At 70.2% G+C, this 225824-nt stretch carries 224 protein-coding genes, 2 tRNA genes and 1 pseudogene (2 of these 227 only partly in view); 159 read left to right on the forward strand and 68 right to left on the reverse strand.

Going from position 1 to position 225824, the window contains the following annotated elements:
- The 5 genes from J2X55_RS07295 to J2X55_RS07315 form a co-directional block, all read left to right on the forward strand.
- A protein-coding gene (locus J2X55_RS07295) for an ATP-binding protein (RefSeq protein WP_181906544.1) crosses the window boundary here: on the forward strand, positions 1 to 876 show its 3' portion. Its footprint begins 300 nt before the window's first position; only the last 876 of its 1176 coding nucleotides appear in the window; its start codon lies off the left edge, out of view; its stop codon occupies positions 874 to 876.
- Between the two features lie 129 nt (positions 877 to 1005).
- Positions 1006 to 1509 (forward strand): SRPBCC family protein, encoded by a 504-nt coding sequence (locus J2X55_RS07300; protein ID WP_309822679.1) that lies wholly within the window; start codon positions 1006 to 1008, stop codon positions 1507 to 1509.
- Entirely contained in the window at positions 1506 to 2987 is a 1482-nt protein-coding gene (locus tag J2X55_RS07305) for an NAD(P)/FAD-dependent oxidoreductase (RefSeq protein WP_309822681.1), read from the forward strand. Before J2X55_RS07300 ends, J2X55_RS07305 begins: the two co-directional genes overlap by 4 nt.
- Positions 2988 to 2989: 2 nt before the next feature.
- Positions 2990 to 3814: a DNA-formamidopyrimidine glycosylase family protein gene (locus tag J2X55_RS07310; RefSeq protein WP_309822684.1), complete on the forward strand. Its 825-nt coding sequence runs from the start codon at positions 2990 to 2992 to the stop codon at positions 3812 to 3814.
- A gap of 9 nt (positions 3815 to 3823) precedes the next feature.
- Positions 3824 to 4894, forward strand: a complete 1071-nt coding sequence (locus J2X55_RS07315) for a spore photoproduct lyase family protein (RefSeq protein ID WP_309822685.1) — start codon at positions 3824 to 3826, stop codon at positions 4892 to 4894.
- 3 nt (positions 4895 to 4897) lie between these two features.
- Here J2X55_RS07315 and J2X55_RS07320 read toward each other — a convergent pair whose 3' ends face one another.
- The 3 genes from J2X55_RS07320 to J2X55_RS07330 form a co-directional block, all read right to left on the reverse strand.
- On the reverse strand, positions 4898 to 5047 hold the full coding sequence (locus tag J2X55_RS07320; RefSeq protein ID WP_181906545.1) for a hypothetical protein: 150 nt from the start codon (positions 5045 to 5047) through the stop codon (positions 4898 to 4900).
- Between the two features lie 172 nt (positions 5048 to 5219).
- The gene (locus J2X55_RS07325; RefSeq protein WP_309822687.1) at positions 5220 to 5561 is read right to left on the reverse strand and encodes a hypothetical protein; all 342 of its coding nucleotides are present in this window, start codon (positions 5559 to 5561) and stop codon (positions 5220 to 5222) included.
- 1 nt (position 5562) lies between these two features.
- On the reverse strand, positions 5563 to 5940 hold the full coding sequence (locus tag J2X55_RS07330; protein ID WP_115920085.1) for a hypothetical protein: 378 nt from the start codon (positions 5938 to 5940) through the stop codon (positions 5563 to 5565).
- Between the two features lie 112 nt (positions 5941 to 6052).
- Here J2X55_RS07330 and J2X55_RS07335 point away from each other — a divergent pair, with 112 nt between their 5' ends.
- The 7 genes from J2X55_RS07335 to J2X55_RS07365 all read left to right on the forward strand — a co-directional run bounded on the left by J2X55_RS07335 (position 6053) and on the right by J2X55_RS07365 (position 8646).
- Positions 6053 to 6607, forward strand: a complete 555-nt coding sequence (locus tag J2X55_RS07335) for a MarR family transcriptional regulator (RefSeq protein WP_115920087.1) — start codon at positions 6053 to 6055, stop codon at positions 6605 to 6607.
- Positions 6604 to 6783: a hypothetical protein gene (locus J2X55_RS07340; protein WP_115920088.1), complete on the forward strand. Its 180-nt coding sequence runs from the start codon at positions 6604 to 6606 to the stop codon at positions 6781 to 6783. The genes J2X55_RS07335 and J2X55_RS07340 overlap by 4 nt, the downstream gene beginning before the upstream one ends.
- Before the next feature lie 69 nt (positions 6784 to 6852).
- Positions 6853 to 7206, forward strand: a complete 354-nt coding sequence (locus J2X55_RS07345) for a hypothetical protein (protein ID WP_309822690.1) — start codon at positions 6853 to 6855, stop codon at positions 7204 to 7206.
- 164 nt (positions 7207 to 7370) lie between these two features.
- Entirely contained in the window at positions 7371 to 7676 is a 306-nt protein-coding gene (locus tag J2X55_RS07350) for a hypothetical protein (RefSeq protein ID WP_309822691.1), read from the forward strand.
- Positions 7677 to 7776: 100 nt separating this feature from the next.
- Positions 7777 to 8226 (forward strand): hypothetical protein, encoded by a 450-nt coding sequence (locus J2X55_RS07355; RefSeq protein WP_309822692.1) that lies wholly within the window; start codon positions 7777 to 7779, stop codon positions 8224 to 8226.
- A gap of 82 nt (positions 8227 to 8308) precedes the next feature.
- Complete coding sequence (locus J2X55_RS07360) at positions 8309 to 8482, forward strand: hypothetical protein (protein ID WP_156371637.1); 174 nt, start codon at positions 8309 to 8311, stop codon at positions 8480 to 8482.
- 91 nt (positions 8483 to 8573) lie between these two features.
- Positions 8574 to 8646, forward strand: a tRNA-Arg gene (locus tag J2X55_RS07365).
- A 50-nt stretch (positions 8647 to 8696) separates the two neighbouring features.
- Here the strand turns inward: J2X55_RS07365 and J2X55_RS07370 are convergent.
- Positions 8697 to 8894, reverse strand: coding sequence for a DUF2188 domain-containing protein (locus tag J2X55_RS07370; RefSeq protein ID WP_181906546.1), 198 nt, complete (start codon positions 8892 to 8894; stop codon positions 8697 to 8699).
- Positions 8895 to 9015: 121 nt separating this feature from the next.
- Between J2X55_RS07370 and J2X55_RS07375 the strand changes: the two genes are divergently transcribed.
- The 13 genes and pseudogenes from J2X55_RS07375 to J2X55_RS07435 all read left to right on the forward strand — a co-directional run.
- Entirely contained in the window at positions 9016 to 9270 is a 255-nt protein-coding gene (locus J2X55_RS07375) for a DUF6458 family protein (RefSeq protein ID WP_115920098.1), read from the forward strand.
- Positions 9271 to 9301: 31 nt separating this feature from the next.
- Positions 9302 to 10456, forward strand: a complete 1155-nt coding sequence (locus tag J2X55_RS07380) for a serine/threonine-protein kinase (protein WP_309822694.1) — start codon at positions 9302 to 9304, stop codon at positions 10454 to 10456.
- Complete coding sequence (locus tag J2X55_RS07385; protein WP_115920102.1) at positions 10453 to 10923, forward strand: hypothetical protein; 471 nt, start codon at positions 10453 to 10455, stop codon at positions 10921 to 10923. The genes J2X55_RS07380 and J2X55_RS07385 overlap by 4 nt, the downstream gene beginning before the upstream one ends.
- A gap of 54 nt (positions 10924 to 10977) precedes the next feature.
- Positions 10978 to 11781 carry a transglutaminase family protein gene (locus J2X55_RS07390; RefSeq protein WP_309822697.1) on the forward strand — a complete coding sequence of 268 codons (804 nt, stop codon included), beginning with the start codon at positions 10978 to 10980 and terminating at the stop codon, positions 11779 to 11781.
- Positions 11782 to 11820: 39 nt separating this feature from the next.
- Positions 11821 to 13485 carry an arginine--tRNA ligase gene (locus J2X55_RS07395; RefSeq protein WP_115920106.1) on the forward strand — a complete coding sequence of 555 codons (1665 nt, stop codon included), beginning with the start codon at positions 11821 to 11823 and terminating at the stop codon, positions 13483 to 13485.
- A gap of 3 nt (positions 13486 to 13488) precedes the next feature.
- The gene (locus J2X55_RS07400) at positions 13489 to 14259 is read left to right on the forward strand and encodes a DUF2993 domain-containing protein (protein WP_309822698.1); all 771 of its coding nucleotides are present in this window, start codon (positions 13489 to 13491) and stop codon (positions 14257 to 14259) included.
- Between the two features lie 127 nt (positions 14260 to 14386).
- On the forward strand, positions 14387 to 15817 hold the full coding sequence (gene lysA / locus J2X55_RS07405) for a diaminopimelate decarboxylase (protein ID WP_309822700.1): 1431 nt from the start codon (positions 14387 to 14389) through the stop codon (positions 15815 to 15817).
- Complete coding sequence (locus J2X55_RS07410) at positions 15814 to 17139, forward strand: homoserine dehydrogenase (protein WP_115920112.1); 1326 nt, start codon at positions 15814 to 15816, stop codon at positions 17137 to 17139. Before lysA ends, J2X55_RS07410 begins: the two co-directional genes overlap by 4 nt.
- A 1-nt stretch (position 17140) precedes the next feature.
- Entirely contained in the window at positions 17141 to 18223 is a 1083-nt protein-coding gene (thrC, locus tag J2X55_RS07415; protein ID WP_115920114.1) for a threonine synthase, read from the forward strand.
- Positions 18220 to 19152, forward strand: coding sequence for a homoserine kinase (thrB, locus tag J2X55_RS07420; protein ID WP_309822702.1), 933 nt, complete (start codon positions 18220 to 18222; stop codon positions 19150 to 19152). Before thrC ends, thrB begins: the two co-directional genes overlap by 4 nt.
- A gap of 153 nt (positions 19153 to 19305) precedes the next feature.
- Positions 19306 to 21495: a transcription termination factor Rho gene (gene rho, locus J2X55_RS07425; protein WP_309822704.1), complete on the forward strand. Its 2190-nt coding sequence runs from the start codon at positions 19306 to 19308 to the stop codon at positions 21493 to 21495.
- A 32-nt stretch (positions 21496 to 21527) separates the two neighbouring features.
- Positions 21528 to 22604, forward strand: a complete 1077-nt coding sequence (gene prfA / locus J2X55_RS07430; protein ID WP_115920684.1) for a peptide chain release factor 1 — start codon at positions 21528 to 21530, stop codon at positions 22602 to 22604.
- 111 nt (positions 22605 to 22715) lie between these two features.
- A pseudogene (locus J2X55_RS07435) lies at positions 22716 to 23165 on the forward strand (GrpB family protein); the annotation flags it as partial.
- A gap of 44 nt (positions 23166 to 23209) precedes the next feature.
- Here J2X55_RS07435 and J2X55_RS07440 read toward each other — a convergent pair.
- Both J2X55_RS07440 and J2X55_RS07445 read right to left on the reverse strand, forming a co-directional pair.
- Complete coding sequence (locus tag J2X55_RS07440) at positions 23210 to 24613, reverse strand: amidase (RefSeq protein WP_309822706.1); 1404 nt, start codon at positions 24611 to 24613, stop codon at positions 23210 to 23212.
- Between the two features lie 130 nt (positions 24614 to 24743).
- Positions 24744 to 25730: a helix-turn-helix domain-containing protein gene (locus J2X55_RS07445; protein ID WP_309822708.1), complete on the reverse strand. Its 987-nt coding sequence runs from the start codon at positions 25728 to 25730 to the stop codon at positions 24744 to 24746.
- Positions 25731 to 25951: 221 nt separating this feature from the next.
- Here J2X55_RS07445 and J2X55_RS07450 point away from each other — a divergent pair, with 221 nt between their 5' ends.
- Positions 25952 to 27205, forward strand: a complete 1254-nt coding sequence (locus J2X55_RS07450) for an acyl-CoA dehydrogenase family protein (protein ID WP_115920124.1) — start codon at positions 25952 to 25954, stop codon at positions 27203 to 27205.
- A gap of 52 nt (positions 27206 to 27257) precedes the next feature.
- Here the strand turns inward: J2X55_RS07450 and epsC are convergent, their stop codons facing one another.
- On the reverse strand, positions 27258 to 27827 hold the full coding sequence (epsC, locus tag J2X55_RS07455) for a serine O-acetyltransferase EpsC (protein ID WP_115920126.1): 570 nt from the start codon (positions 27825 to 27827) through the stop codon (positions 27258 to 27260).
- Between the two features lies 1 nt (position 27828).
- Positions 27829 to 28767 (reverse strand): cysteine synthase A, encoded by a 939-nt coding sequence (cysK, locus tag J2X55_RS07460; protein ID WP_210111066.1) that lies wholly within the window; start codon positions 28765 to 28767, stop codon positions 27829 to 27831.
- Between the two features lie 99 nt (positions 28768 to 28866).
- Between cysK and prmC the strand changes: the two genes are divergently transcribed.
- The 17 genes from prmC to J2X55_RS07545 all read left to right on the forward strand — a co-directional run bounded on the left by prmC (position 28867) and on the right by J2X55_RS07545 (position 44367).
- A complete protein-coding gene (prmC, locus tag J2X55_RS07465) occupies positions 28867 to 29760 on the forward strand; it encodes a peptide chain release factor N(5)-glutamine methyltransferase (protein WP_309822709.1) in 894 nt (297 codons plus the stop codon).
- A gap of 39 nt (positions 29761 to 29799) precedes the next feature.
- Complete coding sequence (locus J2X55_RS07470) at positions 29800 to 30537, forward strand: L-threonylcarbamoyladenylate synthase (RefSeq protein WP_115920132.1); 738 nt, start codon at positions 29800 to 29802, stop codon at positions 30535 to 30537.
- Positions 30534 to 31706 carry an MraY family glycosyltransferase gene (locus J2X55_RS07475; protein ID WP_115920134.1) on the forward strand — a complete coding sequence of 391 codons (1173 nt, stop codon included), beginning with the start codon at positions 30534 to 30536 and terminating at the stop codon, positions 31704 to 31706. Before J2X55_RS07470 ends, J2X55_RS07475 begins: the two co-directional genes overlap by 4 nt.
- On the forward strand, positions 31703 to 32191 hold the full coding sequence (locus J2X55_RS07480) for a hypothetical protein (protein WP_115920136.1): 489 nt from the start codon (positions 31703 to 31705) through the stop codon (positions 32189 to 32191). Before J2X55_RS07475 ends, J2X55_RS07480 begins: the two co-directional genes overlap by 4 nt.
- A 213-nt stretch (positions 32192 to 32404) precedes the next feature.
- Positions 32405 to 33217, forward strand: coding sequence for a F0F1 ATP synthase subunit A (gene atpB / locus J2X55_RS07485; protein ID WP_396653256.1), 813 nt, complete (start codon positions 32405 to 32407; stop codon positions 33215 to 33217).
- Positions 33218 to 33261: 44 nt separating this feature from the next.
- Positions 33262 to 33495 carry a F0F1 ATP synthase subunit C gene (atpE, locus tag J2X55_RS07490; RefSeq protein WP_043360904.1) on the forward strand — a complete coding sequence of 78 codons (234 nt, stop codon included), beginning with the start codon at positions 33262 to 33264 and terminating at the stop codon, positions 33493 to 33495.
- Between the two features lie 35 nt (positions 33496 to 33530).
- Positions 33531 to 34088, forward strand: coding sequence for a F0F1 ATP synthase subunit B (locus J2X55_RS07495; RefSeq protein ID WP_115920140.1), 558 nt, complete (start codon positions 33531 to 33533; stop codon positions 34086 to 34088).
- Entirely contained in the window at positions 34088 to 34876 is a 789-nt protein-coding gene (locus J2X55_RS07500; RefSeq protein WP_115920142.1) for a F0F1 ATP synthase subunit delta, read from the forward strand. Before J2X55_RS07495 ends, J2X55_RS07500 begins: the two co-directional genes overlap by 1 nt.
- Before the next feature lie 62 nt (positions 34877 to 34938).
- Complete coding sequence (gene atpA / locus J2X55_RS07505) at positions 34939 to 36570, forward strand: F0F1 ATP synthase subunit alpha (protein WP_115920144.1); 1632 nt, start codon at positions 34939 to 34941, stop codon at positions 36568 to 36570.
- A gap of 24 nt (positions 36571 to 36594) precedes the next feature.
- On the forward strand, positions 36595 to 37494 hold the full coding sequence (locus tag J2X55_RS07510) for a F0F1 ATP synthase subunit gamma (protein WP_115920146.1): 900 nt from the start codon (positions 36595 to 36597) through the stop codon (positions 37492 to 37494).
- A gap of 22 nt (positions 37495 to 37516) precedes the next feature.
- Positions 37517 to 38965: a F0F1 ATP synthase subunit beta gene (atpD, locus tag J2X55_RS07515; RefSeq protein WP_103210262.1), complete on the forward strand. Its 1449-nt coding sequence runs from the start codon at positions 37517 to 37519 to the stop codon at positions 38963 to 38965.
- A gap of 1 nt (position 38966) precedes the next feature.
- Complete coding sequence (locus J2X55_RS07520; RefSeq protein WP_309822715.1) at positions 38967 to 39227, forward strand: F0F1 ATP synthase subunit epsilon; 261 nt, start codon at positions 38967 to 38969, stop codon at positions 39225 to 39227.
- A gap of 71 nt (positions 39228 to 39298) precedes the next feature.
- On the forward strand, positions 39299 to 40051 hold the full coding sequence (locus J2X55_RS07525; protein ID WP_309822718.1) for a peroxide stress protein YaaA: 753 nt from the start codon (positions 39299 to 39301) through the stop codon (positions 40049 to 40051).
- Positions 40052 to 40157: 106 nt separating this feature from the next.
- Entirely contained in the window at positions 40158 to 40856 is a 699-nt protein-coding gene (locus J2X55_RS07530) for a DUF5684 domain-containing protein (RefSeq protein ID WP_115920150.1), read from the forward strand.
- Between the two features lie 65 nt (positions 40857 to 40921).
- Positions 40922 to 41902 (forward strand): aldo/keto reductase, encoded by a 981-nt coding sequence (locus J2X55_RS07535; RefSeq protein ID WP_115920152.1) that lies wholly within the window; start codon positions 40922 to 40924, stop codon positions 41900 to 41902.
- 115 nt (positions 41903 to 42017) lie between these two features.
- Positions 42018 to 42791: a protein phosphatase 2C domain-containing protein gene (locus J2X55_RS07540; RefSeq protein WP_309822722.1), complete on the forward strand. Its 774-nt coding sequence runs from the start codon at positions 42018 to 42020 to the stop codon at positions 42789 to 42791.
- 43 nt (positions 42792 to 42834) lie between these two features.
- Entirely contained in the window at positions 42835 to 44367 is a 1533-nt protein-coding gene (locus J2X55_RS07545; protein WP_115920156.1) for an APC family permease, read from the forward strand.
- A 37-nt stretch (positions 44368 to 44404) separates the two neighbouring features.
- Here J2X55_RS07545 and J2X55_RS07550 read toward each other — a convergent pair whose 3' ends face one another.
- Complete coding sequence (locus tag J2X55_RS07550) at positions 44405 to 45388, reverse strand: asparaginase (RefSeq protein ID WP_115920158.1); 984 nt, start codon at positions 45386 to 45388, stop codon at positions 44405 to 44407.
- Positions 45389 to 45492: 104 nt separating this feature from the next.
- Here J2X55_RS07550 and J2X55_RS07555 point away from each other — a divergent pair, with 104 nt between their 5' ends.
- Both J2X55_RS07555 and J2X55_RS07560 read left to right on the forward strand, forming a co-directional pair.
- On the forward strand, positions 45493 to 45963 hold the full coding sequence (locus J2X55_RS07555; RefSeq protein ID WP_115920160.1) for an OsmC family protein: 471 nt from the start codon (positions 45493 to 45495) through the stop codon (positions 45961 to 45963).
- Between the two features lie 47 nt (positions 45964 to 46010).
- The gene (locus tag J2X55_RS07560; RefSeq protein ID WP_115920162.1) at positions 46011 to 46490 is read left to right on the forward strand and encodes a hypothetical protein; all 480 of its coding nucleotides are present in this window, start codon (positions 46011 to 46013) and stop codon (positions 46488 to 46490) included.
- Positions 46491 to 46640: 150 nt separating this feature from the next.
- Here J2X55_RS07560 and glpK read toward each other — a convergent pair whose 3' ends face one another.
- From glpK to J2X55_RS07575, 3 genes are all read right to left on the reverse strand, one after another.
- A complete protein-coding gene (gene glpK, locus J2X55_RS07565) occupies positions 46641 to 48152 on the reverse strand; it encodes a glycerol kinase GlpK (protein WP_309822726.1) in 1512 nt (503 codons plus the stop codon).
- A gap of 87 nt (positions 48153 to 48239) precedes the next feature.
- Positions 48240 to 48995: an MIP/aquaporin family protein gene (locus J2X55_RS07570; RefSeq protein WP_309822729.1), complete on the reverse strand. Its 756-nt coding sequence runs from the start codon at positions 48993 to 48995 to the stop codon at positions 48240 to 48242.
- Between the two features lie 121 nt (positions 48996 to 49116).
- Positions 49117 to 50835, reverse strand: a complete 1719-nt coding sequence (locus J2X55_RS07575) for a glycerol-3-phosphate dehydrogenase/oxidase (RefSeq protein ID WP_309822731.1) — start codon at positions 50833 to 50835, stop codon at positions 49117 to 49119.
- Positions 50836 to 50953: 118 nt separating this feature from the next.
- Here J2X55_RS07575 and J2X55_RS07580 point away from each other — a divergent pair, with 118 nt between their 5' ends.
- Entirely contained in the window at positions 50954 to 51913 is a 960-nt protein-coding gene (locus J2X55_RS07580) for a sugar-binding transcriptional regulator (protein WP_115920688.1), read from the forward strand.
- A gap of 19 nt (positions 51914 to 51932) precedes the next feature.
- Here the strand turns inward: J2X55_RS07580 and dhaM are convergent, their stop codons facing one another.
- From dhaM to J2X55_RS07600, 4 genes are all read right to left on the reverse strand, one after another.
- Positions 51933 to 52667 carry a dihydroxyacetone kinase phosphoryl donor subunit DhaM gene (gene dhaM / locus J2X55_RS07585; protein ID WP_309822732.1) on the reverse strand — a complete coding sequence of 245 codons (735 nt, stop codon included), beginning with the start codon at positions 52665 to 52667 and terminating at the stop codon, positions 51933 to 51935.
- Positions 52664 to 53299: a dihydroxyacetone kinase subunit DhaL gene (gene dhaL, locus J2X55_RS07590; RefSeq protein ID WP_309822734.1), complete on the reverse strand. Its 636-nt coding sequence runs from the start codon at positions 53297 to 53299 to the stop codon at positions 52664 to 52666. The genes dhaM and dhaL overlap by 4 nt, the downstream gene beginning before the upstream one ends.
- On the reverse strand, positions 53296 to 54291 hold the full coding sequence (dhaK, locus tag J2X55_RS07595) for a dihydroxyacetone kinase subunit DhaK (RefSeq protein ID WP_309822736.1): 996 nt from the start codon (positions 54289 to 54291) through the stop codon (positions 53296 to 53298). The genes dhaL and dhaK overlap by 4 nt, the downstream gene beginning before the upstream one ends.
- A gap of 101 nt (positions 54292 to 54392) precedes the next feature.
- Entirely contained in the window at positions 54393 to 55094 is a 702-nt protein-coding gene (locus J2X55_RS07600) for a lysophospholipid acyltransferase family protein (protein WP_309823022.1), read from the reverse strand.
- 204 nt (positions 55095 to 55298) lie between these two features.
- Here J2X55_RS07600 and J2X55_RS07605 point away from each other — a divergent pair, with 204 nt between their 5' ends.
- Together J2X55_RS07605 and dxr are read left to right on the forward strand one after the other, a co-directional pair.
- The gene (locus J2X55_RS07605; RefSeq protein WP_309822737.1) at positions 55299 to 56291 is read left to right on the forward strand and encodes an FKBP-type peptidyl-prolyl cis-trans isomerase; all 993 of its coding nucleotides are present in this window, start codon (positions 55299 to 55301) and stop codon (positions 56289 to 56291) included.
- A gap of 13 nt (positions 56292 to 56304) precedes the next feature.
- Positions 56305 to 57387, forward strand: coding sequence for a 1-deoxy-D-xylulose-5-phosphate reductoisomerase (dxr, locus tag J2X55_RS07610; RefSeq protein WP_309822739.1), 1083 nt, complete (start codon positions 56305 to 56307; stop codon positions 57385 to 57387).
- A 26-nt stretch (positions 57388 to 57413) separates the two neighbouring features.
- On the opposite strand, the gene J2X55_RS07615 is transcribed toward dxr, so the two are convergent.
- A complete protein-coding gene (locus J2X55_RS07615) occupies positions 57414 to 59078 on the reverse strand; it encodes a Mur ligase family protein (RefSeq protein ID WP_210111084.1) in 1665 nt (554 codons plus the stop codon).
- An 87-nt stretch (positions 59079 to 59165) separates the two neighbouring features.
- Between J2X55_RS07615 and J2X55_RS07620 the strand changes: the two genes are divergently transcribed.
- Positions 59166 to 60482: an RIP metalloprotease gene (locus J2X55_RS07620; protein WP_115920180.1), complete on the forward strand. Its 1317-nt coding sequence runs from the start codon at positions 59166 to 59168 to the stop codon at positions 60480 to 60482.
- A gap of 58 nt (positions 60483 to 60540) precedes the next feature.
- On the opposite strand, the gene J2X55_RS07625 is transcribed toward J2X55_RS07620, so the two are convergent.
- Entirely contained in the window at positions 60541 to 62475 is a 1935-nt protein-coding gene (locus J2X55_RS07625) for a chorismate-binding protein (RefSeq protein WP_309822741.1), read from the reverse strand.
- 243 nt (positions 62476 to 62718) lie between these two features.
- Here J2X55_RS07625 and ispG point away from each other — a divergent pair, with 243 nt between their 5' ends.
- From ispG to J2X55_RS07655, 6 genes are all read left to right on the forward strand, one after another.
- Entirely contained in the window at positions 62719 to 63849 is a 1131-nt protein-coding gene (gene ispG, locus J2X55_RS07630) for a flavodoxin-dependent (E)-4-hydroxy-3-methylbut-2-enyl-diphosphate synthase (RefSeq protein ID WP_056228466.1), read from the forward strand.
- A 70-nt stretch (positions 63850 to 63919) separates the two neighbouring features.
- Positions 63920 to 65104 (forward strand): benzoate/H(+) symporter BenE family transporter, encoded by a 1185-nt coding sequence (locus J2X55_RS07635; protein WP_309822743.1) that lies wholly within the window; start codon positions 63920 to 63922, stop codon positions 65102 to 65104.
- 121 nt (positions 65105 to 65225) lie between these two features.
- Positions 65226 to 65756 (forward strand): RNA polymerase sigma factor, encoded by a 531-nt coding sequence (locus J2X55_RS07640; protein WP_181906548.1) that lies wholly within the window; start codon positions 65226 to 65228, stop codon positions 65754 to 65756.
- Positions 65753 to 66892 carry a hypothetical protein gene (locus J2X55_RS07645; RefSeq protein WP_309822745.1) on the forward strand — a complete coding sequence of 380 codons (1140 nt, stop codon included), beginning with the start codon at positions 65753 to 65755 and terminating at the stop codon, positions 66890 to 66892. Before J2X55_RS07640 ends, J2X55_RS07645 begins: the two co-directional genes overlap by 4 nt.
- A gap of 79 nt (positions 66893 to 66971) precedes the next feature.
- The gene (locus J2X55_RS07650) at positions 66972 to 68768 is read left to right on the forward strand and encodes a proline--tRNA ligase (protein ID WP_309822746.1); all 1797 of its coding nucleotides are present in this window, start codon (positions 66972 to 66974) and stop codon (positions 68766 to 68768) included.
- Between the two features lie 91 nt (positions 68769 to 68859).
- Positions 68860 to 69681 carry an aldo/keto reductase gene (locus J2X55_RS07655; protein WP_309822748.1) on the forward strand — a complete coding sequence of 274 codons (822 nt, stop codon included), beginning with the start codon at positions 68860 to 68862 and terminating at the stop codon, positions 69679 to 69681.
- 9 nt (positions 69682 to 69690) lie between these two features.
- On the opposite strand, the gene J2X55_RS07660 is transcribed toward J2X55_RS07655, so the two are convergent.
- Complete coding sequence (locus tag J2X55_RS07660; RefSeq protein ID WP_309822750.1) at positions 69691 to 70500, reverse strand: DUF1206 domain-containing protein; 810 nt, start codon at positions 70498 to 70500, stop codon at positions 69691 to 69693.
- A 175-nt stretch (positions 70501 to 70675) separates the two neighbouring features.
- Between J2X55_RS07660 and J2X55_RS07665 the strand changes: the two genes are divergently transcribed.
- From J2X55_RS07665 to rbfA, 6 genes are all read left to right on the forward strand, one after another.
- The gene (locus J2X55_RS07665; RefSeq protein ID WP_309822752.1) at positions 70676 to 73171 is read left to right on the forward strand and encodes a glycogen/starch/alpha-glucan phosphorylase; all 2496 of its coding nucleotides are present in this window, start codon (positions 70676 to 70678) and stop codon (positions 73169 to 73171) included.
- Between the two features lie 136 nt (positions 73172 to 73307).
- Positions 73308 to 73937, forward strand: a complete 630-nt coding sequence (locus J2X55_RS07670; protein ID WP_309822753.1) for an HD domain-containing protein — start codon at positions 73308 to 73310, stop codon at positions 73935 to 73937.
- Positions 73938 to 74207: 270 nt separating this feature from the next.
- A complete protein-coding gene (gene nusA, locus J2X55_RS07675; RefSeq protein ID WP_115920201.1) occupies positions 74208 to 75197 on the forward strand; it encodes a transcription termination factor NusA in 990 nt (329 codons plus the stop codon).
- A 34-nt stretch (positions 75198 to 75231) separates the two neighbouring features.
- Positions 75232 to 75483 carry a YlxR family protein gene (locus tag J2X55_RS07680; protein ID WP_103210325.1) on the forward strand — a complete coding sequence of 84 codons (252 nt, stop codon included), beginning with the start codon at positions 75232 to 75234 and terminating at the stop codon, positions 75481 to 75483.
- 93 nt (positions 75484 to 75576) lie between these two features.
- Positions 75577 to 78387, forward strand: coding sequence for a translation initiation factor IF-2 (gene infB / locus J2X55_RS07685; RefSeq protein ID WP_309822756.1), 2811 nt, complete (start codon positions 75577 to 75579; stop codon positions 78385 to 78387).
- 202 nt (positions 78388 to 78589) lie between these two features.
- A complete protein-coding gene (gene rbfA / locus J2X55_RS07690; protein WP_309822757.1) occupies positions 78590 to 79054 on the forward strand; it encodes a 30S ribosome-binding factor RbfA in 465 nt (154 codons plus the stop codon).
- A gap of 187 nt (positions 79055 to 79241) precedes the next feature.
- Here rbfA and J2X55_RS07695 read toward each other — a convergent pair whose 3' ends face one another.
- Positions 79242 to 80120 carry an A/G-specific adenine glycosylase gene (locus tag J2X55_RS07695; RefSeq protein WP_309822759.1) on the reverse strand — a complete coding sequence of 293 codons (879 nt, stop codon included), beginning with the start codon at positions 80118 to 80120 and terminating at the stop codon, positions 79242 to 79244.
- 196 nt (positions 80121 to 80316) lie between these two features.
- Between J2X55_RS07695 and J2X55_RS07700 the strand changes: the two genes are divergently transcribed.
- The 5 genes from J2X55_RS07700 (at position 80317) to J2X55_RS07720 (ending at position 83557) form a co-directional block, all read left to right on the forward strand.
- The gene (locus J2X55_RS07700; RefSeq protein WP_309822762.1) at positions 80317 to 80793 is read left to right on the forward strand and encodes a hypothetical protein; all 477 of its coding nucleotides are present in this window, start codon (positions 80317 to 80319) and stop codon (positions 80791 to 80793) included.
- Positions 80793 to 81677 (forward strand): tRNA pseudouridine(55) synthase TruB, encoded by an 885-nt coding sequence (gene truB, locus J2X55_RS07705; RefSeq protein ID WP_309822764.1) that lies wholly within the window; start codon positions 80793 to 80795, stop codon positions 81675 to 81677. Before J2X55_RS07700 ends, truB begins: the two co-directional genes overlap by 1 nt.
- Positions 81674 to 82042, forward strand: coding sequence for a hypothetical protein (locus J2X55_RS07710; protein ID WP_309822766.1), 369 nt, complete (start codon positions 81674 to 81676; stop codon positions 82040 to 82042). Before truB ends, J2X55_RS07710 begins: the two co-directional genes overlap by 4 nt.
- Before the next feature lie 154 nt (positions 82043 to 82196).
- Positions 82197 to 82616 (forward strand): hypothetical protein, encoded by a 420-nt coding sequence (locus J2X55_RS07715; protein ID WP_115920213.1) that lies wholly within the window; start codon positions 82197 to 82199, stop codon positions 82614 to 82616.
- Positions 82613 to 83557, forward strand: a complete 945-nt coding sequence (locus J2X55_RS07720) for a bifunctional riboflavin kinase/FAD synthetase (RefSeq protein ID WP_309823023.1) — start codon at positions 82613 to 82615, stop codon at positions 83555 to 83557. The genes J2X55_RS07715 and J2X55_RS07720 overlap by 4 nt, the downstream gene beginning before the upstream one ends.
- Positions 83558 to 83662: 105 nt before the next feature.
- On the opposite strand, the gene J2X55_RS07725 is transcribed toward J2X55_RS07720, so the two are convergent.
- Positions 83663 to 85030, reverse strand: coding sequence for an MFS transporter (locus J2X55_RS07725; protein WP_309822769.1), 1368 nt, complete (start codon positions 85028 to 85030; stop codon positions 83663 to 83665).
- 107 nt (positions 85031 to 85137) lie between these two features.
- Here J2X55_RS07725 and J2X55_RS07730 point away from each other — a divergent pair, with 107 nt between their 5' ends.
- The 3 genes from J2X55_RS07730 to J2X55_RS07740 all read left to right on the forward strand — a co-directional run bounded on the left by J2X55_RS07730 (position 85138) and on the right by J2X55_RS07740 (position 91275).
- Complete coding sequence (locus J2X55_RS07730) at positions 85138 to 87513, forward strand: heavy metal translocating P-type ATPase (RefSeq protein ID WP_309822770.1); 2376 nt, start codon at positions 85138 to 85140, stop codon at positions 87511 to 87513.
- A 268-nt stretch (positions 87514 to 87781) separates the two neighbouring features.
- Positions 87782 to 89941 (forward strand): DEAD/DEAH box helicase, encoded by a 2160-nt coding sequence (locus tag J2X55_RS07735; protein WP_309822771.1) that lies wholly within the window; start codon positions 87782 to 87784, stop codon positions 89939 to 89941.
- 305 nt (positions 89942 to 90246) lie between these two features.
- A complete protein-coding gene (locus tag J2X55_RS07740; protein ID WP_103210346.1) occupies positions 90247 to 91275 on the forward strand; it encodes a 6-phosphofructokinase in 1029 nt (342 codons plus the stop codon).
- A gap of 385 nt (positions 91276 to 91660) precedes the next feature.
- Here the strand turns inward: J2X55_RS07740 and J2X55_RS07745 are convergent, their stop codons facing one another.
- Both J2X55_RS07745 and J2X55_RS07750 read right to left on the reverse strand, forming a co-directional pair.
- Positions 91661 to 92299, reverse strand: a complete 639-nt coding sequence (locus tag J2X55_RS07745; RefSeq protein ID WP_309822774.1) for a DUF559 domain-containing protein — start codon at positions 92297 to 92299, stop codon at positions 91661 to 91663.
- Between the two features lie 418 nt (positions 92300 to 92717).
- Positions 92718 to 94832 (reverse strand): S9 family peptidase, encoded by a 2115-nt coding sequence (locus J2X55_RS07750; protein ID WP_309822776.1) that lies wholly within the window; start codon positions 94830 to 94832, stop codon positions 92718 to 92720.
- 209 nt (positions 94833 to 95041) lie between these two features.
- Here J2X55_RS07750 and J2X55_RS07755 point away from each other — a divergent pair, with 209 nt between their 5' ends.
- The 4 genes from J2X55_RS07755 to J2X55_RS07770 all read left to right on the forward strand — a co-directional run bounded on the left by J2X55_RS07755 (position 95042) and on the right by J2X55_RS07770 (position 99174).
- The gene (locus tag J2X55_RS07755; RefSeq protein ID WP_210111107.1) at positions 95042 to 96259 is read left to right on the forward strand and encodes an inorganic phosphate transporter; all 1218 of its coding nucleotides are present in this window, start codon (positions 95042 to 95044) and stop codon (positions 96257 to 96259) included.
- Positions 96259 to 96588 (forward strand): peptidase, encoded by a 330-nt coding sequence (locus J2X55_RS07760; protein ID WP_210111108.1) that lies wholly within the window; start codon positions 96259 to 96261, stop codon positions 96586 to 96588. The genes J2X55_RS07755 and J2X55_RS07760 overlap by 1 nt, the downstream gene beginning before the upstream one ends.
- Positions 96589 to 96631: 43 nt before the next feature.
- A complete protein-coding gene (locus tag J2X55_RS07765) occupies positions 96632 to 97534 on the forward strand; it encodes a phosphodiesterase (protein WP_115920231.1) in 903 nt (300 codons plus the stop codon).
- A gap of 176 nt (positions 97535 to 97710) precedes the next feature.
- Positions 97711 to 99174 carry an aspartate ammonia-lyase gene (locus J2X55_RS07770; protein ID WP_115920233.1) on the forward strand — a complete coding sequence of 488 codons (1464 nt, stop codon included), beginning with the start codon at positions 97711 to 97713 and terminating at the stop codon, positions 99172 to 99174.
- Positions 99175 to 99454: 280 nt separating this feature from the next.
- On the opposite strand, the gene J2X55_RS07775 is transcribed toward J2X55_RS07770, so the two are convergent.
- On the reverse strand, positions 99455 to 100321 hold the full coding sequence (locus tag J2X55_RS07775; RefSeq protein ID WP_309822779.1) for a fumarylacetoacetate hydrolase family protein: 867 nt from the start codon (positions 100319 to 100321) through the stop codon (positions 99455 to 99457).
- Between the two features lie 83 nt (positions 100322 to 100404).
- Between J2X55_RS07775 and J2X55_RS07780 the strand changes: the two genes are divergently transcribed.
- The 3 genes from J2X55_RS07780 (at position 100405) to J2X55_RS07790 (ending at position 102813) form a co-directional block, all read left to right on the forward strand.
- Positions 100405 to 101589, forward strand: coding sequence for a PrsW family intramembrane metalloprotease (locus J2X55_RS07780; RefSeq protein WP_309822781.1), 1185 nt, complete (start codon positions 100405 to 100407; stop codon positions 101587 to 101589).
- Between the two features lie 147 nt (positions 101590 to 101736).
- Positions 101737 to 102102 (forward strand): FKBP-type peptidyl-prolyl cis-trans isomerase, encoded by a 366-nt coding sequence (locus tag J2X55_RS07785; RefSeq protein WP_013583439.1) that lies wholly within the window; start codon positions 101737 to 101739, stop codon positions 102100 to 102102.
- A gap of 150 nt (positions 102103 to 102252) precedes the next feature.
- A complete protein-coding gene (locus tag J2X55_RS07790) occupies positions 102253 to 102813 on the forward strand; it encodes a YceI family protein (protein WP_115920239.1) in 561 nt (186 codons plus the stop codon).
- Between the two features lie 132 nt (positions 102814 to 102945).
- On the opposite strand, the gene J2X55_RS07795 is transcribed toward J2X55_RS07790, so the two are convergent.
- The 4 genes from J2X55_RS07795 to J2X55_RS07810 all read right to left on the reverse strand — a co-directional run bounded on the left by J2X55_RS07795 (position 102946) and on the right by J2X55_RS07810 (position 107856).
- Positions 102946 to 103863 carry a DMT family transporter gene (locus tag J2X55_RS07795; protein ID WP_309822785.1) on the reverse strand — a complete coding sequence of 306 codons (918 nt, stop codon included), beginning with the start codon at positions 103861 to 103863 and terminating at the stop codon, positions 102946 to 102948.
- 79 nt (positions 103864 to 103942) lie between these two features.
- Positions 103943 to 106255, reverse strand: a complete 2313-nt coding sequence (locus tag J2X55_RS07800; protein WP_309822787.1) for a molybdopterin-dependent oxidoreductase — start codon at positions 106253 to 106255, stop codon at positions 103943 to 103945.
- Positions 106256 to 106333: 78 nt separating this feature from the next.
- The gene (locus tag J2X55_RS07805; RefSeq protein WP_309823024.1) at positions 106334 to 107632 is read right to left on the reverse strand and encodes an MFS transporter; all 1299 of its coding nucleotides are present in this window, start codon (positions 107630 to 107632) and stop codon (positions 106334 to 106336) included.
- 2 nt (positions 107633 to 107634) lie between these two features.
- Positions 107635 to 107856, reverse strand: a complete 222-nt coding sequence (locus J2X55_RS07810; protein WP_309822789.1) for a DUF167 domain-containing protein — start codon at positions 107854 to 107856, stop codon at positions 107635 to 107637.
- A 184-nt stretch (positions 107857 to 108040) separates the two neighbouring features.
- On the opposite strand from J2X55_RS07810, the gene rpsO reads away from it, so the two are divergent.
- Positions 108041 to 108310, forward strand: a complete 270-nt coding sequence (rpsO, locus tag J2X55_RS07815; protein ID WP_013583433.1) for a 30S ribosomal protein S15 — start codon at positions 108041 to 108043, stop codon at positions 108308 to 108310.
- Between the two features lie 305 nt (positions 108311 to 108615).
- Here the strand turns inward: rpsO and J2X55_RS07820 are convergent, their stop codons facing one another.
- Positions 108616 to 109632, reverse strand: coding sequence for a 2-oxoglutarate and iron-dependent oxygenase domain-containing protein (locus tag J2X55_RS07820; protein ID WP_309822793.1), 1017 nt, complete (start codon positions 109630 to 109632; stop codon positions 108616 to 108618).
- 217 nt (positions 109633 to 109849) lie between these two features.
- On the opposite strand from J2X55_RS07820, the gene efeU reads away from it, so the two are divergent.
- From efeU to J2X55_RS07850, 6 genes are all read left to right on the forward strand, one after another.
- Positions 109850 to 110791, forward strand: a complete 942-nt coding sequence (efeU, locus tag J2X55_RS07825; protein WP_309822794.1) for an iron uptake transporter permease EfeU — start codon at positions 109850 to 109852, stop codon at positions 110789 to 110791.
- Between the two features lie 62 nt (positions 110792 to 110853).
- Complete coding sequence (efeO, locus tag J2X55_RS07830) at positions 110854 to 112083, forward strand: iron uptake system protein EfeO (RefSeq protein ID WP_115920254.1); 1230 nt, start codon at positions 110854 to 110856, stop codon at positions 112081 to 112083.
- 2 nt (positions 112084 to 112085) lie between these two features.
- Positions 112086 to 113369 carry an iron uptake transporter deferrochelatase/peroxidase subunit gene (gene efeB, locus J2X55_RS07835; protein WP_396653248.1) on the forward strand — a complete coding sequence of 428 codons (1284 nt, stop codon included), beginning with the start codon at positions 112086 to 112088 and terminating at the stop codon, positions 113367 to 113369.
- Between the two features lie 176 nt (positions 113370 to 113545).
- Positions 113546 to 114751, forward strand: coding sequence for an LLM class flavin-dependent oxidoreductase (locus J2X55_RS07840; protein ID WP_309823025.1), 1206 nt, complete (start codon positions 113546 to 113548; stop codon positions 114749 to 114751).
- A gap of 1 nt (position 114752) precedes the next feature.
- Positions 114753 to 115397: a CE1759 family FMN reductase gene (locus tag J2X55_RS07845; protein ID WP_309822796.1), complete on the forward strand. Its 645-nt coding sequence runs from the start codon at positions 114753 to 114755 to the stop codon at positions 115395 to 115397.
- A gap of 272 nt (positions 115398 to 115669) precedes the next feature.
- Positions 115670 to 116272, forward strand: coding sequence for a bifunctional 2-polyprenyl-6-hydroxyphenol methylase/3-demethylubiquinol 3-O-methyltransferase UbiG (locus tag J2X55_RS07850; RefSeq protein WP_115920260.1), 603 nt, complete (start codon positions 115670 to 115672; stop codon positions 116270 to 116272).
- 215 nt (positions 116273 to 116487) lie between these two features.
- Here the strand turns inward: J2X55_RS07850 and J2X55_RS07855 are convergent, their stop codons facing one another.
- Entirely contained in the window at positions 116488 to 117270 is a 783-nt protein-coding gene (locus J2X55_RS07855) for a DNA/RNA non-specific endonuclease (protein ID WP_309822797.1), read from the reverse strand.
- Positions 117271 to 117316: 46 nt separating this feature from the next.
- On the opposite strand from J2X55_RS07855, the gene J2X55_RS07860 reads away from it, so the two are divergent.
- Entirely contained in the window at positions 117317 to 118078 is a 762-nt protein-coding gene (locus J2X55_RS07860) for a fructosamine kinase family protein (RefSeq protein WP_309822798.1), read from the forward strand.
- 137 nt (positions 118079 to 118215) lie between these two features.
- Here J2X55_RS07860 and J2X55_RS07865 read toward each other — a convergent pair whose 3' ends face one another.
- A complete protein-coding gene (locus J2X55_RS07865; RefSeq protein ID WP_309822799.1) occupies positions 118216 to 118827 on the reverse strand; it encodes a VTT domain-containing protein in 612 nt (203 codons plus the stop codon).
- Positions 118828 to 118960: 133 nt separating this feature from the next.
- Between J2X55_RS07865 and J2X55_RS07870 the strand changes: the two genes are divergently transcribed.
- The gene (locus tag J2X55_RS07870) at positions 118961 to 120928 is read left to right on the forward strand and encodes a GDSL-type esterase/lipase family protein (protein ID WP_309822800.1); all 1968 of its coding nucleotides are present in this window, start codon (positions 118961 to 118963) and stop codon (positions 120926 to 120928) included.
- A gap of 10 nt (positions 120929 to 120938) precedes the next feature.
- Here J2X55_RS07870 and J2X55_RS07875 read toward each other — a convergent pair whose 3' ends face one another.
- Complete coding sequence (locus J2X55_RS07875; protein WP_309822801.1) at positions 120939 to 122222, reverse strand: hypothetical protein; 1284 nt, start codon at positions 122220 to 122222, stop codon at positions 120939 to 120941.
- A gap of 304 nt (positions 122223 to 122526) precedes the next feature.
- Here J2X55_RS07875 and J2X55_RS07880 point away from each other — a divergent pair, with 304 nt between their 5' ends.
- From J2X55_RS07880 to J2X55_RS07900, 5 genes are all read left to right on the forward strand, one after another.
- Complete coding sequence (locus J2X55_RS07880; protein ID WP_309822802.1) at positions 122527 to 124824, forward strand: polyribonucleotide nucleotidyltransferase; 2298 nt, start codon at positions 122527 to 122529, stop codon at positions 124822 to 124824.
- A 230-nt stretch (positions 124825 to 125054) separates the two neighbouring features.
- The gene (locus J2X55_RS07885) at positions 125055 to 126080 is read left to right on the forward strand and encodes an aldo/keto reductase (protein ID WP_309822803.1); all 1026 of its coding nucleotides are present in this window, start codon (positions 125055 to 125057) and stop codon (positions 126078 to 126080) included.
- Between the two features lie 78 nt (positions 126081 to 126158).
- Positions 126159 to 126761 (forward strand): histidine phosphatase family protein, encoded by a 603-nt coding sequence (locus J2X55_RS07890; protein WP_115920270.1) that lies wholly within the window; start codon positions 126159 to 126161, stop codon positions 126759 to 126761.
- Positions 126762 to 126825: 64 nt separating this feature from the next.
- Positions 126826 to 127638: a 4-hydroxy-tetrahydrodipicolinate reductase gene (gene dapB, locus J2X55_RS07895; protein ID WP_115920272.1), complete on the forward strand. Its 813-nt coding sequence runs from the start codon at positions 126826 to 126828 to the stop codon at positions 127636 to 127638.
- Complete coding sequence (locus J2X55_RS07900; protein ID WP_309822804.1) at positions 127635 to 128087, forward strand: hypothetical protein; 453 nt, start codon at positions 127635 to 127637, stop codon at positions 128085 to 128087. The genes dapB and J2X55_RS07900 overlap by 4 nt, the downstream gene beginning before the upstream one ends.
- 206 nt (positions 128088 to 128293) lie before the next feature.
- Here the strand turns inward: J2X55_RS07900 and J2X55_RS07905 are convergent, their stop codons facing one another.
- The 4 genes from J2X55_RS07905 to J2X55_RS07920 form a co-directional block, all read right to left on the reverse strand.
- The gene (locus tag J2X55_RS07905) at positions 128294 to 129214 is read right to left on the reverse strand and encodes a TIGR01777 family oxidoreductase (RefSeq protein WP_309822805.1); all 921 of its coding nucleotides are present in this window, start codon (positions 129212 to 129214) and stop codon (positions 128294 to 128296) included.
- On the reverse strand, positions 129207 to 129632 hold the full coding sequence (locus J2X55_RS07910) for an OsmC family peroxiredoxin (RefSeq protein ID WP_103210405.1): 426 nt from the start codon (positions 129630 to 129632) through the stop codon (positions 129207 to 129209). The genes J2X55_RS07905 and J2X55_RS07910 overlap by 8 nt, the downstream gene beginning before the upstream one ends.
- Positions 129633 to 129739: 107 nt before the next feature.
- Positions 129740 to 130303 (reverse strand): DUF4395 domain-containing protein, encoded by a 564-nt coding sequence (locus J2X55_RS07915; protein ID WP_115920278.1) that lies wholly within the window; start codon positions 130301 to 130303, stop codon positions 129740 to 129742.
- The gene (locus tag J2X55_RS07920) at positions 130296 to 130727 is read right to left on the reverse strand and encodes a thioredoxin family protein (RefSeq protein WP_309822806.1); all 432 of its coding nucleotides are present in this window, start codon (positions 130725 to 130727) and stop codon (positions 130296 to 130298) included. The genes J2X55_RS07915 and J2X55_RS07920 overlap by 8 nt, the downstream gene beginning before the upstream one ends.
- Positions 130728 to 130874: 147 nt before the next feature.
- Here J2X55_RS07920 and J2X55_RS07925 point away from each other — a divergent pair, with 147 nt between their 5' ends.
- The 3 genes from J2X55_RS07925 to J2X55_RS07935 are packed head-to-tail and all read left to right on the forward strand — an operon-like array spanning position 130875 to position 132935.
- Positions 130875 to 131684, forward strand: a complete 810-nt coding sequence (locus tag J2X55_RS07925) for a thymidylate synthase (RefSeq protein ID WP_309822807.1) — start codon at positions 130875 to 130877, stop codon at positions 131682 to 131684.
- Complete coding sequence (locus J2X55_RS07930) at positions 131681 to 132181, forward strand: dihydrofolate reductase (protein ID WP_309822808.1); 501 nt, start codon at positions 131681 to 131683, stop codon at positions 132179 to 132181. The genes J2X55_RS07925 and J2X55_RS07930 overlap by 4 nt, the downstream gene beginning before the upstream one ends.
- Before the next feature lies 1 nt (position 132182).
- The gene (locus tag J2X55_RS07935) at positions 132183 to 132935 is read left to right on the forward strand and encodes an SDR family oxidoreductase (protein WP_115920286.1); all 753 of its coding nucleotides are present in this window, start codon (positions 132183 to 132185) and stop codon (positions 132933 to 132935) included.
- Between the two features lie 18 nt (positions 132936 to 132953).
- Here J2X55_RS07935 and J2X55_RS07940 read toward each other — a convergent pair whose 3' ends face one another.
- The gene (locus J2X55_RS07940) at positions 132954 to 133490 is read right to left on the reverse strand and encodes an NUDIX hydrolase (protein WP_309822809.1); all 537 of its coding nucleotides are present in this window, start codon (positions 133488 to 133490) and stop codon (positions 132954 to 132956) included.
- A 96-nt stretch (positions 133491 to 133586) separates the two neighbouring features.
- On the opposite strand from J2X55_RS07940, the gene dapA reads away from it, so the two are divergent.
- The 10 genes from dapA to J2X55_RS07990 all read left to right on the forward strand — a co-directional run bounded on the left by dapA (position 133587) and on the right by J2X55_RS07990 (position 143713).
- Positions 133587 to 134564, forward strand: a complete 978-nt coding sequence (dapA, locus tag J2X55_RS07945; RefSeq protein WP_210111133.1) for a 4-hydroxy-tetrahydrodipicolinate synthase — start codon at positions 133587 to 133589, stop codon at positions 134562 to 134564.
- A gap of 76 nt (positions 134565 to 134640) precedes the next feature.
- Positions 134641 to 136317: a ribonuclease J gene (locus tag J2X55_RS07950; protein ID WP_115920290.1), complete on the forward strand. Its 1677-nt coding sequence runs from the start codon at positions 134641 to 134643 to the stop codon at positions 136315 to 136317.
- Between the two features lie 84 nt (positions 136318 to 136401).
- Entirely contained in the window at positions 136402 to 136893 is a 492-nt protein-coding gene (locus J2X55_RS07955; protein WP_115920292.1) for a GNAT family N-acetyltransferase, read from the forward strand.
- Between the two features lie 50 nt (positions 136894 to 136943).
- A complete protein-coding gene (locus J2X55_RS07960; RefSeq protein WP_309822810.1) occupies positions 136944 to 139673 on the forward strand; it encodes a DNA translocase FtsK 4TM domain-containing protein in 2730 nt (909 codons plus the stop codon).
- Entirely contained in the window at positions 139673 to 140260 is a 588-nt protein-coding gene (gene pgsA, locus J2X55_RS07965; protein ID WP_309823026.1) for a CDP-diacylglycerol--glycerol-3-phosphate 3-phosphatidyltransferase, read from the forward strand. Before J2X55_RS07960 ends, pgsA begins: the two co-directional genes overlap by 1 nt.
- On the forward strand, positions 140257 to 140784 hold the full coding sequence (locus J2X55_RS07970) for a CinA family protein (protein WP_115920298.1): 528 nt from the start codon (positions 140257 to 140259) through the stop codon (positions 140782 to 140784). Before pgsA ends, J2X55_RS07970 begins: the two co-directional genes overlap by 4 nt.
- 173 nt (positions 140785 to 140957) lie before the next feature.
- Positions 140958 to 141266, forward strand: coding sequence for a helix-turn-helix domain-containing protein (locus J2X55_RS07975; protein ID WP_055835145.1), 309 nt, complete (start codon positions 140958 to 140960; stop codon positions 141264 to 141266).
- 9 nt (positions 141267 to 141275) lie between these two features.
- Positions 141276 to 141500: a DUF3046 domain-containing protein gene (locus tag J2X55_RS07980; RefSeq protein WP_115920301.1), complete on the forward strand. Its 225-nt coding sequence runs from the start codon at positions 141276 to 141278 to the stop codon at positions 141498 to 141500.
- A gap of 282 nt (positions 141501 to 141782) precedes the next feature.
- Positions 141783 to 142835, forward strand: coding sequence for a recombinase RecA (recA, locus tag J2X55_RS07985; protein ID WP_115920303.1), 1053 nt, complete (start codon positions 141783 to 141785; stop codon positions 142833 to 142835).
- Complete coding sequence (locus tag J2X55_RS07990; RefSeq protein WP_309822811.1) at positions 142835 to 143713, forward strand: regulatory protein RecX; 879 nt, start codon at positions 142835 to 142837, stop codon at positions 143711 to 143713. Before recA ends, J2X55_RS07990 begins: the two co-directional genes overlap by 1 nt.
- A 24-nt stretch (positions 143714 to 143737) precedes the next feature.
- Here J2X55_RS07990 and J2X55_RS07995 read toward each other — a convergent pair whose 3' ends face one another.
- Positions 143738 to 146314, reverse strand: coding sequence for a LuxR family transcriptional regulator (locus tag J2X55_RS07995; RefSeq protein ID WP_309822812.1), 2577 nt, complete (start codon positions 146312 to 146314; stop codon positions 143738 to 143740).
- A 200-nt stretch (positions 146315 to 146514) separates the two neighbouring features.
- Between J2X55_RS07995 and miaB the strand changes: the two genes are divergently transcribed.
- Genes miaB through dapF form a run of 4 tightly spaced genes read left to right on the forward strand, consistent with a single transcriptional unit; the run spans position 146515 to position 150327 of the window.
- The gene (gene miaB, locus J2X55_RS08000) at positions 146515 to 148062 is read left to right on the forward strand and encodes a tRNA (N6-isopentenyl adenosine(37)-C2)-methylthiotransferase MiaB (RefSeq protein ID WP_309822813.1); all 1548 of its coding nucleotides are present in this window, start codon (positions 146515 to 146517) and stop codon (positions 148060 to 148062) included.
- Entirely contained in the window at positions 148059 to 148988 is a 930-nt protein-coding gene (gene miaA, locus J2X55_RS08005; protein WP_309822814.1) for a tRNA (adenosine(37)-N6)-dimethylallyltransferase MiaA, read from the forward strand. The genes miaB and miaA overlap by 4 nt, the downstream gene beginning before the upstream one ends.
- Entirely contained in the window at positions 148985 to 149434 is a 450-nt protein-coding gene (locus J2X55_RS08010; RefSeq protein WP_115920313.1) for a GNAT family acetyltransferase, read from the forward strand. Before miaA ends, J2X55_RS08010 begins: the two co-directional genes overlap by 4 nt.
- Before the next feature lie 38 nt (positions 149435 to 149472).
- On the forward strand, positions 149473 to 150327 hold the full coding sequence (gene dapF, locus J2X55_RS08015; RefSeq protein WP_115920315.1) for a diaminopimelate epimerase: 855 nt from the start codon (positions 149473 to 149475) through the stop codon (positions 150325 to 150327).
- Positions 150328 to 150389: 62 nt separating this feature from the next.
- Here dapF and J2X55_RS08020 read toward each other — a convergent pair whose 3' ends face one another.
- Positions 150390 to 151034 (reverse strand): methyltransferase, encoded by a 645-nt coding sequence (locus tag J2X55_RS08020; RefSeq protein ID WP_309822815.1) that lies wholly within the window; start codon positions 151032 to 151034, stop codon positions 150390 to 150392.
- Between the two features lie 86 nt (positions 151035 to 151120).
- Here J2X55_RS08020 and hflX point away from each other — a divergent pair, with 86 nt between their 5' ends.
- Positions 151121 to 152638, forward strand: a complete 1518-nt coding sequence (gene hflX / locus J2X55_RS08025; protein WP_115920319.1) for a GTPase HflX — start codon at positions 151121 to 151123, stop codon at positions 152636 to 152638.
- 226 nt (positions 152639 to 152864) lie between these two features.
- On the opposite strand, the gene J2X55_RS08030 is transcribed toward hflX, so the two are convergent.
- The gene (locus J2X55_RS08030; RefSeq protein ID WP_309822816.1) at positions 152865 to 154751 is read right to left on the reverse strand and encodes a prolyl oligopeptidase family serine peptidase; all 1887 of its coding nucleotides are present in this window, start codon (positions 154749 to 154751) and stop codon (positions 152865 to 152867) included.
- Between the two features lie 260 nt (positions 154752 to 155011).
- Positions 155012 to 155701: a transcriptional repressor LexA gene (gene lexA / locus J2X55_RS08035; RefSeq protein WP_115920323.1), complete on the reverse strand. Its 690-nt coding sequence runs from the start codon at positions 155699 to 155701 to the stop codon at positions 155012 to 155014.
- A gap of 258 nt (positions 155702 to 155959) precedes the next feature.
- Between lexA and J2X55_RS08040 the strand changes: the two genes are divergently transcribed.
- From J2X55_RS08040 to J2X55_RS08065, 6 genes are read left to right on the forward strand one after another with little or no spacing between them, the layout of a single operon-like run.
- Complete coding sequence (locus J2X55_RS08040; protein ID WP_115920325.1) at positions 155960 to 156310, forward strand: LysM peptidoglycan-binding domain-containing protein; 351 nt, start codon at positions 155960 to 155962, stop codon at positions 156308 to 156310.
- Positions 156311 to 156356: 46 nt separating this feature from the next.
- On the forward strand, positions 156357 to 157451 hold the full coding sequence (locus J2X55_RS08045; protein ID WP_115920327.1) for a histidinol-phosphate transaminase: 1095 nt from the start codon (positions 156357 to 156359) through the stop codon (positions 157449 to 157451).
- Positions 157448 to 158062: an imidazoleglycerol-phosphate dehydratase HisB gene (gene hisB / locus J2X55_RS08050; protein ID WP_115920329.1), complete on the forward strand. Its 615-nt coding sequence runs from the start codon at positions 157448 to 157450 to the stop codon at positions 158060 to 158062. The genes J2X55_RS08045 and hisB overlap by 4 nt, the downstream gene beginning before the upstream one ends.
- Entirely contained in the window at positions 158059 to 158709 is a 651-nt protein-coding gene (gene hisH / locus J2X55_RS08055; protein WP_309822817.1) for an imidazole glycerol phosphate synthase subunit HisH, read from the forward strand. Before hisB ends, hisH begins: the two co-directional genes overlap by 4 nt.
- Before the next feature lie 46 nt (positions 158710 to 158755).
- Positions 158756 to 159502 carry a bifunctional 1-(5-phosphoribosyl)-5-((5-phosphoribosylamino)methylideneamino)imidazole-4-carboxamide isomerase/phosphoribosylanthranilate isomerase PriA gene (priA, locus tag J2X55_RS08060; RefSeq protein WP_094733473.1) on the forward strand — a complete coding sequence of 249 codons (747 nt, stop codon included), beginning with the start codon at positions 158756 to 158758 and terminating at the stop codon, positions 159500 to 159502.
- Entirely contained in the window at positions 159486 to 160286 is an 801-nt protein-coding gene (locus J2X55_RS08065; protein ID WP_309822819.1) for an SseB family protein, read from the forward strand. The genes priA and J2X55_RS08065 overlap by 17 nt, the downstream gene beginning before the upstream one ends.
- A 292-nt stretch (positions 160287 to 160578) precedes the next feature.
- On the opposite strand, the gene J2X55_RS08070 is transcribed toward J2X55_RS08065, so the two are convergent.
- Positions 160579 to 161004: a DUF1844 domain-containing protein gene (locus J2X55_RS08070; RefSeq protein ID WP_396653249.1), complete on the reverse strand. Its 426-nt coding sequence runs from the start codon at positions 161002 to 161004 to the stop codon at positions 160579 to 160581.
- Positions 161005 to 161248: 244 nt separating this feature from the next.
- On the opposite strand from J2X55_RS08070, the gene infC reads away from it, so the two are divergent.
- The 29 genes from infC (at position 161249) to der (ending at position 190336) form a co-directional block, all read left to right on the forward strand.
- Positions 161249 to 161875, forward strand: a complete 627-nt coding sequence (infC, locus tag J2X55_RS08075; RefSeq protein WP_115920336.1) for a translation initiation factor IF-3 — start codon at positions 161249 to 161251, stop codon at positions 161873 to 161875.
- Between the two features lie 46 nt (positions 161876 to 161921).
- Positions 161922 to 162116 carry a 50S ribosomal protein L35 gene (gene rpmI, locus J2X55_RS08080; protein WP_013583375.1) on the forward strand — a complete coding sequence of 65 codons (195 nt, stop codon included), beginning with the start codon at positions 161922 to 161924 and terminating at the stop codon, positions 162114 to 162116.
- Between the two features lie 29 nt (positions 162117 to 162145).
- Complete coding sequence (gene rplT / locus J2X55_RS08085) at positions 162146 to 162529, forward strand: 50S ribosomal protein L20 (RefSeq protein WP_309822820.1); 384 nt, start codon at positions 162146 to 162148, stop codon at positions 162527 to 162529.
- Between the two features lie 113 nt (positions 162530 to 162642).
- Positions 162643 to 163440, forward strand: coding sequence for an RNA methyltransferase (locus J2X55_RS08090; protein WP_115920338.1), 798 nt, complete (start codon positions 162643 to 162645; stop codon positions 163438 to 163440).
- A gap of 75 nt (positions 163441 to 163515) precedes the next feature.
- Positions 163516 to 164274: an amino acid ABC transporter ATP-binding protein gene (locus J2X55_RS08095; protein WP_115920340.1), complete on the forward strand. Its 759-nt coding sequence runs from the start codon at positions 163516 to 163518 to the stop codon at positions 164272 to 164274.
- Positions 164275 to 164405: 131 nt separating this feature from the next.
- Positions 164406 to 165326, forward strand: a complete 921-nt coding sequence (locus tag J2X55_RS08100) for a glutamate ABC transporter substrate-binding protein (RefSeq protein ID WP_115920342.1) — start codon at positions 164406 to 164408, stop codon at positions 165324 to 165326.
- A gap of 77 nt (positions 165327 to 165403) precedes the next feature.
- Positions 165404 to 166054 (forward strand): amino acid ABC transporter permease, encoded by a 651-nt coding sequence (locus J2X55_RS08105; protein ID WP_115920344.1) that lies wholly within the window; start codon positions 165404 to 165406, stop codon positions 166052 to 166054.
- Positions 166051 to 166965 (forward strand): amino acid ABC transporter permease, encoded by a 915-nt coding sequence (locus tag J2X55_RS08110; protein ID WP_181906552.1) that lies wholly within the window; start codon positions 166051 to 166053, stop codon positions 166963 to 166965. The genes J2X55_RS08105 and J2X55_RS08110 overlap by 4 nt, the downstream gene beginning before the upstream one ends.
- Before the next feature lie 50 nt (positions 166966 to 167015).
- Positions 167016 to 168056, forward strand: a complete 1041-nt coding sequence (gene pheS / locus J2X55_RS08115; protein WP_115920348.1) for a phenylalanine--tRNA ligase subunit alpha — start codon at positions 167016 to 167018, stop codon at positions 168054 to 168056.
- Positions 168056 to 170566 (forward strand): phenylalanine--tRNA ligase subunit beta, encoded by a 2511-nt coding sequence (pheT, locus tag J2X55_RS08120; protein WP_309822821.1) that lies wholly within the window; start codon positions 168056 to 168058, stop codon positions 170564 to 170566. The genes pheS and pheT overlap by 1 nt, the downstream gene beginning before the upstream one ends.
- 572 nt (positions 170567 to 171138) lie before the next feature.
- A complete protein-coding gene (argC, locus tag J2X55_RS08125) occupies positions 171139 to 172188 on the forward strand; it encodes an N-acetyl-gamma-glutamyl-phosphate reductase (RefSeq protein WP_309822822.1) in 1050 nt (349 codons plus the stop codon).
- Complete coding sequence (gene argJ, locus J2X55_RS08130) at positions 172185 to 173342, forward strand: bifunctional glutamate N-acetyltransferase/amino-acid acetyltransferase ArgJ (protein WP_309822823.1); 1158 nt, start codon at positions 172185 to 172187, stop codon at positions 173340 to 173342. Before argC ends, argJ begins: the two co-directional genes overlap by 4 nt.
- The gene (gene argB, locus J2X55_RS08135; protein WP_115920356.1) at positions 173339 to 174241 is read left to right on the forward strand and encodes an acetylglutamate kinase; all 903 of its coding nucleotides are present in this window, start codon (positions 173339 to 173341) and stop codon (positions 174239 to 174241) included. Before argJ ends, argB begins: the two co-directional genes overlap by 4 nt.
- Entirely contained in the window at positions 174238 to 175455 is a 1218-nt protein-coding gene (locus J2X55_RS08140) for an acetylornithine transaminase (protein ID WP_309822825.1), read from the forward strand. Before argB ends, J2X55_RS08140 begins: the two co-directional genes overlap by 4 nt.
- Positions 175452 to 176375 (forward strand): ornithine carbamoyltransferase, encoded by a 924-nt coding sequence (argF, locus tag J2X55_RS08145; protein ID WP_115920360.1) that lies wholly within the window; start codon positions 175452 to 175454, stop codon positions 176373 to 176375. Before J2X55_RS08140 ends, argF begins: the two co-directional genes overlap by 4 nt.
- Entirely contained in the window at positions 176372 to 177526 is a 1155-nt protein-coding gene (locus tag J2X55_RS08150) for a heparan-alpha-glucosaminide N-acetyltransferase domain-containing protein (protein ID WP_309822827.1), read from the forward strand. Before argF ends, J2X55_RS08150 begins: the two co-directional genes overlap by 4 nt.
- 9 nt (positions 177527 to 177535) lie before the next feature.
- Positions 177536 to 178966 carry an argininosuccinate lyase gene (gene argH / locus J2X55_RS08155; RefSeq protein ID WP_309822828.1) on the forward strand — a complete coding sequence of 477 codons (1431 nt, stop codon included), beginning with the start codon at positions 177536 to 177538 and terminating at the stop codon, positions 178964 to 178966.
- Positions 178967 to 179017: 51 nt separating this feature from the next.
- Positions 179018 to 179665 (forward strand): SatD family protein, encoded by a 648-nt coding sequence (locus J2X55_RS08160; RefSeq protein WP_115920366.1) that lies wholly within the window; start codon positions 179018 to 179020, stop codon positions 179663 to 179665.
- A complete protein-coding gene (locus J2X55_RS08165; RefSeq protein WP_309822829.1) occupies positions 179662 to 180375 on the forward strand; it encodes a hypothetical protein in 714 nt (237 codons plus the stop codon). Before J2X55_RS08160 ends, J2X55_RS08165 begins: the two co-directional genes overlap by 4 nt.
- 66 nt (positions 180376 to 180441) lie before the next feature.
- The gene (locus J2X55_RS08170) at positions 180442 to 181332 is read left to right on the forward strand and encodes a DUF2510 domain-containing protein (protein WP_309822830.1); all 891 of its coding nucleotides are present in this window, start codon (positions 180442 to 180444) and stop codon (positions 181330 to 181332) included.
- 53 nt (positions 181333 to 181385) lie between these two features.
- On the forward strand, positions 181386 to 182699 hold the full coding sequence (gene tyrS, locus J2X55_RS08175; RefSeq protein WP_309822831.1) for a tyrosine--tRNA ligase: 1314 nt from the start codon (positions 181386 to 181388) through the stop codon (positions 182697 to 182699).
- A gap of 1 nt (position 182700) precedes the next feature.
- Complete coding sequence (locus tag J2X55_RS08180) at positions 182701 to 183483, forward strand: DUF4184 family protein (RefSeq protein WP_309822832.1); 783 nt, start codon at positions 182701 to 182703, stop codon at positions 183481 to 183483.
- 267 nt (positions 183484 to 183750) lie between these two features.
- Entirely contained in the window at positions 183751 to 184653 is a 903-nt protein-coding gene (locus J2X55_RS08185; protein WP_056227506.1) for a ParA family protein, read from the forward strand.
- Entirely contained in the window at positions 184637 to 185533 is an 897-nt protein-coding gene (locus tag J2X55_RS08190) for a ScpA family protein (protein WP_309822833.1), read from the forward strand. Before J2X55_RS08185 ends, J2X55_RS08190 begins: the two co-directional genes overlap by 17 nt.
- On the forward strand, positions 185523 to 186128 hold the full coding sequence (scpB, locus tag J2X55_RS08195; RefSeq protein WP_309822834.1) for an SMC-Scp complex subunit ScpB: 606 nt from the start codon (positions 185523 to 185525) through the stop codon (positions 186126 to 186128). The genes J2X55_RS08190 and scpB overlap by 11 nt, the downstream gene beginning before the upstream one ends.
- Positions 186125 to 186901, forward strand: coding sequence for a pseudouridine synthase (locus J2X55_RS08200; protein ID WP_309822835.1), 777 nt, complete (start codon positions 186125 to 186127; stop codon positions 186899 to 186901). Before scpB ends, J2X55_RS08200 begins: the two co-directional genes overlap by 4 nt.
- A gap of 52 nt (positions 186902 to 186953) precedes the next feature.
- Positions 186954 to 188087 (forward strand): prephenate dehydrogenase, encoded by a 1134-nt coding sequence (locus J2X55_RS08205; protein ID WP_210076498.1) that lies wholly within the window; start codon positions 186954 to 186956, stop codon positions 188085 to 188087.
- A complete protein-coding gene (gene cmk, locus J2X55_RS08210) occupies positions 188080 to 188823 on the forward strand; it encodes a (d)CMP kinase (protein WP_309822836.1) in 744 nt (247 codons plus the stop codon). The genes J2X55_RS08205 and cmk overlap by 8 nt, the downstream gene beginning before the upstream one ends.
- On the forward strand, positions 188813 to 190336 hold the full coding sequence (gene der / locus J2X55_RS08215; protein WP_056227518.1) for a ribosome biogenesis GTPase Der: 1524 nt from the start codon (positions 188813 to 188815) through the stop codon (positions 190334 to 190336). Before cmk ends, der begins: the two co-directional genes overlap by 11 nt.
- 113 nt (positions 190337 to 190449) lie before the next feature.
- Here the strand turns inward: der and J2X55_RS08220 are convergent, their stop codons facing one another.
- A complete protein-coding gene (locus J2X55_RS08220; RefSeq protein WP_309822837.1) occupies positions 190450 to 190863 on the reverse strand; it encodes a GNAT family N-acetyltransferase in 414 nt (137 codons plus the stop codon).
- 164 nt (positions 190864 to 191027) lie between these two features.
- Here J2X55_RS08220 and J2X55_RS08225 point away from each other — a divergent pair, with 164 nt between their 5' ends.
- The gene (locus J2X55_RS08225) at positions 191028 to 191930 is read left to right on the forward strand and encodes an NUDIX hydrolase (RefSeq protein ID WP_309822838.1); all 903 of its coding nucleotides are present in this window, start codon (positions 191028 to 191030) and stop codon (positions 191928 to 191930) included.
- Positions 191931 to 192170: 240 nt separating this feature from the next.
- Here J2X55_RS08225 and J2X55_RS08230 read toward each other — a convergent pair whose 3' ends face one another.
- The gene (locus J2X55_RS08230) at positions 192171 to 192554 is read right to left on the reverse strand and encodes an RNA-binding S4 domain-containing protein (protein ID WP_115920388.1); all 384 of its coding nucleotides are present in this window, start codon (positions 192552 to 192554) and stop codon (positions 192171 to 192173) included.
- 42 nt (positions 192555 to 192596) lie between these two features.
- A complete protein-coding gene (locus tag J2X55_RS08235) occupies positions 192597 to 193175 on the reverse strand; it encodes a GNAT family N-acetyltransferase (protein ID WP_309822839.1) in 579 nt (192 codons plus the stop codon).
- Positions 193176 to 193297: 122 nt separating this feature from the next.
- On the opposite strand from J2X55_RS08235, the gene J2X55_RS08240 reads away from it, so the two are divergent.
- Positions 193298 to 193374: transfer RNA gene (locus tag J2X55_RS08240), tRNA-Pro, on the forward strand.
- Positions 193375 to 193678: 304 nt separating this feature from the next.
- Here the strand turns inward: J2X55_RS08240 and J2X55_RS08245 are convergent.
- From J2X55_RS08245 to J2X55_RS08265, 5 genes are read right to left on the reverse strand one after another with little or no spacing between them, the layout of a single operon-like run.
- Positions 193679 to 194698, reverse strand: a complete 1020-nt coding sequence (locus J2X55_RS08245; RefSeq protein ID WP_309822840.1) for an ABC transporter substrate-binding protein — start codon at positions 194696 to 194698, stop codon at positions 193679 to 193681.
- Positions 194695 to 195507 (reverse strand): ABC transporter ATP-binding protein, encoded by an 813-nt coding sequence (locus J2X55_RS08250; protein ID WP_115920394.1) that lies wholly within the window; start codon positions 195505 to 195507, stop codon positions 194695 to 194697. Before J2X55_RS08250 ends, J2X55_RS08245 begins: the two co-directional genes overlap by 4 nt.
- Complete coding sequence (locus J2X55_RS08255; protein ID WP_309822841.1) at positions 195504 to 196613, reverse strand: iron ABC transporter permease; 1110 nt, start codon at positions 196611 to 196613, stop codon at positions 195504 to 195506. Before J2X55_RS08255 ends, J2X55_RS08250 begins: the two co-directional genes overlap by 4 nt.
- Complete coding sequence (locus J2X55_RS08260) at positions 196610 to 198295, reverse strand: prolyl oligopeptidase family serine peptidase (RefSeq protein WP_309822842.1); 1686 nt, start codon at positions 198293 to 198295, stop codon at positions 196610 to 196612. Before J2X55_RS08260 ends, J2X55_RS08255 begins: the two co-directional genes overlap by 4 nt.
- Positions 198292 to 199491, reverse strand: coding sequence for a hypothetical protein (locus tag J2X55_RS08265; protein ID WP_309822843.1), 1200 nt, complete (start codon positions 199489 to 199491; stop codon positions 198292 to 198294). Before J2X55_RS08265 ends, J2X55_RS08260 begins: the two co-directional genes overlap by 4 nt.
- Positions 199492 to 199604: 113 nt before the next feature.
- Between J2X55_RS08265 and amiA the strand changes: the two genes are divergently transcribed.
- The 7 genes from amiA to J2X55_RS08300 all read left to right on the forward strand — a co-directional run bounded on the left by amiA (position 199605) and on the right by J2X55_RS08300 (position 207294).
- Positions 199605 to 199703 (forward strand): streptamidine family RiPP, encoded by a 99-nt coding sequence (amiA, locus tag J2X55_RS08270; RefSeq protein ID WP_268768111.1) that lies wholly within the window; start codon positions 199605 to 199607, stop codon positions 199701 to 199703.
- 421 nt (positions 199704 to 200124) lie between these two features.
- The gene (locus tag J2X55_RS08275) at positions 200125 to 200583 is read left to right on the forward strand and encodes a hypothetical protein (RefSeq protein ID WP_309822844.1); all 459 of its coding nucleotides are present in this window, start codon (positions 200125 to 200127) and stop codon (positions 200581 to 200583) included.
- Positions 200580 to 201554, forward strand: a complete 975-nt coding sequence (locus J2X55_RS08280) for a CocE/NonD family hydrolase (RefSeq protein WP_309822845.1) — start codon at positions 200580 to 200582, stop codon at positions 201552 to 201554. Before J2X55_RS08275 ends, J2X55_RS08280 begins: the two co-directional genes overlap by 4 nt.
- Positions 201551 to 202942 (forward strand): YcaO-like family protein, encoded by a 1392-nt coding sequence (locus tag J2X55_RS08285; RefSeq protein WP_309822846.1) that lies wholly within the window; start codon positions 201551 to 201553, stop codon positions 202940 to 202942. The genes J2X55_RS08280 and J2X55_RS08285 overlap by 4 nt, the downstream gene beginning before the upstream one ends.
- Before the next feature lie 178 nt (positions 202943 to 203120).
- Positions 203121 to 203990: a hypothetical protein gene (locus J2X55_RS08290; RefSeq protein ID WP_309822847.1), complete on the forward strand. Its 870-nt coding sequence runs from the start codon at positions 203121 to 203123 to the stop codon at positions 203988 to 203990.
- Positions 203987 to 205630 carry an ABC transporter ATP-binding protein gene (locus tag J2X55_RS08295; protein WP_309822848.1) on the forward strand — a complete coding sequence of 548 codons (1644 nt, stop codon included), beginning with the start codon at positions 203987 to 203989 and terminating at the stop codon, positions 205628 to 205630. Before J2X55_RS08290 ends, J2X55_RS08295 begins: the two co-directional genes overlap by 4 nt.
- Positions 205627 to 207294, forward strand: coding sequence for an ABC transporter ATP-binding protein (locus J2X55_RS08300; protein WP_309822849.1), 1668 nt, complete (start codon positions 205627 to 205629; stop codon positions 207292 to 207294). Before J2X55_RS08295 ends, J2X55_RS08300 begins: the two co-directional genes overlap by 4 nt.
- Positions 207295 to 207355: 61 nt before the next feature.
- Here J2X55_RS08300 and J2X55_RS08305 read toward each other — a convergent pair whose 3' ends face one another.
- The 6 genes from J2X55_RS08305 to J2X55_RS08330 all read right to left on the reverse strand — a co-directional run bounded on the left by J2X55_RS08305 (position 207356) and on the right by J2X55_RS08330 (position 211900).
- A complete protein-coding gene (locus tag J2X55_RS08305) occupies positions 207356 to 208396 on the reverse strand; it encodes a glycosyltransferase (protein WP_309822850.1) in 1041 nt (346 codons plus the stop codon).
- The gene (locus J2X55_RS08310; protein ID WP_309822851.1) at positions 208393 to 208770 is read right to left on the reverse strand and encodes an ATP-dependent DNA ligase; all 378 of its coding nucleotides are present in this window, start codon (positions 208768 to 208770) and stop codon (positions 208393 to 208395) included. The genes J2X55_RS08305 and J2X55_RS08310 overlap by 4 nt, the downstream gene beginning before the upstream one ends.
- Before the next feature lie 199 nt (positions 208771 to 208969).
- Entirely contained in the window at positions 208970 to 209179 is a 210-nt protein-coding gene (locus J2X55_RS08315) for a hypothetical protein (RefSeq protein WP_309822852.1), read from the reverse strand.
- A gap of 49 nt (positions 209180 to 209228) precedes the next feature.
- Positions 209229 to 210065, reverse strand: a complete 837-nt coding sequence (locus tag J2X55_RS08320) for an ADP/ATP-dependent (S)-NAD(P)H-hydrate dehydratase (protein ID WP_309822853.1) — start codon at positions 210063 to 210065, stop codon at positions 209229 to 209231.
- A complete protein-coding gene (locus J2X55_RS08325; RefSeq protein ID WP_309822854.1) occupies positions 210049 to 210774 on the reverse strand; it encodes a histidine phosphatase family protein in 726 nt (241 codons plus the stop codon). Before J2X55_RS08325 ends, J2X55_RS08320 begins: the two co-directional genes overlap by 17 nt.
- Positions 210775 to 210805: 31 nt before the next feature.
- Complete coding sequence (locus J2X55_RS08330) at positions 210806 to 211900, reverse strand: YihY/virulence factor BrkB family protein (protein WP_309822855.1); 1095 nt, start codon at positions 211898 to 211900, stop codon at positions 210806 to 210808.
- A gap of 258 nt (positions 211901 to 212158) precedes the next feature.
- On the opposite strand from J2X55_RS08330, the gene J2X55_RS08335 reads away from it, so the two are divergent.
- Both J2X55_RS08335 and J2X55_RS08340 read left to right on the forward strand, forming a co-directional pair.
- Positions 212159 to 213265: an acyl-CoA desaturase gene (locus J2X55_RS08335; RefSeq protein WP_309822856.1), complete on the forward strand. Its 1107-nt coding sequence runs from the start codon at positions 212159 to 212161 to the stop codon at positions 213263 to 213265.
- 157 nt (positions 213266 to 213422) lie between these two features.
- A complete protein-coding gene (locus J2X55_RS08340; RefSeq protein WP_309822857.1) occupies positions 213423 to 214364 on the forward strand; it encodes an alpha/beta hydrolase in 942 nt (313 codons plus the stop codon).
- A gap of 166 nt (positions 214365 to 214530) precedes the next feature.
- Here J2X55_RS08340 and J2X55_RS08345 read toward each other — a convergent pair whose 3' ends face one another.
- From J2X55_RS08345 to J2X55_RS08355, 3 genes are all read right to left on the reverse strand, one after another.
- The gene (locus J2X55_RS08345) at positions 214531 to 215160 is read right to left on the reverse strand and encodes a hypothetical protein (RefSeq protein ID WP_309822858.1); all 630 of its coding nucleotides are present in this window, start codon (positions 215158 to 215160) and stop codon (positions 214531 to 214533) included.
- Between the two features lie 116 nt (positions 215161 to 215276).
- Complete coding sequence (locus J2X55_RS08350) at positions 215277 to 216944, reverse strand: FAD-binding dehydrogenase (protein ID WP_309822859.1); 1668 nt, start codon at positions 216942 to 216944, stop codon at positions 215277 to 215279.
- Positions 216945 to 217014: 70 nt separating this feature from the next.
- The gene (locus tag J2X55_RS08355; protein WP_115920418.1) at positions 217015 to 217227 is read right to left on the reverse strand and encodes an alternative tryptophan synthase beta-subunit; all 213 of its coding nucleotides are present in this window, start codon (positions 217225 to 217227) and stop codon (positions 217015 to 217017) included.
- A 139-nt stretch (positions 217228 to 217366) separates the two neighbouring features.
- Between J2X55_RS08355 and J2X55_RS08360 the strand changes: the two genes are divergently transcribed.
- Positions 217367 to 217726 (forward strand): YnfA family protein, encoded by a 360-nt coding sequence (locus J2X55_RS08360; protein WP_115920420.1) that lies wholly within the window; start codon positions 217367 to 217369, stop codon positions 217724 to 217726.
- 19 nt (positions 217727 to 217745) lie between these two features.
- Positions 217746 to 217955 carry a hypothetical protein gene (locus tag J2X55_RS08365; RefSeq protein WP_309822860.1) on the forward strand — a complete coding sequence of 70 codons (210 nt, stop codon included), beginning with the start codon at positions 217746 to 217748 and terminating at the stop codon, positions 217953 to 217955.
- Positions 217956 to 218199: 244 nt separating this feature from the next.
- On the opposite strand, the gene J2X55_RS08370 is transcribed toward J2X55_RS08365, so the two are convergent.
- Positions 218200 to 218634, reverse strand: coding sequence for a DUF2000 domain-containing protein (locus tag J2X55_RS08370; protein WP_309822861.1), 435 nt, complete (start codon positions 218632 to 218634; stop codon positions 218200 to 218202).
- 49 nt (positions 218635 to 218683) lie between these two features.
- Between J2X55_RS08370 and J2X55_RS08375 the strand changes: the two genes are divergently transcribed.
- On the forward strand, positions 218684 to 219475 hold the full coding sequence (locus J2X55_RS08375; protein ID WP_309822862.1) for an AraC family transcriptional regulator: 792 nt from the start codon (positions 218684 to 218686) through the stop codon (positions 219473 to 219475).
- Positions 219472 to 219867: a ribonuclease inhibitor gene (locus tag J2X55_RS08380; protein ID WP_309822863.1), complete on the forward strand. Its 396-nt coding sequence runs from the start codon at positions 219472 to 219474 to the stop codon at positions 219865 to 219867. The genes J2X55_RS08375 and J2X55_RS08380 overlap by 4 nt, the downstream gene beginning before the upstream one ends.
- Before the next feature lie 29 nt (positions 219868 to 219896).
- Here the strand turns inward: J2X55_RS08380 and J2X55_RS08385 are convergent, their stop codons facing one another.
- The 7 genes from J2X55_RS08385 to J2X55_RS08415 form a co-directional block, all read right to left on the reverse strand.
- A complete protein-coding gene (locus tag J2X55_RS08385) occupies positions 219897 to 220322 on the reverse strand; it encodes an NUDIX domain-containing protein (protein ID WP_309823027.1) in 426 nt (141 codons plus the stop codon).
- A 55-nt stretch (positions 220323 to 220377) separates the two neighbouring features.
- A complete protein-coding gene (locus tag J2X55_RS08390; protein WP_181906555.1) occupies positions 220378 to 220542 on the reverse strand; it encodes a hypothetical protein in 165 nt (54 codons plus the stop codon).
- A gap of 84 nt (positions 220543 to 220626) precedes the next feature.
- On the reverse strand, positions 220627 to 221151 hold the full coding sequence (locus tag J2X55_RS08395; RefSeq protein ID WP_309822864.1) for a hypothetical protein: 525 nt from the start codon (positions 221149 to 221151) through the stop codon (positions 220627 to 220629).
- Between the two features lie 19 nt (positions 221152 to 221170).
- Complete coding sequence (locus J2X55_RS08400; RefSeq protein WP_115920432.1) at positions 221171 to 221734, reverse strand: GAD-like domain-containing protein; 564 nt, start codon at positions 221732 to 221734, stop codon at positions 221171 to 221173.
- A gap of 2 nt (positions 221735 to 221736) precedes the next feature.
- Complete coding sequence (locus J2X55_RS08405) at positions 221737 to 223032, reverse strand: polymorphic toxin type 15 domain-containing protein (RefSeq protein ID WP_309822865.1); 1296 nt, start codon at positions 223030 to 223032, stop codon at positions 221737 to 221739.
- A complete protein-coding gene (locus J2X55_RS08410) occupies positions 223029 to 223346 on the reverse strand; it encodes a hypothetical protein (RefSeq protein WP_309822866.1) in 318 nt (105 codons plus the stop codon). The genes J2X55_RS08405 and J2X55_RS08410 overlap by 4 nt, the downstream gene beginning before the upstream one ends.
- The gene (locus tag J2X55_RS08415; protein WP_309822867.1) at positions 223343 to 223762 is read right to left on the reverse strand and encodes a YbaB/EbfC family nucleoid-associated protein; all 420 of its coding nucleotides are present in this window, start codon (positions 223760 to 223762) and stop codon (positions 223343 to 223345) included. The genes J2X55_RS08410 and J2X55_RS08415 overlap by 4 nt, the downstream gene beginning before the upstream one ends.
- A gap of 290 nt (positions 223763 to 224052) precedes the next feature.
- Between J2X55_RS08415 and J2X55_RS08420 the strand changes: the two genes are divergently transcribed.
- On the forward strand, positions 224053 to 224826 hold the full coding sequence (locus J2X55_RS08420) for a hypothetical protein (RefSeq protein ID WP_309822868.1): 774 nt from the start codon (positions 224053 to 224055) through the stop codon (positions 224824 to 224826).
- A gap of 29 nt (positions 224827 to 224855) precedes the next feature.
- Here the strand turns inward: J2X55_RS08420 and J2X55_RS08425 are convergent, their stop codons facing one another.
- Positions 224856 to 225824, reverse strand: the 3' portion of a protein-coding gene (locus J2X55_RS08425) for a Na+/H+ antiporter (RefSeq protein ID WP_115920442.1). 810 nt of this gene lie beyond the right edge of the window; only the last 969 of its 1779 coding nucleotides appear in the window; its start codon lies beyond the right edge, outside the window — the gene reads right to left on this strand; it ends in the stop codon at positions 224856 to 224858.

A 225824-nucleotide genomic window follows, 5' to 3' on the forward strand; every position in this document is an offset into this window, starting at 1 on the left:
ACCGGCGAGATCGCCCACACCCGCTTCTACGCGTCGAGTCCCCTGATCACCCCGGCGGGGGTCGCGATCGGCACGCTCTGCGTCTTCGACACCGAGGTCGGAGAACTCTCGGATGCCAGCAGCCACGCCCTCGACCTGCTCGCGCACCAGGTGATCGACGTCTTGGAACTGCGGCGCGTCCAGCGCGACCTCTTGGAGTCGAACGCCCAGCTGGAGCACTTCGCGGTGCAGGTGAGCCACGACCTCCGCAACCCTCTCACCGCTCTCGCGGGGTTCCTCGAACTCGCCGCCGACAGCCCCGAGATGGCTGACGCCCCGCGCGCCGCGCACTCCCTCGCGCGCGCTGAGGCCGCGGCCGACCGCATGACCTCGATGGTGACCGACCTGCTCGACTTCGCCCGCATGGGCGGGGCGCGGCCGCATGTGACGCGGGTCGACGTGGCCGACACGGTCGACGCGGTGCTCGAAGACCTCGACGGCGCGATCGTGCACACGGGCGCCGAGGTCACCGTCCACGCCGACACGGTGGTCGACGCCGACGACACTCTCCTGCGCGTGCTGCTGCAGAATCTCATCGCCAACGCGGTGAAGTTCACGGTGGCGGCCGAGAAGGTGCCGCGCATCACGGTGTCCGTCGAATCGCTCCCCGACGGGTGGCGGGTCACGGTCGACGACAACGGCGACGCCGTAGCTCCCGAGTTGCGCGAGCGCGTGTTCGAACCCATGCAGCGCGGGCACGGTGCCGAGGTGCAGGGGATCGGCATCGGTCTGGCGACGTGTCGTCGGATCGTCGAGGCGCACCACGGTTCCATCGGTCTCGACGCCTCGCCCGCCGGGGGAACCCGCGCCTGGTTCGTCCTGCCCGCCGCCGCCTGAGCGTTACCGGGCGGCGTCCCGAGGCGCAACCTCCGCGACGGGTGTCCGAGCGGGGCCGTAGCGTGGGCGGTATCGCAAAGCCCGACGGCTTCTGCGCTCTCGATCCCGGATGCCGAGGAGGAACGCCCCATGGCCCGCAACGTGCGTCTGATGCACTGCACCCCCGATGACGTCTTCCGGGTGCTCGCGAACGGGTGGCTCTACCCCCTGTGGGTGGTGGGCACCTCGCGCATGCGCGACGTCGCCGAGTCGTGGCCCGCCGAGGGGTCGACGCTGCACCACTCCTTCGGCTCGTGGCCGCTGCTCGTGAACGACACGACCGTCATGCGCGAGTGGGATCCCCCGCGGCGCGCGGTGCTCGAACCGCACGGGGGACCCATCGGCGTCGCCCGCGTCGTGATCGACGTGAAGGCCCGGGGCGACCGCTGCGTCGTGCGTATCCAGGAGGAGCCCGTGACGGGTCCCACCACGCTCCTGCCCGACACGGTGTTCGACGCCATCACGCGCTACCGCAATGCCGAGACCCTGCACCGACTGGCCTACCTCGCCGAGGGCGGCGCCCCCGGGACGACGGGCGGCGCGGCGGCGCTCGGCCACGAGTCCACCGCCGAGAAGGAGCCGATCGACCGATGAGCGAGAGCTACGACGCGATCATCGTCGGTTCCGGCCCGAACGGGCTGGCCGCGGCCGTCACCCTGGCGCGTTCGGGGCTGTCGGTCGCCGTCTACGAGAAGTCGGCCACCTTCGGCGGCGCCGCCTCGACCGCCGAGCTCACGCTCCCCGGTTTCCGGCACGATGTCGGTTCGGCCGTGCACCCGCTGGCGCTGGAATCGTGGTTCTTCCGCGAGTTCGGCCTCGACCGTCGGATCCCGCTCATCGTCCCCGAGGTCTCGTACGCCCACCCCCTCGACGGCGGGCGCGCGGGTCTGGCCTACCGCGATCTCGCGCGGACGGCCGAGGGACTGGGCGTCGACGGTCCGGCGTACGAGCGCCTCATGCGGCCTCTCGTCGATCACCTGCGCGGGGTCGCCGACTTCACCGGCAACGCCCTCCTGCGGGTTCCCGGTGATCCGCTCGCGGCCTTCTTCTTCGGCATCCGGGCCCTCGAACAGGGCGGGCCGTGGTGGAACGCGCGCTTCCGCGAAGAGATCGCGCCCAGCCTCGTCACCGGAGTCTCGGCGCACACGATCCTGCACCAGCCGAGCCTGGCCGCCGGGGGAGCGGGCCTCGTCCTGGCCACCTACGGCCACGGTCGCGGGTGGCCCATCCCGGTCGGCGGCAGTCAGTCGATCGCGGACGCCATGATCGCCGACATCCGGGCGCACGGCGGGGTGCTGTTCGGGGGCACCGAGGTGAGCTCCCTCGATGAGCTGCCCCCGGCCCGTGCCGTGCTCCTCGACACGACCCCACGCTCCCTCATCCGGCTCGCCGGTGACCGGATGCCGGCGGCCTACCGCCGCGTGCTCGAGAGGTTCCGTTACGGAGGCGGCGTCGCCAAGGTCGACTTCGCCCTGTCCGACCCGGTGCCGTGGGCCCATGCCGACGTCGCCCGCGCGGGCACGGTGCATATCGGCGGCACGCGGGCCGAGATCGCCGAGGCCGAGAACGCGGTGGCGCGGGGCGACCTCCCCGACGCCCCGTACGTCCTGGCCGCCCAACCGACGCTGTTCGACTCCGCGCGCGCCCCCGATGGCAAGCACGTGCTGTGGGCGTACACGCACGTCCCGTCGGGGAGCCCGGCCGACCGCGAGGAGGCGGTCGTCCGTCAGATCGAGCGCTTCGCGCCCGGGTTCCGGGATACCGTTCTCGCTTCGTCGTCGCGGACAGCCGTCGACATCGCCGCGTGGAACCCCAATTTCCCCGGCGGCGACATCTCGGCGGGAGCCCCCACGCTGACGCAGCTGCTCGGACGCCCGGTCTACAGCCCCGATCCCTGGCGCACGCCGATGAAGGGCGTGTATCTGTGCTCGTCGTCGACGAGCCCGGGGCCGGGCGTGCACGGCCTCGCCGGGTGGCAGGCGGCGCTCAGCGCGCTCCGTCACGAGTTCGGCACGCGCCTGCGACCCGCTCTCGCTCCCCGCGACGATCAGCTGTACACCGCGCCGCGGTAGTCGTGCCCGAGGGTGACAGCGTCTTCCGGCTCCGGCGACGCCTCGAGGCGGCGACCGTCGGCGCGCGTGTTCGCGACGGCGAGCTGCGGTCGGGAAACGCCGCCGGACGCTCTCTCGCGGGGCTGCGCATCGAGGGGTACGCCACGCACGGCAAGCACCTGCTGACGCGTTTCGACGACGGGACCACCCTCCACACCCACCTGCGCATGCAGGGCGGGTGGACGATCACCCGGTCGGGGCGTTCTCTGCCCACCGCGGTCCGCGAGACGGCGCGCGTGCGCCTGCGCCTCGACGACGGAAGAGAGGTGTGGGGCCTCGATCTTCCCGTCGTGGAGCTCGTCGCCACCGCGCGCGAGGGCGACGCGATCGGCCACCTCGGTCCCGACCCCCTGCGGGACGATTGGGATGCCGCCGAGGCGGCGCGCCGACTCTCGAGGCGCCCCGACCGACCCTTCGTCGCCGCACTCCTGGATCAGACCGCCGTCGCCGGTCTCGGCAACCTGTGGGTGAACGAGCTCGCCTTCCTCCGCGGCATCCATCCCTTCGCACCCATCGGGAGGACCGACCTGGACGCGCTCCTGGCGCTCGCGGCGCGGTGCCTGCGGGTCTCCGCCACCGTGCCCGGGATGTATCAGCTCACCACGGGGGACCGCCGGAAGGGCGCGTCGCACTGGGTGGCGGGGCGCGCGGGTCGCCCCTGCCTGCGTTGCGGAACGCGCGTCCGCGTGCGCGACGAGGTGCAGAACGACCCCGAGCAGCGGCGGACCTGGTGGTGCCCGCGGTGTCAGCCCGTGCCCGGAACCGTCGATGTCGGAACCCCCGAGTAGAACGGAACCATGGCTGTCGAGCGCGAGAATCTGCTGCGCGTCCACCGCATCTACGCGGAGGATGCCGCTCTCGAGCTCGAGCGCGGGCGCGAGATCGTCGCGCGGTGGCCCGACGCCGACATCGTGCCCATCGCCTCGCACTGGCAGATCCCCGAGGTGCACGGCGACGAGACGAACGTCGCCCGGTGGGTGCGCATCAAGACCGAGGCCCTCGTTCTCGGTGTGAAGAAGAGCGTGGCGACGCGGGTCAACGGGCGCTCCGCCGACTTCATCGCCCCCTCGCTCTCGAACGGCTGCGCGATGGCGTGCAGCTACTGCTACGTGCCCCGGCGCAAGGGCTACAGCAATCCGATCACGGTCTTCGCCAACATCGACCAGATCACCCGGCATCTCGCCCGGCACGTCGCGGCGCGCGGGCCGAAGACCGAGCCGAACCAGTGCGATCCCGAGGCCTGGGTCTACGACCTCGGCGAGAACGGCGACTGCTCCGTCGACGCGATGATCAGCGAGAACGTGCGGGACGTCTGCGATCTCTTCCGCATGACCCCCACGGCCAAGGCGTCCTTCGCGACGAAGTTCGTCAACCGCGACCTGCTCGAGTGGGATCCCGCTCGGCGTACGCGCATCCGCTTCTCTCTCATGCCGGCGACGACGGCGAAGGTCACCGATCTGCGTACGTCGCCCATGGCCGAGCGCATTGCCGCGATCAACGACTTCGTCGATGCCGGGTACGAAGTGCACGTCAACTTCTCGCCGGTCATCCTCACGCCGACGTGGCTGACCGACTGGGCGGAGCTGTTCGACCAGCTCGACGCCGCGCTCCACGCCCGCGCGAAGGCACAGCTGGCATGCGAGGTGATCTTCCTCACCCACAACGAGGCACTCCACGACGTCAACCTGGGGTGGCACCCCAAGGGCGAGGAACTGCTGTGGACGCCCTCCGTGCAAGAAGAGAAGAGGTCGCAGAACGGAGCGGTGAACGTCAGGTACCGCCATCCGCTCAAGGCGCAAGCGGTGGCGGCTCTCACCGGTCTGATCGCGCGGAAGCTCCCGTATTGCCGGGTGCGCTACGCGTTCTGAGATTCAGCTGATGTCGCCCGTGGGCGAGGACTCGGTCGTGGCTGCCTCATCGGCGTCGTGCTGGGCGGCAGCACCTTCTTCGGGCGACTCGCTTCCCGCTCCATTGGAGTTCTGGTCGGGTGCGTCGTCGGCGCGTCCGTCGTGGTTCGTCATGGTGATCCATTCCGTCGTCGTTGTGGGGCCGACGTTGTCACGGGCCGCGGCCCGTGTCCAGGGGGTCGACGGTCTCAGAGCGGTGTGATGCCGAAGCGTTGCGCGAAATCTGCGGTCGCGGCATCCTCGAAGTCGTCGGCTTCATCGCGCAGGTCGATGTCGCCCATCTCAGTCAGAGGTACGGCGCGAGCGCGCCGGCGGTCAGGGCGAGGGCGAGGGCGGTGCCACCCACACCGGTGGCGGTCAGCACGGTCGCCTGCTCGAAGCGGCGACGGTGCGACACGTTCGCGGGGTGCGTGGTCGAGCGCAGCGAGGCCTTGGCCGCATCGAGAGCGTCGTAGCGACCGACCGGCACGCCGTGGGCATCGCGGGACACGTATCCACCCGCGACCTGGTCGACGCATCCGAAGTACTCGCCGCCGCGGTGGGCGACCCAGAAGCCGGTGTCGACCTTCGCCCACAGCACGCGGGCGGCGGTCAGGGGAGCAGGGGAGGAGGAAAGGGGCGAGGACATATCAGGCCGCTGCCGAAAGGGTGCGACGGACGGGGACCGCCGCGGGGGCCGTCTGGCGTCGCTGTGCGTTGTCGCTGGCGGGGATCTCCACGGTCAGGTCGACCGAAAGGCCGGCCGAAGAGCCCGCCCGGTCGGCCATGTCCTTCAGGACGGCGGAGTTCAGGGTCTCCGGCTCCGCCGAGTCGAACACGAAGCGGAGGGGGATCGCGGGCTGGATCCACAGGGTGGATCGGCCGGGTGCGCCGTCCACGTGTGCCCAGCTGAGCGTGAAGCTCTCGTTGCGGCGGAGCTTGGTGGTCGTGACGACCTTGATGTGGGAGAGCAAGCGATCCGGGATGCGGATCGACTCGGTCGAGGTGCCGTAGAACAGGTGACCCATGGGGAGCTCCCTTCGAAAGCGATTAGCTGTGCTGAGAACATACTCGACTAGTAACTAGTTTGTCTAACTATCATTTCGGGGGTATAGTCGCCGACATCGTGGAAGGAGTGTCATGACAGATGTCGAAGCCACGACCCTCCGTCCCGCGCCCGTAGCGGACTCTCCACAGGTCACCTACTGGTACGGCGACGATCCCAGCGACCGTCGGCAGCGCGGCAAGGCCGTTCTCGAAGCACTGCGCATCTATCGCGCGGCCGAGGTGGCCATGCGCCGACGTACCCGCGACTCGATGTCGATGGGCGAGAACGAACTCCTCGTGCTGAGGTATCTGCTGCGTGACTCGACGCGTCGCGTGCGACCGGGAGAACTCTCGCGGTACCTCGGTCTCTCGACCGCCTCCACCACGGCGCTCCTCGACCGACTCGAGCGTTCGGGTCACGTCACCCGTGCAGCGAATCCCGACGACCGGCGCAGCATTTTCATCCAGGTGACCCCTCGTGCGCACACGGAGGTACGGCAGACCCTCGGCGACATGCACGAGCGCATGCTCGCGGCCGTCATCGACATGACACCCGACGAGTCCGCCGCGGTGGTCGCTTTCCTCAAACGGATGAGCGATGCGGTCGACGGCGTCGCGGCAGAGCACCCGACGGTGGGTTCCCCGTGATCTACGTGCTCGTCGGCGGCCCGCGTGACGGACAACACGTGGATGATCTGCCGCGCGGTTACCGCCTTTCTTTGAACGATCCTCAGCCCGAGCCCTTCGGCGAGTTCGACACCGTTCGTGCGGTGTGGTTCGAACTCGATGAGGCGATGTTCCGTTCGCCGCAACGCCGGGACTGAGACCTACCGCACGCTCGCCGCGCGAGCAAGCCGCCCCGCTCCCCGTGTTGGCTGACTCACAGTGGGCTCATGCGATGCGTGACCTATGCCGGCGAGACCGTGATCACCACCGACGACGTCGCCGCGTCGTTGATCGAGTTGACCGCGGCGGTGGCGAAAGAGGGACAGGCCGAGGCCGTGAGCATCCCCATCGTCACCGAAGACAGGAAGGTCGCTCAAGCCGAGCTCGTGATCGGCGTCGGAAACGACGTGCTCTCGGCCCCGGTGGCGTGGCACGACGAAGAACCGGACTTCTCGCACGCGGCCGCGGAGCTCAAGGAGCACCGCCTCTTCCCGCGACCGCACCTCTGGGCCGTCGAGCCCGATCTGAGCGGCGACGACGAACTCCTGGACTACGACTTCGACCAGCCGACTGAGGCCTGAGCCGCCGGGGCGATGTGGGGTGCCGCACCGCGGCCATGGCATCCGCCGTTCGGCCGGGGCGGAATACATCGTTCGGGGGATGCGCGGGCGGGGGCCTCTTCGGCACCATGGACAGGAGCTCGCGAAGCCGCGCGGGCGAGCACTTTCCCCCGGAGTGGATATCCATGTCGCCCGATCGTTCCCGAACCCTCGACCAGCATCCCGATCCCTCCGGCCGGAGGGAACGCCAGAGCACGTGCATCCGTCTGGCGCAGGCCCGCCTCGCCGCCTTCGTCGAGAGCACGGCTGACGACGTCGACGAGACCTCCGACGCGGCGGTGACCGCACTGCGTTCCGCGGTGTCGTCGGGGGCCGATCTCGACCGCATCTCCGCCGAACTCGAGGTGAGCACCGGGGCGATCCAGGCGATCGTCGACGGTTCCGTTCCGTTGCGCACCCTCCATCCCGACGATCGGCTCCGATCGGACTGAGGTCCGCAACTCGGACCGCGCCCGTGGGTTCGCTGCGCGGCGGACCCCGTTCCCTTTCGCGGGGTTACGCTCGGGGCAGGACGACGGCGGAGGTGGCGATATGGGCGAGCGCAGATTCGAGTGGGGCGGGTTGAGCGCCGACCGCGGCGATTACGTCACCGCGGCCGAGGCGCTCGCCATGCTCGAGGTGCTCGTCGTCGCCCAGGCCGATCTCGCGGTCGCGACCGAGCTCCGAGACGGGGCGGCATGGGCGCGGTTCTCACGCGGTACGCGATGGGCCGTCGTGTCGACCCCGGGCTCGCGTTGGTTCTCGGTCGAGACCGACACGGGCCACCGCCTGCAGATCGTGGACGCCAACACATCGAAGGACCAGAGCGCGCAATTGCTCGCGGTCCATGTCGATGTGGCCGAGGCGTACGTCCGCGGAGAGACCGAGCCGGTGCGCACCGGCGGCCTCGGCGGTTCGGTGCTCACGGTCGACGTGAACGGGCGGCAGGTGCTGTTGACGCAGTCCGTCGGGCGCCGCGTGCGCGGTCTCTTCGGTCGCTAGGCCGCGCAGCCGTTCCGGTCAAGCCGCTGTTCCCCGCCACCGCTGTTGCCAGGGTGGAGGGGTACGCGACGAAGGGAATCCCATGAGCGACCCGCAGAACTCCGCGCCGGCCGACGACGCCGCCGATCTCGGCGACGACCCCACGGTCAAGCCGAGCCAGGAGAACGACGTCGACGAGGAAGCCAAGGCTCCCTCCAAAGACGACCCGAACGCCGACCACCAGGCGACGGGCATCGGAGTCATCGGCGACGAGTGATCCGGATGCCGCGGGGCGGGCGTCGACAGCAGTCGTTGGCCGCCCCGCGGGTCAGGGCCGACCGCTCCGCGATGCTAATCTTGACCGGTCCGCCTCCGTAGCTCAGGGGATAGAGCGTTGGTTTCCGGTACCAAAGGTCGCAGGTTCGATTCCTGTCGGGGGCACATCGAGAAGGCCGCGATCGTCACGATCGCGGCCTTCTGCTTTTCCGGGCTCAGTCCTCATCGGTGACGGCGCCGGTCGGCTCGGCGTCTTCGACGATGTGCTGCGAGCCGAGTTCGTCCGCGACGGCCCGGCCCTGGTCGACGGCTTCCTCTCGGCTGGAGAAACTCGCCGAGAGCTCGGGGCGGCCCTCGACCGCGTTCTCCCACTGGCCTCGGTTCGATCGGGTGGTGACGTCGTTCTGGCTCATGGCATCCATGTCACACCCGGTCCGCGCCCCTGGCCCCCGGTCTTGACAGGCGTTGTCAAGACCATCACGGGGTTCCGAGGATTGCTGAGATGCTGGGAGCACATAGGAAAGGGGTCCCGTCATGAGTATTGGAGCCGGCATCGCACTGTTCGTCATCGGTGCCATCCTCGCCTTCGCGGTCAACATCCCCAACGAGTTCGTCGACCTGACCACGATCGGCTACATCATGATGGGCGCGGGCGTCGTCGTCTTCCTCATCGGTGTCGTGCTTCTCGTGCGCCGTCGCCAGACGGATACGGTGACCCGCACCGAGGGAGTCGGGGGAGCGCAGGTCACGCGCTCGACCACGCGCTCCTCGAACGACGACCTCGTCTGAGTCGCTCGGGGCCGCGCCCCGGAGAACGAGAATGACCGAACCCACCCCCACCGTCGCCTACGACCCGGCCGTCGACGATCTGTTCGACGGGCGCTACCGCCTCGGCCGTACTCTCGGCCAGGGGGGATACGCGCGCGTCTACGAAGCCGTCGACACCGCCCTCGAGCGCACCCTCGCCCTCAAGGTGATCGACGGCGACGGCGCCGACCCCTCCGACGTCGCCCGCGTGCGCTCCGAGATCCGGCTGCTCGCTTCGCTCTCGCACCCCTCGCTCGTCACGCTGTACGACGCCAAGCTCGACGCGCAGCCCGCCTACCTGGCCATGGAGCTGATCGCGGGCCCGACCCTCACCGATCGCATCGCACGAGGGCCGCTCTCCGGACCCGAGGTCGCTCGCATCGGTCGCGAGATCGCCGAGGCGTTCGCCGTCATCCACGGTCGCGGCATCGTGCACCGCGACGTGAAGCCGTCGAACATCCTCATCCGCCCCGCCGCCCACACCGGCGAGACGCCCCGTGCGACCCTCGCCGACTTCGGCATCGCCTCTCTCGTGGGGGCGACCCGGGTGACCCGCGCCGACACGGTGATCGGCACGGCGGCCTACCTCAGTCCCGAGCAGGCGCGGGGCATGCCCGCCGGTCCGGCGAGCGACGTCTACGCACTCGGGCTGGTGCTGCTCGAGGCGCTGACCGGCTCGCGACCCTTCGGGTCGCGCACTCCGCACGAGGCCCTCGCGGCGCGGCTCGTCGCTCCTCCCGAGATCCCCGCGCAGATCCCGCCCGCGTGGCGCGAGGTCCTCGAGCGCATGACCTCGATCGAGCCGAGCGAGAGGCCGGATGCCACCGGTCTCATCGCTGCGCTCAGCACCCTGTCGGGGGTCACGGTGCCCCCGCCCGCCCCGACGAGGCCGGCCTCGCCTCTGACGACGGCCGCTCTTCCCGGCAGCACCGCTCCCACCCGTGTCTTCGAGCCGCCCGCGAACCCGCCTCGGCGTCCGGAGAGGAGGACGCTTTCGCGTCGCGCGCTCGTCATCGGTGCCGTCGTCGCGGTGCTGCTGGCCGCGGGTGGTATCGGCATCGCTTCGGCCGTCGGTGCCGGGGGAGAGACGACCGAGCCCGCTCTGCCCTCTCTTCCGCAGCCCCTCGACCAGCACGTGGACGACCTGTGGAAGGAGGTGGGTCCGTGATCCGTCGTATCGCCCCCACGGCAGGACTCCTCCTCGCCGCAACCCTCGCACTCGCCGCATGCACCCCGCCGGCCGCCACGCCCACGGCGTGGCAGCAGAGTGTGCAGACCGTGGCCGATCAGGCCTCGGGGGGCGATTACACCTCCGCTCTCGCGAGCCTTGCGACCTTGGAGGCCGACGTGATCGCCCGCCGCGACGCCGGTGAGGTCACGGCCGACGAGGCCGCCGGCATCCTGAGTCGGATCGCCACCGTCCGCGCCGACCTGACCTCTCTCGTCCCGACCCCGACGCCCACCCCCACGACGGAGCCCACGCCCGAACCGTCGCAGGAGACCGTCACCGACGACGACGGCGGCGACGAGCCCGCCCAGCCGGCCCCCGACGACAAAGGATCGGGCGGGAAGGACGACAAGGGGCCGGGCAACGGCAACGGCAACGGAAAAGGCCCGGGCAAGAAAGACGGTTGAGCCGTTTCGTCCGGGGCGCGCCGAGGGGCTCGGAACGCGTGCGAGGATTACCCGGTGCCGCGCCGCGTGACCGCTGAACTCGACCTCGATCTCGGGGCCTCCGTCGACCTCATCTTCCAGATCACCGCGGCGCAGGGGGCGCCCCTCTCGCGCGAGAATCTGACGTTCGCGCAGGGTGATCGCCTCTACACCCCGACCGAACTCGTCGATCAGGCAGGCAGCCGAATCCACCGGCTCACCGCCGACCAGGGGCCCCTCTCGATCCGTTACGAAGCGGTGGTCACGGGCCCCGCGCAGAGCCCCCGCACGAGCGATCTCGACACCATCGGGTACCTGCGACCGAGCCGGTACTGCCAGTCCGACGAGGTGTTCGCCCAAGCGCGGCGCCAGTTCCGCGGCCTGTCGGGGCGCGAGCTCCTGGACGCGGTGTCGGGCTTCGTGGCATCCACCGTCACCTACACGCCCGGCCTCAGCCTGGGCACCGACAGCGCCGTGACGACCCTCTCGACCGGTCAGGGCGTGTGCCGCGACTACGCGCACCTCGTGATCGCCCTCCTACGCGCGATGGACATGCCCGCCCGCTACACCGCCTGCTTCGCCCCGGGGCTGGTGCCGATGGACTTCCACGCCGTGGCCGAGGCATACCTCGACGGGGCCTGGTACGTCATCGACGCCACGCGCCTCGCCGACCGGCGCTCGCTCGTGCGGATCGCCACGGGGCGCGACGCGGCCGACTGCGCCTTCCTCAGCTTCCACGGCGGGTACGTCGGGCTGGAGCGGATGCGCGTGGATGCCGTGCTCGAAGACGCCCCCGCGGCGGAGCCCGACGATCACGAGGCCCTGGTCCGGATCGCCTGACGCGGCCTCCCCGGCGCCGCGCCCTAGACTTGACGGGTTATGGATCCCGCAGCCCTCTCCGCCGCCCTGCTCGCCGTCATCGCCCCGCTCGCCGAGGCGCGACGAGAGGGTTCCTCGGCCGGGATCACGGCCGCCGACCTGCCGCTCGAGCGCCCCAAGAACCGCGACCACGGCGACTGGGCGTCCAATGCCGCTCTGAAACTCTCGAAGATCGTCGGGGCCAACCCCCGCGAGTTCGCGGCCGAGATCGCCTCGGGCCTCGAGGCCGTCGACGGCATCGCGAGCGTCGAGGTCGCCGGCCCGGGCTTCATCAACATCCGCCTGGATGCCGCGGCAGCCGGTGCCCTGGCCCGCACGATCGTCGAGCAGGGAGCCGCGTTCGGCACGAACGACAGCCAGCGCGGAAACACGATCAACCTCGAGTTCGTCAGCGCCAACCCGACCGGTCCGCTGCACATCGGTCACACCCGCTGGGCGGCGCTGGGCGATGCGATCGCCCGGGTGCTGCTGGCCAGCGGCGCGACCCTGGTGCGTGAGTTCTACATCAACGACGCCGGTGCGCAGATGGAGCGGTTCGGCCGGTCGGTGGTCGCCGCGATCGCCGGCGAGCCGACGCCTGAAGACGGCTACGGCGGCGCCTACATCGCCGCTCTTGCCGAGCGCGTGAAGGCCGCCCGCGCCGACATCCTCGAGCTCGACCGCGACGAGCAGATCTCGGTCGCTACCGAACTCGCCTACGGCTTCCAGCTCGGTGAGATCCAGGCCTCGCTCGCGCGGTTCAACGTGCACTTCGACGTCTGGTTCTCGGAGCGCGACCTGCACGCGCGGATCGAGGGTCAGCCGAGCCTCGTGGACGAGGCCGTCGACCGCCTGCGCGAGCAGGGCCACGTCTTCGACGAGGACGACGCCGTGTGGGTGCGCACGACCGACTTCGGCGACGACAAGAACCGCGTCATCCGTCGCTCGAACGGCGAGTACACCTACTTCGCCGCCGACGCCGCGTACTACCTGAACAAGGGCGACCGAGGGTTCGCGCACAAGATCTATCTGCTCGGCGCCGATCACCACGGCTACGTGCATCGCCTCAAGGCGCTCGCCGGCGCCGCGGGCGACGACCCCGAGAAGGACATCGAGGTGCTCATCGGGCAGCTCGTCTCGATCAACGGCGCCCGCCTGTCCAAGCGCGCGGGAAACATCGTCGAGCTCGACGACCTGCAGGCGTGGCTCGGCACCGACGCACTGCGGTACTCGCTCGCGCGGTACCCGGCCGACTCGCCGTTGACGCTCGACCCCGAGATCCTGCAGAAGCGCACCAACGACAACCCCGTCTTCTATGTGCAGTACGCCCACGCGCGCACGCACAACGTCGCGCGCAACGCCGCTGACTCGGGCATCGACCGCTCCGAGTTCGCCCCCGAACTGCTCGACCACGAGACCGAGTCGGCCCTCCTCGGCGCGCTGCAGGAGTACCCGCGCATCGTCGCCTACGCCGCCGAGGTGCGCGAGCCGCACCGTGTCGCGCGCTACCTCGAAGAGCTCGCGGGCCTGTACCACCGCTGGTACGACAACTGCCGCGTGATCCCCCTCGGTGACGCCCCCGTCGAGTCCGTTCACCGCACGCGCCTGTGGCTCAACGACGCCACCGGTCAGGTGCTGCGCAACGGCCTCGACCTGCTCGGTGTCAGCGCCCCGGAGCGGATGTAGAGCATGACGGATGCCACGGCTCCCCGCCGCCGGACCGGTCGCTGGATCGCCGTCCTCGTGGTCGTCGTCGTCCTGCTCGCCGGGGCGCTCGTGGCCGCGGAGTTCATCGCGCGCTCGGTCGTGACCAGCACGGTGCGCTCGCTCGTCGTCAAGAACGTCGGCCTGCCCGACGACCAGAACGTCGACGTGTCGGTACCGGGGCTCGTTCTGCCGCAGCTTCTCGGCGGTCGCCTCGACGAGGTCGCCGTCTCGTCGAACGACGTGACCCTCGGGCCCATCACGGGCGACGTGCGCGTCGACCTGCGCGGAGTCCCCGTCGCGGGCGATGCGGCGGCGGACGGCGGGGTGGCCTCGGTGCGCCTCGATCAGGAGCAGCTGAAGGCGCTCCTCGCCGAGGTCCCCGACCTCCCCGCCAGCACCGTCACCGTCGCCGCCCCCGACGTGGAGCTCGAGACCTCGCTCTCACTCTTCGGTATTTCCATTCCGGTCGGTGTCGGGGTCACCCCCGGTGCCGAGGCGGGAAACCTGACGCTGACCCCCTCGTCGTTCCAGGTGGGCGGCAACGCGATCGACGCCGACACCCTGCGCGGCCAATTCGGCGGCGTGGCGGACTCCGTGTTGAAGACGACGAGCCTGTGCATCGCCGACCGCCTCCCGAGAGGGCTCACCCTGACCTCGGCCACCGTCCAGGGAGAGGACCTCGTCGCGACGTTCGACGTGGCCGGCGGCATCGTGAACGATCCCTCCCTGCAGAGCGACGGCACCTGCGGCTGACCGGTGGGAAGGGGGCGGCATATGTCGTGCCCTAGACTGCTAGGACTGCCCGCCGCGTGACTCTCCGCGCGGGTGGGAGCCGTGATCCGCGGCCGTCGCGTCGCCGCAAAACCCGATTGGTCCCTCTGTGTCCGCCTCGCACTCCGCGCTCGTGCCCGCCTGGCTCACCGCCCCGGCCGAAGCGAACGAGCTCGTCGCCTCCGTCTGGCCCGCCTCGGCGCACCGCGTCGACGACGGCTCCGTCGAGGTCGGCGGGGTCTCGGTCTTCGACCTCCGCGACCGTTTCGGCACGCCGCTCTACGTCCTCGACGAGGACGAGGTGCGTGCCCACGCCCGTCGCGCCCGGTCCGCCTTCGACGCCGCGGCGGCGCGCCACGGCATCCGGGCCCGCGTCTACTACGCCGGAAAGGCCTTCCTCTCGACCGAGGTCGTGCGCTGGGTCGTCGCCGAGGGGCTTTCCGTCGACGTCTGCACGCGCGGCGAGCTCGAGGTCGCACTGGCCGGGGGCGCCGACCCCGCGCGCCTGGGCTTCCACGGCAACAACAAGAGCGTGAGCGAGCTCGAGCGCGCCGTCGACGTCGGTATCGGTTCGGTCGTCGTCGACAGCGCGATCGAGATCGAGCGCCTCGCGGCGATCGCCGAGCGGCGCGGTGCCGTGCAATCGGTGCTCGTGCGCGTGCGTACGGGTGTGCACGCCGAGACCCACGCGTTCTTGGCCACGGCCCACGAGGACCAGAAGTTCGGCTTCTCGATGGAGGGTGCGGCCGAGGCCGTCGCTCGTATCCGCGAGCTGTCGAGCCTGCGTTTCGTCGGCCTGCACGCCCACATCGGTTCGCAGATCTTCGACTCCTCCGGCTTCCGCGAGTCGGCTGCGCGCCTGGTCGATCTGCACGCGGACCTGCTGGCCGGGGGAGAGATCCCTCTTCTCAACGTCGGCGGAGGCTTCGGCATCTCGTACACCTCGGTCGACGACCCGAAGCCGATCGAAGAGATCGCCGACGGCATCGTCGACGCCATCGCCGACGAGTGCGCGGTCCGCGGCATCCCGATGCCCGATGTCGCCACCGAGCCGGGCCGTGTCATCGTCGGCCAGGCCGGCATCACGCTCTACGAAGTCGGCACGGTCAAGACCGTCACCGCGGGCGAGGGCCTCGACCGCACCTATGTCAGCGTCGACGGCGGCATGAGCGACAACGCCCGCCCGGCACTGTACGGCGCCGATTTCTCGGCGCGCCTCGTCTCGCGCACGAGCTCCGAGACCCCGGCCCTCTCGCGCGTCGTCGGCCACCACTGCGAGTCGGGCGACATCGTGGTGGATGCCGAGTACCTCCCCGCCGACGTGACTCCGGGCGATCTGCTCGCGGTGCCGGCCACGGGTGCGTACTGCTTCTCGCTGGCGAGCAATTACAACTACACCCCGCGTCCGCCGGTCGTCGCCGTGTGCGACGGTCACGCCCGTGTGATCGTTCGCGGCGAGACCGTCGACGATCTGCTGGCCCGCGACGTCGGCATCCCGGCATCCGCCCCGACCGCAACACCCCACGGAGACACCGAATGACCGACTACCGCACGCTCCGCGTGGCGCTCCTCGGCGCCGGCGCCGTCGGCTCGCAGGTCGCCGACCTGCTGCTCAAGCACGGCGACGAGCTCGCCGACCGCGCGGGCGCGAAGCTCGAACTCGCCGGTATCGCCGTGCGCAACCTCGACGCCAAGCGCGACGTCGACCTCCCGCAGGAGCTCTTCACCACTGACGCCGACACCCTCATCGTCGGAAGCGACATCGTCATCGAGCTGATGGGCGGTATCGAGCCCGCCCGCACGCAGGTGCTGCACGCGATCGCCTCGGGCGCCGACGTCGTCACCGCCAACAAGGCGCTGCTCGCCACGCACGGCTCCGAGGTCTTCGAGGCGGCCGACCAGGTCGGCGCCGAGGTGTACTACGAGGCCGCCGCCGCGGGCGCCATCCCGATCATCCGTCCGCTGCGCGACTCGCTCGCCGGCGACCGCGTCGTGCGCATCATGGGCATCGTCAACGGCACGACGAACTACATCCTCGACCGCATGGACACCGAGGGCGCCGACTTCGCCGACGTCCTCGCCCAGGCGCAGGCGCTCGGCTACGCCGAGGCCGACCCCACGGCCGACGTCGAGGGCTACGACGCCGCGCAGAAGGCCGCGATCCTCGCGAGCCTCGCCTTCCACACGACCGTTCCGCTGGACGCCGTCCACCGCGAGGGCATCACCTCGGTCGACGCCGCGATGATCGAGTCGGCGCGTCACGCCGGGTACGTCATCAAGCTGCTCGCCGTGTGCGAGCGCCTCGCGGCCGACGAGGGCGGCACCGAATCGATCTCGGTGCGCGTGTACCCCGCCCTCGTCGAGCGCACCCACCCCCTCGCGAGCGTCCACGGCGCGAACAACGCCGTCTTCGTCCAGGCCGAGGCCGCGGGCGACCTGATGTTCTACGGCGCGGGCGCCGGCGGCGTGCAGACCGCCTCGGCCGTGCTCGGCGACGTCGTGTCGGCCGCGCGCCGCCACATCGCGGGGGGTGTCGGCGTCGGTGAGTCGACCCGCGCGAACCTCCCCGCCGTGCCGATCGGCCACGTCATCACGCGCTACCAGATCACGCTCGAGGTTGACGATCAGCCGGGCGTGCTGGCGACGGTCGCCGGGATCCTCAGCGAGGGGCGCGTGTCCATCGCGACCGTCGAGCAGACCGTCATCGAGGCGGACCAGACCACTCAGACCGGCGGCTCCGCCCGTCTGGTCATCGGAACACACAAGGCCCGCGAGCAGGACCTGAGCGAGACCGTCGAGCGTCTCGCCGCGAGCGGCGTCGTCGAGCGCGTGGTCTCCGTGCTGCGCGTGGAAGGGAACTGACATGGCACACCTCTGGGGCGGAGTCCTCCGCGAATACGCCGACCGTCTGGGTGTCACCGACGCCTCCACCGTCGTCACCCTCGGCGAGGGCGGCACGCCGCTGCTGCCGGCCCCCGCGCTGTCGCGCCGCACCGGTGCCGACGTGTGGGTCAAGTACGAGGGGATGAACCCCACCGGTTCGTTCAAGGACCGCGGTATGACCGTGGCACTCTCGCGCGCCGTCGAGCACGGGGCCAAGGCCGTCATCTGCGCCTCGACCGGCAACACCTCGGCTTCGGCCGCGGCGTACGCCGCGCACGCCGGGATCACCGCCGCAGTCCTCGTGCCCGAGGGCAAGATCGCCATGGGCAAGCTCAGCCAGGCCGTGGCCCACAACGGCCGTCTCATTCAGATCCGCGGCAACTTCGACGACTGCCTCGAGATCGCGCGCGAGCTCGCCGACCACTACCCGGTCCACCTCGTCAACTCGGTCAACCCCGATCGCATCGAGGGTCAGAAGACCGCGGCGTACGAGGTCGTCGAGGTGCTGGGCGACGCTCCCGACTTCCACTTCATTCCCGTCGGCAACGCCGGAAACTACACCGCGTACTCGCGCGGATACCGCGAAGAGGCCGCCCGCGGCGTCGCCACCCGCGTACCCCGCATGTTCGGCTTCCAGGCCGCCGGTTCCGCGCCCCTCGTGCGCGGCGAGGTCGTTCGCCAGCCCGAGACGATCGCCAGCGCGATCCGCATCGGCAACCCCGCATCCTGGGAGCTGGCTCTCGAGGCGCGCGACGCCACCGACGGCTACTTCGGCGCGATCGACGACGCCGGGATCCTCGAGGCGCAGAAGATCCTCGCCGGCGAGGTGGGCATCTTCGTTGAGCCCGCCTCCGCCATCAGCGTCGCGGGACTGCTCGAGCGCGCCGAGGCCGGGGTCGTCCCCGCCGGTGCCAAGGTCGTCCTCACCGTCACCGGCCACGGCCTGAAGGACCCCCAGTGGGCTCTGCGTCGTGCGGACGGCACCGACGTCTCGCCGACGGTCGTCGACGCCGCCACCTCGGAGGTCGCTTCCGTGCTCGACCTGCAGCCGGTGACCGCGTGAGCTCAGGCCCCGGTCGTCGGGTCGCCGTCCGCGTTCCCGCCACCAGCGCGAACCTCGGTCCCGGCTTCGACACCCTCGGCCTCGCGCTGAGCGTGTACGACGAGCTCGTCGTCGAGCAGCTCGACGGCGACCGCCTCGAGATCGAGGTCGAGGGGGAGGGGACCGCCGACGTCCCCCGCGACGCCTCGCACCTCGTCGTGCGCGCGATGGCGCACACGTACGCGTCGGTCGGACGCGCCCTTCCGGGGCTGCGGCTGACGGCGCACAATGTCATCCCGCACGGGCGCGGCATGGGGTCGTCCGGGGCCGCCGTGGTCGCCGGCATCCTGGCGGCGAGAGGGCTGCTCGAGGGAGAGGTCGCTTTCAGCGACGTCGACCTGCTGCGCCTGGCGACCGAGATGGAGGGGCACCCCGACAACGTGGCGCCGGGTCTGTTCGGCGGGCTCACGATCGCCTGGATGGATGCCGCGGGCCCCCAGCACAAGCAGCTCATCGTGCACCGCGGTGTGTCGCCGCTGGTCTTCGTGCCGAGCTTCACGATGTCGACCGCCGTGGCACGGAGCCTGCAGCCGCTGCAGGTGCCCCGCGAGGACGCGGTGTTCAACGTCTCGCGCTCGGCCCTACTCATCGCGGCGATGACGCAGAGCCCCGAGTTGCTCATGGCGGCCACCGAAGACAAGCTGCACCAGAACTACCGCGCGCAGGCCATGCCCGAGACCGATCGTCTCGTGCAGGCGCTGCGGGCAGAGGGGTATGCGGCCGTCGTCTCGGGTGCCGGGCCCAGCGTGCTCGTGCTCGCCGACGGACCGGGGCAGCGACTTGCCGCCGCAGATCTTATGGCATCCGTCGTCGACACCCCGTGGCAAGCGCTCATGCTCGCCGTCGACGTCAAGGGTGGTACAGTGAAAAACGCAGAGGGTTCCGCGTAACTTCGCGAATCTGAGCCTCTGCACCACCTGCGAAATCCGCAACACATCGCGAACCCGGTATCGGCTGCAGTCTCCCGAACCGCTGGTGTCCTTCGTCTGCGTTCTGCACGGCGAAGCGCGATCTGATCACGTTTCATTTTCTGAGGAGCACTCGTGGAGTCCATCTCCGAGACCCAGCCCGTCGACGCACCCGAGGCCGTCGAGACCGACGAGCAGCCCACCGCTGCCGATCAGGGCACCGATACCGAACAGGCCGTCGAGGCCACCGCCGAGGGCGCTGACGCCCCCGCGGCCGACGAGCCCGCGCCGGCGGACGCCGCTGCTGCCGACGCGCAGCCCCCGGCGCTGTTCACCGACGACGCGCTCGCCGAGGCGCCCGCCGCCGACGCTGCGCCCGCCGCAGAAGAGGCTCCCGCCGTGGAAGCCGCCGTTGCGGAGGCGCCCGCTGCGGAAGCGGCCCCGGTCGAAAAGCCGGCTCGCGCTCCGCGCAAGCGCGCGCCGCGCCGTGCGAAGAGCGCCACCGCCGAAGAGACGGCCGCCGCTGAGGCCGCCGCCGCCGAGGCGAAGGCTGCGGCCGACGCCGCTGCCGCCGAGGCCCCGGCCGCCGCCGAGCCCGGCGACGCGACCACTCCCGTCACCACGGCGGCCGATGTCGCCGCCGATGCCGAGGCCGCCGCTGAGACGCCGGCCGTCGATGAGGCGCCCGCCACCGAGGCTGCCGCTGCACAGACCCCCGCCGCCGAGGCCGCGTCCGCCGACGCCGCTTCGACCGACGAGGCCCCGACGACCGACGCAACGGCGACCGACGCCGCTTCGACCGACGCTGCCGCGACCGACGCTGCCGCGACCGACGGCGCCGAGACCGACGGCGCCGAGCAGGGCGACGAGACGCCGGCCCGCGGCCGGGGTCGCAGCCGCTCGCGCAACCGGAACCGCAACAAGGCCGATGCCGAGAAGACCGAGGCGCCGGCGCAGCCCGCCGCCGACGAGGCCGAGGTGGCCGAGAAGAGCCCCCGCGAGAACGCGCAGCGCGACAACGGTCAGCGCGACAACGCGCAGAACGGTCAGCAGGCCCAGCAGCAGCAGGGCGGCGCGGCGAACAGCCGCAACCGCCAGCGCAACAAGCGCCGCGGCCAGAACACCACGGGCGACGAATTCGAGACCGAGATCGGCGAGGACGACGTCCTCATTCCGATCGCCGGCGTCCTCGACGTGCTCGACAACTACGCCTTCGTCCGCACCACGGGCTACCTGCCCGGCCCCAGCGACGTCTACGTCTCGCTCGGCCAGGTCAAGAAGTACAACCTGCGCAAGGGCGACGCCGTCGTCGGCGCCATCAAGCAGCCCCGCGAGGGCGAGCAGCAGGGGCGTCAGAAGTACAACGCTCTCGTGCAGGTCGACTCCATCAACGGTCTGTCGGTCGACGATGCCGCCGCTCGTGTCGAGTTCAACAACCTCACGCCGCTCTACCCGCAGGAGCGCCTGCGCCTCGAGACCGGCCCCGAGAAGCTCACGCAGCGCATCATCGACCTCGTCGCCCCGGTCGGCAAGGGCCAGCGCGGCCTGATCGTCGCACCCCCGAAGGCCGGCAAGACGATCGTTCTGCAGCAGATCGCCAACGCGATCGCCACGAACAACCCCGAGGTCCACCTCATGGTCGTGCTCGTCGACGAGCGCCCCGAAGAGGTCACCGACATGCAGCGCACGGTCCGCGGCGAGGTCATCGCGTCGACGTTCGACCGCCCGGCCGAGGACCACACCACGGTCGCCGAGCTCGCCATCGAGCGCGCCAAGCGTCTCGTGGAGCTGGGTCGAGACGTCGTCGTGCTGCTCGACTCGATCACCCGCCTCGGCCGCGCGTACAACCTCGCCGCCCCCACCTCGGGACGCGTCCTGAGCGGTGGCGTGGACGCCTCGGCGCTGTACCCGCCCAAGCGCTTCTTCGGCGCCGCGCGCAACATCGAGAACGGCGGATCGCTCACGATCCTCGCCACCGCCCTGGTCGAGACCGGCTCCAAGATGGACGACGTCATCTTCGAGGAATTCAAGGGCACCGGCAACAGCGAGCTGCGCCTGAACCGCCAGCTCGCCGACAAGCGCATCTTCCCGGCCGTCGACGTCAACGCGTCGAGCACCCGTCGCGAAGAGATGCTGCTGTCGAGCGACGAGGTCAAGATCACCTGGAAGCTGCGTCGCGCGCTGGCCGGGCTCGAGCCCCAGCAGGCCCTCGAGGTCGTGCTCGGCAAGCTCAAGGAGACCCAGTCCAACGTCGAGTTCCTCGTGCAGATGCAGAAGTCGATTCCGGCGCCCGCGCGCGGCGGTGACGACAACAGCATCCGCTGATCGGGGCGGGAGGCGCGATGTCGGAGCCCGCGATGTTCGAGTCGGTCCGCGGACTGCTCGAAGAGCACAAGGCCGTTCAGGAAGAGCTTTCCGACCCGGCCGTGCACGCGGACGCCGCGCGCGCCAAACGCGTCAATCGGCGGTACGCCGAACTGTCGCGGATCGTCACGGCGCACGAGGCCTGGGTCTCGGCATCCGATGACCTCGAGGCCGCGCGCGAGCTCGCCCGCGAGGACGAGGCGTTCGCCGACGAGGTGCCCGGTCTCGAGGAGCGGGTCGCCGAGACGCAGGAGCGTCTGCGACGCCTGCTCATCCCGCGCGACCCCGACGACGCCCGCGACGTCATCATGGAGATCAAGGGCGGTGAGGGGGGAGCCGAGAGCGCCCTGTTCGCGGCCGACCTGCTGCGGATGTACCTGCAGTACGCGGCCTCCATGGGCTGGAAGACCGAGCTGCTCGAGCGCACCGAGTCCGACCTGGGCGGCTACAAAGACGTCCAGGTCGCGATCAAGGGCTCGTCGAGCGATCCGGCGCAGGGCGTCTGGGCGCACCTGAAGTACGAGGGCGGCGTGCACCGCGTGCAGCGCGTGCCGGCGACCGAGTCGCAGGGGCGCATCCACACCTCGACGACCGGTGTACTGGTGTTTCCCGAGGTCGACGAGCCCGAAGAGGTCGCGATCGACCCGAACGATCTCAAGATCGACGTGTTCCGCTCGTCGGGCCCGGGCGGGCAGTCCGTCAACACGACCGACTCCGCCGTCCGTATCACGCACGTGCCCACCGGGATCGTCGTGTCGATGCAGAACGAGAAGTCGCAGCTGCAGAACCGTGAGGCCGGCATGCGCGTGCTGCGCGCCCGCCTGCTCGCGAAGCAGCAGGAGGAGCGCGACGCCGTCGCCGCCGACGCGCGGCGTTCGCAGATCCGCGGCATGGACCGCTCCGAGCGCATCCGCACGTACAACTTCCCCGAGAACCGCATCGCCGATCACCGCACCGGCTACAAGGCGTACAACCTCGACCAGGTGATGGACGGCGCTCTCGGCCCGATCATCGAGTCCGCCATCACGGCCGACGAGGAAGCGCGCCTCGCGGCCCTCGCCGACTCGTAGGCTCGGGTGGTGCTCACCGCCGCCCAGATCGTCACCTTCGACGACACCCCGCCCCCGCCCGGGTGTTCTCCGTGGGTCGGCTCGCCCGAGCAGGCGCGGCACATCGAGATCGTGGAACCGGATGCCGACTGGCCCGGTGTGTTCGAGGCGCTCCGCGCCGCGATCGTCGGGGTCCTCGGCGCTCGTGCCCTCGTCGTCGAGCACGTCGGTTCGACGTCGGTGCCCGGTCTCGCCGCCAAACCCGTCATCGACATCGATCTGACCGTCGCCGACACCGACGATGAGGACGCCTACGTGCCGGCGCTCGAAGCCCTGGGGTTCGTCCTGCGCGTCCGCGAGCCGTGGTGGATGGGCCACCGCTGCCTGGTCTCGGCGCGCCCCGCCGCGAACCTCCACGTGTGGCCGCCCGACAGCCCCGAGGCCGCCCGTCACCGGATCTTCCGCGATTGGCTGCGCCGTGACGAGACCGATCGACGGCGGTACGCCGCCGTCAAGCGCGCGGTCGCGGCCGACGGCCTGATGAGCGCCTACAACGCCCGCAAAGAGGGCGTGATCCGCGAGATCTACGCGCGCGCGTTCTCGGCCGCGGGGCTTCTTCCCTGTGGTCAGGCGTTCCACACGGGTGGGTGGGGGAGTGCACCGCGGCGATCCTCGAGCTGCGCGGCGAGTGACAGCAGCACCGCCTCGCCGCCGGGGCGACCGACCAGCTGCACCGACACCGGGTGGCCGCTCGCGTCGGTGGTGACCGGGAGGGTGAGTGCGGGGAGCCCCGCGACGTTGACGAAGCTCGAGTACGGCGCGTACTCGACCTGCATCGCGAACGTGCGCTCGGGGCTGTGGCCCGCGTAGGCACCCACGGGCTGGGGCTCTTGCGCGAGAGCGGGCATGAGGACGGCGTCGAAGGCGGCGAAATCGTCGATCGTCCGACGTTCGAAGGCGCGTGCTGCCGCCAGCCCGTCGAGCAGGTCGAGGGCGCCGAGCCGGCGTCCCTCCCGCACGAGCCACGCGGTCAGGGGTTCTACGAGCTCCATGTCGGCCTCGCTCAGGGGGATGCGCGCCGCGCTGGCGCGCCAGAGCACGTGGAACAGCGACGCGTACCCGACCGGATGCCAACCGGCATCCGTCACCGCGTGACCCGAGCCCGCGAGCCAGGCGGTGGCCGTGTCGAAAGCATGCCTCGCGTCGGTGCCGAGGCGGATGTCTTCGTCGTCGTCCCAGGGGGAGACGGTGGTGACGCCGACGCGCAGGGCGCCCGGTTCGCGTCTCGCGGCGTCCACGAACGGTCCGGCACCCGGGGCCGCCGTGGCGTAGCGGAACGGGGCGAGACCGACGAGGGCGTCGAGCAGGAGCCCTGCGTCCTCGGCCGAGCGGGCGATCGGCCCGGTCACGGACAGCCCGTCGGGCGAGTCGAAACCGGAACCGAGGGGCAGTCGCCCGCGCGAGGGCTTGAGCCCGAGGACGCCGACGGTCGAGGACGGGATGCGGATGGAACCGCCACCGTCGGAGCCCACGGCCGCGGGCAGGAGGCCCGCCGCGACGGCGACCGCCGCACCCCCGCTCGACCCGCCGGCCCCGGCGGAGGGGCGCCAGGGGTCGCGTGCCGGGGCGTGGATGAGCGGCTCGGTGAAACCCGTCAGGCCGAACTCCGAGGTGCTCGTCTTGCCGAGATTGACGGCCCCGGCGCCGTCGAGCGCCGCGGCCAGGGGATCGGATGCCACGGGCACGAGGTGGGCGCGCGAGCGCGAGCCGTAGCGGGTGGGTACGCCGGCGCGCGCGACGAGATCCTTGTCGGCGAGCGGAATGCCCCACAGGCTGCCGTTTGGGGCGTCGGCGCCCAGTGCGTCGGCGCGGAGGAGGGCGGCATCCGGGGTCGTCTCGGCGAAGGCTCCCAGATCGGCGAACCGGGCGATGCGGTCGAGGTAGTGCGCGGCCAGCTCGCGCGGACCCAGTGTGCCGTCCAGCAGTTCCGCGCGTTGCGCGACCAAGCTCAGATCGTGCAGGCGCCTCATGCCACGAGCCTACGGCGTCGGGTCGTGCGACAGCCGGTCGGAGAGGGCGCCGTCCGTCTGCCTGCGCCGCGCCTGTCGGTTACTCGAGACGCCGCGGGCTCGCGCACCGGGGACGACGCCGCGATCGGACTCAGCCGGCCCGCTCCGGCACGGTGAGGTCGGTGTCGAGCTGCGCGAGCACCTCGCGCGGTGTCTGACCCAGGTGGAGGCGGAACGCGCGATGCAGGTGCGACAGATCGCTGAACCCCCACTTCGCGGCCAGGTGCGTCATCGTCGCCCGACCGCGCTCGGCCCGCAGGTCGTCGGCGCACGCGAGGACTCGCGTGCGCATCACCGTCTGCCCGTAGGTCAGGGGCGTGCTCTCGTAGAGCTGGTGGAGCTTGCGCACCGAGATGGCGAAGTGGCGCGCCATCGCGGCAGGGGAAGTGTCGACGAACCGGACGTGTCGTTCGAGGTGGTGCTCAATGCTTCGACGGAGCACCTCGTCACCACCCTCCTGCTCGCCGAGGGCGTCGGTGCGCGGCGAGTGGGAGAGCGCGCGGCTGAGTGAGGCGACGGCGGTGCCCACGGCATCCGCTTCGCTGTCACTCATTCGCGACGCCTGCGTCCACGACGAACGCAGGGTGTCGGCCACGACGGCGCCGAGCCCCGTTCCCGCCGAGAACGTCCGCGCCGTGCCGTCGGCCCGGAGGCTCTCGGGGATGTTGCGCGCCGGAACGCGGAACGACACCGTGCGCCACGGATCGAGGTAGTCCAGGGTGAACGAGCGCGTGGCATCCACGATCGTGAACGTGCCCGGACCCGACATGCTGCGCCGGCCGTCCTGCGTGACGACGCAGCGCCCGTCGAGCATGAGGTTGAGGAAGACGACCTCGTCGTCGACCCGGCGCACCTCCTCGGGGCCGTGGTGGATCACCTGCGCGCAGGTCGCGATCTCGGCGCCGGTGGTCTCGCCGAAGGGGCGGGTCTCGACGCGTCCCTCGAGGCCCACGCGCGCCCAGTCGTCGCGGGTGCCGCGAGCGGCGGGGCGGAGCGGCGTGAAGGCCGCGCACACGACCTCGCGCCAGTACGCGAACTGCTCCCGCGGCGGTCTTTCGCGGGTGTCCCATCGATTCATCGGTTCCTCCTCGGCGGCCCGCGGATGTCGACCTCCTCAGCAGAGCAACGTCCTGTTTCGCCAGGCGCGGCGTCTCGTGTCCGCCGGGTAACGAACTGCTCACCGCGGCATGGCGTGCGCTGTCGTCCTCGCCGTCGTGCACGCGCATCCAATCTCCGCGCGCCGGGACGCTGCGACGCTACCCAGACCTTCACCCGAACGAACGAACGAGGAGCACACCCGTGGCCATCGACTTCACCCTCTCCGAAGAGCAGCTCGGTCTCCGCCTGCAGGCGCGCGAGTTCGCCGAGACCGTGCTGAGCCAGGTTCCCGACGTCATCTCCGAGATCCCCGACCCCCTCGGCCGGTTCCGCGCGCTGAAGCCCTTCTACCAGCAGATGGTGGATGCCGGATTCGTCAAGGGACTCATCCCCGTCGAGAACGGCGGGCACAAGTTCAGCAACCTGCAGTTCGCCCTCGCGTGCGAAGAGCTCGCGCGGGTCGAGATCAACACCCCGACCATCGTCCTCGGTACGGGTCTCGGCACGTTCCCGATCATCACGGCGGGCACGCCCGAGCAGAAGGAGCGGTTCCTCGCGCCGTTCGTCGACGGCAGCCCGGCCCTCGCGGCCATCGCGTTCACCGAGGCCGCCGGGGGCGCCAACTTCGACCACCCCGATCCCCAGTACGGGGTGCAGACCTTCGCCGTCCGCGACGGGGACGAATGGGTCATCAACGGCCGCAAGGCGTACACCACAAACGCCTCGGGCTGGGACGACGAGGGAGCCGACATCATCAGCGTCGTCTGCCGCATCGATGAGACGAAGCCGCCGGCCGAATCGCTCGCGATCATCGTCGTCGAGAAGGGCACGCCGGGTGTGACGTTCTCGGGCATCATCGACACGATCGGCCATCTCGCCACCAACTCCCCGTACGTGGACTTCGTCGACGTCCGCGTGCCGGTCGAGAACCTGATCGGCGCTCCCGGCGACGGGCTCGCGCTGACGAAGGGGTCGTTCTCGTGGACCTGCTCGAGCATCGCCGCGGCCGCCGTCGGCAAGATGCGCCGCGCGTTCGAGATCGCCTACGAGTTCGTCTCGACCGAGAAGCGCTCCGGCAGCGTGCCGGTCATCGACCACCAGAACGCCGGCTACATGCTCGCCGACATCAAGACCCGTATCGAGGTCGGCCGGTACTTCGCCTGGAAGGCCGCGGACCACTTCGACAAGACGGGGGGCCTGGACCGCGAGCTGTCGAACATGTCGAAGATCTACAACTCCGAGCTGTCGGTGCAGACCGTCTACGACGCGATGCGCCTCGTGGGCGTGGACTCGTACGGCGACCGCGCCCCGCTCGGCGACATCATGCTGGACGTGCTCTGCCTGCCCATCTACGACGGGGGCAACATGGGCGTTCGACGCCGGCACCTGCACGAGATGCTGCGCACCCCCGGGTACGACCCCCTGGCCGCGGCGGAGAACCGCCTGTCGGTCTGATCGAGCAGCTCCGGTGCGGGTCCGCGGCGATGGCGGGCCCGCACCGGAGTGTTCAGATCCAGTACTCGGGTGTCGTCAACACCGCGCGGGTGTCTTCCCCGTTCCGGCGTTGACGCGCTTTGGCGGGAACGCCGACGAGCACGCTGTCGGCCGGGGCGTCGGCTGTGACGACGGCGTTGGCGCCGACGGCACTGCGAGCACCGATCGTGATCGGCCCCAGGATCTTCGCCCCCGCGCCGACCGCGACGCCGTCGTGCAGGGTGGGGTGGCGCTTCCCGCCCTCGCGCTGACGGCCCCCCAGCGTGACGCCGTGATAGAGCATGACGTCGTCACCGACCTCTGCGGTCTCGCCGATGACGACGCCCATGCCGTGGTCGATGAAGAAACGGCGTCCGATGGTGGCGCCGGGGTGGATCTCGACTCCGGTGAGCCACCGCGTGACCTGCGACAGGGCGCGCGCGGGGAAGCGCAGGCCGCGACGCCACAGCCGGTGGGCGATGCGGTACGACCACACCGCGTGCAGGCCCGGGTAGAGCACAGCGATTTCGAGTCCGCCGCGCGCCGCGGGGTCGCGGAGCTTGGCGGCCGAGATGTCGTCGCGCAGGTGGGAGAGGACCCCCACGTCAGTCTTCGCGCAGGTGCTCGTAGAGCGCCGTCGACAGGTACCGCTCGCCGTACGAGGGGATGATCACGACGATGTTCTTGCCGGCCGCCTCGGGGCGACGGGCGACCTCGAGGGCCGCCCAGATCGCGGCGCCCGACGACATGCCGACGAGGATGCCGTCCTTGGCCGCCGTCTCGCGTGCCAGGCGGATCGCGTCGTCGAACTCGACGTCGATCACCTCGTCGATGATGTCGCGATCGAGGATCGCCGGCACGAAGTTGGGGCCGATGCCCTGGATCTTGTGGGGCCCGGGGTGACCCTTGGTGAGGACGGGCGAGTCCGCGGGCTCGACGGCGACCACCTTGACCCCGGGCACGCGCTCCTTCAGCACCTGCCCGACACCGGTGATGGTGCCGCCGGTGCCGATCCCCGCGACGAAGTAGTCGACCTTGCCCTCGGTGTCGCGCAGGATCTCTTCGGCCGTGGTCTTGCGGTGGATCGCGGGATTCGCCTCGTTCTCGAACTGGCGGGCCCAGACGGCGCCCGGCGTCTCGGCGACGATGCGCTTGGCCTCGTCGACCGCGTGCGACATGCCCTTGGTGGGGTCGGTCAGCACGAGCTCGGCGCCGAACGCCTTGAGCAGGATGCGGCGCTCCTTCGACATCGAGGCGGGCATCGTGAGGATGACCTTGTAGCCGCGAGCCGCGCCCACCATGGCGAGGGCGATGCCGGTGTTGCCGCTCGTCGACTCGACGAGCGTGCCGCCGGGCTTCAGCTCGCCCGACGCCTCGGCCGCGTCGACGATCGCGATGCCGAGGCGGTCCTTGACGCTCGATGCGGGGTTGTAGAACTCGAGCTTGGCGAGGATCTGGCCACCGGCGCCCTCGGCGACGCGGTTCAGCCGCACGAGCGGGGTGTCGCCGAATGCAGAGGTGATGTCGGAGTGGATGCCGGGCATGGCTCGCCTTTCGCCGTCGGTCGGGTCGCGATCATTTTAGGCGAGCCTTCCGACGCCGCCGGCCCTTGTGACGCCGCGCGACTAGGCTGGGCTCCCGTCATGCCAGAGACCGCCCCGCACCCCGTCCCTCCGGCCGCCTCGGTCGCCGCCGTCGTCCGTTCCGCCGCCGAGCGGCTGAACACGGCGGGAGTACCCGACCCCCAGGTCGACGCCGAGCTGCTCGTCGCCCACGTGCTCGACTCCTCGCGCGGGGGAGTGCAGGCGGCCGCGATCCGCGGAGACCGGATGCCGGAGCCCGCCGCCCGGGCGCTCGCCCCTCTGCTCGACCGCCGCGCGGCCCGTGAGCCGCTGCAGCACCTGACCGGTCTCGCCCCGTTCCGGTCGATGGAGCTCGCGGTGGGACCGGGCGTGTTCGTTCCGCGGCCCGAGACCGAGGTGGTGGCCCAGTTCGCGATCGACGCGCTGCGTTCCGCGGCATCCGAGGCCCCGATCGCGGTCGATCTCGGAACCGGAAGCGGTGCGATCGCGCTCGCCATGGCCACCGAGGTGCCCCACTCGCGCGTCTTCGCGGCAGAGAACTCGGTCGACGCCTTCGTCTGGACCAAACAGAACGTGGCCCGACTCGGCGCCGACAACGTCACGCTCGCCTTCGTCGACCTCGCCGACGCGTTCCCCGAGCTCGATGGAACCGTCTCGGTCGTGGCATCCAATCCTCCCTACGTCCCCGACGATGCGATCCCGCGCGATCCCGAGGTGCGTCTCTACGACCCGCCGGCGGCCCTGTACGGGGGACCGGATGGATTGGATGCCGTGCGCCACCTCAGCCGCGTCGGGCTCCGCCTCGGTCACCCCGGGGCGACGATCGTCATCGAGCACGGCGAGTGGCAGGGCGCGGCGATCCGCGAGATCCTCGCCGCCGACGGCTGGCGCTCGGCCGCCACCCACCCCGATCTGACGAGCAGGGACCGCGCCACGACCGCCACCCGGCCGTGACCACGCCCGTGCCGACGCGCGACTAGACTGGCGCGCGTTATGTCACCCGTCTACGACTGCCGTGACGAATCGCAGCTGCTGTCCGGAATGCGCCACGCGCGTCAAGCGATCGGCCGCGGCGAGCTCGTCGTGCTCCCCACCGACACCGTGTACGGAATCGCCGCGGACGCCTTCAACGCGCGCGCCGTCGCGGGCCTGCTCGAGGCGAAGGGCCGCGGGCGTCAGCAGCCGCCGCCCGTCCTCGTTCCGGGAGTGGGGACGCTGCGGGCCCTCGTCGCCGAGATCCCTCCCGCCGTCGACGACCTCGTGCGCGAATTCTGGCCCGGAGGACTGACGATCGTGCTCCCCGCGCAGCCCTCGCTCTCGTGGGACCTCGGTGACACGCACGGCACGGTCGCGGTGCGCATGCCCGCGCAGAAGATGACGCTCGAGCTCTTGGAAGAGACCGGGCCGCTCGCCGTGTCGAGCGCGAACCTCACGGGTCGCGCCGCGGCGGTCGACATCGACTCCGCGCGCGACATGCTGGGCGACAGCGTGGCGGTCTATCTCGACGCGGGCGTGAGCGAGACGGGCATCGCCTCGACGATCATCGACGCTACGACGCTGGTCGGGGGAGCGGAGCCGCAGATCCGCGTGCTGCGCGAGGGCGCGGTCTCGCGTGACCGTCTGCGCGCGGTGGTCGGCGATCTGCTCGAGCCCGATCCCGTGGACGAGGTCGTGGACCCTCTCGCGACGCCGTCGGCGACGACTCCGGATGCCGAGGCGCCGGGTCCGTGACCCAGTACCTCCTCACCATCCTGTTCACGGCGGCGGTCACGCTCGCGCTGTCGTGGGTGGTGTGGAAGCTCGCCCTGCGATTCAAGCTGTACCCCGGTATCCGCGATCGAGACGTGCACAAGACACCGACCCCCCGCCTCGGGGGCGTCGCGATGTTCCTCGGGGTCGTAGCCGCTTTCGCGCTGTCGAGCAGGAACCCCTACTTCGCGATCTTCTGGATCGACCCCGTGCCGGTGCTCTCACTGCTCGGAGCGGTCCTGCTCATCGTGCTCGTCGGAGTCGCCGACGATCTCTGGGATCTCGACTGGATGATCAAGCTGGGGGCGCAGTTCGTGGCGGCCGGGATCATCGCCTGGTTCGGTCAACTGCAGATCCTCTCGCTGCCGATCGGCGCCCTCACGGTGGGATCGAGCTGGGTGAGCTTCCTGCTGACCGTGTTCGCCATGGTCGTCGTGATGAACGCCGTGAACTTCATCGACGGGCTGAACGGTCTCGTGGCGGGCGTGTGCCTGATCGCCAATGGCGTCTTCTTCGCCTACTCCTACCTGCTCGTGCGCGACACCGGCGCCAGCACCTACTTCAACCTCGCATCGTTCATCGCGGCGGTGCTCGTGGGCGCGTGCCTGGGGTTCCTCCCGATGAACTGGACGCCGGCCAAGCTCTTCATGGGCGACGCCGGCGCGCTCATGCTCGGTCTGCTGATGGCGAGCTCCGCTGTCGCGATCACCGGCCAGCTCGACCCCGCGGTGCTCGACCCCGAGAAGATCGGCCGTTCGCAGCTGCTCGGTGCCTTCATCCCCATCCTGCTGCCCGTCGTCATCGTGCTGCTGCCTCTGCTCGACTTCGGCCTCGCTGTCGCACGACGGCAGTGGGCGGGCCGATCGCCCTTCTCTCCCGATCGCAAGCACCTGCACCACCGCATGCTCGACATGGGCCATACCGACCGCGATGCCGTCCTCATCTTCTACAGCTGGACGGCCGTGGTCAGCCTCGCCTTCCTGCTGATGTACATCGGCACCCAGCAGGGCTGGCCCGGCGATTACGCGATCGGTATCGCCTTCGGTGTGACCGGCGTCGCCGCGTGCGCCGTGCTCACCCTTCTGCCCTCCCAGCACCGTCTTCGGCTGTCCCGCCGCCCCCGACCCACCCGACCGGAGTCCCCCTCATGAGCAGTGTTTCCCCCGCCCCTCGTCGCCCCCTCTCCAGTACACCGGTGCTGCGCACCGCCCTGGTCTGGGGTGGCATCGTGACGGCGGTACTCCTCGTGCTCGGCGCCGTCGTCGGCTTCCTCGTCGGGGGCGGGGGAGGCCTCGGCAGCGCTCTGTCGGGTGTGGCGGTCAGCGCGATCTTCCTCGCGGTGACGGCCATCAGCATCCTCGTGGCGAACCGCTGGTTCGGAGACCCCCTCTACGTCCCGATCTTCTTCGGGATCGTCCTGGGCGGCTGGCTGCTCAAGCTCATCCTGTTCATCGTGGCGATCGTCGTGCTCCGCGGGCAGGGCTGGGTCGACCCGGTCGTGTTCTACGTGGCGCTCGTCGTCAGCGTGATCGCCTCGCTCGCCGTCGACGTGGTCGTCCTCCTGCGCATGCGCATCCCCAGCGTCAGCGATGTGACCCTGCCCACCGACCCCGACGCGGGCGACCGCCGATCCTGAGACCCCCGTATCTCATGAGGCGGCACGCCGAGGCCCAATAGTCCGTCGGCGAGACGATCACGGCACTCGGACTCATGGATCCGCCGGGAGTTTGATAGGGTTGCCGTAGTACCCACCCGCGATTGGAACTCTTCTCCAGGCTCGCACTTCGGGTAACAATCACCGACCATCGTCGCAACGGTTCACACCGATGCCCCGAAGCTGGAGCCAGCGCTGACTACTCAAGCTGCGACCCTGATCACGAACTTCGCGTCCGCGGGTGCCGAGTTCCACCCGCCGTCCATCTCGGAGTTCTTCCCGGATGCGGTGCTGTTCGAGGGCACGATCTTCGCGATCACGCGTATCAACCTCACGCAGATGCTGGCGACGCTGGCCCTCGTTCTCTTCCTCGTGCTCGGCACTCGCCGCATGAAGATCGTCCCCGGCCGCTTCCAGAGCGTCGCCGAGATGGGCCTGGACTTCGTCCGCGTCAACATCGCCGAGGACATCCTCGGACGCAAGGACGGCAAGCGCTTCCTGCCGATCCTCACCACCATCTTCTTCATGGTGCTGTTCATGAACATCACGGGTGTCATCCCGTTCCTGAACATCGCCGGCACCAGCGTCATCGCCGTTCCCCTTCTGCTCGCGATCGTGGCCTACGTCACCTTCATCTATGCGGGCATCAAGAAGAGCCCCGCCGGCTTCTTCAAGAACGCGCTGCTGCCCTCGGGCGTCCCGTGGCCGCTGTACATCATCATCGTCCCGCTCGAGTTCCTCTCCACCTTCATCATCCGGCCCGTCACCCTGACGCTGCGTCTGCTGATGAACATGGTCGTCGGTCACCTCATGCTGGTCCTGTTCTTCTCGGCGACGCAGTTCTTCGTCGTGGGGCTCAGCGGATGGTGGACGGCTCTCGGCGCCGGTTCGCTGGCCTTCGGCTTCGCCTTCACCCTGTTCGAAATCTTCGTCGCCTTCCTCCAGGCCTACGTCTTCGCGATCCTCACCGCGGTCTACATCCAGCTCGCGGTCGCAGAAGAGCACTGAGCGGCCCGGCGCACGCCGAGCCACCCAACGAAAGGAAAAAACCCGTGGACGCAACTACGGTTCTCGCCCAGGTCACCGGTAACGTCGCCACGATCGGCTACGGTCTCGCCGCCATCGGCCCCGCCATCGGCGTGGGCATCGTCGTCGGCAAGACGATCGAGGGCGTCGCCCGTCAGCCCGAGCTCGCGGGCCGCCTGCAGGTCCTGATGTTCATCGGTATCGCCTTCACCGAGGCGCTCGCCTTCATCGGTATCGCGACCGGCTTCATCTTCACTTGATCCCGGCCGCTCTCGATTCACTGTAAGGAGACAGGATGCTGAACGCTCTTGTCACTCTCGCCGCGGAGCCCGCGGGGGAAGCACACAACCCGCTGCTTCCCGCGGTCTACGACATCATCTGGTCGGCGGTGTGCTTCGTCGTCATCATCTTCGTGGTGTGGCGCGTCGCTCTGCCGCGCATGGCGAAGCTGCTCGACGAGCGCAGTGCTGCCATCGAGGGCAACATCGCGAAGGCCGACGAGGCCCAGCGCCAGGCCGAGGCCGCCCTCGAGCAGTACACCGCTCAGCTGGCCGAGGCGCGCCGTGAAGCCGGTGAGATCCGCGAGTCCGCGACGCAGGACGGTCGCAAGATCGTCGCCGAGGCGCGCGAGACCGCGGCGGCCGACGCCGCTCGCATCACCGCGTCCGCGCACGCGCAGATCGAGGCCGAGCGTCAGTCGACCCTCGTGCAGCTGCGCTCCGAGGTCGGTACCCTCGCGGTCGACCTCGCGGGCAACGTGATCGGTGAGACCCTGTCCGACGACGCGCGTGCGAACGCCGTGGTCGACCGCTTCCTCGCCGAGCTCGAGGCGTCCGAGAAGGCGGCCAAGTAATGGGCAGCGCGACCACTCAGGCGCGGACCGCGACGACGGAGGCCCTGGCCTCCACGTCGGGCGTCGATCTCGACGTCGCGCGCGAGCTGTTCGCGGCCGTCGGTGCCGTGAGCGGATCGTCGCAGTTGAGCGGCGCGCTGTCCGACTCGTCGGTGCCGGCCCCCGCTCGCGCGGGGCTGGTCTCGGCCGTCTTCGGCTCCACCTACCGTCCCGCCACGGTCGCCCTGCTCTCCAGCGCCGCCCAGCAGCGCTGGTCGAACGCCGGGCAGTTCGTCGAGGGTCTCGAAGAGCTGGCGATCCAGGCGACCTCGGTCGCCGAGTCGGCGGACATCGAGTCGGAGCTGTTCGCCTTCTCGCGCACCGTCGCGAGCAACGGCGAGCTCGAGCTTGCTCTCGGTGGGCGCCTCGGCGGCGCCTCGGCGAAGGGGTCGCTCGTCTCGACCCTTCTCGACGGCCGCGCGAGCGCCGGCACCGCACTCATCGTGTCGTCGCTGGTGCAGCACGCCCGCGGCCGCCGCGTACGCGCCCTGCTTCGCCGGGCCGAGCGCATCGTCGCCGACCAGCGCGCGCGGATCGTCGCCACCGTGTACGCCGCAGCCCCCCTCAGCGCCGAACAGCAGACCCGCCTGCAGAACGCTCTCAGCGCACGTTACGGTTCGGCGGTCACGCTGAACACCGTGATCGACCCGACGGTGGTCGGCGGTCTGCGCGTGCAGGTCGCAGACGACGTCATCGACGCGAGCGTGTCCGCACGTCTCGCCGACCTCCGCCAGCGGATCGCAGGCTAAAGACTTTCCGCCCGAATGGGCGTGGATCTGGGGGCCGAGTGCCCCACGAACGAAGGAAGACAATGGCAGATCTCTCTATCAGCCCCGACGTCATTCGTGACGCGCTGAAGGACTTCGTCAACGCCTACGAGCCCACCGGCGCTGCGGCGACCGAGGTCGGCGCCGTCGTCGACGCGGCCGACGGCATCGCGCACGTCGAGGGCCTTCCGGGCGTCATGGCCAACGAGCTCATCCGCTTCGCGGACGGCACGCTCGGCCTCGCTCAGAACCTCGACGAGAACGAGATCGGTGTGGTCGTCCTCGGCGACTTCGCCGGGATCGAAGAAGGCCAGAGCGTCACCCGCACGGGTGAAGTCCTCTCCGTCGGCGTCGGCGAGGGCTACCTCGGCCGCGTCGTCGACCCGCTCGGCAACCCGATCGACGGCCTCGGCGAGATCGCGACCGACGGCCGCCGCGCACTCGAGCTCCAGGCGCCCGGCGTCATGCAGCGTAAGAGCGTCCACGAGCCCCTTCAGACGGGTATCAAGGCGATCGACGCGATGATCCCCGTCGGACGCGGCCAGCGTCAGCTGATCATCGGCGACCGCCAGACCGGTAAGACGGCCATCGCGATCGACACGATCATCAACCAGAAGGCCAACTGGGAGTCGGGCGACGTCAACAAGCAGGTGCGCTGCATCTACGTCGCGATCGGCCAGAAGGGCTCGACCATCGCTTCGGTGAAGGGCGCGCTCGAGGACGCCGGCGCGATGGAGTACACCACCATCGTCGCGGCCCCCGCCTCCGACCCCGCCGGCTTCAAGTACCTCGCCCCCTACACCGGCTCGGCCATCGGTCAGCACTGGATGTACGAGGGCAAGCACGTCCTCATCATCTTCGACGACCTGTCGAAGCAGGCCGAGGCGTACCGTGCCGTCTCGCTGCTGCTGCGCCGCCCGCCGGGCCGCGAGGCGTACCCCGGCGACGTCTTCTACCTGCACTCGCGTCTGCTCGAGCGTTGCGCGAAGCTGTCCGACGAGCTGGGTGCCGGTTCGATGACGGGTCTGCCCATCATCGAGACCAAGGCCAACGACGTCTCGGCCTACATCCCGACCAACGTGATCTCGATCACCGACGGCCAGATCTTCCTGCAGTCCGACCTCTTCAACGCCAACCAGCGTCCGGCGGTCGACGTGGGTATCTCGGTCTCGCGCGTGGGTGGTGACGCTCAGGTCAAGTCGATCAAGAAGGTCTCCGGAACGCTGAAGCTGGAGCTGGCGCAGTACCGCTCGCTCGAGGCCTTCGCGATGTTCGCGAGCGACCTCGACGCGGCCTCGCGTCGTCAGCTCGCCCGTGGTGCGCGCCTGACCGAGCTGCTGAAGCAGCCGCAGTACTCGCCGTACCCCGTCGAGGAGCAGGTCGTCTCGATCTGGGCCGGTACGAACGGCAAGCTCGACACCGTCGAGGTGTCCGACGTCCTGCGCTTCGAGCGCGAGCTGCTGGACTACCTGCGCCGCAACTCGACCGTGCTCGACACGCTGCGCGAGACCAACGTGCTCGGTGACGACACGCTCGCGGAACTGGAGCAGAAGATCGACGCATTCGCGAAGGAATTCCAGCCCGGCAAGGACCAGGGCGTCGTCGGCGCCGAGAAGGTCGATGCTGCCGAGGCGGAAGACGTCAACCAGGAGCGGATCGTCAAGGGCCGTCGCTGATAGCGACGACACGAGAACGGAATCATGGGCGCACAACTGCGGGTCTACAAGCAGAAGATCTCTTCTGCTCAGACGACCAAGAAGATCACGAAGGCGATGGAGCTCATCGCGGCTTCGCGCATCCAGAAGGCGATGGCGCGTGTGCGCGCGGCGTCGCCCTTCGCGCGGGCCGTCACGAGCGCCGTCTCCGCGGTGGCCACGCACTCCTCCGTCGACCACCCGCTGACGACCGAGCGCGAGAACATCCGCCGCTCGGCCCTGGTCGTCTTCACCTCCGACCGGGGCCTGGCGGGCGCCTTCAACTCGCAGATCCTCCGCGAGGCTCTCGAGTTGGCCGAGCTCCTGCGGTCGCAGGGCAAGGACGTGGTGTTCTACCTCGTCGGTCGCAAGGCCGTCGGCTACTTCCAGTTCCGTCGCATGGCGAGCGCCGCGCAGTGGGTCGGTGACACCGACACCCCGCAGTTCTCCACCGCGGAGGAGATCTCGGATGCCGTTCTCCAGGCGTACCGCGCCGGTGGCGAGAACGAGGGTGTCGACGAGATCCACCTCGTGTACAACCGCTTCGTCAGCATGATGACGCAGTCGCCCGAATCGGTGCGTCTGCTTCCGCTCGAGGTGCTCGAGGCCGATGAGGCCCCGGGCCAGGCCGAGATCTACCCGCTCTACGAGTTCGAGCCGGACGCCGAGACCGTGCTCGATGCGCTTCTGCCGGTCTACGTCCAGAGCCGTATCTTCAACGCCCTCCTCCAGTCGTCGGCTGCCAAGCACGCCGCGACCCAGAAGGCCATGAAGTCGGCCAGCGACAACGCCGACAAGCTCATCACCGACTACACCCGCCTGCGCAACAACGCGCGTCAGGCGGAGATCACGCAGCAGATCGCCGAGATCGTCGGCGGCGCCGATGCCCTGGCATCCGGCAAGTAAGTTCCCAAGGAGAGAAGAAGCCATGAGCCTCACCGCCGAGAAGACCGACGCGGCCGTCGTCGGACGCGTCGCGCGCGTCACCGGCCCGGTCGTCGACATCGAGTTCCCGCATGACGCGATCCCCGAGATCTACAACGCGCTGAAGACCACGATCACCATCGGTGACGAGTCGACCGAGATCACCCTCGAGGTCGCTCAGCACCTCGGTGACGACCTCGTGCGCGCCATCGCCCTGAAGCCGACCGACGGCATCGTCCGTGGCCAGGAGGTGCGCAACACCGGCGGCCCCATCTCGGTGCCCGTCGGCGACGTCACCAAGGGCAAGGTCTTCGACGTCACCGGCGAGGTGCTCAACGCAGCCCCCGGTGAGCAGGTCGAGATCACCGAGCGCTGGGGCATCCACCGCAAGGCGCCGAGCTTCGACCAGCTCGAGTCCAAGACCGAGATGTTCGAGACCGGCATCAAGTCGATCGACCTCCTGACCCCGTACGTGCAGGGTGGAAAGATCGGTCTGTTCGGTGGTGCCGGCGTCGGTAAGACCGTCCTCATCCAGGAGATGATCCAGCGCGTCGCGCAGGACCACGGTGGCGTCTCGGTGTTCGCCGGTGTCGGCGAGCGCACCCGTGAGGGCAACGACCTCATCGGTGAGATGGAAGAGGCGGGTGTCTTCGACAAGACGGCCCTCGTGTTCGGCCAGATGGACGAGCCGCCGGGAACGCGCCTGCGCGTCGCCCTCTCGGCCCTGACGATGGCGGAGTACTTCCGCGACGTCCAGAAGCAGGACGTGCTGTTGTTCATCGACAACATCTTCCGCTTCACGCAGGCCGGTTCCGAGGTCTCGACGCTGCTGGGGCGCATGCCCTCCGCCGTGGGATACCAGCCCAACCTCGCCGACGAGATGGGTGTGCTCCAGGAGCGCATCACCTCGACGCGCGGTCACTCGATCACCTCGCTGCAGGCGATCTACGTCCCCGCCGACGACTACACCGACCCGGCTCCGGCGACCACGTTCGCGCACCTCGACGCGACCACCGAGCTCTCGCGTGAGATCGCGTCGAAGGGTCTGTACCCCGCCATCGACCCGCTGACGTCGACGAGCCGGATCCTCGACCCGCGCTACATCGGTGCCGACCACTACCGCGTTGCCACCAGCGTGAAGCAGATCCTGCAGAAGAACAAGGAACTGCAGGAGATCATCGCGATCCTCGGTGTCGACGAGCTCTCGGAAGAGGACAAGATCGTCGTGTCGCGCGCACGCCGCATCCAGCAGTTCCTCTCGCAGAACACCTACATGGCCAAGAAGTTCACCGGTGTCGAGGGTTCCACGGTCCCGATCAAGGAGACCATCGAGTCGTTCGACGCGATCGTCAAGGGCGACTTCGACCACGTCGCCGAGCAGGCGTTCTTCAACGTCGGCGGCATCTCGGACGTCGAGGCCAAGTGGGCGCAGATCCAGAAGGAGAACGGCTGACATGTCGTTGCGCGTGAGCCTGGTGTCGGCCGACGCCGAGGTGTGGACGGGGGAGGCTTCGCTCGTCGTGGCCAAGACCGTCGAAGGTGAGATCGGCTTCATGCAGGGTCATGAGCCTGTCCTCGCGATCCTCGCTCAGGGCGAGGTCCGCATCACCCGCACCGACGGCTCGAAGATCCTCGCCAACGCCGAGGACGGCTTCCTGTCGATGGCGAACGATGAGCTGACGATCGTCGCCGGAAACACCGCACTCGTCTCCTGACGTCTTCTCTTCACTCGATGCGCGTCGCCCGGTCTCCGGGCGGCGCGCATCGTCTTTCTCACGGAGAATCCATGCTCGTCCTGCTCCCTCCTTCCGAGACCAAGCGCCCCGGCGGCGAAGGTGCTCCCCTCGACGTCGACGGACTCGCCCTGCCGTCGCTGCGCTCTGCGCGCGAGTCGGTCGTCGATGCGCTCATCGCCCTCTCCTCCGATGAGGAGGAAGCCGCGCGGGTGCTCAAGATCAGCGCGAAGCGCCGGCACGAGGTCGCCGACAACGCGGCCCTCCGGACCTCGCCGACCCTGCCGGCGATCGATCGCTACACCGGCGTCCTCTTCGACGCTCTCGACGCCGGAAGCCTGGCGGCCCCGGCACGCTCCTGGCTCGGCGATCACGTCATGATCCACTCCGCGCCCCTCGGGCCCGTCGCGGCGCTGGATGGCATCCCGGCCTACCGCCTCGCGGCGGGCACGTCCGTGCCCGGCATCCCGTCGCTGCGACGCCTCTGGGCGGGTGCCGTGAGCGAGGCGTGGGAAAAACTTCGGCCGGACTTCGTCCTCGACCTGCGCTCGGAGGCGTACGCCGCCCTCGGTCCGCTGCCGGCCGGCGCCTCGTCGGCGTACGTTCGCGTGATGAGCGAGGACTCGGGCGGACAGGCTCGTGCGCTGAACCACTTCAACAAACACGCGAAGGGGGACCTGGTCCGATCGTTCGCATCTGAGGGGGTGGAGCTCTCGTCCCTCAGCGACTTCCGAGACTGGGCGAGCGATGCGGGGTGGGACGTACGCGACGGGGACGAGGGTGGCCAGGTGGCGCTGATTGTATGACATCAGGTTGGTCTGTCAGGAAAGTCCCAGCTTCGCTAGCATGTGAACGCGGGAAAGCCCCGCCGGTGACGCGCGACAGCGCACGACTCCGTACGAGAGGATCCTCGTGAACACCACATATCTCGCCTACAGCGACTACGGGACGACCAGCGGGGCCGAAGCCGCGCTGATCGGCGTGGTCTATCTGTTCATCTTCTTGCTCTCCATCGCCGGATACCTCATCACCGCGTTCCTGCTGATGCGGATCTTCGACAAGGCGGGTGTCCAGGGCAAGTGGCGCGCCTGGGTGCCGATCTACAACTACCTCGTCTTCGCGAAGCTCGGCGACTTCTCGCCTTGGGTGCTGGTCGCCCTGCTGGTGGCTTCGGCCATCCCCATCTTGAACTTCCTCGCGGGCCTCGCTCTCGTGGTGGCTTTGATCATGATCTCGTACCGCGTCAACGCCAAGTTCGGACGTGAGTGGCCCATCCTGCTGCTCTTCATCCTGGGTCCGCTCGGACAGTGGATCTTCCTCGCGATCCTGGCCTTCGGCAGCAACCCGTGGAACCCGGGCATCCGCCCCGCCCCGTGGGCGAACTCCTTCCTCGCCGACAAGACGGTGTGGAACGGCATACCGGTCCAGCCGAGCCAGCCGGTCGCCGGCAACGGTGGCGGCTACGCCGGCCCCGGATACGCCGGCCCCGGATACGGTGCGCCCCCGGCGCAGCAGCCGTACAGCCCGCCGGCCACCGGCACGACCCCGCCGCCTCCCGCGACGGGCACGACCCCGCCGCCTCCGGCGCCGCCGGCAGGCCCCCAGGTCTGATCTCATCGGAGGGCTCCCCGTCAGGTTGGGGAGCCCTCCGTCGTTCCCGGCGATAGCGTGGAGGGATGACGTCCCCCGCTCTTCCCCTCCGCGCCGTCGGCCGTTCTGGACTCCGTGTCTCGGCGGTGGGCCTCGGGTGCAACAATTTCGGACGCGCGGGCACCGCGACCGAGACCATCGACGGCACGCGCGCGGTCCTCGATGCCGCCATCGAGTCGGGGGTGACCTTCCTCGACACCGCAGACATGTACGGCCGCGAGTTCGGCCTCTCGGAGAGTCTGATGGGGGAGGCCCTGGAGGGCCGCCGCGACCGCGTCGTCCTCGCGACGAAATTCGGTCACGCCGATTTCGCGCCGGCGGTCTCGGGCGGGGCGAAAGGCTCGCGGACGCACGTGCGGCGTGCCGTCGAGGATTCTCTGCGTCGCCTGCGGACGGACTGGATCGACCTCTATCAACTGCACACGCCGGATCCGTCGACACCGATCGACGAGACGCTCGACGCCCTGAGCGATCTGGTGCGCGAGGGCAAGGTGCGCTACGTCGGTCACTCGAATTTCGCCGGATGGCAGATCGCGGAGGCCGAACACGCGGCGACGGGTGTGCGATTCGTCTCGACGCAGAATCAGTACAGCCTGCTCGCGCGGGCCGCCGAGCGAGAGGTCCTGCCCGCGGCCGAGCGTTACGGGGTCGGGCTGCTGCCCTTCTTCCCCCTGCACAACGGACTGCTCACCGGCAAGTTCACGCGCGACGGCGGGCCGGAGGGGAGCCGCATCATGCGCCAGCGGCCGCACCTGTGGCGTGATGCACCGTGGGACGCGATCGAGCGGTACCAGGCGTTCTGCGACGCGCGCGGTGTCACCATGCTCGAGGCGACGTTCGCCTGGTTCCTGGCCAACCCCGTCGTGTCGAGTGTGATCGCGGGGGCGACGAGCCCCGAGCAGGTCCGCGCCAACGCGGCTGCGGCGACGGCGTGGACGCCGAGCGCGCAGGACCTCGTCGAGATCGACGGCATCCTGCCCCTGCCCGCCGACCCCGCCGCGGGGTGATCGAGGTGGATGTCATGCACACGTGCGGCGCGTCCGCGGATCGGCGGTGCGCGTCGACTAAGATGACAGGGCCGTGCGGTTCCGCCGGCGCAGTCGGCCAACCGGAGGATCGTTCGTGCCCGAGGTGACCACCCACACGCGCACCGTCCCGCTCGGCGAGACCGTGCTCGAGCTTTCCTGGGCGGCGAGCACCGAGGTCGGGCGTCGTCGCGAGGTCAACCAGGACGCCGTCCTGGCCGATTACCCGTTGTTCGTCGTCGCCGACGGCATGGGCGGACACCTCGGCGGAGAGATCGCCAGCGCGAGCACCGTCGACCGCCTCCGCGCAGTCGTGGCGACCGGTCCCGTCTCGACGAAGAACATCGAGAAGGCCCTGTCCCGCGCGGTCAAGGACATCGTGGCCCACCCCGAGACGACGGACGAGGGCACCGGGACCACGCTCACGGGCGTGTACCTCGAGACGCAGACGGACGAGCCCCACTGGGTGACGCTCAACATCGGGGACTCGCGCGTATACCTGCTTCGCGACGGCGAGATCGTCCAGGTGACCACCGACCACTCGGTCGTGCAGGAGCTCATCGCCGCGGGGCGCCTCAGCCCCGAGGAGGCCGAGAACCACCCCTACGGCAACGTCATCACTCGCGCCGTCGGCCCGAGCGACAGCGTCAAGCCCGACTACCTGCGCCTCGACGTGCTCGACGGCGACCGCTTCGTCATCTGCTCCGACGGTTTGACCAAGGAGCTCACCGACTTCGGCATCCGTCACTTCCTCGAGGCGAACGCCGATCCGGCCGCGGCTGTCGAGGCCATGATGGCCGCCGCGCTCGAGAACGGTGGGCGAGACAACATCTCGATCGTCGTGCTCGACGTCATCCGCCGCCCGTCCTGATTTCATCTTGACCGCGGAGACCCGCGGATCCTACGTTCGGCATATGACCTCCGCACCCGAACGGACGGCCGGCAAGGGCCTGGCCACCGGCACCCTCGGCCTCTGGGGCTCGACCGTCATCGGTCTGGCATCCACCGCCCCGGTGTACTCCCTCGTCGCCACCCTCGGATTCGTCGTACTCGCCGTGGGGGCCTCGGCGCCGATCGCGTTCGTCCTGGCGTTCATCCCGATGCTCTTCATCGCCTTCGCCTACCGCGAGCTGAACAACGAGGTGCCCGACTGCGGCACCACGTTCACCTGGGGGACGAAGGCCTTCGGCCCGTGGGTCGGGTGGATGGGCGGGTGGGGCGTCGCGGTCGCCGGGATGGTCGTGCTCGCCAACCTGTCGCAGATCGCGGGGGTGTATCTCTGGTCTCTGGTCGGCGACGGCTCCCTCGCCGAGAACGTGTCGCTGGTCACCGCCACCGGTGTCGCCTTCATCGCGGCGATGACCTTCATCAGCTACCGAGGCGTGGAGCTCGGTGAGCGGATCCAGAACATCCTGCTCGCGGTGCAGTACCTGGTGCTCGCCCTGTTCGTCGTGCTGGCGCTGTGGAAGTTCTTCGACGGGACCGCCCCGAACCCGACGCCGTTCGATCTCGCCTGGTTCGACCCGTTCGGCTTCACGGACTGGAGCGGGTTCACCGAGGCGGTGCTGCTCGCCCTCTTCATCTACTGGGGCTGGGACACCTGTCTGGCGCTCAACGAGGAGACGAAGGACCCCCAGCGCATCCCGGGCCGCGCTGCGCTGCTGACCACGGTGATCCTGCTCGGCACGTACGTCACGGTGACGGTCGCGGCCATGATGTACGCCGGCGTCGGCGAGGACGGGGCGGGCTTGGCCAACCCCGCGAATGCCGACGACGTGTTCCTCGCGCTCAAGGACGATCTCTTCGGCCCGTTCGGCTGGGTGCTCGTCGTCGCGGTGCTCATCTCGGCGGTGTCGTCGACGCAGACGACGATCCTGCCCACGGCGCGCGGGACTCTTGCCATGGCCGCGTACAAGGCCCTGCCGCACCGTTTCCAGACCGTGCACCCCCGTTATCGCACGCCGTCGTTCTCGACCCTGGTGATGGGCGTCGTCGCGAGCGCGTACTACGTGGGCATGACGCTCATCAGCGACAACATCCTGCAGGACTCGATCCTCTCGCTCGGCCTCGCGATCGCCTTCTACTACGCCATGACCGGCTACGCGTGCGTCTGGTACTACCGCCGGCAGCTGTTCTCCTCGGCGAAGAGCCTCGTGTACCGCGGCATCCTGCCCCTGCTCGGAGCCCTCATGCTGACCTACGCATTCGTGCAGTCGGCCATCGACATGTACGACCCCGAGTACGGCAACACCGTGCTGCTGGGTATCGGCGGCACCTTCGTCGTCGGGATCGGGGCTCTCGCGCTCGGCGTCGTCCTGATGGTGCTCTGGTTCATGTTCCCGGCGTCGAAGCCGTTCTTCCACGGCGAGAGCCTGAACCGCGAGACCGAGGTGCTCGTACCGGACGAGCCGATCGCTCATCCGCGCTCGGTCGACGGCGGCATCTGAGCAGGCGCCGAAGAGGGACGGGAAGGGTCCCCGGGGGTCAGACCGCGGAGCGGATGGAACCGACCTCGTGGCCGCCGCCCAGCACCGACAGAGACAGCTGCGCAACCGTGTCGGCGACCTCGTGCGCGGTCAGCGCACCGACCCGCTCGAGCAGCCGGAGGGCGACGACGTGCCCGGCGCGGTTGGATCCGTCGAGCATCTTGAGGGCGACCGTCGTGCCGTCGGGGGCGGTCATGACCTGCACGCCCTCGGCCCCCATCTTCGAGAAGACGCCGAGCCGCTCGATGACGACCGTGTCGGGGCGGCCGGGGCCGTCGATCGTCCACGGGTGCTCTTTCACGGCGCGCACGAGCGTGCCGGCGCTACGGTGCAGGGCGAACGGGGAACGCTCCGACGACGTCGCGATGCGCTGGATGGCACGAGCGAGACCCACGAGGCTCATGGCGTAGACGGGCGCGCCGCAGCCGTCGATCGCGGTGGTGGTCGTGCGCTCACCCACGAGACGCTCGATGACCTCTCGGATGTGCGCCTGCAGCGGGTGCTGCGGGTCGAGATAGTCGCCCGTGCTCCAGCCGTTGGCCACGCAGGTCAGGAGCATCGCGGCGTGCTTGCCCGAGCAGTTCATGCGCAGCGGCGAGGGGGCGGCGTGGTCGCGCACCATCTCGTCGCGCGAGGCCGTGTCGGTCGGCCACGCGGCGGGGCAGCCCAGGTCGTCTTCGGTGAGGCCGGCGGACTGCAGGATGCCGCGGGCCACCTCGGCGTGACGTTCGGTGCCCGCGTGGCTCGCCATCGAGATCGCGAGACGCTCGTCGGCCAGCTCGGCCCCGGCCGACAGGCACGCCAGAGCCTGCAGCGGTTTCATGCTCGAGCGGGGGAGGAACAGGGCACTCGCCTCACCGAGCGTGAGCTTCTCGGTGCCGTCGGGTGCGAGGACCACGGCGACGCCGTAGTGACGGGATTCGACGAAGCCGTTGCGGTCGACGACGGCGAGTTCGACGGAGGCGGGGGGTGTTGCGGGCATCCCTCCATCGTATCCCGCCACCCCCGGTCCCACGGGGGGCGAAGACCTGGCGTCGGCAGCCGAGACCGGTCGTTCCGCGCGAAGGGACGGGGCAGACTGGGAGCATGAACGGACAGCACCACTACCGCCTGCGCTCGACCTGGACCGGCGACCTGGGCACCGGTACGAGCGGGTACCGCGACTACGAGCGCGCCGTGACCCTCGAGGTCGACGGGAAGCCGGCCATCGCGGCATCCGCCGACAAACCCTTCCGCGGCGACCCGGCCAAATGGAACCCCGAGGAACTGCTCATCGCGGCGCTGAGCGAGTGCCACCTGCTGTCGTACCTGCACGCCTGCGTCACCACCGGCGTCGTCGTCACCGCCTACGAAGACGATGCCTCCGGGACCATGCAAGAGGACGGCAACAGCGGGGGAGCGTTCACCGAGGTCGTCCTCCGGCCCCGCGTACGCGTCGCCGAGGAGTCGATGGTCGAGGCCGCGCGGGCCGCTCATCGACAGGCACGCGAGTGGTGCTTCATCGCCAACTCGGTCAACTTCCCCGTCCGCCACGAACCCGAGGTCACGGTCGGCTGAACGCTGCGCGTCGCGGGAGGGATGCCGACGCGTCGTACAGTGAGCGCATGCAGCTCGAATCCGCCCTGCGCCGACTCGACCGATTCGCCGGGGGTCGCCAGGCCGACCATCGCGTCGCCGTCTCCACCGACCCGAGGGTGCACCGGGCCTTCCGTGCGATCACGCTCCTGCTCGCGGTCGGCTTCGTGCTCGGTGTCGCCACCGTCGTCGTCGCCCTCGTCATGACGACGAACGGCGACGACGTCGGTTTCGCCGTCTGGATGCGCTGCCTCGTGGTGCTCGCGATCACCACGACCCTGTTCTACTTCCTCTGGCGCGCCCGCGCCGGCTGGTACTGGGCGTTCCGCCGCCTGCAGCTGTTCAGCCGGATCTTCCCCGTCATCGCCCTCGTCCTCGCGGCGATCCCGGGGCTCTACCCGTTCTGGGTCGTCACGGAGCAGATCCTGTTCGCGATCCTGCTCATCGGCGTCTCGGACTACCTGCAGTCCGACGCCGTTCGCGCGGCGTATCCGAAGCCGCAGCGCTGAGGGAGTGGCATCCGGATGCCGGGAACCCGGCGTCTCGAGGAGTGACCGGTCCGTTCGTCGGGGCCGGAGACCCGGGTCCGACACGGGGCTCGAACGACGAAAGCCCCGCCGACTCGTGGCCGACGGGGCTTTCGTGCGTGTGGGGCGGGATCAGCGCACGTCGTCGTCGATCCAGTCCATGGACTTGGTGACGGCCTTCTTCCACAGGCGCAGCTCGCGCTCGCGCTCGCCGCCGTCCATGTTGGGCTCCCAGCGCTTGTCTTCCTGCCAGTTCGCGCGCAGGTCGTCGAGGTTGTCCCAGAAGCCGACCGCGAGGCCCGCGGCGTACGCGGCACCGAGGGCGGTGGTCTCCGCGACGACCGGACGCACGACGGGAACGCCGAGGATGTCCGCCTGGAACTGCATGAGCGCGTCGTTGGCGGTCATACCGCCGTCGACCTTGAGCTCGGCGAGATCCACGCCGGAGTCGGCGTTGACGGCGTCGAGCACCTCGCGCGACTGGAAGGCGGTGGCCTCCAAAGCCGCGCGGGCGATGTGACCGCGGTTGACGTAGCGGGTCATGCCCACGATCGCGCCGCGGGCGTCGGGACGCCAGTACGGGGCGAACAGGCCAGAGAACGCCGGAACGAAGTACACGCCGCCGTTGTCGTCGACGCTCTCGGCGAGCTTCTCGACCTCGGGGGCCGAGGAGATGATGCCGAGCTGGTCGCGCAGCCACTGGATGAGCGAGCCGGTCACGGCGATCGAGCCCTCGAGCGCGTAGCGCGCGGGCTGGTCGCCCAGCTTGTAGCCGAGGGTGGTCAGCAGTCCGTTCTTCGAGTGGACGATCTCCTCGCCCGTCTGGAAGATGAGGAAGTTTCCCGTGCCGTAGGTGTTCTTGCTCTCGCCCGGGTCGAAGGCCGCCTGGCCGAAGGTCGCGGCCTGCTGGTCGCCCAGGATGCCGGCGATCGGGGTCTCGCGCAGCAGCGACGACGACTCGACGGTGCCGTAGACCTCGGAGGAGGAGCGGATCTCGGGGAGCATGGAAGCGGGGACGCCGAAGTCCGCGAGGATGTCCTCACGCCACGAGAGGGTCTCGAGGTCCATGAAGAGCGTGCGGCTGGCGTTCGTGACGTCGGTCGCGTGCACGCCGCCGTCGATGCCGCCGGTGAGGTTCCACAGCACCCACGTGTCGGTGGTGCCGAAGAGGAGGTCGCCGGCCTCGGCCTTCTCGCGCGCGCCGTCGACGTTCTCGAGGATCCAGACGATCTTGGTGCCCGAGAAGTAGGTTGCCAGCGGCAGACCCACGATGCTCTTGTAGCGCTCGGGGTCGCCGTCGGCGAGGCGGTCGACGATCGACTGCGTGCGCGTGTCCTGCCAGACGATGGCGTTGTACACGGGCTTGCCGGTGTTCTTGTCCCACACCACCGCGGTCTCGCGCTGGTTGGTGATGCCGACGGCGGCGATGTCGTGGCGGGTGATGTCGGCACGGCTGAGGGCCAGGCCGATCACCTCCTGGGTGTTGCGCCAGATCTCGGCGGGGTCGTGCTCGACCCAGCCCGCACGCGGGAAGATCTGGTCGTGCTCCTTCTGTCCGACGGAGACGACGCTCCCGGACTTGTCGAAGATCATCGCGCGCGTCGAGGTCGTGCCCTGGTCGATGGCGAGGACGTAGTCGGCCATGGATGGACTCCTTTGTCAGTGTCAGTAACGGGTGAAGAGGAAGAGAGGTGGGGGCGGGGGCGCCTGGCGACGCCCCCGCGGTCGGTCTTACTTGCCGAGGCCGAGGAGCACGGGGGCCAGCAGACCCGCGAGCAGACCGCCGACGAGCGGGCCGGCGACGGGAACCCAGGCGTAGCCCCAGTCGCTCGAGCCCTTGCCCTTGATCGGGAGGATCGCGTGGGCGATGCGGGGGCCGAGGTCGCGGGCGGGGTTGATGGCGTACCCGGTCGGGCCGCCGAGGGAGGCGCCGATACCGACAACGAGCAGGGCCACGGGGACGGCGGAGAGTCCGCCGATACCGGCCGGCACGCCGACACTCGCCACGCCGTAGTCGGCGAAGCCGAAGATCACGAACACCAGGACGAAGGTGGCGATGACCTCGGTGAGGAAGTTGAAGCCGTAGGAACGGATGGCCGGACCCGTCGAGAACACGCCGAGCTTCGCGGCGGGGTCGGGCTCGTCGTCGAAGTGCTGCTTGTAGGACGCCCAGGCGAGGACGGCACCGATGATCGCGCCGACCATCTGCGCGGCCACCGCCACGAGGAACTGCACGAAGGAGATCTTGCCGGCGACCAGGAGACCGATCGAGACGGCGGGGTTCAGCTGAGCGCCGGAGTAGGCGGAGACGATGACACCGGCGAAGACCGCCAGGCCCCAGCCCCAGTTGACCATCAGGGTGCCGCCGGCGTTGCCCTTGGTCTTCGCGAGGGCCACGTTGGCGACCACGCCACAGCCCAACAGGATGAGCAGCGTGGTGCCGACGACCTCCGAGAGGAAGTACAGCCCCAGGTTCACTTCTTGCATGTCGTCATCGACCTTTCTTTCGTCACCCGGACACCTTCGGCTCGGGTGGTCGTGCGGCTCGGTGCTCCGAACCTACGGCGCGCGTGCGGGCGCGCAACAGGTGGCGCGCCCGCACGTTCTCTCAGATTCGAGCCACCCCGGCCTGTGCCAGATCGACCCGGTGAGCGGAGCGCAGGATCTCCGTCGTACGGGCCACTTCTTCGTCCACGCGGGTGGAGTCCCACCCGAGCGGCTCGGCGACCGCCTCGGCGACCTCCCGCAGCGTGCGCTCGGTCATGCCACCGACGAAGGCGAGGTGCGTGCGGCGCAGCAGCACGTCGATCAGGTGCACGACCTGCTCGTTCTTCGCGATGAAGGCGAGCTCTTCGCGGTAGTACCCGGCGGCGTCGGGGACCGGAGTGGGCTCGGCCGGAAGGGCGGCCAGGATCGCGTCGGCCCGGGTGCCGTAGCGCTCGAGCATGGCCTCGACGAGCTCGGCGGAGTGCGCATTCGTGCGTGCAGCGACCCAGCGGCGACGTTGCTCGGGGGTGGCGGGGAAGCCCGCGCCGCCGCCGATGGGCAGGCCCTGGGTGCTGACGCGGTGGGGTCGGCGCAGCTTCTGCAGCGTCTTCATGCTGAGGTGCTCGGCCAGGGCGCGGAACGTGGTCCACTTCCCGCCGACGAGGCTCATGGCCGGAACCCCCGCGATCTCGTCTTCGACGATGCGGTAATCGCGCGACACGAAGCCGGGCGCGGTGTCGTCGTGGCGGGGCAAGGGGCGGATGCCCGAGAACGTGTAGACGATCTGCGACCGGTCCACGCCGATGGTGGGGAACACGTGGCCGATGAGGTCGAAGAAGTACTCGATCTCGTCGTCGGTGCACACGACGGGCTGTGCGGGGTCGGCGTCGATGTCGGTGGTGCCGACGAGGACGCGGTCCTTGAGGGGGTAGATCAGCACGATGCGGCCGTCGGAGTGCTCGAAGAAGATCTCGCGGCCGCCGGTCGCGGCGAGCAGCTCGGGGTTGTCGAGCACGATGTGCGAGCCCTTGGTGCCGCCCATGAACGTCGTGTCCAGACCCATCGCCTTGTTCGCCAGGTCGGTCCAGGGGCCGGCCGTGTTGAGGACGACCTTCGCCTTGACGCTGAACTCCTCACCGGAGACCTCGTCGCGCACGCGCACGCCGTTCTCGTCGGCGCCGACGGCCGATACGTAGTTGACGGCCTGCGTCCGACCGGCGCCCGCCTCGATGCCGTCGCGCAGCACGTCGAGGGCGATGCGCTCGGGGTCGTGCATCGACGCGTCGAAGTACGTGGCGGTGTAGGCGAGGTCGGGGTTGAGCTTGGGGAGCTCGGAAAGCGACTTCTTCTTGCCCAGGAACTTGTGGCGGGGCACCGAGCCGCCGTCGCGCGAGAAGGTGTCGTACATGATCAGGCCAACCTTGATCAGCAGCGCGCCGCGCTCGTTGGGCTTGCCGCGACCGTGCGTCACGAGCAGCCGGAAGGGTGCGGAGAGGATGCCCGAGAACGTCTTGTAGATCGGGATCGTTGTCTCGAGCGGCTTGACGTAGTGGGGGGCCGTCTTGAGCAGGTCGTTGCGCTCGGTGACCGCTTCTTTCACGAGACGGAATTCGCCGTTCTCGAGGTAGCGGATGCCGCCGTGGACCATGTGGCTCGAGGCCGAGGACGCGCCGGAGACGAAGTCGCCCCGCTCGACGAGAGCGACGCTCACGCCCTGCAGGGCGAGGTCGCGGAGGGTGGCGAGGCCGTTGATGCCCCCACCGATGATGAGGACGTCGAGGTCTTCGGCGTCGCGGAGCGCCTGGACGTCGGCGCGGAGCGGAGTTGCGGGGGACGACATGTCGACTGCGACCTTTCGTTGTTGGTACGACGATCACAATGCGCCTGTCTGCACGTTGTTGCAAGCCCCTTGAACAAACGTGCAGAATGGTGTTCATGAAGGTACCCGGACGGTGGTGATGCAGGCCGAGGAGCGATCCCGCGACGCCCTGCGCGCGGCACAGCTCTACTACATGCAGGACCTCACGATGGATGCCATCGCCCACGAGATGCGGGTGTCCCGCTCCTCGGTGTCGCGCCTGTTGCAGCACGCTCGCGACGTGGGACTCGTGACGATCTCGATCAGCCCGCCCGACGACGCCCGTGGCCAGATGGCCCAGCGGATCGCCGATCGCTTCGGCATCACCGCGCACGTCGTGCCCACCCCGGCGCGCACCTCGGAGGCCGAGCGGCTCGAGCGCACGGCGCTGACCGCGGCGCGCATCCTCGCCGAGCGCGTCGAATCGTCGATGACGGTCGGCGTCGCCTGGGGGTCCACCCTCTCGGCCGTCGCTCGACACGTCCCGCAGAAAGACGTGCACGACACCCACATCGTCCAGATGAACGGGGCGGCCAACGTCCGCACCTCCGGCATCCCGTACGCGGGCGAGATCCTGTCGAAGCTCGGCGCCGCCTGGTCGTCGTCGGTGCACCAATTCCCGGTGCCCGCCCTGTTCGACGATCCCCACACGAAACAGGCCATGTGGCGGGAGCGCTCGGTGCGCTCCGTGCTCGAGATCCAGCAGCGCGTGGGCCTGTTCGTGTTCGGTCTCGGCTCCCCGCACGCCGACGTGCCCTCGCACGTGTACAGCGGGGACTACTTCGACGAGCGCGACCGCGCGGTCATCGAGCGCGAAGGCGTGGTCGGCGACTGCGCCACCGTGTTCTACCGCGCCGACGGGTCGAGCGACATCCCGGAGCTCAACGCCCGCTCCAGCGGCCCCGACCTCGACACGGTCCGCCGCATCCCGCGTCGTTTCTGCGTGGTGTCGAGTCTGTCGAAGCTGGACGGACTGCGCGGAGCGCTCGCCGCGGACCTCGTCACCGAGCTGGTCGTCGAGGAGTCCCTCGCCCGGCGCCTGCTCAGCGTCACGCGCTGAGGGGACGGCGCGGGCCCGGTCAGCCCTCGCCGAACCCGTCGGCGAACAGCTCCCTGAGCTCTTCCAGCGCGGCCTCGGCCTGGGGCCCCGACGCGCTCACGCGCACCCGAGACCCCTGCCGGATGCCCAGCGCCATCACCGCGAGCAGGCTCCGTCCCGACACCTCGTCGGCGCCCGTCTCGAGATCGGCGATGCGCACCTCGGCATCGTGACGGGAGGCGGCCTTGACGAAGACGGCGGCCGGCCGCGCGTGCAGCCCGGAGGGTGCGGTGACGACGGCCTCGAACGACAGCGCCCCCTCGTCGCCGCGGTCGCCGCTGTCGGAGAAAGCGCCGGATGCCGGCCCCCCGACGTCTGCGCCCAGGTGCCGCGCCTTGGCGTCCGCGGCCGTGGCGCATTCGCGGGCCACGGTCTCGAGGTCGCCCCCGCCCGCGGCGGTCACCACGGCGGCCACGAGTCCCTCCACGAAGGGGGCAGGACTCAGTCGGACGCGCTCGGGCTGCGCGACGAACTCGAGAGCCGTCTCGGTGCTCAGGATCGCGGAGCCGAGGTCCATCAGCACGAGAACCCCGTCGCCGGAGTCGGCGTCGTCGATCGCGGCGGCGATGGCCACGGCATCCGTCCCGAGGTCGTCGTCCGGACCGCCGGCGGCGACGCGGACCCTCGGCGGGGCGTCCCCACCCATCTGCAGCGCGAGGTGCACCGCGGCCTCAGCGAGGGCGCGCGAGTGCGAGACGGCGACGAGCCCGATCACTCGCCGGCCGCCAGCGTGTCGCGCAGGGCCTCGAGAAGGAGGGTCGCGGAGGTCGCGCCCGGGTCGAGGTGGCCCGCGCTGCGCTCGCCCAGATAGCTCGCTCGACCCTTGCGCGCCACGAGCGGCTCGGTCGCGTCGCGTCCGCGGGCCGCAGCCTCGGCCGCCGCGCGGGCGGCCGAGGCGGGGCCGTCGGCAGCTGCGGCATCCCACGCGTCGAGGGCGGGGGAGAGGGCGTCGATCATCGTCTTGTCGCCCGGTTCGGCCTTCCCCCGGGCGATGACCCCGTCGACGCCGGCGCGGAGGGCGGCGCCGAGGGTGTCGGCATCCACTTCTCCTCCCGTTCCGAGGACGGGGCCCATGCGGAGGAATAGTGTGCCGTAGAGCGGGCCGCTGGCGCCGCCGACCGACGAGACGAGAGTCATGCCGACCGTCTTGACCAGCTCGGCCGGGGTGGCCGGAACGGGGTCGAGCTTGGCGATCACCGCGTCGAGGCCGCGGGCCATGTTCGAGCCGTGGTCGGCGTCGCCGATCTCGGAGTCGAGACGCGTGAGCTCGTCCTTGTGCTCGTGCACGGCGTCGCGGAACGCGCGCATCCACTCGCGCAGGTCGTCGGTCGAGACGGAGCCGCTCATGCGCCCCACCGGAGCCCCGGCGTCACGACGGGGGCATCCCACAGGCGCAGCATCTCGTCGTCGGCCTTCACCACGGTCAGCGACGCCCCGGCCATGTCGAGGCTGGTGATGTAGTCGCCGATCAGCACGCGCTGCGCGTCGACACCGGCCGCGGCGAGGAGCGGGGCGATCTCGCCGTACAACAGGTACTGCTCGATGAGCGGGGTGCCGCCAAGGCCCGACAGCAGCACGATCGCCGGTCCGACGGGCCCGCCGAAATCGCGCACGATCGGATCGACCATGAGCTCGGCGATCTCTCGAGCGGACGCCAGCTTGACGCGCGAGCGCCCGGGTTCTCCGTGGATGCCGACACCGACCTCCATCTCGTCGTCGGGGAGCTCGAAGGTGGGGCGGCCCGCGGCGGGGACGGTGCAACTCGTGAGGGCCACGCCCATCGACCGGCCGGCGGACGAGACGCGGCGGGCGAAGTCGGCGACCGTCGCGAGGTCGGCTCCCTCTTCGGCGAGAGCGCCGACGACCTTCTCGAGGATGACCGTGGTGCCGGTGCCGCGGCGACCCGCGGTCCAGGTGGAGTCCGTCACGGCGACGTCGTCGGCGACGACGACCGACTCGACCCGCACGCCCTCGGCTTCGGCGAGCTCAGCGGCCATCTCGAAGTTCAGCACGTCGCCGGTGTAGTTCTTCACGATGTGCAGCACACCCGCACCCGCATCGACCGCCTGCGTGGCGGCCAGCACCTGGTCGGGGGTGGGGGAGGTGAACACCTCGCCCGCGGCCGCCGCATCGAGCATTCCGCGCCCGACGAACCCGCCGTGCAGCGGCTCGTGTCCCGAACCGCCGCCCGACACCAACGCCACCTTGCCCTCGCGCGTCGGCTCCGCCCGCAGGATGACGCGGTTCTCGGCATCCACTCGGAGGTCGGGATGGGATGCGCGGATGCCTCGGAGGGCTTCGGCCAGGACGTCGGCGGGGTCGTTGACGAACTTCTTCACGGTGCCTCCTCGTTGTGGCGACGACGGTCCGGGCCGTCGGTTTCGACCCTGCTCGCCGGCCGCCGTCACGTCAAGGAGGAAACGACACGTAGGGTCGGGCCTCAGAGGCGCTCGTGCGGGAGCACCTGCTTGATGCGCTCGATCGGGTTCTGCGCCGGGGCCTCGTTGTAGGCGTTCGCGAGCTCCTGCTCGCTCAGGGCGTGGATCGCGGCCATGATCTCGTCGGTGGCACCGCGGCGCGCGCGACCCGACGAGGCCGCGCCGTGCGGCGAAAGATCGAGCGGAGTGCCGAAACGCACGGTGATGCGCTCCGTGGTCGTCGGGATCTTCGCGCCGACGGGCATGACCTTGTCGGTGCCGATGAGTCCCACGGGAACCACCGGGGCGCCGGTCTGCAGAGCGAGGAAGGCGACACCGGTGCGACCCTTGTACAGGCGGCCGTCGAGCGAGCGCGTGCCCTCGGGGTAGAGCGCGACCGCGCGACCGTCCTCGAGAAGGGCGCGCTGCTGATCCAGGGCATCCAGGGCCTTCTGGCCCGCGCCGCGCTCGACGGGGATGGCACCGATCGCGGTGAAGAATTGGCGCGACGCCCACTTCTCGAAGTACGCCGACTTCGCCATGAAGTGCACGGGGCGGGGAGCGGCGACCGGGATGGCGATCGAGTCGATGAACGACAGGTGGTTGCTCGCGAAGATGACGGGACCGGTGCGCGGAACGTTCTCGCGCCCCTCGATGCGCGGGCGGTAGACGGCGCGCGCCAGCGGGGCGATGAGGAAACGTCCGAGGCGATAGGTCGCGCCCATCTGCTCCGGCACGGGCGCGGGGGTCTCGGCGGGCAGGTCGGAACTCACTCGACGAGGCTACTCGCCGCCGCATGCCCGGGCGCGCATGGTGCGCGCGTGTGCGTGGACGCGCGCGGGCCGGGCACGTGTGCACCGGCCTCCCAGCCGCGGCAAAGCCGGATGCGCGAGGATGGGGTTTCCCCGTCTTCGCTCGAGAGGTCACCCGTGCGCTTCCGCCCGATCGCTTCCCTGTCCGCCGTCGCCGCCGCGGCCCTGCTGCTGGCGGGATGCTCCGGCTCGCCCGACCAGGCGTCGACGCCCGACGCGAGCGGCTCGGCCGACGCCGGCCAGTGCCAGAGCGCGCTCGCCGACGCGCCCGCTCCCGACGGTCTCGTCGTCTCGGGCGATTTCCAGGGCAAGGTCAACGTCACTCTTCCCGACGGCTACACCCCCTCTGCTCTGCAGCGCACCACGCTTGTCGAGGGCACCGGACAGCAGATCAAGGCGGGCGACGTCTTGAAGGCCAACTTCACGCTGATCGACACCGCCTCGGGCGCCGTGCAGCTGCAGACGCTCGACACCGAGCCGGCCGGCATGGACACGCTCGTCTCGTCGCAGCAGATCTTCGGTGCCGCCCTCGAGTGCGCGCCCATCGGGTCGCGCACCGTGTCGTCGTTCCCCGCCGGCACGCTCGGCGAGGGCTCGCCCGCCTTCGTTCTCGTCGCCGACGCCATCTCGGAGCTGCCGACGCGCGCCGAGGGCACCGAGGTCGCTCCCGTCGACGGCATGCCGACGGTGACCTTCGACGACAACGGCGCTCCCACCACGACGACGAACGCCGACGGCAAGCAGATGCTGCCCCAGCCGACCGCTCCGGCACCCACCGAGGTGCGGATCGAGAACCTGCGGCAGGGTGCGGGTGAGACGGTGAACGCCGGCGACCAGGTCATCGTGCAGTACACCGGCGCGCTCTACGACAGCGGGCAGGTCTTCGACTCGAGCTGGCAGCGCGGCACCCCGGCGCAGTTCCAGACCGACCAGGTCGTCGACGGCTTCCGTCAGGCCCTCGAGGGACAGACGGTTGGTTCGCAGGTCGTCGTCGTGATCCCGCCCGCGGCGGGCTACGGCGACAAGGCGCAGGGAGACATCCCGGCCAACTCGACCCTGTTCTTCGTCGTCGACATCCTGGGAGTGCAGCACGCCAACATGGCGGGCTAACTAGGCTGAGGACATGCGCCGCGTCCTCATCCTCGGTTCCACCGGTTCGATCGGGACGCAGGCGCTCGACGTCATCGCGAACAACGCCGACCGCTTCGAGGTCGTCGGCCTCGCCGCCGGCACCGACCGGGCCGGAGTCGAGGCGCAGGCAGCGGCGTTCGGGGTCGAGCACACGGCCCTGGGCGCCGTGGAGGCCGAGCAGCTCGTCCGCCACATCGAGGCCGACGTGGTGCTCAACGGCATCACCGGGTCGGTGGGGCTCGGCCCCACCCTCGCCGCTCTCGAGGCCGGGCGCACCCTCGCCCTCGCCAACAAGGAGTCGTTGATCGTCGGCGGCGAGCTCGTCACCGCTCTCGCGGCTCCGGGACAGATCGTTCCGGTCGACTCCGAGCACTCCGCGATCGCCCAGGCGCTGCGCTCCGGTCACGCCGGCGAGGTGCGTCGGCTTGTGCTCACGGCATCCGGTGGCCCCTTCCGCGGACGCGCGCGCGACGAACTGCAGAACGTCACCCCCGCCGAGGCCCTTGCTCACCCCACCTGGGACATGGGTCGCGTCGTCACGACGAACTCCGCGACGCTCGTCAACAAGGGGCTCGAGGTGATCGAGGCGCACCTGCTCTTCGACGTGGCGTACGACCGCATCGCGGTGACCGTGCACCCGCAGTCGATCGTTCACTCGATGGTCGAGTTCGTCGACGGCTCGACCATCGCGCAGGCGTCGCCGCCCGACATGCGCCTGCCGATCTCGCTTGGTCTCGACTGGCCGCACCGCATCGCCGGCGTCGGAGCCCCGCTCGACTGGACGCGCGCGTCGCAGTGGACGTTCGAGCCGCTGGACGAGAAAGCGTTCGGCTCGGTGGCCCTCGCCAAGAAGGTCGGCCGAGCGGGCGCCACGTACCCCGCCGTGTTCAACGCCGCGAACGAGCAGGCCGTCGACGCGTTCCACGAGGGGCGGTTGGGCTTCCTCGAGATCGTCGAGCTCATCGAGCGCGTCGTCGACCGTCACGAGCCCCCCGCGAAGCTCACCCGTGAGTCGCTCGCCGAGGCCGAGGCCTGGGCGCGGCGCACCGCGGACGAGATCATCGCGGCGCGATAAGCCCGGCGGGGCGGTGCCCGCCCGACTCAGGCGGGGAAGTCGACCGGGCGCTCGGGATCGGACGACGGGGTGCTGTCCGCGGGGTACGGCACCGGCCACTGCGGGTCGGGTACCGGCCACCCCGCCGCGCGCAGCGCGCGACGCGACAGCTCGCGCGCCGAATAGGGTGTCCGTACGCCGCGGATATCGCGGTAGTCCTGGTGACCGGGACCGGCCCAGAGGATCGCGTCTCCCTCTCCGACCAGCTTCACGGCCTCGAGGATCGCGCGCTCCGGCGGGGTGAATTCGAGGATCTGGGCATCGGGCCGCGCGCGTCGTGCCCCCTCGACGAGCACCTCGCGGATGGTGTCGGGGTTCTCGTGGCGCGGGTGGTGGTCGGTGACGACGAGGATGTCGCTGCCCTCGACGGCCGTGCGGCCCATGTCGTGGCGCTTGGTGGCGTCGCGGTCGCCGTCGGCGCCGAACACCATGACCACCTTGCCCGGCGTCACGCGTCGGACCGCGGCGAGGGTCTTCTCGAAGGCATCGGGGGAGTGGCCGAAGTCGACGTAGACCGCGGGGCCGTCGGCCCCCGAGACGAGCTGGGTGCGACCGGGCAGCGACGCCTCGATGTGCGAGCCGTCGAGCGTGCTGTAGAGGTGCTCCCAGGTGTACCCGGTCTCGAGCAGCATGACGATCGCCAGGCCCGCATTGGCCGCCATGTGCCGACCGATCACGGGGACGACGGTGGTGAGGGAGCGGCCCTTGCCGTCGCTGAGGGTGAACTCGGTGCCTTCCTGGCGCTCGTCGACGATCTCGACGGTCCAGTCGGCGGATGCCGCGGCGGCGGCGTTCTCGCTGATCGCCGGAGTGGCGATGGTCACGACCGGGATCTCGGCGCGCGCGGCGATCTCGGCACCGGACGCGGAGTCGAGGCAGACGACCCCGCGACGTGCGCGGTCGGGGCGGAAGAGCGGGAGCTTCGCCTCGAAGTACTCGCGCATGTCCGCGTAGTCGTCGAGGTGGTCGTGGGTGAGGTTCGTGAAGCCCGCGACATCGAAGACCAGGCCGTCGACGCGGTGGCGGGTGAGGGCCTGCGCGCTCACCTCGACCGCGACCGCCTGCACGCCGCGCTCGCGCATGAGGGCGAGCAGGGCGTGGAACTCGGAGGCCTCGGGGGTGGTCAGGCGCGAGACGATGACCTCGCCCGCGATGTGACGCTCGGCGGTCGAGGACAGGCCGGTGACGACGCCGAGCTGGCCGAGGATCCCCTCGAGCAGGTGCGAGACGCTCGTCTTGCCGTTGGTGCCCGTGGTCGCCAGCAGCTGGGGGAGCGCGTCGTCGGGCCCGGTGCCGTACACCCACGCCGACAGATCGCCGAGAAGAGCGCGGGGGTCTTCGACGACGACGATCGGGAGGCCCGCGGGGCCGGCGATCTCGGCACCCGCGTCGTCGGTGATGACCGCGACGGCCCCGCGTTCGGCGGCGGTGGGGGCGAATTCCGCCCCGTGGCGGTTCACCCCGCGGATGGCGACGAAGGCCTCGCCCGCGCGCAGATCGGCGGTGGCCAGCGTGATGCCGGTGAGGGTGGTCCCGTCGACGTCGCCCACGGTGCGGACGCCGTAGCGTCGGGCGAGTTCGGCGAGGTCGCGGCGCGGCGGGTTCTCCGGGCGGAGGACGGGCGGCAGGTTCGAGGCAGCGGCGGAGGACATCGAGCCCATTCTCTCATCCGGCGTCGCACAGGCACCGCATCGTCGCCGCACGGGCGGTTCAAAGGCGGGCGGCGGTATCGTCAGCGGGTGACTGCGATCGCGTTCCTCATCGGCGTCATCGTGCTCGTGCTCGGCCTGGCCGTCTCGATCGCGCTGCACGAGGTCGGGCACCTGCTGCCCGCCAAGCTCTTCGGCGTGCGCGTCGGCCAGTACATGATCGGTTTCGGACCGACGCTGTGGTCGAAGCGGATCGGTGAGACCGAGTACGGCCTGAAGGTGCTGCCCCTCGGCGGCTTCATCTCGATGGCCGGTATGTACCCGCCCGCACCCGAGGACGCCAAGCCCGGCACCAAACGCTCGCGCTTCTTCGCGACGATGGTCCAGGACGCCCGTGACGCGAACGCCGAGACGCTGATCGCCGCCGACGATCGGGTCTTCTACAAGCTGCCGGTGTACAAGCGCATCATCGTCATGCTCGGCGGCCCGATCATGAACCTCGTGCTCGCGGTGGTGCTTTTCACAATCGCGCTGAGCGGCATCGGCATCCAGCAGGGCACCACGACCGTCGCCTCGGTGTCGCAGTGCGTCATCCCGGCGAGCGAGGGCCGCACCGACTGCACCTCCAGCGATCCCGTCGCTCCGGCGGCCGCCGCCGGCATCCAGCCCGGTGATCGATTCGTCTCGATCGACGGCACCCCCGTCTCGACGTTCGCGGAGGCCGCCGCGATCATCCAGCGCTCGCCCGGTCAGCAGCTCTCGGTCGTCATCGACCGCGACGGCGCGCAGCGCACCGTGGACTTCACGCCCGCGACGACCGACCGCGCGGTCACCGACGCGAACGGTCGTCCCGTGGTGGACGCCTCTGGCGCCACGGAGTATCAGACCGTCGGATTCGCGGGCATCAGCCCGCAGAGCGCCCTGGTCCGTCAGCCGATCGGTACCAGCCTTGCGGCGACGGGGCAGTACATCGGCTCGGTCGCGCAGATCGTGTCGCAGTTCCCCGTGCGGATCTACGACGTCGCCGTCGACACGTTGAGCGGCCAGCCGCGTGACGCGAACAGTCCCATGAGCGTGGTCGGCGCCGGCCGTCTCGCCGGCGACATCGCCGCGGTCGACGCGCCGATCCTCGACCGCGTGCAGACGATGATCACGCTGCTGGGCGGCCTGAACATCGCGCTGTTCGTCTTCAACCTCATCCCGCTGCTGCCGCTCGACGGCGGTCACGTGGTCGTCGCGCTGTGGGACGGCATCAAGCGTCAGATCGCGCGCCTGCGCGGCAAGGTCGCCCGCCCCGTGGATGCCACGAAGCTCGTGCCCGTGACCTTCGTCGTCGTGATCCTGCTGGTGGCGACGGGTGGCGTGCTGTTCCTCGCCGACATCTTCAACCCGGTGCAGCTGCTGTAGCCGCGACCCGGGGGCTCGGCGTGCTCAGCCCCCTCCGCGGAAGAGACTGGGACCGCCGTCAGATCGCGTGCGCGATCAGGCGCTCGAGAGTCCGCATGCCGTCGCGCGACAGGATCGACTCGAGGTGCCCCTGCACGCTCGCGAAGGCGGGTCCGCGGAGGGCGTAGACGTCGCCGGTCGTCGGATCCGCGGCGACGTCGATCTCGAGGTCGGCGACCGGCGCATCCCCGCCGTAGGAGATCCCGCGGCGGTCGCCCGGGTTCACGCGCGCGGTGAACGTGTTGTAGAACCCGATCGAGGCGTCCTCCCCGAACACGTCCACGCTCTTCTGCAGGCCCTGGTGGGGCCGGTCCAGCGGCATGAGCTCGATGCCGAGGGAGTCGGCCAGGATCTGGTGGCTCAGGCACACGGCGAGCAGCGGATCGCGACGCGCGGTGCGGCGTCCGACGACGTGGCGCATCGCGCTCATGCGCGGGCTGTCGTCGCGCGGGTCACCGGGGCCGGGACCCGAGACGACCAGGTCTGCCGCGTCGATCTCGTCGTCCGACGCCTCGGACCAGTGCACGATCCGGGTGTCGAGGCCAAGGTGGCGAAGCTGGTGCGCGAGCATCGTGGTGAAGCGGTCCTCGGCATCCACGACGAGCGCCGTCCGGCCGGCGAAGGGTCCCGATCCGTCGGGGTCCTGCGGGTTCATCCAGAAGGGCGCCAGGCGATCGTTGCGGGATGCCAGCAGCTCCGCGATCGCGGGATCCTCGGCGAGCGGTCGTCGCGGGGTGGCGGGGGCATCGGCATCCGCCCCCTCGACAGCGGCGGGCACGTCACGGGGGATCGCGCCGATGGCGCCGAGCACCCCGGCGGCCTTGCCGTGGGTCTCGCCCACCTCGCCGTCGGGGTCGGAGTGGCGCACGAGCGTCGCCCCGACCGGGACCCGCAGACGCCCGTCGACCAGGTAGGCCGTGCGGATGAGGATCGGCGCGTCGAGGTCGTGCGTGGGGCCCTCGGTCGAGCCGTTCGGGGTGAACAGGGCCGCGACGCCGGAGTAGTAGCCGCGCGGAACGGTCTCGTGCCGAGCGATCACCGTGCACGCGTTCTGCATGGGGGAGCCGGTGACCGTGGGGGCGAACATCGTCTCGCGCAGGATGTCGCGGGGGTCGAGATCGCTCGAGCCGCGCAGCATGTACTCGGTGTGCGTCAGGCGCGACATCTCTTTGAGGTGCGGGCCGGTGATGCGGCCGCCGTCGCTGCAGACCGCGCTCATCATCTTGAGCTCCTCGTCGACGACCATGAAGAGCTCCTCGGTCTCTTTGGTCGAACGCAGGAAATCGGCGAGCGTGTCTGCGGTCGCCCCGCCCGCCGGGTGCCGGAAGGTTCCCGAGATGGGGTTCATCGTGACGATGCCGTCCTGGGCGCTCACGTGCGCCTCGGGGCTCGCGCCCACCGCGATGTGATCGGCGGTGACCACGGCGAAGGTCCAATAGGCGCCCTTCTCGTGCTCGAGCAGCGCCCGGAACCAGGTGAGCGCGGCGATCCGCGGGTCGACGTCGACACCCGCGACGAAGTCGCGACGGATCACGAAGTTCGCGCCCTCGCCGCGCCCGATCTCCTCGGCGATGACGCGGCGCACGATGGCGGCGTAGTCCTCGTCGGAGATGTCGAAGCCGGCGTCCGCGAGAGGCACGGGGGAGGAGGGGAGGGATGCCAGGGCCTCCGCCCGCGGCACCGAGACGCGCTCGCCGATCACCAGGCAGCGCAACGGCGCCCCGTCGTCGTGGCAGACGAAGCCGCGCTCGCGCACCTGTCGGTACGGCACGAGGGCGAGCACCTCGCGGGCGACGCCCTCGGCATCCGTCAGGGGGATGTCGGCCAGGAGCTCCACGTCGACGACGTCTCCCGTGAGGACTTCGACGGTCGCCCCGTCGCGGGCGATGAGAGCGAAGGGAGCGGAGCCTGCGGCGAGGTCCGTGAGCAGGGTGGAGGGGTCGAGCCCGGTCATCGAGAAGTCTTTCCGTCTGTGCTGATCGAGGATCCGTCGCGGCCGCCGAAAACACGAAGACCGCCCGGGTTCCCCAGGGGGAGGGCGGTCTGTTGCATGCGTGCGCACCGCCTAGACGGTGGGCCACCAGGATGTGTGAGCGCGCATGGCGCCGAACCTACCACAGCAGCCTCTCGGCCCCGGTTCAGGCACCGTACGGTGCGGGCGGCGTAGGCTGATCGCGTGCCTGCTGTGAACCTCGGAATGCCCCGCGTGCCGGAGACCCTCGCGCCCCGTCGCAAGACCCGCCAGATCCGCGTCGGCAAGGTCCTCGTGGGCGGCGACGCTCCCGTGAGCGTCCAGTCGATGACCACGACGCCCACGACCAACATCAACGCCACCCTGCAGCAGATCGCCGAGCTCACGGCATCCGGTTGCGAGATCGTGCGCGTCGCGGTGCCGTCGCAGGACGACGCCGACGTGCTGCACATCATCGCGAAGAAGAGCCAGATCCCGGTCATCGCCGACATCCACTTCCAGCCGAAATACGTCTTCCAGGCGATCGACGCCGGCTGCGGCGCGGTGCGCGTGAACCCGGGCAACATCCGCAAGTTCGACGACCAGGTCGGCGCGATCGCCAAGGCCGCGAAAGACGCCGGGGTGTCGCTCCGCATCGGTGTCAACGCCGGCTCGCTCGACCGCCGCCTGCTCGAGAAGTACGGCAAGGCCACGCCCGAGGCGCTCGTCGAGAGCGCCGTGTGGGAGGCCTCGCTGTTCGAGGAGCACGACTTCCACGACTTCAAGATCTCGGTCAAGCACAACGACCCGATCGTCATGGTGAAGGCCTACCGCCTGCTCGCCGAGCGGGGCGACTGGCCCCTGCACCTCGGTGTGACCGAGGCCGGACCCGCGTTCCAGGGCACGATCAAGAGCGCCACCGCGTTCGGCATCCTGCTCTCCGAGGGCATCGGCGACACGATCCGCGTCTCGCTGTCGGCGCCCCCGGCCGAAGAGGTCAAGGTCGGCCACCAGATCCTGCAGTCGCTCAACCTGCGCGAGCGCAAGCTCGAGATCGTCTCGTGCCCCTCGTGCGGCCGCGCGCAGGTCGACGTGTACACCCTCGCCGACGACGTCACCGAGGGCCTGAAGGACATGACCGTGCCGCTGCGCGTCGCCGTCATGGGCTGCGTCGTCAACGGCCCCGGTGAGGCGCGCGACGCCGACCTGGGTGTCGCGTCGGGCAACGGCAAGGGACAGATCTTCGTCAAGGGAGAGGTCGTCAAGACCGTGCCCGAGAGCGAGATCGTCGCGACCCTCATCGCCGAGGCCAACCGCCTCGCGGCCGAGATGGGTCCCGACGCCGCGACCGGCACCGCGCAGGTCATCACGGCCTGATCGGCCGGTCCTCCCGAGGGCGGTCGGACCGTCGGCGGTCGGCTGACGTTCCGATAGCGTCGGAAGTCTCATGACCGAGACTTCGACCGCCTCCCTCGCCCGCCCGCTCGTCGCCGGGGTCGTCACCGCCCTCGTCGGGTTCACCAGCACCTTCGCCGTCGTGCTCACGGGCCTGCGTGCCGTGGGGGCGACTCCCGCTCAAGCGGCCAGTGGGCTGCTCGCGATCACCCTCGTCGTCGGCATCGGCTGCATCGTCCTCGCCGGGCGCTACCGCATTCCGATCACCGTCGCCTGGTCGACCCCCGGCGTGGCCCTGTTGGCGGCAACCGGCGCCGTCGACGGCGGATGGCCGGCGGTGATCGGCGGCTTCCTCGTCTCCGCCGCGTTGATCCTGTGCACGGCGCTGTTCCCCCCGCTCGGCGCCCTCATCGCGCGCATCCCGGCCTCGATCGCGCAGGCGATGCTCGCCGGTGTCCTGCTGCCGCTGTGCGTGGCGCCGTTCGTCGGTCTCGTGAACGACCCCTGGGGCGTGGCTCCCGTGCTGCTGGTGTGGCTCGTGGCATCCCGATTCCTTCCCCGCTGGGCCGTGCCGCTCGCGTTCGTCGCGGCGATCGCGGTCGTGGCGGTGGAGTTGACCCGGACGGGAGTGGACGCGGACGCCGCGACCCTGCTGCCGCACCTGGAGTTCACCGCCCCCTCTCTCACGGTCGGCGCGGTCGTGGGCATCGCGGTGCCGCTGTTCGTGGTGACGATGGCGTCGCAGAACGTGCCCGGAGTCGCCGTGATGCGCAGCCTGGGCTACACGATCCCGTGGCGTCCAGCGATGCTCGTCACCGGACTCGGCTCGGCCGCCGCGGCCGGGTTCGGCGGGCACGCGATGAATCTCGGCGCGATCAGCGCGGCGATCGCGGCGGGGCCCGACGCGCACCCCGACCCGAAGAAGCGGTGGGTCGCGGGGGTGTCGGCCGGAGGCACCTACCTCGTCCTCGGCGCCCTGTCGGCCGCGTTCGCCGCGATCGTGCTGCTGGCCCCGGCGGGCGTCATCCCGGCGGTCGCGGGCGTGGCGCTCTTCGGCGCGTTCGGGTCGGCGATCCAGCAGGCGATCGACGACCCGGGCGAGCGGGTGCCCGCCGTGGTGACCTTCCTGGTCGCGGCCTCCGGGATCGCGGTGTTCGGGGTGAGCGCCGCGTTCTGGGCCTTGGTCGCGGGGCTCGTGGTGCGCGCGGTGCTGCACGTGGGGCGTCGGGCGGCCTGAGCCCCCGGCCTGACGACGGTCGCGTCGCCGTACGGCACGAACCTCGTGGACCGTCACCGTTTCGTTATCGATCTCGTCGCCGGAAAGGGAACCGATGGCGCCCCCGCGGACATTACCGAGTGTGGATGAAGACGACGCCGGGCTGTGGGACCGGGTACGCCAAGGCGACGAGCTCGCGCTCGCCGCGCTGTTCGATCGGCACGAGACGCGGCTGTTCCGCCATGCGTCACGGCTGCTGAGTCATCGGGAGGATGCGAAGGATGCCGTGACCGTGGCCTTCTTCGAGCTGTGGCGCAAGCGCGCCACGGTGCGTCTGGTCGATGGGTCTCCGCTGCCGTGGCTGCTGACGACGGTCGCGCACAGTGCCCGGAACCTGGAGCGGTCGAGCCGGCGCTATCGCGCCCTGCTTGACCGGGCCCCCGTCGCCGAGCGGGTGGTGGCCGATGCGCCGGACGACAGCGGCGTGCTTTCTGCGCTGAAGCGTCTGCCCGAGCGCGAGCAGGCGGTGGTGGTGCTGTCGGTGCTCGAGGGATACGCCGAGCGTGAGATCGCTCAGGCCCTCGGCATCCCGGCCGGAACGGTGAAATCGCGGCTCGCCCGCGCCAAAGCGAAGTTGCGCGACGAGCTCGCGCTGGAAGGGGCACGGGCATGAACGACGAACTGACGCCCTCCGAGCGCGCGGCCCTGCGCGCCCGCATCGTGGGCGGCGCCCACGACATCAAGCCCGTCGGGGCGCACCGCAACGCGTGGATCGCGGGTTCGGTGGCCGCGGCGATGGTGGTCGCGATCGCCGGGGGAGTGGCGGTGACCTCGACGCTCAGCGCGCCCGAGATCGCGACGACGCCGTCGCCGAGTGCGACCGTGACGGCGGCGCCCGTGCCGGTGCCGACCCCGACGGCGACGCCGACGCCGACGCAGGAGCCGGTGGTGCTGCCGCGGGGGTCCGCGCCGTTCGATGGGGCGTGCGACAACGCGATCGACGGAGCCGACCTCGACGCTGCCGCCGGCATGAAGATGGGGAGGGTCGGGCCGGACTGGATCGACAGTGCCGCCACCGTTCGCGGTGGCATCGAGTGCCTCTGGTACTCCTCCGAGGAGTACTCTGCGGCTTTCGTCGAGGTGGGTGTCTTCCCCGACGGGCAGCAGCCGACGAACCCGGCGTTGGTCCAAGATCCCGGATGCCGCGACAACTACGGCAGGTTGCTCTGCATCCGGCAGGGTGCTGCCGAAGGTATGACCGCGTGGGTCCGCGTCAGCAGCGTTCACGGAGACGTCGTGTCGGCGGGTGCGGACCGTGTGCTCGATGCCGTGCTCTCGCGGGTCAGCCGGTATCCGGTCGGCGTGGCGGCGACGGCGCTTCCGACCTGGTGGTCTGCGCCGGACTGCGCGCGCCTGGCAGAGGTCATCGACGCCGAGAGCCTGTCCCTTCCTGACGTGACTGTCGAGAAGGTCGACGCGACCTCCGGGCGCGACGGGGCGTGCCGGATCGACGCACCCTCCGAGGACATCTATGCGTCGTGGAGCGCCACGATGTCCGTCATCGGGGGCGGCGCGGTGAACGTTCCGAGCATCATCGCGGCGGGAGGCCAGAGGACGGATGTGGCCGGGGCCGCGGAGGCCTACTGGGTTTCGTGGCACGACGGGATCGACGGGGGCGGAAGCGAGGTCCTCGCCGTGAGTGACGGTGAGAACCTGCTCCTCGTGGACGTTCCCTTCAACCTCCTGCCCGCCGGTGGCGACCTGCCCCGCGCGACGACGATCGCGCAGAAGGTCCTCCCCCTCCTGTGATCACGGGGCCTCGCCGTCGATGGGCGGCGAGGCCCCCGGCATCCGCCCCTCCCACCCCCGCGCCCTAGACTCGACTCTCGTGGTCACCCGTCTGTCGAACTATTTCCTCCGCACGCTTCGCGAAGACCCCTCGGATGCCGAGGTCACGAGCCATCGCCTGCTCGTGCGCGCCGGCTACATCCGTCGCAACGCCCCGGGCGTCTTCGCGTGGCTGCCGCTGGGTCTGAAGGTCAAGGCCAAGATCGAGAAGATCGTCCGCGACGAGATGGCGAACGCGGGAGCGTTCGAGGTGCACTTCCCGGCGCTGCTGCCGCGTGAGCCCTACGAGGTCACCGGGCGCTGGGAGGAGTACGGCGACGCGCTGTTCCGCCTGCAGGACCGAAAGGGCGCCGACTACCTGCTCGCGCCGACGCACGAAGAGATGTTCACCCTGCTGGTGAAGGATCTGTACTCGTCGTACAAGGATCTGCCGCTGACGATCTACCAGATCCAGGACAAGTACCGCGACGAGGCCCGTCCCCGCGCCGGGCTCCTGCGCGGCCGCGAGTTCACCATGAAGGACGCGTACTCGTTCGACGCGACGGATGCCGGACTCGACGCGTCGTACCAGGCTCAGCGCGACGCCTACGAGCGCATCTTCACCCGCCTGGGACTGGAGTACGTCATCGTGGCCGCCGATGCGGGGGCGATGGGCGGGTCGAAGTCCGAGGAGTTCCTGCACCCGACGCCGATCGGCGAGGACACCTTCGTGCGCTCCGCCGGCGGCTACGCGGCCAACGTGGAGGCGTTCACCACGGTCGTCCCCGATGCCCTCCCCATCGAGGGCCAGCCCGAGCCTGTCGTCTTCGACTCGCCGAACACCCCGACGATCGCGACCCTCGTCGACCACTCGAACGCGCACCTCGACGCCCCCGCCCCCGGTATCGCCGGTCCCGCGACGGCCGAGGCGACCGCGTGGACCGCGGCGCACACGCTGAAGAACGTCGTGCTCGCCCTGACGCACCTCGACGGCACGCGTGAGCTCGTCGTCGTCGGCCTGCCCGGCGACCGCGACGTCGACGACAAGCGCGTCGAGGTCGCCTTCGCCCCGGCCGAGGTCGAAGCGGCCACAGAGGCGGACTTCGTGAAGAACCCGCTGCTGGTCAAGGGCTACATCGGCCCGTGGTCGCCCACCGGTGCCGTGCTGGGCGAGGAGTCGGCGACGAAGATCCGCTACTACCTCGACCCCCGCGTGGTCGACGGCACGGCGTGGATCACCGGCGCCAACGTCGATCAGAAGCACGTGCACTCGCTCGTCGCCGGGCGCGACTTCGTCAGCGACGGCTTCGTCGAGGTCTCGACGGTGCGCGAGGGCGACCCCGCCCCCGACGGCTCCGGCCCCGTGGAGCTCGCGCGCGGTATGGAGATCGGCCACGTCTTCCAGCTGGGGCGCAAGTACGCCGAGGCCCTGGGCCTGAAGGTGCTGGATGAGAACGGAAAGCTCGCCACCGTCACGATGGGTTCGTACGGCATCGGCGTCACCCGCATCCTCGCGATCATCGCCGAGCTCAACAACGACGCCAAGGGGCTCATCTGGCCCTCCTCGGTCGCACCGTTCGACGTGCACGTGGTGGCCACCGGCCGCGACGCCATGGCGTTCGAGCTCGCCGCCTCCGTCTCGGAGCAGCTCGAGGCGGCCGGCCTCGACGTGCTCTACGACGACCGTCCGAAGGTCTCGCCGGGCGTGAAGTTCGGCGACGCCGAGCTCGTCGGCATCCCGCGCATCCTCATCGTCGGCCGCGGCGCGGCCGAGGGCCAGGTCGAACTGTGGGACCGCCGCACGGGCGAGCGCGAGACGGTGTCGGTCGACGACGCCCTCGCGGCGCTCACGCGCTGACGGCTGCTCGAGAACGGCACCCCGCGCGCGCAAGCGCAAGGGGTGCCGTTCCGTCGTCTGGGCGGGCGCAGGCTTCGCTAGCGTGGATGCCATGATCTCGGCTCCCCGCCTGCCCCTGTCCGACGGCTCGTCCATTCCCCAGCTGGGGATCGGCACGTACAAGGTGCCCACCGACGTGACGGCCGGTCTGGTCGAGGGGGCGCTCGCCGCCGGCTATCGGCACATCGACACGGCCGCGCTCTACGGCAACGAGGCCGAGGTGGGCGAAGGCCTGCGCGCCTCGGGCCTGGACCGCGACGACGTCTTCGTCACCACGAAGGTCTGGAACGACGACCAGGGATTCGACGAGACGCTCCGCGCCTTCGACACGAGCATCGCGAAGCTCGGTGTGGACCGCGTCGACCTGTACCTCATCCACTGGCCCATTCCCAGCGCCGATCGCTACGTCGACACCTGGCGGGCCCTCCAGCGCCTGCAGCAAGAGGGGCGTGCCACCTCGATCGGCGTGAGCAACTTCTCGGTGCCGCACCTCGAGCGTCTGCGTGACGAAACCGGCGTGCTCCCCGCGGTGAACCAGGTCGAGCTGCACCCGCGCTTCCCGCAGGACGCGCTCGTCGACTGGCACGACGCGCACGAGATCGTCACCGAGTCGTGGGCACCGCTCGCCCGCGGGGGCCTGCTGGACGAACCCGTGCTCGCGCGTATCGCCGAGCGCCACGGCAAGACTCCCGCGCAGGTGGTGGTGCGCTGGCACCTCGATCGAGGTCTCGTCGTGTTCCCCAAGTCGGTGTCGCTCGACCGCATCCGCGAGAACGGCGACGTGTTCGACTTCACGCTCGACGCCGACGACCACGAGGCGATCGCGACCCTCGACACGGGGGAGCGCACCGGTCGCGATCCCGATCTCGACTGAGTCGGGACGTCAGGCGTCGAGGCGCGCGTAGCGGGCGCGGAACACGGTGAAGACGCCGTAGGCGACGAACCCGAGCCCGACGAGCGATGCGAGCACGGGTCCGGCCGGAAGCGCGACGACCGCCGAGGTCGCCCCGTCGAGACCGCCCGCCGTGTCGGGCTCGACGGTGATCGCGGCGAGGAGCACGAGCACGCCCACGACGATCAGCGCGACGCCCTTCGCCACGAAGCCGACGACTCCGAGAGTGGTGAGGGCGAAGCCCGCGGGCCCGTGGGGCGAGCGCACCTTCGAATGGAACGACCGTCGCAGGCCCATCCAGACGAAGCCGATTCCGACGCCGGCGACCGCGAGGCCCACCACTCCGAGCACGAAACCGCCGATGGGCCACGACAGCACGCCCTCGCTCAGGCTCTCCGCCGCCTGTTCGGCGCGCGGGCGGGCCCCCAGAGCGACGGATGCCGACACCACACCGATCGCGATGAAGAGCAGGCCCTGCGGCGCTTCGGTGAAGATCCGCCCCACGCGGCGCCACACCGTGAGGCGCCGCGGCGCGAACGCCTGCAGCAGGTGCCAGGCGCCCAGGGCGACGAGCCCGACCGCGAGAGCCCAGAGCGCTGCGGCTCCCAGCGGTGCGGCCGCGAGCGCGCGGAAGGCGCCCGTCTGGTCGCTGTCCTCCTGTGCGCCGAAACCCACCGCGATCACGAGCCCGCCGATCAGCAGATGCAGGATGCCGTTGGCCGCATACCCCGCGCGCGCGGTGACCCGGAACGCGGGGTTGGCCTCCGCTTCACGGGCGGCGGTGCGAGCGGAGGAGGTCACCTCGGAACCGTATGCCGATTCGCCTGCGAGCGACAATCGGTTGCGAACGGGACCTCGCCGTGCGCTCGCGCGCGTCGGCCCGCACGGAGGTGCTCGTGCGGCGAACGGGTGAAGATCCTGTGTCGTTGCGGTTGCCGCCTTGGCAGTGGGGGGCGCTTCTGTCTACGGTCGGATCGTGCCCGAGAACACCTCAGAGCTGCGTCCCACCCATCCGCTGGCCATCGCGCCCGTCGTCGCCCCCGCGGCCTCCGTCGACGGCTTCGCGAAACAGTTCCTGCAGAACCTGAACTTCGACCGGGGCGTGACGCTGTCGACCTCCGACGTCAACGACCAGTACCTCGCCCTCGCCTATACGGTGCGCGACTACCTCATGGCGCGCTGGTTCGACGATCGGGCGCAGCAGAAGACGCAGCAGGCCAAGACCGTCTGCTACCTGTCGGCCGAGTACCTGTTGGGTCGACAGCTCGACAACAACCTGCTCGCGGCGCGTCTGACCGACATCGCCACCGAGGCCCTCGCGCAGTGCGGCATCGACATCGACGACCTGCGTCAGGTCGAGATCGAGCCCGGGCTCGGCAACGGCGGCCTCGGGCGTCTCGCCGCGTGTTTCATCGACTCGCTCGCCACCATGAGCGTGCCGACGATCGGGTACGGCATCCGCTACGAGTACGGCATCTTCCGCCAGGCCTTCGCCGACGGTCAGCAGATCGAGCAGCCCGACGCCTGGCTGCGCATGGGTTCGCCGTGGGACTTCGCCCACCCCGAGGCCGCGCAGACCATCTCGTTCGCCGGCACGACCGAGACCTATGACGACGACGGCGTCGAGCGCACCCGCTGGGTCCCCGAGTGGAACGTGCTCGCGGTGCCCTACAACATGATGGTCCCGGGCTATCACAACGGTCGCGTGAACACCCTGCGCCTGTGGCGCGCGGTCGCCACGAACGCGTTCGACCTGCACACCTTCAACTCCGGCGACTACGTCGAGTCGGTGCGCGCGCAGACCTTCGCCGAGAACATCTCGAAGGTGCTGTACCCGGAAGACTCCACGCCTCAGGGCAAAGAACTGCGTCTGCAGCAGCAGTACTTCTTCGTCGCGGCATCCATCGCCGACTTCATCGAGAACGTGCTGCCCGACGACTTCGACCTCGAGAAGCTCCCCGAGCGCGTGATCTTCCAGCTCAACGACACGCACCCCGTCATCGGCGTGCCCGAGCTGATGCGCGTCCTCGTCGATGAGAAGAAGCTCGACTGGGATGCCGCGTGGGCCATCACGCAGAAGTGCTTCGCGTACACGTGCCACACGCTGTTGCCCGAGGCCCTCGAGGTCTGGTCGGTCGACCTGCTGGGCCGGCTGCTGCCCCGCCACCTCGAGATCATCTACCGCATCAACGACGCGTTCCTGCTCCAGGTCCGCGAGCGTTTCGGTGACGACGAGCTGCTCATCCGCAACATGTCGATCATCGGCGAGCACCCCTACCGCTCGGTGCGCATGGCCTACCTCGCCACGGTCGCGGGCTCGAAGGTCAACGGTGTCGCCGAGCTGCACTCGCAGCTGCTGCGCGACAACGTGCTCAAGGACTTCGCCGCCATGTGGCCCGACAAGTTCACGAACGTCACCAACGGGGTCACGCCCCGCCGCTTCCTGCGCCTGGCGAACCCCGACCTCTCGGCGCTCATCACCGAGGCCCTGGGTGCCGGGTGGACCGTCGACCTCGAGCGCCTCCGCGGGCTCGAGGCCCTGGCCGACGACGCGGATTTCCGCGAGCGTTTCGCCGCGGTGAAGGCCTCGAACAAGCGTCGACTGAGCCGCGTGCTCGAGGCGCGCGGAGAGACCCCGCTCGACGACGGTCATCTGCTCGACGTCATGATCAAGCGCCTCCACGAGTACAAGCGGCAGACGCTCAAGGTCCTGCACATCGTCAGCACGTACGAGGGCATCGTGTCGGGTCGTCTCGACGTCGCCGACGTGCAGGCGCGGACGTTCCTCTTCGGCGCCAAGGCCGCCCCCGGCTACGGCATGGCCAAGCGCATCATCCACCTGATCAACGCCGTCGGCGAGGTCGTGAGCGCCGACGAACGCGTGCAGGGCAAGCTCACGGTGCTCTACCCCGCGAACTACAACGTCACCCTCGCCGAGAGCATCATCCCCGCCGCCGACCTCTCGGAGCAGATCTCGCTCGCCGGCAAGGAGGCATCGGGCACGGGCAACATGAAACTCGCGCTCAACGGCGCCCTCACCATCGGAACCGACGACGGAGCGAACGTCGAGATCCGCCGGCTCGTCGGCGACGACAACTTCTTCCTCTTCGGCATGAGCGAGCCCGAGGTCGAGGCCCTGTGGGCCGAGGGCTACCGCCCCGCGGACTTCTACCAGAAGGACGAGCGGCTGCGCAGCGCGATCGACCTGATCGCGTCGGGTGCGTTCTCGGGCGGAGACCGCACGGTCTTCGAGCCCCTCGTGTCCAACCTGCTGTACGAAGATCGGTTCATGGCGCTCGCCGACTTCTCGACGTACCTCGAAGCCCAGGACCGCGTCGACGCCGCCTACGCCGACCAGGACGCGTGGGTCCGCTCGGCGATCCTCAACGTCGCGCGCAGCGGGTACTTCTCGTCCGACCGCGCCATGCGCGACTACCTCGACCGCATCTGGCACGCCACCCCGGTGCAGTGAGCGATCCCGGATGCCGCGACCTCGGGCCGCGGCATCCGGAACGCCCTGGCAGGAAGGCGACGGCGACTGACCGTCGGGGCCCTGACGCACGCGGCGCTCGTGCGCGAGAGTGAAGGGACCCGAACCCGGAGGCCCCGTGCAGATCGCAGATTTCCCCGTGCCCGACACCGCCGCCGCCCGCGGGGCTCTCGCCCTGGCGAGGGAGTACCAGTCGCCGGCGATCACCGCGCACGCCGTGCGCTCGTGGCTGTGGGCCGAGGCCTTCGCCGTGGTCGACGGCATCGCGGGCATCGACCGCGAGCTGCTCTACGTCGCGGCCGTCCTGCACGACATCGGCACGGTGACCGCGTTCGACAATCACACGCTGTCGTACGAGCACGCCGGCGGCCACGTCGGCGTGGCCCTGACCGCCGGTGCGGGGTGGGGGCGCGAGCGACGCGAACGCGTCCTGGAGGTCATCGTGCGCCACAACTGGCCGAGCGTGGATCGATCGATGGATGCCGAGGGTTATCTGCTCGAGACCGCGACGGGACTCGACATCTCGGGCGCGCGACCCGACGCCCTGCCCGCGTCGTTCGTGCGGGAGGTGCTCGCCGCCCACCCGCGCGGGGCACTCGCCGCGGAGTTCGGGGCGTGCGTGGTCGATCAGGCGCGGCGCAAGCCCGACACGGCTGCCCGCCGACTGGTCGAGGGGGGAGTCGTGTCGAAGCTCGCGGCGAACCCGCTCGAGCCGGCCGCCCGTACCGTTGGTGCACCGAATTCCTGAGACCCGCACCGTTCGCGCCGCAATACGCGTCGCTGCCGCGGCCCGCGCGTGGAGTGACCGTCACTTCTCAGGAGTTCGGTACGCAGCGGCGCGCACGTCCGCGCGCCCTGGCCGCCGCGAGGACTCCCCGACCCCGCCGCAGCCGCGAACTGCCTGTGCGATGGCACCCGCGACCGCTTCCCGGGTCGCGAGGGGCACGGCATCCCGGGTATCGTAGGGGGGTTGTCGGCGCCGGTCGCGTCGACGAGAGCTGAATAACGGAGGGCCCTTGTGGACATCGATCTCGCACTTCTGAAGACGATCGAACGCGAGAAGGAGATCCCCTTCGATGAACTCGCGCGCATCATCGAGCAGGCGATCCTGACCGCCTACGCCAAGCACATCTCGCCGAGCGGCGAGATCCCGGCGGGCGCTCGCGCTTCCCTCGACCGCAAGACCGGTCACGTGGGCATCTTCACGCCCGTCACCGACGACGAGGGCGCCGTCATCGGCGAAGAGGAGCAGGCTCCCGACGACTTCGGTCGTATCGCCGCGTTCGCCGCCAAGCAGGTCATCAGCCAGCGTCTGCGCGACATCGCCGACGACGCCGTACTGGGGGAGTTCAAGGGCAAAGAGGGCGACATCGTCGCCGGCGTCGTCCAGCAGGGTCCCAACCCGCGCATGGTGCACGTCGACCTCGGCACCGTCGAGGCCATCCTCCCGCCCGAGGAGCAGGTGCCCGGCGAGACCTACGCGCACGGTTCGCGCTTGCGCGTCTACGTCACCAGCGTCTCCAAGGGCAACAAGGGCCCGCAGATCACCGTGTCCCGCACCCACCCGGGACTGGTCCGCAAGCTCTTCGCCCTCGAGGTCCCCGAGATCGCCGCGGGCCTGGTCGAGATCGTCTCGCTCGCTCGCGAGGCCGGCCACCGCTCCAAGATCGCCGTCCAGGCGACTGACCCGACGGTCAACGCCAAGGGTGCCTGCATCGGCGAGCTCGGCCGCCGCGTGCGCGCTGTGACCGAAGAGCTCTCGGGCGAGAAGATCGACATCATCGACTACGACGCCGAGCTGCCGCGTTTCGTCGCGAACGCCCTCTCGCCGGCGAAGGTCACCTCGTCGTTCGTCCTGGATGCCACGACCAAGGCCGTCCGCGCGCTCGTGCCGGACTACCAGCTGTCGCTGGCGATCGGCAAAGAGGGTCAGAACGCTCGTCTGGCCGCCAAGCTGACCGGCGCGAAGATCGACATCCAGCCCGACAGCATCCTCGAAGACAACTGAACGTCCGATCGTCCCCACGATCGCGAGGTGTAGGATGGAAGCCGTACGAACGTGCGTCGGATGCCGCGCACGTGCCCCCCGATCCTCGCTTCTGCGTGTGGTCGCGGACGGATCCGTCCTCGTCGCAGACGAGCGAGCGGTTCTTCCCGGTCGGGGCGCGTGGGTGCACGAGACGGACGCGTGTGTGAGCAAAGCGCTTGCACGCCGCGCCTTCGTACGAGCATTGCGTGTGTCAGGCCCGCTTGACACGCAGACCTTCGAATCACACCACCAGCGAAAAGGCTGAACGGCTATGGACACGAAGTGAACGGCTCGAAATGAGACCCGTCCGCAACTAACGGTCTGCCCTGTCCGGGGTAGGCCCTCAGACAGGAGAATTGTGGCAAAACCACGCGTGCACGAGATCGCTTCCGAGCTCGGCGTCGACAGCAAGGTCGCGCTTGCGAAGCTGAAGGAGCTCGGCGAGTTCGTCAAGAGCCCCTCATCCACCATCGAGCCCCCGGTGGCCCGTAAGCTCCGCGCCGCCCTCGCGGCCGAGGTCTCGTCGGCCCCGGCCGGCGGCGCATCGTCCGCCGCGCCTGCGGCGCGCCCCGGTGCCCGTCCGGGCCCCTCGCGTCCCGCGGCGACCCCCGGCGCCCGCCCCTCGGGCCCGACGCCCGGCCCCGCGCGTCCCGCGGCTCCCGCCGCACCGGCAGCGAGCCCGGCCCCCGCGCCGACTCCCGCCCCCGAGAAGGCCGCTCCCGCAGCGGCCGAGGCTCCGGCCGCCAAGCCCGCCGCTTCGTCGGCGACGCCCGGTGCGCCGACTCCGGGTGCCGCAGCCCCCGGCGCCGGTGCCCCCAAGCCCGGCCCGAGCGCGCCCCCGCGTCCGGGTGGAGCCCGCCCGGGCAACAACCCCTTCGCCTCCTCGCAGGGCATGGGCCAGCGCCCCGCCGGCCCCCGTCCGGGGAACAACCCCTTCGCTTCGGCGCAGGGCATGGGCCAGCGCCCGACCCCCGGCAACATCCCGCGTCCCCAGGCTCCGCGCCCCGGCGCCCCGCGTCCCGGTGCCCCGCGCCCCGGTGGTGCCGGTCGTCCCGGTGGCGGCGGCCGTCCCGGCGCCCCGTTCCAGCAGCGTCCCGGCGGTCCCGGTCGTCCCGGCGGTGCCGGTGGCGGCTTCCAGCGCCCCGGTGGCGGCGCTCCGGCCGGTGGTTTCGCCGGTCGTCCCGGTGGCGGCGGTGGCCGCGGCCGTGGTCCCGGCGGTGGTACCGCTGGTGCCTTCGGTAAGGGCGGCGGCAAGTCGAAGCAGCGTAAGTCGCGTCGGGCGAAGCGGCAGGAATTCGAGATGCGGTCGGCGCCGGTCGTCGGCGGCGTCAACGTCTCGAAGGGCAACGGCGAGATCATTCGCCTCCGCCGCGGTGCGTCCATCGCGGACTTCGCGGACAAGCTCGAGGCCCTGCGCGGCTACACCGTGCAGCCCGGCACGCTCGTGACCATCCTGTTCAACCTGGGCGAGATGGCCACCGCGACCGAGTCTCTCGACGAGGCCACCTTCGAGGTGCTCGGCGAGGAGCTCGGCTACAAGATCCAGATGGTCTCGCCCGAGGACGAAGACAAGGAGCTCCTCGAGGGCTTCGGTCTCGACCTCGATGCCGAGCTCGAGGCCGAGAGCGAGGACGATCTCGAGATCCGTCCTCCCGTGGTCACCGTCATGGGCCACGTCGACCACGGTAAGACGCGACTGCTCGACGCCATCCGCCAGACCAACGTGGTCGCGGGCGAGGCCGGCGGCATCACCCAGCACATCGGTGCGTACCAGATCTGGACCGAGCACGAGGGCATCGAGCGCGCGATCACCTTCATCGACACCCCGGGTCACGAGGCGTTCACCGCCATGCGTGCCCGTGGTGCGCAGGTGACCGACATCGCGATCCTCGTGGTCGCGGCCGACGACGGCATCATGCCCCAGACGGTCGAGGCGCTGAACCACGCCCAGGCGGCGAACGTGCCGATCGTGGTCGCGGTCAACAAGGTCGACAAGCCCGACGCCAACCCCGCCAAGGTGCGCCAGCAGCTCACCGAGTACGGTCTGGTCGCCGAGGAGTACGGCGGAGACGTCATGTTCGTCGACGTCTCGGCCCGACAGAACCTCAACATCCAGGCCCTCCTGGATGCGGTCCTGCTCACCGCCGACGCCGGTCTCGACCTCACGGCCAACCCGAACAAGGCGGCCCGCGGTGTCGCGATCGAAGCGAAGCTCGACAAGGGTCGCGGTTCGGTCGCCACGGTGCTCATCCAGTCCGGAACCCTCCGCGTCGGCGACGCGATCGTCGCAGGAACGGCGTACGGCCGCGTCCGCGCGATGATGGACGAGAACGGCGAAGCGGTCGAAGAGGCCTACCCGTCGCGTCCCGTCTCGGTGCAGGGTCTGAACTCCGTGCCCCGTGCCGGCGATGTCTTCATCGTCACCGAAGAGGACCGCACCGCGCGCCAGATCGCCGAGAAGCGCGAAGCCGCCGAGCGCAACGCCCAGCTGGCCAAGGCCCGCAAGCGCATCTCGCTCGAGGACTTCACCCGCGCTCTCGAAGAGGGCAAGGTCGAGTCGCTCAACCTCATCATCAAGGGCGACGTGTCGGGTGCCGTCGAGGCGCTCGAGGAATCGCTGCTCAAGATCGAGGTCGACGACAGCGTCCAGCTGCGCATCATCCACCGCGGTGTGGGTGCGATCACCGAGTCGGACATCAACCTGGCCACGATCGACAACGCGATCGTGATCGGCTTCAACGTCCGTCCCGACACGAAGGCCCGCGAGCGTGCTGCCCGAGAGGGTGTCGACGTGCGGTTCTACTCGGTCATCTACAACGCGATCGACGACGTCGAGCAGTCGCTCAAGGGCCTGCTCAAGCCGGAGTTCGAAGAGGTGCAGTCGGGTGTCGCCGAGATCCGCGAGGTGTTCCGCTCCTCGAAGTTCGGCAACATCGCCGGTGTCATCGTGCGGTCGGGAACGATCACACGCAACGCCAAGGCGCGCGTCATCCGCGACGGCGTCGTGCTGGCCGACGGTCTGGCCATCGAGTCGCTGCGTCGCTTCAAGGACGACGTCACCGAGGTGCGTACGGACTTCGAGGCCGGTATCGGTCTGGGCAAGTTCAACGACATCCAGGTCGGCGACGAGATCGAGACCACCGAAATGGTCGAGAAGCCGCGAGGCTGATCACATCGGCGGGAGTCGCGTCTTGGGACGCGGCTCCCGCTTCGGCCTGCGGGGGTGTGCATTCCCCCGAGCAGAGCGGGGCCTCTACCCCGATGCTCGGAGGAATGCACACCCCCTCCGGCCTCCGCTGGGGGCGGCTCCCCACGACGGGACGCACGCACGCCGCGATCCACTCACGGCGGTATGGAAGAAGGAGAAGGCAGTGGCAGGGGAACGACAGGCGCGAGTGGCGGACCGGATCCGCGTGGTGCTCGCCGAGCGTCTCGAGAAGGGGCTGCGCGACCCGCGGCTCGGTTTCGTGACCATCACCGACGTGCGGGTCACGGGCGACCTCCAGCGCGCGTCGGTGTTCTACACCGTCATGGGCGACGAGGAGCACCGCAACGACACCGCGGCGGCTCTCAAGTCGGCGACCGGCATGCTCCGCAGCGAGGTCGGCAAGAACCTGAACACGCGGCTCACCCCGTCGCTCGAGTTCATCCTCGACGCGATCCCCGAGAACGCGGACCACATCTCGGCCCTGCTGCGTGAAGCGCGCGAGCGCGACGAGTCGGTCGCGGGTCTCGCCGCATCGGCCGCCTACGCCGGCGACGCCGACCCGTACGTCAAGCCGCGTGAGGACGACGAGGACGACGAAGACGACGACGAGGACGCCCCGCGCGCCTGAGCGCGAGCACGACACGGCCGGAGGCCGCCCCGAGGGGGTGGCATCCGGCCTTCGTCGTCTTCGGGAAGACACAGGCGTGCCGGGCTCCGGATGAACGGGGGCGCGGCGACGGGGTCAAGCCCCCCATCGGATCGTGGCGGTGCGACCGGAGAGCGGCACGGCGACGCCGGGTGCTCCGAGGGAGGATTCAGGATGCCGGATGGCCCGGCAACCGCAGGAGGTCGTCCTCCGCCTCGGCGAGGCCGTCGGCGATCAGCGAGTCGATCGCCCGGTCGCGCTGCGCGGCGTCGGGCCAGTCGACCAGAACCGCGAACAGGGACACCGGCGAGGGCGCCGCGTCACGGAGCGCCTTGAGCACGGCTCCGCGCGCCTGACGGTCGCTTCCCTCGTACTTCGCCTGCCGACGGCGACGATCCTCGGACGCGGGATAGCCCGCGGCGCGCCAGGCGCACCGTTCGGCGAGCGGGCACAGTTCGCACTTCGGTGAGCGTGCCGTGCAGACGATCGCTCCGAGCTCCATGGCGGCGGCGTTCACGATCGCGGCCTTGAGCAGGTCGTCGGGGAGCTCGGCATCCATTCGCTCGAGATCCCGGCGATGCGGGGGACCGGGCTGCGCGACACCCTCGACCGCGCGGGCCAGAACGCGTCTGGTGTTGGTGTCGACGACCGGATGCCGGTCGCCGTAGGCGAAGACCGCGACCGCGCGGGCGGTGTAGTCGCCGATGCCGGTGAGGGCGAGGAGCGCCTCGACGTCGCGGGGGACGATCCCGTCGTGCCGATCGCGGATCTCGACCGCCGCCCGGTGCAGCCACAGCGCGCGCCGCGGGTAGCCGAGATTCGCCCATTGGGTGACCGCGTCCGCCGGGGGAGAGGCGGCCAGGTCCGCCGGGGTCGGCCAGCGCTCCAGCCACGCTTCGAGGTGCGGGATGACGCGCGCGACCGGCGTCTGCTGCAGCATGAACTCGCTGACGAGCGTTCCCCACGCGCCGAACCCCGTGCGGCGCCAGGGCAGGTCGCGCGCCGCGTCGCGGTACCACGCGATGAGCGGGGCGGCGATCTCTGGCATCCCTCCAGCCTACGGTCGTCGCGCGCGGTCCCTGGGTGCGCAGAAACGCTATCCGCGCGCATAAACGCGAGCCGAGCGTGTTTATGCGCGCCGAGGGCGTTTATGTGCGAGACCGGGGCCCCGCCGTCGCCGCATCTCCAGCGCTGGCCTCTTCGCGAGCGGGTCGCGTGTCGGCGGTCGACCCTAGGCTGGAGACATGGCCAGCGAGAACCCCGTCGAGACCCTTCAGCACAGCTTGCGAGACCTCATGCGGCAGAACAACCGCGCGGGGCGCGTCGTGGTCGCCATCGAGGGGCTGGATGCCGAGGGAGCCCGCGCCTTCGCCGATGACTTCGCCGCCGCGGTGGCCGAGGACGGCACTCCGGTGGACCGGGCCCACGTCCCCGACGGCGAGACCGACGTGCGCGACACCGTCGTGGCGCCGTTCCGCGCCGGCGAGGGCGACGCCGTGCTCGTGGTCGACGGCGTGTTCCTGCAGACTCCCGCGCGTCGAGGGCTCTGGAACTGGTCGGTGTGGCTCGAAGTCAACCCGCCGATCGGACAGCTCCGCCCCGAGCTGCCCGAGGCGCAGAAGCACTACGTCCACACCGCACGACCGCGCGTCGCCGCTTCGGTCATCGTCGAGAACTCCGACCCCGCGCACCCGGTCCAGGTGTTCGGGGACTTCTGCTGATGGTCCGCCCCGGCATCCTCCTGGTCGACAAGCCCGGGGGCATCACCAGTCATGACGTCGTGTCGCGCGCCCGACGCGCGCTCGGCACGCGCAAGATCGGCCACGCGGGCACGCTCGACCCCATGGCCACCGGGCTCCTCGTGCTCGGGGTCGAGGGGGCGACGCGCCTGCTCACCTACATCGTCGGCGCCGACAAGACCTACGAGGCGACGATCCTTCTCGGTGTCGAGACCGACAGCGACGACGCCGACGGCGTCGAGACCACGCGGACGGACGCGTCCGCCACGACCGACGCGCAGATCGCCGAGGGCATCGCCGCGCTGACCGGCGAGATCGATCAGGTGCCGAGCACGGTATCGGCGATCAAGGTCGACGGGCGCCGCGCGTACGACCTCGCCCGCGCGGGCGAGGAGGTCGAGCTCAAGGCCCGGCGCGTCACCGTCTCGCGTTTCGACGTGCGCGCGACGCGTCGCACGGCCACGACGATCGAGCTCGACGTCGTGGTCGACTGCACGAGCGGGACGTACATCCGCGCGCTGGCCCGCGACCTCGGCCGGTCGCTGGGCGTCGGCGGCCACCTGACGGCCCTTCGTCGCACGCGCATCGGCGCCTTCGACGTCTCGGCCGCGGCATCCGTCGACGAGATCGCCGAAGACGCGCTCGTCGAGCCGGCCACGGCCGCGGCCGTCGTCGTGGGGGCCCTCGCTGTCGGGGCGGACGAGGCGCGCGATCTGCGTCACGGCAAGCGGATCGACGGGGGAGGACGCCTGACCGGCACCCTCGCCGCCGCGATCGACCCCGACGGGCGCCTCGTCGGCATTGTCGAGAGGCGTGGAAGCCAGCTCAAGAGCGCCATGAACATGCCCGAGGAGGTCGCCCGATGATCCTGTGGTTCACGCTCGTCCAGGTGGGGATCGCTGTGCTGGCCGGACTCGTGGCGATCACCGCGGGACTCGTCGGCCGGCGCCCCGGCGACGTCACCGTCGGCTCCCTCGCGCTCATCGAGCTGCTGCTCATCGTGCAGATCGTCGTCGCGCTCATCGCTCCGCTCGCGGGCAACCCTCCCACGGGGAGCCTGCTCGAGTTCTGGACCTACCTCGTCTCGGCCGCCCTCGTGCCGGTCGCGGGCGCCGCCTGGGCGCTCCTCGAGCGGAGCCGATGGAGCACCGTCGTCATGGGTGTCGCGGCGCTCGCGGTCGCCGTCATGGTCTGGCGTATGCACCAGATCTGGACCGTGCAGATCGCCTGACCTCCGTGACGCTGAGGCCCCGGGGGCGCGGCGAGAACCGACCGCTCGTCCGGCACACGTTCCCGCGCCGGGAGACGGCCCGCCCCCCTGTCGGCGACCCTCTCGTGGCTGGCGCCGGGCGTTCGGGCCCCGGGCGAACTAGAATCGACAGGTCATGGCATCCACCACTCCCACCCGCTCCCGGGGGATGACCGGCATCGGCCGTGTCCTCGTCGTCGTCTACGGCATCATGGCGCTCGCCGCCACGGGCCGCTCCTTCGTGCAGATCGTGCGCGAGTTCGACGACGCCCCCGTCGCCTACTCGCTGTCGGCCCTCGCGGCGGTCGTCTACATCCTCGCGACCCTCGCGCTCGTCTTCTCGGCGCGACCGGCCTGGTATCGCGTCGCGTGGGTCGCGATCGGGTTCGAGCTCGTGGGCGTGCTCGTCGTGGGCACCCTGAGCCTCGTGCTCCCCGAGCTGTTCCAGCACCCGACGGTGTGGTCGGTCTACGGCTACGGGTATCTGTTCATCCCCCTCGTGCTGCCCTTCCTCGGACTCTGGTGGCTCACGCGCCACCGTCGGGCGACCCGGTGATCGTCTTCCGCGAGCCCGCGGAGGTGCCGGCGGACTTCGGCCCCTCGGTGGTGGCGATCGGCAAGTTCGACGGCGTCCACGCCGGGCACCGCGCCGTGATCGACCGCGCGCGCATCGACGCGTCCGACGGAGCGCGCGTGGTGGCCGTGACCTTCGATCGCAATCCGCTGAGCGTGCTGCGCCCCGAGAAGTGCCCGCCCGACGTGATCGGACCGCACCAGAAGCTTGACCTTCTCGAGCGTGCGGGGGTGGATGCCACCCTGTTGCTGACCTTCGACGAAGAGCTCGCGGCCATCCCCGCCGATGACTTCGTACTGACGGTGCTGGTCGAGGCGCTGCAGGCGCGCACGGTGCTCGTCGGCCGCGACTTCCGTTTCGGCGCCGGGGGAGAGGGCGACCCCGACCTCTTGACGCGCATGGGGTCCGAGCACGGCTTCCGCGTCGACGTGGTCGATGATGTGCGCGCGGTGCACGCGGACCGGCGGGTGTCCTCCACCTGGATCCGAGAAGCGCTGTCGGCAGGTGACGTCGCCACGGCCGCGCGCCTGCTCGGTCGCGCCCCCTCCGTGTGGGGCGAGGTTGTGCACGGCCTCAAGCGCGGCCGCGAGCTCGGCTACCCGACCGCGAACCTCTCGCCCGATCTCGAGGGCTTCATCCCCGCGGACGGCGTCTACGCCGGCTGGCTGGTCGATGTCGACGGGGCGCGGCGCATCAGCTACCCGGCCGCGATCAGCGTCGGCACCAACCCCACGTTCGACGACGTGCACGCGCGCCAGGTCGAGGCGTACGTGATCGACGAGACCGGCCTCGACCTGTACGGCCACCATGTCGAGGTGCGTTTCGTCGAGCGGGTGCGCGAGATGACGGCTTTCGACGGCATCGACGCGTTGCTGGTGCAGATGGCCGACGACGTGGAGCGGGCGCGGGCGATTCTGCACTGAACCCTCGAGGCGCCGTCGGGTTCTCTCGCGACGCCTTCGGATGCCGACCGCTGCTCGCGGGGCGCGTTCGTGGCCCCGGGGGCCACCTGGGCCTGCGCCCGCCGCTCAGTCCCGCCGCGAGGGACGATTCCGGATGCCGAGAAACGACGCCGTGGCCCCGAGCAGCATCAGCACCGCCGTGAAGACGGCTGCGCGGTGGAAGCCGCTGAGATCCAGCGAACCCCCCACCACCGCCGACACCGCTGCGATCGCGAGGAGACCCGCGACCCGCGAGACGGCGTTGTTGACGGCGGAGGCGATTCCCGACCGCTCGGTGTCGATCGCGCCGAGGACGGCTGCGGTCAGGGGCGACACCGTGGCGGTGAGTCCGAGGCCCCACACGACGACCCCCGGCAGCACCTGCGTCCAATAACTGAAGTCGTCGCGGACGTTCAGCAGCAGGAGCGCCCCGATCGCCATCACGATGGGCCCGAGAGTCATGAACAGGCGTGGACCGAAGCGCCCCGCCAGCGTGCCCATACGCGAGCTGAGCAGGATCATCAGCGCCGTGCTGGGCAGGGACGCGAGCCCCGCGAGCGTGGCCGGCAGACCGGCGCCCTGCTGCAGGTACACACTCAGGACGAAACCGTTGAGCGACAGCGCGGCATAGACGAAGACGGTGGCGAGGTTGCCCGCCCAGAAATTGCGTGAGCGGAAGAGGTCGAGCGGCATCATCGGGTCGCGCGCGGTGCGCTGACGTACGAGGAAACCCCCGAACGACAGGATGCCGACGACCCCGGGCACCCAGATCGCCGGCGACGCCCACCCCAGGTTCGGCTGCTCGATGAGGGCGAAGACGATGCCGCCGAGCCCCAGGGCGCACAGCGCGGCCCCGAGGACGTCGACGCGGGTACCCGGACGGCGGTGGTCGCGGTGCCCGAGACGGGCGAGCAACCACAGGGTCACGGCGATCGGCACCACGTTGACCAGGAACACCAGGCGCCACGAGAGCGTATCGACGAAAATGCCGCCGACCAGGGGACCGGCGAGCATGGCGACGGTCGTGGCTCCCGTCCAGATGCCGATCGCGCGGGCCTGCGACGCACCGCGGAAGGTCGAGGTGATGAGGGCGAGCGAGCTCGGGACGAGCAGCGCTCCGGCGACGCCCTGCAGCGCGCGGGCGATGATGAGGAACTCGGCCGTGGGGGCAGCGGCGATCGCGAGCGAGGTGACGCCGAAGCCGACGAGGCCGATGCGCAGCACGACGACGCGGCCCAGCACGTCGCTCAGCGAGCCCGCGACCAGGATGAACGCGCCGAGGGTGACGAGGTACGCGTCGACGACCCACTGCTGGGTGGACAGGCCGCCGCCGAGCTCGCCCGCGATCGCGGGGAGGGCCACGTTGACGACGGTCCCGTCGAGGAACGACACGAACGACGCCAGAACGGCGATCGCCAGGACGACGCGCTGCTCGCGTGTCATCGAGTCGGCCATGACTCCAGCGTAGGGTCGCGGCCGGGGTGGGCGGCCCGATCGAGGCCCGCGCCAGGAATACCCCCAGGGGGTATCCTGTTCTCGACGGAGTGACCGGAGGAGAAGCCATGGGCGAGAACACCGAAGCGCCGACCGCCGAGGCCGTGCTCGACATCGAGGGCATGACCTGCGCCAGCTGCGTCGCTCGCGTCGAGAAGAAGCTCGGCCGCGTCGAGGGCGTCGAGGCGGCCGTCAACCTCGCGACCGAGACGGCGCGCGTGCGCTACCCTGCCGACCTCGATCCCACCGCCCTCGTGGATGCCGTCCGCTCCGCCGGATACGACGCCACCGTTCGTCCGCGCGCCGCGGCGCCCGGTGCAGCGGCATCCGTCCCCGCGCAGACCCGGACGGATGAGCGAGCGGATGCCGGCACCCCGGCGTCCGAACCCGTCGCCGTCCCCGCGCCGGGCGGCGAGATCGACGCCACCACCGGTCACGCCCTCGACGGGGCCGCGGATCAGGGCGGCCATGTGCACGACACCGGCGATGCCCCCGGCTCCACCCCGCTGCGCGTGCGGCTGTGGGTGTCGCTCGCCCTGGCGGTGCCGGTTGTGGCCCTGGGGATGATCCCGCCGTGGCAGTTCCCCGGGTGGCAGTGGGTCTCGCTCGTCCTCGCGACACCGATCGTGCTGTGGGGCGGATGGCCGTTCCACCGCGCGACGCTGCGCAACGCCCGCCACGGCGCGGCGACCATGGACACGCTCATCACCCTGGGCACCTTCGCCGCGTACCTGTGGAGCGTGTGGGCCCTCGTCTTCGGAACGGCCGGGCGGATCGGCATCCGTCATGAGGTCGTGCTCTTCGGTCCGGTGCACGATGCGACCTCCGTCGTCTACTTCGAGGTCGCGGCCGCGGTGACGGTGTTCTTGCTGTTGGGCCGGGTGATCGAGCAGCGGTCCACGCGGCGGGCCGGGGCGGCGCTGCGCGCTCTGCTCGACCTGGGCGCGCGCGAAGCCGAACTCGCCGACGGGCGTCGCATCGACATCGACCGACTCGTCGTGGGCGACGCCTTCGTCGTGCGGCCCGGCGCCACCGTCGCCACCGACGGCGAGGTGCTCGAGGGACGCGCCTCGATCGACGAGAGCATGCTCACCGGTGAGTCGCTTCCGGTCGACGTCGGCCCCGGATCCTCCGTCACGGGCGGCACGATCGCCTCGGGTGGGCGCCTCGTCGTCCGCGCCACCGGTGTGGGGGAGCAGACGCGGCTGGCTCGCATCGCCCGCCTCGTCGAAGACGCCCAGCTCGGCAAGAGCCGCGTGCAGCGTCTGGCCGACCGGATCTCGGGTGTCTTCGTGCCGGTCGTGATCGCGCTCGCCGCCCTGACGCTGGTCGCGTGGCTTGTCGCCGGGCAACCCGTGGCCGCGGGATTCACGGCGGCCGTGGCGGTGCTCATCATCGCGTGCCCCTGCGCTCTCGGACTCGCCACCCCCATCGCCATCCTCGTCGGCACCGGTCGCGGGGCTCAGCTCGGCATCCTCGTGACCGGACCCGCGGCCCTCGAATCCGCCGAGCGCATCGACACGATCGTGCTCGACAAGACCGGCACCCTCACCTCGGGACGGATGAGCGTCGCGCGCGTCACGACCGCCGATGCTCAGGATGCCGCGGACGCCCTGAGCCGCGTCGCCGCGGTCGAGCGCGGGTCGGAGCACGCCATCGCGCACGCGATCGTCGCCGCCGCGGGGGAGGGGCCGGTGGCCGCCGATCTCGAGGCCCTGCCCGGGCGCGGCGTCACGGGAACCGTGGACGGCGTGCGGGTGTTCGCGGGGCGACCGGCGCTCGCCGCGGACCTCGGCGCGCAGCTGCCCGCGGCGCTCGTCGACGCCGTCGCGGCGGGGGAGCGACGCGGCACCGTCGTGGTGGCCGGGTGGGCCGGCCCCGACGGTGACCCGACAGCCCGGGTCGTCATCGAGGTGGCCGACACGGTCCGCCCCGAGAGCGCCGCGGCGGTGGCGCAGCTGAAGGCGATGGGCCTGGAGCCCGTACTCCTCACCGGCGACAACGAGCACGTCGCCCGTACCGTCGCCGCCGACCTCGGCATCGAACGCGTGCGCGCCGGCGTGCTGCCCGAAGGAAAGGTCGACGCGATCACGGCGCTCCGCGCCGAGGGGCGCACCGTCGCGATGGTCGGCGACGGGGTCAACGACGCCGCCGCTCTGGCATCCGCCGATCTGGGGATCGCGATGGGCGGAGGGACGGATGCCGCGCTGCACGCGAGCGACGTGGCGCTCATGCGCGACGACCCGCGTGGCATCGTGACCGCTCTCGCCCTCAGCCGGCGGACGATGCGGATCATCCGCGGCAACCTCTTCTGGGCGTTCGCGTACAACGTCGCCGCGCTGCCGCTTGCCGCCTTCGGGCTGCTGAACCCCATGCTGGCAGGCGCCGCGATGGCCTTCTCGAGCGTGTTCGTCGTGCTCAACAGCCTGCGCCTGCGTCGGTGACCCGCGTACGAGGTGCCGAGATGGGTCGCGCGGCGGCCCCTGTCGGCGACGAATCTCGGCATCTCACGCGGAATGGGGGCACGGGCCGCTAGAATGTATGCGACCCCGTCATCCGCTGTCTCGCGAGCCGTTCCGGCGTAGACGCGTTGCGGGTCGCCGACACCGCTTCTTCGGCGGCGGTTCGAGCGACGTACTCGCGGGGTCACTGATCCACCGGCATTCGCCGGACGCTCCGGATTGTCATCCGGACGACACGCTCAGGAGGAGCATGCCGACTACGGCAACCGCGTCCCGAGGCTCGAGCCAACGACGCAGGAAGACCACGTCATCCCGACGCGACGACGAAGCACCCGTCATCCCGATCCTCGCCCGCAAGGTGCGCGAGATCGAGGCGAAGGCGCAGCGCGGAAAGCTCGGGCCCACCAACCGCGTCAAGTTCCAGGTGATCGCCTTCCTCGTCCGCGAGGAGCGCGCCCGGGTCAAGGCCGACACCGAGATCACCGACGCCGCGCGCGCCGAGCTGCTCAAGCGCCTCGACGGGGTCGCGACGATCCTCGCGAAGACCGCGGCGCGCGACACGTCGCTGATCCAGCTGCTCGAGGTCGACCAGGCCACCTCGCCGGTCGCTCGCCGCATGCGCCGCGATTGGCTGCTGGAATCCGGTGCCGAGCTGCCGCCCGATGAGCTCATCATCACCGACAACACGCCCAAGGTCGCCCCCGTCGTTCCGGCGGCGCTCGCCGAGAAGCAGGTCATCCCCGCCTCGATCGAGGCGCGGCAGATGGCGAACCCCTTCCTCGCGCCCGACCTCACCCCCCGCTCGGACGGGGACGCTCCGCGTCGCCGCCTGGACGGCTGGGAACTCATGGGCCCGCTCTACAAGGCGTTCGAGACCGGTGCCGGCGGCTCGGCCGCGAGCATGGAGCTGCCGCCCGTCCCCGAGTTCGACCGGCTCTCGCCGCGGGGACTCGAGGTCATGCCGCACCAGTCGCGCTTCCTCGAGGCCGTCCGCACGGGGCACCGCTCGTTCCTGCTCGCCGATGAGCCCGGCCTCGGCAAGACCGCGGAGTCGGTGCTCGCGGCATCCGTCGCCGACGCGTACCCGCTGCTGGTCGTCGTGCCCAACGTCGTGAAGATGAACTGGGCCCGCGAGGTCCAGCGGTGGACGCCGCAACGGCGCGCCACCGTCATCTCGGGCGGTGGCGCCGACATCGACGCCTTCGCCGACGTCTTCATCGTCAACTACGAGATCCTCGACCGGCACCTGTCGTGGCTGTCGTCGATCGGGCTCAAGGGCATCGTCGTCGACGAGGCGCACTTCATCAAGAACCTCACGTCGCAGCGCTCGCAGAACGTGCTGGCCCTGGCATCCCGAGTCCGTCAGCAGACCCGTGACCCGCTGCTTCTCGCGCTGACCGGTACCCCGCTGATCAACGACGTCGAGGACTTCGACGCGATCTGGCGCTTCCTCGGTTGGACCAACGGCGAGAAGCCCGGTCCCGAGCTGATGGAGAAGCTGGATGCCACGGGCCTGACGCCCGCGGACAAGGCGTTCTACCCCGAGGCGCGCGAGGCCGTGATCTCGATGGGGATCGTGCGGCGCAAGAAGAAAGACGTCGCGGCCGACCTGCCCGACAAGCTCGTGGCCGACCTGCCGGTCGAGCTCGACGACGAGTACGGCCGGTCGATCCGTCAGGCCGAGCGCGAACTGGGCGCCCGCCTGGCGGCGAAGTACCGCCGTATCATCGAGGCCCGCGGCGATCGTGGTCTCGCCGCCGGCGAGATCGACGACGACATCGTGCGTCTCGTCGCCCACGGCGAGCTCGAGGAGTCGAAGGCCGCGGGCTCGGGCAGCGAGAACGTCTTCACGATGGTCCGCCGCATCGGTCAGGCCAAGGCGCACCTCGCTGCCGATTACGCGGTGCAGTTGCAGCGCTCGGTCGGCAAGGTCGTGTTCTTCGCCAAGCACATCGATGTCATGGATGCCGCGGAGGCCCACTTCAAGGCTTCCGGCCTCAAGGCCGTGTCGGTGCGCGGTGAGCAGACCTCGACGGCTCGCCAGGCCGCGATCGACGCGTTCAACAGCGACCCCGACGTCGGCATCGCCGTGTGTTCGCTGACCGCCGCCGGTGTCGGCCTCAACATGCAGGCCGCCTCCAACGTCGTGCTCGCCGAGCTGTCGTGGACCGCCGCCGAGCAGACGCAGGCGATCGACCGCGTGCACCGCATCGGTCAGGAGGAGCCCGTGACCGCGTGGCGCATCATCGCCGCGCACACGATCGACACCAAGATCGCCGAGCTCATCGACTCGAAGGAGGGCCTCGCCGCCCGCGCCCTCGACGGCCAGACCATCGAGCCCGGTTCGAGCGACTCGGTGCAGCTGTCGGCGCTCATGCACCTGCTGCGTCAGGCGCTGGGCCACGCCTGAGCCGGTTCCCCTCGAACGCCCCGGTCGCTTCGGCGCCGGGGCGTTCGTGTGTGCGGAGGGGGTGCCCGTCTCCTGTTCGCGTCGCGGCGGGTCGGGTCTCGTCTCGTCGCGTCGCGGGAGCGGGCTGGGGCCCGGCGTCTGACGCCTTCGACGCACGGCGCGGGGCGCAGTTCGAGCGCCCGGGTCTCGGCATCCGCCCGCCCGTCCGTCACCGTGTGGCAGCGGTCCCGCCCGCGGCGATAGGGTCGAAGACGGCAACGGCGCCGACCCCTTCACCCGAAACACAGCACCAGAGGACTCTGCCCATGAAGATCGGCATCCTGACCAGCGGCGGCGACTGCCCCGGGCTGAACGCGGTCATCCGTGGCGTCGTGCTCAAGGGCACGACGAACTACGACATCGAATTCGTCGGCATCCGTGACGGCTGGCGCGGAGTGGTCGACGGCGACTTCTTCCCGCTCACGCGTCACGAGGTGAAGGGCCTGTCCAAGGTCGGCGGCACCATCCTCGGCACGAGCCGCACCAACCCCTACGAGGGTGCGCGCGGCGGCGCCGAGAACATCTCCAAGACGATGTACGGGCACCGGCTCGACGGCATCCTGGCCATCGGCGGCGAGGGAACCCTGGCCGCGGCCGACCGCCTGTCGAAGGACGGCATCAACGTGCTCGGCGTTCCCAAGACGATCGACAACGACCTGCGCGCCACCGACTACTCGTTCGGTTTCGACACCGCCGTCAACATCGCGACGGATGCCATGGACCGCCTCCGCACGACCGGTGACTCGCACCAGCGGTGCATGGTGGCCGAGGTCATGGGCCGTCACGTCGGCTGGATCGCCCTGCACGCGGGGATCGCCGCGGGAGCCCACGTGATCTGCATCCCCGAGGTGCCGATGTCGATCGACGAGATCGTCGAGCAGGTCACTCGCGCCCATGACCGCGGTCGCGCGCCCCTGGTCGTCGTGTCGGAGGGCTTCAAGCTCAAGGGCATGGACGAAGCCTTCAGCGACAAGGGCCTCGACGCCTTCAACCGGCCCCGCCTCGGCGGCATCGGCGAACTGTTGGCGCCCGAGATCGAACGCCTGACCGGCATCGAGACGCGCTCGACCGTTCTCGGCCACATCCAGCGCGGCGGTTCGCCGTCGGGCTTCGACCGCGTCCTCGCGACGCGCCTGGGCCTGCACGCGGCCGACGCGCTGCACGAAGGCGCCTGGGGGCAGATGGTCGCGATGCGCGGCACCGACATCGTGCGCGTCCCCTTCGCCGACGCCCTCGGCGAGCTCAACAGCGTGCCGCTCTACCGCTACGAAGAGGCCGCTGCCCTCTTCGGCTGAGCCGTCGCCTCGACGCCCCGTCCCGCCGCGTGCGGGGCGGGGCGTTGCGTTGTTCGGTCGGCGTTGCGTTGTTCGGTGGGGCCGTTGCGCTGTGTGGTGGGGGTGCTGTGTGGTGGGGCCGGCGGGGCTGCCGAGTCGTTACGAGAACAGGGCGGCGCGTCCAGAACAGGGCGATCGGAGCGGTTTCCTCCTGTTCTCGTGACATCTCCTGTTCTGGTGACGGGGGAGGGCCGCGCTATCGGCCGGTGGGCGCGCCGTCGTGACGCCCCCGGCCGTCACGAGAACAGGCCGGTGCGCCCAGAACAGGGCGATCGGGGTGGTTTCCTCCTGTTCTCGTGACATCCCCTGTTCCGGTGACACAGGGCAGCTGACGTGGCGGCGCAGCTCAGCGGGGCGCGCGGAGGTGGCGTCTCTGGGCCATGGCGAGGCGCACCGTATCGATCACGTACTGGGGCTCGAAGAGGATCTGCACGTAGTCGAAGCGGAGGACCGTGTACCCGCGCAGCACCAGCCGGGCGTCCTGGTGGAGGTCGCGGCGCCGGTCCGCCGGTGAGCTGTGAAACGCGAACCCATCCATCTGGACCACCAGGCGCTCGCCGATCACGGCGTCGACCGGGTGCCCGTCGACCCACACCTGCTGCCGCAGACGGACGCCGATCGTGAGCATCAACTCGCGGAAGTGCGTCTCGAGGCCCGAGTCGGAGAGGGACGTGGCGACGTGCGCGAACCTCGACGCACGGGTCGAGCGCCATCCCACTGCCGCCAGCGTGTCGGCATCCACCTTCTTCGACCGAAGGGCGGATTCCCACACGGCGAGACCGTCGGCGGGAGGAAGGCAGCGGGCGACATGGAACAGCACATTGATGATCGGTTCGAGGGGATCGGTGCGGATCACGGGTACGGGTGGAGTGGCGCGATGCAGTCGCATACCTGCGTCGTCGAGGCGCGACGCGGTGGCGGGTACCCACACGTGCACGTCTTCGCTCGACGGTGCCCAGAGGCCCATGTCGTGGGCCGCGCTCACGCACGTTGACCGACCGCCGACGGATGCCGCTCTTCTCCGGCTCGCGGGACAGTCGGGCGTGACGATCCACGAACGCCGGATGCGTTCGACCTCCGACGTCGCCGCGGCCGTCGCGACAGCCCGCGGGCCGAAGCCGGCAGCCGCAGCCGAGGACGTGTGTGCGACGCCGCCGCGTGTCGTCAACCATGCAACCAGGCTGGGTTTCATCGCTTCAGACTCGCGGCCCGGAGACACCTGTCGTCCTGTGCTTTCGCGAAGTGGGGACGGTTCGGAAGATCCGCGGCCTGGGGACGAGTATCGGAGTAGCGTGATCGTCACGAAACAGGAGATACGACGAGAACAGGACGAAATCGACCGATTCGCCCTGTTCTCGTGACTTTCCCTGTTCTCGTGACGCGAAGGCGAGCCGCCGAGTGGCTTACTCCGCCAACCCCAGCACGTCGAGCAGCCAGGCGATCTCGAACGCGCGCTCACGCCAGGCGTTGTACCGGCCGCTCACGCCGCCGTGGCCGGCGACCATCTCGCACTTCAGCAGCGCGTCGGCGCCCACCTCGCGCAGGCGCGCGACCCACTTGGCCGGCTCGACGTACAGCACGCGGGTGTCGTTGAGCGAAGTCACGGCGAGGACGCGCGGGTAGGTGACGCCCTCGCGCACGTTCTCGTACGGCGAGTACGACTTCATGTAGGCGTAGACCTCGGCGTCGTGGAGGGGATCGCCCCACTCGTCCCACTCGATCACCGTGAGCGGCAGCGAGGGGTCGAGGATCGTGGTGAGCGCGTCGACGAAGGGGACGTCGGCGAGGATCCCGGCGAACAGCTCGGGCGCGAGGTTGGCCACGGCACCCATCAGCAGGCCGCCGGCGCTTCCGCCCTCGGCGACGATCCGCTCGGGGGTCGTGTACCCCTCGGCCACCAGGTGGCGGGCCGCGGCGACGAAGTCGGTGAAGGTGTTGCGCTTCGCCCGCATCTTGCCGTCCTCGTACCACTGGCGGCCCATCTCGCCGCCCCCGCGCACGTGGGCGACGGCGAAAATGACGCCGCGGTCGAGCAGCGACAGGCGCGGTACCGAGAAGCCGGGTTCGATGGAGTGCTCGTACGACCCGTAGCCGTACAGGTGCACCGGTCGGGGCGACGTGCCGGGCTCGCCGAACGAGCGCTTCCACACCAGCGACACCGGTACCTGCGTGCCGTCCTCGGCGGGAGCCCAGACACGCGCCTGGCCGTAGTCGGCGGGGTCGAACCCGCCCAGCACGGGCTGGCGCTTGCGCAGCAGCAACTCGCCGGTCTCGACGACGTAGTCGTAGACGGTGCCGGGGGTGACGAACGAGCCGTAGCCGAGGCGCAGGACCGGGGGAGCGTACTCGGGGTTCCCGCCCGTGCCGACGCTGTACAGCGGCTCGTCGAACGCGATCTCGGTCACGGCGCCGTCGGCGTACGACAGCATGCCCAGCCGCGCGAGGCCGTCGCGACGGTAGCCGACCACGCCCCAGTCGCGGAAGGTGTCGACGCCCAGCAGACGGTGGCCGGTGCGGTGGGCGATCACCGTCTCGCTCGGACCCTGAGGGTCGGATGCCGAGACCCGCGCCAACTCGAAATCGAGGGCGCCGTCGTTGTGCAGGATGTAGAGCACGTCCTGGCCGTCCACCACGGCGTGCGAGGAGGAGTACTCGACGCCCTCGCGACGCGGCCACACCACGCGGGGTTCACCGCGGAGGTCGTCGGCATCGAGGATCCACTCCTCGCTGGTGATCGACGAGCCCATTTCGATCACGAGGAAGCGGTCGCTGCGGGTGAAGTCGGCGCCGACCCAGTACCGGTCGTCGGGCTCGTGAAAGAGCTTCACGTCGTCGCCGACGGGCGTGCCGATCTCGTGCAGCCACACGGTGTCGGGCCGCCAGGCGTCGTCGACCGTGGTGTAGACGATGAAGCGACCGTCGGGCGAGAAGGTCGCGCCCGAGAACGTGCCGGGGATCTCGTCGGGGAGCGTCTCGCCGGTGGTGAGGTCGCGCACGCGTACCGTGTAGCGCTCGTCGCCCGCGACGTCGATGCCGTAGAGCATGCGCGTGCCGTCGTTCGAGATCTCGAAGCTGCCGAGCGAGAAGAAGTCGGTGCCCTCGGCCTCGACGTTGCCGTCGAAGAGCACCTGCTCGCCGGGGACGGGGGAGTCGGGCGCGAGGGTGGGCGGGGTCCAGTCGTCCGGGGAGTCGAGGGGAGCGCGGCACTGGATGCCGTACTGCGCCCCGGCCACCGTGCGGCCGTAGTACCACCAGTCGCCGCGGCGCGCGGGCACCGACAGGTCGGTCTCCAGCGTGCGGCCCTTGATCTCGCCGAAGATCGCGTCGCGCAGCGGCGTCAGATGCGCCGTGCGCTCGCCGGTGTAGGCGTTCTCGGCCTCGAGGTGCGCGATCACCTCGGCGTCGTCTTTCGCGCGCAACCACTCGTACGGGTCGTCGAACGTGTCCCCGTGATGGGTGCGTGCGACGGGGCGGCGGTCGGCGACGGGCGGGGCGAGCTTCGGGTCGAGATCGGTCACCGTTCCACGCTAGTGCGCCCTCGCGCCATCGGTCCGCGAGAATGCTCCGGATGCCGGCACCCCGACGCCCCGCAAGTTTGACCGCCGCGGTCCCCGGTGAAATGATGTGGACGCGACCTCGGTGAACGAGTGTCGAACTCCAGGTGAACTCTTCGTTCGTCGCGCCGATCCCGTCGGCATCCCTTCTTCCTTCTCACGGAAAGCGAACGGTGGAGAGCGCAGCCCTCATCATCGTGCTGGTCATCGCGCTGGCACTGTTCTTCGATTTCACCAACGGGTTCCACGACACCGCGAACGCGATGGCCACGCCCATCGCCACCGGTGCGCTCAAGCCCAAGGTCGCCGTCCTTCTGGCGGCCAGCCTCAACCTGGTCGGGGCGTTCCTGTCGACGGAGGTGGCCAAGACCATCTCGGGGGGCATGATCCGCGAAGACCAGTTGAGTCCGGACATCTTCCCGCCGATCATCTTCGCCGGTCTCATCGGCGCGATCACCTGGAACATGCTCACCTGGCTCCTGGGTCTTCCCTCGAGCTCGTCGCACGCCCTGTTCGGCGGTCTGATCGGCGCGACGCTCGTGGGCGTCGGCGCCTCGGCGATCGACACCGGCGTGGTGCTGAGCAAGGTCATCCTGCCGGCGCTGATCGCGCCGCTGACGGCCGGCATCATCGCCTTCGCGGTCACCAAGATCGCCTACGGCATCACCCGCCGCTACGACATGAAGGCCGACGGCCGAGACGGCTTCCGCTGGGGACAGATCTTCACGTCGTCGCTCGTCGCCCTGGCGCACGGCACGAACGACGCGCAGAAGACGATGGGCGTGATCACCCTGGCCCTCATCACGGTGGGCTGGCAGTCGACGTCCAACCCCGACCCGCAGCTCTGGGTCGTCTTCGCGTGCGCGCTGACGATCGCCCTCGGGACCTACATGGGCGGCTGGCGCATCATCCGCACCCTCGGCAAGGGCCTGACCGACGTCAAGCCGGCCCAGGGCTTCTCGGCCGAGACGTCCACGGCGGCCACGATCCTGGCATCCAGCGCCCTCGGCTTCGCCCTGTCGACGACGCAGGTCGCCTCGGGCTCGGTCATCGGCTCGGGCCTCGGCCGCCGCGGCTCGACCGTCCGGTGGAACACCGTCGGTCGCATCATGATCGGCTGGGTCCTGACCCTGCCCGCCGCCGGTGCGGTGGGCGCCGCCGCGGCCCTGATCGTCGTGTGGCTGGGCGGCTGGGGCGTCGCGGTCGACGCGGTCATCGCCGTCGTCATCATCCTGGGACTGTTCTTGCGCTCGCGTCGCGACTCCGTCACCTCGGCGAACGCGATGAGCGAGGTCGCCGACTCGGGAGCCGCCGTGAAGGTGCCCCGCAAGCCCGGACCCACGCGTCGTCAGCGCCGTCTCGAGCGCGACAAGGCCGAGAAGGGCGCCTGATGCTGATCAACTGGGAAGCCTTCCTCCACGTCTTCGTCGCGGCGATCGTCGGCGCCTCGATCGTCGTGACGTTCTACGCGCTCGGTCTGCGCCTGCTCGTCCGGGGCGGTCGCCCGCCCCTGGTCACGCCGGCGGAGTTCACGGATGCCATCACCGTGCTCACCGACAAGCAGAAGCGCCGCGCCGAGAAGGCGGTGGCCAAAGCGGCCAAGAAGAACCCGCTGAGCGAGGGGCAGAAGCGCGTGTCGCTGATCGGCGCGTACCTCTGCTTCGCGGTGTGCGCGGCCGCTGTGCTCGGGGCGCTGCTGTTGATCCTGTTCAACCACTGACGTCTCGGGGCGCGATGTCGGAGCCCCCTTTTAGGCTGTGGGCATGGCATCCGTGCAGTTCGGTCAGCACGCGCCCGCGGCGCGCGTGATCCTCCATCTCAGCGATACCCACCTGCTGGGCGGCGACCGTCTGCTCGGCGACCGTTACGACACCGCCCTGCATCTGCGGCGCACGCTCGAGGCCGCCGAGGCGACCGGTGTGAGACCGGATGCCGTGGTGTTCACGGGCGACCTCACCGACCTCGGCGAGCCCGAGGCCTATCGCGCGCTGCGCGACGCGGTCGAGCCGTGGGCCGAGCGCCTGGGCGCGCCAGTGGTGTGGGTCGCGGGCAACCACGACGAGCGCCCCGCTCTTCGCGAGGGGCTCCTCGACGCCGCGCCCACCCAAGAGCCCGTGACGGGTGTGTGGAACCTCGACGGCCTGCGGCTCATCGCCCTCGATTCGACCGTCCCTGGCTGGCACCACGGTGATCTCGATGCCGCGCAACTCGAGTGGCTGCGCGCCGAACTCGCCGAGCCGGCCCCGCTCGGCACGATCCTCGCGCTGCACCACCCGCCGCTTCCCTCGCACATCCCCTTCTTCGACATCCTCGAGCTGCGCGATCAGCCGGGGCTCGCCGCGGCGATCGCCGGAAGCGACGTGCGGGCGATCCTCGCGGGGCACCTGCATTACTCGACGTCGGGCACCTTCGCCGGCGTTCCGGTGAGCGTCGCATCGGCGTCCTGCTACACGATGGACCTCGCGCGGCCCGCCGACGCGGTGAACGGGATGGATGCCGGACGCTCGTTCCACCTCGTCCACGTCTGGGACGACACCATCACCCACGCCGTCGTCCCCGTGGTCGACGTCGAGGCGTCGGGGTTCTTCACGCCGGAGTGGACGGCGCGCATGGCGGCGCTGAGCCCCGAGGAACGCCTCGAGGCGTTCTCGCGCAAGCGCTCCTGACAGGGAGCCGGCCGGAGGGCGTGGCGCTGGAGTCAGGAGCCGCGCATGCGCGTCGGCAATAGACAGGACGGACGGTGCGGATCCGACGACCGGCCGCCGTGTCCACCGACCGGCAGAGCGGTGCTCGTTAGGCTCGTGGCATCCCTATCCGCCGTGACACCCACGAGGACTCCCACATGGCTTTGGACGCAATGACGCGCACCCGTACCGAGACCGACTCCCTCGGATCGCTCGAGATCCCCGCCGACGCGTATTGGGGGATCCACACCGCTCGCGCGCTCGAGAACTTCCCGATCGCCAAGCGCCCCATCTCGGTCTACCCCGACCTGGTGCGGGGTCTCGCGATGGTCAAGCAGGCCTCGGCCCGCGCCAACCGCGAGATCGGCGTCCTCGACCACGACAAGGCCGACCTCATCGATCGCGCCGCGCAGCGCGTGATCGACGGGGAGTTCCACGACGAGTTCACCGTCGGCGTCATCCAGGGCGGGGCCGGCACCTCGACCAACATGAACGCGAACGAGGTCATCACCAACATCGCCCTCGAGATGGCCGGACGCGAGAAGGGCGACTACGCCTTCCTCTCGCCGATCGACGACACCAACCGCAGCCAGTCGACCAACGACGTGTATCCGACAGCGATCAAGATCGGTCTCGCCCTGACTCTCCAGAGCCTGCTCGAAGAGCTGAAGCTTCTGCGCGAGTCGTTCCTGTCGAAGTCCGAGGAGTTCCACGACGTCCTCAAGGTGGGCCGGACGCAGCTGCAGGATGCCGTGCCGATGACGCTCGGCCAGGAGTTTCACGGTTTCGCCACGACCCTCGGCGAGGACTACAGCCGACTCACCGAGAACGCCTACCTGCTCTACGAGATCAACATGGGCGCGACGGCCATCGGCACGGGCATCACCGCTCACGCCGGCTACGGGGGAGCGGTGCTTCGCCACCTGCGGCAGATCACCGGCCTCGACCTCGAGACGGCCACCGACCTCGTCGAGTCCACGAGCGACACGGGCGCCTTCATGTCGTTCTCGTCGTCGCTCAAGCGCAACGCCGTGAAGCTGTCGAAGATCTGCAACGACCTGCGTCTGCTCTCGAGCGGTCCCCAGGCGGGTCTCGGCGAGATCAATCTCCCGGCACGCCAGGCCGGCTCGAGCATCATGCCGGGCAAGGTCAACCCCGTGATCCCCGAGGTCGTGAACCAGGTCGCCTTCTCGGTGGTCGGCGCGGACATGACCGTGACGATGGCTGTCGAGAGCGGTCAGCTGCAGCTCAATGCTTTCGAGCCGGTCATCGCGCACTCGATCTACCAATCGATCACGTGGATGCGTCAGGCCATGTGGACCCTCCGCGTCAACTGCGTCGACGGCATCACGGCCAACCGCGAGCGTCTCGGCGCGATGGTCGGCTCGTCGGTCGGCGTCGTCACGGCACTGACGCCCTTCATCGGCTACGCGGCCGCCGCCGCCCTGGCCAAGACGGCGCTGCTCACGCACCGCAACGTCGCCGACCTGGTCGTCGAGGCCGGGCTGATGACGCGCGACGAGGTCTTGAAGCAGATCTCGCCCGCGCGCCTCTCGGGTCTGCAAGCCGTCACGGCGGCGATCCCGATCGTCCGCGCGGCGGACAGCGTCGTCGAGGGCTGAGCGGAGGGCGGGGGCGTGATCGTCCCGGCCCTTCGTCGTGGGTACCGGGCGGCGTCGTGATCGTCGGGCCCGCCCGCCCGCGGCATCCGCGTCTCTGTCGGCGGCGAGGTGGCCCCGGGGCCTTTTCTGTCGCCCCGGGGCCACCTGCGGTCGTGTCCCGCCGCGGTGACGCGCGCGGGGATCGCCCCGGGGCCACCTGCGACGCCCCTCGAGCGCCGCGTCGCCGAACCCGTCCGGAGCGCCGGGGTACCGGCATCCGGAACGAATCCCGGACGCCGCGTCAGTCGAGGATGCGGCAGTGCGTGGTCAGTTCGCCGATGCCGTCGATGCCGACCGTCACGGTCGAACGGTCGCGCAGGAAGATCTGCGGGTCGCGCGAGTAGCCCGCGCCCCCGGGGCTGCCCGTGGAGATGAGGGTGCCGGGCAGGAGGGTCACCGACTCCGACAGCTTGTGGATGAGGGTCGCCACCGAGCGCACCATCTGGCCGGTGCTGGCATCTTGCACCGTGTGTCCGTCGACGACGGTCCAGATGTGCAGGTCCTGCGGATCGGGGATCTCGTCGGCGGTCACGACGAAGGGGCCGGTCGGGGTGAACCCGTCGAACGACTTGCAGCGCGACCACTGCGCCTCGGAGAACTGGATGTTGCGCGCCGTCACGTCGTTGACGACGGTGTAGCCCCAGACATGGTCGAGCGCGTCCTGCTCGCTGATGTCTCGGCCGGGGCGCCCGATGATGACGCCGAGCTCGGCCTCGTAGTCGACGGCCTCGCTGAGCGAACGCGGCCACGAGGTGGTCTCGCCGTGCGCGGTGAGCGAGTTCGGCCAGAGCACGAAGACGGTGGGGCCGGCATCGGTCTTGAGCCCCAGCTCTCCCGAGTGCGCCGCATAGTTGAGGCCGACCGCGAGGATCGACGGCGGTGCGAGCACCGCGGAGGCGTACCGGATGCCGGAGAGCGGATGCCGGGGCGCGCTCGCCGCGATGTCGCGGACGCGGTCCAGCAGGTCGTCGCCGCCGGCGATGAGCTGCTCGAGGGTGCGGGGGGCACCGGCGAAGAACTCGTCGACGAACGAGAACTCGTCGTCGTGGACGCTGACGAGACGGGGGGCTTCCGCCCCTTCCTGAGCACGGACGTGGGCGAAACGCATGCCTCCACGCTACCGGCCCGGGCGCGGTGGGGGAGTTCGCAAGCCCCGAGAGCCGTGTCGGAGGCCGCCCCTATGCTGTGCGCATGACCTATCCTTCGCCGCTGTCGCAGCCCGGATCGGCCGACCCGCCCCGCATCTCGACGGCCCCTCAGGCGGCCGTCTCGGCGGCGCCGCCCCGCTCGCGCCGAGGCGGTGTGGCTCTGTGGATCGTCGCGGTGCTCCTGGTCCCGCTGCTGGCGCTGCTGGTGCGCTACTTCACCGGTTTTCTCGGCACGGCGGCATCGTTCATCGGTCTCGTGCTGGCGGTGATCCCCTTTGTGATCGTCTGGTTCGCCGTGCGCTACATCGACCGGTGGGAGCCCGAGCCGCGCCGTCTGCTCGTCTTCGCCGTGGCATGGGGGGCCATCGCCTCGGTCACGATCGCGCTCGGCGTCGACCTCGTCCTCACCCTCGTGCTCGGTCCGCAACCGGCTGCCTTCAGCAGCGTGATCCAGGCGCCCATCGTCGAGGAGCTGGCCAAGGGCCTCGGGGTGCTGCTTATCTTCGGCCTCGCGCGTCGCGCGTTCGACGGCCCGGTCGACGGCATCGTCTACGGCGCGCTCATCGGGGCGGGCTTCGCGCTCACCGAGAACGTCCAGTACTTCGCCATCAGCTATCTCGAGGGCGGCCCCGGGCAGGTGGCGAGCACGTTCTTCCTGCGTGCCGTGCTCTCTCCGTTCGCGCACGTCATGTTCACGAGCCTGACCGGGTTCGCCTTCGGTCTGGCGGCCCGCCGCGGGCTGCGCGCCGGGGCGGCGCTGCGGTACGGGGTGCCGGGGATCATCGGCGCGATCGTGCTCCACGCCCTGTGGAACGGCTCCGCCACGTTCTTCGACTTCTTCGAGCTGTACGCGGCGCTCCAGGTGCCACTGTTCGTCCTGTTCCTCCTCGGCATCCTGGCCCTGCGCCGGGAGGAGTCGCGACTGACGCGAGCTCGACTCGGGGAGTACGCCGCGGCGGGGTGGTTCACCCCGCAAGAGGTCGACATGCTGGCCACTGCGCCGGGTCGGCGATCGGCTCTGGCCTGGTCGCGGACGCTGCCCGGAGACCGCTCGTCGGTGATGAAGGGCTTCATCACGGATGCCACGGCTCTGGCCGCCGCACGCCAGCGGACCCTCTCGGGCCGCGATCCGCACGCCCCCGCCACCGAGAGGTACCTGCTCGAGCGGACGACGGCCGCGCGCGCAGCGCTGCTACGTCCCCGACCCGGCCCCACGCCGGGGTCTTGACACCGTCTCGGCGCGGGAGCACCATCGTTGTAGGCCAACTCAGCGCCCGGGAGACACGCAGGCATCGCCGCGGCACCGGGCGCTGAGTGTTTTTCGAGCTGCTGTCCAGGGGCTTCGCCGGCCCGCCCGCCGTGCTTGGATGGACTCATGACTGATCGCACCAAGCCGGAGTTCGACGCTCCCAGCGGCCCCGCCCCCTCCGACCTCGTCATTCGCGACATCATCGTCGGCGACGGCGACGAGGCCAAGCCCGGCGACACCGTCACCGTGCACTACGCCGGTGTCGAGTACGAATCGGGTGAAGAGTTCGACTCCTCCTGGGGTCGTGGCGAGAGCATCCAGTTCCCCCTCCGTGGCCTGATCCAGGGCTGGCAGGACGGTATCCCGGGCATGAAGGTCGGCGGACGCCGCGAGCTCGTGATCCCGCCCCACCTCGCCTACGGACCCGCCGGCGGGCACTTCCTGGGCGGCAAGACCCTCATCTTCATCATCGACCTGCTGAAGGTCGGCTGATCGGACGTTCTTCACCGAACATTCACGAACCCGAGGGGGCTGCGGCTCCCTCGGGTTCGTCGTTTTCCTCGATCGTGGAATACATTCGTGTGAATGGGAGTTGGATCCCGGCAGGACGCCGCCACGGCTCCCCAGACCTTTAGGAGTGACATGACTGACACCACCGCCCTCGAGATCCCCGGCTACAAGGCAGGCACCTGGGTGCTCGACCCCGCACACAGCGAGGTCACCTTCTCGGTGCGCCACATGATGATCTCGAAGGTCCGCGGCACCTTCGGCATGAAGAGCGCCACGATCGTCGCCCCCGAGAACCCGCTCGAGGCCACCGTCGAGGCGTCCGTCGACGTCACCTCGGTCGACACCAAGGACGAGGGTCGCGACCAGCACCTGCGCTCCGCCGAGTTCTTCGACGTCGAGACCTACCCGACGATGGACTTCCGCTCCACCGGCGTCCGCGTCGAGGACGGCGACTTCCTCGTCGACGGCAACCTGACCATCCGCGGCATCACCAAGCCCGCCACCTTCGCGCTCGACTTCGGCGGCTTCGGCACCGACCCGTGGGGCAACTACAAGGCCGGCGCCACCGCGAAGACGGTCGTCAACCGCGAAGACTTCGGTCTCACCTGGAACGCCGCCCTCGAGACCGGCGGCGTGCTCGTCGGCAAGGACGTCACCATCGAGCTCGACCTGCAGCTCGCGCTCCAGGCGTGATCCTCCCGCAGCTCGCGCTGCGGTGATCTGTGACGAAGGCCCCGGATGCCACGGCATCCGGGGCCTTCGTCGTCGGCGTGCTCCGGCCGGAGCGGCGGTGACGGCGCCACCGAGTCGTCACGCGGCGCGCTGTCAGACGGTCGCGCGTCGACCGAGACGCACCCGCTGCTGCACCAGAAGGATGCCCAGGAACACCACGGCGGCTCCGACCGGCTCGTTCCACGAGATGCGCTCGCCGAGCACCAGGATGCCGAGAGCCACCCCGACGACCGGTGTGATGTAGGTGACGGTCGAGGCGCGGGTCGGGCCCCAGGCGCGGAGGGTGTTCTGGTTCCAGACGTACGCAATTCCCGTGCCGAGAACGCCGAGGGCGACGATGCTGCCGGCGACCGGGAGGGTGAGCTGCATCGGCTCGGCGAGGATGATCGGCGACAGCAGCACCATGAAGGCTGCTGCGGGCCCGATGTACCCGAAAGCGAAGGCGATGCCCGACAGGCCCGTGTCGCCGAGGAAGCGACGCATGTAGGCGAGGCTGAACCCGTAGCAGGCGGTCGCGCCCAGGAGGGCGAGCTGCGCGACGGTGCTGTCGCCGATGTCGGCCGCCGCACCCGGGGCGATGATGACCACGACACCCACGATGCCGATGGCGATACCGAGGAGCTGACCGAGCTGGAGCTTCTCGACGCGGAACACGGCCCAGGCCATGACCGCCGTCATGATCGGGGTGGTCGCGTTGAAGATGCTCGCGAGCCCCGACGACACGTGCTGCTCGGCCCAGGCGAATAGCAGGAACGGGACCACGCAGAAGCTCACCGCGAGCACGCACAGGTGCCCCCAGACGCGGACCGTGCGCGGAAGACGCTCACGCCGGATGGCGACGATCGCGGCCAGGGCGAGAGCGCCGAAGAGCAACCGCCCGCCGGCGACCTGCGCGGGGGTCATGCCCGTCAAGGCGATCGCGATGAAGAGGAAGCTCGACCCCCACACGATGCCCGTGAGGATGAACTGGACGGTGATCGAGACGGGGGAGGGAGCGGGGGTGGATGCCACGACCCCGACTGTAGGGCGGGGGTGCGACATCACGCGGCCCGGGGGAGTGCGACGGCGGAAATCCGCCGATCGATGGCCGTCAGGTCTGCGGTGTGCCGTCGTGCCCGGCCCGGTCCGCCAGCGGCGGCGGTTCGTACGCGCGAACGGGCGGCAGTGGGCCCTCGTACCGCGCGATCGAGACCGCGACGCGTGCTCCGCTCGACGCCTGGGTGAGCATCGAGGTGCCGACGTCTTTCGTGAGGACGTTGACGTTGCCGTTCACGCAGTCGGCGATGTGCGGTGCGCTGGGGTCGTACCAGGAGCCCGTGTGCATCTGCGCGACGCCGGGGAGCAGCGCGTCAGTGACGATGACCCCCGCGAGCAAGCTGCCCTGCGGGCTCCGGACGATCGCGACGTCGCCGTCTCGGAGGCCGCGCGCCGCGGCATCCGCGGGATTCAGGCGTACCGGCTCTCGGCCCGCGACCTTCGTGGAGCGACTGGGGGCCGCCATGTCGAGCTGGCTGTGCAGGCGGTGCGAGGGCTGATTGCACAACAGCTGCACGTCGTAGGGCGAGTCGGGCTCCGACGCCGGTTCGATCCACAGGGCGTGCCCCGCCGTGTCGGGCAGCCCGAACCCGTCGAGGGTGGACGAGAACAGTTCGATCAGCCCGCTGGGGGTGTCGAGCGGGTGGGCCGCCGGGTCGGCGCGGAACGCGGCGAAGGCGCCCTCGCGGTACGGCCGCTGCGGTAGGGGAGTGCCGCCGTCTCGCCAGAAGTCCGCGAAGGGCGGGGCGTCGGGGTTCTGCCCCCGCCACTGCTCGTAGATGCGCTCGAGCCACCCCCGGGAGTCGAGGCCCTCCGCGTAGTCCGCGTCGAGGCGGCCCGCGAGCCGGTCGTAGATCCAGAACTCCTCGCGGGCCTGTCCGGCGGGCTCCACCGCTCGCGGCATGGCCCGCAATCGGGAGTCGCCGGGCCCGGCGGCCAGATCGTCGCGCTCGAGCGGCGTGGCCGCCGGCAGGACGACGTCGGCGTGCCGCGCGGTCGGCGTCCAGTGGAACTCGTGCACCACGAGGGTGTCGATCCGCGCCAGCCCGAGGCGCAGGCGCCGAAGGTCTTGGTGATGATGGAACGGGTTGCCGCCCGCCCAGTACACCAGGCGGATGTCGGGCAGTCGCAGCGTTCCGCCGTCGAACGGGATCTCGTCGTCGGGGCGCAAGAGCAGGTCGCTGATGCGCGCGCACGGGATGAAGTCGTCGACCGAATTTCGGCCCTGGGGGAAGGTGGGCAACCGCACCTGTTCGACGCCGATGCCGTGGTCGCCCATCGACCCGTACCCGTGCGAGAACCCGCCCCCGGGCAGACCGATCTGCCCGAGGAAGGCGGCGAACGTCAGCGCCGCGAACACGGCCTGTTCGCCGTGCTCGGCCCGCTGCAGCGAGTACGTCACGTTCACGAGCGTGCGTCCGGCGGCTGCTCGTCGGGCGAGCTCGCGGATGGATGCCGCGGCGATGCCGGTGATCCCCTCCGCCCATTCGGCGCTCTTCGTGACCCCGTCGGACTCACCCCGCAGGTACGCCCGCACCCGATCGCCGCCCACGGCACGCGTGGCGAGGAACTCCTCATCGGTGAGTCCTTCGTCGACGAGGGTGTGCGTGAGGGCGAGGAGCAGAGCGGTGTCGGTGCCGGGTCTGATCGGGATCCATTCGGCATCCAGATCGGACCCGATGTCGTCGCGTTGCGCGGAGACGGACACGATCCGCGTGCTGCGCGCGGCCGTCCGCGACAGGCCGCCGACCACCTGGCGGTCGTGGCCGCCCGGGATCACCGACGTGTTCGACAGGCGCACGCCGCCGAAGCAGAGCATGAGGTCGGTGTGTTCGGCGATGTGCGGCCAGGACGGCGGACGTTTGCGCAGCTGCTCCATCCCGTTCGCGCCGATCAGGTGCGGCAGCAGCACGAGACTGGCCCCGCGGCTGTAGTCGTTGACGGATGACGTGTAGCCGCCGATCGCGTTCAGGAACCGGTGGAGTTGCCCCTGGGCGTGGTGCAGACGCCCGGCACTTCCCCACCCGTAGGAGCCGCCGAAGATCGCCCGGTTACCGTGGGTCGTGCGCACCCGATCGAGCTCGGAGGCCAGAAGATCGAGCGCTTCGTCCCACTCGACCTCGACGTACTCGTCGTCGGGTGCGCCCCGACGGTCGTCGGCACCGGGACCGTGCTCGAGCCACCGACGCCGCACCGCCGGGCGGGTGACGCGAAGCGGGTGATGCTGTGCCTCCGCCACGCCCGCGATCGCCGGGGAGGCGTCGGTGTCGTCGGCGTAGGGGTGCGTGCGCAGCACGGTGCGACCGTCGTCCGACACCTCGACCTGGAATGTGCCCCAGTGGGCGCTGCTCTGCTGCGTCCGCGTCATCCCGCCATGCTTTCCCAGGGGCCGTCCTCGGCGCTGTCTCCGCGCAACGCGACGTCACATGCGGTGGGGGCGAGGGCGTCAGGGCAAAGGGTTCTGCGCGTCATAGTGCCGGAATCGGGGCGAAAGTCGCACCAGCAGGCCGACGAGCCCGAGGATCACGAAGCCGCCGAGCAGCGGCGGGAACCACAGGGTGGTGAGGGTGGCGAGGGTGCCGGCGTAGAGCGCACCGACACGGGGCCCACCGGCCACCACGACGATGAAGATGCCCTGGAGGCGCCCGCGCATGGCATCCGGAACCGCCGCTTGCATCATGGTCGAGCGGTAGATGGCACTGACGTTGTCGGCCGCGCCCGAGACGGCCAGGACCACCGCGGCGAGGACGATCAGCGCGACCGCGGCGTGCGTCTCGTCGACGACGCCGGGTCGCATCCAGCCGAGAGCGGCGGCGAGAAGGACGAGTCCGAACAGGCCGATGGACAGCCCGTAGACCTGGATCGCGCGCTCGATACCCACGCCCTGGCGACGCACGCGTCCGATGGGGCCCGAGAACAGGCTCGACAGGAAGGCCCCGGCGGCGACGGCAGCGGTGAGGATGCCGGTGGTGATCGCGCCGCCGCCGAGCAGCACGGCGCCGATGGCGGGGAAGAGCGTGACCGGCTGCCCGAACGTCATCGCGACGATGTCGAGGATGTACTGCAAGCGGATGTTCGGCGCGCGGCGCAGGAACCGCGCGCCGTCGCGCAGCGACTCGAGGCCCGGGCGGACGACCTCGCCCTGCGGACGCAGCCGCGGCAGCGACCACAGGCCCAGGAACAGCGAGGTCATGAGCAGGACGTCGAGCGAGTACGTCCACGCGTACCCGGCGACCGCGACGAGCACGCCCGCCAGCGCCGGCCCGGCCATCACCATGATGCCGACGGTGACTCCCTGCAGGGCGGCCGCGGCGGGGAGCAGCTCGCGCGCGATGAGCCGCGGGGTGATCGCCGACTTCGTGGCCATGACGATCGAGTTCGCCGCCGAGTTGACGATGCTGAGCGCGAAGAGCCACCCCACGGTCTCGAGCCCCGTCCAGGCCAGCACGGCGAGAAGGGCCGTCGAGACGAAGGTGATGACCGCCGCGAGGAGGGCCACCGTGCGGCGGTCGAAGGCGTCGGCGAGCATTCCGCCGTACAGGCCCGCGAGAACCATGGGCACCAGGCCCGCCACCGCGATCATCGACACCGCGAACGTGCTCTGCGTCAGCTCGAACACGTGCAGCATGACCGCGACGATCGTGAGCTGGCCGCCGAGGCCCGCGAGCGTCGACCCGACCCACAGGCGGGCGAAGGCGGGGGAGGTGGTGAGGGGGCGCAGGTCGATGAAGGCGCTGCGACGCATCCTCACGCGTCGACCTCGATGCGCTTGACGCGCGCGGTGTGGCCCCGCAGGATCTCGACGTCTCGCGGAGCGACGGCGAAGTGAGCGGCCAGGGCCTTCACGACGCCGGAGTTGGCGGCGCCGTCGACCGCGCGCTCGCGCACGTGCACGACGAGGCCGTCGGTCGTCTCTTCGACGAGGGGGCCGCGTCGACTGCCGGGTTTGACGCGAACGGTGAGCTGCACGCGTCGAGGCTACGCCAGGCCTCGGACATCGAACGCGGACCGCGGAGCGCGGAGCGAGGCCGTGCTGTCGTGGCATCCGGATGCTGGTAGACTCATGCGGTTGCCGTTCGATCGGCCGCGGATAAAGAGAGCTCGCACATCAGGTGCCGGGCGCCGCGCAATGAGAAGGAAGGGGATCCCATCTATGGCACTCGAAGCAGACGTCAAGAAGGCGATCATCGAAGAGTACGCGACGCACCCCGGTGACACCGGATCCCCCGAGGTGCAGGTCGCGATGATGACGCAGCGCATCAAGGACCTCACCGAGCACCTCAAGATCCACAAGCACGACCACCACTCGCGCCGTGGACTCTTCCTGCTCGTCGGTCAGCGCCGTCGCCTGCTGGGTTACCTGCAGGACGTCGACATCAACCGTTACCGCTCGCTCATCGAGCGTCTCGGTCTGCGTCGCTAATCGCACCAGCGTTCTATCGCGCAAAACATTCTTGGAAGGCCGCCCCACGGTGTGGGGCGGCCTTCGTCATTCCCGGATGCCGTGGCGCGCGGCATCCGCTTGCTCGGGGTCGGCGACCGCACTGTGCGGTCGTTGCTCCGGGTCCGGACGCATAAACGCGATCCGCGCGCGGAAACGCGTTGTGCTCGCGTTTCTGCGCGCCGGGAGCGTTTATGCGTGACGAGGGCGGGCGGGCCGACGCCGCGGTGACACGGCTCAGGATGCCGTGCGCCCGGCCCGCTGAGGATGCCGGGCGCTCGACCGGCTCAGGATGACGCGCGCGCGGCGAGCAGGTCCGCGTGCCAGCGCTCCGCCACATCGGGGTGGGCGCGCAGACGCGACTTGAGGGCGTTCTCGCCGTAGGTGGCGTGGATGGGGTTCGAGGGATCGTCCTCGACACCGCGGGCCTCGGCGGCGAGCTCCGCCGGCAGCTCGATGATCGGCAACCGCGCGTCCAGCGCCGGGTTGAAGAAGAACGGCACCGAGATGCGCTCGTCGGGGAAGCGCGGTGAGATCACGCGGTGGTTCGTCGCACGGAGGTAGCCCTGCGTGGCGTACTCGAGCAGTTCGCCGATGTTGACGACGAAAGCGCCCGAGACCGGGGGAGCGTCGACCCACTCGCCGTCACGCTCGACCTGCAGGCCGCCCTTGCCGGGCTCGACCCACAGCAGTGTGAGGACGCCGGAGTCCTTGTGCGCGCCGACGCCCTGCTGGGGCGTGGGGTCGTCCTTGCCGGGGTAGCGGACGATCTTGATGAGGGTCTGGGGGTCGCCGAAGTGACGATCGAAGTACTGCTCCTCAGCGCCCAGGGCGAGAGCCCAGGCACGCAGCAGCTTGCGGGCGACGCCGGTCAGGTGGTCGTGCCACTCGGTGACGACGTCCTTCAGTTCGGGCTGCGCCGCGGGCCACAGGTTCGGGCCGATGAGCCGGTTGTACCCCGGACCGTCGGGGTCGTCAATCGCATCGCGCTCGGGGCCGATGTCGATCTGCTCGCGCCAATCGACGCGACCCTGCGTGCGCTCGCCGCCGACCCGCGTGTAGCCGCGGAAGTGCGGGCTCATGACGTTCTCGATCGAGAGCTTGTCGGCCTCGGGGAGGGCGAAGAAGTCCTTCGCCGCTTTCAGCAGATCGGCTTCGAGCTCGGCGCTGACGCCCGTACCCGTCAAGTAGAAGAAACCGACGTCGTGGGTCGCGGCGCGCAGCTCGTCGCGGAAGCGAGCGGCGGCATCCGGGCCCTGGTCGAGGAGCGACAGATCGAGGACGGGGAGATTCAGGTCGGACATGCGTCGAGGCTAGGTCGTCGCCCCGATGCGCGCCGGAATGTTGCTGAGGGTTACCGCGGGCGCCGCCGGGGGAGCCCGTTCGTCATAATCCCCGCCGACCGGCGGGGTGCGGATCGGCCGACGACTTGCGTAATGTGTGCTGGTCAGGTGAGGCTGTCCTTACCCACCCGCAGCGCCGCGGCCCCCACCCGAGAATCGAAAGTCGGAACACCCGCCCGTGCTCGCCACCTTCCTCATCGGCCTCCGCGAAGGCCTCGAAGCCGCGCTCGTCGTCGGCATCCTCGTCGCCTACCTCACGCGTCTCGATCGGCGCGACGCCCTGCCGCGACTGTGGGCGGGTGTCGGTCTGGCCGTCGCCCTGGCTCTCGCCATCGGAGCCGTGTTCACCTTCGGTGCCTACATGCTGACCTTCGAGGCGCAGGAACTGCTCGGTGGCGGTCTGTCACTGCTCGCCGTGGCAATGGTCACCTGGATGATCTTCTGGATGCAGCGCGCCGGGCGCACACTCAAGGCCGGCCTCGAGGGCGGCGTCGACAAGGCGCTCCGCGGCGGCGTGTGGGCACTCGTGGCGATCGGGTTCGTCTCCGTCGCGCGCGAGGGCGTCGAGACGACGCTGCTGCTGTGGTCGATGGTGCAGTCGTTCGGCGACGCCCCGACGGCGCTGCTGGGCGCCCTGCTCGGCCTCGCGGCGGCGGTCGTGCTCGGCTGGCTCATCGCCCGCGGCATGTTGCGCCTGGATCTCTCGCGTTTCTTCACGTGGACCGGCGGCTTCCTCGTCGTGGTCGCGGCGGGCGTGCTCGCCTACGCCTTCCACGACCTGCAGGAGGCCGGTGCGCTCCCCGGCCCCTTCGGCTCCGGAGCCCCCGTCGACGCCGCGACCGGCCTGGTGGCCACCGGCTGGGCGGGCTTCCCCTTCGGATGGGCGTTCGACGTCTCGAGTGTCATCGCTCCGGGAGGTCCGCTCGCCGCCCTGCTGCAGGCCACGATCGGCTTCATGCCCCAGATGACCTGGCTGCAGGTGATCGCGTGGATCGCCTACGTCGCGGTCGTCGTGCCCCTCTTCGTGCGCGGTGTCCGCGCCAACGGCCGCTCGCGCCGAGCCCCGACCGCCGCGCCCGCGCTCTCCTCGACCCCCGACGCGGCGACCGCCGCCCCGTAGTCCCCCGACGCCGCTCGCGTGCCCGACGCCGCGGCATCCATCCTCCTCCCGAACGGAGCATCATGAACCCGACACGCCTCCTCGCGGCCACGGCCGTGGCCGGCGCGGCCGCCCTCGTCCTCTCCGGGTGCGTCGCCAAATCCGACGCCGCCGCCTCCGGAGCCCTCGCGGTCACCTCGACCGATGACGGGTGCGCGGTGTCGTCCGCCAGCGCCCCCAGCGGCACCGTCGCTTTCGACGTCAGCAACAAGAGCGACCAGGTCACGGAGTTCTACCTGTTGGCGTCCGACGGTCTGCGCATCGTCGGCGAGGTCGAGAACATCGCGCCGGGCGCCTCGCGCAACCTCACCGTCGTCGCGCAGCCCGGCGACTACTTCACCCTCTGCAAGCCGGGCATGGTCGGCGACGGCGTGGGCAAGGCGAGCTTCTCGGTCACCGGAGACACGGTCGCCGTCAGCGGCCCTGATGCCGAGCAGAAGCAACAGGCCGTCGACCTCTACGCGGCGTTCGTCAAGGACCAGGTCGGCCAGCTCATCCCCGCCGTGCAGACGTTCACCGCGGCGTACGAGTCGGGCGACGACGCCGCCGCGCGCGAGCAGTTCCCGCACGTCCGCGCGTTCTACGAGCGCATCGAGCCGATCGCCGAGGCGCTCGGCGACCTCGACCCGCGCATCGACTACCGCGAGGTCGACGCGGTGGCCGAGGGGCTGGACTGGACCGGCTTCCACCGCATCGAGAAAGACCTGTGGGTCCCCGCGCAAGACGCGCTCAACGCCGACGGGGAGACCCCGGCCTGGAAGAACTGGGCCCCCTCGACCCCGGCCGAGCGTGCGACCTACGGCGACAAGCTCATCGCCGACACGCAGGAGCTCTACGACTACGTCCACTCCGACGCGTTCACGCAAGCGCTGACCACGCAGGGTGTGGCGGGGATCTCGAACGGTGCGATCTCGCTGCTCGACGAGGTCGCCACGGGCAAGATCAGCGGCGAAGAGGACTGGTGGTCGGGCACCGATCTCAACGATTTCGCGGCGAACGTCGAGGGCTCGAAGATGGCGTTCTCGCTCGTGCGCGACTTCGCCGACTCGAAGGGCGACAAGGGCACCGCGCTCGTCTCGCGCATCGACGCCGGGTACGCCGACCTCGAGGCGGCGCTGGCGAAGTACGGCTCGCTCGAAGCCGGCTTCGTCCCGTACAGCCAGATCACCGAGGCCGACAAGCGTCAGCTCACCGACCTCATCAACGCCCTCGCCGAGCCGCTGTCGCAGCTCACGGTCACCATCCTGGAGTGAGCGTGAGCGAGGAGGAACAGCAGACTCCGGTGGCCACCGGTCTGTCGCGTCGAGGGCTGATGGGCCTCGCCCTCGGCGCCGGCGGCACGGGACTGGTGGTGGGTGCGGGCGGCGGTCTCGTGGGCGGACAGGCTTTCGCCCTCGAGCAGCAGAAGGCGGCGAGGGATGCCGCGGCGGCGACGACCGGCATCCATCAGCCGGGCATCACCACCCCGGTGCAGGAGCACCTGCACTTCGCGGCCTACGACATGATGGCGCGCACCACGCGCGACGACCTCGCCGAACTGCTGTCGGACTGGACGTACGCGGCGAATCGCATGATGCAGGGGCTGGAGGTCAGTGCGACCGGGGCGGTCGGCGGTTCGCCCGAGGCGCCGCCGGACGACACGGGCGAGGCGCTGGGCCTTCCGGCGAGCAACCTCACCATCACGTTCGGATTCGGGCCCTCGCTCTTCGACGCGCGTTTCGGTCTCGAGGGGCAACGTCCTGAGGGGCTTCAGCGCCTCCCGGCGTTCCTCGGTGACGACCTCGACCCGCTGCGCTCGGATGGCGACCTCTGCATCCAGGCGTGCGCCGACGATCCGCAGGTGGCCGTCCACGCGATCCGCAACCTCAGCCGCATCGCCTTCGGTCGCGCGACCATTCGCTGGTCGCAGCTCGGCTTCGGGCGCACCTCCAAGACGACGGCCGACCAGTCGACGCCGCGCAACCTCTTCGGGTTCAAGGACGGAACGGCCAACATCCTCGCCGACGACACGGCCGCGCTCGACGAGAACGTCTGGGTGTCGGCATCCGAGGGGCCGGCGTGGCTCGCGGGCGGGTCGTATCTCGTGGCCCGACGGATCTCGATGCTCATCGAGACGTGGGACCGCACGCGCCTCGCCGAGCAGGACCGCGTCGTCGGCCGCGACAAGGCGAAGGGTGCACCGCTCTCGGGCGGTGACGAGTTCACCGCGCCCGATTTCGCCGCGAAGGGGGCGACCGGCGCGACGGCGATCGACGCGCGCAGTCACGTGCGTCTCGCGCACCCCGACAACAACGGCGGCATCCGGATCCTGCGACGCGGGTACAACTTCGTCGACGGTACGACCGACCTCGGGCGCCTGAACGCCGGGCTGTTCTTCCTGTCGTTCCAGAAGAGCCCCGACCGCTTCATCACGCTACAGAAGGCCCTGTCGACGGATGCCATGGGCGAGTACATCCGCCACGTGGGCTCGGGGCTGTGGGCCGTGCCCCCGGCGCCGACCGCGGGGGCGTCGGTGGGGGCCGGGTTGCTGGGGGCCTGAGACGGCGAACGCTTCCTGCGCCGTAGACGCTCTCGCAGCGCTTCCGGTGCAGGGGGCGTTCTCGCTGTCCGGAGGGCGCGTGCGGAATAAACCTGGGCGTCACGCGTTTCAGCATGTATATTCAGATGCATACAAATTGGAGGCGCATCGTGAACGAGACGAGCAACTGGCCCGGCATGCAGTTCGGTGTGATGACCGTGAGCGACATCACCCAGGACCCGACGACGGGGAAGACCCCGAGCGAAGCCCAGCGCATCAAGGACACGCTCACGATCGCGAAGCACACCGAAGAGGTCGGTCTCGACGTCTTCGCCCTCGGCGAGCACCACAACCCGCCGTTCTGGTCGTCGTCGCCCACGACCACGCTGGCGTACATCGCCGCGCAGACCAAACGCCTCATCCTCACGACCTCGACCACGCTCATCACCACGAACGACCCGGTGAAGATCGCCGAGGACTTCGCGATGCTGCAGCACGTCTCGGGCGGTCGTGCCGACCTCATGCTCGGCCGCGGCAACACCGGCCCGGTCTATCCCTGGTTCGGCAAGGACATCCGTCAGGGCCTGCCGCTCACCATCGAGAACTACGACCTGCTGCACAAGCTGTGGCGTGAGGACGTCGTCGACTGGGAGGGCAAGTTCCGCACCCCGCTGCAGGGCTTCACCTCGACCCCGCGTCCCCTCGACGGTGTGCCCCCCTTCGTGTGGCACGGCTCGATCCGCACGCCCGAGATCGCCGAGCAGGCCGCGTACTACGGCAACGGCTTCTTCGCGAACAACATCTTCTGGCCCAAGGAGCACTACCAGCGCCTCATCACGCTGTACCGCGAGCGTTTCGCCCACTACGGCCACGGCACGCCCCAGCAGGCGATCGTCGGCCTCGGCGGCCAGGTGTTCATGCGCGCGAAGTCGCAGGACGCCGTGCGCGAGTTCCGTCCGTACTTCGACAACGCGCCGGTCTACGGCCACGGCCCGAGCCTCGAGGACTTCAGCGACATGACCCCGCTGACGGTCGGCTCGCCGCAGCAGGTCATCGACCGTTACGCCGCGATGCGCGAGACGTTCGGCGACTACCAGCGCCAGCTCTTCCTCATCGACCACGCGGGTCTTCCCACCAAGACCGTGCTCGAGCAGCTCGATATCCTCGGCTCCGAGGTCGTGCCGGTGCTCCGCAAGGAACTGCAGAAGAACCGTCCGGCCGAGGTGCCCGACGCGCCCACGCACCAGAACCAGATCGAGAAGATCTACGCCGGTGCGGCTCCGCGTCAGGCCGTACCCGGTGCGAACCGCGGCGACAACATGGTCGCGGGCAGCCCCTACCAGGACGCCGCGCCGCGTTCGGGCAGCGCGTTCGGTGCGGCCGCGACCAAGGTCGGTGCCTGACATGGCCGCCCGCCGCATCGCGGTCGTGACCGCGGGGCTGTCGACCCCGTCGTCGACGCGGATGCTCGGTGACCGGCTCGCCCACGCGGCTCTCGCCGAGCTGCGCGAGCGCGGGATCGACGCCACGAGCGACGTGTTCGAGCTGCGCGACTACGCGCACGACCTCACCGACAACCTGCTCACCGGCTTCGCTCCGGCGCCCCTGGAGCAGATGATCAACACGGTCGTGTCAGCCGACGGCATCATCGCGGTCACGCCGATCTTCTCGACCAGCTACTCGGGCCTGTTCAAGTCGTTCATCGACGTGCTCGACCCGCAAGCGCTCAGCGGCACGCCCGTGTTGATCGGCGCCAACGCCGGCACGGCTCGTCACTCGCTCGCGATCGACTACGCGATCCGCCCGCTGTTCACCTACCTGCACGCCAACCCCGTGCCGACCGGTGTGTTCGCGGCATCCAGCGACTGGGGCGCGAACGCCGACGAGGTCGCCCCGCTCGGCTCCCGCGTCGAGCGCGGTGCCCGCGAATTCGCGGATGCCATCGCGGCGCGCGAGCCCATTCGCGACGCCGACCCCTTCGACCCGTCGTCGTACCTCGGCGAGGGCCGATCGTTCGGACACCTGCTGGGCGGTCTGTCGGGGGAGTGACCCCGTGATCGAGCCCCGTCGCCCCCAGCGGGCGGCGGGGCTTCGTGCTGTCCGCGTGTCTCAGGCTGAGCGATCCGCGCGAAGTCAGCCGTCATTCGGATTCTCTGGCTGAGGGCATGCGGATCGCGCAGGGGGGGCTTCGTCCGGCCCGTGATCGCAGACGCACGATGCCCGCAACCTCCGCCGTGCTTCGAGCGCGAGCGGATCGCTGAGGTCGTGCCCGACAGCCCCGCGCCACCGACCTAGGGTGGAGCCGAGCAGAAGGAGTCGGAATGGATGCCGCGCAGTGGGACGAGCGATACCGCGCCTCGGCCGGGGGAGTCTGGGCCACCCAGCCGCCCGGCGTCGTGCGGGAGATCGCGGCGACGCTTTCTCCGCGGACCGCCATCGACGTCGCCACCGGTGACGGACGCACCGCGCTGTGGCTCGCGGAGCGCGGCTGGGCCTGCACGGGCATCGACTTCTCGAGCGCGGGCCTCGCTCTCGCCGCGGCGCGCCCCGGAGGCGACGCGGTCACCTGGACGACCGCGGACGTGCACGACTGGCAGCCGACTGAGCCGGTCGATCTGGTCGTCTCCTGCTACCTGCACCTGCGCGACAGCGCGGCGGCCGTCGCGCGCATCGCCGACTGGGTGGCACCCGGCGGCACCCTGATCGTTCTCGGCCACGACGTCGAGAACATCGCGGCGGGAGGCCACGGCCCCACCGACCCGGCGATCCTCTACACGCCCGAGCTGCTGCGCGGCGCGCTCGACGATCGATTCCGCATCGCGCGGTGCGAGCGCATCACCCGCACCAGCGCGGACGCGGAGCTGCGCGACGGACACCCCGCCGCGGCCATCGACACGTTGCTGCACGCGGTGCGGGAGCGTTGAGGCGGGCGCCGGCTGACGATCTCGAGTGCTCCGCGGCTCGAAGGCGGGATGCCGCGATGCCGCCGGAGATGCAGGCCCCACAGACCGCGCCTCAAGGCGTGACGTCATCTAGGCTCTGCAGCTCCCGTGCGGTCACGGGGCGCCGACTGCGCCTCACAGAACGACGTCGTCCAGGCTCTGCAGGTCCCGCGCCGCGACGGGCCGCTGACCGCGCCTCACAACACGACGTCGTCCACGCTCTGCAGCTCCCGCGCCGCGACCGGACGCAGCCCGCGCCGCACGAACGTGTCGGCCGCGGCCAGCGCTTCCACGTCGATCCCGGCTTCGGCCGCGATGTCGGCGATCGGCGCTTGGAACGTGCGGAACGCCCCGAGCGGGGGAACCGTCAGTCCCTGCCGTGTGTCGACGAGTGCGCTCTGGTCCAGCACGAAACCGGCTGCGGCCAGGGTGTCCTGCTGCCGCCAGGCGGCGATCTTCCAGAAGCGCAGCGGCACGCGGATGCCGCGATAGGGCGGGTCGTCGTCCTTGAGCACGGGTGCGGTGAACACCGCGAGACGCTGGTCGGTCGTCTCGGCGTAGGCGAGCACGTGGTCTTCGAGGCCGAGCCACAGCTCCTTCGACTGATTGAACCCGGCAGCCTGCGGGGCGGCGTTCGTGTAGAAGAACGTGGCCTCGGTGGCATCCTGAGCCTCTTTCGCCGAACCCCAGCCGGGGTCGCGCCGGCGCACGAGGTGACCGCGGTCGAGATCGTTTCGGCTGTAGATCTCGGGCCCCGCCTGCGCGTCGGCCGACACCCGCGGATCGAGTCGCCACTCGCCCGTGCGAGGCTGCTCGCGCAGCGTCGCGCCGTCGATCACGACCGCCGTGACCGCCGCGAAGCGGCGCCGCTCGTCGAGCAGCACCGAGAAGCGCGGGTAATCGAGCCGCGTCGTCGGCGCGGCCGGTGAGGGGAGGGGCAGGGGGATGCCGAGGAAGTCGGGGTCGTAACCGTCGCTCATTCCTCCATCGTGCCGGTGACCCCCGACATCGCGACAGACTGGAACGATGGAACTGCTCGTGAAGACCCGGGCCGACGCCCCCGCCGGTTTCTTCGCCGCCGAGGCGGCCGGGCTCCGGTGGCTCGCGGACGCCGGGGGAGCCCGCATCGCGCGGGTCATCGACGTCGGCGACGACCGCATCACGCTCGAGCGCATCTCCGAGGCCGAACCCACGGCGGCCGCCGCCGCGGCGTTCGGAACAGCGCTCGCCGCCACGCACGACGCCGGAGCGGAGGCGTTCGGCTCGCCGCCACCGGGCTGGACGGGTGACATCTTCATCGGCCGCCGGTCGCAGCCCGCCGCACCCACCGCGACGTGGGGAGCGTTCTACGCCGCCCAGCGCATCGAGCCGTTCGTTCCGATCGCCGTCGCGGCGGGCAACCTGTCGGCATCCGGAGCCGAGGTCGTCGCTCGAGCGTGCGCCGTGATCGCGGAGGGCGCTTTCGACGACGACGAGCCGCCCGCACGCCTGCACGGCGACCTGTGGGCCGGGAACGTGCTGTCGTCGGGCGCGGGGGTGGTGCTGATCGACCCGGCCGCTCACGGCGGTCACCGCGAGACCGACCTCGCGATGCTCGCGCTGTTCGGCTGCCCCTTCCTCGACCGGATCCTCGACGCGTACGACCGGGCACACCCGCTCGGCGAGGGGTGGCGCGGGCGCGTCCCGCTGCACCAGCTGCACCCCCTCGCCGTGCACGCCGCCGGACACGGCCCGTCGTACGGCCGTGCGCTGGTCGACGCCGCGGAGCAGACGCTCGCGCTGGTCTGAGGCGCCGGGGTGCCGGCATCCGGAGTCACCCGAGGCTCGGATCCACGCAGAATCGGAGACCCTCACCGGAATCGGATTCCGAGCCGCGACTCGTCCGATTCCGGCGCGATCCTCCGATTCTGCGAGCGGCGCCCGCCTCAGCCCCGCGCCGCTGCCCGCCGCCTCGCCCGCCGGGCGAGAGCGGCGTCGATCCCCACGCCGATGCCCACCGCCAGCGCGATCGACACGACCACGGCCACCACGGGTCCGCCGGGCACGAGGGCGGCCACCACCGCGCCGATCACCGCCTGGTACGCCGCCCACGCCAGCGCGGCGACGGCGGCCACGCCCAGGTACCGCACGGGATCGACCCGGGCGGCCCCGGCGGCGAGGTTCACCGCGAGCCGGGCGAACGGCACGAACCGCGCCGTGAACAGCACCACGGCGGCGTTGCGCTCGAGCCGCGCCCGCGCCCAATCCAGAGCGGCGCGCACGCGGGGTCCGCGCATCCACGCCCACCGCTCCACCCCGACGGTGCGTCCCACGAGATAGCAGCAGGCGTCTCCCGCGAAGGCGGCCGCCCCCGCGACGAGGATCACGCCGGTCAGGGGCGGCGTCCCGTTCGACACGGCCAACGCGCCGAACGCGGTGACGGCCGCCTCGCCGGGGATGACCACCAGGAACGCGTCGGCGAACACGAGCAGCGCCATACCGAGCAGGGCCCACGGGCTCGCCGCGATCGCCTGCAGCCAGGCGTCGACTCCGTCCATTCCGTCACTCTCCGCCTCCGATCGAGACGCCCCGCCGACGTGAGGGTGACCCCCGGTGGAGCATCCGGTGAACAAAACGAACGTCGGGCCCTCCGCGTCCCCGCGAGGCCGCTGCGCACCCCACCCTGGTCTCGTGAGAGTCGCGCTGCTGGCCGAATCCTTTCTCCCGCACATGAACGGGGTCACCGGTTCCGTTCTCCACGTCCTGCGCCATCTGGCGGAGGCGGGACACGAGACCCTCGTGATCGCGCCCAAACACGGAGACGTCACCGCCGACCTGCACGGAGCCCGCACCGAGCTGCTGCGCTCGGTGCCTCTGCCGTCGTACCCCGAGGTGCGGGTCGTGTTCGCTCGCGCGGCGCGCCTGGGCGCCCTGCTGCGCGACTTCGACCCCGACGTCGTGCACCTGGCATCCCCCTTCGTTCTCGGCTGGCAGGGGCTCGCCGCCGCCGACGCGCTCAAGATCCCCTCGGTCGCGGTCTACCAGACCGACGTCGTCGCCTACTCGCAGAAGTACGGGCTGCCGCACGCCACGGCCCTCGTCGCCGGTCACGTCTCGCGCCTGCACCGCCGCGCGACCCTCACCCTCGCGCCGTCGTCGGCCTCGACGCGGCAGCTCGAGGGGCTGGGTGTCGATCGCGTCCGCCGATGGGGCAGGGGGGTGGATGCCGTGCGCTTCGCCCCCGATCAGCGCGACGACGCGTGGCGCGCGCGGATCGCCCCGAACGGCGAACGCATCATCGGCTACGTCGGCCGCCTGGCCCCCGAGAAACAGGTGGACGACCTGCGCGTGCTCGCCGACCTGCCCGACACCCGCCTGGTGATCGTGGGAGACGGGCCGTCGCGTCCCGCGCTGCAGAAGGCGATCCCGGATGCCGTCTTCACCGGCCACCTGAGCGGTTCGGGTCTCGCGTCGACCCTCGCGGGCTTCGACGTGTTCGTGCACCCGGGGGAGAGCGAGACCTTCGGCCAGACCATCCAGGAGGCGCTCGCGAGCGGAGTGCCGGTGGTCGCCACCGGGATCGGCGGGCCGTTGGACCTCGTGCGTTCGAGCGTGGACGGGTGGTTGTACAAGCCCGGCGACCTAGCCGACCTGCGGACCAGGGTCGCGGACCTCGTGGGCGACGAGTCGAAACGTCGCGCGTTCGCCCGCGCGGCGCGGAACTCGGTGGAGGGCCGGACGTGGTCGGCCCTGACCGGGGCGCTGGTCGAGCACTACCGCGACGCCGTCGCCCTGCGCCGCGTCGACGACAGCCTGCTGCGACGGGGGAGCCCGCGGCCGGCGGGCACCGCGGCATCCCGGACCCGGGGGCAGTGGACGCGCTTCGTGGCCCTCGGCGATTCACTCACGGAGGGGCTGTGCGATGCGTCGCGCATGCCGTCGGGCCAGTACCGAGGGTGGGCCGACCGCCTCGCCGAGCTCCTCGCGGGCACCACCGACCGAGGGCCGTTCCGCTACGCGAACCTCGCCGTGCGCAGCCGTCGGGTGCGGCACCTCATCGACGAGCAGATCCCCGCGGCGCTCGCTCTGCAGCCTGACCTGGTGTCGATCCTCATCGGGGCGAACGACCTCGTGGGTCCCGCGCCCGTGCTGTCGGCGCTGGTGGCCGAGGTCGAGTCGGCGGTACGGGCCGTTCGCCGCAGCGGTGCCGATGTGCTGCTGGTCACGACGTTCCTGCCTCGCCGGCCCGCGGCACGCCTCTTCGCTCGGCGCTTCGCGGCGTACAACGTGCACCTGCGCCGTATCGCCGCAGAGCAGGGTGCCATCCTGCTCGACCTCGAGGCGGTGGGCGAGATCGGCGAGGCATTGATGTGGGCCGACGATCTCGTGCACCTCAGCTCGGCCGGTCACCGCCTCGTCGCCTACCGGGCGGCGGAGGCGCTGGGCGTGCCGGATGCGCGCGCTCTGCTCGACCTCGACGAGGCCCTGCACGCCGACGACGGCGAGCGACCGCGCGGAACGTGGCTCACGCGCGACGCTCTGCCGTGGGTGTGGCGACGCGTGCGCGGGCGCACCGCCGGCGACGGGATCGTCGCCAAGCACAGCGGTTACGTCGACCTGCCGACCCGAGGGGATCGCCAGCGCGCCGACGCGGTCTGAGCCGCGCCGCTCAGTACCAGCCGGTGCGCTGGGAGTGATCCCACGCCCCGCACGGCGAGCCGTACCGCGAGCTGATGTACGACAGGCCCCAGGAGATCTGGGTGTTCGCGTTCGTCCGCCAGTCGAGGCCGAAGGTCGCCATCTTCTCTCCGGGAAGAGCCTGCGGGATGCCGTAGGCACCGCTCCCGCCGTTGAAGGCGTCGACCCGCCAGCCCGACTCGCGGTTCCACAGCGAAACGAGGCACGAGAACTGGTCGTCGCCCCAGCCGTAGCGACCGATCGCGCCGCGGGCCGCGGAGCGCGCCTCGTTCGGGCTCATGACGGGGCCCGCGGGGGCGGTGGAGCCGCCGCCGGATCCGCCGTTCGAGCCCGAGCCACCCGAGCCCGACCCGCTCGAGCCCGACCCGCTCGAGCCCGATCCGCCGGAGCCCGAACCTCCTGACCCTGAGCCGTTGCCGGACCCGCCGGACCCTCCGCCGACGGGCGCCCCGCTGCTCGATCCGCCCGCGCCCCCGGAACCGCCGCCCGAGCCCGTCGCGGGTCCTCCCGCCGACCCGCCCGGCTGCTGGGCGTCGCGCTGCACCTTCTCCTGCTCGCGCGCCGCCCGTTCCTGAGCGGCCGTCGTCGCGCGCAGCGCCGCGAGCTGGGCATACAGGTCGTCGAGTCGCGCCTGCGCCGCCCGCACGGTCGCGGTCTCGGCGTCCGCTTCGCTCTGCGCCGCCGCGGCCGTGGTCTGCGCGTCGGCGGCGAGTCGCGCGGCTTCGTCTCGCGCCTGCTCCGCCTGCGTGCGCAGCGAGGTCGCGACGTCGGCCGCGCTGCGAGCCCGGGCCGCGGTGCGCGCCGTCACCGCGGACACACGATCCAGGATGCCGAGCCGCTCGAGCAGCGAATCGGGATCGGCGTTCGTGAGCAGTTGCGCCACGAGCGGCCCGCCGTCCACGGTGCGGTAGAGCCGTGCGGCGCTGGCGCCCGCGGCGGCGACGCTGGAGAGCTCCGCGGCGTCGGCCGAGGCGCTCTGCGCGGTCAGCTCGACCGCGCGCGCCCCGGTCCGTTCCGCCTGCAGACGCGTCTGATCGGCGACGGCGGACGCGTTGAGAGCGCGGCGCGACGCGGCGACGGCGTCGGCCTCCGCGGCATCCAACTCCCGCTTCACCTGGGCGACGGCGCCGTCGTCGACGGCCGCGGCGAGAGCGCGACCGGTCAGGGCGCTCGCCGAGGCGGGGGAGGGGACGAGAGCCGCGCCGACGAGGACGCACGCGAGCAGCGTGTGACTCATGCGGCGAATGAGGCTCATGAGGTCACGGTAGAGCACGATCCCGTGAGCTGCCCACCCTGGCAGGGTCGTCGCTGATAGGGTGGGAATGGATGCCGTCTTGGCATCGGCTCAACTACATATGAGCTCACGGAGCAGGCCGGCAGACGCTGGTCCCCTGTGGTGGACTCCCCGTCGGATCGCCGGGTGGTCGTCTACTGGTGGCCAGTCGCCGGGATTTCCGGGCCGATTCGTCGGCGCGCCCTTTCTGCCTGTTCCTGCTCCTTCGCATGTCAGCTCGTCGCCCACACGGGGCGGCGAGCCTAAACAAAGAAGGAGGGACCTCTTGGAAGGTCCAGAAATCACCGCCGCTGAAGCCGTTCTCGACAACGGCCGTTTCGGCACCCGTACCGTCCGCTTCGAGACCGGACGCCTCGCTCAGCAGGCTCAGGGCGCCGTCGCCGCCTACCTCGACGAAGAGACGATGCTCCTGTCGGCCACCAGCGCCGGCAAGCACCCGCGTGAAGGATTCGACTTCTTCCCGCTGACCGTCGACGTCGAAGAGCGTTCCTACGCCGCGGGCAAGATCCCCGGGTCGTTCTTCCGCCGCGAGGGTCGCCCCTCCACCGAGGCCATCCTGGTGTGCCGCCTCATCGACCGCCCGCTGCGCCCGTCGTTCGTCGACGGCCTGCGCAACGAGGTCCAGATCGTCGTCACCGTGCTGTCGATCGCGCCGGGCGAGTTCTATGACGCCCTCGCCATCAACGCGGCATCCATGTCGACCCAGATCTCGGGCCTGCCGTTCTCCGGCCCGATCGCCGGTGTCCGCCTCGCGCTCATCCCCGGCCAGGGCGAGCACGCCGACCAGTGGGTCGCGTTCCCGACCGTCACGCAGCTCGAGGACGCCGTCTTCGACCTCATCGTCGCGGGCCGCGTGCTCGACGACGGCGACGTCGCCATCATGATGGTGGAGGCCGAGGCCACCGAGGGCAGCTGGAACATGATCAAGGGCGGCGCGACCAAGCCCAACGAGCAGGTCGTCGCCGAGGGCCTCGAGGCCGCCAAGCCGTTCCTTCGCCAGCTCGTCGACGCGCAGAACGAGGTCGCTCGTACCGCGTCGAAGGAGATCCAGTCGTACCCCGTCTTCCCGGCCTACAGCCAGGAGGTCTACGACTTCGTCGCCGGCCGCGCCTACGACCGCCTCGTGCCCGTGTACCAGATCGCCGACAAGCAGGAGCGTCAGAACGCCGACGACGAGGTCAAGACCTCGGTCAAGGAGCAGCTGCTCGCCGCCGTCGAGTCGGGCGAGCTGCCCCCCGTCGCGACGCTCGAGTTCGCCGCGGCCTACAAGTCGGTCACCAAGACGATCGTGCGCGGTCGCATCCTGGCCGAGGGCGTCCGCATGGACGGTCGCGGACTCGCCGACATCCGCCCGCTCGACGCCGAGGTGCAGGTCATCCCGCGCGTCCACGGCTCGGCGATCTTCCAGCGCGGTGAGACCCAGATCCTGGGCGTCACCACGCTGAACATGCTCAAGATGGAGCAGCAGATCGACTCGCTGTCGCCCATCACGAGCAAGCGCTACCTGCACCACTACAACTTCCCGCCGTACTCGACCGGTGAGACCGGTCGCGTGGGCAGCCCGAAGCGTCGCGAGATCGGCCACGGCTTCCTGGCCGAGCGCGCGCTCGTTCCGGTGCTCCCCAGCCGCGAGGAGTTCCCCTACGCGATCCGTCAGGTGTCCGAGGCGCTCGGCTCCAACGGCTCGACGTCGATGGGCTCGGTGTGCGCCTCGACCCTCTCGCTGCTGAACGCGGGTGTGCCCCTTCGCGCCCCCGTCGCCGGTATCGCCATGGGCCTGGTCACCGACGAGGTCGATGGGCAGACGCGCTACGCCGCGCTGACCGACATCCTCGGCGCCGAAGACGCCCTCGGCGACATGGACTTCAAGGTCGCCGGTACGTCGGAGTTCATCACCGCGATCCAGCTCGACACCAAGCTCGACGGCATCCCGTCGTCGGTGCTCGCTGCCGCCCTGACGCAGGCCAAGGAGGCTCGCCTCACGATCCTCAACGTTCTGAACTCGGCGATCGACGCCCCCGACGAGATGGCGCCCACCGCGCCCCGCGTCATCAGCGTCCAGATCCCGGTCGACAAGATCGGTGAGCTCATCGGCCCCAAGGGCAAGACGATCAACTCCATCCAGGACGAGACCGGCGCCCAGATCTCGATCGAGGACGACGGCACCGTGTACATCGGCGCGACCGACGGCCCCTCGGCCGAGGCGGCCCGCGCTCAGGTGAACGCGATCGCCAACCCGACCAACCCCGAGGTGGGCGAGCAGTTCCTCGGAACCGTCGTCAAGATCGCCACCTTCGGCGCGTTCGTCTCGCTGCTTCCCGGCAAGGACGGCCTGCTGCACGTCAGCGAGGTCCGCAAGCTCGCCGGTGGCAAGCGCGTCGAGAACGTCGAAGACGTGCTCTCGGTCGGTCGCAAGATCCTCGTGCGCATCACGAAGATCGACGACCGCGGCAAGCTGTCGCTCGAGCCCGTGCTCGACGAGGACGCCGCCACGCCCGAGCCGGCCGACACGCAGAGCTCGGCCGCCGCGAGCGAGGGCCCCGAGGCTCCCGCCGAAGGCTGATCGTCTCGTCCTCGGATGCCCGTCCCGCTTCGGCGGGGCGGGCATCCGTCGTGTGGCGCCTGTGGCGGGTGTGACGATCGCCGCACAAGCGTTACGCAATGTTTATCGCCACGGCGGGGCAATGGGCGGAGCGGTCCCGGTGAGCGCCTAGCCTCGTAGTACGTCGGGGGGCGTGGTGATACGGATGATCTTCGTACCGTCACCCGGCATCTCGGGGAGAGGACCTCGTCATGAGCGGCTCGGGCGTCGATGAGACGGCCTCGCCACGCCTGCGTCGGGATCGTGCGCCGCACCCCTCCTCGCCGATCACTCTCCAGGGCCCCGGCCTGGGCTCTCACGTGCGCGTGCCGCTCGGCGAGACGGGTTTCGACGTATTCCCGCTCTTCCTCGGCGGGGGAGAGTTCGGCTGGAACGTCGACGCGCGCTCGAGCCACGAGATCCTCGACGCCTACGCCGAGCTCGGCGGCAACGCCCTGCACACGGCCGACAGCTACGCGGCGGGACGCAGCGAGTTCATCATCGGCGAGTGGCTTCGCACCCGGCGTATGCGCGACGAGGTCGTGCTCACGGTTCGCATCGGCGGTCACCCCGACAACCCGGGGCTCGACTCCGTCAACCTCGTCCGCGCCGTCGAGGCATCGCTCACACGTTTGGGCACCGACCGTATCGACGTGCTCTCCCTCGACGCCGCTCGAGGTGACCGCGCCGTCCTCGAGGACACCCTGGCCACCAGCGAGTGGCTCGTGGAGTCGGGCAAGGTTCGCGCGATCGGCGCGCACGGCTACACCGCCGCGCAGCTCGTCGAAGCCCGCATCCTCTCCTCGGCCGGATACCCGCGCATCACGGTGCTCGACGTGCCCTACAACGTGCTGCGCCGCTCCGAGTTCGAGGGCGACGTGCGGCTCATCGCCTCGGCCCAGAACATGGCCGTGACCCCCTCCCACCCTCTCGCACACGGCTTCCTCGCCGGCGAGACGCGGACTCGCGGCCAGTCCTCGCAGTCGGTGCGCGGTACGCAGGTCGCGGCACACCTCAACCGGCGCGGTTCGCGGGTGCTGCGCGCCCTCGACGCCGTGGGCAGCGAGCTCGGACTCCCGGATGCCGCGGTGGCGGTGGCGTGGCTGCTCGCGCAGAAGATCGTGACGGCGCCGATCGTGAACGCCTTCGCTCCCCGCCACGTGGTGGAGTGCATGCGCGCCGTGGGTGTGCGACTGAGCCGCGCGCACCTGTCGGATATCGCGCGCGCCGCGGAGTGACCGTGCCCCTGTCGGGGGCGTGACGTAGGCTTGTCGTGAGGGCCGGGGGACGGCAGATCGACGACGAAGTGAGCTGACGTGACGCACTACATCTACCTGGTGCGCCATGGCGAGCACCAGGATGCCGAACATGGCCTCACCGACGGACCCCTGTCTCCGCGCGGTCAGCGCCAGGCCGCACTGCTGGCCGACCGCCTCTCGGGACTCCCTCTCGACGCCGTGTGGCACTCGCCCCTGGAGCGCGCAGCGCAGACCGCCCGCGCGGTCGCCGACAGGCTGCCGGCGGTCACCCCGGAGTCGTCGGCGCTGCTGTTCGACTGCATCCCCACCGGCATGACGCCCGAGACCCCCTCGGTGTTCGAGCCCTTCTTCGGGTCGGTGACCGAGGCCGAGATCGACGCGGGTCGCGCGCAGATGGCTGACGCCACCGCCGAGTTCCTCGCCCGCAAGGCCGGCGAGGTGCACGAGCTCGTCATCACGCACAACTTCGTCATCTCGTGGTTCGTCCGCGAGGTGCTGCAGGCGCCGGACTGGCGGTGGATGACGATCAACCAGGCGTACTGCGGTCTCACCGTCATCGCGCAGAAGAAGGGGCGTCCCTGGACGCTGCTGTCCCACAACGACCTGGCGCACCTGCCGGTCGAGCTGCGTACCGGCCTGGTCGACCCGCTTCCCGTCTGAACTCGGGCGCGGCGCGTCTGTGGATAAGACCGCGACGCCGGGTGGCCGCGCCTAGGCTGGACGCATGACGACTCGTGTGGCCATTGTGGGTGGGACCGGAAAGCTCGGCGGAGTGATCCGCGCGGTCGTCGAGGCCGAAGAGGGGTACGAGGTCACCGCCGTCCTCGGCTCGTCCTCCCCGCTCAGCGAGATCGACGGTGCCGACGTCGTCATCGATGCGACCACACCCGCCGTCTCGATCGACGTCGTGCGCGCCGCCGTCGAACGCGGCATCAACGTCCTGGTCGGCACGTCCGGCTGGTCGAACGAGCGCATCGCCCTCGTCCGTTCTTTGGTGGATGCCAGCGGCACGGGCGCCGTCTTCATCCCCAACTTTTCGCTCGGTTCGGTGATCGGCAGCGCCCTCGCCGCTGCGGCGGCGCCGTTCTTCCCCTCGATCGAGATCGTCGAGGCGCACCACGAGTCCAAGATCGACTCCCCGAGCGGCACCGCCGTGCGCACGGCCGAGCTCATCGCGGCGGCTCGGGCCGACGTCGGTCCCGTCGAATCACCGCACGTCGACCAGCGGGCCCGCGGCCAGCGCGTCGCCTCGGTCCCCATCCACTCCCTTCGCCGCCCGGGCGTGGTCGCCCGGCAAGAGACGGTTCTGTCGGGGGCGGGGGAGTCGCTCACGATCGTCCACGACACGATCGAGCCCGCGAAGGCGTACGCTCCCGGCATCCGCATCGCCCTGGCCGCCGCGCGCGAGGCCCGCGGGGTCCACGTGGGCCTCGACAGCTTCATCGACATCGGCGTGCGCACGCGCCCTCTTCAGCCCGAGGCGCCCATCGCCGACGGCGACGTGTCGGGCCAGGTAGCGGGCGTCACCAGCGCATGAGAGTGCGCATTGCGGTGGCCGTCATGACGGTGCTGCTGCTGATGTACGTCGTACTCGCGGGCCAGCGGGCCGTCGTGCTGCTCTCGAGCGGCGAGACCGTCGGTGTCGTGATGGGCGTCGCACTTCTCGTCCTGCCGGTGCTGGCCATCTGGGCGATCGGCCGCGAGCTGTGGTTCGGTGTCCGCGCGCAGCAGTTGGGGGAGCGCATGGACGCCGAGGGCGGCCTCCCCGACGAAGACCTTCCCGTGCGCCCGAGCGGCCGCATCCAGCGCGAGGACGGCGACGCGCTGTTTCCGCGCTATCGCGCCGACGTCGAGCAACATCCGGACGACTGGCGCGCGCGCTACCGGCTCGGGCTCGCGTACGACGCGGCCGGTGATCGTCGCCGCGCACGCGAAGCCATCCGGTCCGCCATCCGCCTCGAGAGCGCCGAGCGCCGCGCCGCGTGATCCAGAGCGCCGCATCACGCTCGGTGGCGGTATCTGCCGTGCTCCGGATCAGCGCGCCCGTGTGAGGGAGCCGGTGGTGTCCCGCCCGTGGCTTGCGGGCACCGTCTCGCTTCGAATCGACCGCCACCCGACCGCGGGTAGGGGCGTCTGCCACGCGACCGCACGGCCGCGAACGACGGGGCGGCCTCGTGGCCGCCCCGTCGCGATCAAGCGGCGTCGTGGGCCGGGACGGCCGCTGCGACGGCCTCCTCGACCGTGCGGTGCGTGAACGCGAACCCGTCGCCTTCCAGAACGGCAGGGCGTACGTCGGCGTCGGAGGTGAGCAGCGCTTCGGTCGCATCGGCGCCGAGCGCGAGCTTGACGCCCCAGATCGGCGCGCGAACGAGGTAGGGGCGGTTCATCCGACGAGCGAGAGCGAACCCGAGGTCGTTCGCCGTCGCCCGCACGGGGCCGGTGAGGTTGACCGGTCCCGCCAGGTCGGAATCGATGACGTGGCGGATGGCGCGCACTTCGTCGTCGAGCGAGATCCAGGGCCATACCTGGGTGCCGCGCCCGATCGGGCCGGAGATGCCGAGCTTCGTCAAGAGCAGCAGAGGCTTGAGCACGCCCTGCTCGTGGACGACGGGCGCCGTGCGCAGCATGGCGACGCGGGCCGAGTCGCCGGCGGCGCGAGCGGCGTCTTCCCACTCCACGCAGATGTCGGCGAGAAGACCGGAGCCGCGTTTCGAAGACTCGGTCAGCACGGTTCCCGGCTGCGAGCCGTAGAAGCCGGTGGCGCTGGCGTTCACGAGGGCGGGGGCGTCATCGCCGAGGGCGCGGACGGCCGCGGCCAGCGTGCGGGTCGGCGTGATGCGCGACCACAACAGAGTGCTCTTGTACGACGGGGTCCAGGGGAAGTGACCGATGGACGCGCCGTTGAGGCACACCACCGCGTCGGCGCCGGCGATGACGTCGGGGTCGAGCGGCGTGGCATCCTGCAGCCACTGCACCTCGTGCGCGGCGGTGGGCTCGTGACGCACGAGTGAGGTGACCTCGACTCCGTCGCCACGCAGCGAGTCGAGCAGGGCCGAGCCGATGAGGCCCGACGCGCCGGCAAGGACGACGCGTCGGGCGGGAGTCTCAGGCAAGCGTGGCCTCGAGGGTGATGTCGATACCCGTGAGCGCCTGCGAGACCGGGCAGTTGGCCTTCGCGTCGGCGGCGATCTTCTGGAACGTCTCGTCGTCGAGTCCGGGGACGACGGCGTTGACGTTGAGGTGACTTCCGGTGATGCCGGTGCCGGGCTTGAAGGTGATCGACGCGGTGGCGTCGACCGACTCGGGCGGGGTGCCGTTCTCGGCCAGCGCGTTCGACAGCGCCATGCTGAAGCACGACGAGTGGGCGCCCGCGAGCAGCTCTTCCGGCGTGGTGACCGAGCCCGATCCTTCGCTGCGCGCCTTCCAGTTCACGTCGAACGTGCCGATGCCCGACGAGGTGAAGGTGACCTCACCCGATCCCTCGAACAGGCTGCCTTTCCAGGCGGTGGTGGCTTCGCTCGTGACGGCCATGGGGAACCTCCGTTGTCTCGGCGCGGTCAGGGGCGACCGCGACGCGGCCAGCCTAATCAGAGCGTCCGACACCGGGCGGGTCTTGACAGCGCCTTGCGCGGAGACGCTCAGGCGGCGGCGGGACCGCGGCGCCCGATGAGTCCCGCGCGTTGCAGGACGAGGTAGAGCTGGCATCCGAGGCACAGGCCGAAGGCGGCGTTCAGGAATGCCGCCACGAACGCCATGGCCGCAGCGATCGGCAGCGCCCACGGCACCCCCGCGAGGTGCAGGAGCAGGCCGACGGCGGTGACGAACAGCCCCACTCCCTGCGCGAAGCGGGGCGGACGGGGGTCTTCGAACTCGGTGGGTGGCGCGAGACGGGGCTGCACGACGCGGCGGTAGAGGACACCCCAGGGAGCGGTGCGGGGCCAGGCGACGCCCCAGACGAAGAGCAGGGCGACGATGAGCAGGAGGAGGAAGCCGGGGTCGGCGACACGCTCGGTGAAGGACGCGGCAGGCAGGGCCCAGACGTCGGGAGACACGGCAACGCCGCCTGCGGCGGGAAAACCGACGGCCCCGCGCCGTGTCGAGATCCCGACCAGACCGAGCACCGTCGCCACGAGGAGGAGGACGGCGGTGATGGATGCCGCGAAGCGCGGGCCGCGGGCGTCGATGCGCGACGGTTCAGGCATGGGAGGACTCCTTCTGCAGGCGGGTCAGTTCGCTCTCGACCGCGGCGCGTTCGATCGTCCCGCCGAAACGGGTACGCACGACCCCGCGTCGGTCGAGGACGAGGGTGGTGGGGGTCTGCAGCACGCGGAAGTGCTGGGCGAGGTCGGGGCGATGGGTCAGGTCGACGTCGACGTAGACGACACCCTCGCGGGCGTCGGCGACCTGCGTCAAGATGCGGCGCACCCCGGGGCATCGGGAGCAGATCTCGGTGCTGAACTGCACCAGGGTCGCCTCGATTCCTAGCCGTTTCGCGCCCACGAGGCCCGGATCGACTGCCTCCGCCGGGGCGACGGTCCGCGCTCGACCCTGTCGGCGGCGGAACACGACGCCGGCGATCGTCGTCAGCACGACGAGCGCGCCGACCGCGAGAAGAGCCAAAGTCACGTCCACGACGGTCAACGCTAACGCGCGGGCGCGCGAGCGGGGCCGATGAGTCCTCCCATGACGGGTGCTCCTCCCCAGGGGTGCACCGTCTCGCCGAGCCCGCCGCCGACACCCCGACGGGAGCCCGTCGCGGGTATCGTGAGGGCCGTGACCGCCGACATCCCGACGCCCTACGAAGACCTGCTCCGCGACGTGCTCGAGACGGGCGTGCACAAGTCCGATCGCACCGGCACGGGCACCACGAGCGTGTTCGGGCGTCAGATCCGCTTCGACCTCGCCCAGGGGTTCCCGCTGATCACGACCAAACGCGTGCACCTGAAGTCGATCGTGTACGAACTGCTGTGGTTCCTGCGCGGCGAATCCAACGTCTCGTGGCTGAAAGACAACGGCGTCACCATCTGGGACGAGTGGGCCGACGCCGACGGCGAACTCGGACCCGTCTACGGTGTGCAGTGGCGCTCCTGGCCCACCGCCGACGGCGGGACGATCGACCAGATCTCGCAGGTCGTCGAGCAGATTCGCCGCGACCCCGACTCCCGCCGCCTGATCGTGTCCGCGTGGAACCCCGCCGACATCCCCGACATGGCCCTCGCCCCGTGCCACGCGCTGTTCCAGTTCTACGTGGCCGACGGCAAGCTGTCGTGTCAGCTCTTCCAACGCAGCGCCGACATGTTCCTCGGGGTGCCCTTCAACATCGCCTCGTACGCGCTGCTGACGCTGATGGTCGCGCAGCAGACGGGCCTCGAGCCCGGCGAGTTCGTCTGGACCGGCGGTGACTGCCACGTCTACGACAACCACCGCGAACAGGTGCGAGAGCAGCTGACGCGCGAGCCGTACCCCGCCCCGACGCTGAGTTTCGCCCGAAAGCCGGAGTCGATCTTCGACTACCGCTACGACGACATCGTGATCGAGGACTACCAGCACCACCCCGCCATCCGCGGAGCTGTCGCGGTATGACCACCGTCGGGCTCGTGTGGGCGCAGGCGCACGGCGGCGTGATCGGTGCCGACGGAGGGATGCCGTGGCACGTCCCCGAAGACCTCGCGCACTTCCGCGCGGTGACCGGGGCGTCCGACGTGGTCATGGGCCGGCGCACGTGGGAGTCGCTCCCGCCGCGGTTCCGTCCTCTTCCGGGGCGTCGGAACCTCGTCGTGACCCGCTCGGACGAGTGGGCGGACGAGGGCGCCGAGCGAGCGTCCTCGCTCGACGACGCGCTCGGACGGGCTCACGGCGATGCCATCTGGGTGATGGGCGGAGGTCGTCTCTACACCGACGCGATCCACCGCGCCGACGTTCTCGAGATCACGCGTCTCGACGTCGAGGTCGACGGCGACACGTTCGCCCCCTCGATCGACGGGTGGACGCTCGAGACCGCCGACCCCGCCGAGGGCTGGCACACCTCGGCGAGCGGCATCCGCTACCGCTTCGAGACCTACCGGCGAGCGGGCGCCTGACGTGGCCGTCGCGCTCATCACGGGGGCCAGCTCGGGCTTGGGCGCCGAGTTCGCCCGTCAGCTCGCCGCTCGCGGTGCTGACCTCGTGCTCGTCGCTCGAGACGGCGCGGCCCTGGAGAGGGTCGCGGTCGACATCCGAGCGCGCTCGGGCGTCGACGTCGACGTGCTCGCCGCCGACCTCCTCGACGACGACGCGCTCGCCGTGGTCGAGAGGCGTCTCGCCGCGGGCGTCGACGTGCTCGTCAACAACGCCGGATTCGGGCTCGACCTCGCCTTCGAAGAGAACGACGTCGCCGTCGAGGTGCGGCACTTGCGCCTGCACGTCGAAGCAGCGATGAGGCTCGTGCACGCCGCCCTGCCCGCGATGCTCGAGCGGGGGAGCGGCCGCATCGTGAACGTCGCGTCGGTCGCCGGGTTCGTCCCGCGCGGAACCTACGGCGCGGTGAAGGGCTGGCTCATCTCGTTCAGCCGCTGGGCCAACGTCGTCTACGGGCCCCGTGGCGTCACCGTCACCGCGGTGTGCCCCGGCTTCGTCCACACCAACTTCCACGAGCGCCTCGGCCTGCCGCCGGGGCACGAGGGGGTTCCCGCGGGCATGTGGCTCGATGCCGACAAGGTCGTCCGGGAAGGTCTCCGCGACGCCGCACGCGGACGCTCGGTCTCGGTGCCGTCGTGGCGGTACAAAGCGCTCGTCACCGTCTCGCGCCTGCTTCCGGATGCGGTCGTGGTGCGTGCCGCCTCGCGCGGGCGCTGACGCGTCGTCGGCGGGAGGTCAGCGGAAGCGCCCCAGGCGGATGCCCGCCAGGGCCAGCGCGCCGATCGTCTCTCCGTCCGACACCTCGCCGCTCGCGACGAGCTCGAGAGCCTCGGGGAACGGGATCCACCGCACGGCGTCGATGCCCTCCTCCCGCTGCGAGGCCGCGGCATCCGTCATCGTCAGGCCGCGCGCGAGGAACACGTACTCCGGGGCGTCGGCGATGCCGTTGAGGGCGTTCATCCGGCCGAGGGAGCTCCACTCGGATGCCGTCACCCCGGTCTCCTCGAGCAGCTCTCGCTTCGCGGCCACCAGCGGATCCTCGCCGTCGGAGCCACCCGCGGGGACCTCGAGGGAGCGCCCGGTCGTGTACCGCTCGAGCTCGACGAAGCACACGCGTTCCTGCTCGTCGAGAGCCACCACGAACACCGCCGGGTGCTGCATCCGCACGACGCCGTAGATGCCGTCGCCGTGGGGACCGGTCACGTCGTCCTCACGTACGTGGATCCAACGGTTCTCATAGACGGTGCGCGATGAGCGGGTGGTCCAGGCCATGTGGCCCACCCTAGGACGCGGTCGCGGTCACGCAATGTTCACCCGAGCTCCGGTCGACGCCGAGGGTGGCACGTCGCGAACAGATAACCTGGAACCATGACGCACTCCGGCAATCCCTTCGGTCAGGTGCTCGTCGCGCTCATCACCCCGATGACCGCCGACGGCGAAGTCGATTGGCCCGCCACCGAGAAGCACATCGACGACGTCATCACCGCGGGAGCCGACGGCATCGTCGTCACCGGCACCACGGGGGAGACCTCGACCCTCACCGACCCCGAGAAGCTGCGCCTCGTCGAGGTCGGCAAGAGCGTCTCGGCCGGCCGCGCCAAGATCATCACGGGCGGCGGCTCGAACGAGACGGCCCACGCGATCGAGCTCTACAAGGCCAGCGAGAAGGCCGGAGCCGACGGCATCATGATCGTCACGCCGTACTACAACAAGCCCACCCAAGCCGGCATCCTGACGCACTTCCGCCTCGTCGCCGACGCGACCGACCTGCCGGTGATCCTCTACGACATCCCCGGCCGGACCGGCGTGCCCATCAAGTACGAGACCATCCTGCGTCTCGCCAAGCACCCGAACATCCTCGCCATCAAAGACGCCAAGGGAGACTTCAGCGAGGTCAGCCGTGTGCTGAACCAGACCGACCTCATGTACTTCTCGGGCGACGACGCCAACGTGCTGCCTCACCTGTCGATCGGGGCTTCCGGTCTGATCGGTGTGACGGCGAACATCACCGCGACGCCCTATCGGACCATCGTCGACGCCGTGAACGCGGGCGACCTGGCCTCGGCCACCGCCGCGCACAAGAGCCTCGAACCGCTGGTCCGTGCCGTCATGACCCACGTGCCCGGCACGGTCGCGGCGAAGTACATCCTGCACGGCCTCGGCCGCATCGGCAGCCCCCGCGTCCGCCTGCCCCTCGTCGGGCCGGAGGAGTGGGAAGCCGCCGTCATCGAAGACGAGCTGGCCCTGGTGAAGAACGTGGCCGGCGCCGACTTCTCCAACTTCCGCCCCGACCGTAACGCGGCCGCCGGCGGTGCCCTGCCGAAGGTGCACGGCACCACGAGATAGACATCGGCGTCCGCCGAACCGCGGCCAGGGACGTCACACGAAGGGATGCCGCGAGGCGGCATCCGAGGAGGCACGTATGCCCACGACTGTTTACGATCCGCCGGAGCTCGCCCCCGGCACCATGCGCGTCTTCCCGCTGGGCGGCCTCGGCGAGGTCGGGCGCAACATGACGGTGTTCGAGTACGAGGGCAAGCTTCTCGTCGTCGACTGCGGCGTGCTGTTCCCCGAGGAGCACCAGCCCGGCGTCGACCTCATCCTGCCCGACTTCGAGCCCATCAAGCACCGTCTCGACGACATCGTCGGCGTCGTGCTCACGCACGGCCACGAAGACCACATCGGCGCCGTTCCCTATCTGCTGAAGCTCAAAGCCGACATCCCCCTCATCGGCTCGGGCCTCACGCTCGCGCTGATCGAGGCGAAGCTGAAAGAGCACCGCATCCGGCCGTTCACGCTGACCGTCACAGAGGGCCAGCGTGAGCAGGTGGGCCCGTTCGACCTCGAGTTCGTCGCCGTCAACCACTCGATCCCCGATGCCCTGGCCGTTGCGATCCGGACCCCCGCGGGCCTGGTCCTGGCCACCGGCGACTTCAAGATGGACCAGCTCCCGCTCGACGGTCGCATCACCGACCTGCGCGCGTTCGCGCGGCTCGGCGAAGAGGGCGTCGACCTGTTCCTGGTCGATTCCACGAACGCCGACGTGCCCGGGTTCACCGCACCGGAGCGCGGGATCGGTCCGGTGCTCGACCAGGTCATCGCCCGCGCGCCCCGCCGCGTCGTCGTGGCGAGCTTCTCGAGCCACGTGCACCGGGTGCAGCAGGTGCTCGACGCCGCCCACGCCAACGGGCGTCGCGTGGCCCTGCTGGGCCGCAGCATGGTGCGAAACATGGGGATCGCGGCCGACCTCGGGTACCTCAACGTTCCCGACGGCGTGCTGATCGACTACAAGAAGGCCCGCGACCTCCCCGACGACAAGATCGTCTACATGTCGACCGGCTCACAGGGCGAGCCGATGGCGGTCCTGAGCCGCATGGCCAACCTCGACCACGCGATCGAGCCGGGCGAGGGCGACACGATCATCCTGGCATCCAGCCAGATCCCCGGGAACGAGAACGCGATCTACCGCGTGATCGATGGGCTGACGAAGCTGGGCGCGACCGTCGTGCACAAGGGCAACGCCAAGGTGCACGTCTCCGGTCACGCCGCCGCGGGTGAGCTGCTGTACTGCTACAACATCCTCAAGCCGAAGAACGTTCTCCCCGTGCACGGCGAGTACCGGCACCTGATGGCCAACGCCAAGCTCGCGCAAGAGACGGGCATCCCCGAGCAGAACACGATCCTCGGCGAGAACGGGACGGTCGTCGACCTCCGCGACGGTGTCGCGCGCGTCGTCGGGCAGCTCGACATCGGGTTCGTCTACGTCGACGGTTCGTCGGTGGGTGCCATCACGGATGCCGACCTCAAGGACCGTCGCATCCTCGGCGAGGAGGGCTTCATCTCGGTCATCGTCGTCGTGGACTCCGCGACGGGCAGGATCGTCTCCGGCCCCGACATCCACGCGCGCGGTGTCGCCGAGAACGATTCGGTCTTCGAGAGCGTCAAGCCGAAGATCGCCGCGGCGCTCGCCGAAGCCGCGCAGTCGGGTGTGCGCGACAACCATGCGCTCTCACAGGTCGTGCGTCGCACGATCGGTCGCTGGGTCAATCAGTCGCTGCGTCGACGCCCGATGATCGTTCCCCTGATCATCGAGGCCTGACACCTCTCCGAAGCGCCGCGGGTTCTCCCGCGGCGCTTCGTCTTTTCCGCCCCCGCGCGGGCCGACGCTCGCTATCATGCGGGCATGCCCGGTCTCCCGATCCGTGCGGCGCTCGCTTCCGACGGCGCTTTCCTCGCCGACATGACGGTCGAGGCCGCCACCTGGCGCGCCGGCGTCTCACGCCCGCGTCACGAGATCGTGAGCAGTCCCGAGCACCGGCGCTACATCGCGGGGTGGATGCGCCCCGGTGATGCGGGGTTCGTCGCCGAATCACCGAGCGGCGAGCCGATCGGGGCGGCGTGGTACCGCATGCTCCCGCGCGACGAGCCCGGCTTCGGGTGGATCGGCACGGGAGTGCCCGAGCTCGTCATCGGCGTGCGGCCCGTCTGGCGCGCGCACGGCGTCGGGCGTGCGCTGCTGCAGCACCTGGTCGATCACGCGCGCGCGCAGGGATATGCGCGGATCAGCCTGAGTGTGGAACGCGACAACTACGCGGTGTCGCTATACCGGTCGGAGGGCTTCGCCGTCGTGCGCAAGGGAATGGGTCGCGACGTCATGGTCAAGCGGCTGGGCTGAAGTCCGCGTCGGTACCCCCGAATGTCGGAGGTCCGGCCTACCGTGGAGGAATGCCTCGTACCTCGTCACCGTCCGGCGGTCGCGCTCCCGCCAAGGGGTCGTCGCGCGCGAAGGCCGCGGCGCCCGCGTCGAAGCGCGCGGCGCCGGCGCCCAAGCGTTACGTCGACGAGCCCGAGAAGCCGGCCGCCGCCGTCCGCGCGTGGATGGCCGTCGCCCACGGCGTGGGTGGCATGTTCCGCGCCTTCGGCCCCGAGAACCTCGAGCGCGATCAGCGCCGCGATGGCTTCCCGTTCTTCCTCGTGGTGCTCGCCGCTCTCGGTGCCGTCGTCGAGTGGTTCTTCATCGGAACGGATGCCGCTGCGCTCATCAGCGCGTACAGCTTCGGCGGGCTCGTGGGACGCGTTGCCTTCGTCCTCCCGGTACTGCTGCTCTTCCTCGCGGGCTGGCTCTTCCGTCACCCGGCCTCGGTGCATGACAACGGCCGCGTGGGTATCGGTTTCGCCCTCTTCATCGTGACGGTCGCGGGCTTCTGCCACGTCGCCGGGGATCGCCCCGCACCGAACGTGGGTGGTCTGCCGGCGCTGAGCCCGGCCGGCGGGCTCGCCGGCTGGATCGTGGGGGAGCCGCTCGCTCTCGTCCTCACGAACATCGGGGCGTACATCGCCCTCTCCCTGCTCGCGGTGCTGAGCATCCTCATCCTCACGAAGACCCCGCCGAATCGCATCGGCCGCCGTCTGGGCGACCTGTACGCCTGGATGTTCGGGGCCGAGCGTACGGAGCGCGACGACACGGCCACGACCCAGGTGCTGCCCGCAGACGATTCCGACGACGAATCGACCGAGAAGTCGCTGCCCTGGTGGAGACGCAACAAGACCGGTCGCGAAGAAGAGACCGACGGCTCTCTCGGATCGAACGACCTGACGGAGCTGCTGTCTCCCGGAACGACGCAGGGCGGTTTCGAGTCCGCGGTGGTCGAGCCCGAGCCGACGACCCGACCGACCCCTCCGCCCCTTCCGCCGACGCCGGATGCCCTGACCGAAGTGTTCGACGCCACGGCTCTCGCGGGTGCCGCCGCGGGCCGCGGTCTGCACGACGACTCACCCGTGGAAGGACCTGCGGACGACGATCTGCCCGGCATCTCGGGTCTGGGCGGAGACCACGCCGGTGCGCCCCCCGCCGCGAACTATCGTCTGCCCGCGGTCACCGCTCTCGCCGCCGGAACGCCACCGAAGGCGCGATCCGCGGCGAACGATGCGGTGGTCAAGGCCATCGAGAGCGTCATGGAGCAGTTCAAGGTCGACGCCCGGGTGACCGGGTTCTCGCGTGGCCCCACGGTGACGCAGTACGAGATCGAAGTCGGTCCGGGTGTCAAGGTCGAACGCATCACCGCGCTGACCAACAACATCGCCTACGCCGTCGCCTCGAACGAGGTGCGCATCTTGGCGCCGATCCCGGGCAAGAGCGCGATCGGCGTCGAGATCCCCAACGCCGACCGTGAGATCGTGACCCTCGGCGACATCCTTCGCTCGGATGCCGCGACGTCGTCCACCCACCCGATGACCATCGGCGTGGGCAAGGACGTCGGCGGCGGCTTCGTCGTGGCGAACCTCGCGAAGATGCCCCACCTGCTCGTCGCCGGTTCCACGGGTTCGGGTAAGTCGAGCTTCGTCAACTCGATGATCACGAGCCTGCTTATGCGCGCCAAGCCCTCCGACGTGCGCATGGTGCTGATCGACCCGAAGCGCGTCGAGCTCACGTCATACGCCGGTGTTCCACACTTGATCACTCCCATCATCACCAACCCGAAAAAGGCGGCCGAGGCGCTGCAGTGGGTCGTGAAGGAGATGGACATGCGGTACGACGACCTGGCGTCGTTCGGATTCCGTCACATCGACGACTTCAATAAGGCCGTGGTCGCGGGTGAGATCCAGCTGCCCGCCGGCAGCGAGCGGGTGCTCAAGCCCTACCCTTATCTCCTCGTAGTCGTCGATGAGCTCGCCGACCTCATGATGGTGGCCCCGCGCGACGTCGAGGACTCGATCGTCCGCATCACGCAGCTCGCACGAGCGAGTGGAATCCACCTCGTGCTCGCCACCCAACGTCCGTCGGTCGACGTCGTGACGGGCCTCATCAAGGCGAACGTCCCCTCGCGCCTGGCCTTCGCGGTCACCAGCGTCACGGACTCCCGCGTCATCCTCGATCAGCCCGGCGCCGATCGTCTGATCGGACAGGGCGACGGTCTGTTCCTACCGATGGGTGCCTCCAAGGCCCTTCGCGTGCAGGGCGCGTGGGTGAGCGAGCAGGAGATAGAGAAGGTCGTCGCACACGTCACCCAGCAGGCGCGGCCCGAGTATCGCTCCGACGTGCAAGCCGCCGCCGAGAAGAAGGAGATCGACGCCGACATCGGTGACGACCTCGAACTGCTGCTGGCCGCCGCCGAACTCGTCGTGTCTACCCAGTTCGGCTCGACCTCGATGTTGCAGCGCAAGCTCCGCGTGGGCTTCGCCAAAGCCGGCCGTCTCATGGACCTGCTGGAGTCGCGAGAAATCGTCGGTCCGTCCGAAGGGTCGAAGGCGCGCGACGTCATGGTGACCAACGAGCAACTGCCCGCGGTCCTCGCGCGGCTGCGCGGCGATGATGTTCCGGCGGCTGCCGCGGCGGACGCCGACGACCGCTACGGCTCGGATCCGATCGAGGCGCAGTTCGAGGGTCTCCCGGTCGTGAACGTCGACGACGAAGAGGGCTCCGAAGACGCGTGGCAGCTGACGGGGCGCGACTGATGGCCGTGCACCCGCAACTGCCCAACGCGATCACCGTCGCGCGAATCGTCTGCGCGCCGATCTTCCTCTGGCTGCTGCTGGCCGACGCCGGCACGGACGGCGGTCTGCGGTGGGCGGCGGCGGCGCTGTTCATCGTGGCGATCGCCACCGACGGTGTCGATGGGTACATCGCCCGCAAGTACGACATCGTCAGCGATCTGGGGAAGCTGCTCGATCCCATCGCCGACAAGGCCCTCACGGGACTCGCGTTCGTGGGTCTGTCGATCCTGGGTGAACTCCCGTGGTGGATCACCATCGTCGTGCTCGTGCGCGAGGTCGGTATCACCGTCTACCGGTTCGTCGTGGTGAGCGACCACGTGCTCGCCGCGGCATGGATGGGCAAACTGAAGACCGTCTTCCAGGCCGTGGCGCTGTCCATCGCGCTCCTGCCCTTCGCTTCCCTCTCCGAGGCGCCCGCGTGGAACTCGACGGTCTGGTGGGCGGGCGTGGTCACGATGACGATCGCGGTCGTGCTCACGATCGCCTCCGGCCTCGACTACGTCGTGACCGAGGTCCGGGCGGCACAGAAGAAGAGAGGCGCGCGGTGATCGACGGCGTGCCCGACGACCTCGACGAGACCCTCGTTCGAACGCCCCGCGAGAGCGCCTCCGTCCTTCTCGAGCGGCTCATCGAGCTGGGATGGACGATAGGGGTAGCCGAGTCCCTGACCGGCGGTCTCGTCGTGTCGTCGCTCGTCGACATCCCCGGCGCGTCGCGAGCCCTGCGCGGGGGAGTGGTCGCGTACGCGACCGACCTGAAGCACGGCCTGCTCGGCGTCGACCAGACGCTGCTGGAGGCGCACGGGGCCGTGCACCCTCGCGTGGCACGTCAGATGGCGCGCGGTGTGCGAGACGTTCTGGGCCGCGACGGAGCGCCCACCGACGTCGGGATCGCCACCACCGGAGTCGCGGGCCCCGACGAGCAAGATGGTCAGCCGGTCGGCACGGTCCACATTGCGGTATCGACTCCGCTGGGTACGCGAGTGGACTCTCTGGTAATCGCCGGCGACCGTGAGCGGATCCGCCGAGAGACCGCCCATCTGGCGATCCGTCGTGCGCTGGCCGCCCTGTGAACTCCCCGCCGTCGTGGCGATGAGAAAAAACGGGAACAAATCATCGCATATCCCGGTTTCGTCCAGCGATTCCCATCCGGTGCACAGCGCGCGGCATTAGGGTGACCACAGAAGGTGTTTCACAGTCGTCCACTCAGGACGGCGACGGAATCAGCAGTGAGGAGGGCCCCAACATGATCCTGGTTCGTCAAGAGATCGGCGAAGTCCTGCGTGACCTCCGCCAGCAGAAGGGTCGTACCCTCCGCCAGGTCGCCAGCCGTGCGAGCGTCGCCCTCGGTTACCTCAGTGAGGTCGAGCGCGGGCAGAAGGAAGCCTCGAGCGAGATCCTCGCTTCTGTTGCAGAAGCCCTCGATGTTCCCATCTCGACCATCATGCGCGAAGTCGGCGACCGCCTCTCCGTCCTCGAAGGCCTGCAGACTTTCCCCGACGTGGTGCCCGACGAGCTCGTCGCCTCCGTCGAACCCGAGCTCTCGCTCCGCTGAGCGGCGCTCATGCGTCGTAGCGAGTTCGATCGCGCCGTCAGCGACGAGTTCGGCGCGCGCGGCGGATCTCTTCTCACCGATCTCGTGCTCTCCTCTGTAGGCGGGCGCACCAGCGTCGATGCACTGGCGGCCGGCGTCGACCCGCGCGACGTCTGGCTCGCGCTGTGCGAAGAGACAGACGTCCCCGCGGAACGTCGCTACGGCGTCGGTCGCCTGGAGCCGCGTCGCTCCTGAGCTTCCGGTTTGCCACACGGTATGCCGCCGAGGGTTTCGGCTCTTCGCACGGCGCGACCGGCGTGTCATCGAATCTACGTTCGAAGTCGGCGTAGGCTTCTGCACATCAGGGTTCGTTCCCCGTCTGTCCCCCATTGGGGGGTTCTCCGACGCCAATGTCGGAGGCCCTCCCTAACGTGGGAATCGTCGAACGACACTCTGAACGCCTTGTCGGGCACATCCACCGTCGGTGGGGGCGCGACAGCCTATAGGCGACCGGAACGCGAGAAGAAAGAAGACGTCATGCCCTCACCCGCAGAGCGCGAAAAGGCCCTCGAGTCCGCGCTGGCTCAGATCGACCGTCAGTTCGGAAAAGGCTCGGTCATGCGACTGGGCAGCGACGATCGTGCACCCATCGAGACCATTCCCACCGGTTCCGTCGCTCTCGACGTAGCCCTCGGCATCGGCGGTCTGCCTCGCGGCCGCATCATCGAGATCTATGGCCCGGAGTCCTCGGGAAAGACCACGCTGACGCTCCACGCCATCGCCAACGCCCAGCGCGCGGGCGGTATCGCCGCCTTCATCGACGCCGAGCACGCTCTCGACCCCGAGTACGCGAAGAAGCTTGGCGTCGACATCGACGCCCTCCTCGTCTCGCAGCCCGACACGGGCGAGCAGGCGCTCGAGATCGCCGACATGCTGATCCGGTCCGGTGCGATCGACCTCGTCGTGATCGACTCCGTCGCCGCCCTCGTTCCCGAGGCCGAGATCAAGGGTGAGATGGGTGACTCGCACGTCGGTCTTCAGGCCCGCCTCATGTCTCAGGCGCTGCGTAAGCTCACCGGTGGCCTGAACACCACCAAGACGACCGCGATCTTCATCAACCAGCTGCGCGAGAAGATCGGTGTCTTCTTCGGTTCGCCCGAGACCACGGCCGGTGGAAAGGCGCTCAAGTTCTACGCGTCGGTCCGACTCGACATCCGTCGCATCGAGACGCTGAAAGACGGTACCGAGGCCGTGGGTAACCGTACGCGCGTCAAGGTCGTGAAGAACAAGATGGCGCCGCCCTTCAAGCAGGCGGAGTTCGACATCCTTTACGGCGTCGGTATCTCTCGCGAGGGGAGCCTCATCGACTTCGGCGTCGAGCACGCGATCGTCAAGAAGTCGGGCGCCTGGTACACCTACGAGGGTGAGCAGCTCGGCCAGGGCAAGGAGAACGCGCGCAACTTCCTCATCAAGAACCCCGACATCGCGGAAGAGATCGAGACGAAGATCAAGACCAAGATGGGCATCGGCGGCGCTCCCGCCGGAGCAGCGTCGGCAGACGACGAGTTGGCCGCGCGGCGCCCGGCCTGATGACCGACGACACGTGGGACTTCGGTCGCCGCCGCCCTGCGGGAACCGGCGGCGACCGTGGTCCCGACGATGTCGGCGAGCGGGATCATTCGAGGGACTGGGGCGCGTTCGAGGAGTCCCCGACGGGTAGCGGGCTCCGGCCCGTGGACGACAGCGATCTCGCCCCGGTCATTCCCCTCTTCGGGACCTCCGCCCGGTCACGGGGCGATCATCCATCGCGTCGCGACGCCGTCGCGAACACGCAGGGTGACGCGGCCCCGGCGGGAGAGTCGACGTCCCCTCCGATCGGCCGGCCCCGGCTCTCCGTCGTCGGCGACGACCACGAGGACGGAGCATCCGCGCCCGACCGGGCAGAGATCCGCGAGCGGGCGGAGGCGATACTGCTCCGCAAGCTCCGTTCCCGCTCTCTGTCTCTCTCGGAAGCCCGTGCTGTGGTGCGCGGTGTCGACGGTGCCGATGAATCACTGGCGGACGAGCTGGTCGGCCACTTCGTCGACCTCGGGTACCTCGACGACGCCGCGTTCGCGGAGCAGCTCGCGATGTCGGCGGTCGAGCGCAAGGGCGAGGGTCGACGCGCTGTCGCCGAGACCCTGCGCAAGCGCGGTATCCCGCGCGACATCGCCGAGGCCACCCTCGCTGAACTTCCGGACGACGATGCCGAACGTGCCCTCGACTTCGCGCGTTCAAAGGTCCGCGGGGTCGAGGGAAAAGACTACGACGCGGCTCTGCGCCGGCTCGCCGGTCAGCTGTCGCGGCGCGGGTACCCGTCGTCGGTAGCGCTCACGGCCGCCCGGACAGCTCTCGAAGAGGCGGGGATCGGGCGAAGCCGGTCGTTCTCGCGTCCGTCATCGGGCGTAAGGTTCACCCCCGACAGCTGACGCCGCCGCGTCGCCGCCGCTCCGTCAGCCGTCGACGCCGGACACCGCGCCGACACGGGACGCGTCAGCGACACGTCGACCGAGGTCTCGCCGGGAAGGTGCTCCGATCTTCATCCGCGCCTGATAGACGTGTGACTCGACGGTTCGGATCGACAAGAACAGACGCTTGGCGATTTCACGGTTGGTCAGCCCCTGGCCGGCGAGGAGGGCGATCTCGTACTCGCGCGCCGTGAGATCGTCGATCGTCCCGCCCGGCACGTCGCGCGTCGCATCGCGCAGAGCGGTCACGGGGGTCGGGGATGAGGGGGTGTCCGGAGCCGACCACAGGTCGTGGAGTCGGAGGTCGTCGACTGGAACCCGACCGTTCTCGCCGTTCCTGGCCGCCGCTCGACGGACGGCGGCGACCGCGAGTGGGAGGTCTGTGGTCGCTGCGAGTTGGACGAGCTCATCGACCTCCACGTCTCTCGCCTCTCCCAGAGTCACCAGCCGGAACAGGTCGCGGATGCGCAGTGCTGCCGCGGAGCGTCCGAAAGAGAGATCGGCCACGGCCCGTGCGGCCCGTCGTGCCTCGTCGGCCCGTCCTTCCGCCGTGAGGATCGTCGTCTCGACGTACAGACGGGTGCGCGTCAGCAGGGGCACCGGCCCCGTTCGCAGGCGGCTCAGGATTGTCCGCGCCTGCTCCGTGCGACCCGCCGTGGCCAGCTCATCTGCCACACCGAGCTCGATCATGGCGGCGTCCATCGGCGTCACCGCCCAGGGGTCCCGCGCCATCGCGGAGGCGAACTCCCGTTGCGACTCATCGGGGTGCCCGACGCACGCGAACGCGATCGCGGACGCCGCCCCGGCGATCGAGAGGTCCGTGGATCGTCCTTCTCTGACCGAGGTGCCGACCTCTCTCTCGAGCCGCTCGCGCACCGCCGTGCCGTCGGCGCCAGCGATCTGGTGACCGGCGAGCATGATCAGGAGGGCCATGAGGCGCTCGCGCACGCTGATGCCCTCGGGCCGGCGAGGGGCGTCGAGAATGCGCTCGATCGAGCGATGGTGTTCTTGAGCTCGCCGCCAGTCGCCGCGGAACGTCTGGGCGGATGAGGCCGCGATGAGTGCACGCAGTCGGGCGGCCGGTGAGGCGGCGGACTCCGTCAGGGCTTCCTCCGTCACGTGCGCGGCCCGGGCCCAGTCCATGTCGGAGGCCGCCCGGACGGCGTCCCGCAGGAGAACGTCGATCCGGGCGTCGGCGATCATCGCGGCATTGGCGCGCTCGTCATCCGGTCCTCGGACGGCCCGCGCCGCGCGGGAGCGTGCGATCCGTCGCCGCGTCTGCGCTTCAGGAGTCTGCGCGGGCTCCGACGAGATGCCCGCCTCCGCGGCGGCGGCGAGTCGCGCCTCCAGGCGAAGCTGGGGGTCGTCCATGGCCCGGAGGCCGCGCGCGGCATGAGCCGCCGCGTGGGCGGTGTCCCCGCGGTCATTGGCCTCACGCGCAGCGTCCAGAGCGACACGGGCTCTGAGCTCGGGGGAGTACTCCGTCTCCCCGGAGGCGTCGATCCCGAGCCGGTGCCAGCGCTCCGAGAGGAAGACGGCGACGGCGGGGCTCCACCACTCGTCCGCCTCGGTGAGCATGCGCTTGCCCGCCGCCTCCAGGATCGCGTCGACCGTGGCGGTACCGAGCCGTCGCTGGGATTCCTGAGCGACGAGATCGTTGGCGGTAAGGCGGCGATCGACGGAGGCGTCCGCGTGCAGAAGGCCCCCGGCGACGAGCGCTCGGACGCTCTCGGCGTCGAAGAGTCGTGTCGCGACCGCGGACTCGAGATGGGGGAGGCGACGCACGCCGGCGAGGCAGATCAGATCCTCCTGCGGGAAATCGGCCACGTGTTCGGAGAGGGCGATGGCGAGCCGGCTGTCTCGAGCCGCGGTCTGCAGCGCTGCCAGCGGGTCGCGCCCGGCTCGGGCCGCGTGGACCGCTTCGATGATCAGCTGGCGCAGAAGGGTGCGGGACCCATCGGCTCGCCAGGCGATCCCGGCGCGGGTGGAGCTGTCCAGAAGGTCGGCATCCGGGAAGAGGGAGATCATTTTGAGCGCGTCGTCGTTGCTCAGCTCCGAAAGGTCGACACGGTCTGCCAGCCCGTCGAGCCAGAGATCCAGAACGGTGCGCCGTACGACGTCCGAGTCGTCGGGGTGGTCGATCGATCGAGCGCGCGCGGTCCGCAGCCCGATCACCGCGGTCAGCCGGTGTGCGGCGATGCCGCGTGCGAGTGTCCGCATGGATGCAGCATCGAGGGAGTCGACGTCATCGACCACCACCACACCTGGGACGACCGCCGTGGCGGAGTCGTCGCGGAGGGCGGCGAGGTGGACGTTTCCGGAGGCGTCCATGGCCCCGAATGCGACATCCGCCAGCGCGCCGGACGTACGGAGTTCGACGCAGAGAGCGTCTTGTCGTCCGAGTTCCTCTGCGATGGTGCGCAGGAGATAACTCCGGCCGCTCCCGCGCGGTCCGGCCAGCACCAGCGATGTACCGCTTCGTGCTCGCTCCGCCAGCGCCGCGGCATCCCGATCCGCTCCGATCAGTCCCGCCGACCACTTCTTCGAACGGCCATCCACCATGTTTCCTCCCCCCGGAGACCGTCCGCAGGTGACTCGCGGACGTTGGCGTGTCCCCCAAAATACCGACACAGGGCGCATAAGTTCGTCCCGAATACGCAGCCTTTGACCCGATATGCGCCAAAAGGTGCGCGGCCCTCGGAAAGAGGATCGCACATCGCCCGACGGTCGTCGCAGACCCGGCGTTTAGACTTGCTCGCATCATGACCACCCCCGCTTCGACCCCGACGCTCATCGCGCCGTCCACCGCTGCTCACGGCGTCGACGGTCCCCGCACCTACGAAGTCCGCACGTTCGGCTGCCAGATGAACGTGCACGATTCGGAGCGGCTCTCCGGCTCTCTCGAGAGCGCGGGGTACGTCCGAGCGGAGGCCGGCGCCGAAGCCGACGTCGTCGTGATCAACACCTGTGCGGTGCGTGACAACGCCGCCGGCAAGCTCTACGGGACCCTGGGGCACCTGAAGTCGCGTAAGGACGCCCGCGCCGGGATGCAGATCGCCGTCGGCGGGTGCCTCGCCCAGATGGACAAGGACGCCGTTCAGCAGAAGGCCCCGTGGGTCGACGTGGTGTTCGGCACGCACAACATGGGTTCGCTCCCCGGCATGCTCGAGCGCGCGCGTCACAACGGCGAGGCCGAGCTCGAGATCCTCGAGTCGCTGGAGATCTTCCCGTCGACGCTGCCGACCAAGCGCGACTCCATTCACAGCGGGTGGGTGTCGATCTCGGTCGGCTGCAACAACACCTGCACCTTCTGTATCGTCCCGAGCCTGCGCGGGAAAGAGAAAGACCGGCGTCCCGGTGACATCCTGAACGAGATCCGCTTGCTCGTCGACGACGGCGCCATCGAGGTCACCCTTCTGGGGCAGAACGTCAACTCGTACGGGGTCGAGTTCGGTGACCGCCTGGCCTTCGGCAAGCTCCTGCGTGCGGCCGGAGAGATCGACGGTCTCGAGCGCATCCGTTTCACGAGCCCTCACCCCGCCGCGTTCACGGACGATGTGATCGCGGCCATGGCGGAGACCCCCGCCGTCATGCCGCAGTTGCACATGCCGCTGCAGTCTGGCTCGGACCGCATCCTGAAGGCCATGCGCCGGTCGTACCGGAGCGAGAAGTTCCTCGGCATCCTGGACCGTGTGCGCGAGCGCATCCCGAACGCGGCCATCACGACCGACATCATCGTCGGTTTCCCCGGCGAGACCGAGGAGGACTTCCAAGAGACGCTGCGGGTGGTCGAGGCCGCGCGATTCTCGAGCGCCTTCACGTTCCAGTACTCGATCCGCGAGGGTACCCCCGCCGCGACCATGGCCGACCAGGTGCCGAAGGCCGTGGTGCAGGAGCGCTACGAGCGACTTCTCGCGCTGCAGGACCGCATCGCCGCGGAAGAGAACCAGAAGCAGCGGGGACGCACGCTCGAGGTGCTCGTCTCGGCGGGCGAGGGCAAGAAGGACGCGTCGACCCACCGTCTCACCGGTCGCGCCGAGGACAACCGCCTCGTGCACTTCGAGCTGCCCGCGGGGTCGCCGGTTCCGCGTCCCGGCGACGTCGTGTCCGTCACGGTGACCCATGCCGCTCCGTTCCACCTGCTCGCCGACGCTCCCGACGGCGCTCCGCTGCGTATCCGTCGGACGCGCGCGGGTGACGCGTGGGATCGCTCGCAGGCGGAGTCGTGCGGTGTTCCTGCTCCCGCCGACGAGAGCGGCGCCCCGCGTGCGGTCTCGCTCGGACTCCCCACCCTCCGCGTCGGCGTGTGACCGAGCCGGTCCTGTGGGCCGTCGTCGGTGCGACGGGGACGGGTAAGACCGGGCTCTCGCTCGATCTCGCCGACGCTCTGGCGGCCGACGGACGGCGGGCGGAGATCGTCAACGCCGATGCCATGCAGGTGTATCGCGGCATGGACATCGGCACCGCCAAGCTCCCCGAGACGGAGCGTCGCGGCATCCCGCACCATCTCTTCGACGTTCTCGCCGTCACCGACGAGGCCGCGGTGGCCTGGTACCAGCATGCCGCCCGCACCGCGATCCGCGAGATCCACGGTCGGGGATCCGACGCGATCCTCGTGGGCGGCTCGGGGCTCTACGTCTCGAGCGTCCTGTGGGACTTCCGCTTCCCGCCGCGCGACGAGAAGCTGCGCGCCGAACTCGAGGACGAGCTCGAACGACACGGTGCGGGGGTGCTCTTCACCCGCCTGCGCGAGGCCGACCCCGCGGCCGCCGAGCGCATCGACCCGCGCAACGGTCGCCGGGTCGTCCGCGCTCTCGAAGTGCTCGCGCAGGGCGTCGAGACGCACGGCGGTGCTCTCCCCGAGGCGCCGGAGTTCTGGCATCCCGACACGCGGATCGTCGCGACCGCCCTCGATCGCGAGGAGCTCGTTCCCCTGCTCGACGCACGCGTCGAACGCATGTGGGCGGACGGACTCGTCGACGAGGTCGAGGCGTTGCGTGCGGACGGCCTCGAACGCGGCGTGACCGCGGGGCGGGCGATCGGGTACGCGCAGGCCCTCGCCCAGCTGAGGGGCGAGGTGACCCGCGCCGAGGCCGTCGCCGAGACCCAGGCGCTCACTCGGCGTTACGCGCGTCGGCAGGTGTCGTGGTTCCGGCGGTACGACACGGCCCGGTGGGTGGATGCGCGGGCGGTGGATGCCGCTCGGCTGGCATCGGGAACGGGGGAGGAATCGTGACGATCGACATCCGTGCGTTCGCGCCGAGCGACGAAGACGTCGTCGTGGCGCTCTGGGAGGAGGCGGGCCTCACGCGTCCCTGGAACGACCCGCGCGCGGACATCCGCCGGAAACTCACCGTGCAGCCGGAGCTGTTCCTCGTCGCGGTCGAGGGGAGCCGGGTCGTCGGCAGCGTGATGGCCGGGTACGACGGCCACCGTGGCTGGCTGTACTACCTCGCCGCCGCGGCGTCGCACCGTGGGCGGGGGATCGGCCGGATGCTCGTCGCCGAGGCGGAGCGGCTGCTCGAGGCGATCGGGTGCCCGAAGGTGCAGCTCATGGTGCGTCCCGACAACACCGGCGCCCGCGGCTTCTACGACGCGCTCGACTACGAGCCCTTCGAGACGTGGGCGACCGGTAAGCGGCTCGTCGTGGACGGTCCCGGCGGGCCGCAGGCATCGGCCTGATCGTCGAGCGGGTGGCGACCCCTCTCTAGACTGGGCGCATGGCGACACTCGCGTTCACCAAGGGCCACGGCACCGGCAACGACTTCGTGGTGGTGTCCGACCCCGATGGGGAGCTCGACCTCTCCGACGCGCAGATCGCGGTCCTGTGCGACCGCCACTTCGGTATCGGCGCGGACGGTCTGCTACGGGTGGTCCGGTCCGAGGCCCTCGACGAGGGCGCCGAGGCCGCGGCATCCGGTGCCGAATGGTTCATGGACTACCGCAACGCCGACGGGTCGAAGGCCGAGATGTGCGGCAACGGCACGCGCGTCTTCGCCCGCTACCTCAGCGACACCGGCCTCGCCTCGCTCGACGGGGGCCTGCGCATCGGCACCCGCGCGGGTGTGAAGACGCTGACGCGCAGCGACCGCGGCTTCGAGGTCGACCTGGGTGTCTACGCGATCGAGGGCGACGAGACGCTCGTGCGGGCGAAGGGTCTTCCCGTCGCGCGCCCGGGTGTGGGCATCGATGTGGGCAACCCCCACGTGGTGGTGGCGCTGTCGTCGGATGCCGAGCTCGAGGGTCTCGACCTCGCGTACCAGCCGGTGCTCGACCCGGCACCGCGCCACGGCGCCAACGTCGAGTTCGTCGTCCCCGCCGACCCGCTCGTGCGCGACGGGGTCGGTGCCATCCGCTTGCGCGTGTTCGAGCGAGGCGTGGGTGAGACCTTGAGCTGCGGCACGGGCGTGGCCGCCGCCGCCCTGGCCGTGCGTCACTGGGCCGGACCCGCCGCCCCCGACTCGTGGGTGGTCGATACCCCCGGCGGCACGCTCGGTGTGCGAGTGTCCGAGGGGCGCGTCTACCTGTCGGGCCCGGCTTCCCTGGTGTTCACCGGCGAGGTCGCGCTCGCCTGAGGGCCACGGTCCCGCGCGGGTCGGTCACGCGAAGTGCCGAGACGTCTCGCCGCGAACGGCCGTCAGGACACGACGTCGATGAGCTCGCTCGGCGGCGAGCCGTGCTTGCGCACGCGCAGCACACGGAAGCCCCGGCCCGTCGCGGCACGCTGCACGCTGTACCCCTCGGGGAAGGTCGCCGCGAGCCAGCGCTGCAGGGAGTCGGAGCCGAGGTTGCGCTGGACGACGAACCAGCCGTCGCTGCGCTCCGACAGGCGCGGGATCCAGTGCTGCAGCATGCTGTGCAGCTCGGACTTCCCGACGCGGATCGGGGGATTCGACCGGATGGTGCGGAACGACACGTCGTCGGGAACATCTTCGGGCCGCACCGCGTTGATGTTCGTGAGGTCGAGGGACTGCGCGTTCCGCCTCACGAGATCGAGAGCACGTTCGTTGACGTCGACCGCCCAGATGGTCGCGTGCGGTGAGGCGAGCGCCAGCGACAGCGAGATCGGACCCCACCCGCACCCCAGGTCGAGGAAGTGCCCGCCGGCGGGAGGGGGCGGGGTGTTCGCGAGCAGCACTGAGGTGCCGGCATCCACGTGATCGGGACTGAAGACGCCGCCGGCCGTGACCACCTCGAGTTCTCGACCGGCCAGCGTCACACGAAGGTGGCGGAGCTGCTCGGGACTCGACGGCGACGCGCTGAAGTAGTGCTCGCTCCCCATCACGCCAGGATATCCGACCGGCCCCCGCACCGCGGGGACGGATAAAGTGCCAGAACACGCGGGAACACCGCGAACGGAAGGAACCCATGACCGAACAGACCACACCCCCGAGCACCGACGCGTCTCCGGTGGATCCGGTGGACCGCGTGCTCTCGCGCACCGAAGCGCACCGCGGGGTCCGGGTCTTCGGTGCCGCGCAAGCGCTCCAGGACGTCACGACGGCGTACGGCGGCGACTCCGACGGCGACCAGTGGGACCGCGAAGAACGTGCGGCGCTGCGTCGCGTCGCCGGTCTCTCGACCGAGCTCGAAGACGTCACCGAGGTCGAGTACCGCCAGCTGCGCCTCGAGAACGTCGTGCTCGTCGGCGTGCACCCACAGGGAGAGCAGGCGGATGCCGAGAACTCCCTGCGCGAGCTGTCGGCTCTGGCTGAGACGGCCGGTGCCGTCGTGCTCGACGGCGTGCTGCAGCGTCGGCCCCACCCCGATCCGGCGACCTACGTCGGCCGCGGCAAGGCGGCGGAGCTGCGCGACATCGTCGCCGCCGTCGGCGCCGACACCGTGATCGCCGATACCGAACTGGCCCCCAGCCAGCGGCGCGCCCTCGAGGACGTCGTGAAGGTGAAGGTGATCGACCGCACGACGGTGATCCTCGACATCTTCAGCCAGCACGCCAAGAGCCGTGAGGGCAAGGCCCAGGTCGAGCTCGCTCAGCTCGAGTACCTGCTCCCGCGTCTGCGCGGGTGGGGTGACTCGATGTCGCGCCAGGCCGGTGGACAGGTCGGTGCGGGCGGCGCCGGTATGGGCTCGCGCGGACCGGGTGAGACCAAGATCGAACTCGATCGCCGTCGCATCCGCACGAAGATGGCGTTGCTGCGCAAGCAGCTGCGCGATTTCGCCCCCGCACGCGAGGCCAAGCGCGCCGAGCGCAAGCGCCACACCATCCCCTCGGTGGCCATCGCCGGGTACACGAACGCCGGCAAGTCGAGCCTGCTCAACCGCCTCACGAGCGCCGGGGTACTGGTCGAGAACGCCCTGTTCGCGACCCTGGATGCCACGGTGCGGCGCTCCGAGACGAGCGACGGCCGCGTGTACACCCTGACCGACACGGTCGGTTTCGTGCGGAACCTGCCGCACCAGCTGGTCGAGGCGTTCCGCTCCACGCTCGAGGAGGTCGGCGATGCCGACGTCATCTTGCACGTCGTCGACGCTTCGCACCCCGACCCGGCCGCGCAGCTCATGACGGTGCGCGATGTGATGGGCGACGTCGACGCGAACTTCGGCCAGGAGATCGTCGTCTTCAACAAGGCCGACCTCGTCGGCGAAGACGACCGTCTCGTGCTGCGCGGGCTCGCGCCGAACGCGAAGTTCGTCTCGTCTCGCACGGGAGAGGGCATCGAGGAGCTTCGCGCCGCGATCGAGGACGCCCTGCCGCTCCCCGCGGTCGAGGTGCAGGCGGTCGTTCCGTACGACCGAGGCGACCTCGTCTCGGCCGTGCACGAGAGCGGGCTCATCGTGGCGCAGGAGCACCGCGAGAGCGGGACGTTCCTGCACGCGCACGTGGGCGCCCGTCTCGCGGCCGAGCTCGCCGCGTTCGAAGCCTGATCCACTGTGGGATGACGGGCCCCCGCGCTTCGGTGCGGGGGCCCGTCTCCTCTTCGCGGGTGTGCTGCGGGACGGCTCGTCGGATAGGCGTGTGCGCCTGTGTTCTTCTTTGCGGGTGCTTCGCGGGACGGTTCGCCGGGCAGGCGTGTGCGCCTGTGCTCCTCTTCGCGAATGCGCTGCGGGACGTTTCGCCGGATAGGCGTCTATGCCCGTGCCCCGCGCGGGATCAGTCGAGCTCGAGCGTCGGAACACCCGGAGTCTCGAACCCGAACACCGCGCCCAGGAAGCCGAGTTCGCGCTCGAGCGAGTCGATCACCGTCTCGGACCGTCGGAACCCGTGACCCTCGCCCTCGTACAGAACGTACGCGTGGGGTACGCCGTGTGCGGTCAGAGCGTCGCGGATGGCCTCGGCCTGCGACGGGGGGACCACTCGGTCCTCCGAACCCTGCAGGATGAGCAGAGGCACACGGAAGAGATCCGGGCGGCTCAGAGGTGAGCGCTCGACGTATACGGCCTCGGCCTCGGGCAGGGGCCCGATGAGACCGTCGAGGTAACGCGCCTCGAAGTCGTGCGTGTCCTCGGCCAGGGCGCGGGCGTCTCCGACGCCGTAGCGCGAGATGCCGGCCGAGAACACATCGGTGCGGGTCACCGCGGCCAGCACCGTCCAGCCGCCCGCGGATCCGCCCGCGATGGCGAGGCGCTCGGGGTCGGCGAGACCCGCGTCGGAGAGGGCGGATGCCGCGGCGGCGACGTCATCGACATCGACCACGCCCCACTGCCCCTTCAAGCGATCCCGGTAGGCACGGCCGTAACCGGTGGAGCCGCCATAGTTGACGTCGAGCACACCGATGCCGCGGCTGGTGAAGAACGCGGTTCTCACCGAGGGTGCGGGTCCCACGTGCGAGGTGGGACCGCCGTGGACGAGGACCACGTACGGCGGGCGTTCGCCCTCGACCGGCACGACATCGGGGTGGGTGGGAGCGTAGGCGAAGGCGTGCACCGGGCCGTGCGGGCCGTCGGTGGACAGGGCGCGGGCCGCCGGCATCCATTTGTCGTGCCCGGAGTCGGCGCCGCCGGTGACGAGCTCGACCACGTCGGAATCGAGATCGACGAGCCACAGGCCGGAGCGCCCGCCTCCGTCGGATCCCGAGACGAGCACGCGGGACCCGCGGACGTCGTCGACCCCTGCTCCGGCGACGACGGGGACGTCGACCGGTCGCACGCCGCTGGGGGCGATCTCGACGATCTCGTCGGCTCCGTTCGTGCGGACGGCGACGATGCGGCCGTCGTCGGCCGCGCCGAACCACCGGGTGCCGAGGACCCACAGGCCCCCGCCGGTGTCGGCGTCGGCCGGGGCGAGGGGTTGGGCGTAGCCGTCCAGAGGGCGGCGGAAGAGGTTCCAGCGACCGTCGGGGTCGTCGGCGTAGAGCAGCTCGTCGTCGGCGATCCAGACGGGTTGCAGCGGCGCGCGGCGGTCTCCGCCGGCCAGATCCCGGACGGCGCCCGTCTCGAGGTCGGCGACGCGGAGGGTCGTCGCGTCCCACGGCATGTCGGGGTGGTTCCACGCGATCCACGCCAGGCGGCGGCCGTCGGGGGAGAGGGCGGGCTGCGCCAAGAAGTCGCTGCCCTGGGCGAGGACCTCGACCTCTCCGTCGAGCGGGATGCGCACGATCGCGCGGTGGGGCACGCGCGAAGATCCGTGGGTCTCGCGGATGGCGAGCAGAACGCCGTGCTCCCATCGCAGACCGCCGTGGCGCACGGCGTCGTCGACGGAGGTGAGGGGTCGCGCGGTCTCGCCGGGACGGAGCGCGTACACGCGCTGGTCGGTCTTCTCGACGTAGTACAGCTCACCGTCGTCCGACGCGGTCCACGCGCCGCCCCCGTACTCGTGCACGGCGGAGCGGGCGTTGGCGGGTGCGGGCAGCACCGTGTCGACGGAGCCGTCGGCCCGGCGACGCTTCACCGCGACACGGCCGGCCTCGTGGGGGACCGACTCGCCCCACCAGATCTCGTCGCCCACGAGCCGCGCACCGTCGACGCGCGGCGACGCCTGCGCGACGGACTCGGGCGTGATCGGGGAGGGCCAGGAACCGAAGGGAAGGGTGTCAGCCATGACACCAGCCTAGGCAGGGCCTCCGACACCCGCCGTCGGCCGTCGCACCCGCCCGCGAAGACCGGATCGCGCGAGTCGCGTCGGAATCGGAGAACACGAACGAAATCGGATGCCGAGGCCGATCGCATCCGATTCCGGCGCGAATCTCCGATTTCGACGCGGTGCCTCGCGGGTGCGTCGCCCCGCAGCGGAGTGGTCCCGAACGCACGGAGGGCCGGATGCCGCCGCGCGGGCGGGCATCCGGCCCTCGGTCCGTTCGCTCAGACGGTGCGCAGCACCGCGACGACACGACCCAGCACGACGGCCTCGTCGCCGAGGATCGGCTCGAACGCGCTGTTGCGGGGCAGCAGCCACGTGTGGCCGTCGCGCCGGCGGAACGTCTTGACCGTCGCCTCGCCGTCGAGCATGGCCGCGACGATCTCGCCGTTCTCGGCAGTGGCCTGCGAGCGGATCACGACCCAGTCGCCGTCACAGATGGCGGCGTCGATCATCGAGTCGCCCGAAACCTTGAGCATGAACAGTTCGCCCTTGCCGACGAGCTGGCGAGGGAGGGGGAAGATCTCCTCGACCTGCTGGTCGGCCGTGATCGGGACGCCGGCGGCGATGCGACCGACGAGAGGCACCAGGGCGGCGTCGCCCAGCGCGGGGGCGGCATCGGCGGGGTTCTCGGCAGCGGCGCCGGGGAGGTCGATGAGCACCTCCATCGCTCGCGTCTTGCCGGGGTCGCGGCGGAGGTAGCCGCTGAGCTCGAGCTGGTTGAGCTGGTGGGTGACGCTCGAGAGCGACTTGAGCCCGACCGCGTCTCCGATCTCGCGCATGCTGGGCGGATAACCGTGCCGTGCGATCGATCGCTGGATCACTTCGAGGATCGCCAGCTGCTTGTCGCTGAGGTTCTTCCGCCGCCGCGTCTGCGGCCGCTCGCGGCCGGCGGCGGTCGTCGCGTCGGTCATCTGTGCTCCCCTCGCGCCGCGGAAACCACGGCGGAAATTCGAATGTCGGAGGTTGGTGATGAGGTCTCCGTGTCGAAACCGTATCCGGTCGACGACCCGAAACACACGGAGCCCCACGCGTGTCGCGTTCGATTCGTCTCCGAGACATCGGTTCTTGACACTCGAACAGGTTCGAAGATAGATTCGGAATACAGATTCGCACCACCGCCCTCCCGGCCGAGGGCGGGGTGCGAATCTCTCCCCACCAAGGAGCACACCATGAGCAGCATCGCCCTCACCGCCCCGTCCACCCGCCTGCGCATCACCGCGCGCGGTCGTCGTGTCGTGGCGGTCCTCGTCTCCCTCCCGATCGTCGCCGTCCTCGCCGTGGCGATCGTCGGCGGGGGATCCGCCCTCGCATCCGGCGACGCCGGAGCGCCCGCCGGTTCCTTCACCGAGATCACCGTCATGAGCGGCGAGACCCTTTGGTCCATCGCCGAAGACGTGGCCCCCTCCGCCGACCCGCGCGATGTGGTGGCCGAGATCACGCGCCTCAACGCTCTGCCCGGCGGCTCGGTGTCGGCGGGTCAGCGCATCGCCATCCCCGCCGAGTACGCGCCCGCGGCCTGAGCGCCGCCACCCGGCTCGCGCGCTCCGACCTCCCTCGACGCCTACGATGGGTGGGGTGACCGTACGCCTCGACGACCTTCCTCTTCGCGACGATCTGCGGGGCATGACCCCGTACGGAGCCCCGCAGGCAGCACTGCCCGTGGCGCTCAACGTGAACGAGAACACGCATCCCGTTCCGTCCGAGGTTGCGGACGACATCTTGGATGCCGTGGCCCGAGCGTTGCGTGACGTCAACCGTTACCCCGACCGCGAGTTCACTGGTCTGCGCGAGGCCTTTGCGGGTTACCTCGGGCACGGCCTGAACCCCGATCAGATCTGGGCTGCGAACGGCTCGAACGAGGTTCTCCAGCACATCCTGCAGGCTTTCGGCGGGCCCGGTCGCACGGCGATGGGCTTCGCTCCCACCTACTCGATGTACCCGATCCTCACGCGCGCGACGGGTGCGCGCTGGATCGCCGGAGAGCGCGAGCACGACTTCACCCTGTCGCCCGAATCCGCGGCCGCCCAGGTGCGCGAGCAGCGGCCCGACATCGTCTTCCTGTGCGCGCCCAACAACCCGACCGGCACCCCCCTGCGTCTCGACGTCGTCGAGGCGGTGTACGACGCCACCGATGGCATCGTGATCGTCGACGAGGCCTACGAAGAGTTCGCTCCCCGCGACGAGCCGTCGGCGGTCTCTCTGCTCCCGGATCGCCCGCGTCTGGTCGTCTCCCGCACCATGAGCAAGGCCTTCGCCTTCGCCGGCGCTCGGGTGGGCTACCTGGCGGCCGACCCCGCACTGGTCGACGCTCTCCGCCTGGTGCGGCTGCCGTACCACCTGAGTGCCCTCACCCAGGCGGCTGCCACCGCCGCGCTCGGCCACGCCGAGACGATGCTCTCGATGGTCGACGAGATCGTCGCGCAACGCGACCGGATCTCGGCGACGGTCTCCGCCCTCGGCTACACGGCGCACGAGTCCTGGACGAACTTCGTCCTGTTCGGCGGCGTCCAGGACCCGGCCGCCACCTGGAAGGCGCTGTACGACCGGGGCGTCCTCATCCGCGACGTCGGCATCGCCCACCACCTGCGCGTCACCGCCGGCACCGCGGACGAGACCACCGCGTTCCTCGACGCCTTGGCCTCGGTAGGATCGCGATCATGACCGGCCCCGCCACGCCCCGCACCGCCTCGATCATCCGCGAGACGAGCGAATCCCGCGTCGAGCTCGAGCTCGACCTCGACGGTCGCGGCGCGAGCGACATCTCGACGAGCGTGCCCTTCTTCGACCACATGCTCACCGCGTTCGCGAAGCACTCCCTCACCGACCTCCGCGTCCGCTCGACCGGTGACACCCACATCGACGCGCACCACACCGTCGAAGACACCTCGATCGTGCTCGGTCAGGCCATCCGTCAGGCGCTCGGCGACAAGTCCGGCATCGCGCGCTACGGCGACGCGCTCGTGCCGCTCGACGAGGCCCTTGCTCAGGCCGTGGTCGACATCAGTGGCCGCCCGTACCTCGTGCACACCGGCGAGCCCGCGGGTTTCGAGCACCACCTCATCGGCGGACACTTCACCGGTTCGCTCGTGCGCCACTCGTTCGAGGCCATCTCGATCCACGCCGGCCTGACCGTCCACGTACGCGTTCTGGGCGGACGCGACCCGCACCACATCGCCGAAGCGGAGTACAAGGCGCTCGCACGCGCCTTCCGTCAGGCCAAGGCCCTCGACCCCCTGGTCGACGGCATTCCGAGCACCAAGGGGGCGCTGTGACGCGCAAACCCGTCGTCGCGGTCTTCGACTACGGCTCGGGCAACGTCCACTCGGCGGTCAAGGCGCTCATCGAGGCGGGGGCCGACGCCCGGCTCACCGCCGACCGTTCGCTGCTGCTCGACGCCGACGGCCTGCTGGTCCCCGGTGTCGGGGCGTACGGCGCGGTCATGGGAGCGCTGAACGACAGTCGCGGCGGTGAGATCATCGACCGTCGTCTGGCGGGCGGTCGACCCGTCCTGGGTATCTGCGTGGGCATGCAGGTCATGTTCGAGCGCGGCATCGAGCGCGGCGCCGATACCCCGGGGCTGGGGGAGTGGCCCGGCACCGTCGCCGAACTCGCGGCGCCGGTGCTCCCGCACATGGGCTGGAACACCGTGGCATCCGGTGAAGGAACACGTCTTTTCGACGGGCTCGAGAACGAGCGGTTCTACTTCGTGCATTCGTACGCGGCGCAGGACTGGTCGCTCGAGGTCACCCCGCCGTTCCCGCAGCCCGTGCTGACGTGGTGCACCTATGGCGCGCCCTTCCTGGCCGCCGTCGAGAACGGTCCTCTGTCGGCCACGCAGTTCCACCCGGAGAAGTCGGGCGAAGCCGGCATCCGGCTCCTCGCCAATTGGATCGACGGGCTACGCACGACTACTGTGTGACCTCGTGCCCCGGCTCGGCGAGATGCGCCGAAGGGTGCGAGGAGCCATGAACGATTTCGCGTCCACGCCCGAACTTGTGCTGCTGCCGGCGGTCGATGTCGCCGACGGCAAGGCCGTCCGTCTGACCCAGGGCGAGGCCGGCACCGAGACCAGCTACGGCGATCCCGTCGACGCCGCCGCCGACTTCGCCCGCCAGGGCGCCCAGTGGATCCACCTCGTGGACCTCGACGCCGCCTTCGGCCGCGGCAGCAACGCGAGCGTCATGCGCAAGGTCATCAAGCAGGTCAAGGGCGTGCAGGTCGAGCTCTCCGGCGGCATCCGCGACGACCGTTCGCTCGAAGCGGCGCTCGAGAGCGGTGCGAGCCGCATCAACCTCGGCACAGCGGCCCTCGAGAACCCCGAGTGGGCCGCCGACGTCATCAACCGTTACGGCGAGGCGATCGCAGTCGGTCTCGACGTGCGCGGTACGACCCTGGCGGCTCGCGGCTGGACCCGCGACGGCGGTGACCTGTGGACGGTCCTCGAGCGCCTCGAAGACGCCGGCTGCAGCCGCTACGTCGTCACCGACGTCACGAAGGACGGCACGCTCCGCGGCCCCAACATCGACCTGCTGCGCGAGATGACGCAGCGCACCCCCAAGCCGATCGTCGCGTCGGGCGGCGTGTCGAGCCTCGACGACATCGCGGCGCTGCGGGAGCTCGTGCCCCTCGGCGTCGAGGGCGCGATCGTCGGCAAGGCGCTCTACGCGGGCCAGTTCACCCTGGCCGAGGCGCTGGATGTCGCCGGACACTGACGATTCCCACGGCCACCCCCACGACGCTCACGCGGATTCCGCGGGCGTCCCCTGGGAGGGTCGGAGCTTCCAATCCAACCCGCACTCGGGCGACGACGGTTCGGCCGATCCGGCGCTGCTCGCCGCGCTCTCGGCGTTCCGGGCGGGTGAGGGCGATGCCGGTGCCATCGTCGACGCGTACCGTGACGCGCGCCTGCTGATCCCCCTGGTGGCCGAGAAGGGCGACCACGGCTTCGGGGCGCACGGCCTCGAGGTCGACAAGACGCAGGAGCTGTCGATCGTGACGGTCGCCGCGCCCGACGGTCGCAAGGTGCTTCCCGTCTTCACGTCGGTGTCGGCTCTTCAGGCGTGGGATGCCACCGCCCGACCGGTCCCCGCTGATGGCCGCCGCACGGCGCTGGCGGCGGCGTCGGAGGACACCGAACTGATCGTGATCGACGCGGCCTCCGAGACCGAGTTCGTCCTGCGTCGTCCGGCGGTGTGGGCGATCGCCCAGGGGGAGCCCTGGGAGCCCGCGCACACCTCTCCCTCGATCTTCACGGGCCTGCAGGAGAGCATCTCGGGCGAGCTCGCCGTGCTGGATCTCGCCGTCGAGTCGGGCGACCCCACCGGGCGCCTCCGCGGCCCCGAGCTCGTGGTGCACCTGCAGCTCATGTCCGGCCTCGAGCAGGAGGAGTTGGATGCCACGCTGGCGCGGCTCGCCCGTCGCTGGTCGGCGGACGACCGCATCGCCGTGCTCGTCGACTCCTTGACGGTCAAACTGCACCGCAGCACCGACGCCTGACCCGCTGTACCCCTCGGGCGTGAGCGCGTGAGCGGCCAAAATCTGTCGCTGAGACTCGGCTGAGGCGACAATTCCTGGCCACTCACGCGTCCCACATGCCGGTCGTCACGGTGGAGTCGGCCTGCGGCACAGGATGAGGGAAGCGCCGCTCCCGTACCTTCAGCGGTCACGGAAGAGGCGGCCTGCGGCACAGGACGAAGGGGGTGTCCTTTCCCTGGTCGATCGGGGTAGGGGCCCCGCTCTCGACCTGGGAAAGGGCACCCCCGTAGTCCGGTACCCCAGAACGGCCGACTTACGTGACCGGCCCCGTCCACTTCTCGCCCGGCCCCTTACCGATCGGGTCCTGGATGGTCGACGCTTCGCGGAACGCGAGCTGCAGCGACCGCAGCCCGTCGCGGAGCGAACGCGCGTGCATGTCGCTGATCTCGGGCGCCCCGGCGGTGATGAGGCCGGCCAGCGCATTGATGAGCTTGCGGGCTTCGTCGAGGTCGAGCTGCTGGCCGGGGTCGTCGGCGAGTCCGGTCTTCACGGCGGCGGCGCTCATGAGGTGCACGGCGGCCGTGGTGATGACCTCGACGGCCGGAACGTCGGCGATGTCGCGGGTGGCGGACGAGGCGGCGCGCTCCTGCTCCTCCCAGCGGGCGAGGCGCTCGTCTTCGCCGCCGTGGCGGTGCGCGGCCTGGTCGTCAGCGGGCTGGTCGGAGGGGATCGTGTCCACGTGAATCTCTCTGCTAGACTATGGCGGGCTTCGGAGTGTTTCACTCCGTACGAAAGAGGATCACATCCCACCCGCGCTTGCCGCTCCAGGCTACCGGGTTCCCGCACTCCGCTCCGTGTCGCACGGGGTCGTCAGGGTGCAGAAGCCGGTGCTGAAAGCACTGTGCCGGGTGGCGTGTTCTCCTCTTCGCCCGTGATTCCGATGGATCGCGGCGGCCACCACCCGTACGAAAGAGGAGTTCCGCATCAGCGATCCCCGCACCAACGAGCGCATCCGAGTCCCGGAGGTCCGTCTCGTCGGACCCAACGGCGAGCAGGTCGGCATCGTCCGAATCGAAGCTGCGCTGCGCCTGGCCCAGGAAGCGGACCTCGACTTGGTCGAGGTCGCGCCGAGCTCGAAGCCGCCCGTGGTCAAGATCATGGACTACGGCAAGTTCAAGTACGAGGCCGCTCAGAAGGCCAAAGAGACGCGCCGTAACCAGGCGAACACCGTCCTCAAAGAGGTGCGGTTCCGCTTGAAGATCGAGGCGCACGACTACATCACCAAGCTCAAGCGCGCCGAAGGCTTCCTTCAGGCGGGCGACAAGGTGAAGGCCATGATCCTGTTCCGCGGCCGCGAGCAGTCGCGTCCCGAGCAGGGTGTCCGTCTGCTCCGCAAGTTCGCCGAGGACGTCGCCGAGTTCGGCACCGTCGAGTCGAACCCCACGATCGACGGCCGCAACATGGTGATGGTGGTCGCTCCTCACAAGAACAAGTCCGAGGTCAAGACCGAGCAGAACGCGCAGCGCACGGCGAACCGTGAAGCCGCTCGCAGTGCCGCTCGAGGCGACTCGGCACCCACAGACGAAGCTGCTCCGGCGTCCGCCGAGTAAGCTCCCCGACTCCCGCTCCGTCGGGAACCCCAACGAAGGAAGACAGATGCCGAAGCAGAAGACCCACTCGGGCGCCAAGAAGCGCTTCAAGCTCACCGGTAGCGGCAAGCTCATGAAGCAGCAGGCCGGCATGCGCCACAACCTCGAGGGCAAGGCCTCCAAGCGCACCCGTCGCCTGAACCAGGAGCAGGTCCTGGCCAAGGGTGACTCCAAGGTCGCCAAGAAGCTCCTCGGCCTCTGAGCGCCGACGCACGTTAGGAAGAATGAGAAATGGCTAGAGTCAAGCGGGCGGTAAACGCCCACAAGAAGCGTCGCGTCATCCTGGAGCGCGCGTCCGGTTACCGCGGTCAGCGTTCGCGCCTGTACCGCAAGGCCAAGGAGCAGGTCACCCACTCTCTGGTGTACGCGTACCGTGACCGTCGCAAGCGCAAGGGCGACTTCCGTCGTCTGTGGATCCAGCGCATCAACGCCGCGTCGCGTGCGAACGGTATGACGTACAACCGCTTCATCCAGGGCCTCGGCCTCGCGGGTGTGCAGGTCGACCGTCGTATGCTCGCCGAACTCGCCGTGAACGAGCCCGCCGTGTTCGCGTCGCTCGTCGCGACCGCGAAGGCCGCGCTGCCGGCCGACGTCAACGCCGCGAAGACCGCGTAAGACAGTTTTCCTCGAGACGGGCGTCCTCTTCGGAGGGCGCCCGTTTCGCTGTTCCCGCGGGTCGTTCGCGCGGCGTCCCGAGAAGCATTCCGTCCGCGTCATACACTGGGGGCGTGCTCGAGAACCCCCGTTCGCCGCGGGTGCGCGCCGTGGCCAAGCTCAGCAAGCGCGCTGCCCGCCAGGAGACAGGACTCTTCCTGCTCGAAGGCCCGCAGGCCGCTCGCGAGGCGCTCGCCTGGGCGCCCGAGACCGTGCTCGAGGTCTACGCGACGTCGGCCGCTCTCGAGAAGCACACCGACGTGCGCGACGCTGCCGAGCGGGCGGGCGTCGATCTGCAGGTCACGACCGAAGCGGTTCTGGATGCTATGGCCGACACGGTCACGCCGCAGGGGATCGTCGCCGTGGCGCGCCAGGCCCCGACCGCGCTGAAGGACATCCTCGCGGGGGAGCCCCGCCTCATCGCGATCTGCGAGGAAGTGCGGGATCCCGGCAACCTGGGCACCATCATCCGGGCCGCGGATGCCGCGGGAGCGGACGCCGTGATCCTCACCGGTCGTACCGTGGACCCCTACAACCCGAAGGTCGTCCGATCGACCACGGGTTCGCTCTTCCACCTGCCTGTCGCCGTCGACCTCGAACTGCCCGACGTCGTCGCCCGTGCGCACGAGGCTGGACTGCGCATCGTCGCCGCCGATGTCGAGGGCACCGATTTCCTGGCATCCCGAGACCTTCTCGCCGAGCCCACGGCGTGGTTGTTCGGCAACGAAGCCCGGGGTCTCGACGAGGCCGCTCTGGCCCACGCCGACCTGGCTCTGCGCCTGCCGATCTACGGTCGGGCGGAGTCGCTGAACCTCGCCACCGCGGCGAGCGTCTGCCTGTACGAGACGGCTTTCGCCCAGCGGGCACGCTGACCCGCGCTGTTACAGAACGGTTAAGGCGTGCGCCGGAATGTGGTCGCACGCCCAGCATCCTCATAGGGTGAAGGCATGGCATCCGTTCCCCCGAAGACCGAGCCCCTGGTCGTCGTCTCCGACGTCCAGAAGCACTATGGGCAGTTCCAGGCTCTGAAAGACATCGACCTCACCGTCGACCGCGGCGAAGTCGTCGTGGTCATCGGGCCCTCGGGTTCCGGAAAGTCGACGCTGTGCCGCACCATCAACCGCCTCGAGACCATCACGAGCGGCTCGATCACCATCGACGGCAAGGAGCTTCCCAAAGAGGGGAAGGGCCTGGCCGAGCTGCGTGCCGATGTCGGCATGGTCTTCCAGTCGTTCAACCTCTTCGCTCACCTGACCATCCTCGAGAACGTCACGCTCGGGCCCATCAAGGTCCGCAAGATGAAGAAGGCGGATGCCGAGAAAGAGGCGCGCGCGCTCCTCGACCGCGTGGGCGTCGGGCACCAGGCCGACAAGCTGCCGGCGCAACTCTCCGGCGGTCAGCAGCAGCGTGTGGCGATCGCCCGCGCGCTGGCGATGAAGCCCAAGGTCATGCTCTTCGACGAGCCGACCTCGGCACTCGACCCCGAGATGATCAACGAGGTGCTCGACGTCATGGTCGGCCTCGCCAAGGACGGGATGACGATGATCGTCGTCACCCACGAGATGGGCTTCGCGCGCAAGGCCGCGAACCGCGTGGTGTTCATGGCCGACGGGCAGATCGTCGAGCAGGCGACCCCCGAGCAGTTCTTCACGCGTCCCGAGTCGGAGCGCGCCAAGGACTTCCTCTCGAAGCTCATCACGCACTGACGCACGACCCTGACGGCGACGAACGAGGAGGTTCCTTGCCGAGACAAGAGCATCGCCCGCCCCGAGGCGATCGCGCGCGCCGTCACCGACGACCCCTTTCCGCACAGCACACGTAACCAAGGAGACATCACATGCGTAAGACTCGTTTTCTCGCCGGCGCGAGCATCATCGCCGCCGGCCTGCTGGCCCTGACGGCCTGCAACAGCGGCACCCCGGGTGCGGCCCCCGGTTCCGACGGCGGCAGCGACTCCGACGCCCCCGTGTACGGCGCGGTGGCCACCGATGTGACGATCGAAGGCAGCCCCACCTTCGAGAAGATCAGCTCGGCCGGCAAGATCGTCGTCGGTGTCAAGGAAGACCAGCCCGGCCTCGGCTACCTCGACCCCGTCACGGGCGAGCGCAAGGGCTTCGACGTCGACGTCGCGCGCTGGATCGCCGCATCGCTGGGCTACGACCCGGCCGACACGTCGAAGGTGGAGTACAAGGCGATCGCCTCGGCCAACCGCGAGCAGGCCATCATCAACGGCGACATCGACTACTACGTCGGCACCTACTCGATCACCGACAAGCGCAAGGACCAGATCGCGTTCGCGGGCCCCTACTTCCTGACCGGTCAGGGCCTGCTCGTCGCCGCCGACAACGACACCATCACCGGCAAGGACTCGCTCACCGCCGAGACCACCGTGTGCTCGGTGACCGGCTCGACGCCGATCCAGCGCATCCGCGAGCAGACTCCCGCCAAGGTCGTCGAGTTCGACACCTACTCGCAGTGCGTCGAGAAGCTGAAGAACGGCGAGGTCGACGCGGTCACCACCGACGAGGCCATCCTCCTCGGCTACGCCGCTCAGGACCCCGACAACCTCAAGATCGCGGGCGAGCCCTTCAGCGAGGAGCGCTACGGCGTCGGCATCGCCAAGGGCGACACCGCGTTCCAGGAGTTCGTGAACACCATGTTCACCGACGGCGGCTCCACCTGGGAGGCCATCTTCGAGAAGAACCTCGGCGCCTCGGGCGTCAAGGGCGAGCAGCCGGCGGTCGACCCCGTCAGCTGACGCCCCGGTGCGGGCGGCGCCGCGCGCGCCGCCCGCACCACCCGACGAGTACGACGAGAGAGAACGGACAGCGTACGGTGAACCAGATCTTCGACTACCCCGACCTGTGGGCGCAGGCGCTGTGGGGGACGGTCGTGCTCTTCGTGGGCGGCGGCCTGATCGCGCTCGTGCTCGGCTTCATCGTCGCGGCCATGCGCGTATCGCCCGTGCCCATCGCCCGCGGCGTCGGCGCGGTGTACGTGAACTGGATCCGCAACACCCCGCTCACGTTGGTGCTGTTCTTCTTCGCGTTCTGCGTGCCGTTGCTCGTCGACGTGCCGCGCGGCAGCTTCCTCGCCCTCGCCGTGTGCGGCCTCGGCATCTACACCGCGACGTACGTCGCCGAGACGCTGCGCTCCGGCATCAACACCGTGCCCGTCGGCCAGGCCGAGGCGGCACGCGCACTGGGCCTCGGCTTCGGCCAGGTGATGACCCTCGTGGTCCTCCCGCAGGCGACCCGATCGGTCATCCCCCCGATGATGAGCGTCTTCATCGCCCTCCTCAAGAACACCACCGTCGCGGCCGGCTTCTCGGTCGTCAATCTCGGCAACATCCGAGCGACGATGAGCGAGAACGGCGAGAACCAGCTCGTCACCATCCTTCTGGTGATGGCGGTCTTCGTCATCCTGGTCCTGCTGCTCGCAGCCCTGCAGAACGCGGCCGAGAAGAAGTGGAAGGTCGTCCGATGAGCTCCTCCGTCCTCTATGACGTGCCGGGCCCCCGCGCACAGCTGCGCAATCGCATCCTCGGCGTCGTCACCCTCGTCCTCGTCGCCGCCGTCATCGGCTTCGTCGTCTGGCGTTTCATCGACACCGGGCAGTTCTCGGCGGCCAAGTGGAACGTCTTCAGCTACAGCGCGATCTGGGAGCGTTTCGGTCAGGCGACGCTCGCGACCCTCGCCGCCTTCGCCGTGGCGGCGATCGGTGCCCTCGTTCTCGGCTTCATCCTGGCCATCGGTCGCATGTCCGACCACCGGTGGGTGCGCCTTCCCGTCGGCTGGGTCGTCGAACTGCTCCGCGCCGTGCCCGTCCTCGTGTTCATGCTGCTGCTGTACTACGGCCTGCCCGTCATCGGCATCAAGATGTCGTCGTACTGGGCCGTCGTCATCGCGCTGATCCTCTACAACGGCTCGGTGCTGTCCGAAGTCATCCGCGCGGGCGTCGAGGCGCTGCCGCGCGGCCAGAGCGAGGCCGGCTACGCCGTGGGCCTGCGCAAGGCCGGCGTGATGCGCCTCGTCCTGCTCCCGCAGGCGATCCGCGCCATGCTGCCCGTGATCATCGCCCAGCTCGTGGTGACGCTGAAAGACACCGCCCTCGGCTTCATCATCACCTACCCCGAACTCCTGTACTTCGCGCGCCTGCTCGGCTCGAACGGCGAGTACGGGTCGCCGCTGATCCCGGCCGCGATGGTCGCCAGCGTCATCTACGTCGCGATGTGCCTCGCGCTGTCGTACACCGCGCACCGCGTCGAGATCGGTCTGCGCCGGTCGCCGAAGGGCGGCACCGTCGCCCCCGCCGAGCCGGCGGGTCAGACCGGCACCGACACCGAGCTGATCGTCGCTCAGCGCGGTCTCGGTAAGTACGACTCGCACGGTCTGTGAGCGACCGACGGGCGGGGGAGTGTCCCCGCCCGTCGGTAGACTCTCATCTCGTGTCCGACGCACCCGAGATCACCCCCGAGGCTGTCGCCTCCGCGGTCGATGACGCGCTTGCCGCCATCGCCGCCGCCGCGACCACAGCCGAGCTGAAGTCCGCCCGTTCCGCCCACACGGGGGAGCAATCCTCTCTCGCGAAGCTCAACGCCCAGATGCGCAGCGTCGCCCCCGAGCAGAAGGCCGCCTTCGGCAAGCTCGTCGGGCAGGCCCGCGGTCGGGTGAATCAGGCGCTCGCCGCCCGCGAGAGCGAGCTGGCCGAAGCCGAGACCGCCGCGCAGCTCGAGGCCGAGCGCATCGACGTCACGGCGCTGCCGCAGCGCGCCCGCGTCGGGGCTCGGCATCCGATCTCGCTCCTGCAGGAGCAGGTGTCCGACATCTTCGTCGGCATGGGCTGGGAGATCGCGGAGGGCCCCGAGCTCGAGCACGAGTGGTTCAACTTCGACGCGCTCAACTTCGACGTCGACCACCCCGCGCGCCAGATGCAGGACACCTTCTTCGTCGACCCGGTCGCGCGTCACCTCGTTCTGCGCACGCACACCAGCCCGGTGCAGGTGCGGTCGATGCTCGAGCGCGACCTGCCGATCTACGTGCTCTGCCCCGGCCGGGTGTACCGCACTGACGAGTTCGACGCGACCCACCTGCCGGTGTTCACGCAGTTCGAGGGTCTGGTCGTCGACAAGAACATCACGATGGCCCACCTGAAGGGCACGCTCGATCACGCCGCGCGCGTGCTGTTCGGGCCCGAGGCCAAGACGCGCTTCCGCGCGAACTTCTTCCCGTTCACCGAGCCGAGCGCGGAGCTCGACCTGTGGCACCCCACCTTCAAGGGCGGGGCGCGTTGGATCGAGTGGGGCGGCTGCGGAATGGTGAACCCCAACGTCCTGCGGGCGGCCGGCATCGATCCCGAGGAGTACTCGGGCTTCGCCTTCGGCATGGGCATCGAGCGCACGCTCATGTTCCGCAGCGACGTGCAAGACATGCGCGACATGGCCGAGGGCGATGTCCGCTTCAGCGAGCAGTTCGGAATGGTGGTCTGATGCGCGTCCCGCTCTCCTGGTTGCGCGAGTACGTCGACGTGCCCGCCGAGGCCACGCCCGAGGATGTCCTCGCGGCGCTGGTATCGGTCGGCTTCGAAGAAGAAGACGTGCACCGCTTCGAGCTGTCCGGCCCGATCGTGGTCGGTGAGGTGAAGGAGTTCATCCCCGAGCCCCAGTCCAACGGCAAGACCATCCGGTGGTGCCAGGTCGACGTGGGCGCCGAGCACGGGGGAGTGCGCGGCATCGTGTGCGGTGCCTCGAACTTCTTCGAGGGCGACAAGGTCGTCGTGACCCTGCCCGGCTCGGTGCTGCCCGGCCCCTTCCCGATCGCCGCCCGCAAGACCTACGGCCACGTGTCCGACGGCATGATCGCCTCGGCGAAGGAACTGGGTCTCGGCAGCGAGCACAGCGGCATCCTGCGTCTGATCGACCTGGGGATCGATGCTCCCGTCGGAACGGATGCCATCGCCCTGCTGGGTCTCGACGACCTCGCGGTCGAGATCAACGTCACTCCCGATCGCGGTTACGCCCTGTCGCTGCGCGGTGTCGCGCGCGAGTATTCGCATGCGACCGGCGCGGACTTCCGCGATCCGGGTCTCGGTCACGACGATGCGGCGGGGCGCACCCCCTCGGGCTTCCCGCTCACCGTCGCCGACCAGGCGCCGATCCGGGGACGCAACGGCGCCACGGAGTTCGTCGCGCGCATCGTCCGCGATGTCGACCCCTCGCGCCCGACCCCGCCCTGGATGATCACGCGTCTGTCGCTCGCCGGCATCCGCTCGCTCGGGGTGCTCATCGACATCACGAACTACGTCATGCTCGAGCTCGGCCAGCCGATCCACGGCTACGACCTCGACCGGCTGCAGGGCGGCATCACGGTGCGCCGCGCCGCGCAGGGCGAGAAGCTCGAGACCCTCGACGGCCAGGTGCGCACGCTCCACGCCGAGGATCTGTTGATCACCGACGAGTCGGGTCCGATCGGTCTGGCCGGCGTCATGGGCGGCGGCCCCACCGAGATGAGCGATGCCACGCGCAACGTCCTCATCGAGGCGGCGACGTTCGACCAGGTATCGATCGCCCGCACGGCGCGTCGGCACAAGCTGCCGTCCGAGGCGTCGCGGCGCTTCGAGCGCGGCGTCGACCCGCTCGTGCCGTACGTGGCGGCCGAGCGCGTCGCTTCGCTGATGGTCGAGCTCGCCGGCGGCACGCTCGACACCGAGCTCGGCGGGTCGCTCGGTTCGACCTACCGTCGCGAGGCGATCACGCTGCCCGCGGGCTTCGTCCCCGGACTGATCGGCGTCGAGTACACCGACGACGAGATCGTGTCGGCGCTGCGACTCATCGGGTGCACGGTCGAGGAGCGCGACGGCGGATGGTCGGTGACCGCGCCGTCGTGGCGCCACGACCTCAGTGACAAGTGGACGCTCGCCGAAGAGGTCGCGCGCATCGAGGGCTACGACCGGATCCCGTCCGTCCTCCCGACGCCCCCGTCCGGACGCGGCCTCACCGCCGCGCAGCAGGGGCGCCGCCGTGTGGCGAACGCTCTCGCCGCGGCCGGTTTCGTCGAGACGCCGTCCTTCCCGTTCACGACCGAAGAGCAGAACGCCCTGCACGGATCGCCGTCCGGTGACCCGCTGCCGAGTGTCAAGCTCGCGAACCCGCTCGACGGCCTCGCGCCGTTCCTGCGCCGATCGCTGGTCCCCGCCCTGCTGCAGGTCGCCCACCGCAACGTCTCGCGCGGCATCGTCGATCTCGCGCTGTTCGAGACCGGCACGGTCTTCCTCCCGAAGCCCGGCGTGCAATACGGGACCCCGTCCGTACCGCCGCTGGCCGTGCGCCCGGATGCCGCGACGCTCACCGCCCTCGATGCGTCGATCCCGCCGCAGCGTCGTCACGTCGCGGTGCTGCTGACGGGCAACACCGTCGCCAAGCAGCCCGGCCAGCCCGCGATCGCCGCGGACCTCGCCGCGGCCGTCGACGCCGTGCGGGTGCTCACGGCCGCTGCAGGCCTCGACATCGAGCTGGTGCAGGCGCAGCGCGCGGCCCTGCACCCGGGTCGCACCGCCCGCGTGCTCGCCGCGGGCACCGATATCGGCTACGTGGGGGAGCTCCTCCCCGCGGTCGCTGACGCGGCCGATCTGCCCGGGCGCGTGCTCGTGGCCGAACTCGACCTCGACGCCATGCTCGAACTCGCTCACGCTCGAGTGGTCGCGGCATCCCTCTCGGGATTCCCCGCCGCCACGCAGGACGTGTCGTTGACGGTTCCGGCCGACGTGGCCGCCGGAGCGGTGCGTGCCGCGCTGCTCGAGGGCGGGTCTCCGCTGCTCGAGGGAGCCCGGCTCGTCGACGACTACCGCGGCCCCGGTCTCGGAGACGGTACGAAGAGTTTGACGTTCGCTCTGCGGTTCCGCGCCGAAGACCGCACGCTCACCGCGGCCGAGGCGACCGAGGCGAAGCTCGCGGGCGTCGCCGTGGCCGCCGAGCGACTCGGTGCCGCGATTCGCGACTGAGGCGTTCCGTGCGTCTCGGAGCGCCGCCGGCTCACGCCGCGCGGCGCTTCGGCGTTTCCGCCGCGGTCGACGCGACGAATCGCGGGCGGGGTCGAACGGGTGGAGGCGTCGACCGGAAACGCGCCGCACCTCGCCGAGCAGTGGATCGACGATGGTTAGCGCGAGCGAGCGGGCCGACACGGCCACGGGATGTCTCGTGTGCAGGAGAACTGCCCTCATCGCCGGTAAGGGGGCAATCGGAAGTGCCCGGCGATGAGGGCAGGAGCTCCATCATACGATGCGTGTCCCCCATTTGGGGGACACGGCGATCCGGTGCCCGGCTTCTCGTGGGGGAGAGGGCACAGGTGCGGTCGTTGATTTGCCCCTCCACCTCCGCTGCCGATACCCTCGCCACATGTCGTCGATCACCGCACGCACCGAGGAGCTCTTCGTGAGCACCGGTGGCGAGCGTCGACGTCGGGTCGAGCGCCGATTCTCGGCGACCTCGTAACCCGCCATCGGTCGGGCATACGGGCGTCGCCGCCCCGGTTCCTGCTGAATGCAGCACCAGTCCCGACTCGTAAGGTAGATACATGACCCTCTCGGTCGCCGTCTCCGGCGCTTCCGGCTATGCGGGCGGCGAGATCCTCCGCCTCCTGGCCTCTCATCCCGACGTCGAGATCCGCACCGTCACCGCGCACTCCAGCGCGGGACAGCCCCTCGTCACCCACCAGCCGCACCTGCGCTCCCTCGCGCACCTGGTGCTGCAGCCCACGACGCCCGAGGTCCTCGCCGGGCACGATGTCGTGGTCCTCGCCCTCCCGCACGGCCAGTCCGCCCAGTACACCGACGCCCTGGCCGACACGCCGCTCGTGATCGACGCGGGTGCCGACCACCGGCTCACGTCGGCGGAAGACTGGGCGGCGTTCTACGGCGGAGCGCACCCCGACCCGTGGGCGTACGGCGTGCCCGAGCTCCCGGTATCGGGCGGGAAGCAGCGCGAGAACCTCCGCGGGGCGACGCGCATCGCGGCCCCCGGCTGCAACGCGTCGACCGTCGCCCTCTCGCTCGCGCCCGGCGTCGCCGCGGGAGTCATCGACCCCGCCGACATCGTTTCGGTGCTCGCGGTGGGACCCAGCGGTGCCGGGAAGTCGGCGAAGACGAACCTCCTCGCCAGCGAGATCCTGGGTTCCGCGAACCCGTACGCCGTCGGCGGGACGCACCGCCACATCCCCGAGATCCGGCAGGCGCTGATCGCCGCCGGTGCGCCGAGCGACGGCATCCGGCTCTCGTTCACTCCCGTCCTCGTACCGATGTCGCGCGGCATCCTCGCCACCTCGTCCGCCCCGATCCGGGAGGACGCGACCGATGCCGAGATTCGCGACGCCTGGGAGAAGGCCTACGCGGACGAACCCTTCGTCGAGCTGCTCCCCGAGGGGGTGTTCCCGCGCACGGCCGACGTGCTCGGAGCCAACATCGCGTCGATGGGAATCGCGATCGATCGCGCGGCGAACCGGGTGACGGTGGTCGCGGCGGTCGACAATCTCGTCAAGGGCACCGCCGGCGCTGCCGTCCAATCCATGAACCTGGCGCTGGGTCTCGCCGAGACCACCGCCCTCCCCCTGAACGGAGTCGCCCCGTGAGCGTGACCGTGCCCGCAGGATTCGAAGCCGCCGGTGTGGCGGTCGGTCTGAAGTCGACCGGGGCGCGCGACGTCGCCCTCGTGGTGAATCGGGGCCCGCTCAAGGTGGGCGCGGCGGTGTTCACCTCGAACCGCGCCAAGGCCAACCCGATCCTGTGGTCGGAGCAGGTCGTCAAAGACGGCACGATCGAGGCCGTCGTCCTCAACTCGGGCGGGGCCAACTGCTTCACCGGCTCGTTCGGCTTCCAGACGACCCACCAGACCGCCGAGCGCGCCGCCGAGCTCCTCGGCGTCGGAGCGGGCGACGTGGTGGTGTGCTCCACCGGCCTGATCGGCACGGGTGACGAGGTGTTCCGCGCCAAGGTGCTGCAGGGCGTCGACGAGGGCGTGGCCGCTCTGTCGTCCGACGGTGGTGACGACGCGTCGCTCGCGATCATGACCACCGACTCGAAGCCCAAGCGCGCCGTGCACGTCGGCGACGGCTGGTCGATCGGCGGCATGGCGAAGGGGGCGGGCATGCTGGCTCCGGGCCTTGCGACGATGCTCGTGGTCGTCACGACCGACGTCGTCCTCGACGCCGCCGAGGCCGACGCGGCCCTCCGCTCGGCGACGCGGGTGAGTTTCGACCGGCTCGACTCCGACGGCTGCATGTCGACCAACGACCAGGTCACGCTTCTGGCGAGCGGGGCGAGTGGCATCCGCGTGGATGCCGATGAGTTCGCCACGGCGCTCGCCGCGGTGTGCGATGACCTCGCCGCCCAGTTGCAGGGCGATGCCGAGGGGGCGAGCCACGACATCACCATCCGGGTGGTGAACGCCGCGAGCGAGGACGACGCCGTCGAGGTCGGACGGTCGGTCGCGCGCAACAACCTCTTCAAGGCCGCGATCTTCGGCAACGACCCGAACTGGGGCCGCGTTCTCGCCGCGATCGGCACCACCGCGGCCGCCTTCGACCCCTACGACGTGGACGTGTGGATGAACGGGGTGCGCGTTTGCACCGCCGGCGGCCCGGACCGCCCCCGCGAGGACGTCGACCTCACCCCGCGCGCCACCGACCTCGTCATCGACCTGCGGGTCGGGGAGGCGGCGGCGACGATCCGCACGAACGACCTCACGCACGACTACGTCCACGAGAACAGCGCTTACTCCTCATGACTCACGTCGATCTCCAAGACACCGACCCCGCCCAGGCGAGCGAACGGGCGGTCACGCTCGTCGAGTCGCTGCCGTGGGTGCGCAAGTACCGCGACCAGGTCGTGGTGGTGAAGTACGGCGGCAACGCCATGGTCAGCGACGAGTTGCAGGATGCTTTCGCCGCCGACATCGCCTACCTCCGCTACGTCGGCGTGAAGCCCGTCGTCGTTCACGGCGGCGGCCCGCAGATCTCGTCGATGCTGAACCGCCTCGACATCCCGAGCGAATTCCGCGGTGGATACCGCGTGACCTCGACCGAGGCGATCGGTGTGGTGCGCATGGTGCTCACCGGGCAGATCAATCCGCAGCTCGTGGCGAAGGTCAACGCGCACGGCCCGTTGGCCACCGGCCTGAGCGGCGAGGACGCGGGGCTGTTCGGCGGTCGCCGTCGCGGCGTCGTGGTCGACGGTGTCGAGCACGACCTCGGTCGTGTCGGAGACGTCGTCACGGTCGATCCGCAGCCGGTGCTCGACCACCTGGCCGCCGGTCGTGTGCCGATCGTGTCGAGCATCGCACCGGATCTCGACCATCCCGGCACCTCGTTGAACGTGAACGCGGATGCCGCGGCGGCAGCGCTCGCGACGGCCCTCAACGCCAAGAAGCTCGTCGTCCTGACCGACGTCCCCGGGCTCTACGCGGATTGGCCGAACCGCGACTCTCTGGTGTCGCACCTGACCTCGACGGAGCTGCGGGCGATGCTGCCGAAGCTCGAGTCGGGGATGATTCCGAAGATGCAGGCGTGCCTCGATGCCGTCGACGGGGGAGTGCCTACCGCGGCCATCATCGACGGACGCGTGCCGCACTCGGTGCTCGTCGAATTGTTCACCAGCAAGGGAATCGGAACGGAGGTGGTCGCATGACCATCGCAACCTGGCAGGACGACGCCGGACGCGATCTGGTCCGCAGCTTCGGAGATCGCATGGCGCTGTTCGTGCGCGGAGAGGGCGCCTACGTCTGGGACAGCGAGGGCACGAAGTACCTCGACTTCCTCGCGGGCATCGCCGTGAACGCCCTGGGTCACGCGCACCCCGTCTTCGTGAAGGCCCTCACCGATCAGGCCGCCACGCTCGCTCACGTCTCGAATTACTTCGCCACGCCCCCGCAGCTGGCCTTGGCCGCGCGCTTGAAGCGGCTGGCGGGAACGGGGGAGTCGGGCCGGGTGTACTTCGGCAACTCGGGCGCCGAGGCGAACGAGGCGGCGCTCAAGCTCGCGCGTCTGCACGGGCGCGGGACCGACCGCACGCGGGTCCTGACCCTGAAGGGCGGGTTCCACGGCCGCACGATGGGCGCTCTCGCCCTCACCGGCAAGCCCGCGCTGCAGGCGGACTTCCTCCCGATGGTGCCGGGCGTGGAGCACATCGACGCCACCGTCGAGGCTCTCGAGGCCGCGATGGACGAGCGCGTCGCCGCGCTCCTCGTCGAGCCCATCCAGGGTGAGGCCGGGGTCGTCGAGCTGCCCGAGGGGTACCTGCAGGCCGCCCGCGAGATCACCGAGCGCCACGGGGCTCTGCTGATCGTCGACGAGATCCAGACCGGCGCCGGCCGGACGGGCGCCTGGTTCGGCTTCCAGCACGCCGGCATCGTCCCCGACGCGATCACGGTCGCCAAGGGCATCGGCGGCGGCTTCCCGATCGGCGCGCTCGTGACCTTCGGCGCGGCGAGCGACCTGTTCTTCCCCGGCACGCACGGCTCGACCTTCGGCGGCAACGCCCTGGGGACCGCGGTCGGCGGCGCCGTTCTCGAAGAGATCGAGTCGGCCGGACTGGTCGAGAACGCCGCTCGCCGCGAGGCGCAGCTGCGCGAAGGCATCGCCGCTCTGGGTTCGCCGCTGGTCGCGGGAGTGCGCGGTCGCGGTCTGCTGCTCGGTATCGCCCTCACCAGCCCGGTCGCCAAGGCCGTGGTCGCTGCGGCGCAGGAGCACGGCCTCATCGTGAACGCGGCGAACGACACCAGCATCCGGATCGCCCCGCCCCTGACGATCGGGGATGCCGAGGTGTCGGCGTTCCTCGACCTCTTCGGTGCCGCCCTCGCCACCGTCTCCGACGCCCTCATCCTCGAAGGAGCCCCCGCGTGACCCGCCACCTGCTGCGCGACGACGACCTGACCCCGGCCGAGCAGGCCGAGATCCTCGACCTCGCGATCGAGCTGAAGAAGGACCGCTGGGCGCAGAAGCCGCTCGAAGGTCCGCAGACGGTCGCGGTGATCTTCGACAAGTCGTCGACCCGCACGCGCGTCTCGTTCGCGGTCGGTATCGCCGATCTCGGCGGCTCGCCGCTGATCATCTCGACCGCCAACAGTCAGCTGGGCGGCAAGGAGACCCCCTCCGACACCGCGCGCGTGCTCGAGCGTCAGGTCGCCGCGATCGTGTGGCGCACCTACGCTCAGGCGGGTCTCGAAGAGATGGCGCGCGGAACCCGCGTGCCCGTGGTCAACGCGCTCAGCGACGACTTCCACCCGTGTCAGCTGCTCGCCGACCTGCTCACGATCCGCGAGCACAAGGGGGAGCTGGCGGGCCTGACGCTGTCGTTCTTCGGCGACGGGCAGAGCAACATGGCTCACTCGTACGTCCTCGCGGGGGTCACCGCGGGCATGCACGTGCGCGTCGCCGCCCCGGCGGACTACGCCCCGCGCGCCGACGTGATCGCGGATGCCGAGCGGATCGCCGCCGAGACCGGAGGGTCGATCACCCTGCTCAGCGACCCCGAGGCGGCGGCATCCGGAGCCGATGTGGTCGTCACCGACACGTGGGTCTCGATGGGCAAGGAGGAGGAGAAGATCGCGCGCATTCGCGACCTGGGCGGCTTCAAAGTCACCAGCGATCTCATGACGCGCGCCGACGACGACGCGATCTTCATCCACTGCCTGCCCGCCGACCGCGGCTACGAGGTCGACGCCGAGGTCATCGACGGTCCGCAGAGTGTCGTCTGGGATGAGGCCGAGAACCGTCTGCACGCCCAGAAGGCGCTCCTGGTGTGGCTTCTGCGTCAGCAGTGACCTCTTCGCCGCTCGGCCGAGCCTGGTCCCGTTTCGACGGACCGGGCCGGCTGGTCGGCGTGGATCTCGCGCGGGGGCTGGCCGTCCTGGGCATGCTCGCCGCGCACCTGCTCGAGACCGAGCGCACCCTGACGCCGGATCCGAGCACGTGGGTCACCCTGGTGAACGGTCGCTCGTCGATCCTGTTCGCGGTGCTCGCGGGGGTCTCGATCGCCCTCGTCACGGGTGGGCCGCGACCGCTCGCCCCGCACCGACGCCCGCGCGCGGCGGCGCGTCTGGCCCTGCGCGGTGCCCTGCTCTGGGTGATCGGCCTGCTCCTGGTCATGACGGGCGTGCCGGTGTACGTCATCCTCCCCGCCTACGCGCTGCTGTTCGTGCTGGCGTTGCCGTTCCTCGGCATGCGTGCGCGTGATCTGTTCCTGACCGCCGGCGTGCTCGCGATCGTCATGCCGTGGATCCAGCCCGTCCTCGACGCCGCGCCCGTGTGGCAGGGGCCGGCGGGCGCCGAACTCGAGGCCGCGGTGGGCTGGGCATACCCGTTCACGGTGTGGATCGCCTTCCTGCTGGCGGGCATGGGTGTGGGTCGACTCGACCTGCGCAGTGTGGCTGATCAGGGGCTGCTCGCCCTGGCGGGTCTGTCGCTCGCGCTCGCCGGGTACGGGTTCGCCCTCGCCACGGCCCCGATCGCGGCGGGCGATCCGTATCTTTCCGCGGTGCTGACCGCCGAGGACCACTCCTCGGGGCTGTGGGAGGTGATCGGGTCCGGCGGCTTCGCGCTGCTGACGATCGGTGTATGCCTGTTGCTGTGCCGCACGCCGGTGCGGTGGGTCGCCGTCCCGCTGCGCGCGGTGGGCTCGATGCCACTGACCGCGTACGTCCTGCAGCTCGTGGTGTGGGCCATCGTCGCCCAGGTCCTGCTGGGCGACACGTCCGACCTGGTCGGCATCCGCGAGGCGGGGCTGTTCGTCCCTCTGACGCTCGGGCTCCTCGTGGGCTGTACGGTCTGGGCCCTCACGATCGGCCGAGGCCCCCTCGAGATGTTCGTCGACGCCGTGGTGCGCCTCATCGTGGGGCGGGATGCCGCACCCGGAGCGCGCCCATCGGGTGCGGCACCCGTCGCGGACTCCGGCGGTGTCGGCGGCCCTCGGTAGGCTGGAGGCATGAGCAGCGAGACCGGTCAGTCGACGAACGAGGGCGCCCTGTGGGGAGCCCGTTTCTCGGGCGGACCGTCTCCCGAGCTGGCGGCGTTGAGCCGCTCGACCCACTTCGATTGGGATCTCGCGCTCTACGACATCCAGGGTTCGCACGCTCACGCCGCCGCTCTCGAGGCCGCGGGGTATCTCACCGCGGACGAGGCGCGGTCGATGCACGACGGCCTCGACGAACTCGCGGCTCGCGTACAGGACGGCTCGCTCGTCGCCGCCCCCGGCGACGAGGACGTGCACGGTGCTCTCGAGCGCGTGTTGATCGAGACGGTGGGCCCGGCCCTCGGCGGCAAGCTCCGCGCCGGTCGCAGCCGCAACGACCAGATCGCCACGCTCGTGCGGCTGTATCTGCTCGATCACTCGCGCACCCTCACACGAGAGCTGCTGCGTCTCATCGACGCCCTCGTCGCGCAGGCCGAGGCGCACGACACCGCGATCATGCCCGGTCGCACCCACCTTCAGCACGCGCAGCCGGTCCTCGTCGCCCACCATCTGCAGGCATACGGCTGGGCGTTCGTGCGCGGCCTCGAGCGCCTGCGCGACTGGTCGGTCCGTGCCTCGGTCTCGCCCTACGGCGGCGGCGCGCTCGCCGGGGCGACCCTCGGCCTCGACCCGCAGTTGGTCGCCGACCGCCTCGGGTTGGCCCGCCCGGCCGAGAACTCGCTCGACGGCACCGCTTCGCGGGACGTGGTCGCCGAATTCGCGTTCATCACCGCGATGATCGGCGTCGACCTCTCGCGTCTCGCCGAAGACGTGATCCTCTGGAACACCCGCGAGTTCGGTTTCGTCACCCTCGACGATTCGTACTCGACCGGCTCGAGCATCATGCCGCAGAAGAAGAATCCCGACATCGCCGAGCTCGCACGCGGCAAGGCCGGTCGCCTGATCGGCAATCTGTCGGGTCTGATGGCGACGCTCAAGGGCCTGCCGCTGGCGTACAACCGCGACCTGCAGGAAGACAAAGAGCCGGTCTTCGACTCGGTGCGCACGCTCGAGCTCGTGCTGCCCGCGTTCTCGGGCATGATCGCCACGCTCCGGTTCCACACCGACCGCATGGCCGAGCTCGCTCCGCAGGGTTTCTCGCTCGCGACCGATGTCGCCGAGTGGCTCGTGCGTCAGGGTGTGGCCTTCCGCGATGCCCACGAGATCTCCGGAGCCCTGGTGCGGGCGTGCGAGGAACGCGAGATCGGGCTCGAAGACGCCGATGACGCCCTGCTCGCTTCGGTATCGTCCGAGCTCACCCCGCGGGTGCGCGAGGTGTTGACGATCGAGGGATCGGTGTCGAGCCGCACGGGAGTCGGCGGCACCGCGCCGGACCGCGTCCGCGAACAGCGCGAAGAACTGGTCGCTCGGGCTCAGTCGGCGTCCTGCTCGCTCATCGGCTGAATATCAGCTGATCGCTTATCAAATTAAGATTATAAGCGTTAGGCTTATTTCATGACCGTCGCGGTGATCGCCGACATCGTCGCCTCCCGGCGGCTGGACGACCGCGCCGGCGCGCAGCGATCGATCGTCGACGCGGTGCAGACGGTCCAGCGCGATCTGCCCGTCGCGGCAGCCCCCCTCGCGCCGGTGGTGGGCGATGAACTGCAGGGCGAGTACGACAACCTCTCGGGAGCCCTGGCTTCGTTGCTGCTGCTGCGCCTGGCCCTGCCCGATGACGTCGACTGCCGCTTCGGAGTAGGCGTGGGGGAGGTGCGGCCCATCGAGCTCGCCGACCGCACGGTTCCCGAGGGGCCGGCCTGGTGGGCTGCGCGAGAAGCCATCGACCACATCGAACGGCTGCAGCAGCGCGCCGCGCCGCTCGCACGAACCTGGATCGTTCTCGCCGAAGGGCAGGATGCCACCATGACCGAGACCGTCGCTCTCGCCCGCGCCTACGCCCTCGGCCGCGACCAGCTGGTGTCGGCCATGAGCGAGAGGTCGCGCCGACTGACCTACGGGCGCTGCGTCGGCCGCTCCCAGCGCGAACTCGCCGACGCCGAGGGAATCAGCCAGTCCGCGGTCTCTCAGGCTCTCGCCACCGCCGGCGCCGCCGCCCTCGTCGAGGGCTTCGGAGCCCTCACCGCGGAGGTGCGCGCATGATCGCGGCCGGTCTCCTCCTGCTCGCGGTCGGAGCGGTCGACCTCATCCGCCAGATGATCCGCACGAGACGTTGGCCGGCCTTCGCCGTGGCATCCGTCCTTCTCGTCCTCGTCTCGGCCGGGTTGGATGCCGTGATTGCGGGGCTCCTCGCCGTCGCCGTCGCCGCCATCTGGACGTGGGTCGTGCCCGAAGACGGTCCCGCTCGCGCGGGGCTGTGGCCGGTCGCCCTGCTCGCGCTCGCCGCCGCGGCGTGCGTGGTCGTCGCGCCGGGCCGCGAGCGGCCGGGCCTGCTCGGCGAAGCGTGGGCCGCGTATCGACCGGGGGCGTCCGTGTCGATCGACGTCGCCGTCCTCGTCGTCGGGTGCCTCGTGTTCCTGCTGGAGTCGGGCAACGCGGTGGTGCGCATCGCGCTGCGCTCCGAGATGGGCGGGCGCGTCGCCGACGCCGAGGGTGACGCGGTACCGACCCTCAAGGGCGGTCGTCTGATCGGTCCGCTCGAACGCATCCTCGTCTTCGTGTTGACGCTCACCGGCGCCTACACCTTGCTCGCCGCGGTGCTCGCGGCGAAGGGGATCGTGCGCTTCCCCGAGATCTCGCGCGATCGCGACGACGGCGACCGCGCGGAGTACTTCCTCATCGGCAGCCTTGTCAGCTGGGTCACGTCGCTGGCCGTGGCGTTCCTCGTGTGGTGGGGCGTGCACGCGCGCTGAGGCGCCTTGTGACGGGTGCGGAAGGGACCGATACGGTCGAGGGACATCACCGGGGGAGATGAGTCCATGAACGCTGCAGCGGGTTGGTACGACGCGGGAACGCCGGGGCGCGCCCGCTGGTGGGATGGCACGCAATGGACGACGCACGAAGCGCCGGTGCCGGCCGCGGCCCCGGCGGGTGTGCCGGGCCAGCCCCTCGCGGCGCCCCGACCGGCAGGGCCGCCCCCGGGCTGGTACCCGACGACGGCGGGGGAGCTGCGCTGGTGGGACGGCCGCATCTGGACGGGCTCGCGCGTGCGCGGCGGCACGGCCGGGATCGACTGGGCCACCCTCGAGCAGCCGGTCCTCGGCTGGATCGCGGGCGGACTCTTCCTCTTCACCGCCCTCGTCTACGCGCTATCGGGAATGCTCGCCCGCAATCCGACGATCTTGCCGCTTCTCTTCGTCGCGCTGTCGGCGCTGTGGTTGGCGATGGCCGCGCAGAGCACGCGCGTGCGACGTCTGCCGACGCCGGTCGGAGATCCGGTCGCCTCCGACCACCTGCGACCTCTGCCCGGTGACGTCGAGGGACCCGGCGCGGGGTGGTATCCGATCCGTCACGCCGCCCATCGGTGGTGGACGGGTAAGAGGTGGGGGGCCTACCTCTCGACGCGATACGGCGTGCGCCCCACCTTCCACGCCGAGCGATCGTTTCGCACCCTGCGTGTCGTGATGACCGTGTTGGCGGCGCTCACGAGCGCGGCGGTCCTCATCGGGATCGTCCTCGTCGTGATCGCCGTCGGTTCCGTACAAGCCGCCATCGGGTGGCTGTTGACGGTGTGCGCGGTCGTGTTCGGTGCCGTCATCGCCGTCATCTGGGTGGTGTCTCGCGCGCAGACCCGCCTCCTGCTGCTCCCGACGGAACCGCCCGCCGCCCCCGCCCCCGCCACCGGCCAGCCGCCGCAGCGAGAGCGGTGAGCGCCCGGGGGCCGGCATCCGGAGTCGGACACCCCCGCTGGTACCCTGAACCGGTGTCTGCCTCCACCGACGCGGCGCCCGTGAGCGCCCTCGCCCCCGCCATCGACCCGACCTTCGACAATGTCTGGGACGAGTTCGTCTATCGCGGTCTGGTGCACGTCTCGACCGACGAGGGCGAGCTGCGCGAACTCCTCGGCGGAGAGCCCATCACGTTCTACTGCGGCTTCGACCCGACCGCGCCGAGCCTGCACCTGGGCAACCTCGTGCAGCTGCTCACGATGCGTCGTCTGCAGCTCGCCGGTCACCGCCCGCTCGGGCTCGTCGGCGGATCGACCGGTCTGGTCGGCGACCCCCGCCCCACGGCGGAGCGCACGCTGAACGCCCGCGAGACCGTCGAGGAGTGGGTGGGCAAGCTCCGCCTGCAGGTCGAGCGCTTCCTCAGCTTCGAGGGCGAGAACCCCGCTCGCATCGTGAACAACCTGGACTGGACGGCGCCGCTCAGCGCCATCGACTTCTTGCGCGACATCGGCAAGTACTTCCGCGTCGGCACGATGCTGAAAAAGGATGCCGTCAGCGCGCGCCTGAACTCCGAGGCGGGGATCAGCTACACCGAGTTCAGCTACCAGATCCTGCAGGGGCTCGACTACCTCGAGCTGTACCGCCAGTACGGCTGCGTGCTGCAGACCGGCGGAAGCGATCAGTGGGGCAACCTCACCAGCGGCACCGACCTGGTGCGCCGCGCCGAGGGTGTCTCGGTGCACGCCATCGGGACGCCGCTGATCACGAACAGCGACGGCACGAAGTTCGGCAAGAGCGAGGGCAACGCCATCTGGCTCGATGCCGACATGTGCAGCCCGTGGGTGATGTACCAGTTCTGGCTCAACACCGACGACCGTGACGTGATCGAGCGTCTCAAGGTGTTCACGTTCCTCACGCGCGCCGAGATCGAGGAGTACGAGACCCTCGTCGAGACGGAGCCGTTCCGCCGCGCCGCCCAGAAGCGTCTCGCCCGCGAGGTGCTGACGACCGTGCACGGGGTGGAGGCCACCGAGGCGGTCATCGCGGCGACCGAGGCGTTGTTCGGCCAGGGCGATGTGACCGTGCTCGACGCCGCGGTTCTGCGCAGCGCCCTCGAGGAACTGCCGCACGCGACCGTCGCGGCCGGAGCCACCGTGGTCGAGGCGCTCACCGCCACGGGCCTGTGCGCGAGCCTCAGCGAGGCGCGTCGCGCCATCTCGCAGGGCGGCGTCTCGCTCGACGGCGAGAAGGTCACCAGCGACGAGGCGGTCGTCGAGGGTACGCTCCCCGGCGGTGTCTCGGTTCTCCGCCGCGGCAAGAAGACGCTCGCGGGTCTGTTCCTCAGCTGACATGCCGTTCACGCCGAGCCACGCCGTCGTCGCGCTGCCCTTCCTGCGCACGCGGCTGGTTCCGGCGGCGATCGCGGTCGGGGCGATGACCCCCGACCTGCCGCTGTTCCTGCGGGGCATGCTGCCCGATTACGGCATGACACACGATTTCGCGTGGGTCCCTCTCACGACCGTCGTGGCGTTCGTGCTGCTGCTGGTGTGGCGGTGCGTGCTGCGCCCGGCCACGCGCGAGCTGGTGCCCCGTGCGGCGGCGGAGCGCCTGCCCGCGGAGTGGGATGCCGGAGCCGCCGCGGCGGCGAGAGCGAGCGTGAGCGGGGGTGTCGTCGGCATCCTGTGGCTCGGGCTGTCGCTCGCGCTCGGCGTGGCCTCGCACATCGCGTGGGACCTGCTGACCCACGAGGGTCGCACCGGCACGCAGCTGTTCCCGGCGCTCGATGAGTTGTGGGGGCCGCTGCCGGGCGTGAAGTGGCTGCAGTACGGTTCGAGCGGCTTCGGTCTGATCGCACTAGCGGTGTTCGCGCTGGTGTGGCTGTCGAAGCGGCGGCCGGCTTCTGTGCGACGCGTGCTTCCGGATGCCGTGCGGTGGGCGTGGTGGGTCTCGCTCCCCGTGGCGCTGGTCGTCGCCGTGGTCGCGGCGCTCGCCGTGGAGGGCGGGTTCGACGCGGACTACACCCCCACGCACCTCGTCTACGGCGTGCTGGTGAAGGTCGCGGCGGGCTGGGGCGTGGCGACGCTGCTGCTGGCCGTGCTGGTGCAGATGCGGCGGCGCGCGGCGGTCACGTAGCCCAGCGAGCGCCCGGCTCCGGTCGGGCGGGGGCGTGGCGGTGGCTGTGCCCGTCGAGGGCTCCGCGGGCGTGCGGTCTCGGTTCCATCGACGAGCCCCGGGACCTGGGGGCGGCCTGCGCCGAGGACGTACGCGATCGTCGAGAACGCACGCGTTTGTCGCCCAACGAGTGCGGCCTCGGTGAACACGTGCGGTCTCGGCGGGCAACGCCCCCGCCCGCGGGTCTCACGGGCGCGGCGGCGGGCGGCGGCTAGACTCGACGACGTTATGACGAAGGCGGGAGACTCGGTGTCGGCGAGCACAAAGGGCCAGAAGACGGGCGCAGACGAGGTCATCCTCGGACCCACCGGTCGCCCCTACCAGGGGTTCCCCACCCCGAAGCCGCTCGACAGTCACGGCCCCGCCCGCATCATCGCCCTCTGCAATCAGAAGGGCGGCGTCGGAAAGACGACCACCACCATCAACCTGGCGGCTTCGCTCGCCGGGTACGGCCGTCGCGTGCTCGCGATCGACTTCGACCCGCAGGGTGCGCTGTCGGCGGGTCTCGGCATCCAGACGCACGACGTGCCGACGATCTACGATCTGCTGCTCGACACCAAGCGCGACCCGCGCGAGGTCATCGTCTCGACGCGCGTCGAGGGTCTCGACATCCTGCCCGCCAACATCGACCTGTCGGCGGCCGAGGTGCACCTGGTCAACGAGGTCGCTCGCGAGACGATCCTCGCCCGGGTCCTGCGCAAGGTCGCGGCCGACTACGACGTCATCCTCATCGACTGCCAGCCCTCGCTCGGTCTGCTCACCGTCAACGCGCTGACCGCGGCGCACGGCGTGCTGATTCCGCTCGAGTGCGAGTTCTTCGCGCTGCGCGGTGTCGCCCTGCTCGTCGAGACGATCGACAAGGTGCGCGACCGCCTCAATCCCGCGATCGAGCTCGACGGCGTCCTCGCCACGATGTACGACCCCCGCACGCTGCACTCGCGCGAGGTGCTCGAGCGTGTGGTCGAGGCGTTCGGCGACGACGTCCTCGAGACGGTCATCGGTCGCACGGTGAAGTTCCCCGATGCCTCGGTCTCGGGCATGCCGATCACGGAGTTCGCGCCCGAGCACGCCGCCGCCCAGGCCTACCTGCGGCTGGCGCGGGAGCTGGTCGCCCGTGGCGCCGTCGCCTGACGACACCCTCGCCGCCGACGCATCGGCGCCCGGCGGGCTCGGCCCCCACGCCTCCGAGGTCGCACAGCCCGACTCCGCCGAAGGGACCGCGACCGACGCCCCGGGCTTCCGCGTCACGCTCCCCGTCTTCGACGGCCCGTTCGACCTGCTCCTCACCCTCATCTCGCGCGCCGAGCTCGACATCACCGAGGTCGCGCTGAGCCGCGTCACCGATGAGTTCATCGCGTATCTGCGCGAGATGGGTCCCGAGAGTGACCTCGACGAGGCCTCGGAGTTCCTCGTCGTCGCCGCGACCCTCCTGGACATGAAGATCGCCGGTCTCCTCCCGCAGGGGGAGCTGGTGGATGCCGAGTCGGTGGCGCTCCTCGAGGCGCGCGACCTGCTGTTCGCACGCCTGCTGCAATACCGTGCTTTCAAGGAGGTGTCGGCGTGGTTCGCCCGGTGCCTGCAGCGCGAGGACAAGCGGCACACGCGCACCGTCCGGCTCGACGAGAAGTACCGCAGCGCCGTGCCCGAGCTGAAATGGACGCTCAGCGCCGACGACTTCGCCGCGCTGGCCGTCGTCGCCTTCGCACCCAAGCAGATCCCGACCGTGGGCCTCGACCACCTGCACGCGCCGCTCGTGAGCATCCGCGAGCAGGCCGCGATCGTGGTGACCCTGCTGCGGTCCGCGGGAACCCTGAACTTCCGCGACCTCGTCGCCGGCGTGACCGAGACCGGGGTCGTCGTCGCGCGGTTCCTGTCGATCCTCGAGCTCTACCGCCACGCGGCGCTGTCGTTCGAGCAGCTCGAACCGCTGGGGGAGCTGACGCTGCGCTGGACCGCCGAGAGGTGGTCGGAAGAGAACCTCGCCGCCCTGGGAGCAGACTATGACCGCTGACGCCACCGCGCCGGAGCCGCCCGCACGCGCGAGCGACCCGGCATCCGTCGCCCGTCGTCTCGAGGCGATCCTGCTGGTCCTCGACGAGCCGCAGAGCCTCGTGAGCCTCGCCGCCGCCGTGGGGGCGCCCGTCCCGGCCGTCCGCCAGGCCGTCGAGGCGCTGGTCGCGGACTACGACGGGCAGACCGGGGGACCGGTGCGCGGCTTCGAGCTCCGCGAGGTCGGCGGCGGCTGGCGCCTGTACGTGCGCGAGGAGTACGACGAGGTCGTCGGCGAGTTCGTGAACACCCAGACGCCCACGCGCCTCTCTCAGGCCGCGCTCGAGACCCTGGCCGTCATCGCGTACAAGCAGCCCGTCACGCGCGGGCAGGTGGCATCCATCCGCGCGGTCAACGTGGACTCGGTGGTGCGCACGCTGCTGTCGCGCGGGCTCATCACGGAGGCCTTCACCGACTCCGACACGGGCGCGATCCACTACGGAACGACCGACCAGCTGCTGGTCAACCTCGGCATCAACTCGCTCGACGAGCTGCCGCACATCTCGCCGTTGCTCGACGACGGCTCGGACGGATTCGACGGAGAGGTATTGAAATGAGCGACGCTTCGACAGGCTCGGCGAGCGATGAGGGCATCCGCCTGCAGAAGGTGCTGGCGAACCGCGGAGTGGCCTCGCGCCGTGTCGCCGAGCAGATGATCGTCGAGGGACGCGTTCGCGTGAACGGCGTCGTCGTCACCGAGCTCGGTCGGCGCATCCAGCCCGAGACCGACCTCGTCGACGTGGACGGTACGGCCATCCAGCTCGACGAGTCCAAGCGCTACGTCATCCTCAACAAGCCCACCGGCGTCGTCAGCTCCATGAGCGACGACCGCGGCCGCCCCGACCTCCGTCGGTACACGAAGGACTGGGACGAGCGCCTCTACAACGTCGGACGACTGGATGCCGACACGAGCGGCCTGCTCGTCCTCACCAACGACGGCGACCTCGCGCACGTGCTCGCGCACCCCTCGTTCGGGGTGACAAAGGTGTACATCGCCAAGGTCGAGGGACAGGTGCTGCCCCAGACGATCCAGCGCCTCATCAAGGGCGTCGACCTCGAAGACGGGCGGATCGTCGCCGACAAGGCGCGCCTGCTCGACGCCTCCCGGGGTGAGAGTCTGGTCGAGTTGACCCTGCACTCGGGCAAGAACCGGATCGTGCGCCGCATGATGGCGGAGGTCGGTCACCCGGTCGTCGAGCTGGTGCGGCGCCAGTTCGGACCGCTTCACCTGGGAACTCTCCCGGTGGGTAAGGCGCGCGAGTTGACTACAGTAGAACGTGGTGCCCTGCTCACGCTGTCTCGTCGAGACGGCGACGCTCCCGTCGAGTGAGCCTCCCGGGCGTCTCGCGGCGCCTGCAGCGCCGCCCAGGGCAGGAGACCCGATGAGCGAAGTCAACGGAACGTCCGCGCGCGCGGCCGGGCCCTTGGCGACCCGTACGAGCGGCACCGTCCGCGTCGTCGGCTCGGGCCTGCTCGGCGCCAGCATCGGCCACGCGCTCACCGCCTGCGGCGTCGACGTCGTGCTCGTCGATGCGTCTCCCTCGCAGTTGCGCCTCGCGATCGACTACGGCGCGGGCCGCGCCGAGCGCCCTGACGACCGTCCGTCGTTGATCGTGGTGGCCGTGCCGCCCGACGTGACGGCCGACGTCGTGCAACGCGAGCTGGAGAGGTTCCCGGATGCCGTCGTCACCGACGTCGCGAGCGTGAAGCTCGAGCCGCTGCGCACCCTGCGGGAACGCGGCGTCGATCTGACGCACTACATCGGCTCGCACCCGATGGCCGGTCGTGAGCGCGGGGGAGCTATCTCGGCCCGCGCCGACATCTTCGTCGGTCGCCCGTGGGTGGTGTGCCGCGACGGCGAGACCTCTGCGCACGATCTCTCGCTCGTCGAGGGGCTCGCCCTCGACCTCGGTGCGACCCTCATCGAGATGACGCCCGAAGAGCACGACGAGTCGGTCGCACTCATGTCGCACGTGCCGCAGCTCGTGGCGAGCCTTCTCGCCGGGCGCTTCGTCGAGGCCCCCGACGGTTCGCTGCGCCTCGCGGGTCAGGGGGTGCGCGATACGACGCGCATCGCGGCATCCGCCCCCGAACTCTGGGTGCAGATCCTCGGGGCGAACGCGGCGCCCGTGGTCGCGGTACTCGATCGGCTCGCGGCCGACCTCACCGAGGTCGCCGAAGCCCTGCGCGACCCCGAGGTGCCCGGCGCCCGGCGCGCGGTCGCCGACACCATCCGCCGCGGCAACGAGGGCGTGGAACGCCTGCCCGGCAAACACGGCCAGAACCGCCGCTTCGATACCTTCGTCGTCATGGTCGACGACACCTCCGGCCAGCTGGGCCGCCTCTTCGGCGAGCTCGGCGACCTCGACGTCAACGTCGAAGACCTACGCCTCGAGCACTCGCCCGGAGCGCCGTTCGGCCTCGCCGAGATCAGCGTCGTCCCCGACGCGGTCCGCCGTGCGGTCGACGGTCTCCAGCAGCGCGGTTGGCGGATTGCGAGCACCACCCATGACTGAGCCCACCCCCGCCCTCTTCCGGCCCGGACTGGCCGCGCCCGCCGAGGGCTCGGCATCCGCCCCCGCCGTCGTCGCGATCGACGGGCCTGCCGGCAGCGGTAAGTCGAGCGTGTCGAAGGCCGCCGCCGCCCGTCTCGGGTACGGCTTCCTCGACACCGGCGCCGCATACCGGGCCCTCGCCTGGCACGCCCTGGCACACGAGGCCGACACCTCCGACGCCACCGCGGTGCTCGACGTGTTCGGGGATTTCGAGTACGCCATCTCGCTCGACCCGGCCGACCGCTGGGTGCGCGTCGGCGGAACCGACGTGACCGCCGCGATCCGCGAACCCCGCGTGACAGACGCCGTCAGCGGAGTGGCCCGCGTCGCCCCCGTGCGTCACGCGGTGAACGAGCTGTTCCGCCGGCTCGTGGCATCCGCCGCTCTTCCGGGCGTCGTGGTCGAGGGCCGCGACATCACCACGGTCGTGTTCCCCGACGCGCCCGTGCGCATCCTGCTGACCGCCGCCCCCGAGGTGCGGGCGGCGCGTCGCAGCGCCGAGCTGACGGATCAGGATGCCGCCAAGGTCGCCGCCGCCCTGCACCAGCGCGACGCCGCCGATTCCACGGTCGTCGACTTCCTCACCGCCGCTCCCGGCGTGCAGGTCGTCGATTCGACCCACCTCGATTTCGAACAGACCGTCGACGCCGTGCTGAGCGTCGTCGACAACACGATGGGAGCCCGCGATGGGCGTTGAAGACGAGTACGAAGGCGGGCCCGACCAGCTCGCCGAGAAGATGGAGCAGCTCGACGAGGTGCTCGCCGAACAGCGGGCCGAAGCGCTGCGCGCGGGCCTCGAAGACTTCGACCTCGACGAAGAGGATGCCGCGCTCCTCGCCGGTCTCGCCTCGGGCGAGGGGGCGATCGAGTTCCTGCCGGCGCTGCCGGTGGTCGCGATCGTCGGCCGCCCGAACGTGGGTAAGTCCGCGCTGGTGAACCGCATCCTCGGCCGCCGCGAGGCCGTCGTCGAAGACACCCCCGGTGTCACGCGCGACCGCGTCACCTACAAGGCCGAGTGGCTCGACCGCCGCTTCTCGCTCGTCGACACCGGTGGCTGGGAACCTGATGCGAAGGGCATCGACCGCTCGGTCGCAGCGCAAGCCGAGGTCGCCATCGACCTGGCCGACATCGTGCTGTTCGTGGTGGATGCCACGGTGGGGGCGACCTCGACCGACGAGCACGTCGTGAAGCTGCTGCGCAAGAGCGGCAAGCCGGTCTTCCTCATCGCGAACAAGGTCGACGACGCCCGCCACGAGCCCGAGGCCGCCGCCCTGTGGAACCTCGGACTCGGTGAGCCCCACCCCGTCTCGGCCATCCACGGCCGCGGCGTGGCCGACCTGCTCGACGAGATCATGAAGGTGCTGCCCGACGTGTCGGCGGTCGCCAAGTACGAGATCGGCGGACCGCGCCGCGTCGCGATCCTCGGTCGCCCGAACGTCGGCAAGTCGTCGCTGCTCAACAAGGCCGCGGGTGAAGAGCGCGTCGTCGTCAATGAGCTCGCCGGTACCACCCGCGACCCGGTGGACGAGGTCGTCGAGCTCGGTGGCAAGCTCTGGACGCTGGTCGACACCGCCGGCATCCGTCGCCGCGTGCACCTGTCGCAGGGCGCCGACTTCTACGCCTCGCTGCGCACCTCGACGGCGCTGGAGAAGTCCGAGGTCGCGGTCGTCGTGATCGACGTCTCGCAGCCCATCAGCGTGCAGGACCTGAACATCATCGACCTGGTGCTGGAGTCGGGTCGCGCGCTCGTGCTGGCGTTCAACAAGTGGGACCGCCTCAACGACGACGACATGGAGAACCAGGACCGTCGCCGCTACCTCGAGCGCGAGATCGAGCAGGACCTGGCGCACGTCGCCTGGGCGCCGCGCGTCAACATCTCGGCCCGCACCGGTCGTCACCTCGACAAGCTCGTGCCCGCCCTCGAGCAGGCGCTCGAGTCGTGGGACACCCGCATTCCGACCGGCAAGTTCAACGCGTTCCTGTCGGAGCTCGTCGCCGAGCACCCGCACCCGCTGCGCGGTGGGAAGCAGCCGCGCATCCTGTTCGGTACCCAGGCGGCGACGCGCCCGCCGACCTTCGTGCTGTTCACGACCGGGTTCCTCGACCCGGGCTACCGCCGGTTCATCCAGCGGCGCCTGCGCGAGATCTACGGCTTCGAGGGAACGCCGATCGTGCTCAATATGCGCATCCGCGAGAAGCGCCAGCGCTGAGCCGCGTCGCGAACGCCCCGGTCCCCGTGTGGGGTCGGGGCGTTCGTGCGTTCCCGGGCTCACGCACCCAGGGGGCCGCACACAGGCGGCGACGGAGCGGGGTGCGGGAGCCGTCAGACCTGGCGCGGCGGGCGGACCAGGGCCGTCTGGTCGGGCTCCGCGAAGCCGAACTGGCGGTAGAGGCCGTGCGCGTCGCTGGTGAAGAGCGTCCAACGGAAGTGCGGGCCCGGGCCCTCGTCGATCATGAACGAGACCAGGCCTTTGCCGAGACCGTGGCCCCGGTGAGCGCCGTCGACGAACACGTCGGCCAGGTACCCGAATCCGACGCCGTCCGAGACCGCCCGCGCGAAGCCCACCAGCTCGCCCGTGTCGCGGCGGTAGGCGGCGACGACGCGCCACGCGCTGTCGAGCTGCGCTTCGACGTCGGCTCGGGTGCGCCAACGTCCCCAGTACGCCTCGGTGCTCAGCCACTGCCAGACCGCGTCGCGGTCGACCCGTTCGGGATCGTCGTCGAATTCATACTCCATCCGACGATTGTGGCAACTCGGAGCGGCCCCGGCTGTCCGCCGGTAAAGGCTTGGCGGACACGGTGCGCTGTTCGGCATGCGATGAGCGGCGGGGCGGGTGTCCGCATGGCGCCTCGTGACGCTCTGCGGGGCCCGACCGTCGAGCGTGTGCCAGGCTGGAGAGGATGACGATCGAGACCCCCGCCCCCGGAGAGCCGCGGCGTCCGCACGGGCCCCGCGACCCCGGCGACGCGTGGGTCGTTGCGCCCACCGGCGAGAAGTATTGGGGCCGTTTCGGCGCCGCGGGCCTGCTCGCCCTCGACCCCGAGCGCGGCGTGCTGCTGCAGCATCGTGTCTCGTGGAGCCACTTCGGCAACACCTGGGCCCTACCGGGTGGAGCGCGGCACGAGGGCGAATCCGCCCGCGACGGCGCGCTGCGCGAATCGGGCGAAGAGGCGGGAGTGCCGGCGGATGCCGTGAGCGCGCGCTTCGAGAGCGTTCTCGACCTCGGCATCTGGTCGTACTCGACTCTCGTCGCCGACGTGACGACCCCCTTCGAGCCGGTGATCAGCGACCCCGAGAGCGTGGCGTTGCGGTGGGTCGGCGTCGACGAGGTCGACTCCCTGCCGTTGCATCCCGGATTCGCGGCGTCATGGCCCGCTCTGCGCGACGCGTTGACCGTGCGGCCCGCGATCGTCGTCGACGTGGCGAACGTCATGGGGTCGGTACCCGACGGGTGGTGGAAAGATCGCGCCGGCGCGGCGACCCGGCTTCTCGCCCAGGTTTCGACGCTTGCCGAACGGGGGGTGGATGCCGACCTCCTCGGCCTCTCGGCCACGCGCTGGTTCCCGTCGGTGACGGCGGTGCTGGAGGGGCAGGCGCGGGCCGCCGAGCCCACGGTCCCCGCGATCGACGTGCGCCGGGCCGAGGCTGAGGGCGACGACGAGATCGTCGCCGCTGTGCGCGAGCTGGCGGGGGAGTTCCGACCCGTCGTGGTCGTGACCAGCGACCGCGGGCTCGCGGCGCGCGTCGAGGAGCTCGGCGCTGTCGTGCGCAGAGCGCACTGGTTGCTTGACCAGTTGAACTGACGGCTGCGTCAGCCGCCCCCGGCGGTCGTGCGTGCGACGAGGGGGCGGCGGTTTCGCCGGGTCAGTGATGCGCGCACGCGCAGTCGGTGGGCGATAAATGCGGCTGAGGTTGTGCGGAGTGCTGAGGTCGCGCAGGGCGCCGGGGCGGTTGCCGCGCGAAGTCTGACATTCGCGCGAGTTTGTCGCCGCGAGAGGGATGTCGCTGAGGTTGCGCGAACCGCCGCGGGTGTGACGCGCCGGTCAGTCGAGCTCGCGGCCGCGGAGCTTCTCGATGTCGCGGCGGTCGCGCTTCGTGGGGCGCCCGGCCCCGCGGTCGCGGACCGGCACGAACGGCATGCTCTCCTTCGAGGGCGGCGGGGGAGTGCGATCGTCCACCGACTCCGCGACGAGTGCCGCGCCGACGCGCTTCGCGATCGTCTTCTTCACGACGAGGATCCGGTCGAAGCCCTGGATGCGCACGCGCAACTCATCGCCGGGGCGCACGGGTTGGGCGGCCTTGGCCCGCTCTCCGTTGACCCGGACGTGCCCGGCGCGGCACGCGGTGGTCGCCGCCGAGCGGGTCTTGTAGACGCGCACCGCCCACAGCCACGCATCGACGCGTGCGGTGGTCGCGGCATCCGTCATGTCAGGTCTTTCGTCGGGGAACCTCCATCGTAGGTCGGGCGGTCAGTCGCGCAGCGTCATCGCGACGAGCGCGCGGTCGGGCTGAGGGCGGTCGACGACGTCGAAGCCCGCTTCCTCGAACATCGACACGGTCCCGCGATAGAGCTGGTTGGCCGAGCGCTTCGTGACGGTGGGGTCGAGGGGGTACGCCTCGACGACGCGGGCACCGGCTTCGCGGGCGGTGGAGACCGCGGCATCCAGGAGCTTCTTCATCAGGCCCTGGCCGCGGTGAGCCGTGCGGACGACGAAGCACGAGACCGCCCAGACGTCGTCGGCGTCGAGGGGCTCGTTGGTCGCCCTCGTGACGTCGCGGGTGCGGAGCAGGCGGGCCTGGTCGATGCGCGGGCCGACGCGCACCCACCCGGCGGGCTCGCCGTCGACGTAAGCGATGAGTCCGGGGGAGCGGTCGCCGTGCAGCTCGGCGTGGAAGCGCGTCGTCAGGTCGTCGCGAGAGGTCTTCTGGAACTCCGCGTTGGTGAGCAGCCACCACTGGCACTGACATGCGGGACCGTCTCCGCTGTCGAGCGCTGCCTCGGCGTCGTCGAAGCGGTCGCCGGTGGCGGGGAGGATCTCGATCGTCATGGCGAGACCGTAGCGAGGGGTTCCGACATCGACAAGGGAGTGCGCACACGCCCGGGGAGGGCGTTGGTTCGCGGGGGTGGCGGCGAGGGGCTAATATAGGGGAGTTGCCCGCTCGCGGGTAACGGGATGTGGCGCAGCTTGGTAGCGCACTTGACTGGGGGTCAAGGGGTCGCAGGTTCAAATCCTGTCATCCCGACCAATTGACGCTCACGGCAGATCCCGACCCCATGGGCCGGGTTCGCGTGAGCGTGAAGGGTCAGAGTAGTGAGGGAGTCGCCCGAATGGGCGGCTCCCTCCTTTCGTTTGCTGGGGTAGTGCGTGCTCCGGGACTTCTCCGCGAGCTCAGGAGGAGCGCTGCCGGTGACGCCGCACCCTCGCGACCGATGGGCTCGACCGGTCAGGGCCGCGCCTAAACGACCCCGGACTCTGCGCCGACGTCGCCGCCGCCCCTATCGCCCACCGCCGGGCTTCGCGCAGAGTGACGCGAAGCCCGGCAGGAGTGCTCAGTCGAAGGAGGCGTCGGGGTAAAGAGCCTCGGCGATCTGGCGCACGACGGACACGTTCCCGAGGGTCCCCGGGAACATGTCGGAACTCGAGACCGCGATCAGGCGGCCGTCTCGCACCGCGGGCATGTCGGGAAATGTCGCCGTGAGGTACGCGCGGGCGGCCTGCTCGTGGGCGGGGTCGGTGACCGCGAACACGAGGGCGTCGGGTGCCTGCGCGGCGAGGGACTCGGGAGTGATCTCCGCGGCGAAGAAGTCGGCGAACTGGGGGTCCTCCGGCGTGTAGATCGTGTCGGCTCCCGCATGGCGGAGGATGTCGTACTCGACACCGGCGCCGATCGCGCTGAGCGTGGTGCCGTCGACGTAGATCTGCGCGACGCGGGGCTTCGTGCGGCCCTGGATCGCCGTGTCGACGGCGGACAGCTGCGCTTTTGCGTCGGCGATCAGCGCCGCGGCCTCGTCTTGCACGTCGAAGATCTCGCCCAGGTTGTTCAGGTCGACGAACAGATCGTCGACCGTGCCGTCCATGCGGCGCGAGAAACATCCGCCCGTCGCGGTGTACGCCGCAACCCCCGCTTCGGTGAGTTGCTCGATACTCGCGAAACCCTGCTCGGCCGTGAACTCGTAGGTCGTGGGGGCGTAGACGAAGTCGGGGTGGACGGCGAGCAGGTCTTCCCGGCTGGGGGGCGCTTCTCCACCGATCACGGGCACGTCGGCCGCGAGAGGAGCCACGTCTGCAGGCAACTCCTGCACGGTCGCCTGGGCTTGGCCGACGAGATGATCGGCGAGCCCCAGGCGCAGCAGCAGTTCGGTTTGAGAGGGGTGAAGGCCCACGGCGGCGGTGGGGACGTGGGTGATGGTGACCGGTGCGCCGCAGTTCTCGATGACGAGGGCGTCCCCGGTGGGGGTGGCCGCACCTTGGGGCGCCACGGCGGAGCCGCAGGCGGTGAGCGCGAGAGCGCCGAGGCCGCCGGCGATCGCCATCATCAGGCGGGCGAGTCGAAGGGAGTGCTGTGTCATTCGTTTCTCTCTGTCGGGTTGTCGGATGGGAAGGGACCGCGAAGCGGACGGGGGTGAAAGGCCATGACGCGGGCGCCGGTGTCGACCTCTGTCGCCACACGCGCCGTCACGCGGAAGACGCCGCCGACCAGGTCGGGGGTGAGAACGGCATCCGGCTCCCCGACTGCGACGAGGTGCCCGTCATCGAGGACCGCGACCTCGTCGCAGAATGCCGCGGCGATGTTGAGATCGTGCAGGGCGGCGATGACCGTCGTTCCGAGGCCGCTGACCACCCGCATGAGGTCGAGCTGGTGGGCGATGTCGAGATGGTTCGTCGGCTCGTCGAGCACGAGGACCTCGCCGTCCTGGGCCAGGGCGCGCGCGAGCATGACGCGCTGACGTTGGCCCCCGGAGAGTCGGCGCACGAGGCGGTCCTCGAGGTCGAGCACGTCCGCGGTGCGTAGCGCCTCGGTCACGATCCGGCGGTCGTCGTCGGTGTCGCGGCTGAACGGTGCGTGATGCGGAGCGCGCCCGACCATGACGGTCTCGCGCACCGTCAGATCGAACTCCGAGGGGGCATCCTGCAGCATGACCGCCACCCGACGCGCGAGGGTGCGCGGTGGCAGCGTCGAGACGTCGACGCCGTCGATGCACACGCGACCGGCGTGGGGACGGCGGCCCGAGAACAGTGTGCGCAGCAGGGTCGACTTGCCGCTGCCATTGGGCCCGAGCAGGCCGAGAATGCGCCCGCGTCTCACCTCCAGCTCGACGTCGTGCAGGACGCGGCGCCCGCCGAGCTGCACGCTCACGGACTCGAAAGACACGGTCATCGATCGAACCCCGCTCTCTCGCCGCCGCGGCGCATGAGCCACAGGAAGAACGGCGCTCCGACGAACGCCGTGAGGATGCCGAGCGGGATCTCGGTCGGTGCCGCGACGGTGCGGGCGAGGAGATCGGCCACCATCAGGAACAGCGCGCCCCCGAGCACCGCGACCGGGACCATCCGGCGATGGTCAGAGCCCACCAGCAGGCGGGCGACGTGCGGTACGACGAGCCCCACGAAGCCGATGCCGCCGCTCACCGCGACGATCACCCCCGTGAGCAGGGACGCGACCACGAGGAGGATCGCGCGCACCCGGGTGGTGCGCACGCCGACCGCCAGGGCCGACTCGTCGCCGGCCAGGAGGGCGTTCATCGATCGGGAGAGTCCGAAAGCGGCAAACAGAGCGATGACGAGCGCGAGCGCGGGGATCGTGAGCGACGACATGGTGGCTGCTGACACGCTGCCGAGGAGGAAGAACATCACGCTGACGACGTTCTGCGCGTCCGTCGTCAGCGTGAGGTAGCTCGTGACGGCGCTCAGCAGGGAACCGAGTGCGACGCCAGCGAGGATCATGCGGGTCGGCGACAGCTCTCCCCGGGTCCGTGCCAAGAGCGCGACGAGCACGCACGACCCGACGGCGCCGGCGAAAGCCGCCCCGCTCATGGTCAGACCGAGGAACGCGGCACCGCCCGAGACGATCACGAGCACGGCGCCGACGCTTGCGCCGGACGACACTCCGAGGATGTACGGCTCGGCGAGCGGGTTGCGCACGACGGCCTGCATCATCGTCCCCGCGAGCGCCAGCCCTGCGCCGGCGAGCCCCGCGAGGAGCGCTCGCGGCAGACGGAACTGCCACACGGCCTGATCCTGGAGCGGGGTGAGCGAGCCGTCCGTCATCCACGGCATCCCCGGCACCAGGTGCCCCAGCACGATTTTCGCGGCATCGATCGGCGGCACGGGCACCGGGCCGATCGCGCCGGAGAGCACGACCGTCACCACGAGCAGGATGGCGCTGACCGCCACCGTCACCCCGAGCGGCAGGACCCGTCCGCCTTGCCGCGCCGTGCGCGCACTCGTCAGCCCGCGCGGGGCGCGCTGCGTCGTCGCGGTCATGGGGTGTCTCCGTTCGTCACGTCGGCGGCGAACTCGAGAACGGTGATCCCCAGCGCGTGCAGGTCGTCGAGGGCGTTGGCGCCGTGCCCCGCGGACGGAGCGGTCCACATGCGCGCGGGCGCGCCCAGGCGCTGCAGGGCGTCTACCGTGCGGCGCGTGTCGGTCGCCCGCACGCGGGTGTCGCGGCCGAGGGTGATCCCCAGGAAGGCGGGGAGCCCCTCGGCATTCGTCCGATCCTCGATGATCGCAAGGGGGGAGAGGCGCCGGAGCCGCTCGCGCGACTCGGGGCTGCCGTCGTCGCCGAACTCCGAGCGCCAGCCCGCTCCGAGCGGATGATCCGCGAGCGAGAGGAGGTCGAGCGGCGCGGCCGTCGCCACGACGCCCGCGCAGAGACCGGGATGCTGGAACGCGCAGCTCGCGGCGATGACCCCGCCCAGCGACGCGCCGACGACCACGAGGAGATCGGGCAGGGTGATCCCTCGATCGATGAGACCGCGCGCGATGTCGGCGAGGTCGTCGACCGCCTGCTGCTTGCGCGCCCCGCTGCCGGCCGCGCGCCAGGAGGCACCGCGCTCGCCACCGCCGCGGATCTGGGCCGTGACGTAGGCGCCTCCGTGCGCAACCCAGGTGGGGATGGTGGGCTCGAAGACGGGGAGATGCGGCACGCCGAACCCCCCGTAGCAGGCGAGCAGAAGGGGTCTCGGTCCGGATCGTGCGGCGGGCTCGGCGATGTGGGCGGTGAGGGTCTCGCCGTCACGCGCGGGGAGATCGAGGCGGCGCGTCTCGCCCGCCAGCGCGTCGGGCGCGGCATCCGTCTCCGTGACGATCCGCGGCGGTGTGAGCGGGCCCTCGACGGCGAGATACAGGATGCCGTCGTCGATGCGCACCCCGGTGACGGTGGTCCCGCTCGCGGCTTCGACGAACACCTCCCGGGTGCCCGCCGCGTCGACGTCGGCGACGACGGTCCGACCGTCGCGAACGACGAGGACGACGATCCGGGAGTCCTCGACGGAGACATCGGTGATGCGCTGCGACTCGTCGCGAAGCATCCACCGCGCGCTGCCGGTAGGTGCGAGCGCGTCCAGTCCGCCCGCGTGCCAGACGAGCACGCCGTCGGGGAGCGGGAAGGCGCCGTACAACGCGCTCCATCGCCCGAGCAGCTGCCCCGTCGCGCGATCGATCAGGGTCGTGCCCTCGTTTCGCGTCGTTCGAGCGAGTAGCCCACGCGCGCCGCCGGCGAACAGGCGCGTGCGCTGCGCGGGTTCCAGGAGTGTGGATGTCCACGCGCCGGAGGTGACATCGAGGGTGACGAGCGCGTCGTCACGGCTCGCGACGACCTCGATGGTGCGTGAGTCGCCGCTCCACAGCACGGTGTCGTAGCGCAGCCGGATCTCGGGATGCAGCCGCAGGGCGCCGGATGCCACGTCGACGATGCCGAGCACGGCGTCCTCGCTCGCGTCCTCGGCCCATTCGATGGCGATGCGCCGTCGGTCGGGGGCGGGGCTCATTCGGTGGATGTGCCCGTCGGGGGCGATCACCGTGCGTCCGTCGGCATGCCGGATGGCGGGCCGCGGAGTGCCCGCCGCGCGATCCAGGATGAACCCGCGCACGGGCAGCCCCGGCCGCGGGTGGCGCTCGTGCGCGGAGAGGGCCTCGTCGAGTGCGGTGCGGAGCGCGGTCATCGGCCCACCGGATCGGTGAAGCGCGCGGGCGGCCCGGGCCACAATAGGTGTCCGCCCTCGTCGAGGGAGCCCGGCATGTCGATCGTCGTGAGGCTGCCCCCGCCGTCGACCAGGTGGATGACACCGTCGCCGCCCGCCGTCACGGCGATGACGCCGGTGACCGGGTCGATCGCGACGGCGCGTCGCTGCGCGGGGCGTCCGTCGGGACCGTCCCACGGCATCCGGCGCGGTTGCGGTGGGGTGCTGAGCGGGGGGAGGGGCACCGTGCGGGCGATGCGCCCCGTCGCGCGGTCGATCACGATGAGGGCGTCGCCGTCGGGGTGGATCACGGTGGCCGCGGCGATGCCGTCGGCCAGCGCGAAGCGGAAGATGAGGCCGTTCGGCAGCGGCACGGTGCGCGCGGCACCCGCGCGCAGGTCGATCTCGGCGAAGACGTTGGTCCATTCCGTCCAGCGCGACGGGTCCGCGGGGCCGCCGCGGAGTACCCCCGTCACGGCGCCGGTGTCGCCCGCGCGACGGAGGTAGTAGGCGCGTCCGTCCGCCGGCCACGGGATCACCCCGAGTGCGGACGGGATGCCGTCGTCGATCGCGAACCTCTCCAGGCCGCGCCCCGTGGCGACACCGACGACCCCCGTCTCGTGGTCCACCACATCGCCGTGCCCGTCGTCGGCGATGTCAGCGCACGTGGCGCCGCGCAGCACGGGTACGTGCGCACCGAGTTCGAGCGCGCTCCCGAGCGGTATCGCCTCGATCGCTCCCGGATCGCGGTGGCGCAGCACGATCACCGGCTCTCGGGTCACCCGGTCGGGCGCGATCACGACGCCCGGCTCTCCCACGCGTGTTCGGAACCGCACCGAGGAGTCGCGGACGAGATCGACGACCGTCACGACGTCGTTCCACGCTTCGTCGTTGGCGCCCAGTCCGGGCGTCACGATGACGTGGCGCCCGTCGTCCGAGGCGGCGAGGTGTTCGGCGGGGATCGCGATCGGGATGCGACGGATGCCGTCGGCGCCGCGGACGACGAGCGCGCCGCCGCGGTCGTCGGCGAAAGCCCACGCGTCGCGGGCGTCCGGCGGAAGCACGAGGAAGCCGGCGTGCTCAGCGAGTCGGGCGTCCGGTGCGACGACACGCCCGTCGAGGGAGAACACGGCTCCTGCCCGGTGATCCGCGGCGAGAAGGGCGGTGGCTGGCGACATGATGGCGATGCTACTAGATATTGAGAATCATTCTCATCTAAGGTCGGTGATGTTCACGACCGTGAACCCCGCTCCGCATACCGGAGTGGACGAAACGAGAGAAGGAGAAGGCATTGGACAAGCAGATCCTGTCCGAGATCGAAGAGACCGAGCAGCTGGCACACCTGTCGGCGACCCACTCGAACGCGCTCGTCGAGAACCCCTTCGAGTGACCCTCGAGGTCGCATCACGTTGACGCGACCCCCGGCCGGGCGTCTCGCGCCCGGCCGGGCTTTCGGAAAGACACCCATGCATCACGACCCCCGAATCACCCCCCTGCAGAGCACCGGGGCCCACGTCGTCACAGTCGCCGAGGAGGCGCCCTTACTGCGCCTTCGCACCGGAGACCACACTGCGATCGGGTCCCCGCCGCCGGAGCTGCACGATCTCCTCGACTCGTCGTCCGCTGCTTCCGTCGGATCCGCGTACCGGGACCGCCTCGTCGGCGAGGTCCGAGAACGTGAGCGTGCCGACGGCGAACGCCGCTGGCCCTCGGCTCGTCGGAGCATCGGTGTGGTCGGCACCGGCGTGCTCGCCGACGAGATTGCGCGTGTCCTGGGGACCTGGGGTGCCCGGGTGACGACGGGTGTATCCGTGACCGAGTGGCGAGACTCGGCCGCCCTCGTCATCTCCGTGTCGGACGGGGCGAAGGAGCGTCGCGATCACGCGGCGCTCGACGACCTCCTCGCCACCGGTAACGCCCGCTTGCGCGTGTACCGGGAAGGGGAGTGCGTGTTCGTCGACCCGATCGCTCTCGACGTCACCGACGTCACGGCACGGCAGGTTTCGCGGCGACGGATCGCCGCCAGCACCGTGCCGGACGCTCTCGACGCGTGGCAGGGGCACGGCCCGGCAGCGGATCAGCCAGTGGACTCCGCGAGCGTGACGCTCGTGACGGCGCGGGTGCTGACGATGACTCTGAGCTGGGCGCGGGACGACGAGGCGCTGCCCCGACTGCGCACCACGCTCTGGAAACTGGTTCCCGCACTCGGGCGGGTGACCGAGCACCCGGTGCTGGCCTACCCGGCGCCGCACCCGGGAGCGGACCGATGACCCCGCCGCGCGATGCCCGCCCGCACGTCTGCCGCACCGACGACGGCGTCGCGCTGCACGGCTGGATCTGGGAGCCCGAAACACCGCGAGGCGTCGTCCTCGTGCGCACGCCGTACGGCGCGTGGCGACACGGCGACACCGCCCGCGCCTGGACGCGACGCGGATACCGCTGCCTGGTGCAGGACGTGCGCGGCCGCCACTGCTCGGAGGGCGAGTGGAACCCCTATCTCCATGAGCGTCGCGACGGCGCCTCCGCCGTCGCCGCGCTCCGCGCCCAGGACCCGCAGCTTCCCCTCATCCTCTCGGGAGGGTCGTATGACGCCCACGCGGCGCTGGAAGGCGCCCGCGATGTCGACGTCGACGCGCTCGTGCTCATGGTCCCCGCCCTCGGACTCGCCGAGACCGCCTGGGACGCGCACGGCCGCCCGCAGCTCTACGACCGGATCGGGTGGTGGCATCAGCACGGGCGCGGTTCCCGCTCGTTCCCGCCGTTGAGCGACGACGAGCTGCGGGCGCGGGTCGCGAGCGCCGAGCGGCGGGGCGTGGAACGGGCGGCCCGAGAGTGGGGGTGGACGCCGACCGTTCTCGCCGGGTGGCGGCGGTTGTGGATGACGCCGCCCGTCGATCTGGACCGCGCGTACGGCGGGATCGACGCGCCGCTCCTGCTTGTGCGCGGCGACGATGATTTCTTCCATGCCGATGCGGGGCGCCTGGCCGCCGCGTGGCGCGCCGACGTGCACGTCGTCGACGGACCGTGGGGTCATCGCCTCGGAGCGGACATCCGCGATGAGGATGTGCGCGATCGTCTTCGCGACTCGGGCGGAATCGGCGCCGTTCTCGACGCCTGGCTCACGCGAACCGGCCTGCCCTCGGGAGCGAGCAGCACCCGCCACATCGTGCCGGCCGGCCGTCGTTCACGGTCAGCTTTCGAGCCGCTCTCGGGCCACTGGCACCACGAAAGGACCGCATGAACCAGGGCAGGACCTCGTCCCTCCCACAGCTTCCCGTCGAGAGTCTGGTGGATGCCGAGACCGGTGTCATCCGGTCGATCCGCGCCGTCCCGCACCCGGCGGGGGCCCCGCATCGCTACCTCGCGCTGACGGCATCCGTCTCCGATGCGCGCGCGCTCGGCGAATGGCCGGCCGATCGGGTCTCGCTCGGTACGTCGTTCGGCGATCCCGCCCAGGCCCGGATCGCGGCGATCGGCGAAGGCGTTGAGCGCTACTGCGGCAACTGGCTCCCCGAGACCCTGCCGCCCGACGACCTCCGCGTCGCCACCGCCGACGAGCTGCGGGCGGACGGGCAGCCGGTGATCGCGCTCGACGATCTGCCCCGGTTCGCCGACTGGCAGCTCGCTCGGGACGGATTCGCCTACCAGCACCTGGATGCCGTGACCCCCGCGCTTTGGGCGAGATGTCAGGATGCCGAGGGTCGACCCGTCTGGCTGCCCGACGCCCTCGTGCACCTGAATTGGCGGCAGTCGCGCTTCCGGCACCTTCCTCGGACCCACCACCTCAACTACGCCGGCATCGCCACCGGGACGAGCGTCGACGACGCCCGCGACCGCGGGGTTCTCGAGGTCATCGAACGCGACGCGCTCGAAGTGTGGTGGCATCTCGACGGGCCGACGTTCGGCATCGATCCCGCGAGCGTGCCCGGCTTGGTGGACGATCTGCGGGGCAGCAGCTTGACCGTCTGGCTGGTGGCGATGCCATCGGAGTTCGCGCCCGCGATCGCCGCTCTCGTGCACGACGCGGATCGCGGACTGTACGCGGCAGGCTTCTCCGTCGCACTCGACCCCGCGAAGGCGGCGCGGAAGGCCGTGCTCGAGGCCGTCCACACCTGGATCTACACGCAGGGCTGTACGGATGCCGACGGCTGGGTCTTCCGCGCCGTGCAGGCAGGGGTCATGGCGAAGGGTCTGATGTTGGATTTCCGTCCCGACGCCGACTACCTCGCTGCGGCTGGTCCGCAGTTCGAGCGGGTGATCGATCTCGGCGCCCACGTGCAGGTCTGGCTCGACCCCGCGGTTCACGGGGAGGCGCGCAGGTTTACCGACCCCGCGCTCGGGGTGCGCCCGCTCAGCGCCGTCTCCGCGGTCACGATGCCGGAGGTCCACGATCGGCTGCGTCGCCGGGGCCATCGTGTGCTCACGCGCGATCTCACCACGGCCGACGTGCGCCGCACCCCGCTGCGGGTCGTCCGCACGCTCATCACGGGGCTCGTCCCCAACGCTCCGGCCGCGTTCTCGTACCTCGGCATGCCGAGACTGCGCGACGCCGCGCAGGAACGAGGGTGGCGTTCGGCCTGGAGCGGTGGACCCGCCGAGTTCACTCTTTTTCCCGCGCCGCACATGTGAGGCGGATGATGTGATCGATCCGCGACCGACCGGTGCCCCGCAATCCGATGCCCTCTTCGGAGGGCCGCTCGCACGCGCGCTCACCAGGGAATCGCCGGGGGAGCCGCTCCCACCGGGACCGCGTGTCAACGCCTGGCATCGCGCCGGTGCGGTGGCGGGGGATCCCGGAGCAGCGCTCGTGGGGCTGGCCGAGGCGCTGTGGCGCCCGGGCAAGCCGCACCGCGCGGCGGACGGCACCGAGACCGGCATCCTTCGTCGCCCGGTGCCCTCCGCGGGGGCGTGTTACCCGGTGCAGACGCACCTCGTCGTCGGCGGCTCGCGCTGGGTCTACGACCACGAGTGCGGTGTCGCGCGCCGCAGAGATCCCGAAACCGAACGCCGCGCGGGATGGTCCGCCGGCGCTGCTGCGGCAGCCGACACAGCAACGCTCGTCTTCACGGTGCAGCCCGGACGATCGTTCGGCAGATACCGGCACCGCGCGTGGCCGCTGTGGGTCGCCGACGCCGCCTACGCACTCGCTGCCGTCGAGTTCGTCCTCGGGTGGCGCCCCACCATCGTGCGATACGGTCCGTCCGCGTCTTTACGCGCGCTGCTCGCCGTGCCCCGCGCAGCGCAGGCATCTGCGTGGACCGGACTCGGGCTCGCACCCGAGATCCCCCTCTTCGCCGTCGACGTGCCGTTGCGCCCCGAGATGGTCGACGGGGCCGTCGACGCCCTCGCCCGACGGCGCTCGCCCCACCCCGACCGCTTCCTTGCGCGAGTGGCATCCCATGGCCCGACACCGATCGTCGAGGCGGTCGCCCGCGCCTCCGGTCAGGCGTGGGTCCGCGGCGCCGCGGCGGTCCGATCGTGGGCCGTTCCCGTACCGTCCTCGCCCGCTGTGCTCGGCCGGGCGCTGTGGGCCGGCCACCTCGCCGCCGCGCGCCTGTCGTATGCCGCGGCGCTGCGCGGTGAAACCACCCGCTCCGTCTCCGGTCTCGCCGCCGACGGCGACCGGTGGGTCTTCCATGCCCTCGCTTTCCTCGACTCCCCAGGAGACCGCCCATGATGATCGTCCCCGCACTCTGGCGCGAGGCGTGGCGTCGTCCACGACTCCTCGCCGCGAGCGTCCTGCTCCAGCTCGTGGTGTTCGCGACGCACGTCGCGCAGGCCGTCGCCCTCGCGGTCGCCCTGTCGGCCCTCGTGCGGGCTGACGCGGGACGCGCGCTCCTCGGGATCGGCGTCATCCTCGCCCTCGGCGTCGTACGCCTGCTGCTGGTCCTCGCCCAGCGCGATGCCGCCGTGCGTCTCGGCGGGCGCGTGCGCGAAGAACTGCGAGCGCGGGCCGTCTCGGCCGTGCTCACGCCGGAGCGACTCCACGACATCTCCCTGCGCGACGGCTCGACCCGACTGACGCTCGGCGACGGAATCGACGGCACCGAGGCCTACGTGTCGAAGTACATCCCCGCGGTCGCTCAGCTCGCCGTCGGCGGCATCGGCGTCGTCGTCGTGCTCGCAACGCTGTCGCCGGAGCTCGCCGCGGGAATCGCCCTCGCCCTCGTGCTCGCGGTGCTCGGGCCGATCGCGTGGAAGAAGATGCTCGCGCGCCGAGGATTCACGCACTGGGACACATACGAGGCTCTCAGCGGCGACCTGCTCGAGGCACTTCGGGGCATGTCGACCCTTCGCGCCCTGGGCGACGTTCCCGCGACGCGCGAGCGCCTCCACGCGCGCTCGGAGGCGCTGCGACAGGCGACCGAGCGCGTGATGCGCTCATCGCTCGCGGAGACGGCGATCACGGATTTCGCGATCCAAGCCGGGACGGTGCTCGCCGCGGGGGTCGCGATCGTCGACGTGCTGACAGGGCGAGCGCCGGCAACGGAGGTGTACGTGCTGTTGCTGCTGTCGTCCGAGGCGTTCCGGCCGGTTCGCGAGCTCTCGCGTCACTGGCACGCGGGGTTCCTCGGTCTCACCGCGGTTCCCGGGCTGCGCGCACTCGGTGCATTCGCCGACACCGGCTCGAGCGAACGCCGACACCTGGCATCCGACTCTCCGACGGACGCAGCCGGGGCGGCGATCGTGATCTCCGACGTGACGTTCCGCTATCCCGGAGCGGAGTCGCCCGTGCTGAACGGTGTGTCCCTCCGAGCGGAGCGTGGAGCGGTGCACGCCATCATCGGCCCGTCGGGAGCCGGCAAGTCGACGCTGTTCGATCTCGTGCTCGGGTTCCTCCCCGCCGACCGGGGGACCGTCGAGCTCGATGGACGACCTCTCCGCCCCGAGGACGTCGCGGTGGTCTCTCAGCGCCCCGTCCTGTTCGCGGCGACCATCCGCGAGAACATCGACCTGTTCGGAGCGGCCGAGGGGGAACTCGAGCGGGCCTGCGCGGATGCCGGGATTCTCGACGAGATCCGAGCCCTGCCCAGAGGCTTCGACACGCCCGTCGCCGAGGCCGGGGCGAGCCTCTCCGGGGGGCAACGGCAGAGGCTGGCCCTTGCCCGTGCTCTCCTCGCCCGTCGACCCGTCCTTCTGGTCGACGAGCCCACGAGCGCCCTCGACGACGCGAACGCAGAACGGGTCGCGGAAACCCTGGAGCGGGTCGCCACCGACCGCATCGTCCTGATGATCAGCCACCGTCCCGAGGCGCTCCGCCGCGTGGCTCATGTGCACGTTCTCGAGGGTGGCGTCCTCGTGGAGGCGGCGTCGTGAGCGGCGGCACGGCGTCGGTCCTGGCTCGCCTGATCCCTCCGCTGCGGCCGGAGTGGCGGCGCATCGTCGGCAGCTACGTCCTCGCGACCACGAGCCTGCTCGCCCTCGCGGCGATCGGGGTGCTCGCGTCCCTGGGCGTCGGCGGCGCCGTCGTCCACGGGGCGTGGCCGCCGGCGGTCTGGTGGGTCGCGATGGTCGTGCTCGTGCTGCTGCGGACCCTGCTCACCTGGAGGGAGATGGACGTCTCGCACGCCCTCGCGTACCGGGTGCTCGCCCGCTTGCGGGTCGCTCTGTTCGACGCCTACGCGCGCAGTGTCCCCGCCCGGCGCCGCGAGCACTCCGGGCGGGCGGCATCGGTGGCGATGACCGACATCGAGAAGCTTGAGTTCTTCTACGCGCACACTCTCGCGCAGATCGGCGCCTCGGTGACCCTGTTCGTCGCGGCCCTCGGGGTCGCTGCGGCCCTGATGCCGGCAGCCGCCCTCGTCATGGTGTTCGGCGCCGGCCTCGTCGCGCTCACCGCGCGGGCGGGAGCGGGCGCAGCGCGTCGCGTCGGCGAAGAGGAGCAGGCCGAGCGCGAGCACCTCTCGGAGCGATTGGTCGATGCGCTCGGAGCGTTGCGTGAGATCCTCGCCTACGGGCTGCAGGACCGCGTCGTCGCCGATGCTGTCGAGGGGACGCGGCGCTCGGTCCGGACCGCTCGGCGCCGCGAGCTCCTCTCGGGGATCATCGACGGATCGCGCGAACTCATCCTTACCGGTGTCCTCGTCGGCGTCGTCGCCTCGGCCCTATGGGTCGGAGGCGTCGGTGACGCCCGGTCGGCGGCGCTGGCCCCGGCGGTCGTCGCGCTCGCCGTCGCCGGGGTTGCGGCCATCGCCGACGCGGCGCACACCCTTTCGGAGCTGCACCCTCTCGTCGCGAGTGCGGCGCGAGTGGACGCGGGATTACGTCGACCGCCGGTGGTCGCTCCGGTGATCGACGCTCGTTCCCTGCCGGCCGGGCCGCTCGGCATCCGTTTCCGCGATGTCGAGTTCTCGTACGACGACCGGACGCGGGTGCTGCGTCGCTGGTCGGCGGAGGTCCACCCGGGCGAGCATGTCGGGATCGCCGGCCCGTCCGGTGCGGGAAAGAGCACGGTGATCGCCCTGGCCGCGCGGCTCTGGGATCCCGACGGCGGCGAGATCGCACTCGTCGACGGCAGCGGACGAGGGATGCCACTTCGCGAGGTGACGGAAGAAGAACTCCGCGCTGCGGTGGCCGTCGTCGAGCAAGACGCCCGGCTCTTCCACGGCACGGTGAGAGAGAACCTCCTGCGGGGTACGGGCATGCGAGCGGACGCGGACCTCCTCGGCATCCTGGACCGCGTCGGTGCCCGCGAGTGGATCAGCCTCGACGACGAGCTCGGCGAACACGGCGTCCGTCTCTCGGGAGGCCAGCGGGCCCGGCTCGCCCTCGCCCGCGCGCTCTGTCGCGAGCCGCGCATCCTGATCGTCGACGAGATCACCGCGAGCCTGGACCCGGCGACCGAGAGGGCGATCTCGCAGGTGCTCGCCGAGGTCGACGCGACCGTCGTCGTCGCCTCGCACCGCCGTGAGACGCTCGCACGGCTCGGCCGCGTGCTCAGGGTGGAGCCGCTGGCCGGCGACGTCCTGCCATCGGAGTGACGCGGACGCAGGTGAGCGTCAACGCCATCGTGGAAGGCTCGGATGCGAGGGCGGGATCGCGTCAGCACCAGGGTCTTGTTGGCGGAGCGGAGCGGTCACCGTCCTCTCGGAGACGCCCGACCCGTCGCCTCAGCACGCGGAACGGTGTCGCGGGCCGAAGGATCCGCGTTCCGGCGTACCTCACGCCGCCCCGCACCCGCAGCGCCGCGGCGATCCAGCTCGTGACGGCGCGCTCCGCCACCCAGACCGGCGCCCAGAGCGCACTCCCTGCAGGAAAGGCGCGTCGGCCCTGACCGCGCCGTCGACCGACCTCGGCCATGAGCACCGCACCGACGAGCACGCACACCAACGCCGCGGGTCTGCGGCGCAGTGCGAAGACGAGGGGCACAATCGACAGCTCGATGACGTGCCGCGAGGGCTGCGCGAGGCTGTCGTAGGCCTGCCGCACCCGCTGAGCCCAGAACTGCCGCGCGGTCGGGGGTCGTCGCTCGATGAAGATCGCGGGGCAATCCTTCAGGCGTCCGCCGCGCGCCCGGACCGTGCGCTCCATCTCGAGGTTCTCGAAGAGGACGTGCGCGTCGTAGCCGTCGGGGAGCGCCGAGCGGCGTACGGCGTAGGTTCCGGGGTAGTCGTGACCCAGGGCGCGGTTCATCAGCGACCGGGCCGTGTCCCATCTCGCGTGCCAGGGCCGCGGGCGGAAGACGTTCTGGGGTCTGACCAGGTCGGCGTCGTCATCCAGCTCGCCGATGAGCTGGTGCAGGGTGGTCACGGTGTGCCGCACATCGTCGTCGGCGATGATGACGGTCTCGTACCGGGCGATCGCGAGACCCGTGAGGACCCCGCGGACCTTGCCGTTTCCGCCCGCGCTCACCGGGGGCGGGACGTGACGGATGAGATGAGACCAGGCACGCTGATGCGCGGCGAAGAGGTGCGGGTCGGATCCGTCGACGAGCGTGACATCGACCCAACCCGCGAGTTCGCGCAGGTAGGCGGTCATCTCGTCGAGGCGGGTGTCGTCGTTCCAACGCAGCGGCAGGACGTATTCCGCTGCGACCCTCTCGACGCCGGGGTCGCTGCTCAGCGCCTCGGGTCGAGGCGTCACTGCGGAGCGGGGATCGGCGCGTCGGCGGCGACCTCCGCGAACACCATCTCTTCGTGATGCGTGGGAGGGCGGACAGCGCCATCGGGCTCGGGCACGACGTATAGACCGCGCACCGTGTTGGCGTTGTAGCTCAACGCGTGCAACCAGGCCGGGTTGAGCGGCGGCATGCGTCCGCCCTGGAACATGAAGACGAGCGAGACGCGAGGCTGGATGTAGACCGCGGTCCGGCCTCCGCCCGTGCTGATGTCGTCTTTCCAGGTGAAGGTGAAGCTCTCACCGCGCCGCACCTTGGCGACGATCACGGCTTGCAGATGCGCCAGCAGCCTGTCCTCGAACTCCACCCTGAGGCTCGAGTCGTAGATGAACTTGCCCATGGTCGGCTCCTTCCGCGCTCGCAGATCTTCGTGGACCCCCCGGCGAGGAGTGACGGCCGCGAAGAACGTCGCGCGGTTCTTGTCTGCACCGTGCTCCTCGAACCGAGTGCGCGTGAAACCCCTTGTGGCTGTCGCGCGCATGGGATATTCGCGCGTGATGTGGGTGTCGGCCTGCGTCGACGGAGACCGGCGTGGTCCGTCAGATCACCCGCGGGAGCCCGGATCGCCGCCGGAGCGTGGGGGTACGTCCCCGGATTAACTGCTCATCGATGTCTGCGATCACCGCGCGGAGGGAGTCGACTCGCTCGTCCTTGATCTCTGCTCCGCCGACAGCGGCGATCCGGTGCCGCAACGCGAACTGAAACCACGTCCGTCGTTGAACGAGATAGTTAGCCTCGTCCTCTGTCATCCCACCACCTTAATGAAGATGTACTTAGGTGGCTCATCTGTGTCGCCGATTACTCCGTCACATCCCGTACGACCGCCGTCACCTCGCCCAGCAGATCCCGCGCCAAGAACCCGACGCCGACGCGCTCGGTCAGACGGTCGCCCGAGCGCGCGTGCGTCCATCCACCCCACACCGCTGCACGCTCCGGCTCGAGCCCGCGCGAGGCGAACCCCGCGATGCAGCCCGACAACACATCGCCGCTGCCGGCGGTTCCGAGGCCTCCGCTGCCGGGCTCCGCTTGCCACACGTCCCCGTCTGCGGTCGCGACGGTCCCGAAGCAGTGCACCGCCGCCGAGTACCGGCGGGCGATCTCGGCGACGTCTGCGGCGCGATCCTCGCCGAGATCGCGGCCGAGGAGCAGCGCGGCCTCTTCTTCATTCGCGTTGATGAGCAGATCGTCGGGGAGGAGAGAACGATCGACGTCGGACAGGATGCCGAGGGCGAAGGCGTCCAGCACGAGGCGACCCACACCCACGCCCGCGACCGCCAGAAGCGCCACGCGTGTGGCATCCGGATCATCGAAACCGGGACCCAACAGCAGCGCATCGGCCGCCTCGAGCGCCGAGCGGAGACCGTCGTCGAGGGAGTCGGCATCCCCTCCCCAGGCGTACACGCCGGCCTCGGGCATGGCGGTGCCGAGGCCGGGGGCGATCTCGGGTGGCACGGCCAGGCCCACCCGCCCCGCACCGACGCGCAGAGCCGCCTCGGCCGAGAGCAGCACGGCGCCGGGCGATCGGGGCGAGCCGCCGACCACGATCACCTGCCCGCGGGCTTTCTTCGAGCCGGGATCGGGCAGTCCCCACTCCCGCAGCAGCGTGCGCGTCACGTTCTCAACGGTGCGGGGCATCGGCTTCTCCGGAGTGGACGGTGACATCGGCGCCCTCGTTCTCGAGGTGGGCGACGTCGGAGAAGGTCACGAGTCTCCACCCGTCGTCGGTGCGCACGAGCTCGGTGACCGAGGCGTTCCTGACCGTGTGCGCGGCGGCGAAGGCGAGCAGTTCGGCCTCGTCCATCGGCAACAGGATGTACATCACGAGCATGATCACCGCGTCGTGTGCGACGAGCAGTGCCGTGTCGACCGGCCGGTCGAGGTGCTCCGCCAGGAATGACCGCAGCCGCAGCGCGACGTCGGCCCACGACTCGCCGCCGGGCGGCCGGTGGAAGAACTTGCCGAGGTGTCGGCGCCTGGCGGCCTCTTGGGGGTGCAGCTCGAGCACTCCCCGCGTCGTCAGAAGATCCAGGATGCCGAGTTCTCGGTCGCGTAACCGCTCGTCCACCACCGGATGAGAGGCGGTGGCGACACCGCCCAGGGCGAGAGCGAGCGTCTGACGCGCGCGACGGTACGGCGACACCCAGTACTCGTCGATGGACGAGCCGGTGGATCTCACCCAGGCGCGGAGCGCCCGAGCCTGCTCTTCTCCGACGGGGGAGAGGGCGACATCGGCATCACGGGTGTCGAGCGCGATGACCGCCGCCCCCTCGCGTTCGGCCCTCGACGCGGCGACGTTCCCCTCGCTCTCGCCGTGCCGGACGAGCCAGAGCCTGTTCACGGGCACGTGGGCACCTCCGGGCGGAGGGTCGCCAGGATCACTTCCGCCTCCTGAACAGCCCCCGTCGCCGCTTCTTCGGCTGCGGCGGCTCGGGCTCCTCGGGTTCGCCGAGACGGATGCGACGGCCCTCGTCGATGTCTTCGCGTTCCTTCTGCTCCTGCTTGTCGCTCTTCCGGGTGTCGCGCGCGGGGAGTTGCAGATCCTGCTCGGCGGCGATGCCCGCCTGCAACTGCCGGCCGCGCTCGAGTTCGGCGTCGAACTCCGCGCCGAACAGCAGCGCGAGGTTGGCGATCCAGAGCCACAGGAGGAACACGATCGCTCCCGCGAGGGAACCGTACGTCCGGTCGTAGTTCGAGAAGTTGACGATGTAGAACGCGAAGCCGGCGGTGGCCAGCGCGAGGATGACGATCGCCACGACCGCGCCGAGGCTGATCCACCGGAACTTCGGCTGCTTTGCGTTGGGGGTGGCGTAATAGAGCACGGCGACGAGGAACACGATGACGAACAGCATCACGGGCCACTTCGCGATGTCCCACGCGATCTGGACCCCCTCGCCGAGACCCAGGGCGTTGCCGATGGCCGAGGTGACGTCGCCCGAGATGACCAGGCCGAGGGCCACGAGAGCCAGCGACACCACGGCGATGACGGTGACGACGAGCTGCATCGGACGGAGCTTCCAGAACGGGCGTCCTTCGTCGATCTCGTAGATGCGGTTCATCGCGCGGCTGAACGCGCCGACGTACCCCGAGGCCGACCACAGAGCCAGCACAATCCCCGAGACGAGCGCGAAGCCCGCGCCCGGAGCCGAGGCGACCTGTTCGATCGGGCCGCGCAGCGAGTCCGCGGCATCCGGGGCCACTTGTCGCACGATGTCGATGATCGCGCCCGCGGCGGCTTCGCCCTGGCCGATGACGCCGAGGACCGAGAAGATCGCGAGCAGTGCCGGGAACAGCGCGAGCACCGAGTAGTAGACAAGGCCGGCGGCGGCATCGAGACACTGGTCGGCGAAGAACTCGCGCAGCGTTTTCTTCAGGACGTAGCCCCACGACCGCTTCTCGAGGTCGGTGGGGGAGTCGGGCTTCTCGTGCGCCTCGGGTGGGGGTGCGGTGCTCGTGTTCTTCTGCCGTGCCATGCGTCCGGTGTACGGCGGCGACGCGCAAAATGCCCACAGGGTTGTGCTGTCAGCGCGCGTATGAGAACGCTCGGTGTCGCGAGCCTGGCAATCATCTGAGCAGAACGGGACCGCGAAGCCGCGAAGGTGCGGTTTTCCGCCGATCACGACGTTGGTGTATGCGTCTTCACGCATACGGTCCCCGTAGCGTGGCCCTCACGTCGTCGGCATCCGCCTTCCTCGTCGAAGACTTCGGTCACCCCCACCGAGGAGCATGCATTGGCTGCACCCGTCATCGAGTCCCGCCTGGGACCGATCCGTCAGACCTACAAGGGAACGACGGAGTTCCCGCCCATGGCCAAGGCCTACACGGAGCTGTCGCAGGTCGTCCGCGAGACCGGACTGCTCGTTCGAGCCCGTCGTTTCTACGCGCTGGTCGGCACCGTCCTCGCCCTCGGGTTCGGCGGGGCGATCACCGGATTCGTCCTGCTCGGCGACAGCTGGTTCCAGTTGCTGATCGCCGCGGCGCTCGGCATCCTGCTCACCCAGGTGGCGTTCCTCGCCCACGAGGCCGCGCACAAGCAGATCTTCGCCTCGGGCAAGGCCAATGACCGTCTCGCGCTGTGGCTCGCTGCCGGCGTCGTGGGCATGAGCCTGTCGTGGTGGACCTCGAAGCACACGCGTCACCACGCCAACCCCAACCGCGTGGGCAAAGACCCCGACATCGAGATCGACACGATCTCGTTCATCGAGGTCGACGCCGCCAAGGCGCGCGGCCTGCAGCGTTGGATCACCCAGCGCCAGGGTTGGGCGTTCTTCCCCCTACTCACGCTCGAGGGCGCCAACCTTCACTTCATCGGTCTGCGCCACCTGCTCTCGAAGGAGCCGGTCAAGGGTCGCTGGACCGAGCTGGGCCTGATCGCCCTCCGATTCGCGATCTTCGTGGCTCCGGTGTTCGTCTTCCTGCCTCTCGGAATGGCCTTCGCCTTCGTCGGCGTGCAGCTCGCCGTGTTCGGTCTGTACATGGGCGCCTCGTTCGCGCCGAACCACAAGGGCATGGCCGTCATCGCCCCCGACGCGAAGCTCGACTTCTTCAGCAAGCAGGTCCGCACCTCGCGCAACATCAAGGGCGGGTGGTGGGCCACGTGGCTCATGGGCGGTCTGAACTACCAGATCGAGCACCACCTCTTCCCGAACATGCCGCGCCCGCACCTCAGCAAGGCCCGCGCGATCGTCAAGGAGCACAGCCAGACGCTCAACGTCCCCTACGTCGAGACGACGTTGTTCGAGTCGTACGGCATCGTCATCCGTTACCTGAACCAGGTGGGGCTCGCCGCTCGCGACCCGTTCGAGTGCCCCATGACCTCGGCGGCCGCGCGGGCGTGACGCCCGCACGACCATCCATCCCAGAGGGCCCCGCATCGCGCGGGGCCCTCTGTCGTGGTTTCGGTGACAAATGTCACCGCGAGTGGTGACCGAAGGCTCTCCCGCCCACGGGCAGCCACTGGTCGACTGGAGGAACCTCGACCCGAAGGACCTTCCCGTGAAGAAATCCACCCGCCTCGCCCTCCTGATCCCACCCGCCGCGATCGTCGGCGTCCTCGCGGTGACGCTGGCCACCACGGCCACCGTCAACGCTGTGGCCACCCGCGCCGAGGCCGCGGAGATCACCCCGTACGGCGAGCGGGTGCCCGTGGGGGATCGTTCGATGAACGTCGTCATTAACGGTGACCACCCCGAGACCATCGTGCTGCTGCCGGGCCTGGGCACCGCGGCGCCCGGCCTCGATTTCGCGCCGCTCAGCGACCAGCTCGACGACACCTATCGTGTCGTCGCCGTCGAGCCGTTCGGCACGGGGTTGAGCGATCAGACCGACGAGCCGCGCACGGCCGCGAATATCGCGCGCGAGGTGCACACGGCCCTGGAGTACCTCGGCGTCGACCGCTACACGCTCATGGGGCACTCGATCTCCGGCATCTACGCGCTGACCTACGTCGAGGCGTATCGCGACGAGGTGACGGCCTTCGTCGGCATCGACAGCAGCGTGCCGGACCAACCCGGCGGTGATGCACCGATCGCGACCGACTCCCTCGCGCTCCTGGACACCCTCGGCGTCACCCGCGCCCTTCGTGCGTTCACCCCCGACCCGTACGAGGGGCTGCCGTACGACGCGAGCGCGCGGGAGCAGATGCGTCTGCTCGCGAACGTCAACTCCGCGGCGCCGACCGTGCTCGACGAGATGGCCCACGCATCGACGAACTTCGCCGACGCGAGCGGTCGACGCTTCGCCGCCGACCTCCCGGTGCTGCTGTTCGTGCGTGAGGCGGACGACGACGTCGAGGGCTGGGTCGACCTGCACCGCACCCAGGCGGCATCCGTCGACCGGGGCGAGGTGGTGCTGATGGCGGGCGAGCACTACCTGCACCACACGCTCTCGCGCGAGATCGCCCAGGATACGCGCCGGTTTCTCGAAGCCTCGCGCTAGGGCACGTTGCTGAACCCCCGGTTGCGCTCCTCGGGCGATTCTGGATGTCGTGTCGCGTGAGGTGATCTCGGATGAGGCGTGGGCCGTGATCGGTCCGCTGTTCCCGGAAGCGTAGGCCACCGGGCGGCCTCCGGTTGATCGTCGGACGGGGTCGCGGCGACCGCGGCTATCGGGCCGAGCGGCCGGTACGGAGCATTTGCACGAGGAGCACGATCGTCATCAGGAAGGCGAACAGCGGCAGTCCCACGGCACCGAGCGCGAGCAGGGTGCCGGCGGGATAGTCGACGTTTCCCATCCGTCCGAGCCCCACGCCGCTACCGCCGGCGGTCACGTCGCCGGCCAGCCGGAACTTCCCGTCGTACGCGTCGAGCCGCGACGAACACGTGACGGATGCGGCGGCGCCGCCCGCATCCGCGATGCTCTGCACAGGTGAGAAGCCGTCGCCGTGGGTCATCCACCACAGGGTGTCGTCCCACCCCGGTGACGGGACCGACCAGATGCCGAGTGCGCGCCCGTCGGCGGTCTCGGCCCGGCACTCGACGAGTCCCAGCAGCGGTGCCACGCCCGACGCCCACACTCCCGTGACGCCCTCAGCGGGCAGCTCGACCGTCTGGCCCAGCGGCACCGTCGGCGCCTCCGCGACCGACCGCGACACCGGCATGACCCACAGACCCCAGATGAGTGCGCTCGCCACGACGCACACCACGACGAGCGTCCATAGCAACAGCACCCTGTGCCGCATGTGCATCCGCGAGTCCTGCGCGCGAAACGCTTCGTCGGCGGGCGGTGGGGTCACGTGTCGAGTGTACGGATTGCATGCTGGCGGCAGCGAAGCATTCCCCCATATCAGGCGCTCCACACGGGCCCGAGGCCGCGCTGCTACACCGAGTCGCGCGCCCCGGCCGCCACCCCTCACACGACCCCCGCCAACGCCCTCCCCACCGTCCGCCCGGTGAACAGACAGCCCCCGAGGAAAGTCCCTTCCAGGGCGTTGTACCCGTGGGCCCCGCCGCCGCCGAAGCCCGCGGCCTCGCCCGCGGCGTACAGGCCGGGGATCGGCATCCCGGATCCGTCCAGCGCGCGACCGTCGAGGTCGGTCTGGATGCCGCCGAGCGTCTTGCGCGTGACGACCCACAGTCGCACGGCGATGAGCGGACCGTGGCGAGGGTCGAGGATCGCGTGGGCCGGGACCGTCCGGAAGAGCCGGTCTCCGCGGAAGCGTCGGCTGTTCTGGATGCCGATGGTCTGGGCGTCTTTCGAGAACGGGTTCACGACCTCGCGGTCTCGCGTGACGAGCTGCGCGCGCAGGGAATCCTCGTCGAGAAGGTCGTCGCCCGTGAGCGCGTTCATGCCCCGCACGAGCTCGGTGAGCGTGTCGGCGACGACGAAGTCCGCTCCATGCTTCTTGAAGTCCTCGACGGGGCCGGGGGCGGCCCGCCCGAGCCGCGTGCGCAGCAGCAGGGCCAGATCCCGGTTCGTGATGTCGGGGTTCTGCTCCGAGCCGGAGAGCGCGAACTCCTTCTTGATGATCGTCTGATCGAGCACGAACCACGAGTAGTCGTAGTCGACGAGATCGGGCGTCGACCGCAGGATCTTCAGCGTCCCGAGAGTGTCGTACCCGGGCAGGCCCGGCATCGGTAGCCGACGCCCGCGCGCATCGAGCCACATCGACGACGGACCGGGCAGAATGCGGATGCCATGGCCAGGCCACACGGGATCCCAGTTCTGCAGTCCCTCGGTGTAGTGCCACATGCGGTCGCGGTTCACCAGCCGCACGCCCTGGTCGGCGGCGATGTCAAGCATGCGCCCGTCGACGTGTGCGGGCACGCCGGTGACCATGGTGCGCGGGGGAGTGCCGAGGCGCTCGGGCCACCAGCGGCGCACACGCTCGTGGTCGCCGCCGATGCCGCCCGACGAGATGACGACGGCCTGCGCGGTGAGCTCGAACTCGCCGACCACGTCGCGCGACGACGACACCCCGCGCGGAGCATCGTCGGGGGCAAGGATCGCGCCGCGCACGCCGGTCACGGCGCCGTCTGTGAAAACCAGCCCGTCGACGCGGTGGCGGAAACGCAGATCGACGGCATCCGCCTCTCTCGCTTTGTCGGCGAAGGGTTCCGAGATGCCGGTGCCCGTTCCCCACGGCACGTGGAAGCGGGGAACGGAGTTGCCGTGACCGCCCGCGCTGAGCGACCCGCGCTCGGCCCAGCCGACGACGGGAGTGAACTTCACGCCCTGCTGCTGCAACCACGCGCGCTTCTCGCCCGCGGCGAACTCGACGTATGCGCGACCCCACTTCTGCGCCCACTCGTCTTCGGGGTGCGCGCCGTCCAGGCGGTCCCACCCGGCGGAGCCCTGCCAGTCCTGCCACGCGAGATCGAACGAATCCTTCACGCCGAGGCGACGCTGCATGGGGGAGTCGACGAGGAAGATCCCGCCGAACGACCAGAAGGCTTGCCCGCCGAGGTTCGCGGCGTTCTCCTGCTCGATGATGAGGACGCGCTTGCCCGCGCGCACCAGCTCGTTGCTGGCGACGAGACCCGCGAGTCCCGCTCCGATGATGATGACGTCGGCGTCCATGTTCTCCCTCGGCGTCGAGTGGTGGGTCCACGCTACGCCGGGATTCACCGGTGCCGGGGCCACCGAGACGTCAGCCGGGGAGCACCGGTGCGCTCGTTCGTCGAGGCGGGTAGTCGCGAAGCGAGATCTCGCGGCTGTCGAACATGCCTCGACGCGCGCGGACCATGGTCACGCCGGAGCGGCGTAGATTCTCGGCGAGTTCTGCCGTCAAGGGCGCGTGGTGCGCCTTCTGCCATCCGCCCGCCAGCGTATAGGTGTGGGTCACCGTGCGGGGTCGAGTCATGGGCACCTCCTGGGGGAACCGTAGCGGCCGGAAAGTGCAGTCGCCGCAAATGTCTCGCACCCGTCATCTGCCGGTTTTCCGTCGTAACCCGGCCGGTCACGCTCCCCGCCCTGCGGCGGCTCCGCCCGATAATGACGGGATGACCACCGCGCGCATCGTGATCCTGTTCGCTCTGGCCGCGGTCGCCGAGATCGGTGGCGCGTGGCTCGTCTGGCAGGCCGTTCGCGAGAACCGCGGCTGGTGGCTCGCGCTGCTCGGCATCCTGGCCCTCGGCGCGTACGGGTTCATCGCCGCGCTGCAGCCCGAGGCGAACTTCGGGCGCGTGCTCGCCGCGTACGGCGGGGTGTTCATCGCGGGCTCGCTCGCGTGGGGGATCGTCGTCGACGGGTTCCGACCGACGGTGTGGGACTACGTCGGCTCGGCGGTCGCCCTCGTGGGGGCGGCGATCATCATGCTCGCGCCCGCGTTGGCGGGGACGGATCGGGCCGTGGGTGCGTGAGGCGTTTTACGCTGGCGCCATGACAAATGCCGCCGATGGCTCGAACCCGCTGCGCACCGTGCTCGCCAAGATCGATGCGGACGTACCCCTCCGGACCCCGTTCCACTTCAATCAGGCCCACATCAGTCCGCGGCTCGACCGGCTCGAGGCGAAGCTCGCCTACATGGCCGACTACATCGCGTTCCTCGAGCAGCGCATCCAGTCTCTCGAGGGAAGAGTAGTTAGCTAGGCGAGATATTAGGCGGTTGTCAAGCGCCCTCCGCGGCGAGGGTCTCTCGCGGACACTTGATCCATGAAGAACGAGAACACGCCTCACGAGGGCCTTGCCGACGACTTCGCCGATCTCGACACCGTGCGCCCCTTCGGCTCGTATCTGTCGGTGATCAACGGCGGGAACTAGTCGTCCGGAACCTCCGAGCGGGGTTCGTACGAGAGGGCCGGATGCCGTGTGCGTCCGGCCCTTCATCGTCCCCTCACTCGTGGAACGTCGCCCCCTTGACCACCCGGTCGACGACGTTGCGGGGTCCGCGCACGGCAATGCCCACCAGATCGAGATCGGATGCCGCAACGGCGGCGACCGCGGCGCGGTTGGCGGCGTCGTGCGACGTCCCGAAGAGTTCGCGGGTGTAGATCGCCAGGGCGACGTCGTCGCGTGCGGCGGCCTTGGCCCGTGCTCGGGACAGGGTGTCGCCATCGGCCGTGAGCACGATGACCGGTTGGCGCAGCATCGGCAGGTAGGTCGTGCCGTCGGCGTCGCGGTAGGGCTCCCCGACGAGGTCGCCGGAGCTGGTGGCGACACCCGACATCAGGAACGCCGTCACGTTCAGTTCCTGCCACGCGGCGAGGTCGGCCACGAGCACGACGACCACCTTCGTGTCGAAGCGGGGTGGGTCGGTCACATCAGTCATGGATCCAGCCTCTGCCCGCGGTGTCGAAGGCGTCTTGTACGTTTCTTGCATGGTCGATCGCTTGCGGGCTTGGCATCCGGAGGTGCCGTTCCTGCGCGAGACCTACCACGCCGATCTCGATCATGCCTATCCCGTGCACACGCACGACGACTGGGCCGTCATGCTCGTCGACCGCGGGGCCGTGTCCTACGGACTCGACGGCGCGGCGCATCAGGCGGTGCCCGCAGCGGTCACGCTCCTGCCGCCGGGCATCCCGCACGACGGGCGTCCGGCGCGCGCGGGCGAGGGGTACCGCAAGCGCGTGCTGTACCTCGCGGGTGACTGGTTGTCGGAAGCGACGGCGGCGCGCATCGCGCGACGGCCGACCCTCGCTCGCGCCTCGGCGGTGGCCGCAGCACAGCGGATCCACGCGGCACTGCGGCATCCCGGAGACGAACTCGCCGCCGAGCACTGGCTGATCGCCGTCCGTGAGGCCGTGCTGTCGCACGCGGGGTCGGAGACGGCGGTGTTCGCCGATGCGCCGTTGGCGAGGCGCCTTCGTTCGCTGCTCGACGATCGATGGGCCGAGTCGTTCACCCTTGCCGACGCCGCACGCGAGCTGCACGCGCACCCCAGCCACCTCGTGCGCGTGTTCTCGCAGACGTACGGCATCGCCCCGCACCGTTACCTCGTGACGCGTCGGGTCGACGCCGCGCGCCGCATGCTCGTCGACGGCGGCCGGCCTGCCGAGGTCGCCGCTCGCGCGGGCTTCCACGATCAGGCCCACCTCACGCGTCACTTCCGCCGGGTCTTGGGCGTCACTCCGGCGGTCTTCGCCGGGTCCGGTCAAGGGATGCCATGACCCGGCGAACGATCGAGATCGACGGTGCGGCGATTCACGGCATCCCGTCGTTGTACGTCGAACTGAATCGCGTGTTCATGCCCGACGAGGACTGGACGCTGGGGGAGAGCCTGGATGCGCTCGACGACCTGCTGTACGGCGGGTTCGGAGTGCTCGACGGGGCGGAGCCGGTGCGGGTGGTGTGGAAACGATCGGACGTCGCTCGAAAAGCGCTCGGGGTCGAGACCACGCGGCAGTACTACCGCGCGAAGCTCGCTCGGCCGCAGGTGTACTCCGTCGCCACCGCTCAACGCGCCCTCGACGCGCTCGAGGCGGGCGCGGGGGAGACGTATTTCGAGCTGGTAGTGAGGGTGTTCCGGGAGCACGGGAACATCGAGCTCGTGCTCGATTGAGTCGGTGCGAGGGGTCGCGAGGGCGAGGCTCACCGCGCTGTGCGGCTGAGGACGGATCGAATCAGACGCTCCGCGGCCGCGGGGTAGAGGGGAACGGCATCGGTCTCGGCATCGATCGGCCGCCAGACCACCGGCACCACGGAACCATCGGACTCCGTCAGGCTCCCGCCGTGCTCTCCGGGCGAGGGGTCGAGTCCGCCGCAATAGAGCGCGACGATCTCGTGACCCAGCTCGCCGTCGTAGCGGAAGAGGCTCTCGACCGTGTCGAGGTAGGTCAGGTCGGTGATGCGCGCACCGAGCTCCTCCTCCACCTCGCGGACGATCGCCTGGCGATGCGTTTCGCCGAACTCGACGCTGCCGCCGATCAGGCGATGGAAGCCCCGCGGGTTCTCGAGGGTCGGGGCGTGGGCGCTCACAAGGTGGGCCGGTGAACCGGCGTGGGGGACGACGAGCATGGCTTTCACGCGGATCAGTGAAGGGGCGTGCCGGGATTCTTCGGTCCGGTCGACATCAGGCATGGTCGCGCAGATGCTCGTTCATCCGAGCCAGGATCGCGCTCCGATACGGCGGCTTCGTGGCGGCGGTCAGAGGGGAAAGCCGGGTGGCGTCTCCGGTTCGGTACGTCGCGAGGAAGTCCGCGACGGGCCTCAGGTAGGCGGTGAGAAAAATGTCCATGAGTTTCTCCTCGGGCAGGCCCGCTGGCGGCGAACGACGCAGTGCGACGCGGCCGCGGAGACGACATGCGTTTGAGGGGTCACGTCATCGCGAATGCGCGCGGACATAGCTCTCCATCCGGTCCACGACGGCGCCGCGGAACGGGAGCTTCTTCGCGAAACTGATCGGGGATACTCCGTGTACCGATACCGAGGTGAAATCGGCATCCTCACGCTCGAACCACAGGTCGTAAATCGGATTCAGGTCCTCGTCGCTGTATTTCATGTTCAGGACTTCGAGGAAAGGGACGCGTCCGTTCTCGTCTCGCGCGTTGAAATTTGCGCCGGCATCGATCAGACGTCGCGCGATGCGCGCGTCTTCCCCGACATCGTGGGAGACCTGACCGAAGAGGACATGAAGAACGGTTGCCCCGCCGTCGCCAGCCGTGATGGGGGCGCCCTGGTCGAGCAAGAAGTGGCCGAGGCTGTATCTGCTGGGCAGGTCGTGATTGGCGAGTGCCCGCGGCAGGAGCCCATGGCCTTTCGCATCCACCTTCTGCGCGTCTTCGGGGCGAATGATCGAGAGAAAATCTTTCGCCGGCTTGAGGCGGGCGGTGAGGAAGAGATCCATCAAGTTGCTCCGTGGAGCGCTATCGGGCGAAAGGAATCGGCCCCGCCAGCTGTTCGGTGAACGCGATGTGCTCGAAGATCCGCGAGCGAGTGAGGAACTCGACGCTCTCCGGTCCGCCCGCGGGCAGGGGGAGCTTGTAGGCGTAGATGTAATCGAAGTCTGCTGGTGCCGTCAGCGGCCCGTAGACGGACGCCGCCTCGTCGTAAGGAGCGGAGTTGTAGATCTCATCGCGCCACTCGGCGCTGGTGATTTTGAGTCCGAGGTGGCGAATGCTCGAGCTCATCCCCGAAACGCGGGCGTACCGATATTGCAGTACTCGGTAGTCGCCACCGGCGGCCACCACGATATCCCCGAGGCCGGTCGCGAAGAGAGGAATCATATCGGGCTGCGGGAGATAATCCCCGATCATCTCCGTGTAGTAATCAGGATCGATGACCTTCAAAAATCCATTCGCTGCGATTCCGAAACCGTGGAGCTGCCACATTTCCAGCACGGCTTCTTCGAGAACTCCCGAATATCTCTGCATCGTTGCGGAGGAGACAGGGGCGACCGGCACAAAATCTTCGAAGGGGCGGAATGCCATGGTTATCCATTCACTCGAATATTGAGAAGCGTTCGCGCAAGCTGCTCAGGTGTCATCTCGGATGCAATTCGGCGGATATCGTCCTCTAGCGGACCGATTCGATGTTGCCACTGGGATCCTATCGAGGAGTTGACCCGAGCATCCCCGACGCCATCGAAGCTGAGGGGGTCTCCGCCACCGACCGCATCCAACTTGTGGATGGCGTGTTGCGTCTTCATCCACTCCTGCGCCTGGCGCTGTGCTTCCTCGAGGGAGTCGGCCGTGTCGAGGAGCTCATCCACCTTGTCGTCATAGGCGCGCGCGCGCACCTCGGCCTGCATATTGAGAACTTCGCGCGTCCGGTCCCCGGTGAACTCATCCCTCCGCTGCAGCCATGTCTCGAACGTCGTGTTGTCCAAGACGTCCTGAGCGTTGGTGATCTGACGATCCCACTCGGGGCGACTGTGCTTCGGGTTGTACGTGAAGGTGACGTCCAGCTGAGTGGGGTGGCGCACGAGACTCTCGGCTGCAGTTTCCGCGGCGTGTACCGTGCTGGAGCCGTTGTTGCCCCCGGCCCACTTCGTCAGGAACTGCAACGCCTTGCCCGCCATGCCGCTCAGCTCGTCGACGAGCCCGCGCAGCTTCGTGAAGGCGTTCACGACGGTGGTGATGGTCTTGCTGATGCGAGGGACGAGCGCGGAAACCCGCGAACCGACCTGCGCCGCGATCACGGGCGTCGCGAGACCGACCGTCGCGACGGCGGTGATGGCGGCGGAGATCGCCATGCCGACGATCTGACTGATGGCGTCTCGCACGAGATCGTGGGTCATCTGCACGAGCGAGGACGCCATCGACAAGCCCGTCGAGATCGCCCCGGCCCATTGGCCCGAGGTCGTGAGGTGCTGCGAAAGGCCCTGCACGTGCGCCGTGTACGCGGTGATGGTCTCGCCCGACAGCCCGTCGAGGTCAGCGAGCCGGTTCTGCGCGGTGACGCCGAGCTCGCTCATCCGGGCGCCCACGTTGCTCCAGGTCGCGGCGAATGCCTGGACTTCGGCCGCGTTGCCGGTCAGATCGTTCAGCCACCCCTTGAGCGGCTCGATGTGGTCGAGCAGCCACCCTAGACCGTTGGCGATCAGCGTGCCGATGGGGTCCATCACGGCCGCGACGGTGTCCATCGCGGCCGAGAATCCCGCGATCCCTCCTTCGACCCAGTTCCCACTCTGGATGGCATCGGCCAGAGCCTGCCCGTCGGTGATGAGGAACGCGCCCGAGAACGCGGATGTCGTGTCCACGGGAGCCGCCACGAGCGAGTTGCTCATCCCAGGCCTCCCTCAAGGTGCTTCGTCACCTGGATGACGGTCTCTTCGAACGTTTCGAAGTCGGCGACGACTCCGCGTAACTCCTGCCCCGTGCGTTCGAGTACGCCTTCCGCGCCGCTGATGTGCTGAGAGACCGCCCCCGACACCACTCCGACAGGGGGAACGATCCAGGCGCAGAGAACGCCGAACGCCCCTCCGCCGAGGTTGACGCTCTGAATCGCCGACGCGGCCTCGGCGGCGTCGGAGGCGAGCTGCTGCACGCGCGAGGCGTGCTGCAGCAGAACGTCCGCATCCATCCGGATCTGTTGGGTCATCGCAGGCCTCCTCTGTGCGTCACTCCGTCGTCGTCCTGGTCGGGAATGAGCTCCGCGGCCACGACGCCGACGATGGGGTCCGATTTGCCCATGATCTCGGTGGTCACCTCGAGGGTGCGAACGCGGGCGTTCTTCGTCGCCTTCGCGACCAGCTCCATCACCTCGGCGCTGACGCGTCGGCCCCCACGGTCGAGCGCCGAGTCCGCGATCTCGAGGTCACGGATGACCCCCGCCGCGTCCACCTCGACCGAGATGTCCCGGGTGCGTGCCACGGCTTTCGCTCGTACATCGGCGATCGCGGCCTGTAGGACGGGCAGCTTCTCGCCGCGTTCCTGCGCCCGCCGCGTATCTTCTTCGATCCGCGCGAGCGTTTCCTCCGGTGATCCGTACAAGCTGCGCCCCCACCCCGGCCACACGCGGCAGACGTTCCTCCACAGCGCGCGGCAATCGTCACTTATCCACAGACGAGGGTAGGTCGGAAAGTCGTCGAACAGAATGAGAATCGTCTCATCCGCGTGCGAGAGCCCGGCTCAGTCCACCAGCGCCCCGCCCGCGCGCCGGGAGCCCAGGAACGGCGCGCGCTCGCGTGGCATCCCAAGCTCTCGGACGAGGACGCGGCGCGAGGCCCAAGGAGGCGACGCGCTCCACACCCGACGTCGCGCATGCGGGTATGGGTTTGAGCGGCGCGCTTTGACAGAATCGACGCGTGGCCGTCCAGAAGATCCTCGTCCGCCGTCTCTCCGGCGACACGCCACACATCCCAACGACGGGCGACACGCGTCGTGCGAACGCGATCATGACGCTCGTCGCGCTCGCGATCCTGATCCCGGTGTTCATCGTCGTGATCGAAGACGAGCTCGGCATCCGGCTGGTGATGGGCGCGTTCGCTCTCCTGCTCGCCGCGCTCGTCGGGTTCTTCCACCTCATGAAGCGTTTTCCGCGCGACGGCGTCGTCTACATCGCGACTCGCGGTCCGGGCCTGCACTTCCGGCCCCCGGTCTGGCCTACCGCGGTGACCGTGGCGCTCATCGTCCTGTACGGACTGGTCGGGGTCGTGGCGGCCATCGCGGTGGGGCTGGACGGCGACGGCCTCGTGTCTCCGCGCCGCTCTCCGCTGCTGCTGACGCTTGTGGCGGTGGTCTCCCTCGGCGTTGTTCTCTGGCGCCTGCAGGTCACCCCCGGGCTTCTCCTGACGGTCGACGGCCTCCGAGGCATCCGCGCGCGCGGCGACGTCGACTGGCCGTGGGATCTGGTGGGCGAGGTCACCGTCGCCGGGCCGCCCGCGACGCTGTCGCTCACGATGGTCGACGGGTACGTTCCGGTCACGTGTTCGATGCGCTACCTCGGCGCCGATCCCCATCAGGTCGCGGCGATCGTGCGTTTCTTCCGCGATCATCCCGAAGAACGCGGTGTGCTCGAGACCGGGGGAGAGGCGGCGCTCAACCGCGCGGCGGACGTGCTCCGGCCCGTCGGGGGCTGACCACGACGCGGGACATCGTGCCTGTTCCCTTACTCGCTCGCCTTCTCGAGCCCCCGTGTGCGGATCTCTTCGAGGTCGAGGCCCGCGAGGATCTTCCGCGCGACGAGGTCGTCGATCGTTCCTTCGCGGCGGAGGCGCAGCAGCACCTCGCGCTTGCGGTCGAGAACCGCCAACCGCAGTCGTTGCGCCTCCTTGTGGCGCAGCAGGGGAGAGCGCTGGGTGACGTCGATGTCGTCGCTCACGGCGATCATCTGCAGGGGGCCGGTGAAGGCTGCTGCCTCGTCGGGGCTGTCCGCCGTCCTGTCCGCGCCCGCGCGGCGACGCTCGGCTTCGGAACCGTCGGGCGGCACGGGCCCCGTGGAGGACGGCTCATCGCCGAGCGACGCGTCGAGCTCGGCGAGGTCGCGTTCTTCGATGGCGCGTTGCCGCGCGATCGCGCGGGCGTTCGCCAGCTCGAGACGCTCGTAGCCTTCGCGCCGGGCCCGGTCGCGCACGCGGTCGCTGATGCCGTGCTCGGTCGCCAGGTCGTCGAGGGCGGCGAGGGCCGCGCCCGAGATAGCGCGCTCGGCGAGCTCGTACTCCTCGATCGCAGCGTCGTCGTTCGGAAGCTTCGCCCACCGGATCACGGCGGGCAGCAGGGGACCCTGAACGAGCAGGGTGAGCACGATCACACCGGCCGTGACGAACACGATGGCGTCCCGACCCGCCACGGGCGCGCCGTCGGCCGTGGTGACCGGCACCGACAACGCGATGGCGAGCGAGACGGCGCCGCGGAAACCCGCCACCGTGCTCACCACACGAGAGCGGTGGCGCAACGAGCGGGACGATCCGGCGGCGGGCCGCGAGAACGGTGAGAAGAGCCACTGGAACAGGTACCGCACGACGAAGAGGGCGATCCACGCCGCGACGGTGACCAGGAGCAGCAGGCCGATCTCCGACCCCGAGATCTCGTGCAGCACGAGCTGCACCTCGAGCCCGATCAGCACGAACAGCGCACC

It is taken from the genome of Microbacterium sp. 1154 (genome assembly GCF_031455375.1).
In the GTDB taxonomy this organism is placed as follows: Bacteria; Actinomycetota; Actinomycetes; order Actinomycetales; family Microbacteriaceae; genus Microbacterium.

Excerpts from the sequence above, each read along its gene's own strand:
- J2X55_RS08380 (WP_309822863.1), top strand. The coding sequence starts at position 219,472 with ATGACCCGGCGAACGATCGAGATCGACGGTGCGGCGATTCACGGCATC.
- dxr (WP_309822739.1), top strand. The coding sequence starts at position 56,305 with ATGCGCCGCGTCCTCATCCTCGGTTCCACCGGTTCGATCGGGACGCAG.
- J2X55_RS07300 (WP_309822679.1), top strand. The coding sequence starts at position 1,006 with ATGGCCCGCAACGTGCGTCTGATGCACTGCACCCCCGATGACGTCTTC.
- J2X55_RS07840 (WP_309823025.1), top strand. The coding sequence starts at position 113,546 with ATGCAGTTCGGTGTGATGACCGTGAGCGACATCACCCAGGACCCGACG.
- J2X55_RS08180 (WP_309822832.1), top strand. The coding sequence starts at position 182,701 with ATGCCGTTCACGCCGAGCCACGCCGTCGTCGCGCTGCCCTTCCTGCGC.
- J2X55_RS08350 (WP_309822859.1), bottom strand. The coding sequence starts at position 216,944 with ATGGACGCCGACGTCATCATCATCGGAGCGGGACTCGCGGGTCTCGTC.
- J2X55_RS08185 (WP_056227506.1), top strand. The coding sequence starts at position 183,751 with ATGACGAAGGCGGGAGACTCGGTGTCGGCGAGCACAAAGGGCCAGAAG.
- J2X55_RS08395 (WP_309822864.1), bottom strand. The coding sequence starts at position 221,151 with ATGGATCTCTTCCTCACCGCCCGCCTCAAGCCGGCGAAAGATTTTCTC.
- hflX (WP_115920319.1), top strand. The coding sequence starts at position 151,121 with ATGACCGAACAGACCACACCCCCGAGCACCGACGCGTCTCCGGTGGAT.
- J2X55_RS07440 (WP_309822706.1), bottom strand. The coding sequence starts at position 24,613 with ATGAGGCGCCTGCACGATCTGAGCTTGGTCGCGCAACGCGCGGAACTG.
- J2X55_RS07715 (WP_115920213.1), top strand. The coding sequence starts at position 82,197 with ATGGCATCCACCACTCCCACCCGCTCCCGGGGGATGACCGGCATCGGC.
- cysK (WP_210111066.1), bottom strand. The coding sequence starts at position 28,767 with ATGCCCGGCATCCACTCCGACATCACCTCTGCATTCGGCGACACCCCG.
- J2X55_RS08220 (WP_309822837.1), bottom strand. The coding sequence starts at position 190,863 with ATGGAGTATGAATTCGACGACGATCCCGAACGGGTCGACCGCGACGCG.
- J2X55_RS08140 (WP_309822825.1), top strand. The coding sequence starts at position 174,238 with ATGACCATCGCAACCTGGCAGGACGACGCCGGACGCGATCTGGTCCGC.
- J2X55_RS07575 (WP_309822731.1), bottom strand. The coding sequence starts at position 50,835 with ATGTCGTCCCCCGCAACTCCGCTCCGCGCCGACGTCCAGGCGCTCCGC.
- dapF (WP_115920315.1), top strand. The coding sequence starts at position 149,473 with ATGGCGACACTCGCGTTCACCAAGGGCCACGGCACCGGCAACGACTTC.
- J2X55_RS08165 (WP_309822829.1), top strand. The coding sequence starts at position 179,662 with ATGATCGCGGCCGGTCTCCTCCTGCTCGCGGTCGGAGCGGTCGACCTC.
- J2X55_RS08235 (WP_309822839.1), bottom strand. The coding sequence starts at position 193,175 with ATGACGATCGAGATCCTCCCCGCCACCGGCGACCGCTTCGACGACGCC.
- J2X55_RS07955 (WP_115920292.1), top strand. The coding sequence starts at position 136,402 with ATGCCCGGTCTCCCGATCCGTGCGGCGCTCGCTTCCGACGGCGCTTTC.
- J2X55_RS08360 (WP_115920420.1), top strand. The coding sequence starts at position 217,367 with ATGACCACCGCGCGCATCGTGATCCTGTTCGCTCTGGCCGCGGTCGCC.
- J2X55_RS08205 (WP_210076498.1), top strand. The coding sequence starts at position 186,954 with ATGAGCGAAGTCAACGGAACGTCCGCGCGCGCGGCCGGGCCCTTGGCG.
- J2X55_RS07940 (WP_309822809.1), bottom strand. The coding sequence starts at position 133,490 with ATGGCCTGGACCACCCGCTCATCGCGCACCGTCTATGAGAACCGTTGG.
- J2X55_RS07860 (WP_309822798.1), top strand. The coding sequence starts at position 117,317 with ATGGAACTGCTCGTGAAGACCCGGGCCGACGCCCCCGCCGGTTTCTTC.
- rplT (WP_309822820.1), top strand. The coding sequence starts at position 162,146 with ATGGCTAGAGTCAAGCGGGCGGTAAACGCCCACAAGAAGCGTCGCGTC.
- J2X55_RS07600 (WP_309823022.1), bottom strand. The coding sequence starts at position 55,094 with ATGGGCGCGACCTATCGCCTCGGACGTTTCCTCATCGCCCCGCTGGCG.
- J2X55_RS07315 (WP_309822685.1), top strand. The coding sequence starts at position 3,824 with ATGGCTGTCGAGCGCGAGAATCTGCTGCGCGTCCACCGCATCTACGCG.
- J2X55_RS08410 (WP_309822866.1), bottom strand. The coding sequence starts at position 223,346 with ATGACCCAACAGATCCGGATGGATGCGGACGTTCTGCTGCAGCACGCC.
- J2X55_RS07510 (WP_115920146.1), top strand. The coding sequence starts at position 36,595 with ATGGGCGCACAACTGCGGGTCTACAAGCAGAAGATCTCTTCTGCTCAG.
- dapB (WP_115920272.1), top strand. The coding sequence starts at position 126,826 with ATGACGACTCGTGTGGCCATTGTGGGTGGGACCGGAAAGCTCGGCGGA.
- J2X55_RS07330 (WP_115920085.1), bottom strand. The coding sequence starts at position 5,940 with ATGGGTCACCTGTTCTACGGCACCTCGACCGAGTCGATCCGCATCCCG.
- J2X55_RS07375 (WP_115920098.1), top strand. The coding sequence starts at position 9,016 with ATGAGTATTGGAGCCGGCATCGCACTGTTCGTCATCGGTGCCATCCTC.
- J2X55_RS07950 (WP_115920290.1), top strand. The coding sequence starts at position 134,641 with ATGCCCACGACTGTTTACGATCCGCCGGAGCTCGCCCCCGGCACCATG.
- J2X55_RS08355 (WP_115920418.1), bottom strand. The coding sequence starts at position 217,227 with ATGACTCGACCCCGCACGGTGACCCACACCTATACGCTGGCGGGCGGA.
- J2X55_RS07735 (WP_309822771.1), top strand. The coding sequence starts at position 87,782 with ATGCCGACTACGGCAACCGCGTCCCGAGGCTCGAGCCAACGACGCAGG.
- J2X55_RS08265 (WP_309822843.1), bottom strand. The coding sequence starts at position 199,491 with ATGTCGCCAGCCACCGCCCTTCTCGCCGCGGATCACCGGGCAGGAGCC.
- thrC (WP_115920114.1), top strand. The coding sequence starts at position 17,141 with ATGGCACACCTCTGGGGCGGAGTCCTCCGCGAATACGCCGACCGTCTG.
- J2X55_RS07480 (WP_115920136.1), top strand. The coding sequence starts at position 31,703 with ATGAGCAGTGTTTCCCCCGCCCCTCGTCGCCCCCTCTCCAGTACACCG.
- J2X55_RS07380 (WP_309822694.1), top strand. The coding sequence starts at position 9,302 with ATGACCGAACCCACCCCCACCGTCGCCTACGACCCGGCCGTCGACGAT.
- scpB (WP_309822834.1), top strand. The coding sequence starts at position 185,523 with ATGACCGCTGACGCCACCGCGCCGGAGCCGCCCGCACGCGCGAGCGAC.
- J2X55_RS07635 (WP_309822743.1), top strand. The coding sequence starts at position 63,920 with ATGACCGAGACTTCGACCGCCTCCCTCGCCCGCCCGCTCGTCGCCGGG.
- J2X55_RS07305 (WP_309822681.1), top strand. The coding sequence starts at position 1,506 with ATGAGCGAGAGCTACGACGCGATCATCGTCGGTTCCGGCCCGAACGGG.
- J2X55_RS07710 (WP_309822766.1), top strand. The coding sequence starts at position 81,674 with ATGATCCTGTGGTTCACGCTCGTCCAGGTGGGGATCGCTGTGCTGGCC.
- J2X55_RS07850 (WP_115920260.1), top strand. The coding sequence starts at position 115,670 with ATGGATGCCGCGCAGTGGGACGAGCGATACCGCGCCTCGGCCGGGGGA.
- J2X55_RS08310 (WP_309822851.1), bottom strand. The coding sequence starts at position 208,770 with ATGGGCAAGTTCATCTACGACTCGAGCCTCAGGGTGGAGTTCGAGGAC.
- J2X55_RS07555 (WP_115920160.1), top strand. The coding sequence starts at position 45,493 with ATGAACGGACAGCACCACTACCGCCTGCGCTCGACCTGGACCGGCGAC.
- J2X55_RS08250 (WP_115920394.1), bottom strand. The coding sequence starts at position 195,507 with ATGACCGTGTCTTTCGAGTCCGTGAGCGTGCAGCTCGGCGGGCGCCGC.
- J2X55_RS08230 (WP_115920388.1), bottom strand. The coding sequence starts at position 192,554 with ATGACGGATGCCGCGACCACCGCACGCGTCGATGCGTGGCTGTGGGCG.
- J2X55_RS07370 (WP_181906546.1), bottom strand. The coding sequence starts at position 8,894 with ATGAGCCAGAACGACGTCACCACCCGATCGAACCGAGGCCAGTGGGAG.
- argB (WP_115920356.1), top strand. The coding sequence starts at position 173,339 with ATGACTCACGTCGATCTCCAAGACACCGACCCCGCCCAGGCGAGCGAA.
- J2X55_RS07855 (WP_309822797.1), bottom strand. The coding sequence starts at position 117,270 with ATGAGCGACGGTTACGACCCCGACTTCCTCGGCATCCCCCTGCCCCTC.
- recA (WP_115920303.1), top strand. The coding sequence starts at position 141,783 with ATGCCCTCACCCGCAGAGCGCGAAAAGGCCCTCGAGTCCGCGCTGGCT.
- J2X55_RS07615 (WP_210111084.1), bottom strand. The coding sequence starts at position 59,078 with ATGTCCTCCGCCGCTGCCTCGAACCTGCCGCCCGTCCTCCGCCCGGAG.
- pgsA (WP_309823026.1), top strand. The coding sequence starts at position 139,673 with ATGGCCGTGCACCCGCAACTGCCCAACGCGATCACCGTCGCGCGAATC.
- J2X55_RS08405 (WP_309822865.1), bottom strand. The coding sequence starts at position 223,032 with ATGAGCAACTCGCTCGTGGCGGCTCCCGTGGACACGACATCCGCGTTC.
- J2X55_RS07680 (WP_103210325.1), top strand. The coding sequence starts at position 75,232 with ATGGAAGCCGTACGAACGTGCGTCGGATGCCGCGCACGTGCCCCCCGA.
- J2X55_RS07885 (WP_309822803.1), top strand. The coding sequence starts at position 125,055 with ATGAGCGGCTCGGGCGTCGATGAGACGGCCTCGCCACGCCTGCGTCGG.
- J2X55_RS08065 (WP_309822819.1), top strand. The coding sequence starts at position 159,486 with ATGTCGCCGGACACTGACGATTCCCACGGCCACCCCCACGACGCTCAC.
- J2X55_RS07550 (WP_115920158.1), bottom strand. The coding sequence starts at position 45,388 with ATGCCCGCAACACCCCCCGCCTCCGTCGAACTCGCCGTCGTCGACCGC.
- atpA (WP_115920144.1), top strand. The coding sequence starts at position 34,939 with ATGGCAGATCTCTCTATCAGCCCCGACGTCATTCGTGACGCGCTGAAG.
- J2X55_RS07580 (WP_115920688.1), top strand. The coding sequence starts at position 50,954 with ATGCAGGCCGAGGAGCGATCCCGCGACGCCCTGCGCGCGGCACAGCTC.
- J2X55_RS08200 (WP_309822835.1), top strand. The coding sequence starts at position 186,125 with ATGAGCGACGCTTCGACAGGCTCGGCGAGCGATGAGGGCATCCGCCTG.
- J2X55_RS07400 (WP_309822698.1), top strand. The coding sequence starts at position 13,489 with ATGACGGATGCCACGGCTCCCCGCCGCCGGACCGGTCGCTGGATCGCC.
- dapA (WP_210111133.1), top strand. The coding sequence starts at position 133,587 with ATGACGCACTCCGGCAATCCCTTCGGTCAGGTGCTCGTCGCGCTCATC.
- J2X55_RS08295 (WP_309822848.1), top strand. The coding sequence starts at position 203,987 with ATGATGATCGTCCCCGCACTCTGGCGCGAGGCGTGGCGTCGTCCACGA.
- J2X55_RS07770 (WP_115920233.1), top strand. The coding sequence starts at position 97,711 with ATGGCTTTGGACGCAATGACGCGCACCCGTACCGAGACCGACTCCCTC.
- J2X55_RS08170 (WP_309822830.1), top strand. The coding sequence starts at position 180,442 with ATGAACGCTGCAGCGGGTTGGTACGACGCGGGAACGCCGGGGCGCGCC.
- J2X55_RS08285 (WP_309822846.1), top strand. The coding sequence starts at position 201,551 with ATGAACCAGGGCAGGACCTCGTCCCTCCCACAGCTTCCCGTCGAGAGT.
- J2X55_RS08225 (WP_309822838.1), top strand. The coding sequence starts at position 191,028 with ATGACGATCGAGACCCCCGCCCCCGGAGAGCCGCGGCGTCCGCACGGG.
- J2X55_RS07930 (WP_309822808.1), top strand. The coding sequence starts at position 131,681 with ATGACCACCGTCGGGCTCGTGTGGGCGCAGGCGCACGGCGGCGTGATC.
- J2X55_RS07355 (WP_309822692.1), top strand. The coding sequence starts at position 7,777 with ATGGGCGAGCGCAGATTCGAGTGGGGCGGGTTGAGCGCCGACCGCGGC.
- J2X55_RS08040 (WP_115920325.1), top strand. The coding sequence starts at position 155,960 with ATGAGCAGCATCGCCCTCACCGCCCCGTCCACCCGCCTGCGCATCACC.
- J2X55_RS08280 (WP_309822845.1), top strand. The coding sequence starts at position 200,580 with ATGACCCCGCCGCGCGATGCCCGCCCGCACGTCTGCCGCACCGACGAC.
- J2X55_RS07800 (WP_309822787.1), bottom strand. The coding sequence starts at position 106,255 with ATGACGCGGACGCAGCAGAGCAGCGCCCACTGGGGCACATTCCAGGTC.
- J2X55_RS08095 (WP_115920340.1), top strand. The coding sequence starts at position 163,516 with ATGGCATCCGTTCCCCCGAAGACCGAGCCCCTGGTCGTCGTCTCCGAC.
- J2X55_RS07995 (WP_309822812.1), bottom strand. The coding sequence starts at position 146,314 with ATGGTGGATGGCCGTTCGAAGAAGTGGTCGGCGGGACTGATCGGAGCG.
- J2X55_RS07730 (WP_309822770.1), top strand. The coding sequence starts at position 85,138 with ATGGGCGAGAACACCGAAGCGCCGACCGCCGAGGCCGTGCTCGACATC.
- J2X55_RS07470 (WP_115920132.1), top strand. The coding sequence starts at position 29,800 with ATGTCACCCGTCTACGACTGCCGTGACGAATCGCAGCTGCTGTCCGGA.
- J2X55_RS07525 (WP_309822718.1), top strand. The coding sequence starts at position 39,299 with ATGCTCGTCCTGCTCCCTCCTTCCGAGACCAAGCGCCCCGGCGGCGAA.
- J2X55_RS08400 (WP_115920432.1), bottom strand. The coding sequence starts at position 221,734 with ATGGCATTCCGCCCCTTCGAAGATTTTGTGCCGGTCGCCCCTGTCTCC.
- J2X55_RS07790 (WP_115920239.1), top strand. The coding sequence starts at position 102,253 with ATGACTGACACCACCGCCCTCGAGATCCCCGGCTACAAGGCAGGCACC.
- glpK (WP_309822726.1), bottom strand. The coding sequence starts at position 48,152 with ATGGCCGACTACGTCCTCGCCATCGACCAGGGCACGACCTCGACGCGC.
- J2X55_RS07805 (WP_309823024.1), bottom strand. The coding sequence starts at position 107,632 with ATGCGTCGCAGCGCCTTCATCGACCTGCGCCCCCTCACCACCTCCCCC.
- atpD (WP_103210262.1), top strand. The coding sequence starts at position 37,517 with ATGAGCCTCACCGCCGAGAAGACCGACGCGGCCGTCGTCGGACGCGTC.
- J2X55_RS07560 (WP_115920162.1), top strand. The coding sequence starts at position 46,011 with ATGCAGCTCGAATCCGCCCTGCGCCGACTCGACCGATTCGCCGGGGGT.
- J2X55_RS08260 (WP_309822842.1), bottom strand. The coding sequence starts at position 198,295 with ATGACCGCGCTCCGCACCGCACTCGACGAGGCCCTCTCCGCGCACGAG.
- J2X55_RS07395 (WP_115920106.1), top strand. The coding sequence starts at position 11,821 with ATGGATCCCGCAGCCCTCTCCGCCGCCCTGCTCGCCGTCATCGCCCCG.
- J2X55_RS07495 (WP_115920140.1), top strand. The coding sequence starts at position 33,531 with ATGCTGAACGCTCTTGTCACTCTCGCCGCGGAGCCCGCGGGGGAAGCA.
- J2X55_RS07570 (WP_309822729.1), bottom strand. The coding sequence starts at position 48,995 with ATGCAAGAAGTGAACCTGGGGCTGTACTTCCTCTCGGAGGTCGTCGGC.
- J2X55_RS07325 (WP_309822687.1), bottom strand. The coding sequence starts at position 5,561 with ATGTCCTCGCCCCTTTCCTCCTCCCCTGCTCCCCTGACCGCCGCCCGC.
- J2X55_RS08030 (WP_309822816.1), bottom strand. The coding sequence starts at position 154,751 with ATGGCTGACACCCTTCCCTTCGGTTCCTGGCCCTCCCCGATCACGCCC.
- J2X55_RS08365 (WP_309822860.1), top strand. The coding sequence starts at position 217,746 with ATGACAAATGCCGCCGATGGCTCGAACCCGCTGCGCACCGTGCTCGCC.
- J2X55_RS07865 (WP_309822799.1), bottom strand. The coding sequence starts at position 118,827 with ATGGACGGAGTCGACGCCTGGCTGCAGGCGATCGCGGCGAGCCCGTGG.
- J2X55_RS08390 (WP_181906555.1), bottom strand. The coding sequence starts at position 220,542 with ATGGACATTTTTCTCACCGCCTACCTGAGGCCCGTCGCGGACTTCCTC.
- J2X55_RS07655 (WP_309822748.1), top strand. The coding sequence starts at position 68,860 with ATGATCTCGGCTCCCCGCCTGCCCCTGTCCGACGGCTCGTCCATTCCC.
- J2X55_RS07740 (WP_103210346.1), top strand. The coding sequence starts at position 90,247 with ATGAAGATCGGCATCCTGACCAGCGGCGGCGACTGCCCCGGGCTGAAC.
- lexA (WP_115920323.1), bottom strand. The coding sequence starts at position 155,701 with ATGACCGACGCGACGACCGCCGCCGGCCGCGAGCGGCCGCAGACGCGG.
- J2X55_RS07780 (WP_309822781.1), top strand. The coding sequence starts at position 100,405 with ATGACCTATCCTTCGCCGCTGTCGCAGCCCGGATCGGCCGACCCGCCC.
- dhaL (WP_309822734.1), bottom strand. The coding sequence starts at position 53,299 with ATGAGCGGCTCCGTCTCGACCGACGACCTGCGCGAGTGGATGCGCGCG.
- J2X55_RS07695 (WP_309822759.1), bottom strand. The coding sequence starts at position 80,120 with ATGCCAGAGATCGCCGCCCCGCTCATCGCGTGGTACCGCGACGCGGCG.
- der (WP_056227518.1), top strand. The coding sequence starts at position 188,813 with ATGGGCGTTGAAGACGAGTACGAAGGCGGGCCCGACCAGCTCGCCGAG.
- J2X55_RS08385 (WP_309823027.1), bottom strand. The coding sequence starts at position 220,322 with ATGCTCGTCGTCCCCCACGCCGGTTCACCGGCCCACCTTGTGAGCGCC.
- J2X55_RS07875 (WP_309822801.1), bottom strand. The coding sequence starts at position 122,222 with ATGAGCCTCATTCGCCGCATGAGTCACACGCTGCTCGCGTGCGTCCTC.
- J2X55_RS07775 (WP_309822779.1), bottom strand. The coding sequence starts at position 100,321 with ATGCGTTTCGCCCACGTCCGTGCTCAGGAAGGGGCGGAAGCCCCCCGT.
- J2X55_RS07910 (WP_103210405.1), bottom strand. The coding sequence starts at position 129,632 with ATGGCCGTCACGAGCGAAGCCACCACCGCCTGGAAAGGCAGCCTGTTC.
- J2X55_RS07725 (WP_309822769.1), bottom strand. The coding sequence starts at position 85,030 with ATGGCCGACTCGATGACACGCGAGCAGCGCGTCGTCCTGGCGATCGCC.
- J2X55_RS07845 (WP_309822796.1), top strand. The coding sequence starts at position 114,753 with ATGGCCGCCCGCCGCATCGCGGTCGTGACCGCGGGGCTGTCGACCCCG.
- J2X55_RS07915 (WP_115920278.1), bottom strand. The coding sequence starts at position 130,303 with ATGCCTGAACCGTCGCGCATCGACGCCCGCGGCCCGCGCTTCGCGGCA.
- J2X55_RS07345 (WP_309822690.1), top strand. The coding sequence starts at position 6,853 with ATGCGATGCGTGACCTATGCCGGCGAGACCGTGATCACCACCGACGAC.
- J2X55_RS07820 (WP_309822793.1), bottom strand. The coding sequence starts at position 109,632 with ATGTCCGACCTGAATCTCCCCGTCCTCGATCTGTCGCTCCTCGACCAG.
- J2X55_RS07960 (WP_309822810.1), top strand. The coding sequence starts at position 136,944 with ATGCCTCGTACCTCGTCACCGTCCGGCGGTCGCGCTCCCGCCAAGGGG.
- J2X55_RS07760 (WP_210111108.1), top strand. The coding sequence starts at position 96,259 with ATGCTGATCAACTGGGAAGCCTTCCTCCACGTCTTCGTCGCGGCGATC.
- J2X55_RS07980 (WP_115920301.1), top strand. The coding sequence starts at position 141,276 with ATGCGTCGTAGCGAGTTCGATCGCGCCGTCAGCGACGAGTTCGGCGCG.
- J2X55_RS07785 (WP_013583439.1), top strand. The coding sequence starts at position 101,737 with ATGACTGATCGCACCAAGCCGGAGTTCGACGCTCCCAGCGGCCCCGCC.
- J2X55_RS07535 (WP_115920152.1), top strand. The coding sequence starts at position 40,922 with ATGACGTCCCCCGCTCTTCCCCTCCGCGCCGTCGGCCGTTCTGGACTC.
- J2X55_RS07700 (WP_309822762.1), top strand. The coding sequence starts at position 80,317 with ATGGCCAGCGAGAACCCCGTCGAGACCCTTCAGCACAGCTTGCGAGAC.
- J2X55_RS07335 (WP_115920087.1), top strand. The coding sequence starts at position 6,053 with ATGACAGATGTCGAAGCCACGACCCTCCGTCCCGCGCCCGTAGCGGAC.
- J2X55_RS08370 (WP_309822861.1), bottom strand. The coding sequence starts at position 218,634 with ATGACTGATGTGACCGACCCACCCCGCTTCGACACGAAGGTGGTCGTC.
- J2X55_RS08160 (WP_115920366.1), top strand. The coding sequence starts at position 179,018 with ATGACCGTCGCGGTGATCGCCGACATCGTCGCCTCCCGGCGGCTGGAC.
- J2X55_RS08100 (WP_115920342.1), top strand. The coding sequence starts at position 164,406 with ATGCGTAAGACTCGTTTTCTCGCCGGCGCGAGCATCATCGCCGCCGGC.
- miaB (WP_309822813.1), top strand. The coding sequence starts at position 146,515 with ATGACCACCCCCGCTTCGACCCCGACGCTCATCGCGCCGTCCACCGCT.
- J2X55_RS08375 (WP_309822862.1), top strand. The coding sequence starts at position 218,684 with ATGGTCGATCGCTTGCGGGCTTGGCATCCGGAGGTGCCGTTCCTGCGC.
- prfA (WP_115920684.1), top strand. The coding sequence starts at position 21,528 with ATGTTCGAGTCGGTCCGCGGACTGCTCGAAGAGCACAAGGCCGTTCAG.
- J2X55_RS08330 (WP_309822855.1), bottom strand. The coding sequence starts at position 211,900 with ATGGCACGGCAGAAGAACACGAGCACCGCACCCCCACCCGAGGCGCAC.
- J2X55_RS07545 (WP_115920156.1), top strand. The coding sequence starts at position 42,835 with ATGACCTCCGCACCCGAACGGACGGCCGGCAAGGGCCTGGCCACCGGC.
- hisB (WP_115920329.1), top strand. The coding sequence starts at position 157,448 with ATGACCGGCCCCGCCACGCCCCGCACCGCCTCGATCATCCGCGAGACG.
- efeO (WP_115920254.1), top strand. The coding sequence starts at position 110,854 with ATGAACCCGACACGCCTCCTCGCGGCCACGGCCGTGGCCGGCGCGGCC.
- cmk (WP_309822836.1), top strand. The coding sequence starts at position 188,080 with ATGACTGAGCCCACCCCCGCCCTCTTCCGGCCCGGACTGGCCGCGCCC.
- J2X55_RS08255 (WP_309822841.1), bottom strand. The coding sequence starts at position 196,613 with ATGACCGCGACGACGCAGCGCGCCCCGCGCGGGCTGACGAGTGCGCGC.
- rpmI (WP_013583375.1), top strand. The coding sequence starts at position 161,922 with ATGCCGAAGCAGAAGACCCACTCGGGCGCCAAGAAGCGCTTCAAGCTC.
- J2X55_RS07625 (WP_309822741.1), bottom strand. The coding sequence starts at position 62,475 with ATGACCGGGCTCGACCCCTCCACCCTGCTCACGGACCTCGCCGCAGGC.
- J2X55_RS08320 (WP_309822853.1), bottom strand. The coding sequence starts at position 210,065 with ATGCCCCGCACCGTTGAGAACGTGACGCGCACGCTGCTGCGGGAGTGG.
- pheT (WP_309822821.1), top strand. The coding sequence starts at position 168,056 with ATGCGCGTCCCGCTCTCCTGGTTGCGCGAGTACGTCGACGTGCCCGCC.
- J2X55_RS07900 (WP_309822804.1), top strand. The coding sequence starts at position 127,635 with ATGAGAGTGCGCATTGCGGTGGCCGTCATGACGGTGCTGCTGCTGATG.
- J2X55_RS07520 (WP_309822715.1), top strand. The coding sequence starts at position 38,967 with ATGTCGTTGCGCGTGAGCCTGGTGTCGGCCGACGCCGAGGTGTGGACG.
- J2X55_RS07350 (WP_309822691.1), top strand. The coding sequence starts at position 7,371 with ATGTCGCCCGATCGTTCCCGAACCCTCGACCAGCATCCCGATCCCTCC.
- ispG (WP_056228466.1), top strand. The coding sequence starts at position 62,719 with ATGCCCCGCGTGCCGGAGACCCTCGCGCCCCGTCGCAAGACCCGCCAG.
- prmC (WP_309822709.1), top strand. The coding sequence starts at position 28,867 with ATGCCAGAGACCGCCCCGCACCCCGTCCCTCCGGCCGCCTCGGTCGCC.
- J2X55_RS07320 (WP_181906545.1), bottom strand. The coding sequence starts at position 5,047 with ATGACGAACCACGACGGACGCGCCGACGACGCACCCGACCAGAACTCC.
- J2X55_RS08245 (WP_309822840.1), bottom strand. The coding sequence starts at position 194,698 with ATGACACAGCACTCCCTTCGACTCGCCCGCCTGATGATGGCGATCGCC.
- J2X55_RS08110 (WP_181906552.1), top strand. The coding sequence starts at position 166,051 with ATGAGCTCCTCCGTCCTCTATGACGTGCCGGGCCCCCGCGCACAGCTG.
- priA (WP_094733473.1), top strand. The coding sequence starts at position 158,756 with ATGAACGATTTCGCGTCCACGCCCGAACTTGTGCTGCTGCCGGCGGTC.
- J2X55_RS07975 (WP_055835145.1), top strand. The coding sequence starts at position 140,958 with ATGATCCTGGTTCGTCAAGAGATCGGCGAAGTCCTGCGTGACCTCCGC.
- J2X55_RS08045 (WP_115920327.1), top strand. The coding sequence starts at position 156,357 with ATGGGTGGGGTGACCGTACGCCTCGACGACCTTCCTCTTCGCGACGAT.
- argC (WP_309822822.1), top strand. The coding sequence starts at position 171,139 with ATGACCCTCTCGGTCGCCGTCTCCGGCGCTTCCGGCTATGCGGGCGGC.
- J2X55_RS07445 (WP_309822708.1), bottom strand. The coding sequence starts at position 25,730 with ATGAATCGATGGGACACCCGCGAAAGACCGCCGCGGGAGCAGTTCGCG.
- truB (WP_309822764.1), top strand. The coding sequence starts at position 80,793 with ATGGTCCGCCCCGGCATCCTCCTGGTCGACAAGCCCGGGGGCATCACC.
- J2X55_RS07990 (WP_309822811.1), top strand. The coding sequence starts at position 142,835 with ATGACCGACGACACGTGGGACTTCGGTCGCCGCCGCCCTGCGGGAACC.
- J2X55_RS07765 (WP_115920231.1), top strand. The coding sequence starts at position 96,632 with ATGGCATCCGTGCAGTTCGGTCAGCACGCGCCCGCGGCGCGCGTGATC.
- J2X55_RS07360 (WP_156371637.1), top strand. The coding sequence starts at position 8,309 with ATGAGCGACCCGCAGAACTCCGCGCCGGCCGACGACGCCGCCGATCTC.
- J2X55_RS07410 (WP_115920112.1), top strand. The coding sequence starts at position 15,814 with ATGACCGACTACCGCACGCTCCGCGTGGCGCTCCTCGGCGCCGGCGCC.
- J2X55_RS08315 (WP_309822852.1), bottom strand. The coding sequence starts at position 209,179 with ATGACAGAGGACGAGGCTAACTATCTCGTTCAACGACGGACGTGGTTT.
- rpsO (WP_013583433.1), top strand. The coding sequence starts at position 108,041 with ATGGCACTCGAAGCAGACGTCAAGAAGGCGATCATCGAAGAGTACGCG.
- argH (WP_309822828.1), top strand. The coding sequence starts at position 177,536 with ATGAGCAGCGAGACCGGTCAGTCGACGAACGAGGGCGCCCTGTGGGGA.
- J2X55_RS07500 (WP_115920142.1), top strand. The coding sequence starts at position 34,088 with ATGGGCAGCGCGACCACTCAGGCGCGGACCGCGACGACGGAGGCCCTG.
- J2X55_RS07645 (WP_309822745.1), top strand. The coding sequence starts at position 65,753 with ATGAACGACGAACTGACGCCCTCCGAGCGCGCGGCCCTGCGCGCCCGC.
- J2X55_RS08020 (WP_309822815.1), bottom strand. The coding sequence starts at position 151,034 with ATGGGGAGCGAGCACTACTTCAGCGCGTCGCCGTCGAGTCCCGAGCAG.